Annotated in this window: 184 protein-coding genes, 3 tRNA genes and 6 pseudogenes (2 of these 193 only partly in view); 110 read left to right on the top strand and 83 right to left on the bottom strand. The window is 65.8% G+C overall.

Features of this window, described 5'->3' with window-relative positions:
* Nucleotides 1–23 carry the 3' end of an amidohydrolase family protein gene (locus tag IM543_21165; protein ID QOY93996.1) on the top strand. The gene continues 1,450 nt to the left of window position 1, outside the view, so 23 of the gene's 1,473 nt are visible here — the last part of the coding sequence; its start codon lies off the left edge, out of view; its stop codon occupies nucleotides 21–23.
* On the opposite strand, the gene IM543_21160 is transcribed toward IM543_21165, so the two are convergent.
* The 3 genes and pseudogenes from IM543_21160 to IM543_21150 form a co-directional block, all read right to left on the bottom strand.
* Nucleotides 24–1,562, bottom strand: coding sequence for an aspartyl protease family protein (locus IM543_21160; GenBank protein ID QOY93995.1), 1,539 nt, complete (start codon nucleotides 1,560–1,562; stop codon nucleotides 24–26).
* Between the two features lie 126 nt (nucleotides 1,563–1,688).
* Nucleotides 1,689–2,117 (bottom strand): DUF1841 family protein, encoded by a 429-nt coding sequence (locus tag IM543_21155; GenBank protein QOY93994.1) that lies wholly within the window; start codon nucleotides 2,115–2,117, stop codon nucleotides 1,689–1,691.
* Nucleotides 2,118–2,393: 276 nt separating this feature from the next.
* Nucleotides 2,394–2,921 (bottom strand): annotated as a pseudogene (locus tag IM543_21150) (RNA pyrophosphohydrolase).
* Between the two features lie 216 nt (nucleotides 2,922–3,137).
* On the opposite strand from IM543_21150, the gene IM543_21145 reads away from it, so the two are divergent.
* The 4 genes from IM543_21145 (at nucleotide 3,138) to IM543_21130 (ending at nucleotide 8,457) form a co-directional block, all read left to right on the top strand.
* Nucleotides 3,138–4,856: a proline--tRNA ligase gene (locus IM543_21145; protein QOY93993.1), complete on the top strand. Its 1,719-nt coding sequence runs from the start codon at nucleotides 3,138–3,140 to the stop codon at nucleotides 4,854–4,856.
* Nucleotides 4,857–4,864: 8 nt separating this feature from the next.
* Nucleotides 4,865–5,500: a lytic transglycosylase domain-containing protein gene (locus tag IM543_21140; GenBank protein QOY96795.1), complete on the top strand. Its 636-nt coding sequence runs from the start codon at nucleotides 4,865–4,867 to the stop codon at nucleotides 5,498–5,500.
* A gap of 85 nt (nucleotides 5,501–5,585) precedes the next feature.
* Nucleotides 5,586–7,076: an alkaline phosphatase gene (locus IM543_21135; protein QOY93992.1), complete on the top strand. Its 1,491-nt coding sequence runs from the start codon at nucleotides 5,586–5,588 to the stop codon at nucleotides 7,074–7,076.
* A gap of 10 nt (nucleotides 7,077–7,086) precedes the next feature.
* Nucleotides 7,087–8,457, top strand: coding sequence for an alkaline phosphatase (locus tag IM543_21130; GenBank protein ID QOY93991.1), 1,371 nt, complete (start codon nucleotides 7,087–7,089; stop codon nucleotides 8,455–8,457).
* Between the two features lie 189 nt (nucleotides 8,458–8,646).
* Here the strand turns inward: IM543_21130 and IM543_21125 are convergent, their stop codons facing one another.
* Together IM543_21125 and ffh are read right to left on the bottom strand one after the other, a co-directional pair.
* Nucleotides 8,647–9,006 (bottom strand): hypothetical protein, encoded by a 360-nt coding sequence (locus IM543_21125; GenBank protein ID QOY93990.1) that lies wholly within the window; start codon nucleotides 9,004–9,006, stop codon nucleotides 8,647–8,649.
* Between the two features lie 233 nt (nucleotides 9,007–9,239).
* Nucleotides 9,240–10,607: a signal recognition particle protein gene (ffh, locus tag IM543_21120; protein ID QOY93989.1), complete on the bottom strand. Its 1,368-nt coding sequence runs from the start codon at nucleotides 10,605–10,607 to the stop codon at nucleotides 9,240–9,242.
* A 277-nt stretch (nucleotides 10,608–10,884) separates the two neighbouring features.
* Here ffh and IM543_21115 point away from each other — a divergent pair, with 277 nt between their 5' ends.
* The 15 genes from IM543_21115 to IM543_21045 all read left to right on the top strand — a co-directional run bounded on the left by IM543_21115 (nucleotide 10,885) and on the right by IM543_21045 (nucleotide 30,004).
* Nucleotides 10,885–11,868, top strand: a complete 984-nt coding sequence (locus IM543_21115) for an ABC transporter substrate-binding protein (protein ID QOY93988.1) — start codon at nucleotides 10,885–10,887, stop codon at nucleotides 11,866–11,868.
* Entirely contained in the window at nucleotides 11,865–12,713 is an 849-nt protein-coding gene (locus tag IM543_21110; GenBank protein QOY93987.1) for an ABC transporter permease, read from the top strand. Before IM543_21115 ends, IM543_21110 begins: the two co-directional genes overlap by 4 nt.
* A gap of 1 nt (nucleotide 12,714) precedes the next feature.
* Nucleotides 12,715–13,542: an ABC transporter ATP-binding protein gene (locus IM543_21105; protein QOY93986.1), complete on the top strand. Its 828-nt coding sequence runs from the start codon at nucleotides 12,715–12,717 to the stop codon at nucleotides 13,540–13,542.
* Between the two features lie 80 nt (nucleotides 13,543–13,622).
* Nucleotides 13,623–14,426, top strand: coding sequence for a cytochrome c biogenesis protein CcsA (ccsA, locus tag IM543_21100; GenBank protein QOY93985.1), 804 nt, complete (start codon nucleotides 13,623–13,625; stop codon nucleotides 14,424–14,426).
* Nucleotides 14,423–14,686 carry a hypothetical protein gene (locus IM543_21095; protein ID QOY93984.1) on the top strand — a complete coding sequence of 88 codons (264 nt, stop codon included), beginning with the start codon at nucleotides 14,423–14,425 and terminating at the stop codon, nucleotides 14,684–14,686. The genes ccsA and IM543_21095 overlap by 4 nt, the downstream gene beginning before the upstream one ends.
* Before the next feature lie 8 nt (nucleotides 14,687–14,694).
* A complete protein-coding gene (locus tag IM543_21090) occupies nucleotides 14,695–16,359 on the top strand; it encodes a PAS domain-containing protein (GenBank protein QOY93983.1) in 1,665 nt (554 codons plus the stop codon).
* Between the two features lie 34 nt (nucleotides 16,360–16,393).
* The gene (locus IM543_21085) at nucleotides 16,394–17,857 is read left to right on the top strand and encodes a sigma-54-dependent Fis family transcriptional regulator (GenBank protein QOY93982.1); all 1,464 of its coding nucleotides are present in this window, start codon (nucleotides 16,394–16,396) and stop codon (nucleotides 17,855–17,857) included.
* Nucleotides 17,858–18,391: 534 nt separating this feature from the next.
* Nucleotides 18,392–21,313, top strand: a complete 2,922-nt coding sequence (locus IM543_21080; protein QOY93981.1) for a ribonucleoside-diphosphate reductase subunit alpha — start codon at nucleotides 18,392–18,394, stop codon at nucleotides 21,311–21,313.
* A 111-nt stretch (nucleotides 21,314–21,424) separates the two neighbouring features.
* Nucleotides 21,425–22,534, top strand: coding sequence for a ribonucleotide-diphosphate reductase subunit beta (locus tag IM543_21075; protein QOY93980.1), 1,110 nt, complete (start codon nucleotides 21,425–21,427; stop codon nucleotides 22,532–22,534).
* Between the two features lie 184 nt (nucleotides 22,535–22,718).
* Nucleotides 22,719–24,428, top strand: a complete 1,710-nt coding sequence (locus IM543_21070; GenBank protein QOY93979.1) for a PQQ-dependent sugar dehydrogenase — start codon at nucleotides 22,719–22,721, stop codon at nucleotides 24,426–24,428.
* 110 nt (nucleotides 24,429–24,538) lie between these two features.
* The gene (locus tag IM543_21065; protein QOY93978.1) at nucleotides 24,539–25,327 is read left to right on the top strand and encodes a hypothetical protein; all 789 of its coding nucleotides are present in this window, start codon (nucleotides 24,539–24,541) and stop codon (nucleotides 25,325–25,327) included.
* A 232-nt stretch (nucleotides 25,328–25,559) separates the two neighbouring features.
* The gene (locus IM543_21060; protein ID QOY93977.1) at nucleotides 25,560–27,206 is read left to right on the top strand and encodes a glycosyltransferase family 4 protein; all 1,647 of its coding nucleotides are present in this window, start codon (nucleotides 25,560–25,562) and stop codon (nucleotides 27,204–27,206) included.
* Nucleotides 27,203–27,442, top strand: coding sequence for a hypothetical protein (locus IM543_21055; GenBank protein ID QOY93976.1), 240 nt, complete (start codon nucleotides 27,203–27,205; stop codon nucleotides 27,440–27,442). The genes IM543_21060 and IM543_21055 overlap by 4 nt, the downstream gene beginning before the upstream one ends.
* 715 nt (nucleotides 27,443–28,157) lie before the next feature.
* Nucleotides 28,158–29,390, top strand: coding sequence for a hypothetical protein (locus IM543_21050; GenBank protein QOY96794.1), 1,233 nt, complete (start codon nucleotides 28,158–28,160; stop codon nucleotides 29,388–29,390).
* An 86-nt stretch (nucleotides 29,391–29,476) separates the two neighbouring features.
* Entirely contained in the window at nucleotides 29,477–30,004 is a 528-nt protein-coding gene (locus IM543_21045) for a YggT family protein (protein QOY93975.1), read from the top strand.
* Nucleotides 30,005–30,080: 76 nt separating this feature from the next.
* Here IM543_21045 and IM543_21040 read toward each other — a convergent pair whose 3' ends face one another.
* The 8 genes from IM543_21040 to IM543_21005 form a co-directional block, all read right to left on the bottom strand.
* Complete coding sequence (locus IM543_21040) at nucleotides 30,081–31,022, bottom strand: carbohydrate kinase family protein (protein ID QOY93974.1); 942 nt, start codon at nucleotides 31,020–31,022, stop codon at nucleotides 30,081–30,083.
* A 37-nt stretch (nucleotides 31,023–31,059) separates the two neighbouring features.
* Nucleotides 31,060–32,481, bottom strand: coding sequence for a zinc-ribbon domain-containing protein (locus IM543_21035; GenBank protein ID QOY93973.1), 1,422 nt, complete (start codon nucleotides 32,479–32,481; stop codon nucleotides 31,060–31,062).
* A 13-nt stretch (nucleotides 32,482–32,494) separates the two neighbouring features.
* Nucleotides 32,495–33,451, bottom strand: a complete 957-nt coding sequence (gene prmA / locus IM543_21030; protein QOY93972.1) for a 50S ribosomal protein L11 methyltransferase — start codon at nucleotides 33,449–33,451, stop codon at nucleotides 32,495–32,497.
* A complete protein-coding gene (accC, locus tag IM543_21025; GenBank protein QOY93971.1) occupies nucleotides 33,448–34,863 on the bottom strand; it encodes an acetyl-CoA carboxylase biotin carboxylase subunit in 1,416 nt (471 codons plus the stop codon). Before accC ends, prmA begins: the two co-directional genes overlap by 4 nt.
* Before the next feature lie 175 nt (nucleotides 34,864–35,038).
* Nucleotides 35,039–35,509, bottom strand: coding sequence for an acetyl-CoA carboxylase biotin carboxyl carrier protein (locus IM543_21020; GenBank protein ID QOY93970.1), 471 nt, complete (start codon nucleotides 35,507–35,509; stop codon nucleotides 35,039–35,041).
* Nucleotides 35,510–35,604: 95 nt separating this feature from the next.
* Nucleotides 35,605–36,042, bottom strand: a complete 438-nt coding sequence (gene aroQ, locus IM543_21015; protein ID QOY96793.1) for a type II 3-dehydroquinate dehydratase — start codon at nucleotides 36,040–36,042, stop codon at nucleotides 35,605–35,607.
* Nucleotides 36,043–36,287: 245 nt separating this feature from the next.
* A complete protein-coding gene (locus tag IM543_21010) occupies nucleotides 36,288–36,842 on the bottom strand; it encodes a TlpA family protein disulfide reductase (GenBank protein QOY93969.1) in 555 nt (184 codons plus the stop codon).
* The gene (locus IM543_21005; GenBank protein QOY93968.1) at nucleotides 36,839–37,468 is read right to left on the bottom strand and encodes a hypothetical protein; all 630 of its coding nucleotides are present in this window, start codon (nucleotides 37,466–37,468) and stop codon (nucleotides 36,839–36,841) included. Before IM543_21005 ends, IM543_21010 begins: the two co-directional genes overlap by 4 nt.
* Nucleotides 37,469–37,562: 94 nt before the next feature.
* Between IM543_21005 and mpl the strand changes: the two genes are divergently transcribed.
* From mpl to corA, 8 genes are all read left to right on the top strand, one after another.
* Nucleotides 37,563–38,945, top strand: coding sequence for a UDP-N-acetylmuramate:L-alanyl-gamma-D-glutamyl-meso-diaminopimelate ligase (gene mpl, locus IM543_21000; protein ID QOY93967.1), 1,383 nt, complete (start codon nucleotides 37,563–37,565; stop codon nucleotides 38,943–38,945).
* A complete protein-coding gene (locus IM543_20995) occupies nucleotides 38,942–39,541 on the top strand; it encodes an esterase (GenBank protein QOY93966.1) in 600 nt (199 codons plus the stop codon). Before mpl ends, IM543_20995 begins: the two co-directional genes overlap by 4 nt.
* Nucleotides 39,542–39,585: 44 nt before the next feature.
* On the top strand, nucleotides 39,586–40,167 hold the full coding sequence (locus IM543_20990) for a chorismate lyase (protein QOY93965.1): 582 nt from the start codon (nucleotides 39,586–39,588) through the stop codon (nucleotides 40,165–40,167).
* Between the two features lies 1 nt (nucleotide 40,168).
* Nucleotides 40,169–42,223, top strand: coding sequence for an RNB domain-containing ribonuclease (locus tag IM543_20985; protein ID QOY93964.1), 2,055 nt, complete (start codon nucleotides 40,169–40,171; stop codon nucleotides 42,221–42,223).
* Between the two features lie 237 nt (nucleotides 42,224–42,460).
* Nucleotides 42,461–43,315, top strand: coding sequence for a TonB family protein (locus tag IM543_20980; protein QOY96792.1), 855 nt, complete (start codon nucleotides 42,461–42,463; stop codon nucleotides 43,313–43,315).
* A gap of 6 nt (nucleotides 43,316–43,321) precedes the next feature.
* Nucleotides 43,322–44,131: a shikimate dehydrogenase gene (gene aroE, locus IM543_20975; protein ID QOY93963.1), complete on the top strand. Its 810-nt coding sequence runs from the start codon at nucleotides 43,322–43,324 to the stop codon at nucleotides 44,129–44,131.
* 23 nt (nucleotides 44,132–44,154) lie between these two features.
* A complete protein-coding gene (mtgA, locus tag IM543_20970) occupies nucleotides 44,155–44,880 on the top strand; it encodes a monofunctional biosynthetic peptidoglycan transglycosylase (GenBank protein ID QOY96791.1) in 726 nt (241 codons plus the stop codon).
* Between the two features lie 108 nt (nucleotides 44,881–44,988).
* On the top strand, nucleotides 44,989–45,954 hold the full coding sequence (gene corA, locus IM543_20965; protein QOY93962.1) for a magnesium/cobalt transporter CorA: 966 nt from the start codon (nucleotides 44,989–44,991) through the stop codon (nucleotides 45,952–45,954).
* Between the two features lie 63 nt (nucleotides 45,955–46,017).
* Here corA and hemL read toward each other — a convergent pair whose 3' ends face one another.
* Entirely contained in the window at nucleotides 46,018–47,313 is a 1,296-nt protein-coding gene (hemL, locus tag IM543_20960; GenBank protein ID QOY93961.1) for a glutamate-1-semialdehyde 2,1-aminomutase, read from the bottom strand.
* A gap of 17 nt (nucleotides 47,314–47,330) precedes the next feature.
* A complete protein-coding gene (locus tag IM543_20955) occupies nucleotides 47,331–48,152 on the bottom strand; it encodes a hydroxymethylpyrimidine/phosphomethylpyrimidine kinase (protein ID QOY93960.1) in 822 nt (273 codons plus the stop codon).
* Nucleotides 48,153–48,301: 149 nt separating this feature from the next.
* Between IM543_20955 and IM543_20950 the strand changes: the two genes are divergently transcribed.
* From IM543_20950 to IM543_20925, 6 genes are all read left to right on the top strand, one after another.
* Nucleotides 48,302–48,454 (top strand): rubredoxin, encoded by a 153-nt coding sequence (locus IM543_20950; GenBank protein ID QOY96790.1) that lies wholly within the window; start codon nucleotides 48,302–48,304, stop codon nucleotides 48,452–48,454.
* 134 nt (nucleotides 48,455–48,588) lie between these two features.
* The gene (locus IM543_20945; GenBank protein ID QOY93959.1) at nucleotides 48,589–48,984 is read left to right on the top strand and encodes a response regulator; all 396 of its coding nucleotides are present in this window, start codon (nucleotides 48,589–48,591) and stop codon (nucleotides 48,982–48,984) included.
* A 39-nt stretch (nucleotides 48,985–49,023) separates the two neighbouring features.
* Complete coding sequence (locus IM543_20940; GenBank protein ID QOY96789.1) at nucleotides 49,024–49,407, top strand: response regulator; 384 nt, start codon at nucleotides 49,024–49,026, stop codon at nucleotides 49,405–49,407.
* Nucleotides 49,404–49,952 carry a chemotaxis protein CheW gene (locus IM543_20935; protein ID QOY93958.1) on the top strand — a complete coding sequence of 183 codons (549 nt, stop codon included), beginning with the start codon at nucleotides 49,404–49,406 and terminating at the stop codon, nucleotides 49,950–49,952. Before IM543_20940 ends, IM543_20935 begins: the two co-directional genes overlap by 4 nt.
* Nucleotides 49,953–50,001: 49 nt before the next feature.
* Nucleotides 50,002–52,266: a methyl-accepting chemotaxis protein gene (locus IM543_20930; protein ID QOY93957.1), complete on the top strand. Its 2,265-nt coding sequence runs from the start codon at nucleotides 50,002–50,004 to the stop codon at nucleotides 52,264–52,266.
* Nucleotides 52,267–52,285: 19 nt separating this feature from the next.
* Nucleotides 52,286–57,604, top strand: coding sequence for an Hpt domain-containing protein (locus IM543_20925; protein QOY93956.1), 5,319 nt, complete (start codon nucleotides 52,286–52,288; stop codon nucleotides 57,602–57,604).
* A 16-nt stretch (nucleotides 57,605–57,620) separates the two neighbouring features.
* Here IM543_20925 and IM543_20920 read toward each other — a convergent pair whose 3' ends face one another.
* Nucleotides 57,621–59,072 (bottom strand): deoxyribodipyrimidine photo-lyase, encoded by a 1,452-nt coding sequence (locus IM543_20920; GenBank protein ID QOY96788.1) that lies wholly within the window; start codon nucleotides 59,070–59,072, stop codon nucleotides 57,621–57,623.
* Between the two features lie 245 nt (nucleotides 59,073–59,317).
* Between IM543_20920 and IM543_20915 the strand changes: the two genes are divergently transcribed.
* The 7 genes from IM543_20915 to ilvD all read left to right on the top strand — a co-directional run bounded on the left by IM543_20915 (nucleotide 59,318) and on the right by ilvD (nucleotide 66,026).
* Nucleotides 59,318–59,974: a YqgE/AlgH family protein gene (locus tag IM543_20915; protein QOY93955.1), complete on the top strand. Its 657-nt coding sequence runs from the start codon at nucleotides 59,318–59,320 to the stop codon at nucleotides 59,972–59,974.
* Between the two features lie 92 nt (nucleotides 59,975–60,066).
* A complete protein-coding gene (ruvX, locus tag IM543_20910; GenBank protein QOY93954.1) occupies nucleotides 60,067–60,450 on the top strand; it encodes a Holliday junction resolvase RuvX in 384 nt (127 codons plus the stop codon).
* A 5-nt stretch (nucleotides 60,451–60,455) separates the two neighbouring features.
* Nucleotides 60,456–60,992, top strand: coding sequence for a bifunctional pyr operon transcriptional regulator/uracil phosphoribosyltransferase PyrR (gene pyrR / locus IM543_20905; protein QOY93953.1), 537 nt, complete (start codon nucleotides 60,456–60,458; stop codon nucleotides 60,990–60,992).
* A 1-nt stretch (nucleotide 60,993) separates the two neighbouring features.
* Nucleotides 60,994–61,971: an aspartate carbamoyltransferase catalytic subunit gene (locus IM543_20900; GenBank protein ID QOY93952.1), complete on the top strand. Its 978-nt coding sequence runs from the start codon at nucleotides 60,994–60,996 to the stop codon at nucleotides 61,969–61,971.
* Between the two features lie 11 nt (nucleotides 61,972–61,982).
* Nucleotides 61,983–63,263: a dihydroorotase gene (locus IM543_20895; protein QOY96787.1), complete on the top strand. Its 1,281-nt coding sequence runs from the start codon at nucleotides 61,983–61,985 to the stop codon at nucleotides 63,261–63,263.
* Between the two features lie 57 nt (nucleotides 63,264–63,320).
* On the top strand, nucleotides 63,321–64,058 hold the full coding sequence (locus IM543_20890; GenBank protein ID QOY93951.1) for a 1-acyl-sn-glycerol-3-phosphate acyltransferase: 738 nt from the start codon (nucleotides 63,321–63,323) through the stop codon (nucleotides 64,056–64,058).
* A 93-nt stretch (nucleotides 64,059–64,151) separates the two neighbouring features.
* Nucleotides 64,152–66,026 (top strand): dihydroxy-acid dehydratase, encoded by a 1,875-nt coding sequence (gene ilvD / locus IM543_20885; GenBank protein QOY93950.1) that lies wholly within the window; start codon nucleotides 64,152–64,154, stop codon nucleotides 66,024–66,026.
* A 133-nt stretch (nucleotides 66,027–66,159) separates the two neighbouring features.
* Here ilvD and IM543_20880 read toward each other — a convergent pair whose 3' ends face one another.
* Nucleotides 66,160–67,017, bottom strand: a complete 858-nt coding sequence (locus tag IM543_20880) for a symmetrical bis(5'-nucleosyl)-tetraphosphatase (protein ID QOY93949.1) — start codon at nucleotides 67,015–67,017, stop codon at nucleotides 66,160–66,162.
* Nucleotides 67,018–67,328: 311 nt separating this feature from the next.
* Between IM543_20880 and IM543_20875 the strand changes: the two genes are divergently transcribed.
* From IM543_20875 to IM543_20845, 7 genes and pseudogenes are all read left to right on the top strand, one after another.
* On the top strand, nucleotides 67,329–68,429 hold the full coding sequence (locus IM543_20875; protein QOY93948.1) for a glycosyltransferase family 4 protein: 1,101 nt from the start codon (nucleotides 67,329–67,331) through the stop codon (nucleotides 68,427–68,429).
* 195 nt (nucleotides 68,430–68,624) lie between these two features.
* On the top strand, nucleotides 68,625–68,954 hold the full coding sequence (locus IM543_20870) for an H-NS histone family protein (GenBank protein QOY93947.1): 330 nt from the start codon (nucleotides 68,625–68,627) through the stop codon (nucleotides 68,952–68,954).
* Nucleotides 68,955–69,231: 277 nt separating this feature from the next.
* Nucleotides 69,232–70,626, top strand: a complete 1,395-nt coding sequence (locus IM543_20865; protein QOY93946.1) for a phosphomannomutase/phosphoglucomutase — start codon at nucleotides 69,232–69,234, stop codon at nucleotides 70,624–70,626.
* Between the two features lie 10 nt (nucleotides 70,627–70,636).
* Complete coding sequence (gene waaC / locus IM543_20860) at nucleotides 70,637–71,617, top strand: lipopolysaccharide heptosyltransferase I (GenBank protein ID QOY93945.1); 981 nt, start codon at nucleotides 70,637–70,639, stop codon at nucleotides 71,615–71,617.
* Nucleotides 71,618–71,627: 10 nt separating this feature from the next.
* On the top strand, nucleotides 71,628–72,908 hold the full coding sequence (gene waaA / locus IM543_20855) for a lipid IV(A) 3-deoxy-D-manno-octulosonic acid transferase (GenBank protein QOY93944.1): 1,281 nt from the start codon (nucleotides 71,628–71,630) through the stop codon (nucleotides 72,906–72,908).
* A 50-nt stretch (nucleotides 72,909–72,958) separates the two neighbouring features.
* Entirely contained in the window at nucleotides 72,959–73,537 is a 579-nt protein-coding gene (locus IM543_20850) for a YcxB family protein (protein ID QOY93943.1), read from the top strand.
* A 141-nt stretch (nucleotides 73,538–73,678) separates the two neighbouring features.
* A pseudogene (locus tag IM543_20845) lies at nucleotides 73,679–73,798 on the top strand (YcxB family protein).
* A gap of 133 nt (nucleotides 73,799–73,931) precedes the next feature.
* Here the strand turns inward: IM543_20845 and IM543_20840 are convergent.
* From IM543_20840 to miaB, 10 genes are all read right to left on the bottom strand, one after another.
* Nucleotides 73,932–74,834, bottom strand: a complete 903-nt coding sequence (locus IM543_20840; protein QOY93942.1) for a M48 family metallopeptidase — start codon at nucleotides 74,832–74,834, stop codon at nucleotides 73,932–73,934.
* Nucleotides 74,835–74,878: 44 nt separating this feature from the next.
* A complete protein-coding gene (locus IM543_20835) occupies nucleotides 74,879–75,619 on the bottom strand; it encodes a 1-acyl-sn-glycerol-3-phosphate acyltransferase (protein ID QOY93941.1) in 741 nt (246 codons plus the stop codon).
* A gap of 36 nt (nucleotides 75,620–75,655) precedes the next feature.
* Entirely contained in the window at nucleotides 75,656–76,210 is a 555-nt protein-coding gene (gene gmhB / locus IM543_20830) for a D-glycero-beta-D-manno-heptose 1,7-bisphosphate 7-phosphatase (GenBank protein QOY93940.1), read from the bottom strand.
* Nucleotides 76,211–76,228: 18 nt separating this feature from the next.
* Nucleotides 76,229–78,325, bottom strand: coding sequence for a glycine--tRNA ligase subunit beta (locus IM543_20825; protein ID QOY93939.1), 2,097 nt, complete (start codon nucleotides 78,323–78,325; stop codon nucleotides 76,229–76,231).
* Nucleotides 78,326–78,346: 21 nt separating this feature from the next.
* Nucleotides 78,347–79,261 (bottom strand): glycine--tRNA ligase subunit alpha, encoded by a 915-nt coding sequence (gene glyQ, locus IM543_20820; GenBank protein QOY93938.1) that lies wholly within the window; start codon nucleotides 79,259–79,261, stop codon nucleotides 78,347–78,349.
* A 215-nt stretch (nucleotides 79,262–79,476) separates the two neighbouring features.
* Nucleotides 79,477–81,045, bottom strand: coding sequence for an apolipoprotein N-acyltransferase (lnt, locus tag IM543_20815; protein QOY93937.1), 1,569 nt, complete (start codon nucleotides 81,043–81,045; stop codon nucleotides 79,477–79,479).
* Complete coding sequence (locus IM543_20810; protein QOY93936.1) at nucleotides 81,045–81,923, bottom strand: CBS domain-containing protein; 879 nt, start codon at nucleotides 81,921–81,923, stop codon at nucleotides 81,045–81,047. The genes lnt and IM543_20810 overlap by 1 nt, the downstream gene beginning before the upstream one ends.
* Before the next feature lie 225 nt (nucleotides 81,924–82,148).
* A complete protein-coding gene (gene ybeY / locus IM543_20805) occupies nucleotides 82,149–82,616 on the bottom strand; it encodes an rRNA maturation RNase YbeY (GenBank protein QOY93935.1) in 468 nt (155 codons plus the stop codon).
* On the bottom strand, nucleotides 82,597–83,697 hold the full coding sequence (locus IM543_20800) for a PhoH family protein (protein QOY93934.1): 1,101 nt from the start codon (nucleotides 83,695–83,697) through the stop codon (nucleotides 82,597–82,599). The genes ybeY and IM543_20800 overlap by 20 nt, the downstream gene beginning before the upstream one ends.
* Nucleotides 83,694–85,094: a tRNA (N6-isopentenyl adenosine(37)-C2)-methylthiotransferase MiaB gene (miaB, locus tag IM543_20795; GenBank protein QOY93933.1), complete on the bottom strand. Its 1,401-nt coding sequence runs from the start codon at nucleotides 85,092–85,094 to the stop codon at nucleotides 83,694–83,696. The genes IM543_20800 and miaB overlap by 4 nt, the downstream gene beginning before the upstream one ends.
* A 614-nt stretch (nucleotides 85,095–85,708) precedes the next feature.
* Here miaB and IM543_20790 point away from each other — a divergent pair.
* Nucleotides 85,709–86,113, top strand: coding sequence for a hypothetical protein (locus IM543_20790; protein QOY93932.1), 405 nt, complete (start codon nucleotides 85,709–85,711; stop codon nucleotides 86,111–86,113).
* 187 nt (nucleotides 86,114–86,300) lie between these two features.
* On the opposite strand, the gene IM543_20785 is transcribed toward IM543_20790, so the two are convergent.
* Together IM543_20785 and IM543_20780 are read right to left on the bottom strand one after the other, a co-directional pair.
* A complete protein-coding gene (locus IM543_20785; GenBank protein ID QOY93931.1) occupies nucleotides 86,301–87,149 on the bottom strand; it encodes an HDOD domain-containing protein in 849 nt (282 codons plus the stop codon).
* Nucleotides 87,146–87,475, bottom strand: a complete 330-nt coding sequence (locus tag IM543_20780; protein QOY93930.1) for a hypothetical protein — start codon at nucleotides 87,473–87,475, stop codon at nucleotides 87,146–87,148. Before IM543_20780 ends, IM543_20785 begins: the two co-directional genes overlap by 4 nt.
* Before the next feature lie 179 nt (nucleotides 87,476–87,654).
* On the opposite strand from IM543_20780, the gene gstA reads away from it, so the two are divergent.
* Complete coding sequence (gene gstA, locus IM543_20775; protein QOY93929.1) at nucleotides 87,655–88,257, top strand: glutathione transferase GstA; 603 nt, start codon at nucleotides 87,655–87,657, stop codon at nucleotides 88,255–88,257.
* A gap of 61 nt (nucleotides 88,258–88,318) precedes the next feature.
* The gene (locus tag IM543_20770) at nucleotides 88,319–88,864 is read left to right on the top strand and encodes a DUF1697 domain-containing protein (GenBank protein ID QOY93928.1); all 546 of its coding nucleotides are present in this window, start codon (nucleotides 88,319–88,321) and stop codon (nucleotides 88,862–88,864) included.
* 73 nt (nucleotides 88,865–88,937) lie between these two features.
* Here IM543_20770 and IM543_20765 read toward each other — a convergent pair whose 3' ends face one another.
* Entirely contained in the window at nucleotides 88,938–89,207 is a 270-nt protein-coding gene (locus IM543_20765; protein ID QOY93927.1) for a hypothetical protein, read from the bottom strand.
* Nucleotides 89,208–89,799: 592 nt separating this feature from the next.
* Here IM543_20765 and IM543_20760 point away from each other — a divergent pair.
* Nucleotides 89,800–91,770 (top strand): AAA family ATPase, encoded by a 1,971-nt coding sequence (locus tag IM543_20760; protein QOY93926.1) that lies wholly within the window; start codon nucleotides 89,800–89,802, stop codon nucleotides 91,768–91,770.
* A 73-nt stretch (nucleotides 91,771–91,843) separates the two neighbouring features.
* On the opposite strand, the gene IM543_20755 is transcribed toward IM543_20760, so the two are convergent.
* The 3 genes from IM543_20755 to IM543_20745 all read right to left on the bottom strand — a co-directional run bounded on the left by IM543_20755 (nucleotide 91,844) and on the right by IM543_20745 (nucleotide 95,361).
* On the bottom strand, nucleotides 91,844–92,812 hold the full coding sequence (locus IM543_20755) for an IS1595 family transposase (protein ID QOY93925.1): 969 nt from the start codon (nucleotides 92,810–92,812) through the stop codon (nucleotides 91,844–91,846).
* Between the two features lie 102 nt (nucleotides 92,813–92,914).
* Nucleotides 92,915–94,612, bottom strand: a complete 1,698-nt coding sequence (locus tag IM543_20750; protein ID QOY93924.1) for a Kef family K(+) transporter — start codon at nucleotides 94,610–94,612, stop codon at nucleotides 92,915–92,917.
* Nucleotides 94,613–94,713: 101 nt separating this feature from the next.
* Nucleotides 94,714–95,361 (bottom strand): TetR/AcrR family transcriptional regulator, encoded by a 648-nt coding sequence (locus IM543_20745; GenBank protein ID QOY93923.1) that lies wholly within the window; start codon nucleotides 95,359–95,361, stop codon nucleotides 94,714–94,716.
* 97 nt (nucleotides 95,362–95,458) lie between these two features.
* Between IM543_20745 and IM543_20740 the strand changes: the two genes are divergently transcribed.
* The 9 genes from IM543_20740 to IM543_20700 all read left to right on the top strand — a co-directional run bounded on the left by IM543_20740 (nucleotide 95,459) and on the right by IM543_20700 (nucleotide 105,244).
* Entirely contained in the window at nucleotides 95,459–96,655 is a 1,197-nt protein-coding gene (locus tag IM543_20740) for a lipid-transfer protein (GenBank protein QOY93922.1), read from the top strand.
* 31 nt (nucleotides 96,656–96,686) lie between these two features.
* Entirely contained in the window at nucleotides 96,687–97,808 is a 1,122-nt protein-coding gene (locus IM543_20735) for an acyl-CoA dehydrogenase family protein (GenBank protein QOY96786.1), read from the top strand.
* 22 nt (nucleotides 97,809–97,830) lie between these two features.
* Complete coding sequence (locus tag IM543_20730) at nucleotides 97,831–98,982, top strand: CoA transferase (protein QOY93921.1); 1,152 nt, start codon at nucleotides 97,831–97,833, stop codon at nucleotides 98,980–98,982.
* A gap of 45 nt (nucleotides 98,983–99,027) precedes the next feature.
* Nucleotides 99,028–100,296 (top strand): DUF445 family protein, encoded by a 1,269-nt coding sequence (locus IM543_20725; protein ID QOY93920.1) that lies wholly within the window; start codon nucleotides 99,028–99,030, stop codon nucleotides 100,294–100,296.
* Between the two features lie 33 nt (nucleotides 100,297–100,329).
* On the top strand, nucleotides 100,330–100,644 hold the full coding sequence (locus IM543_20720) for a DUF2007 domain-containing protein (protein ID QOY93919.1): 315 nt from the start codon (nucleotides 100,330–100,332) through the stop codon (nucleotides 100,642–100,644).
* 94 nt (nucleotides 100,645–100,738) lie between these two features.
* Entirely contained in the window at nucleotides 100,739–100,897 is a 159-nt protein-coding gene (locus IM543_20715) for a hypothetical protein (protein ID QOY93918.1), read from the top strand.
* Nucleotides 100,898–101,597: 700 nt separating this feature from the next.
* Nucleotides 101,598–103,223 carry a CHASE2 domain-containing protein gene (locus tag IM543_20710; GenBank protein QOY93917.1) on the top strand — a complete coding sequence of 542 codons (1,626 nt, stop codon included), beginning with the start codon at nucleotides 101,598–101,600 and terminating at the stop codon, nucleotides 103,221–103,223.
* Nucleotides 103,224–103,233: 10 nt separating this feature from the next.
* Nucleotides 103,234–103,605 carry a hypothetical protein gene (locus IM543_20705; protein ID QOY93916.1) on the top strand — a complete coding sequence of 124 codons (372 nt, stop codon included), beginning with the start codon at nucleotides 103,234–103,236 and terminating at the stop codon, nucleotides 103,603–103,605.
* Between the two features lie 16 nt (nucleotides 103,606–103,621).
* A complete protein-coding gene (locus IM543_20700; GenBank protein QOY93915.1) occupies nucleotides 103,622–105,244 on the top strand; it encodes a M48 family metalloprotease in 1,623 nt (540 codons plus the stop codon).
* A gap of 86 nt (nucleotides 105,245–105,330) precedes the next feature.
* Here IM543_20700 and IM543_20695 read toward each other — a convergent pair.
* The 5 genes from IM543_20695 to IM543_20675 all read right to left on the bottom strand — a co-directional run bounded on the left by IM543_20695 (nucleotide 105,331) and on the right by IM543_20675 (nucleotide 109,549).
* Nucleotides 105,331–105,407, bottom strand: a tRNA-Met gene (locus IM543_20695).
* A gap of 61 nt (nucleotides 105,408–105,468) precedes the next feature.
* Nucleotides 105,469–105,545 (bottom strand) — tRNA-Met (locus IM543_20690).
* Nucleotides 105,546–105,627: 82 nt separating this feature from the next.
* The gene (miaA, locus tag IM543_20685; protein QOY93914.1) at nucleotides 105,628–106,578 is read right to left on the bottom strand and encodes a tRNA (adenosine(37)-N6)-dimethylallyltransferase MiaA; all 951 of its coding nucleotides are present in this window, start codon (nucleotides 106,576–106,578) and stop codon (nucleotides 105,628–105,630) included.
* Nucleotides 106,579–106,583: 5 nt separating this feature from the next.
* The gene (gene mutL, locus IM543_20680) at nucleotides 106,584–108,488 is read right to left on the bottom strand and encodes a DNA mismatch repair endonuclease MutL (GenBank protein ID QOY93913.1); all 1,905 of its coding nucleotides are present in this window, start codon (nucleotides 108,486–108,488) and stop codon (nucleotides 106,584–106,586) included.
* A 131-nt stretch (nucleotides 108,489–108,619) separates the two neighbouring features.
* Entirely contained in the window at nucleotides 108,620–109,549 is a 930-nt protein-coding gene (locus IM543_20675) for a peptidylprolyl isomerase (protein ID QOY93912.1), read from the bottom strand.
* Nucleotides 109,550–109,706: 157 nt separating this feature from the next.
* Here IM543_20675 and IM543_20670 point away from each other — a divergent pair, with 157 nt between their 5' ends.
* Nucleotides 109,707–110,351 carry a VTT domain-containing protein gene (locus tag IM543_20670; GenBank protein ID QOY93911.1) on the top strand — a complete coding sequence of 215 codons (645 nt, stop codon included), beginning with the start codon at nucleotides 109,707–109,709 and terminating at the stop codon, nucleotides 110,349–110,351.
* Nucleotides 110,352–110,473: 122 nt separating this feature from the next.
* Nucleotides 110,474–111,553 carry a carbonic anhydrase family protein gene (locus IM543_20665; protein ID QOY93910.1) on the top strand — a complete coding sequence of 360 codons (1,080 nt, stop codon included), beginning with the start codon at nucleotides 110,474–110,476 and terminating at the stop codon, nucleotides 111,551–111,553.
* A gap of 126 nt (nucleotides 111,554–111,679) precedes the next feature.
* Here IM543_20665 and IM543_20660 read toward each other — a convergent pair whose 3' ends face one another.
* From IM543_20660 to tsaE, 3 genes are read right to left on the bottom strand one after another with little or no spacing between them, the layout of a single operon-like run.
* Complete coding sequence (locus tag IM543_20660) at nucleotides 111,680–112,480, bottom strand: D-hexose-6-phosphate mutarotase (GenBank protein QOY93909.1); 801 nt, start codon at nucleotides 112,478–112,480, stop codon at nucleotides 111,680–111,682.
* 13 nt (nucleotides 112,481–112,493) lie between these two features.
* Nucleotides 112,494–113,918 (bottom strand): N-acetylmuramoyl-L-alanine amidase, encoded by a 1,425-nt coding sequence (locus IM543_20655; GenBank protein ID QOY93908.1) that lies wholly within the window; start codon nucleotides 113,916–113,918, stop codon nucleotides 112,494–112,496.
* Nucleotides 113,879–114,367 carry a tRNA (adenosine(37)-N6)-threonylcarbamoyltransferase complex ATPase subunit type 1 TsaE gene (gene tsaE / locus IM543_20650; GenBank protein QOY93907.1) on the bottom strand — a complete coding sequence of 163 codons (489 nt, stop codon included), beginning with the start codon at nucleotides 114,365–114,367 and terminating at the stop codon, nucleotides 113,879–113,881. The genes IM543_20655 and tsaE overlap by 40 nt, the downstream gene beginning before the upstream one ends.
* Before the next feature lie 79 nt (nucleotides 114,368–114,446).
* On the opposite strand from tsaE, the gene queG reads away from it, so the two are divergent.
* The 3 genes from queG (at nucleotide 114,447) to IM543_20635 (ending at nucleotide 117,280) form a co-directional block, all read left to right on the top strand.
* Complete coding sequence (gene queG / locus IM543_20645) at nucleotides 114,447–115,562, top strand: tRNA epoxyqueuosine(34) reductase QueG (protein QOY93906.1); 1,116 nt, start codon at nucleotides 114,447–114,449, stop codon at nucleotides 115,560–115,562.
* A gap of 374 nt (nucleotides 115,563–115,936) precedes the next feature.
* Entirely contained in the window at nucleotides 115,937–116,707 is a 771-nt protein-coding gene (locus tag IM543_20640; GenBank protein ID QOY93905.1) for a hypothetical protein, read from the top strand.
* Between the two features lie 123 nt (nucleotides 116,708–116,830).
* Nucleotides 116,831–117,280 carry a hypothetical protein gene (locus IM543_20635; protein QOY93904.1) on the top strand — a complete coding sequence of 150 codons (450 nt, stop codon included), beginning with the start codon at nucleotides 116,831–116,833 and terminating at the stop codon, nucleotides 117,278–117,280.
* A 206-nt stretch (nucleotides 117,281–117,486) separates the two neighbouring features.
* Here IM543_20635 and IM543_20630 read toward each other — a convergent pair whose 3' ends face one another.
* The 3 genes from IM543_20630 to IM543_20620 form a co-directional block, all read right to left on the bottom strand.
* Nucleotides 117,487–117,864 (bottom strand): DUF3052 family protein, encoded by a 378-nt coding sequence (locus tag IM543_20630; GenBank protein ID QOY93903.1) that lies wholly within the window; start codon nucleotides 117,862–117,864, stop codon nucleotides 117,487–117,489.
* A 237-nt stretch (nucleotides 117,865–118,101) separates the two neighbouring features.
* Nucleotides 118,102–118,710, bottom strand: coding sequence for a response regulator transcription factor (locus IM543_20625; GenBank protein ID QOY93902.1), 609 nt, complete (start codon nucleotides 118,708–118,710; stop codon nucleotides 118,102–118,104).
* Nucleotides 118,711–118,768: 58 nt separating this feature from the next.
* Nucleotides 118,769–120,781, bottom strand: a complete 2,013-nt coding sequence (locus tag IM543_20620) for a PAS domain S-box protein (protein QOY93901.1) — start codon at nucleotides 120,779–120,781, stop codon at nucleotides 118,769–118,771.
* A 126-nt stretch (nucleotides 120,782–120,907) separates the two neighbouring features.
* Between IM543_20620 and IM543_20615 the strand changes: the two genes are divergently transcribed.
* The 5 genes from IM543_20615 (at nucleotide 120,908) to IM543_20595 (ending at nucleotide 126,455) form a co-directional block, all read left to right on the top strand.
* On the top strand, nucleotides 120,908–121,894 hold the full coding sequence (locus IM543_20615; protein QOY96785.1) for a TRAP transporter substrate-binding protein: 987 nt from the start codon (nucleotides 120,908–120,910) through the stop codon (nucleotides 121,892–121,894).
* Nucleotides 121,895–122,256: 362 nt separating this feature from the next.
* Complete coding sequence (locus IM543_20610) at nucleotides 122,257–122,781, top strand: methylated-DNA--[protein]-cysteine S-methyltransferase (protein ID QOY93900.1); 525 nt, start codon at nucleotides 122,257–122,259, stop codon at nucleotides 122,779–122,781.
* On the top strand, nucleotides 122,754–123,659 hold the full coding sequence (gene xerD, locus IM543_20605) for a site-specific tyrosine recombinase XerD (protein ID QOY93899.1): 906 nt from the start codon (nucleotides 122,754–122,756) through the stop codon (nucleotides 123,657–123,659). The genes IM543_20610 and xerD overlap by 28 nt, the downstream gene beginning before the upstream one ends.
* Before the next feature lie 117 nt (nucleotides 123,660–123,776).
* A complete protein-coding gene (locus IM543_20600) occupies nucleotides 123,777–123,956 on the top strand; it encodes a hypothetical protein (GenBank protein QOY93898.1) in 180 nt (59 codons plus the stop codon).
* Nucleotides 123,957–124,382: 426 nt separating this feature from the next.
* Nucleotides 124,383–126,455: an EAL domain-containing protein gene (locus tag IM543_20595; GenBank protein ID QOY96784.1), complete on the top strand. Its 2,073-nt coding sequence runs from the start codon at nucleotides 124,383–124,385 to the stop codon at nucleotides 126,453–126,455.
* Nucleotides 126,456–126,555: 100 nt separating this feature from the next.
* Here the strand turns inward: IM543_20595 and IM543_20590 are convergent, their stop codons facing one another.
* The gene (locus IM543_20590; protein QOY93897.1) at nucleotides 126,556–127,527 is read right to left on the bottom strand and encodes an endonuclease/exonuclease/phosphatase family protein; all 972 of its coding nucleotides are present in this window, start codon (nucleotides 127,525–127,527) and stop codon (nucleotides 126,556–126,558) included.
* Nucleotides 127,528–127,565: 38 nt separating this feature from the next.
* On the opposite strand from IM543_20590, the gene IM543_20585 reads away from it, so the two are divergent.
* The 3 genes from IM543_20585 (at nucleotide 127,566) to IM543_20575 (ending at nucleotide 129,542) form a co-directional block, all read left to right on the top strand.
* Nucleotides 127,566–128,057, top strand: a complete 492-nt coding sequence (locus tag IM543_20585) for an aminoacyl-tRNA deacylase (protein QOY96783.1) — start codon at nucleotides 127,566–127,568, stop codon at nucleotides 128,055–128,057.
* Between the two features lie 82 nt (nucleotides 128,058–128,139).
* Nucleotides 128,140–128,760, top strand: a complete 621-nt coding sequence (plsY, locus tag IM543_20580; GenBank protein ID QOY93896.1) for a glycerol-3-phosphate 1-O-acyltransferase PlsY — start codon at nucleotides 128,140–128,142, stop codon at nucleotides 128,758–128,760.
* 104 nt (nucleotides 128,761–128,864) lie between these two features.
* On the top strand, nucleotides 128,865–129,542 hold the full coding sequence (locus IM543_20575) for a DsbA family oxidoreductase (GenBank protein ID QOY93895.1): 678 nt from the start codon (nucleotides 128,865–128,867) through the stop codon (nucleotides 129,540–129,542).
* 13 nt (nucleotides 129,543–129,555) lie between these two features.
* Here IM543_20575 and IM543_20570 read toward each other — a convergent pair whose 3' ends face one another.
* The 3 genes from IM543_20570 to IM543_20560 form a co-directional block, all read right to left on the bottom strand.
* On the bottom strand, nucleotides 129,556–130,401 hold the full coding sequence (locus tag IM543_20570; protein QOY93894.1) for an endonuclease/exonuclease/phosphatase family protein: 846 nt from the start codon (nucleotides 130,399–130,401) through the stop codon (nucleotides 129,556–129,558).
* A 121-nt stretch (nucleotides 130,402–130,522) separates the two neighbouring features.
* On the bottom strand, nucleotides 130,523–131,563 hold the full coding sequence (tsaD, locus tag IM543_20565) for a tRNA (adenosine(37)-N6)-threonylcarbamoyltransferase complex transferase subunit TsaD (GenBank protein ID QOY93893.1): 1,041 nt from the start codon (nucleotides 131,561–131,563) through the stop codon (nucleotides 130,523–130,525).
* Nucleotides 131,564–131,709: 146 nt separating this feature from the next.
* Nucleotides 131,710–132,768 (bottom strand): 3-deoxy-7-phosphoheptulonate synthase, encoded by a 1,059-nt coding sequence (locus IM543_20560; protein QOY96782.1) that lies wholly within the window; start codon nucleotides 132,766–132,768, stop codon nucleotides 131,710–131,712.
* Nucleotides 132,769–132,889: 121 nt separating this feature from the next.
* Between IM543_20560 and ybiB the strand changes: the two genes are divergently transcribed.
* From ybiB to IM543_20505, 11 genes are all read left to right on the top strand, one after another.
* On the top strand, nucleotides 132,890–133,858 hold the full coding sequence (gene ybiB / locus IM543_20555; protein ID QOY93892.1) for a DNA-binding protein YbiB: 969 nt from the start codon (nucleotides 132,890–132,892) through the stop codon (nucleotides 133,856–133,858).
* A 481-nt stretch (nucleotides 133,859–134,339) separates the two neighbouring features.
* Nucleotides 134,340–134,873: a DUF4402 domain-containing protein gene (locus tag IM543_20550; GenBank protein ID QOY93891.1), complete on the top strand. Its 534-nt coding sequence runs from the start codon at nucleotides 134,340–134,342 to the stop codon at nucleotides 134,871–134,873.
* 31 nt (nucleotides 134,874–134,904) lie between these two features.
* The gene (locus IM543_20545) at nucleotides 134,905–135,399 is read left to right on the top strand and encodes a DUF4402 domain-containing protein (protein QOY93890.1); all 495 of its coding nucleotides are present in this window, start codon (nucleotides 134,905–134,907) and stop codon (nucleotides 135,397–135,399) included.
* A gap of 11 nt (nucleotides 135,400–135,410) precedes the next feature.
* Nucleotides 135,411–136,301, top strand: coding sequence for a molecular chaperone (locus tag IM543_20540; protein QOY93889.1), 891 nt, complete (start codon nucleotides 135,411–135,413; stop codon nucleotides 136,299–136,301).
* Between the two features lie 158 nt (nucleotides 136,302–136,459).
* Complete coding sequence (locus IM543_20535) at nucleotides 136,460–139,009, top strand: carboxypeptidase regulatory-like domain-containing protein (protein QOY93888.1); 2,550 nt, start codon at nucleotides 136,460–136,462, stop codon at nucleotides 139,007–139,009.
* 60 nt (nucleotides 139,010–139,069) lie between these two features.
* A complete protein-coding gene (locus tag IM543_20530; protein QOY93887.1) occupies nucleotides 139,070–140,284 on the top strand; it encodes an NAD(P)/FAD-dependent oxidoreductase in 1,215 nt (404 codons plus the stop codon).
* A 109-nt stretch (nucleotides 140,285–140,393) separates the two neighbouring features.
* Nucleotides 140,394–140,606, top strand: coding sequence for a 30S ribosomal protein S21 (locus IM543_20525; GenBank protein QOY93886.1), 213 nt, complete (start codon nucleotides 140,394–140,396; stop codon nucleotides 140,604–140,606).
* 127 nt (nucleotides 140,607–140,733) lie between these two features.
* Nucleotides 140,734–141,183 (top strand): GatB/YqeY domain-containing protein, encoded by a 450-nt coding sequence (locus tag IM543_20520; protein QOY93885.1) that lies wholly within the window; start codon nucleotides 140,734–140,736, stop codon nucleotides 141,181–141,183.
* A gap of 210 nt (nucleotides 141,184–141,393) precedes the next feature.
* Nucleotides 141,394–143,199, top strand: a complete 1,806-nt coding sequence (locus IM543_20515; protein QOY93884.1) for a DNA primase — start codon at nucleotides 141,394–141,396, stop codon at nucleotides 143,197–143,199.
* Nucleotides 143,200–143,427: 228 nt separating this feature from the next.
* A complete protein-coding gene (rpoD, locus tag IM543_20510) occupies nucleotides 143,428–145,683 on the top strand; it encodes an RNA polymerase sigma factor RpoD (GenBank protein QOY93883.1) in 2,256 nt (751 codons plus the stop codon).
* A gap of 122 nt (nucleotides 145,684–145,805) precedes the next feature.
* Nucleotides 145,806–145,884, top strand: a tRNA-Ile gene (locus tag IM543_20505).
* Nucleotides 145,885–146,046: 162 nt separating this feature from the next.
* Here the strand turns inward: IM543_20505 and IM543_20500 are convergent.
* The 9 genes and pseudogenes from IM543_20500 to IM543_20460 form a co-directional block, all read right to left on the bottom strand.
* Nucleotides 146,047–146,940, bottom strand: a complete 894-nt coding sequence (locus tag IM543_20500; protein QOY93882.1) for a DUF2971 domain-containing protein — start codon at nucleotides 146,938–146,940, stop codon at nucleotides 146,047–146,049.
* Nucleotides 146,941–147,199: 259 nt separating this feature from the next.
* Nucleotides 147,200–147,781: pseudogene (locus tag IM543_20495) on the bottom strand (IS256 family transposase).
* 51 nt (nucleotides 147,782–147,832) lie between these two features.
* Nucleotides 147,833–148,099, bottom strand: coding sequence for a PAAR domain-containing protein (locus tag IM543_20490; GenBank protein QOY93881.1), 267 nt, complete (start codon nucleotides 148,097–148,099; stop codon nucleotides 147,833–147,835).
* Between the two features lie 3 nt (nucleotides 148,100–148,102).
* A complete protein-coding gene (locus IM543_20485) occupies nucleotides 148,103–149,614 on the bottom strand; it encodes a hypothetical protein (GenBank protein QOY93880.1) in 1,512 nt (503 codons plus the stop codon).
* Complete coding sequence (locus tag IM543_20480; GenBank protein ID QOY93879.1) at nucleotides 149,602–151,347, bottom strand: hypothetical protein; 1,746 nt, start codon at nucleotides 151,345–151,347, stop codon at nucleotides 149,602–149,604. The genes IM543_20485 and IM543_20480 overlap by 13 nt, the downstream gene beginning before the upstream one ends.
* Before the next feature lie 44 nt (nucleotides 151,348–151,391).
* Entirely contained in the window at nucleotides 151,392–154,142 is a 2,751-nt protein-coding gene (locus tag IM543_20475) for a type VI secretion system tip protein VgrG (protein QOY93878.1), read from the bottom strand.
* A gap of 422 nt (nucleotides 154,143–154,564) precedes the next feature.
* A pseudogene (locus IM543_20470) lies at nucleotides 154,565–155,695 on the bottom strand (HAF repeat-containing protein).
* Nucleotides 155,696–156,067: 372 nt separating this feature from the next.
* Entirely contained in the window at nucleotides 156,068–156,970 is a 903-nt protein-coding gene (locus IM543_20465; protein QOY93877.1) for a pyridoxamine 5'-phosphate oxidase family protein, read from the bottom strand.
* A gap of 15 nt (nucleotides 156,971–156,985) precedes the next feature.
* Entirely contained in the window at nucleotides 156,986–157,591 is a 606-nt protein-coding gene (locus IM543_20460; GenBank protein QOY93876.1) for a glutathione S-transferase, read from the bottom strand.
* Between the two features lie 128 nt (nucleotides 157,592–157,719).
* On the opposite strand from IM543_20460, the gene IM543_20455 reads away from it, so the two are divergent.
* Nucleotides 157,720–158,613: a LysR family transcriptional regulator gene (locus IM543_20455; protein QOY93875.1), complete on the top strand. Its 894-nt coding sequence runs from the start codon at nucleotides 157,720–157,722 to the stop codon at nucleotides 158,611–158,613.
* On the opposite strand, the gene IM543_20450 is transcribed toward IM543_20455, so the two are convergent.
* On the bottom strand, nucleotides 158,610–158,918 hold the full coding sequence (locus IM543_20450) for a hypothetical protein (GenBank protein ID QOY93874.1): 309 nt from the start codon (nucleotides 158,916–158,918) through the stop codon (nucleotides 158,610–158,612). The genes IM543_20455 and IM543_20450 overlap by 4 nt on opposite strands.
* 32 nt (nucleotides 158,919–158,950) lie before the next feature.
* Entirely contained in the window at nucleotides 158,951–159,925 is a 975-nt protein-coding gene (locus IM543_20445; protein QOY93873.1) for a ribonuclease Z, read from the bottom strand.
* Between the two features lie 222 nt (nucleotides 159,926–160,147).
* On the opposite strand from IM543_20445, the gene IM543_20440 reads away from it, so the two are divergent.
* Nucleotides 160,148–160,570 carry a hypothetical protein gene (locus IM543_20440; protein ID QOY93872.1) on the top strand — a complete coding sequence of 141 codons (423 nt, stop codon included), beginning with the start codon at nucleotides 160,148–160,150 and terminating at the stop codon, nucleotides 160,568–160,570.
* A 202-nt stretch (nucleotides 160,571–160,772) separates the two neighbouring features.
* Here IM543_20440 and IM543_20435 read toward each other — a convergent pair whose 3' ends face one another.
* On the bottom strand, nucleotides 160,773–161,162 hold the full coding sequence (locus IM543_20435; GenBank protein ID QOY93871.1) for a YbaN family protein: 390 nt from the start codon (nucleotides 161,160–161,162) through the stop codon (nucleotides 160,773–160,775).
* Nucleotides 161,163–161,424: 262 nt separating this feature from the next.
* On the opposite strand from IM543_20435, the gene IM543_20430 reads away from it, so the two are divergent.
* Nucleotides 161,425–163,332: a diguanylate cyclase gene (locus IM543_20430; GenBank protein ID QOY93870.1), complete on the top strand. Its 1,908-nt coding sequence runs from the start codon at nucleotides 161,425–161,427 to the stop codon at nucleotides 163,330–163,332.
* Between the two features lie 133 nt (nucleotides 163,333–163,465).
* A complete protein-coding gene (locus tag IM543_20425) occupies nucleotides 163,466–163,954 on the top strand; it encodes a hypothetical protein (protein ID QOY93869.1) in 489 nt (162 codons plus the stop codon).
* Between the two features lie 27 nt (nucleotides 163,955–163,981).
* Here the strand turns inward: IM543_20425 and IM543_20420 are convergent, their stop codons facing one another.
* Complete coding sequence (locus tag IM543_20420; protein QOY93868.1) at nucleotides 163,982–165,271, bottom strand: cytochrome P450; 1,290 nt, start codon at nucleotides 165,269–165,271, stop codon at nucleotides 163,982–163,984.
* 71 nt (nucleotides 165,272–165,342) lie between these two features.
* The gene (locus IM543_20415; GenBank protein ID QOY93867.1) at nucleotides 165,343–167,622 is read right to left on the bottom strand and encodes a CHASE domain-containing protein; all 2,280 of its coding nucleotides are present in this window, start codon (nucleotides 167,620–167,622) and stop codon (nucleotides 165,343–165,345) included.
* A gap of 210 nt (nucleotides 167,623–167,832) precedes the next feature.
* On the opposite strand from IM543_20415, the gene IM543_20410 reads away from it, so the two are divergent.
* The 4 genes from IM543_20410 to IM543_20395 all read left to right on the top strand — a co-directional run bounded on the left by IM543_20410 (nucleotide 167,833) and on the right by IM543_20395 (nucleotide 171,649).
* Nucleotides 167,833–168,267, top strand: coding sequence for a hypothetical protein (locus IM543_20410; protein QOY93866.1), 435 nt, complete (start codon nucleotides 167,833–167,835; stop codon nucleotides 168,265–168,267).
* Nucleotides 168,268–168,364: 97 nt separating this feature from the next.
* Nucleotides 168,365–168,985: an LON peptidase substrate-binding domain-containing protein gene (locus IM543_20405; protein QOY93865.1), complete on the top strand. Its 621-nt coding sequence runs from the start codon at nucleotides 168,365–168,367 to the stop codon at nucleotides 168,983–168,985.
* Between the two features lie 18 nt (nucleotides 168,986–169,003).
* On the top strand, nucleotides 169,004–169,774 hold the full coding sequence (locus IM543_20400) for a hypothetical protein (GenBank protein ID QOY93864.1): 771 nt from the start codon (nucleotides 169,004–169,006) through the stop codon (nucleotides 169,772–169,774).
* 348 nt (nucleotides 169,775–170,122) lie between these two features.
* The gene (locus IM543_20395; protein ID QOY93863.1) at nucleotides 170,123–171,649 is read left to right on the top strand and encodes a DEAD/DEAH box helicase; all 1,527 of its coding nucleotides are present in this window, start codon (nucleotides 170,123–170,125) and stop codon (nucleotides 171,647–171,649) included.
* 30 nt (nucleotides 171,650–171,679) lie between these two features.
* Here the strand turns inward: IM543_20395 and IM543_20390 are convergent, their stop codons facing one another.
* The 18 genes from IM543_20390 to IM543_20305 form a co-directional block, all read right to left on the bottom strand.
* Complete coding sequence (locus IM543_20390; protein QOY93862.1) at nucleotides 171,680–173,371, bottom strand: response regulator; 1,692 nt, start codon at nucleotides 173,369–173,371, stop codon at nucleotides 171,680–171,682.
* A 125-nt stretch (nucleotides 173,372–173,496) separates the two neighbouring features.
* On the bottom strand, nucleotides 173,497–175,620 hold the full coding sequence (locus IM543_20385) for a hypothetical protein (GenBank protein ID QOY93861.1): 2,124 nt from the start codon (nucleotides 175,618–175,620) through the stop codon (nucleotides 173,497–173,499).
* 27 nt (nucleotides 175,621–175,647) lie between these two features.
* Nucleotides 175,648–177,780, bottom strand: a complete 2,133-nt coding sequence (locus IM543_20380) for a glycosyltransferase family 39 protein (GenBank protein QOY93860.1) — start codon at nucleotides 177,778–177,780, stop codon at nucleotides 175,648–175,650.
* Nucleotides 177,777–178,565: a PIG-L family deacetylase gene (locus tag IM543_20375; GenBank protein QOY96781.1), complete on the bottom strand. Its 789-nt coding sequence runs from the start codon at nucleotides 178,563–178,565 to the stop codon at nucleotides 177,777–177,779. The genes IM543_20380 and IM543_20375 overlap by 4 nt, the downstream gene beginning before the upstream one ends.
* 37 nt (nucleotides 178,566–178,602) lie before the next feature.
* Nucleotides 178,603–179,475 (bottom strand): GNAT family N-acetyltransferase, encoded by an 873-nt coding sequence (locus IM543_20370; GenBank protein ID QOY93859.1) that lies wholly within the window; start codon nucleotides 179,473–179,475, stop codon nucleotides 178,603–178,605.
* Nucleotides 179,475–179,870 carry a GtrA family protein gene (locus IM543_20365; protein ID QOY96780.1) on the bottom strand — a complete coding sequence of 132 codons (396 nt, stop codon included), beginning with the start codon at nucleotides 179,868–179,870 and terminating at the stop codon, nucleotides 179,475–179,477. Before IM543_20365 ends, IM543_20370 begins: the two co-directional genes overlap by 1 nt.
* Before the next feature lie 2 nt (nucleotides 179,871–179,872).
* Complete coding sequence (locus tag IM543_20360) at nucleotides 179,873–180,898, bottom strand: glycosyltransferase family 2 protein (protein ID QOY93858.1); 1,026 nt, start codon at nucleotides 180,896–180,898, stop codon at nucleotides 179,873–179,875.
* 20 nt (nucleotides 180,899–180,918) lie between these two features.
* Complete coding sequence (locus IM543_20355) at nucleotides 180,919–182,853, bottom strand: hypothetical protein (GenBank protein QOY93857.1); 1,935 nt, start codon at nucleotides 182,851–182,853, stop codon at nucleotides 180,919–180,921.
* Nucleotides 182,854–182,856: 3 nt separating this feature from the next.
* Nucleotides 182,857–184,290, bottom strand: coding sequence for a UbiA family prenyltransferase (locus IM543_20350; protein QOY93856.1), 1,434 nt, complete (start codon nucleotides 184,288–184,290; stop codon nucleotides 182,857–182,859).
* Complete coding sequence (locus IM543_20345; GenBank protein QOY93855.1) at nucleotides 184,283–187,210, bottom strand: glycosyltransferase; 2,928 nt, start codon at nucleotides 187,208–187,210, stop codon at nucleotides 184,283–184,285. Before IM543_20345 ends, IM543_20350 begins: the two co-directional genes overlap by 8 nt.
* A gap of 12 nt (nucleotides 187,211–187,222) precedes the next feature.
* A complete protein-coding gene (locus tag IM543_20340; protein QOY93854.1) occupies nucleotides 187,223–188,542 on the bottom strand; it encodes an FkbM family methyltransferase in 1,320 nt (439 codons plus the stop codon).
* Between the two features lie 8 nt (nucleotides 188,543–188,550).
* Nucleotides 188,551–189,774, bottom strand: coding sequence for an ABC transporter ATP-binding protein (locus tag IM543_20335; GenBank protein QOY93853.1), 1,224 nt, complete (start codon nucleotides 189,772–189,774; stop codon nucleotides 188,551–188,553).
* Nucleotides 189,774–190,559 carry an ABC transporter permease gene (locus IM543_20330; GenBank protein ID QOY96779.1) on the bottom strand — a complete coding sequence of 262 codons (786 nt, stop codon included), beginning with the start codon at nucleotides 190,557–190,559 and terminating at the stop codon, nucleotides 189,774–189,776. The genes IM543_20335 and IM543_20330 overlap by 1 nt, the downstream gene beginning before the upstream one ends.
* Before the next feature lie 252 nt (nucleotides 190,560–190,811).
* On the bottom strand, nucleotides 190,812–191,039 hold the full coding sequence (locus tag IM543_20325; GenBank protein QOY96778.1) for a hypothetical protein: 228 nt from the start codon (nucleotides 191,037–191,039) through the stop codon (nucleotides 190,812–190,814).
* A 175-nt stretch (nucleotides 191,040–191,214) separates the two neighbouring features.
* Entirely contained in the window at nucleotides 191,215–191,967 is a 753-nt protein-coding gene (locus IM543_20320; GenBank protein QOY93852.1) for a Crp/Fnr family transcriptional regulator, read from the bottom strand.
* Between the two features lie 15 nt (nucleotides 191,968–191,982).
* Nucleotides 191,983–192,309 carry a VanZ family protein gene (vanZ, locus tag IM543_20315; protein QOY93851.1) on the bottom strand — a complete coding sequence of 109 codons (327 nt, stop codon included), beginning with the start codon at nucleotides 192,307–192,309 and terminating at the stop codon, nucleotides 191,983–191,985.
* 45 nt (nucleotides 192,310–192,354) lie between these two features.
* Complete coding sequence (locus IM543_20310) at nucleotides 192,355–193,617, bottom strand: tetratricopeptide repeat protein (protein ID QOY93850.1); 1,263 nt, start codon at nucleotides 193,615–193,617, stop codon at nucleotides 192,355–192,357.
* Nucleotides 193,614–195,479, bottom strand: a complete 1,866-nt coding sequence (locus IM543_20305; GenBank protein ID QOY96777.1) for an adenylate/guanylate cyclase domain-containing protein — start codon at nucleotides 195,477–195,479, stop codon at nucleotides 193,614–193,616. Before IM543_20305 ends, IM543_20310 begins: the two co-directional genes overlap by 4 nt.
* A gap of 263 nt (nucleotides 195,480–195,742) precedes the next feature.
* Between IM543_20305 and IM543_20300 the strand changes: the two genes are divergently transcribed.
* The 9 genes and pseudogenes from IM543_20300 to IM543_20260 all read left to right on the top strand — a co-directional run bounded on the left by IM543_20300 (nucleotide 195,743) and on the right by IM543_20260 (nucleotide 210,147).
* Nucleotides 195,743–197,113 carry a FecR domain-containing protein gene (locus IM543_20300; protein QOY93849.1) on the top strand — a complete coding sequence of 457 codons (1,371 nt, stop codon included), beginning with the start codon at nucleotides 195,743–195,745 and terminating at the stop codon, nucleotides 197,111–197,113.
* 108 nt (nucleotides 197,114–197,221) lie between these two features.
* Nucleotides 197,222–198,486 (top strand): annotated as a pseudogene (locus IM543_20295) (IS3 family transposase).
* A 307-nt stretch (nucleotides 198,487–198,793) separates the two neighbouring features.
* Entirely contained in the window at nucleotides 198,794–200,746 is a 1,953-nt protein-coding gene (locus tag IM543_20290) for a DUF4214 domain-containing protein (protein QOY93848.1), read from the top strand.
* A gap of 150 nt (nucleotides 200,747–200,896) precedes the next feature.
* Nucleotides 200,897–201,922, top strand: a complete 1,026-nt coding sequence (locus IM543_20285) for an IS110 family transposase (protein ID QOY93847.1) — start codon at nucleotides 200,897–200,899, stop codon at nucleotides 201,920–201,922.
* A gap of 664 nt (nucleotides 201,923–202,586) precedes the next feature.
* Nucleotides 202,587–203,954 carry a group II intron reverse transcriptase/maturase gene (ltrA, locus tag IM543_20280; protein ID QOY93846.1) on the top strand — a complete coding sequence of 456 codons (1,368 nt, stop codon included), beginning with the start codon at nucleotides 202,587–202,589 and terminating at the stop codon, nucleotides 203,952–203,954.
* A gap of 923 nt (nucleotides 203,955–204,877) precedes the next feature.
* Complete coding sequence (locus IM543_20275; GenBank protein ID QOY93845.1) at nucleotides 204,878–206,677, top strand: type I secretion system permease/ATPase; 1,800 nt, start codon at nucleotides 204,878–204,880, stop codon at nucleotides 206,675–206,677.
* Nucleotides 206,677–208,038 carry an HlyD family type I secretion periplasmic adaptor subunit gene (locus tag IM543_20270; protein QOY93844.1) on the top strand — a complete coding sequence of 454 codons (1,362 nt, stop codon included), beginning with the start codon at nucleotides 206,677–206,679 and terminating at the stop codon, nucleotides 208,036–208,038. The genes IM543_20275 and IM543_20270 overlap by 1 nt, the downstream gene beginning before the upstream one ends.
* A 1-nt stretch (nucleotide 208,039) precedes the next feature.
* On the top strand, nucleotides 208,040–209,395 hold the full coding sequence (locus IM543_20265) for a TolC family outer membrane protein (protein ID QOY93843.1): 1,356 nt from the start codon (nucleotides 208,040–208,042) through the stop codon (nucleotides 209,393–209,395).
* A gap of 173 nt (nucleotides 209,396–209,568) precedes the next feature.
* The gene (locus IM543_20260) at nucleotides 209,569–210,147 is read left to right on the top strand and encodes a DUF4214 domain-containing protein (protein QOY93842.1); all 579 of its coding nucleotides are present in this window, start codon (nucleotides 209,569–209,571) and stop codon (nucleotides 210,145–210,147) included.
* A 139-nt stretch (nucleotides 210,148–210,286) separates the two neighbouring features.
* Here IM543_20260 and IM543_20255 read toward each other — a convergent pair.
* Nucleotides 210,287–211,105, bottom strand: a pseudogene (locus tag IM543_20255) (sulfurtransferase).
* A gap of 159 nt (nucleotides 211,106–211,264) precedes the next feature.
* Here IM543_20255 and IM543_20250 point away from each other — a divergent pair.
* The 4 genes from IM543_20250 (at nucleotide 211,265) to IM543_20235 (ending at nucleotide 222,533) form a co-directional block, all read left to right on the top strand.
* On the top strand, nucleotides 211,265–212,386 hold the full coding sequence (locus IM543_20250; GenBank protein QOY93841.1) for an acyltransferase: 1,122 nt from the start codon (nucleotides 211,265–211,267) through the stop codon (nucleotides 212,384–212,386).
* 237 nt (nucleotides 212,387–212,623) lie between these two features.
* Nucleotides 212,624–216,562: a DUF4214 domain-containing protein gene (locus IM543_20245; protein ID QOY93840.1), complete on the top strand. Its 3,939-nt coding sequence runs from the start codon at nucleotides 212,624–212,626 to the stop codon at nucleotides 216,560–216,562.
* A 107-nt stretch (nucleotides 216,563–216,669) separates the two neighbouring features.
* Nucleotides 216,670–220,167: a DNA polymerase III subunit alpha gene (gene dnaE / locus IM543_20240; GenBank protein ID QOY93839.1), complete on the top strand. Its 3,498-nt coding sequence runs from the start codon at nucleotides 216,670–216,672 to the stop codon at nucleotides 220,165–220,167.
* A 1,346-nt stretch (nucleotides 220,168–221,513) separates the two neighbouring features.
* Complete coding sequence (locus IM543_20235; protein QOY93838.1) at nucleotides 221,514–222,533, top strand: two pore domain potassium channel family protein; 1,020 nt, start codon at nucleotides 221,514–221,516, stop codon at nucleotides 222,531–222,533.
* Between the two features lie 27 nt (nucleotides 222,534–222,560).
* Here IM543_20235 and IM543_20230 read toward each other — a convergent pair whose 3' ends face one another.
* A complete protein-coding gene (locus IM543_20230) occupies nucleotides 222,561–223,418 on the bottom strand; it encodes a glycosyltransferase family 2 protein (protein QOY96776.1) in 858 nt (285 codons plus the stop codon).
* A 68-nt stretch (nucleotides 223,419–223,486) separates the two neighbouring features.
* On the opposite strand from IM543_20230, the gene IM543_20225 reads away from it, so the two are divergent.
* Nucleotides 223,487–224,776, top strand: coding sequence for an O-antigen ligase family protein (locus tag IM543_20225; GenBank protein ID QOY93837.1), 1,290 nt, complete (start codon nucleotides 223,487–223,489; stop codon nucleotides 224,774–224,776).
* Nucleotides 224,727–226,502, top strand: coding sequence for a lipid A export permease/ATP-binding protein MsbA (gene msbA, locus IM543_20220; GenBank protein ID QOY93836.1), 1,776 nt, complete (start codon nucleotides 224,727–224,729; stop codon nucleotides 226,500–226,502). The genes IM543_20225 and msbA overlap by 50 nt, the downstream gene beginning before the upstream one ends.
* A 111-nt stretch (nucleotides 226,503–226,613) precedes the next feature.
* Here the strand turns inward: msbA and IM543_20215 are convergent, their stop codons facing one another.
* Nucleotides 226,614–228,878 carry a sugar nucleotide-binding protein gene (locus IM543_20215; protein ID QOY93835.1) on the bottom strand — a complete coding sequence of 755 codons (2,265 nt, stop codon included), beginning with the start codon at nucleotides 228,876–228,878 and terminating at the stop codon, nucleotides 226,614–226,616.
* Nucleotides 228,879–229,112: 234 nt separating this feature from the next.
* On the opposite strand from IM543_20215, the gene IM543_20210 reads away from it, so the two are divergent.
* The gene (locus tag IM543_20210) at nucleotides 229,113–229,349 is read left to right on the top strand and encodes a hypothetical protein (protein ID QOY93834.1); all 237 of its coding nucleotides are present in this window, start codon (nucleotides 229,113–229,115) and stop codon (nucleotides 229,347–229,349) included.
* 126 nt (nucleotides 229,350–229,475) lie between these two features.
* A protein-coding gene (locus IM543_20205) for an NAD(P)H-dependent oxidoreductase subunit E (GenBank protein ID QOY93833.1) crosses the window boundary here: on the top strand, nucleotides 229,476–230,686 show its 5' portion. Its footprint extends 523 nt past the window's final position; only the first 1,211 of its 1,734 coding nucleotides appear in the window; the start codon lies at nucleotides 229,476–229,478; its stop codon lies off the right edge, out of view.

The raw sequence follows: 230,686 nt of genomic DNA, 5'->3' as shown, positions 1-230,686 counted from the left end.
GGCTGGCGGCCGGCGCGCGCTGATCAGTCGCCCAGCTTGACGAAGGACTGGCCGGTGTCGGCGCAGCCGTCCGCGACCTGCTTGTCGAGCGCCAGGGCCCGTTCCGCCTGTCCGTGCGCGCGGTGCCAGTCGCCCATCGCCGACAGCGCTTCGCAGCGGCGCAGCTTGCCTTCGCTGCGGGCGCCGCCCGCCTCGGCCAGCAGTTGGTCGGCCGAGAGCGTGCCGATATAGAACTCGCCGATCGGTTTCGGCCATTCGTCGCGCTCGGTGCGCCCGAAGGTGGCCGCCAGCTCCGACTTGGCCAGCTCGGCCTGGCCGGCGCGCACGCGGGCAAGATAGAGCCAGAGGGCGCCGTGGCGCTCGGCCGGCAGCTTGTCGAGCGCGCTGCGCAGGCGGCTGGCGGCGCCGGCGTAGTCGCGTTGCACCAGCAGCCGCTGTCCGCTGTACAGGTTGGCGTACGGGCTGCCGCCCCGGGCCGCCTTGTCGAGCCATTCGTCCGAGCGCGCCTTGTCTTGCGCCACGAGTGTCCCCTCGCGGTAGGCCTGCGCCATCGCGAACTGGGCATCGGCGTTGCCGCCTTCGGCCTCGGCCACCACCCACGGCTCGAGCTTGCGGCGCTGGCCGAAGGGTTCGCCGCCAACGTACGAGAAATACAGCTTGTTCTGGCTGAGGGCGAACAGCACCCGATGGGCGCGCAGGAAATCGGCGCCCAGTATCACGTCGGCCATGTTCATGCCGGAGTTTTCCACGCCCATGTCGGCATTCTTGACGGTTTCCTCGCCAATCTGGAAGGTGGTCGTCACGTGCCACAGCGAGGTCGTATGCTTGCCGACCCCGACCAGGTCTCCGCCGCGCTTGGCATTCGGCCCGTCGAGGGAGATACCGGCGCGCCCGGCGGCATCGGCGGTGATGACGCTGATGGCGGCGCCGGTGTCGATCATCGCCTCCAGTTCCTTGCCGTTGATGCGGACGAAAAACTTGGGGTTCTTGTGGTGCTCGTCATGGCGCCGCAGCGGAACCTCCTGCACGTCCTGGGCCCAATAGCCGAGCCAGGCGTCTCCACACTTCTCGGGGACGAAGAAGGTCAGCTGCTTGCCCGCCAGCGAGATCTCGACGTCGGTCTGGAACAGGAAGGGCGCCCCGAGGATGCCGTCATAGGAGGGGGTGTCGCCGAAACTGCCCACCACCGGCATGTTGCTACGGCCGGCGCGGACCGGGCCGACGATGAATTCGTTGACGATCGAGGCGTAGATCGGCGAGGTGCCGCCGAAGCCCGAGGCGTGCCGGCCGGTGGCGTAGAGCCGAATGCCGCGGCGCTCGGTGCCGGTACGGGTGAGGATCGTCGCGTAGGCGCCGGTATCGACCAGCAGCTCGGCCGGCGTGCCGTTGATGCTGCCTTCGGTGGTGATTTCCAGGCCCGGGCCGCTGTACCGAAGCGGCAGCTGGCCGATCGGGGTATAGGTGCACTTGGCGGCTTCGGCGCTGGCGTGGGCGACGGGGAGGAGGGCAAAGGCGGCGCCCAGGGACAGGCGCACTGCGGCGCGGCAGAGAAATTGGTTCATACGTCAATACTATGGGAAAATTTTCCCTAAATGCAATGACATATGCATAAAACGATAAGACTGTTGCAACGAGGAACATGATACAAAAAATGCGGCGCATGCCGCATTTTTGAATCATTTACCGCCTTAGCGGGTCGCGCGCCGGCGCACGCAATCGATATAGGCCTCGGTATCCGGCGGCAGGCCATTGCGCTGCGAGGTCCAGATCATTTCGCCCAGGCATTCCATGATCTCGTGGTGCGCCTCGTGTTCCCCGATGCGGCCGACCAGCAGGTCGTGCGCGGCCTTGATGCCGCGCGGCTGGTCGATCGATACCTGCTCGGCAATCGACAGGTGCATCGACAGGTGCAGGAAAGGGTTCGGCTTGCCGCCTTCGACCGCATAGTCGCGCGCGATCGCCGCTTCCACGTCCTCGAGTTCGGGGTGGTATTCGGGATGCTGGACGATCCAGTCGGCCGCGATGGCATCCATCGGGCTCAGGATCTCGCCATTGCGTTGCTTGCGCAGGGCTTCGCAGAAAAAGCGCCGCACGTCGTGCGAGGACGGAGTAAACATGGGAAGGGACGAGAAAAAAGAAGGGAGGCGGCATTGTAGCGCGATGCCGCCCGTCCTGCCCGCCGGCCCCGCCGCCGGGGCAGGACGGGCGCCTGCCTACTTCTCTCGCGTCAGGACCAGGGTGTCCGGCGCGGACGGGTCGGCCGATGCCGCGCTGGCCTGCTGCTTGGTGGCCGAGACCGTGGCCGAGACCGTGGCCGAGACCGTGACCGAGACCGACACCGGATTCGCCGGCTGCGGCGTTGCGCCCTTGCCCCCGCCCTGCGTGCGGCCATGGGGCTGGCGCAGGTAGCGCGCGCTGTGGCGGCGTTCGCCGTGCTGACCCCTTGCCGGCCAGCTGAGGAAGCGCGACAGTTCCTGCAGCGCGCGCTGGTAGACATCGCGCTTGAACTCGATGACCACGTCCAGCGGCACCCAGTAGTCGTGCCAGCGCCAGGCATCGAACTCGGGATGGTCGGTCAGGCGCAGGTTGACGTCGTTATCGCGCGCCATCATGCGTAGCAGGAACCAGATCTGCTTCTGGCCACGGTAGTGGCCGCGGATCTCGCGCTTGATGAAGTGGTCGGGCACCTCATAGCGCAGCCAGTCGCGGGTGCGGCCAACGATCTTGACGTGCTCCTGGCGCAAGCCGATTTCTTCCTCGAGCTCGCGGTACATCGCCTGTTCCGGCGTCTCGCCGTATTTGATACCCCCTTGCGGAAATTGCCACGAGTGCTCGCGCACCCGCTTGCCCCACCACACCTCATTGTTGGCGTTCAGCAGGATGATGCCGACGTTGGGGCGAAACCCTTCACGATCGAGCATAAGTGCACCTCGAAACTTTCTGCCGGCCGTACGATCCTTATATTTTTACCCACAAAGTGCCTTGCCCGCCTGGCTTGTACAACGCCGACGGGGCAGCGGTTGTCTGTTCCTCTGCTTGTTCCGGACCCATTTGTAGAAAGATTGGACGCATCAGCCAGCTAATCCTTTAAAATTAGGTCGATTATAACCCTCTCTTTTTAAAAAGAATTCACGGATATGCGTGCCTCACGATTTTTTATTTCAACTCTCAAAGAAGCGCCTTCCGATGCCGAAATCGTCAGCCACCAGTTGATGATGCGTGCCGGGATGATCAAGCGGCTCGGTTCCGGCATCTACACCTACATGCCGACCGGTCTGCGCATCATCCGCAAGGTCGAGAACATCATCCGCGAAGAAATGAACAAGGCAGGCGCGATCGAGCTCCTGATGCCGCTCGTGCAGCCGGCCGAACTGTGGCAGGAGACGGGCCGCTGGGACAAGATGGGCCCGGAACTGATGCGCGTGAAAGACCGCCACGGCCGCGAGTTCGCCATCCAGCCGACCTCCGAGGAAGTCGTGACCGACGTGGTGCGCAGTGAGCTGAAGTCCTACCGCCAGCTGCCGATCAACTTCTACCACATCCAGACCAAGTTCCGCGACGAGCGCCGTCCGCGCTTCGGCCTGATGCGCGGCCGCGAGTTCACGATGAAGGATGCCTACTCGTTCGACCGCGACGTCGAGGGCATGCAGAAGTCCTACGCGACCATGTTCGACGCCTACACCAGGATCTTCACCCGGTTTGGCCTGAAGTTCCGTGCGGTGGCGGCCGACAACGGCGCCATCGGCGGCAGCGGCTCGCATGAGTTCCACGTCATCGCCAGCACCGGCGAGGACGCGCTGGTGTACTGCCCCGATTCCGACTACGCCGCCAACATCGAAGCGGCCGAAGCGCTGGCCGGCGGCGAGCGTGCCGCAGGCACCCAGTCGCTCACCAAGACCTCGACCCCGGGCAAGACCAAGTGCGAAGCCGTGGCCGAACTGCTGGGCATTCCGCTGCAGCAGCACGTCAAGAGCATCGCCCTGACCGTCGAGAACGAAGGCAAGAAGAGCTACTTCCTGCTGCTGCTGCGCGCCGACCATGAACTCAACGAGATCAAGGTGAGCAAGGTCGCCGGCCTGAAAGACTTCCGCTTCTCGACCGAAGCCGAGATCGTGGAAGTCTACGGCACCGTGCCGGGCTACCTCGGCCCGATCAATACCAAGCTGCCGGTCACCGTGGTGGCCGACCGCAGCGTCGCCAACATGGCCGATTTCGTCTGCGGTGCGAACGAAGCGGATTACCACTACGTGGGCGCCAACTGGGGCCGCGATTGCGCCGAGCCCTTGGTTGCCGACCTGCGCAACGTGGTCGAAGGCGACGCTTCGCCGGACGGCAAGGGCGTGCTGGCGATCGAGCGCGGCATCGAAGTGGGCCACGTGTTCCAGCTCGGCACCGCCTATTCGGAAGCCATGGACGCGACGTTTCTTGACGAAGCCGGCAAGCCGGCGCCGCTGCAGATGGGCTGCTACGGCATCGGCGTGACCCGCATCCTGGGCGCGGCCATCGAGCAGAACTACGACGACAAGGGCATCATCTGGCCGGATGCGATCGCTCCGTTCGAGCTGGTGCTGTGCCCGATGGGCCTGGACCGCAGCGAGATGGTCAAGGAACAAACCGAGCAGCTGTACGCCGAGCTGATGGCGGCCGGCATCGACGTGATCGTCGACGACCGCGGCCTGCGTCCGGGCGCGATGTTCGCCGACTGGGAGCTGATCGGCGTCCCGCACCGCGTCGTGATCGGCGAGCGCGGCCTCAAGGAAGGCAAGCTCGAATACCAGGGCCGCCGCGACGAAGCCGCCACCGGCGTGCCGGTCGACGGCATGCTCGCCTTCATCAAGGGCAAGCTGGGCAAGTGAAGGCAGTGATGCTGTCGCAGTTGCTTCCCCTGGCGGCGAGCGCGCTGCTGTCCGGCGCGCTGCTGCTCGGCGCGCTGTTCAGCGGATCCGCGCACGCCGGCAACCAGAAAGAAGAGCGGCTGGCCGACGCGGTGCGGCTGGCGCTGGCCAGCGCCATCCACGACGGCCGGCCGCCCAGGCCGGTGCTGCGCAACGAGGCGGCGCGGGCGCGCTACCAGGCCTGGTTCGACGAGATGTCGCGCCGCCTGGCCAAGCGCATGCCCGATGCCTCCGCGCGCACCGAATTCCTGGAAACGGCCTGGTACGAATCGACCCGCGCCGGCCTCGATCCGGGCCTGGTGCTGGGCCTGATCCAGGTGGAATCGGCCTACCGCAAGTACGCGATCTCGATCGCCGGCGCGCGCGGCTACATGCAGGTGATGCCCTTCTGGACCAGGGTAATCGGCGACAGCGACCGGCGGGCATTGTTCAACATGCAGACCAACCTGCGCTACGGATGCTCGATCCTGCGCATGTACATCGACATGGAGAAGGGCAACCTCTACCTCGCCCTCGGCCGCTACAACGGTAGCCGCGGCAAGCCGAAGTACCCGAACGCGGTGCTGGCGGCCTGGAAGAAGTGGGAGTTCAAGCCCACGGCCTAATACGCCAACAATCCCGCAACAAATCCACCCGCCATATGCACATGGCAAGGTGTAAACTCTTCGCTTTCCCGACGTAGAGGTTTCCATGCGATTGTCCATTCTCGCCGGCGCCGCCCTGGCCGCCATGCTGGCCGGCTGCGCCGCCGTGCCGCCCGCTTCAACAGGTGCTTCACAGTCCGCCTCCCAGCCGCTTGCGCAGCAAGCCCAGGTCGAGCAGCGCGCCAGGAACGTGATCTTCTTCCTCGGCGACGGCATGGGCCTGAACACGCTCACCGCCGCGCGCATCTTCCACGCCGGCGAAGCGGGCGAGTTGACCATCGACCGCCTGCCCGAATCGGCGTTCGTGAAGACCTTCTCGAACAACGCGATGGTCACCGACAGCGCCGCCGGCATGGCCGCCTACATGACCGGCGTGAAGCAGAACAACGGCGTGATCTCGATGTCGGCCGGCACCCGCTCGATCGCGCCGGGCAAGGACGCCAACGGCAACGCCACGGTCGACAAATGCGAAGTCGGTCCCGACGGCGGATCGCCGGCCGCCACGCTGCTGGAACTGGCGCGCCGCCGCGGCATGGCGCTGGGCGTGGTCACCAACACCAGCGTCACCGACGCCACGCCGGCCTCGAGCTACGGCCACGCCTGCCACCGCAAGCTCGAAACCGAGCTCGCCGCGATGCTGGTGCCGGGCGGCGCCGGCTACAACGGCGCGCTCGGCGCGCGCGGACTGGACGTCCTGTTCGGCGGCGGCGCCCAGTTCTTCGCGCCTTTCGCGCGCGGCGGCAAGCGCGCCGACCAGCGCGACCTGCTGGCCGAGTTCAAGACCCAGGGCTTCCGCGTGGTGGCCGACAGCGCCGGCTTCAACGCGCTCACGCCTGCGCAACAGCCGGCCATCGGCCTGTTCGCCCAGAACCACATGGACTACGACGCCGTGCGCGATCCGGCCAAGCAGCCCAGCCTGAGCGAGATGACGCGCAAGGCCATCGACCTGCTGGCGCCGCACGCCGGCAAGGATGGCGCGGGCTTCTTCCTGGTGGTGGAGGGCGGCCTGATCGACCACGCGCTGCATGCCACCCTGGCCAAGCGCGCGTTGCAGGAAACCGTCTCCTACAACGCCGCCATGCAGGCCGCGCTGGACAAGATGGAAGCGCTCGATCCGGGCCTGAAGAACACCCTGATCGTGGCCACCGCCGACCATGACCACACGCTGCTCCTGAACGGCTACACGGTCCGCACCGGCAAGACCACGCCGACCAATCCGGGCGTGCTGGGCCTGGTGCGCAATCTCGACGGCAGCCCGAAACTGGACCGCGAAGGCCGCCCCTTCACCATCATCGGCTTCGGCACCGGCGAGCATCGCATCGATGGCCCGCGCGCCAGCCGGCCCGTGCTCACCGACGAGATCGTGACGCGCGACGACTACCACCAGGAAGCCGTGGTGCGCACCCGTCCCGGGGCCGAGACCCACGGCGGCGCCGACGTCTACCTGGGCGCCGCCGGCGCCGGCGCGGAGCTGTTCCGCGGCACCATCGACAATACCCGGGTCTTCAGCCTGATCAAGACTGCCGCCGGCCTGTAAGGAAACCACCATGCACAAACGACTTTCCCTCCTGCTGACCGCCAGCCTGTTCAGCGCCACCGCGATCGCCGCGCCCCAGGCCAGGAACATCATCTTCTTCCTCGGCGACGGCATGGGCCCGACCACGATTACCGCCGCGCGCATCTACAAGCACGGCGAGGCCGGCCTCCTGAACTTCGAACGGCTCGAGCGCACCGCGCGCATCAAGACCTATTCGAACGACTTCCAGACCACCGACAGCGCGCCCTCGATGGGCGCCTACATGACCGGCGTGAAGATCAACCAGGAGGGCATCTCGATCAAGGACGCGCGCGCCATCGACCCGGACAAGGACGCCAACGGCAACCGCACGGTCGACCAGTGCGGCGAGAACAACGGCCAGGTGGTCCCGACCATCCTCGAGCTGGCCAAGGCGCAGGGCAAGGCCGTCGGCGCGGTGACGACCACCGAACTGACCCATGCCACGCCGGCGTCGACCTTCTCGCACGTGTGCCACCGCAACGCCGGCTACACGATCGCGCGCCAGCTGGTGCCGGGCGGCGCCGGCTACAACAGCGCATTGAAGGATGGCGTGGATGTCCTGATGGGCGGCGGACGCCACCACTTCACGCCCTACGACAAGGCCAGCAACCCGAAGGGCCGCGCCGACGGACGCGACCTGGAAGCGGAATTCGCCGCCCAGGGCTACGCCGTCGGCCGCACCCGCGCCGACATGATGTCGGCGCGTCCGGGCCGCAAGTTCGTCGGCATCTACAGCGCCGACGACCACCTCGACTACGCGCTGGCGCGCCGTCCGGAGCAGCCCTCCTTGAGCGAGATGGCGCTCAAGGCGATCGAGCTGCTCTCGAAGGACCCGGACGGCTTCTTCCTGATGGTCGAGGGCGGCAAGATCGACCACGCCCTGCACAACACCAACGCCAAGAACGCCCTGGCCGACACGGTGGCCTTCGACGAGGCGATCCAGGCCGCGATCGAGCGCATGCGCCAGATCGATCCGGGGCTGGAAAACACCCTGATCGTGGTGACCGCCGACCATGACCACACGATGGTCCTGAACGGCTATCCGAAGCGCGGCAGCAAGGTGCTGGACATCGTGCACGACTACGCCAGCGGCGAGCCGAAAAAGGACGCCGACGGCAAGACCTTCACCGCGCTCGTCTTCGGCAACGGCGCGATGCGTCCGGATGCGCGCGCCGACGTGGACAGCGCGCAGGCGCAGGCCGACGACTACCAGCAGGAAGCGGGCGTGCGCACGCTGTACGAGTCGCACGGGGGCGGAGACGTGAAGCTGTATGCGACCGGGGCGGGCTCGGCGCCGTTCAAGGGGACGATGGAGAACACGCAGGTGTTCCACCTGATGAAGGCCGCGGCGGGATTGTAGGAGCGTAGGGTGGACGGCTTCGCCGTCCGCGCGTTCAACTTACCGGCGCTCAAACGCGCTGCATCCATTTACATACGGGTTGAACGCGCGGCCGGCATAGCCGGCCACCCTACAGACCGAATCAAAAACAAAAAGCCCCGGTCTCCCGGGGCTTTTCATTTGCAAGGCTACTGGACAGCCGGCCAGTGCTTACTTCAGGTGGTCCGAAATGAGCTTGGTCATTTCGAACATCGAGACCTGGGCCTTGCCGCCGAAGACAGCCTTGAGCTTGTCGTCGGCATTGATCATGCGGCGGTTCGATGCGTCTTGCAGGTTTTCTTTTTTGATGTAGTCCCAGACTTTCTTGGTGACTTCGGTGCGTGGCAGCGGCTTGTTGCCGACCACTGCTGCCAGTTCGCTCGACGGCGTCATCTCTTTCATGAAAGCGGCGTTCGGTTTACGGGCCGCTGCCGGCTTTGCTGCTGCTTTTGCTGCAGGCTTGGCCGCTGCGGCTGGCTTGGCAGCTGCTTTCTTGGCCGGCGCTGCGGTGGATTTTTTGGCTGTTGCCATCTTCTAGCCTCCTAAAACGATCACAGGGAAAGTTGCGTTATTGACGCACCGGCTTATATTGGTGGCCTTTTACTGTTCATGCAAGTCTTTTTCGAAATTTTTCACTCTTGTAAGCCCCGAAATGCGAGCTGGCGCACACTCGGAACGCATTCGACGAAAAAACCCGCCTCCAGAATGTCAAAAACCGCGCAAAGCCCGTGCCTGCGCGGTTTCCTCGATGCCGGCGTCGACGCCTAGCGCATCCCGGGCATCATGCCTTTCATCCCGCGCATCATCTTCATCAAGCCGCCGCCCTTGAGCTTCTTCATCATGGTCTGCATCTGCTCGTACTGGTTCAGCATGCGGTTTACTTCCTGCACCTGCACGCCGGCGCCGGCCGCGATGCGGCGCTTGCGGTTGGCCTTGATCAGCTCCGGCTTGGCGCGTTCGCCAGGCGTCATCGAGTCGATGATGCCGACCATGCGGCGCACCTGCTTCTCGGCCTGGTCCATGTTGGCGCCGCTGGCGGCCTGCTGGAACTGCGCCGGCAGCTTGTCGAGGAGGCCCGACATGCCGCCCATTTTCTTCATCTGGGTCAGCTGCGCCTTGAAGTCGTTCATGTCGAACTTGCCGCCGCCCTTGATCTTGTTGGCCAGCTCGGTCGCGGCCTCGGCATCGACGCCCTTGCGCGCTTCTTCCACCAGCGCCAGGATGTCGCCCATGCCCAGCACGCGGTTGGCCATGCGGCTCGGGTCGAAGGCTTCCAGGCCATCGAGCTTTTCGGAGACGCCGGCAAACTTGATCGGCTTGCCGGTCACGTGGCGCACCGACAGGGCCGCACCGCCGCGCGAATCGCCATCGAGCTTGGTCAGCACCACGCCGGTGAGCGGCAGCGCGTCGTTGAAGGCCTTGGCGGTGTTGATCGCATCCTGGCCCAGCATGGCGTCGACCACGAACAGGGTCTCCACCGGATTGACGGCGGCGTGCACCGCGGCGATCTCCTGCATCATCGCTTCGTCGATGCCGAGGCGGCCGGCGGTGTCGATGATCAGGACGTCGTGATAGTGCTTCCTGGCCCAGTCCAGCGCGTTGCGCGCGATGTCGACCGGCTTGTCGGAGGCGGTGCTCGGGAAGAAGTCGGCGCCGACCTGCTTGGTGACCGATTCCAGCTGCGCGATCGCGGCGGGGCGGTAGACGTCGGCCGAGACGGTCAGGACCTTCTTTTTCTTCTGTTCCTTGAGGTACTTGGCCAGCTTGCCGGTGGTGGTGGTTTTACCCACACCCTGCAGGCCGGCCATCAGGATGATCGCCGGCGGCTGCTGGGCGAAGGACAACTGGGTGGCGTCGGGGCCGAGGTCGGCGCCCATCAGGGCGGCCAGCTCGCGCTGCACCACGCCGACCAGGGCCTGGCCGGGGCTGAGCGAGCCGATGACTTCTTCGCCCAGCGCTTTTTCCTTCACTTTGGCGATGAATTCGCGCACCGCCGGCAGCGCCACGTCGGCCTCCAACAGGGCCATGCGCACTTCGCGCAGCATCTCCGCGGTGTTCGCCTCGGTGAGGCGCGCCTCGCCGCGCATCGTCTTGACGACCTTGGCTAGGCGTTGGGTAAGGTTATCTAGCATGTTCTACCTGACTATATATACGACGGCATTCGAATACGGGCGCATTCGATCAAGCGCCATTTTACCTTGCACAGGCCGCCGAGTTCGACCGCGGCAGCGATCTAGCGCAGTTTTTCCTCAAGAGTGATGTTTCCGATCACGTGGAAATCTTGCCGCTTCTGACACAGATCACATACCTCAAGGCCATTTCCCCTCAGCATCGACCACTGTGCCGCGCATGTTTCCTCATGCCGGACACGGATGACACCATTTGTCTTGCATAAGGGGGAACACAGGCATGATCAAGGTATTCGGCAGCATCCTCGCCGCGACCGCCCTGCTGGCAGCAGGCGGCGCCGGGGCCCAGGACGTGGTCCGGCTCGGGAATCTCAAGTTCGCGCATTTCGGCGCCGTGTCGTACATCAAGGAGATCGCCCCGCAATGCGGCATCCGGGTCGAGGAAAAGATTTTCGCCAAGGGGCTGGACGTGATGCAGGCAATCATCGCCGGCGAGCTGGACGTCGGCGCCACCGCGTCGGAAGCCGCCATCGCGGGCCGCGCCGGCGGCGCGCCGATCGTGGTGGTGGCCGGTTTCGCCAGGGGCGGCGCGCGGCTGGTGGCCCGGCCCGAGCTGCAGATCCGGACCGTTGGCCAGCTCAAGGGCCGGCGCGTGGGCGTCACCCGCGGCGCGATCCAGGAAGTGCTCCTGATGGCGCAGCTGGCCAAGCACGGCCTCAAGGCCGACGCCATGCCCGGCAAGGACGTGCAGCTGGTCTACCTGCCCTATGCCGACCTGAACGGAGCGCTGCTCGGCAGGCAGATCGACGCCATGATGCAGTCCGAACCGCAGTCCTCGCAGGCCATCAACAAGGGCTTCGGGGCCGAGGTCCTGAAACCCTACGACACCCCGATCGGCGAGCCGGTGCGCACCATGGTCATGACCGAGAAGTTCTATCGCGAGCAGCGGCCGGTAGCGGAAAAATTCATGCGCTGCTTCGTCGACGCCACCAGGACCTTCATCGACAAGCCGGCCGTGGCCGAGAAATACGTGCGCGAGGTGCTGTTCAAGAACCAGATCACGAGCGCCGACTTCCAGGACGCGATCCGCAATTCGCCGTATTCCTTCGACATCACGCCCGAGCATATCCAGGTCACCACCGACACCATGGCGAACACCGGGGTAGGGCGCATGGCCAGGCCGCCGCTGGCGCGCGACTGGGTGCGCACCGACCTGCTGGCGGCGGCCAAGAAAAGCCTGGGCGTGACCGAGGTGACGCGATGACGGCCAGGGACCGGCGCAGCCAATTCCGGGAACGCTGGCGCGAGATGGCGATCGGCGCGGTGGTGCCGGTGGCGGCCGTCCTGTTGTGGCAATGGGTGGCGATGAACGGCTGGGTCAATCCGCAGGTGCTGCCGGCGCCGCTCGACGTCTGGCACAAATGGGTGGCCTACCTGCTGCCGCTGGTGCCGTTCGAGGCGTACACCGAGGGCGGCTGGTGGAAGTGGGCGCTGTCGGGCGAGCTGCCGATCGACATCTACACCAGCATGCTGCGGGTGGTGGTGGGCTTCGCCATCGGCGCCGGGCTGGCGTTGCCGCTCGGGCTGGCGATGGGCGCGAGCCGCCTCGTGTATGCCTGGATGAATCCGCTGGTGCAGATCCTGCGCCCGATCCCGCCGATCGCCTACATCCCGCTGGCCATCCTGTGGTTCGGCCTCGGCAACCCGCCGGCGGTGTTCCTGATCGCGCTGGGGGCCTTCTTCCCGGTCCTGATGAACACCATCGCGGGCGTGCGCCACGTGGACGGCATCTACCTGCGGGCGGCGCGCAACCTGGGCGCCGGCGCCGTCACCATGTTCCTGCGCGTGATCCTGCCGGCGGCCGTGCCCTACATCCTGTCGGGCGTGCGGATCGGGATCGGCACCGCCTTCATCGTGGTGATCGTGTCCGAGATGATCGCCGTGAACAACGGACTGGGTTTCCGCATCCTGGAAGCGCGCGAGTACTTCTGGTCCGACAAGATCATCGCCGGGATGATCACCATCGGCATGCTCGGCCTGGCGATCGACGTCGCCATGAACCGCCTCAACAACCACCTGCTGCGCTGGCACCGCGGCCTGGAGCAATGACATGAACGCACCGCATGCAATTCCTCCGTCGGCCCTGGCGCCGCACATCCGGGTCGATGGCGTCGACAAGGTCTTCGCCACCGGCGGCAGGACGGTCACGGCCTTGCAGGACATCCACCTGGACATCCCGCACGGGCAGTTCACCTGCCTGCTCGGACCCTCGGGCTGCGGCAAGTCCACGCTGCTCAACGCGGTGGCCGGCTTCTCGCTGCCCAGCAGCGGCACGATCACGGTCGACGGCCAGCCGGTCACGGCGCCGGGGCCGGACCGCGGCATGGTGTTCCAGGAATACGCGCTGTTTCCCTGGATGACGGTGGAGGACAACATCGCCTTCGGCCTGCACGTCAAGGGCATGTCGAAAGCGGCGGTGCGCGACCGGGTGGGCGAGCTGCTGTCGATGCTGTCGCTGGGCGACTTCCGCCAGCGCTTCCCCAAGGACCTGTCGGGCGGCATGCGCCAGCGGGTGGCGATCGCCCGGGTGCTGGCGCTCGATTCGCCGATCATGCTGATGGACGAGCCCTTCGGCGCCCTGGACGCGCTCACCCGCCGCAACCTGCAGGAAGAGCTGCTGCGCATCTGGTCGTCGCTGAAGAAGACCATCATCTTCGTGACCCACAGCATCGAGGAAGCGATCTTCCTGGCCGACCGCATCGTCGTGATGACCTACCGCCCGGGGACGGTCAAGCGCGACCTGCTGGTCGAGATGGGGCGCCTGCGCGACCCGGCCGCGCCCGAGTTCAACGCGCTCAAGCGCGAGCTGGGGGTGCTGGTGATGGAAGAGCAGCGGCGCCATCATACCGATGAGATGCGGCTGGCGGCGGTGGACTGAGCCTGGCGCAGGCTTGCATCGGCCGGCGGGGCGGGGAAGGGGCCCGCCCCCGCCATTTCCCGATGGTGTAGACTCTTAGTATGCAGAATTCCCTTTTCCTCGCCGCGGCCCTGCTGTACGCGGTGTGCGCCCTGCTGCCGTTGCGCCGGGGTGCCCTTATCTCAGGCGTCACCGCCGCAGCCTGGGCGGCGCATGGCGTCGCGCTCGGACTCGACGTGCTCGCGCCCGGCCACCTGCGCGTCGGTTTCGCCCTCATGCTGTCCAGCGCCTTGTGGGTGTCGGTGGCCGCCTACTGGCTGGAGAACCGCAACTTCGCCCTGGACGGCATGCGCCGTCTGGTGATGCCCTTCGCCTTTGTCGCCGCGCTGCTGCCGGTGGCGTTCCCGGGCAGCCTGCTGGAGCTGGAGGGCCAGTCGCCGGCCTTCGGCTGGCACGTCGCGGTCGCCGTGCTGGCCTACAGCACGCTCACCATCGCGGCCTTCCATGCGGTCCTGATGGCGCTGCAGGAAGCACGCCTGCACACGCGCGGCGCCGCCGGGGGCTGGCTCGGCAGCACCCTCGACCAGTTGCCGGCCCTGCTGACCATGGAAAAACTGCTGTTCCGCGTGATCTGGATCGGTTTCATCCTGCTCAGCCTCACGGTGCTGTCGGGGGTGGTGTTCTCCGAGCAGCTGTTCGGGCGCGCGCTGCCGCTCGACCACAAGAGCGTGTTCGCGCTGTTGTCCTGGCTGCTGTTCGCCGCGCTGCTGGCGGGCCGCCGCTGGCAGGGCTGGCGCGGCAAGACCGCGTTGCGCTTCACGCTGGCGGGCTTCGCCACGCTGGCGCTGGCCTATGTCGGCAGCCGCTTCGTGCTCGAAGTCGTCCTGCACCGGGGGCTCGCATGAGCCGCATCCTGTTCTGGATCCTGCTGATCGGGCTGATCGTCATGGCCGTGCGCGCCAAGCTCAAGGGGCTGGCTAATCGGCAGCAGCCGCCCCTGGATCGGCAACAGGCGCGCGAGCCGCGGCCGCAGGCGCCGGTCGCCGAGATCGAAACCATGACCCAGTGCGCGCACTGCGGCATCTACTTCCCGGCCTCCGAAGCGGTCCACGCCGACGGCCACGACTACTGCTCGCCGGGCCACGTGCGCCTGCCGCCGCAGTAAGCCGGCCGATGCCCCTCTCGCTCGCCCCCAGGGCGGCTCTGTCCCGCGAAGCGCGCACGACCCTGTGGCGCTCGCTCCAGACCTTCACCGTCACCCGCATCGTCATCGCGCTGGTGCTGTTGCTCTACCTGGGCGTGAGCATCTCCGGCAGCGCACTGCGCCTGGATGGCGCCAATACCCGGACCTGCCTGTTCTACCTGGCGGCGGCGCTGGTGTTCGGCGCCCTCGGCACCTGGTGGCAGCGCCGCTTCGCGCTGCAGCTGGGCTGCCAGGTGGCGCTCGACCTGGCCGTGATCTCGCTGCTCTACCTGGAAGCCGGCGGCATGCGCAGCGGCCTGGCGATCCTGTACCTGTTTCCGCTGGCCGGCGCCGCCATCCTCGCGCCCCTGACGCTGGCGCTGTTCTCGAGCGCGGTCGCCACGATGTTCCTGCTGCTCGAGGCCACCTGGCAGGTGTTCATGCAGGCGCGCCAGCCGCCGCTGATGCAGGCCGGCCTGTATGGCGCCGCCTTCTTCGCCGCCACGCTGCTGGTGAACCGGCTGGCGGCGCGCCTGCTCAAGCAGGAAGAACTGGCGGCGCAACGCGGCGTCGACCTGCGCGTGCAGCAGGCGATCAACGGGATCGTGATCGCCGACGTCGGCGACGGCATCCTGGTGGTCGGCGACGACAGCACGGTCTTCACCGGCAACCCGGCGGCGCGCCGCATGCTCGGGATCGAGGGCGAAGTGGCGGCCTTCCGGCTCGGCGAGGCGCCGGGCCTGGAGCCGCTGGCCCAGGCCTTCGCCGCCTGGCTGGGCGCGCCGGGCGAGGGCGCAGCCTTCGTCACCGTCAAGCCCTACCAGGAAGAAGCAGGACCGCTGCGCGGTCGGCGCGACCAGCCGGTGCACCTGAAGCTGCGCTTCGCGCGGGTCGACACGCTCGACGAGGCGCTGGGGCGCAGCGTGGTGTTCATGCAGGACGTGAGCGCCATCGAAAACCAGGCGCAGCAGCTCAAGCTGGCCTCGATGGGGCGCCTCACCGCCAGCATCGCGCACGAGGTGCGCAACCCGCTGTCGGCGATCGGCCACGCCACCGCGCTGCTGGCCGAGGACCTGCACGGCCCGGCCGAGGTGCGCCTGCTGAAGATCGTGGGCGACAACGTGACCCGGGTGAACCGCATGGTCGAGGACATCCTGCAGCTGTCGCGCAAGGTGCAGCCGAACGGCGAGCCGCTGCAGTTGGCCGCTTTCCTGGCCGAGCTGAAAGCCGAATTCTGCGAAACCCACGGCCTGGCCGATGATATAGTCTACTTGGGCGACGCCGGGGCGAACACGGTGCGCTTCGACCCGCTGCACCTGCACGAAGTGCTGCTCAACCTGCTGGGCAATGCGATACGCTATGCCAGCCGCGCGCCCGCCAGCATCCGCATCTTCCCGGCGCGCGACGCCGCCGGCCGCATCGAGCTGCACGTGCAGGACGACGGGCCGGGCATCACGCCGGAAGTGCGCGCCCACCTGTTCGAGCCCTTCTACACCACCTCGAGCAAGGGCACCGGGCTGGGCCTGTACCTGGCGCGCGAGCTGTGCCTGAACAACGACGCCAAGCTCGACTACGAATACCGCTTCGACGCCGCGGCCATGGGGCCGCGCCGCGCCAGCGGGCGCTTCGTGATCAGCTTCTCGCAGCCGGCCTGAGGCCGGACTGCCTGTATATATAGTAGGGAGAACCATGACCGCACCCCGCATCCTGGTGGTCGACGACGAAGCCGACCTGCGCGAACTGCTCGAGATCACCCTGCTCAAGATGGGGCTGGACGTCGACAGCGCCGCCACGCTGCGCCAGGCGCGCGGGCTGCTCGCGGAGCACGACTACGCGCTGGTCCTGACCGACATGCGCCTGCCGGACGGCCTGGGGCTGGAGCTGGTGCGCGAGGTGAGCGCCTCGCACAAGGGCACCCCGATCGCCGTCATCACCGCCTACGGCAGCGCCGACAACGCGGTGGTGGCGCTCAAGGCGGGCGCCTTCGACTACATTTCCAAGCCGGTGGCGCTGGACGCGCTGCGCGTGATGGTGCGCTCGGCGCTGAAGTTGTCCGAGGCCCCGGCGGCGCAGCCGGACGGCGCCGTCCCCGGTTCGCGCATGATCGGCAGCTCGCCGGCGATGGCGGCGCTGCGCACCCAGATCGGCCGGCTGGCGCGCTCGAACGCGCCGATCTCGATCACCGGCGAATCGGGCAGCGGCAAGGAACTCGCCGCGCGCGAGATCCACGCCCAGAGTTCGCGCGCGAGCAAGCCCTTCGTGGCGGTGAACTGCGGGGCGATTCCAGAAACCCTGATGGAGGCCGAGTTCTTCGGCTACCGCAAGGGCGCCTTCACCGGCGCCGCCGAGGAGCGCGAAGGCTTCTTCCAGGCGGCCAACGGCGGCACCCTGATGCTCGACGAGGTGGCCGACCTGCCGCTGCCGATGCAGGTCAAGCTGCTGCGCGCGATCCAGGAGCGGCGCGTGCGCAAGATCGGCGCCACCAACGAAGAGCCGGTGGACGTGCGCATCGTCAGCGCCACCCACCAGGACCTGGCCCGCTGCGTGGAGCAGGGCCGGTTCCGGCAAGACCTGTTCTACCGCCTGAACGTGATCGAACTGTCGCTGCCGCCGCTGCGCGAGCGGATCGACGACCTGGCGCCGCTGGCGGACGCGATCCTGGCGCGCCTGGCCGGGCCGGGACAGGCCAGGCTGGGGGCGGGCGTGCTCGACGCGCTGCGGGCGTATTCCTTCCCGGGGAATATCCGCGAGCTGGAAAACGTGCTGGAGCGGGCGCTGGCCTTCGCCAACGACGGCGTGATCGAGGTGGGCGACCTGTCGCTGAAGGCGGCGCGGCCGGCCGACGGCCAGGCGCGCGAACCAGGGGCCGCGGCGCCGGCGCAGCTGCCGGAGCCCGTGGCTCCCGCTTCCGCACCGGAAGCGGCGCCGGCAACGGTCGACGCGTCGGCACGCGCCGCCATGCTCGGCCCGGACGAGCTGCCCAGCAACCTGCCGGAATACCTGATCCAGGTCGAGCGCGACATCATCGGGCGCGCGCTGCAGCAGACCCAGTTCAACCGCACCCAGGCGGCCAGCCTGCTCGGCATCAGCGTGCGCCAGCTGCGCTACCAGATGCAGAAGCTGGAGATCTGCGCGCCGGACGACAACGCCTGATCGATCGATGCTGGTGGCCGCCCACCCTGCCAAAGCAGGAGAGCGGCGCCGCATCCTGTTGTCTTTTCGCCAGTGCAAAATGCACAAGAACGATGCGCGGCGCATGGCGCTGATGAAGCATTGTGCAGTCTCGCCTGGCGAGGTTAGCGCCCACTCACCGCATACTGCCCGCCGTTGGGCTGAAGCTGGGTTGTCAAGCCCATGCACCAAAAAAAACCGAAAAAATTGGGAAGGTATTCACTTGCCCTGACCTGGGTCAGGTACTACAATTAGTCTCATCTCAAGATCAAACACTAGATGTAGTGGTACTGAACCGGAAGCAAAAGTCTTTGATTACCTTTCAGGTTCGACTTGAAGCTTGCTCTGCAAGCCACTGATTCAACAGCGATTTCTACCCTGCCGCATTGACTTCTTCCATGCTTGCCAGCGAGGAGTGCCAACTGGCGGGGCATCGCTTTGCTTAAATTTTTGTCGGGTTGACAAGTCCGGCTCAAGACAAACGACAGCAGGTACCCGCTGCTCACTGGAGGCCCAATGCAAACAGCACAAGACATTTCGATCAATCCGCACGTCGCACCGAGCGCGTCGGCCACTGCCACCCCGGCGGAGATCGCTGCGCGCGGTGACTACCGTGTCATTCGCCGCAACGGCGCCGTGGTCGCCTTCGAGCCGCACAAGATCTCGGTCGCGATGACCAAGGCCTTCCTCGCCGTCGCCGGCGGGCAGGGCGCGGCGTCGGCCCGCATCCGCGAGCTGGTGGAACAGCTGACCAACAACGTGGTGGCCGCGCTGGTGCGCCGCCAGCCGAACGGCGGTACCTTCCACATCGAAGACGTGCAGGACCAGGTCGAACTGTCGCTGATGCGCTCGGGCGAGCATGACGTCGCGCGCGAATACGTGCTGTACCGCGCCAAGCGCATGGAAGAACGCAAGGCCGCCAAGGCGGCGCTGGGCGGTGCCGCCGTGGACGCGCCGCAGATCCATGTGGTCGACGGCGGCCAGCGCCGCGCGCTGGACGTGAACGACGTCTACGCCCTGGTGAACGCCGCCTGCTCGGGCCTGGAAAAGCATGTCGACGCCGACGCGATCGTCGCCGAGACCCTGAAGAACCTGTACGACGGCGTGCCGGTCGAAGAACTGCACAAGTCGGCGATCCTGGCCGCCCGCGCGCTGATGGAAAAAGACCCGGCCTACAGCCAGGTTACCGCGCGCATCCTGCTGCACACGATCCGCAAGGAAGTCTTCGGCAAGGAAGTGCCGCAAGCCGGCGCCGCTGCTGAATACATCACCTACTTCCCGCAGTACATCGCCAAGGGCATCCAGAACGAACTGCTGGACGAAGCGCTGGGCACCTACGACCTCGAGCGCCTGGCCAAGGCCATCGTCGCCGACCGCGACCTGCAGTTCGGCTACATCGGCCTGCAGACCCTGTACGACCGCTACTTCCTGCACGTGCGCGAAACCCGCATCGAGATGCCGCAGGCCTTCTACATGCGCGTCGCGATGGGCCTGGCCCTGCGCGAAGCCGACCGCGAAGCGCGCGCCATCGAGTTCTACAACCTGCTGTCGTCGTTCGACTTCATGAGCTCGACCCCGACCCTGTTCAACTCGGGCACCCGCCGCTCGCAGCTGTCCTCGTGCTACCTGACCACCGTCGGCGACGACCTGGAAGGCATCTACGACGCCATTAAAGAAAACGCGCTGCTGTCGAAGTTCGCCGGCGGCCTGGGCAACGACTGGACCCCGGTTCGTGCACTGGGCTCGCGCATCAAGGGCACCAACGGCAAGTCGCAGGGCGTGGTGCCGTTCCTGAAAGTGGTCAACGACACCGCCGTGGCGGTGAACCAGGGCGGCAAGCGCAAGGGCGCGGTCTGCGCCTACCTGGAAACCTGGCACATGGACATCGAGGAATTCCTCGACCTGCGCAAGAACACCGGCGACGACCGCCGCCGCACCCACGACATGAACACCGCGAACTGGATTCCGGACCTGTTCATGAAGCGCGTGATGGAGAAGGGCCACTGGAGCCTGTTCTCGCCGAGCGAAACCCCGGACCTGCACGACAAGGTCGGCAAGGCCTTCGAAGAGGCGTATGTCGCCTACGAAGCCAAGGCCGCACGCGGCGAAATGACCGTGTACAAGAAGATCGAAGCGCTCGACCTGTGGCGCAAGATGCTGTCGATGCTGTTCGAGACCGGCCACCCGTGGATCACCTTCAAGGATCCGTGCAACATCCGTTCGCCGCAGCAGCACATCGGCGTGGTGCACTCGTCCAACCTGTGCACCGAGATCACCCTGAACACCAGCGCCGACGAGATCGCCGTCTGCAACCTGGGCTCGGTGAACCTGCCGCAGCACATGAAGGGCGAGGGCCTGGATCACGTCAAGCTGGCCAAGACCATCCGCACCGCGATGCGCATGCTGGACAACGTCATCGACATCAACTACTACGCCGTGGACAAGGCGCGCAATTCGAACATGCGCCACCGCCCGGTGGGCATGGGCATCATGGGTCACCAGGACTGCCTGCACATGATGCGCGTGCCGTTCGCTTCCGATAAGGCGGTGGAATTCGCCGATACCTCGATGGAAGCGGTCTGCTACTACGCCTACCTGGCCTCGACCGAGCTGGCCGAGGAGCGCGGCCGCTACGAGTCCTATACCGGCTCGCTGTGGGACCGCGGCATCCTGCCGCAGGACTCGATCAAGCTGCTGGCGGAAGAACGCGGCGGCTACCTGGAGCAGGACACCTCGTCGGCGATGGACTGGACCCTCGTGCGCGAGCGCATCAAGCAGTTCGGCATGCGCAACTCGAACTGCGTGGCGATCGCTCCGACCGCGACCATCTCGAACATTATCGGCGTGTCGGCCTGCATCGAGCCGACCTTCCAGAACCTGTACGTGAAGTCGAACCTGTCGGGCGAATTCACCGAGATCAACGCCTACCTGGTGCGCGACCTGAAGGCGCGCGACCTGTGGGACGAAGTCATGATCGCCGACCTGAAGTACTTCGACGGATCGCTCTCCAAGATCGACCGCGTGCCGCAAGACCTGCGCGACATCTACGCCACCGCCTTCGAAGTCGAACCGAAGTGGCTGGTGGAACAGGCTTCGCGCCGCCAGAAGTGGATCGACCAGGCCCAGTCGCTGAACATCTACATGGCCGGCGCCTCGGGCAAGAAGCTGGACGAAACCTACAAGCTGGCCTGGCTGCGCGGCCTGAAGACCACCTACTACCTGCGCACCATCGCCGCGACGCACATGGAGAAGTCGACCACCCGTACCGGCGCGCTGAACGCGGTGCCGGTCTCGGGCGGCCTGTCGGGCGGCCATGCGGCGCCGGCCGGCGCTCCGGCGGCGGCGGCACCTGCTGCAGCGCCGGAAGTGACGGAAGGCGCCGCCTGCTACCTGCGTCCGGGCGATGCCGGCTTCGACGAGTGCGAAGCTTGCCAATAAGGCACCATGCGGTGCAGCCAGCCACCGGCTGGCTGCACCGGTAACTCACCGAACAAACGAATTCGACCGTCCGCTCCGCGCGGACGCAGTCACGAAAGAAGGAATACCACCATGCTATCCTGGGACGACGAACAAACCACCGCACCAGCGCCCCGCGCACCGCAAGCCGCCGGCGAAGCCGCGCCGCCCGCCGCCGAAGTCGCCAAGCGCGTCAACGCCGACGACAAGCGCATCATCAACGGCCAGACCGACGTCAACCAGCTGGTGCCGTTCAAGTATAAGTGGGCCTGGGACAAATACCTGGCCGGCTGCGCGAATCACTGGATGCCGCAGGAAGTGAACATGCAGCGCGACATCGAGCTGTGGAAGAGCCCGAACGGCCTGTCGGAAGACGAGCGCCGCCTGGTCAAGCGCAACCTCGGCTTCTTCACCACCGCCGACTCGCTGGCCGCCAACAACATCGTGCTGGGCACCTACCGCCACATCACCGCGCCGGAATGCCGCCAGTACCTGCTGCGCCAGGCCTTCGAGGAAGCGATCCACACCCACGCCTACCAGTACATCGTCGAGTCGCTCGGCCTGGACGAGAAGGAAATCTTCAACGCCTACAACGAGATCGCGTCGATCCACGACAAGGACCAGTTCCTGATCCCGTTCATCAACGTGCTGACCGACCCGGAATTCAAGACCGGCACCATGGAAGCCGACCAGCAGCTGCTGAAGTCGATCATCGTGTTCGCCTGCCTGATGGAAGGCCTGTTCTTCTACGTCGGCTTCACCCAGATCCTAGCGCTGGGCCGCCAGAACAAGATGACCGGCGCCGCCGAGCAGTACCAGTACATCCTGCGCGACGAGTCGATGCACGTGAACTTCGGCATCGACCTGATCAACACGATCAAGATGGAAAACCCGCAGCTGTGGACCCCGGCCTTCCGCGAAGAGCTGAAGGTCCTGTTCCTGCAGGCGGTCGACCTGGAGTACCGCTACGCCGAAGACACCATGCCGCGCGGCGTGCTGGGCCTGAACGCCCCGATGTTCAAGGGCTACCTGCGCTTCATCGCCAACCGCCGCGCCGTGCAGATCGGCCTCGATCCGCTGTTCCCGAACGAAGAGAACCCGTTCCCGTGGATGAGCGAGATGATCGACCTCAAGAAAGAGCGTAACTTCTTCGAGACCCGCGTGACCGAGTACCAGACGGGTGGGGCGCTGAGCTGGGATTGATCCCGTCGCATTGACTGCTACATCGACCCGGCTGCCAGCAATGGCAGCCGGGTTTTTCTTTTCTCGCCCGCCAGCCATGTCGGCGGCCTTCCGTTCTCGCCGGCAACGTCATCAGAGACGCACACGTCCCTACGAGTTGTCCTATGATGGCGGATTGTCCAGTCCGAATAACAGGAGAACTCCCTTGCAAGCCAAGACCCTGACGCTGCAGGCCGCGCTGCTCGCCGGCCTCGCAGTGGCGTCCAGCACCCACGCCGCGCCCCAGGCCGCCGCCGGCCGGACCACCTTCCAGAACAACTGCGCCAGCTGCCACAGTGTCGATGCCAGCCTGTCCTCGCGCGCCGGCCCCGGCCTGTTCGGCGTCCTCGGCCGCAAGGCGGGGAGCGTTGCCGGCTACAACTACTCGCAAGCCTTGAACAAGGCCGGCGCCGCCGGCAAGACCTGGACCCGCGAACAGCTGGATGTGTTCCTGGCCGACCCGGCGAAAGACGTGCCCGGCACCACGATGCCGGTCGGCGTGCCGGACAAGGCGACCCGCGCCGCACTCATCGACTACCTCGCCAGCCTGCAAGGCCCGGTCAAAGTCGCCGCACAAACCGAGGCGCCTGCCAGGAGCGCCGCGTCGGCGGAGCGCAACGGCTCCTGGGACGACAGCCAGCCCGGCCGCATCCACCACATCAAGCTGAGCGACCTGCCGCCGCCGTTCGCCACCAGCAGCGCCGGCAACGGCCCGCGCGTGGAGGCCCGTCCGAACGGCAGCATGCCGAGCGTGCCGCCGGGCTTCGCGGTCAGCATCTATGCCGTTGACGCCGACAAGCCACGCCTGCCGCTGCGCGCGCCCAACGGCGACATCTTCCTGGCCGCCACCGCCAAGGGCGAGATCAAGGTCCTGCGTGCGAAGGAAGGGCAGCGATCGGCTACGCCCGAGGTATTCGCCAGCGGCTTGAGTCGCCCCTACGGCATGGCCTTCTGGCCGTCCGGCGCCAACCCGCAATACCTGTACGTCGCCAACGTCAATTCCATCGTCCGCATCCCCTACCGCAACGGCGACCTGAGCGCGCGCGCTGCGCCCGAGACCGTGGTGGCGCAGTTGTCCGACACCAGCGGCGGCCACACCACCCGCAGCCTGGCCTTCTTGAAGGACGACAAGACCATGCTGCTGTCGATCGGTTCGGCCACCAACGTCGCCACCGAGATCGGCGCCACGCCGCCGGAGCCGATCGCGCAATGGGAAGCCAAGCACGGCCTGGGCGCGGCCTGGGGCGTGGAGACCGACCGCGCCACCGTGATGGCCTTCGACCCCGACGGCAAGAACCGCCGCACCTGGGCCACCGGCCTGCGCAACTGCGTCGGCATGCTGGTCTACCCGAGCACGGGCGATGTGATGTGCACGGTGAACGAGCGCGACGCGCTGGGCGACAACCTGCCGCCGGACTACCTGACCCGCGTCAAGCAGGGCGGCTACTATGGCTGGCCGTGGTACTACATCGGCGAGCATGAAGATCCGCGCCTCAAGGGGCAGCGTCCTGACCTGAAGGGCAAGGCCATCGTGCCGGACGTGCTGATCCAGCCGCACTCGGCGCCGCTCGGCATGGCGGTCTACCAGGCGCCGAAGGGCGCGCGGAATGCTTTCCCGAAGGAGTACGAGGGCGACGTCTTCGTGGCCCTGCACGGCTCCTGGAACCGTGGCGTGCGCACCGGCTACAAGGTGGTACGCGTGTTCATGAAGAACGGCGTGCCGACCGGCCAGTACCAGGACTTCATGAGCGGCATGGTGCTGAGCGACCGCGAGGTCTGGGGCCGCCCGGCCGGCGTGGCGGTGGCGGCGGACGGCGCACTGCTGGTGGTGGACGATGCCGGCGGCACCGTGTGGCGGATCGCGCCGCAACGCTGAAGCATCCATCGAGACCCGCCACCCGGCGGGCTTTTTCATTGTTGAGCTCGGTCATCATCCGGCCGGCGTCCCTGCACTAAGGTGAGCGGATGCCCGTAACGGAGGATGCGATGAATGTCAGGGAAACCCCGCGTGCGCCGGCACGCACCGTGGCGTGGGAATTCGCCCAGTCGACCTATGCGTCGGTGCTGGCCGAGGTGCCGGCCGCGCTGTTTACCTGCTGGGCGCGCAGCGCGCACCAGGAATTTCCCGGCATTGCGCGCGACGCCGCTTTCTATGCCCAGGCGGCCGAAGGGCTGATGATGTTCTTCGATTGCGCGGCCGCCGCCGGCCGCCCTTGCGCCTTGCCTTCGCGCGCGGCGGACTCGGTCTGGCATGCGTGGACGCGCATGGACGCGGCGGGGCTCGAACGCTTCTGCATCCGCCATTTCGGCCGCAGCATTGCGCACCTCGAGCGGGCCCGCATGGGCGAGGGCGAGATGGGCCGCGCGCTCGCGGTGTGCCTGGTGCAGGCGCGCCGGCGCGCATCGAAGCCGGCGGCCGGACCGGACCTGCCAAGGCTGTTCACGCTGGATGCGCGGCTGGGCATGCCGCGCGGTTTCGGCTACGGGATCACTGGCGGCCTGGTCACCTGCTCGGCGTTGGACGAACTGGGGCATCCTGAAGGGCGGCCGAGCTTCCCGAACGCGCTGACGCCACATGGCCTTCTGCGGGCCGGATTGATCGGCGAAGACGACTATGCCAGGGTTCGCGGCCCGATCTGCTCACCCACGCAGGCGGAATGGATCGGTGTCGGGTGCGATGCGGCAGTGGACAGCGGCGACGGCGACAGCGACGGCGCCGTATCCTGTGGCAGTGCCTGCGGTGGTGGCGGCTGCGGCGCTGGCTGCGACAGCTAGATGAACGCTTCAGCGGCACCGGAAACCGGTCGAGGTTCAAGACCCTGCTGAGATACGCCGGCGCGCCCAGCGGCGCATGGAGGACAGCCAGCTCCTTGTTCAGCGGACGGTCTTCGATGAACGGGCTGTGTGCGTGCACGCTTGCGCCGTGTCATCGTTGCCATCGCTATGATGGTCCAGACCGGTCAGCAGCACCCGCACCGTCGCGGGTGGCTCGGCCGCAGGAGACCGCATGCCGGAAAGCTTTGCCCTGCATTACCTTCCCGAATCTTTTTCCGTCGCCGGCCACAAGCTGATGGGCCGGCAGTCGGCCGGTGTCGGCCTGCTGGGCGCGATCGCGCGCCACGCGGGCCTGTGCGAAGTCGGTTGCTTCGCGGCCGAGCGCAGCCATGCCGATGCATTCGAGGCCGCCCTGCGCGAAGAGGGGTTCGGGGGCGAGGTGGCCTGGGTGCCGCCGGCGGCGCCGCAGCGCCTCGAACGCTTCGGCTGCCTGTTCCATCCCGGCCCCGGCATCGAACGCCTGGCCTGGCGCAGGCTGGCGGCGGGGGAGCAGCGCTACAGCCTGTGCGGCATCACGCACGCCACCGCATCGCACGAGACGATGAGCATGGTGAGCGCCCTGCTGGTGGCGCCGGTGCGCAGCTGGGACGCCGTCATCTGCACCTCGCGCGTGGTGCGCGACAGCCTGCGGGTCCTGATCGAGGAGCAGGCCGACTACCTGCGCACACGGCTGGCGGCGCAGCGCTTCGAGCTGCCGCAGCTGCCCCTGATTCCGCTCGGCGTGCACTGCGCGGAGCTGGCGCCGGACGCGGCGCGGCGCCGGCAGGCGCGCGAACGGCTCGGCATCGGCGCCGACGATGTCGCCTTCCTGTATCTGGGGCGCTTGTCCCTGCATGCCAAGTCGCACCCGCAGCAGATGTTCAGCGCGCTGGAGCGCGCCGACAAGGCCGGGCGCCGCGTGCATCTGATCGTCGCGGGCTGGTATGCCGGCGAAGCCATCGGCGCCGCCTTCCGCGAGGCGGCCGCGCTGCTCTGTCCCTCGGTGCGCCTGGTGGAGCTCGACGGGCGCGCGGCGGGCAACGGGCGCGATGCCTGGGCCGCCGCGGACGTCTTCACCTCGCTGGCCGACAACGTCCAGGAGACCTTCGGCCTGACTCCGATCGAGGCGATGGCGGCCGGGCTGCCGTGCGTGGTATCGGACTGGAACGGCTACCGCGACACCGTGCGCGACGGCATCGACGGTTACCGCATCCCGACCGTAATGCCGGGCCCCGGGGCAGGGCTCGACCTGGCGCTGCGCTACGACGATGGCATCGACAGCTTCGACATGTATTGCGGCCACGCCAGCCAGGCGGTGGCCCTGGACGGCGCGCTGCTGGCGCAGGCTTACAGTCGGCTGGTGCGCGACGCCGATTTGCGGCGCAAGCTGGGCGCGCAGGCGCGCACGAGGGCGCAGACGGAATTCGACTGGGCCGTGATTCTCGGACGCTACCGCGCGCTGTGGGACGAACTGGCCGAGCGCCGCCGCGCCGATGCGCGACTGGCGCCGCCGCTGCCCGCGCGCGCGCCGGACCGCCCCGATCCATTCCGGCTGTTCGCGAGCTATGCGACGCGTCCGCTGACTGCGGCATCGTTGGTGGAGTTGACGCCGGATGCCTCGCTGGCGCTGGTCAACCAGTACCGGGAACTGGCGATCAACCGCTACGCCTCGGCGTCGCTGCCGACGCTCGAGGAGTTCGGCCGCCTGTTCGGGGCGATCGGGCCGCGGCCGGTGGAAGTGGAGGAACTGATCGACACGCTCGGTCCCTGCGACCGTCCCACGCTGCTGCGCGGACTGGCCTGGCTGTGCAAGATGGATCTGCTCAGGGTCCTCGAATGAGCAGCTGCGCCAGGCTGCCGGCGATCGCGAAAATAAAGGGCACCGTTTCGTATGCGGCGATGTCCAAGCAGGTGCAGTGGCGCGGTGCGATCCTTGGTTGCCGATGGATCGCCAATGGATCGCCGGCGAGGCTGCAGCCGAAAACCCATTCATTGCCGGGCCCGGCTTTTTCAATGCGCGCTGCGCTCGAAAGCGCAGCGGCCGGTACCGGCGCAGATGGTTTGCCGATCAGTTGAAATGGATTTCGGGTGATGAATAAAAAGCGATCATTGCGGGATCAAGACGAGACCAATGCGCAATCGCATGATTGGCGTGAAAAGACGATTTCTTTTGCGGTGTTCCGGTTGCGCGCTCACAAAGTTTTCGTGTACTTTACGTGTTTGAATTTGTCAAAACGTGAACATGTGATATTGTCGCGTCCATCCGGGGCAGTAATCGATCGAATAATAGGACACTGATTCAATCAGTATGCACGTAAGCGAAGCGAAAAGAACAAGCCGCACTGCCTGACCGTGTTCAGGCAAGGCGGCTTTTTCTTTTCGCGCCCGCAAGGGTAGCGATGTGAAAACGCATTGAATCGGTTGCCTGACGACGTTGGCTGAAGCGCTGCAATTGTGAGGAGTTGCAGCAGTTCAGCCGGTGCCGGATTCATTGGCCCAAATCGCCTGGCGGTTTGGTCCGATGAATAATTCGCCCGCCACGTTTGGGTGGGCGGGTTTTAACCTTGAGCGTATTTCTCATCGCAGATGAAGGAGAATCAAAATGGCAACCGCTAAGAAACCAGCAGCAAAGGCAGCAGCAAAAAGCGCGCCTTCGTCCGTGACGAAGGCCACCAAACCGGCAGCCAAGGCCGCAGCCGAGAAACCGGCAGCAAAGGCCGCAGCGAAGCCGGCAGCCAAGGCCAGCGCGACCAAGGCAGCCGCCAAGCCGGCAGCAAAGCGAGCTTCGACAGTGTCGAAGTCGAGCGCTGCAGCAAGCAAGACCGCTGCCACCAAGACCACCGCCACCAAGGCGGCAGCAAAACCTGCTGCAAAGAAAGCAGCTGCTAAACCGGCAGCAAAGCCTGCGGCAAAGAAAGCAGCTGCTAAACCGGCAGCAAAGCCTGCAGCAAAGAAAGCAGCTGCTAAACCGGCAGCAAAGCCTGCGGCAAAGAAAGCAGCCGCTAAACCGGCAGCCAAGCCTGCTGCAAAGAAAGCAGCTGCTAAACCGGCAGCCAAGCCAGCAGCAAAGAAAGCGGCTGCTAAACCGGCAGCCAAGGCCGCTACCAAGTCGGCAGCAAAGCCAGCTGCAAAGAAAGCAGTAGCCAAGCCGGCAGCGAAGCCAGCAGCAAAGAAAGCAGCAGCCAAGCCGGCAGCAAAGAAAGCAACTGCTAAACCGGCAGCCAAGGCCGCCACCAAGTCGGCAGCCAAGCCGGCAGCAAAAGCTGCGACCAAATCGGCAGCCAAGCCTGCAGCAAAGAAAGCTGCTGCTAAGCCGGCAGCCAAGGCCGCTGCGAGCAAATCGGCAGCCAAGCCGGCAGCAAAAAAAGTAGCCGCTAAACCTGCTGCAAAGAAGTCTGCTGCTCCGGCCAAAGCCGCTGCTAAACCGGCTGCCAAGAAAGCCGCTGCTCCAACCAAAGCCGCCGCTAAACCGGCTGCCAAAAAAGCTGCTGCTCCAGCCAAAGCCGCCGCTAAACCGGCTGCCAAGAAAGCTGCTGCTCCAGCCAAGGCTGCCGCTAAACCGGCTGCAAAGCGAGTTTCGACGGTGTCGAAACCGAGCGCTGCCGCCCCGGCTAAAGCTGCTGCTCCAGCTAAAGCCGCCGCTCCGGCTAAAGCCGCTGCAAAACCGGCCGAAAAAAAAGTCTCCGCTCCAGCTAAAGCTGCTGCACCGGCCAAAACCGCTGCCAAAGCCGCCGCTCCGGCCAAAACCGCTGCGACCAAATCGGCCGCAGCCAAGCCTGCTGCAAAGCCGGCCGTAAAAGCCGAAGCCAAGCCGGAAATGAAAGCGGAAGCGAAACCGGAAGCCAAAGCCGAAGCCAAACCGGAAGTGAAAGCCGAGTCCAAATCGGAATCGAAAGCCGAAGCCAAGCCGGAAGCCAAGGCCGATTCGAAATCGGACAGCAAGGCAGCAGCACCGGCCGCCGCAGCGAAAACCACGCTGTCGCCGGCAGCCGCCTGGCCGTTCCCGACCAGCAGCCGCCCATAATTCCGGCTCGGTAGCGAGTCTTGCCTGGATCAGGCAAAATACCGCTGTGTGATCGTTCACACAGCGGTTTTTTTTTAGGAGCCTACGTGCTGTCCATTCTCCAGTTTATTGTCGATACCGCTGCCAGCCTGCTGGGAGGATTGCTCCTGCTGCGCTTCTGGATGCAGGCGATCCGGGTGCGTCCGCCGCAGCAGATCGGCCAGTTCACCTTTACCCTGACCGACTGGCTGGTATTGCCGCTACGGCGCCTGGTGCCGGGCATGGGCGGCTATGACTGGGCAAGCCTGATCGGCGCCTTCCTGGTGGTGCTGCTGGCCAGCTCGCTGCTGCTGCTGGCCGGGGCGTCGGGCGAGATGGTGGTGCTGCATGCGCTGCACCGCTTCCTCAACTGGATCCTGTACGGCTTCATGGCGCTCCTGATCATCGAGGCGATCTTCAGCTGGGTGAATCCGCATGCGCCGCTGGCGCCGTTCGTGCACGCGCTGAATACCCCGATCCTGCGGCCGATCCGGCGCGTGGTGCCCCCCATCGGCGGGATCGATTTATCGGTACTGGTGGCCCTGGTGCTGATCCAGGTTATCCAGTTTGTATTGCGCCAGGTGTTTTACGGTTAATAGCGTCGCTACGAACAAGAATGGGTCCCCGCGGGGACCCATTTTTTTATTCACGGTATGAACCTGGTGGCGGTGCTCAGCGGAACTTGTATCCGAATGCCGCCTCAAACTTCTGCTCGACCTCTTGCGGCGTGAACGTATGGTTCTGGCCTCCGGTGCTGCCGATCTTGATCGCGCCCAGCAGGCTGGCGATGCGGCCGGTGGTCGGCCAGTCGAAGCCACTGGTAATCCCGTACAGCAAACCGGCGCGGTAGGCATCGCCGCAGCCGGTCGGGTCGACGATTTCATCCGCCTTCACCGCCGGGATGCGGTAGTGCTCCCCGCCCGCGTAGATGTCCGAGCCGTCGCCGCCGCGCGTGACGATCAGCGCGTCCAGGCGCGCGGCGATGTCCGCCAGGCTCAGGCCGGTGCGGTCCATCACGACTTCGAATTCATAGTCGTTGCAGGCCAGGTAGCTGGCCTGCTCGATAAAGCGGATCAGCTCTTCGCCCGAGAACATCGGCAGCTGCTGGCCCGGGTCGAACATGAAGGGAATGTCCTGCGCGGCGCAGTCGGCGGCGTGCTGGATCATGCCGTCGCGGCCGTCCGGCGAAATGATCGCCACGCGCAGTTCGCCCTGCTCAGCCACCTTGTTCTCGTGCGAGTACTGCATCGCGCCCGGGTGGAAGGCGTTGATCTGGTTGTTGTCCTGGTCCGCGGTGACGAAGCACTGTGCGGTGTAGGCATCGGGGATGCTGCGGATCGCGCGGGTCTCGATGCCCTGTTTCTTCATGCGCTCGAGGTAATCGCCGCCGTCCTGGCCGATGGTGCCCATCACCAGCGGCTCGCCGCCCAGCAGCTTGAGGTTGTAGGCGATGTTCACCGCGCAGCCGCCGTACTCCAGGCGCATGGTCGGCACCAGGAAAGACACGTTCACGCGATGCAGCTGGTCGGCCAGCAGGGTCTCGGCGAAGCGGCCGTGGTATTGCATGATCTTGTCGAAGGCGATCGATCCGCAGATCAGGGCGGTTTTGGTCATGGGGGGCTCTCGGGAATGGAAAGAATGGGGCGAGGCGTCACGGATAGAACACCGCGATATGGTAGCCGGACGGCGCCGGCTCCTCGACGCGGAAATGCAGCTTGACGGCTTGCTCGGTGCGCGCCGCGAAGCCGGCAGCCAGCTGCGGACCCGTGGGCAGGTAGTCGCGCGGGCCGAACACACGCCGCACCAGCGGCTTGTCGTCGGCATCGACCAGGGTCAGTTCGATGCTCGGCCAGGACTGGACGGCATTGCCCTGGTTGCGCAGCTGGGTGCTGAAGGTATAGGCGTTGCCGCCGAGCGTGGTCAGTTCGCCGGTGTCGATCACCAGTTCGTCGATCTGGGCCGGCAGCTCGATGCGGCAGCCCAGCGTCGCGCAGGCGCTGACCAGCGCGGGCCGCATGTCCGGGTGGCGCGCCGCCAGCGTGCTGCCGAAGCTGCGGACCAGCTGCGCCGCCAGCAACAGCAGCAGCACAAGGCTGCCGGCCGCCATCGCGATGCGCACCGCCTTGCCCGAGCGCTCGCGCTGGCGCCCGCGCCGCACGAATTCGGGCTCGTCCGGTTCCGGCACGCGCAGCTTGGGCGCTTCGATCCGGGTCGGCGTGAGCTTGGAGCGGCGCGCGGCGCGCGCTTCCGCGGCCTTGGCGCGCGGCGTCCTTGGCGCCACCGGCGGCGCGCTCGGCGGCAGCGGCATGGTGACCGTGGCCGGGCCGGATTCGCGCAGCAGCAGCGGCGGGGCGGATGACGTGGCCCTGGCCGGGGCGGAGTCGGCAACCGCTGTCGGTACCGCGGGCGCTTCGCCGGGCTCGTCTTCGTGGTCCGTCACCGGCGCGGCGACCAGCGCTTCGTCCACGCCTGGCTCGGCCGCCGGTTCCGTTTCGGGCGCGGATACGGCCTCCGGCGCCGGCGCCAGGGCCGGTTCAGGCTCGGGTTCAGGCTCAGGTTCAGGCCCGGGCTCGGCTTCAGGCTGTGCTTCGGCCTGCGGCGGTGCTGCCGTCACGGCCGGCTGCGGGCGGGCGTCGGCCACCAGGGCCCCGGTTTCTTCCGGCTCCTGTGGCGCAGCAAGGTCCTGGCCGTCCTCGCGGCTGACCTGCGGCAGGATGCCGAAGGGCGCGAAAGTACGGTCGAACGCGAGGGTGTAGATGGGATCGGCGGCGTTTTCTTCGGCGCCAGCGGCGACCGCGGGCGCTTCCTGCGGCGCAGGCGCAGGCGCAGGCGCCGTTGCGGGTGCGGGTTCAGGAACGGCAGCGGCGGCGGATGCGGGTTCCGCCGCAAGGCGGCGACGTGCGGACGGAAGGGCGGAGGAGGGCGCCGCGGCGGCCATGTCGACCAGCGCGGCGCTGCCGTCGAATACCTGGGTGCAGGCGCCGCAGCGAACAATGCCCCCACGCAGCTTCAGCTGGTCCGCGGCGACACGGAACATGGTGCCGCAGTGGGGACATTGGGTGGCGAGCGCCATGCCTGGGTTTCCCTTAAGCGGCGGTGGCGGAGCGCGGCGCGGGGGCGGTGTCCTGGCCGAGCGTCCCGTGAAGGGCGACCCAGCCGTCCTGCTCGGCCCAGACGCCCAGCTTGATGAAAGGTGCGTAGGCGGCGGCCACTTCCTCGGCCTGGCGTGCCAGCACGCCCGACAGGATCAGGCTGCCGCCCGGCGCCACGCGGCCGGACAGCATCGGCGCCATCAGCTTCAATGGGCTCGACAGGATGTTGGCCACCACGATGTCGAACTGGCCCTGCGCATGGCGCGTGTTCGGCGCGGCCGCGAAGTCGTCCGGCAGGTAGTAGTCGATGCTGACCTTGTTGCGTTCGGCGTTGCTGCGCGCCGATTCGATCGCCTGCGGGTCGATGTCGACCCCGGCGACGTCTTGCGCGCCGAGCTTCTTGGCGACCATCGCCAGGATGCCCGAACCGCAGCCGTAGTCCAGCACCGACTTGCCGGGCGCGGGGTGCGCTTCCAGCCATTCCATGCACAGGCGGGTGGTCGGGTGGCTGCCGGTGCCGAAGGCCAGGCCGGGATCGAGCTCGAGGATGAGCCCGTTCGGGTCCGGCGCTTCGTGCCAGCTCGGCACGACCCAGATGTTCTTGCCGATGTGGATCGGCTCGAACTGCGACTGGGTCAGGCGCACCCAGTCGGCGTCCGCCACCGCGCGGGTGGTGAACGAAGGCAGCACGGGCAGCTTGATGGCGTTGGCGGCTTCCTGCACGATCGCGAACTGGTCGGCGTCGGTATCGGTGAGCGCGACCACGCGCGAGTGGTCCCAGGCAGCCTCGGTGGGCTCCATGCCCGGCTCGCCGAACAGCGGTTTCTCGAGCTCCGTGCCTTCGTCCGCGTCTTCCACGGAAACCGACAGGGCGCCCGCTTCCATCAGGGCGTCCGACAGGGCTTCCGCGTGATCGCGGGCTACTTCGATGACGACTTCGGTCCAGCTCATAGATCAGCCTTCACGTCCGCTACCTTGGTTTCCGATTTGGCGCCGAGGCCACCTTCCTTCGGCAGGTCCGGCTTCGAGGCCAGCTTGTGCTCCAGGTAGTGGATGTTGGTGCCGCCCTCGATGAAGCGGGCGTCGACCATCAGCTCACGGTGCAGCGGGATATTGGTGAGAATACCTTCGACCACCATTTCCGAGAGCGCGATTTGCATGCGGCGAATTGCCTGCTCGCGCGTCGCACCGTAAGAAATTACCTTGCCGATCATCGAGTCGTAATGAGGTGGAACATAATATCCTGCATACGAGTGCGAATCGACACGGATGCCAGGACCGCCCGGCGGATGCCAGCCGGTGATGCGGCCCGGGGAAGGCGTGAACTTGAACGGGTCTTCGGCATTGATGCGGCACTCGATCGAATGGCCCGACAGCATGATGTCGCGCTGCTTGAAGCGCAGCTTCTCGCCGCAGGCGATGCGGATCTGTTCCTGCACGATGTCGATCCCGGTGATCATCTCGGTGACCGGGTGTTCCACCTGCACGCGGGTGTTCATCTCGATGAAGTAGAACTCGCCGTTCTCGTACAGGAATTCGAAGGTGCCGGCGCCGCGGTAGCCGATCTTGCGGCAGGCTTCGGCGCAGCGGTCGCCGATCTTCTCGATGAGTTTGCGCGGGATGCCCGGCGCCGGCGCTTCCTCGATCACTTTCTGGTGGCGGCGCTGCATCGAGCAGTCGCGCTCGCCCAGCCAGACGGCGTTCTTGTGTTCGTCGGCGAGGATCTGGATCTCCACGTGGCGCGGATTTTCCAGGAACTTCTCCATGTAGACTTCCGGATTGCCGAAGGCGGTGCCGGCTTCGGTTTTGGTCATCTGCACGGCGCCCAGCAGTGCGGCTTCGGTGTGCACCACGCGCATGCCGCGGCCGCCACCGCCGCCGGCGGCCTTGATGATGACCGGGTAGCCGATCTTGCGCGCGGTCGTGATGATCTCTTTCGGATCGTCCGGCAGGGCGCCGTCCGAACCCGGCACGCAAGGCACGCCGGCCTTGATCATCGCCTGCTTGGCCGAGACCTTGTCGCCCATCAGGCGGATCGAGTCCGAGCGCGGGCCGATGAAGACGAAGCCCGATTTCTCGACGCGTTCGGCGAAGTCGGCGTTCTCCGACAGGAAGCCGTAGCCCGGGTGGATCGCCTCGGCGTCCGTCACTTCGGCGGCGCTGATAATCGCCGGCATGTTCAGGTAGCTGAGCGCCGACTGGGCCGGGCCGATGCAGACGGATTCGTCCGCCAGTTTCACGTACTTCGCGTCCTTGTCGGCCTCGGAGTGAACGACGACCGTCTTGATGCCCAGTTCGCGGCAGGCGCGCTGGATACGCAGCGCGATTTCACCACGGTTGGCGATGAGGATTTTTTCAAACATGGTAGGTTCGGTGTTTCAGTGAAAACCGGCGCAACAGTCTGGATCAGAAAGCGCGCCGGACACGACATGGATGGGCTGGCGGCGGACGCCGCCCGGCCGGAGGGTTCGGATCGTCCAACAAGACACCATTACGGCGAGACGGTGCAACGCCGCCATGGGGGATTGTCAGGCGATCTTAGCCGATGACGAACAGCGGCTGGCCAAATTCGACCGGCTGGCCGTTTTCCACGAGAATCTTGGTGACCGTGCCGGCGACGTCGGCATCGATCTCGTTCAGGAGCTTCATCGCTTCGATGATGCACAGGGTATCGCCCTGCTTGATGTTGGCGCCGACTTCCACGAAGGCCGGGGCGCCCGGGGCCGAAGAGCGGTAGAAGGTGCCGACCATCGGCGACTTGACCACGTGGCCGGTCTGCTCGGCGACCGGCGCGGCGGCCGGGGCTGCCGCAGGGGCCGCGACCGCGCCCTGCTGGGCCGGGGCGGCGTAGTGCTGCACGGCCTGCTGCGGCAGCATCATCATCTGGTTTTGCGGGTTTGCGGACGACTTGACGATGCGGACCTTGCTTTCGCCTTCGGTCACTTCGAGTTCAGCGATGTCCGATTCGGCGACCAGGTCGATCAAAGTCTTGAGTTTTCTGAGATCCATGTGAAACCCCTTGGAATGTTTTATTCGTTTTTAAGAGAGCTGGCAACGCGATGCCGGGTAAGCCTGCGGCCGCTGATACATGAAGTTGACGTAGATTAACGCGATTTAAGCGCAAAGTCGATGGCAAACCGGTATCCGTCCGGCCCCAGTCCGCAGATCACGCCTTGCGCGACAGCCGACAGGTACGAGTGATGCCGGAAGGATTCGCGGGCATGGACATTCGAGATGTGTACCTCCACGAACGGGATTGCCACCGCAGCAAGCGCATCGCGCAGGGCCACGCTGGTATGGGTCAGGCCGCCCGGATTGATGACGATCGCGTCCACGCCTTCGCCGCGCGCGGCGTGGATGCGGTCGATCAGGGCTCCTTCATGGTTGCTCTGGAAGCAGTCGAGGCTTGCGCCTGCCGCCTGAGCCTGTGCCAGTGCCGCCTGTTCGATGTCGGCCAGCGTCGTCGCGCCGTACACCTCGGGCTCCCGGGTCCCCAGTAGATTGAGGTTGGGGCCGTTAAGCAGCAGTAGCTTTTTCGCCATGTTGAAGAGTCTGAAGCCCGAAAGGAAGGCATTGTGCCGCCAAGCTCGACTATTGGCAAGCGGTAAAATTACCGGGGGTTGAACGCATATTCGGCGCAGTTCGGAAAAGAACGATCGTTCGCTCGCCGGGTGGCCGGCGGTGCCGGCCACGCGTTCGAATCATGCCGATACTGCCTGCACGGCTGTTCTATCGGTGGCTGAACGCGCGCTCGGCGCAGCCGGCCACCCTGGGACTCTACGGCAACTCAAAGTTCGGCCAGGTCGGCCCGCAGTTCGTCGAACTTCAGCTTGCCCAGGTAGGTCTTGCGCACCTGGCCGTCCGCGCCGATCAATACCGTATACGGCAGCCCGCCGGCGCTGTTGCCGAAGGCGCGCGACAGCTCGGTGCCGCCCATGCCGGCCACGTAGAGCGGATAGGCGATCTTGAGCTTGGCGGCGAATTCGCGCATGTTCGAGGGTGAATCGATGCCGATGCCGATCACATTGAAGTGCTTGCCGGCATCAAGCGCGGCCAGTTCGGACAGCTCCGGCATCTCCTGCACGCAGGGCGCGCACCAGGTTGCCCAGAAATTCACCAGCAAGGGCTTGCCGCGCCACCTGGACAGCGGCTGCGGCATTCCCTGCAGGTCGTTGAGCGACTGCGCGAACAGGTTCTCGACGACGCTGTGCGGCTTGCCGCCGGTCGGCGCGATGGCCGTGGTGTAGGGAGGGACTTCTTTCTTGTTGATGGCAACCAGGGCCCCCATGATGCCGAACATGGCGGCAACGGCCGCATAGGCAGCCACGTGTTTCTTATTCATTCGTCCTGTTCCAAAGTCTCATCGTTTGCCATCAGCGCACGCAGCCCGGCTGCGTCGACCCGCTGCAGGCGGCCATCGGCGCGCGGTTTCAAGGCCCCGCGCACATCATGAAAATCGTATAACTCGGCATGAATAGTTTCCTTATGCCACAGGAAGCTGACCGTTTCAACCGGATCGTGCCGCCCGCCCTTGAAATGCGGCGTTTCGGAGATCTCGATATCGACGTTGCGGTTGAGCAGGAAGATCTCGACCTCCTTGGCGCTGTCGGCGAACAGCTGCAGGTGGATCTCGTCGTGCTCGCCCGCCGTACCGTTGAGCACGGCGCCGGTGAGGTAGGGGCGGAAGTCGGCCAGCTGGTCCATCACCTGCAGGGCGGTCTCGCGCAGGGCGCGCAAGCGCTCGGCCTGGCCGGGACCGCCGAACAGGGCCTGGTATTGACGGACCTGGTCCTCGATCTGCAGGTTGTCGGGCATCAGGTTGGGACTGGGGCGGTCCACCCCGAGCACCTGGCGCGCCGCCTTGCGGCGCGCGGTATCGTAATCGGCGCCATCCTGGGCGACCATGCGCGCAGCAAAGGCAGCGATTTCGGCGCGCAGCTGGAGTAGGTCATTGTTCTGAGTAGGCATGATGCCCGAATCATACTCTTAAGAGGAAAATGACAGCGGGTCGGGTAGAATCGCGCTTTCGAATTCATTTACTGCGGCTTTTTCTTCCACGACCATGCATATTCACATTCTCGGTATTTGCGGCACCTTCATGGGTGGCCTGGCGGTCCTGGCCAAGGAAGCCGGCCACCGCGTCACCGGTTGCGACGCCAACGTCTATCCCCCGATGAGCACCCAGCTGGAAGCCCAGGGCATCGAGCTGATCCAGGGCTTCGGTCCCGAGCAGGTGTCGCTGAATCCCGACCTGTATGTGATCGGTAACGTCATGACGCGCGGCAATCCGCTGATCGAAGAGATCCTGAACCGCGGGCTGCCCTATGTTTCCGGCCCGCAGTGGATCGGCGAGCACATCCTGCGCGATAAATGGGTGCTGGCCGTGGCCGGCACGCACGGCAAGACCACGACCACCTCGATGCTGGCCTGGATCCTGGAAGACGCGGGTTACGCGCCGGGCTTCCTGATCGGCGGCGTGCCGATGAACTTCGGCATCTCGGCGCGCCTGCATGGCGACAAGCCGAGCGATTTCTTCGTGATCGAGGCCGACGAATACGACACCGCCTTTTTCGACAAGCGCAGTAAATTCGTCCATTACCACGCCAAGACCGCGGTGCTGAACAACCTGGAATACGACCACGCCGACATCTTCCCGGACATCGGCGCCATCGAGACCCAGTTCCACCACCTGGTGCGCACCGTGCCGGGCGTGGGCCGCCTGGTCGTGAACGGCGACGAAGCCGCGCTCGCGCGCGTGCTCAAGCGCGGCTGCTGGAGCGAGAAGGAAGGCTTCGGTACGGCCGAGGGCGTCAACTGGAGCCTGGTCGAGCATCCCGGCGGCGGCAGCTTCGACGTCCTGTTCGACGGCGCTTCGCAGGGCACCGTCGAATGGGAGCTGACCGGCCACCACAACCGCCTGAACGCGCTGGCCGCGATCGCGGCCGCGCGCCACGTCGGCGTGCCGACCTCGCAGGCGATCGCTTCGCTGTCGCGCTTCCAGAGCGTCAAGCGCCGCATGGAAGTGCGCGGCACGGTCAACAACATCACCGTGTACGACGACTTCGCGCACCACCCGACCGCGATCGCCACCACCGTGGGCGGCCTGCGCCAGAAGATCGGCAATAATGGCGCAAGCTCGGGCCGCATCCTGGCCGTGCTCGAACCGCGCTCGAACACCATGAAGCTGGGCGCCATGAAGGACGCGCTGCCGGGCAGCCTGAAGGACGCCGACCTGGTGTTCGGCTTCGGCAGCCAGCAGGCGCTGGGCTGGTCGCTGGCCGACGCATTGCGGCCGCTGGGCGCCATCGCGCACAGCTTCGACCAGATCGACTACATGGTGCAGGCCATCGTGCAGGCGGCCCAGCCGGGCGACCATATCCTCGTGATGAGCAACGGCGGCTTCGGCGGCGTGCACCAGAAACTGCTGGACGCGCTGGCATCATGACCGCGAACGCCTACGTTCTGTACCTCCACGGATTCCGTTCGTCGCCCAGGTCGTTCAAGGCGCGGGTGGTGCAGAAGGCCTTGACCGACGCGGGCCGGGCGAACGAACTGATCTGCCCGCAGCTGCCGGCCTCGCCCAAAGAGGCGATCGCCCTGGCCCTGCTGCTGGCCGAACGGCATGCGCCGGACAAGCTGTCCATCATCGGTTCCTCGCTGGGCGGCTTCTACGCCACCTGGCTGGCCGAGCGCCTGGGCGTGCCGGCGGTGCTGCTCAACCCGTCCGTGAATCCCCTGAAGAACCTGGAACACCAGGTCGGCGTGACGACCAGCTGGCATTCGGACGAACCCTTCGAGTTCCGCCGCGAGTACATCGACGAACTGGCGGCGCTCAAGGTCGAGCGCATCACCAGGCCGGAACGCTATTTCCTGCTCGCGGCAACCGGCGACGAAGTGCTCGACTACCGCGACATGGTGGCGCACTACGCCGGGGCAAGACAGCACGTGATCGAGGGCAGCGACCATGCGATCTCGGAATTCCCGCAGTACGTAGACGAGGTGCTGGCCTTCTGCACGCGGACCGCAGGCATGGCTCAGTGAAGGCCGGTGTGAAGGCCGGCGTGAAGCTCGGCACGAAGCCTGGCATGAGAGGCGCCTCGCTGCGCCAGGCCGCCTGGCAGCCGCATGCCGGGGCGGTGCGCGCGCCGGACGCGATGCGCGACTGGCTCACCACCGAAGGCTCGCTGACGGCGCGCCTGATGGCGCACAGCGAATGCTTCAGGGTGCGCCGGCTGCACCAGGTCGGCGCCACCTGCCTGGCGGACGAGGCGCACGCGATCGGCCTGGCGCGCCCGGGGCGCGTGTGGGAGCGCGAAGTGCTGCTCGAATGCGACGGCATCCCGAGGGTGTTCGGCCACACGGTGGTGCCGGTCGGATGCACCGCCAGCGACTGGCCGCTGTTTTCGGCGCTGGGCGAACGCTCGCTCGGCACCACCTTGTTCTACGACCCGCTGGTGCGCCGGGGCCAGCTGGAATACGCGCGCATCCGCGCGGGCCATCCGCTGATGGGGCGCGTGCGCGCAGTCCTGGGCGGAAGCGACGACTCACTTTATTATGCGCGGCGCTGCGTCTACCGCCGCCGTCAAGGCCTGCTTCTGGTCACCGAGGTATTCTTGCCGGCGGTGCTGGACCTGAAGCCGGCCGGAACACAACAGAACACGAAATAACATGAATCTTTTTTTTGAAGAGTCGGGCGACTTCAAGGTCGGCACCGTATTGTCGCAAGCGGGCGAGGCCTACCAGGTGGAGCTGGCCAGCGGCAAGCGCACCAAGGTCAAGTCCAGGGACGTGCTGATCCAGTTCGAGCAGCCCGAGCCCGAAGTGCTGCTCGCCGCCGCCAAGGGCATCGCCGCCGAGGTGGACCTGGACTTCCTGTGGGAGGTCGCGGGCCAGGAAGAATTCGGCTTTGCGGAACTCGGCCTCGAGTACTTCGGTCATGCGCCGCTGCCGCTCGAGGCCGCCGGCCTGGTGCTGGCGCTGCACGCGGCGCCGATCTACTTCCACAAGAAAGGCCGCGGGCGCTACAAGGCCGCGCCCGAGCAGACCCTGAAGGCGGCGCTGGCCGGCATCGAAAAGAAGAAGCAGCAGGCCATCGTGCAGGCCGGCTACGTCGACGAGCTCAAGGCGGGCAAGCTGCCGCAGGCCATGCAGGCGCTCGTGCACCAGCTGCTGTTCAAGCCGGAAAAGAACACCATCGAGTACAAGGCGCTCGAGGCGGCCGCTTCCGAACTGCAGACCAGCGCGCCGCGCCTGATGCTGAGCACGGGCGGGCTGGCCTCGCCGAAGGAACTGCACATGGCGCGCTTCCTGTTCGAGCACTTCCCGCGCGGCGCCGGCTTTCCCCAGGTGGACCTGCCAACGGCGCCCGCCGACCTGCCGCTGGCCGACGTCGCCGCCTTCTCGATCGACGACGTGACCACCACCGAGATCGACGACGCCTTCTCGGTGGCCAGGCTCGACGATGGCACCGTGCGTGTGGGCATCCACATCGCGGCGCCGGGCCTGGGCATCCGTCCGGACGACGCGATCGACAAGATCGCGCGCGCGCGCATGTCGACCGTGTATATGCCGGGCGATAAGATCACCATGCTGCCGGACGAAGTCGTGGACGCCTTCACCCTGGCCGAAGGCAAGGACTGCCCGGCGCTGTCGCTGTACGCGGTGCTCGACCCGAAGGACTGGACCGTGGTCTCGACCACCACCCGCGCCGAGCGCGTGCCGATCAAAAGCAACCTGCGCCACAACGACCTCGACGACCTGGTCAACGAAGAGACGCTGGCCAGCGGCGCTGGCGAATATCCCCACAAGGATGAATTGGGCCTGCTGTGGCAGTGGGCGCTGCAGCTGGAAGCGGGCCGCATGAAAAAGCGCGAAGCCTTCGGCCTCAAGCCGGAACAGGCCAACCGCGTGGACTTCAACTTCTACGTCGAAGACGACGTGGTCAGCATCGTGCGCCGCAAGCGCGGCGCGCCGCTCGACAAGATCGTGGCCGAGCTGATGATCTTCGCCAACAGCACCTGGGGCAAGCTGCTGCACGACTCGGGCGTGCCGGGCATCTACCGCTCGCAGGGGCCGGGCGCGGGCGGCTGGAACGCCAAGATCCAGGTGCGCATGGTGACGCACGCCGCGCCGCACCAGGGCCTGGGCGTGGACCAGTACGCGTGGAGCACCTCGCCGCTGCGCCGCTATACCGACCTGGTGAACCAGTGGCAGATCCTGGCCTGCGCCTCGCACGGCGTGACCGCGCCGCTGGTGGCCCCGTTCAAGCACCGCGACGCGACCCTGTTCTCGATCGTCTCGGCTTTCGACGCGGCCTATGCGGCCTACAACGACTTCCAGCAGAACATGGAACGCTACTGGTGCCTGCGCTGGCTGGGCCAGGAGCAGGCCCGTCAGGTCGACGCCGTGGTGCTCAAGGACGAAGTGGTGCGCCTGGTCGAGATCCCGCTGGTGGCGCGCCTGGCCGGCATGCCGCAACTGGCGCGCGGCGCCCAGGTCAGGCTGGACATCGTGCGCTGGGACGAGGTCGACCTCTCGCTCGAAGCGCGCCTGCTCGAGGTGGCGGCGGCGGCGCCGGACGCCTCGATCGAGATCGAAGAAGAGGGCGAGGGCGGCGATAGCGGCGAAGCGGCGCTGGCCGAAGTCGTGGAAGCGGAGGGTGTCGTCGCTGCCGTCACGACCGAGGACGGTGTCGAGGTGCCCGCCAACGCCGGCACCGCTTGATATTGTAGGGTGGGCGGATTTTCCGCCCACGCGTCCAGACAGTGCATGATGAGCAAGGTGCGCATCTGTTCGGACGGGATGTGAACGCGTGGGCGGCATAGCCGCCCACGCTACGTGTCGCGACCAGGCCGCCACAATCTCCCCACGCCCGCAGTTGCAGGTTAGAATGCCCCATCCCTGATCCAACAGCCCGTCCGGGCACGCGCAGTGAAGTATTTGCAAAATAATCGTCCCCTGATGATCGCCCTCGGCGTCTCCGTGCTCGCGCACGCGGCGCTGCTGGCAGTGCGTTTCGCCGCGCCGGAGGCATTCCGTCACCGGCCGGCCGACCCGGGGCTGGAAGTCATCCTGGTCAACGCCAAGCATGCCAACGCGCCGGCCAAGGCCGACGCCCTGGCCCAGGCCAACCTGGAGGGCGGCGGCACCGCCGACGCGGGGCGCGCGCGTTCGCCGCTGCCCGACCTGCGCAAGGTGGAAAATGGCGAAAGCATCAAGGCCCTGCAGCGCCGCATCACCGAACTGGAGCAGCAACAGCAGAACGTCCTGACCCGCGTGCGCAGCGCAAACTTCGCGGCGCCCCCCAAGACCGAGCAGGACAAGCCCGATCCGGACCGCAGCGGCAACGACGCGTTCGAGACCAGCCGCGCCATCTCGCGCGCCGCGGCCGAAGTCATCGAGCGCATCGAAGACCAGAACAAGCGTCCCAAGCGCACCCAGATCACGCCCAGCACGCGCCAGGTCGGCTACGCCCTCTATTACAAGGAGATGCAAAAGCGGATCGAGGAAGTCGGTACCCTCAACTTCCCGCAGCAGAACGGCAAGAAGCTGTACGGCGAACTGGTGGTCTACATTCCGGTGTTCCAGGATGGCAGCCTGTACACGAAGGACGGCGGCCCGCGCGTCGAACGCAGTTCCGGCAACCGCGCGCTGGATGCGGCCGCCCTGCAGATCGTGCGCCGCGCGGCGCCGTTCGGTAACTTCCCGGCGAACATGCGCAGCCGCGGCAAGGACGACCTGTGGGAAGTGATCACGCGTTTCCGCTTCACCCGTGAAGAAAAGATGCAGACCGAATTGCGCGGCAACGAAGGATGACCGGGCATGACTGACAAATACTGCGTGATCGGCAATCCGATCGCCCACAGCAAATCGCCCGAGATCCACCCCGTGTTTGCGCGCCTGAGCGGCCAGGACCTGGTCTACGAACGCTGCCTCGCCCCGCTGGACGGCTTCGCGGACACCGTGCGGCGCCTGGTGAACGAAGGCTACCGCGGCGCCAACGTCACCTTGCCGTTCAAGATCGAGGCGGCGCAGGTCTGCACCCGGCTGGAACAGCGCGCCCGCGCGGCCGGCGCGGTCAACACCCTGAGCTTCGAACACGGCGAGATCGTCGGCGACAACACCGACGGCCCGGGCCTGGTGGCCGACATCACCCGCAATGCCGGCGTGGCCATTGCCGGCAAGCGCGTGCTGCTGCTGGGCGCCGGCGGCGCGGCGCGCGGCGCGCTGCTGCCGCTCATCGGGCAAGGGCCGCGCGAGATCGTCATCGCCAACCGCACCGTCGCCACCGCGCAAGGGCTGGCGCAGGACTTCATTCGCTACGGCGTGCCGATCGCCGCGAGCGGCTTCGCGGAGGTTCCCGGCAGCTTCGACATCGTGATCAACGCGACCTCCGGCAGCCTGGCCGGCGCGGTGCCGCCGGTACCGGCCGCCGTGTTCGGCCCGGGCTGCCTGGCGCTGGACATGATGTATGGCAGCGAACCGACGGTGTTCATGGATGTCGCGGCCGGCCATGGCGCCGTGGTGCGCGACGGCCTGGGCATGCTGGTGGAGCAGGCCGCCGAAGCCTTCGCCATCTGGCGCGGCGTGCGGCCCGATACAACCGAGGTATTCAAGAAGATGCGAGCATGAGCACACGTACCGGCAACAGCACCATGGCGAGGGGGAAAACGAGGAAAGCGGGGGCGAAGGGCGGGCGCCGCTGGCGTAAATGGCTGATCCTGGGCCCGATCCTGCTGGTGCTGCTGGTCCAGCTCTACTTCTTCGTCATGGTCTGCTGGTATGCGGTGTTCAATCCCGGCTCGACCAGCTTCATGCGCCAGCAACTGTCGGAGCTGCGCGAAAAGAACCCGGACGTGCAGCTCAAGCACGAATGGGTGCCTTACGAGCGCATTTCGGTGAACCTGAAGCGGGCCGTGGTGGCCTCGGAAGATTCGCGCTTCGCCGAGCACGGCGGGGTGGACTGGGAGGCCCTGGAAAAAGCGTACGAGCGCAACAACAAGCGCAGCAAGGTGGTCGGCGGCGGCTCGACCATCACCCAGCAGCTGGCCAAGAACCTGTTCCTGTCCGGCTCGCGCAGCTACCTGCGCAAGGGGCAGGAGATGATCATCGCCTTCATGCTGGAGACCGTGATGAGCAAGAAGCGCATCCTCGAAATCTACCTGAACGTGGTCGAATACGGCCGCGGCGTGTTCGGCGCCGAAGCCGCGGCGCGCCACTACTATCGCACCTCCGCGGCCAGGCTGAGCGCGCAGCAGGCCGCGCGCCTGGCGGTGATGCTGCCCAATCCGCGCTACTACGACAAGCACCGCTCCACCAGCTACCTGGTGCGCCGCACCGCCCTGATCCAGCGCCGCATGCGCTTCGCCGACCTGCCCTGACCGGCCGCGAGGCCCGAGGGCCACGAAATTGTCGTGACGGGGTGGCCGCGTTCGGGGGCTCTCGGTTACACTTGCGTCAAATTTCGAATCCCGGCCGAGAAAAAGCGCATGATCAACGTATTTGTCCTACAAAATGGCCGCCTGAACCAGGTCAGCGTCGACTCGCGCGAGGACCTGGAGAACGTGACGCCGGTCTGGGTCGACCTGAACGAACCTACCGACGAGGAGCGCACCCTGGTCAAGACGACCTATGGGGTGACGCTGCCGGGCGAGGACGAGGTGTCGGACATCGAGGCCTCGGCGCGCTACTACGAAGCCGAGAACGGCGACCTGCACCTGCGCACCGACTTCCTGCTCGAAGAAGAAGACGGGCCGTCGCGCGTGATCACCGTCGCGTTCATCCTGTCCGGGAAAATCCTGTTCTCGGTGCACAACGACGACCTGCCGGTGTTCCGCCTGGTGCGCCTGCGCGCGCGCTCGCGCCCCGGCTCGATCGAAGACTACATGGACGTGCTGCTCGACCTGTACGCGACCGACGCCGAGTATTCGGCGGACGCGCTGGAAGGCATCTACGAAGCGCTGGAAGAAGTCTCCACCCGCGTGCTGCAGAAGGAATTCACCGACCAGGACGCAGCCGCGGCGCTGAACGCGATCGCGCACGAGGAAGACTTGAACGGCCGCATCCGGCGCAACATGATGGATACCCGGCGCGCGGTCAGCTTCCTGATGCGCGGCCGCCTGCTGAACGCCGACCAGTTCGAGGAAGCGCGCCAGATCCTGCGCGACATCGAATCGCTGGACGGCCACACGTCCTTCCTGTTCGACAAGGTGAACTTCCTGATGGATGCCACCGTCGGTTTCATCAACATCAACCAGAACAAGATCATCAAGATCTTCTCGGTGGCCTCGGTGGCCTTCCTGCCGCCGACCCTGATCGCCAGTATCTACGGCATGAACTTCAAGGTGTTCCCGGAGCTGAACTGGAGTTTCGGCTATCCGCTGGCGATCGGGCTGATGGTCGCGGCCATGGCGGCGCCGCTGCTGTACTTCCAGCGCCGCGGCTGGCTGCGCTGAAATAAAATTTCAAAAAAGAGACGGCGGTGAAATGATATTTCACCGCCGTTTTTTTGGATCGATTTACCCGATTTTCTTGAACACGCGGCGCGCCGCCTCGACGGTCTCGTCGATCACCGCATCGGTGTGCTGGGCCGACACGAAACCCGCCTCGAACATGGCCGGCGCGAAGTACACGCCTTCGTCGAGCATGCCGTGGAAGAAGCGGTTGAAGCGCTCCTTGTCGCCCGCCATCATCTGGCCGTAGGTCGACGGGATGTTGTTCGAGAAATAAAAGCCGAACATGCCGCCCACCGCGTCGCCGCAGAAGGGGATGTCGTGTTCGTGCGCGGCGTCGGTCAAGCCCCGCACCAGGCGCGCGCTGGCAGCGCCCAGCTTCTCGTAGAAGCCCGGCTCCTGCACCAGTTTCAGGGTGGTCATGCCGGCCGCCACCGCCACCGGGTTGCCCGACAGGGTGCCGGCCTGGTACACCGGGCCGAGCGGAGCCATTTGCTGCATCAGCTCGGCGCGGCCGCCGAAGGCCGCCACCGGCAGGCCGCCGCCGATCACCTTGCCCAGCGCGGTCAGGTCCGGGCTGATGCCGTACATGCCCTGGGCGCCTTGCAGGCCGACCCGGAAGCCGCACATCACTTCGTCGAAGATCAGCACGGCGCCGTGCTCCGTGCACAGCTCGCGCATGCGGGTCAGGAATTCCGGCGTGGCGCGGATCAGGTTCATGTTGCCGGCTACCGGCTCCACGATCACGCAGGCGATGGTGTCGCCCATCGAAGCAAAGGCGTCTTCCAGCTGCGGGACGTTGTTGTAGTCGAGCACCAGGGTGTGCTTCACAAAATCTTCCGGCACCCCGGCGGACGTCGGGTTGCCGAAGGTGAGCAGGCCGGAGCCGGCCTTGACCAACAGCGAGTCGGCGTGGCCGTGGTAGCAGCCTTCGAACTTGACGATCTTGTCGCGCCCGGTGGCGCCGCGCGCCAGGCGCAGCGCGCTCATGGTCGCCTCGGTGCCCGAGGAGACCAGGCGCACCTGCTCGATCGAGGGCAGCAGGCGGCAGATCTCTTCGGCGATCTCGATCTCGCCTTCGGTGGGGGCGCCGAACGACAGGCCGTTCGCGGCGGCGGCCTGCACCGCCTGGATGACGTCAGGATGGGCGTGGCCGACGATGGCCGGGCCCCAGGAGCCGATGTAGTCGATGTAGCGCTTGCCGTCGGCGTCCCAGAAATACGGGCCTTCGGCGCGGGTGATGAAGCGCGGCGTGCCGCCCACCGAGCGGAAGGCGCGCACCGGCGAATTCACGCCGCCCGGCGTCGTTTGCTGGGCGCGGGCGAACAGTTGGTCGTTCTTCGAGGTGTTCTCAATGGTCATGGTGTGCTGTGGGCCTGTCAGCCCCGGTAGAATTTGTTGGGAATGAACTTGCCCATGCCGAAGCGCTGGGCGTGCTCGAGCGCGCCGGTGGTATATTCCTGGGCAGCGAACAGCGCCTGCGGCGCTTCCATGCCGCAGGCCATCAGGGCGGTGAAGGCGGCCGAATAGGTGTTCCCGGCGCCCACGAAAGGACCGGGCAGGTGCTGCCATTCGACCCGTGCCACCACGCCGTCGGCATCGAACAGGGTATTTGAACAGGTCCCTGCTTCGTCGCGGGTGCCGGTTACCAGCACGTACTGGCAGCCGGCATTGGTCAGTTCGGCCACGTCCGCCAGCAAGGCATCCTGGCCGTTCTCGGCACTGATCTCGCCCACTTCGCGCCAGGTCTCGGCCATGCGGCCCAGTTCCGATTGCGACAGCATCAGCACCGTGGTCTGCGGCGCCAGGATCGAGCGGATCGCCGACAGCATTTCTTCGTCGGCCAGGCCGGAATCGGGCAGGGCGGTAAGGAAAGGGTCGAGGACCAGCGGCGCTTCGGGATAGTCGGACACGATCTCGGCGATCGCCGCCAGTTGCAGCACGGTGGCCACGGCGCCCACCTTGAAGGCGGCCACCGGCATGTCTTCGAGCAGGACCCGGGCCTGGTCGGCCATCCAGTCGCTGTCGACTTCATGCAGGTTTTCGACCTTGGCGCTGTCAGCCACGAGGATGCCGGCCACCACCGACAGTCCGTGGCATCCGTGCGCGGCGAACGCGGCCAGGTCGGCCTGCACGCCAAGCGCACCGACCGGGTCGGACACGCCAAATGTCAGGATGAGGGGTAACGGTTGGTTTTGCACGACGCCTAGATTAAGATACCTGACTCTCCATTTTACTAGACGAACCTCGAACAACCTACTGCGCATTGATCGCCATGCCTGTTCGAGGCTCTTAACATACAAGGAAGCATATTGTGAGTAACGATTCGACGGCCCCTTTCCAGACCTGGATGTGCCTGATCTGCGGCTGGGTCTATGACGAGGCCGCCGGCGCGCCGGAAGACGGCATCGCGCCGGGCACCCGCTGGGCCGACGTGCCGATGAACTGGACGTGTCCGGAATGCGGTGCGCGCAAGGACGATTTCGAGATGACGACCATCTAAAAATTGTCTTCGTAGCACGTCTGTTTGCAAGACGTCATCGGAGTGTTGATGCAACAGTTGATCTGATGCAACACTTCACGCACAAGGGGAAAGCCCTGTGCTATCGTGGCGCTTCATGCTGAAGTGAAACGAAAATGACGACATCGCCGCAAGCAACCGGCCTGACCATCATGGTGATCGACGACAGCAGCACCATCCGCCGCTCCGCCGAAATCTTCCTGACCCAGGCCGGCTACGAGGTGGTGCTGGCCATTGATGGCTTCGATGCGCTGGCCAAGATCAACGACCACCATCCCGCGCTGGTGTTCTGCGACATCCTGATGCCGCGCCTCGATGGCTACCAGACCTGCGCCCTGATCAAGAAGAGCGCGCGCTTCCACGCGACCCCGGTGCTGATGCTGTCGTCCAAGGACGGCCTGTTCGACCGAGCGCGCGGCGCGATGGTCGGGGCCAGCGCCTATCTCACCAAACCCTTTTCCAAGGACAGCCTGCTGGCGGCGGTGCGCGAGCACACGGCCGGCAAGGCTTGACCTGAACCTGCTTAACCGATTCCGGAGCCCAAGGTGGCCATTCAACGCATCCTGATCGTCGACGATTCCCCGACCGAACGATTCTACCTGACCGATATCCTGGCGCGCGCCGGCTATGCCGTGAGCACCGCCGTCAATGGCGGGGAGGCGATCGACAAGATCCGCGCCGAGCGCCCGCAACTGATCCTGATGGACGTGGTCATGCCGGGAGCGAACGGCTTCCAGGTGACGCGCTCGATCGCGCGCGACCCGGAGCTGGCGTCGATTCCCGTCATCATCTGCAGCAGCAAGAACCAGGAGACCGACCGCATCTGGGGCATGCGCCAGGGCGCCAGGGATTACCTGATCAAGCCGGTCGATCCGGCGCTGCTGCTGGCCAGCATCGCTGCGCTCGACGCCACGCCGTCGGCCGTCGCGGCATGACGGGGGAGGAGGCGCGGCCGGACCCCGCCGCCCGCCGCACCCGCCTGCGCGCGTACCAGGAGCAGCTGCTCGAGCGCATGCAGGCGGCCAAGGGCGGCGGCGGCGCGCCGATCCAGCAGCTCGGCATGCAGGTGGGCGCCACCCGCTACCTGCTCGACCTGCTGGAAGCCGGCGAGATCGTGTCCGTGGTGGCGCCGGCGCGCGTGCCGCTGACCCAGCCCTGGTACCTGGGCCTGGCCAATGTGCGCGGCACCCTGGTCGGCGTGATCGACCTGGCGCGCTACCTCGGCGAGGACGGGCCCGTCCCGTCCGGCGGCCCCGCCGGGCCCTCCGCACGCCTGGTCACCTTCGCCCCCACGCTCGGCTTCAATTGCGCGCTGCTGGCCGACCGCGTGTACGGCCTGCGCCAGGCCGGCGCCATGCAGCGCGAGGGCGACATGCTGCGCGACGCCGACGGCGAGCTGTGGACGCCGCTCTCGCTCGCGGCCCTGGTGCGCGAAGAACGCTTCCTGCACGTCGCACAGGAAGCAGGCCAACGCAGCTAAGCGATAGCAGCTAACTTATCAATAACCGAATGCAGGACCAGGAGCCGGTATGGGATTCGCCTCGAAACTCAGCATGAACGTATTCTCCAAGGACAGCGTCGACGACGACACCGTCCTGGCCTCGCCCGATACCCAGTTCGGGGCCGGCCTGCTGCCGCAGCAGGCAGCCGAGGACGAGGCCCCGCGCGCGCACGGCTCGGCCGGCGCCGCCGCGCGCCGGCTCGGCAACACCCGGCCGAGAAAGCCGCTGAACGCGCCGGAAGAGGGCGAGGACCTGAGCCTGCCGCTGATCGGCCACCTGTCGCTGTCGCGCCAGTTGCGCCTGGTGATGGCCGCCTTCGTCGTCGGGATCCTGCTGACCGTGCTGTCGATGTGGCAGAACGCGGCGCGCACCGACGTGGTGTCGACCCGGGGCCAGATCGCGGCGGATGCCCTGATGCACTCCCAGCGGGTGGCCAAGGCGGCCCCGAACGCGCTGCGCGGGGACATGGGCGCCTTCAACGAACTCGACGAGAGCCGGGCCGAGGTCGGACGCCTGCTGAGCTTGCTGGCGCGCGGCGGCCAGGCCGGCGGCCATGCGCTGCCGCCGTCTTCCGGCGAACTGGCGGCGATGCTGGCGAAGGCACGCTCGGCCTGGTCGGCGTCGAACGCCGCCGCCGCCACCCTGGTCAACAACAAGCGTCACCTGGTCGGCTTCGGCGCCAGCGTGACCAGGCTCGAGCCGCTCGCCACCGAGCTGCAGTCGATCGCCGAGAAGCAGCCCGGCAACCCCGGCCTGGTCCGCCTGGCGGCGCTCACCGAACGCCTGTCGGTGTCGACCCATGCCTTCATGAGCCCGGGCGCGGCCTTCCAGGACGCCGCCAGTGCGATTGCCCGCGACAGCGCCGAGCTGGGTGCGGTGCTGGACAGCCTGCTCGACGGCGGCGCCCTGCTCGACGCCGGCCTGCGCGAGCGCGTGCTGGACGCCCGCACCGCCTTCAGGAAATGGCAGGAAGGCCTGGCGCCGCTGTCGACCAACCGGCACAACTTCAAGGCCGCGCGCGGCGCCGAGGAGGTGATCGCGCGCGACAACGAGGGCCTGCGCTCGACGCTGGCGCGGGTCCAGCTCGAGTACCGCGCCGAACTGGGCGACAAGGGCGGCTGGTTCTGGCTGCTGGTGGGCGCCTCGGTCTTCACGCTGGCGATGGGCGGCAGTATCAGCCGCGTGATGCTGCTCGACTCGCGCAACCGCACCCGCGGCGCCGATGCGCGCCGCCGCGAGGCCGAGGCGATGCGCCAGCTGGCACAGGCCAAGGAAGAAGAAGCCAAGGCCACCAACGACCAGAACCAGGCGGCGATCCTGCGCCTGATGAACGAACTGCAGGAAGTCGCCGACGGCGACCTGACCGTGCATGCCACGGTGTCGGAAGACATCACCGGCGCGATCGCCGACTCGGTCAACTACACCGTCGAGGAATTGCGCGGCCTGGTGCTGCGGGTCATCCGCACCACCGAGCAGGTGACGCGCGCCTCCGGCGGGGCACAGGCGGTGTCGACCGAGCTGCTGGGCGCGGCCGAAGCCCAGTCGCGCGAGATCCAGGAAGCATCGAGCACCGTCCTGCAGATGGCGGCCCAGATCGCCGACGTGTCGCGCTCGGCGACCGAATCGGCCGACGTGGCGCGCCAGTCGGTGGCGGCGGCCGAGCAGGGCGCGCTCGCGGTGCAGAACGCGATCCTGGGCATGAACGAGATCCGCGAGCAGATCCAGGAAACCTCGAAGCGCATCAAGCGCCTGGGCGAATCCTCGCAGGAGATCGGCGAGATCACCGATCTGATCTCGGACATCACCGAGCAGACCAACGTGCTGGCGCTGAACGCCGCGATCCAGGCCGCCTCGGCCGGCGAGGCGGGGCGCGGCTTCTCGGTGGTGGCCGAAGAAGTGCAGCGCCTGGCGGAACGCTCGGCCGAAGCGGCCAAGGGCATCGGCGCGCTGGTGCGCACCATCCAGGCCGACACCCACGATGCCGTCGCGGCGATGGAAAAGTCGACCCAGGGCGTGGTCGAGGGCGCGCGCCTGTCCGACGCGGCCGGCGCGGCCCTGCTCGATATCTCGCGCGTGTCGAACCGCCTGGCGGAACTGATCCAGGGGATTTCCGGCGCGGCCGAGCAGCAGGCGACGTCCGCCAACGGCGTGGCCCATAATATGCAGGACATCCTCTCGGTGACCGAGCATACCCAGGGCGGCACGCGCCAGACGGCGCAGTCGATCCGCGAACTGGCGCTGCTGGCGCAGGAACTGAAGGATTCCGTGTCGCGCTTCCGCGTGGCTGCCTGATTAACGTGATAAAGAGCCCATGACGAACCCGACTTCCCGACGCATGCCCGCATTCGATACCGGCCCCCTGTCCTGGGTGATCGGTGAAATACGCGACGCGCTGGGACGCTCGGGCGCCGCCTTGCGCGACGCGGCCGGGCGCAGTCTCGAGGCGCAGCCGACCCTGCTGCTGCACGCCAGGACCCACCTGCACCAGGCCGGCGGCGCCCTGCAGATGGTGGACGTGGACGGGGTCGCGGTGCTCGCGGGCGCGGCCGAACGCCTGATCGACCGCTTCAAGGACGGGCAGCTGGCCTGCACCCTCGACGCGGTCAAGCCGGTGCAGGACGCCTACCAGGCGCTGGTCGAATACCTCGACGAACTGCTCGGCGGCAGCCCGCAGCAGCCGGCCCGCCTGTTCCCCTACTACCGCGACCTGCAGGAACAGCTCGGCGTGGAACGCATCCATCCGTCCGACCTGCTGCCCCCCGACCTGGGCAAGGATGCGGTGCTGGATGCGCCGGCGGCGGCCGAGCCCCCGGACATCGCCGCCTGCCGCGCGCGCTTCGAGAAGGCGCTGCTGCCCTTCCTGAAGAGCGCTGACGGAGAGCAGGCGAACCAGCATGCGGCCGCCATGCGCGATGCGCTGGCGCCGATCGCGGCCAGCCGGCAGGAGCCGCGCGCGCGCCTGTTCTGGCAGGCGCTGCACGCCTTTGCCGGCGTGGTCGCCGCCGGCCAGGTGGCGACCGACCTGTATGTCAAGCAGCTGCTCGGCCAGGTCAACCTGCAGCTGCGCCGCCTGACGCAGGGGCAGGGCGGCACGCCGGACGCGATGCTGCGCGATGCGCTGTTCTTCGTCGCCGCCGCCGAAGGCGCCGCGACCGAGCCGGATGCCGAGGCCCGGCGCCTGCGCCAGGCCTGCGGCCTGGACGGACTGGTGCCGCACGACTACGCCGAGCGTCGCTACGGCCGCATCGACCAGGCCACGCTGCAGGAGGCACGCGAGGCGCTGGCCCGCACCAAGTCGGACTGGGACCGCATCGCCACCGAGGGCGATACCGAGGTCAAGGAAGACTTCAACCAGCAGTTGTCGCGCCTGGCGGGCGCCAGCGAGAAGCTGGGCGCCCCGGCCCTGGCCCAGCTGATGCGCGAGCTCGGGCGCGCCGCGCTTGATGCCGTGCAGGCCGGCCGCAGCGGGGACTTCGGGCTGGAGATGGCGACCGCCATGCTGTTCGTCGAGAACGGCCTGGACCAGCTGCGCCAGCTGCCGGACGACTTTGCCGAGAACGCCGAAGCGGTGGGCGCGCGTCTGCTGGCCCTGGCGGCGGGCGAAACCCCGCCGGACGCGCCGCAGTGGCAAGGCGAGCTGGCGCGCCAGATCCAGCAGGGCCAGACCGTGGCGGTGCTGGCCGGCGAGATCAAGGCCGGCCTGCGCCAGGTCGAGAAGCTGCTCGACGACTATTACGACAACCCGGCCAAACGCGAGGGGCTGGCACAGGCCGAGCCGGTGCTGCACCAGTTGCAGGGCGCCCTGGCCATCCTCGACCAGGACCAGGCCGTGCTGGCGGTGGAGCATGTGGCCGCCGAGGTGCGCGTGCTGCAGGCCGGCGACGGCGACCTGACGGCGCAGTCGGCCGTCCTGCATAACATCGCCCAGAACATCGGCGCGCTCGGCTTCTTCGCCGACCTGATGGCGCAGGACAGCGATGCGGCCAAGGGCCGCTTCAGCTTCGATCCGCACAAGCGCCTGCTGCTGGAACTGCCCTTCGAATTCGTCGAGTCGGCGCCGGAGCCGGCCGCGCCCCGGCAGGTATCCCGGCAGGCGCCCGAGCCGGCGCCCGAGTCCGCGGGCGCGACGATCGAATCCGAACTGCTCGAGATCTTCATCCTGGAAGCGCAGGAAGTGCTGGGCTTCGTGCTCGAGGCCATTCCGCTCGCCGAAAGCGCGCCGGACAGCCAGGAGACCCTCACCCTGCTGCGCCGCAGCTTCCACACGCTCAAGGGCAGCAGCCGCATGGTTAGCCTGGAACGCTTCGCCGAGGGCGCGGCCGCGGTGGAGCGCGTGATGAACCTGTGGCTGGGAGAGGCGCGCAGCGCCACCCCGGCCCTGCTGGCGCTGTTGCGCCAGGCGCATGCGGCGCTGTCCGCCTGGGTGGACGAGCTGGCCGCCGGCGGGACCTCGGACCGCGACAGCGCCGCCATCGTGGCGGCCGCGGCGCGCGTGCTGGAGGGCGAGGCGGGCGCGGCTGGGGAAGTCCCGGTGCCGACGCTCGAGGAAGTCATCGAGCCGGCGTTCGAGGAAGCCGCAGGCGAGGAAGCCGCGGCGGCCGAGCGGCCGGCCGCCGGCGAGGCGCCGGCGCCGCAGGCGGACACCCGGCGCATCGACGGCCTGGACATCCCGCTCGGCCTGTACACGATCTACCTCGACGAAACCGGGGCGCTGGTGCAGGCACTGGCCAGCGACTTCGAGGACTGGCGCGGCGAGCCGCAGCGCCGCGCGTCGCCCGAGGCGCTGAAGGCGGCGCATACGCTGGCCGGCACCTCGTCCACGGTCGGCTACGCCGCCTTGCGCGACGTCGCCCACGCGCTCGAACTGGTGCTGGAAAAGCTGGCGACGCCGGGCCCGACGCTCGACGACAAGGGCCGCGCCTTGCTGGACACGGCGCTGTCGCGCGTGCGCACGATGCTGCAGGTGTTCTCGCTCGGCGAGCTGGCCCCGGCGCAGCCGGACCTGGTCGGCCAGCTCGGCAGCCTGCTCGAACGCCTGGCCAGCCAGCAGGCGGCCGCCGTGTACGGCGAAGCCGACCCGGCCCTGGTCCAGCAGCTCGACGCCTTGTTCGCCGGCGCCTACCAGGCATTGCTGGCGTCGCCGCCGGCGGCGCCGGCCGTGGAGCAGGAGCAGGAGCAGGAGCAGGAGCAGGAGCAGGAGCGGCCGGGCCCGGTCAGCGAGATCGACGCCTTGTTCGACAGCTTCCTCGACGATCCTTTCGACGCTCCCGCGCTCGACCAGGCCGCGCCGGCCGCGCCGGCGCCGGCCTTCGTGCCGGTCACGCCGGATGAAGCGGGGCTGGAGGAAGCGCCGCAAGCCGCGCCGGAGCCGGAACCGCAGCCGGAACCGGAGCCCGCGCCGGCCCCGGCCCCGGCCCCGGCCGGCAGCGAGCTGGCCGCCGGCCCCGTCTTCAACGACGAGCTCGACCCCGACCTGCTGCCGGTGTTCCTCGAAGAAGGCGCCGACCTGTTCCCGCAGATCGGCGAGGGCCTGCGCCAGTGGCAGCAGAATCCGCAAGACCACGCGATCGCCCAGGGCCTGCAGCGCGCGCTGCATACCGTCAAGGGCAGCGCGCGCATGGCCGGCGCGATGCGCCTCGGCCAGCATACCCACGAGCTGGAAACCCAGGTCGAGAACATGGTCCATGCCGGTACGTCGACGGCTGCGGCGTTCGACGAACTGCTGGCCAACTACGACCAGGCCCTGCTGCTGTTCGAGCAGCTGCAGCAGCCGGCCGCGCCGGCCCAGGCGGCAACGCCTGCCGCTGCGCCGGCCCCGGCCGAGCAGCCCGGCCGCGCGCCGCTGGTGCGGGTGCGCGCCGACATCCTCGACCGCGTCGTCAACCAGGCCGGCGAAGTGTCGATCAGCCGCTCGCGCCTGGAAAACCAGGTGGGGGCGCTCAAGGGCGCGCTGTCGGACTTCTCGGAAAACCTCGACCGCCTGCGCCGCCAGATGCGCGAGATCGAGATGCAGGCCGAATCGCAGATCGCTTCCACCCTGTCGATCGCCGGCGAGCAGAAGTTCGATCCGCTCGAGTTCGACCGCTTCACCCGCCTGCAGGAACTGACCCGCATGATGGCCGAGAGCGTGAACGACGTCGAAGCCTTCCACGAAGGCCTGTCGCGCACGGTGGACAGCGCGCAGGAAGACCTGGCGGCGCAGGCGCGCATGACGCGCGACCTGCAGCGCGACCTGATGCGGGTGCGGATGGTGCCGTTCGCGAGCCTGTCCGAGCGCCTGTTCCGGGTGGCGCGCCAGACCGCGAAGGAGCTCGAGAAGCGCGTCAACCTCGACATCCGCGGCGGCGCGGTGGAAGTCGACCGCAGCGTGCTGGAACAGATGGCCGCGCCCTTCGAGCACCTGCTGCGCAATGCCATCGTGCACGGCATCGAGGCGCGCGCCGCGCGCGTCGAGGCCGGCAAGGCCGAGACCGGCGAAGTGCTGGTGCAGGTGAGCCAGCACGGCAACGAAGTGGCGATCGTGTTCGGCGACGACGGCGCCGGCCTCGACCTGGAACGGATCCGCGCCAAGGCGCGCGCCCTGGGTCTGGTCGGGGTGGACCAGGCGGTGCCGGACCAGGAGGCCGCCGAGCTGATTTTCGAGCCCGGCTTCTCGACCGCCGACTCCCTGACCGAACTGGCCGGCCGCGGGGTCGGCATGGATGTGGTGCGCTCCGAGGCCCAGGCGCTGGGCGGCCGCGTGCTGGTCTCGACCGAACCGGGCCAGGGTACGCGCTTCTCGATCCACCTGCCGCTGACCCTGGCGGTGGCGCAGGTGGTGCTGGTGACAAGCGCCGGCCGCACCTGTGCCTTGCCCTCCACCCTGGTCGAGCAGGTGCTGCAGGTGCGCGATGCCGAGCTGGCCGCGGCGCAGGCCGCCGGCGCCATCGCCGTCGGCGGGCAGCCGCATGCGCTGCATGCGCTCGATGTGCTGCTGGGCGAAGGGAAGGGCGCCGCGCCGCGGGGCGTCAACCCGGTGCTGCTCGTGCATGGCGCGAGCGGGCGCATCGCGCTGCGCGTGGACGAGGTGCTGGGCAACCGCGAAGTGGTGGTCAAGAACATCGGTCCGCAGCTGTCGCGGGTGCCGGGCATTGCCGGCGCCACCGTGCTGGGCACCGGCGAGATCGTGCTGATCCTCGATCCGGTGCTGCTGGCGCAGCGTCCCGGCGCGCCCGCCGCGGCCCCCGCCGAGGAGGCCCCGCGCGAGCAGGCGCCGCGCCCGACCGTCATGGTGGTGGACGATTCGATCACCGTGCGCCGCGTGACCCAGCGCCTGCTGGAGCGCGAAGGCTACCGGGTGCTGCTGGCCAAGGATGGGGTCGATGCGCTCGAGCAGATCGAGGCAAGCAGGCCGGACCTGATGCTGGTCGATATCGAGATGCCGCGCATGGACGGCTTCGACCTGACGCGCGAGCTGCGCAGCAAGGAGGCGACCAGGGCGATCCCGATCATCATGATCACCTCGCGCACGGCGGACAAGCACCGCAACGTGGCGCTGGAGCTGGGGGTGAACGCCTATTTCGGCAAGCCCTACCAGGAACCGGTGCTGCTGGCGGCGATCGAGAGCCTGCTGGAGAAGGCGAAGGGCTGAGGACTGCGGCGCACGCTCAGGCGCCGGCCTTCTTGACCACCGCGAAGCGCTCCAGCGTGCGCTTGCGCGCCGCATCGTGCTCGACCACCGGCTGCGGATAATCCCGGCCCAGCACCACGCCTTTCTCCGCCAGCGTCCCGGCATCGGCCAGCCACGGCGCATGGATTTCCTTCGCGCCGAGCCTTTCCAGGGCCGGCAGCCACTGCCGGATGAAGTCGCCGTGCGCATCGAAACGCTGCGACTGCGTGACTGGATTGAAGATCCTGAACCAGGGCTGCGCGTCGCAGCCGGTCGAGGCCGCCCACTGCCAGCCGCCGTTGTTCGCCGCCAGGTCGTAGTCGTTGAGCCTGAGCGCGAAATAGCGTTCGCCGCGGCGCCAGTCGATCCCCAGGTCCTTGGTGAGGAAGCTGGCCGTCACCATGCGCAGCCGGTTGTGCATGAAGCCGGTCTGGTTCAGCTGCGCCATCGCCGCGTCCACCAGCGGGTAGCCGGTGCGGCCCTCGCACCAGGCCGCGAACAGCGCGTCGGCTTGCTCCCCGGTCTCCCACGCCAGCGCGTCGAAGGCCGGCTTGAAGGACTGCGTCGCCACGTGCGGGTTACGCGCCAGGATCATCGAATAAAAATCGCGCCAGATGAGTTCCGACAGCCACACCGAGGCGCCGCTGCCGCCGGCGCCGTTCTCGATCATCTGGCGCGCGGTGCGCACCAGGTGGCGGATCGAGGTGGTGCCGAAGCGCAGGTGGGCCGACAGGCGCGAGGTGCTGTCCTGCGCCGGAAAATCGCGCGCCCGGCCGTAGTCCGGCATGCGCGCGATGAAGTCTTCGAACAGCGCGTGCGCGCCCTCCATTCCGGCCGGCAGCGGCGGCTCGCCCGGTGCGAAGCCGATGTCCTCGAGCGTGGGCAGGGCAGGCGGGGCCGGCGGCGGTGCGAAGGCATGCGCATACGGGTCGACCGGATAGCTCGCCAGCGTCTCCGGCATGCTTGCCAGGCGCTTGAGCCAGGCATTCTTGTAGGGCGTGAACACCGAGAACGGGCCCTTGGCCAGGGTCAGCACCTCGTCCTGCTCGAAGATCACCTGATCCTTGAAACTCAGAAATTTTCGACCGTCCGCGGCAAGCCGGGCTTTCATCCGTGCGTCGCGTTCCACCGCGTCGGGTTCATAATCGGTACCAACGAATACCGCGTCGACACCCAATTCGGTGGCGAGTGCCGGGATCACTTCAAGAGGGCGGCCCTGCCGCACGATCAGATACCCGCCGAGCCGGCGCAGCTCGGCATCGAGGCTGGCCAGGCTGGCATGGATGAAGCGCACACGGCGGTCATCGCGCGGCAGCGGGTCGAGAATGTCGCTGTCGTACACGAAAACGCAGGACACACAATGAGACGACGTCAATGCCCGGTGCAGGGCTGCATGGTCGAATGCCCGCAAGTCGCGTCGGAACCAAACCAAAGAATTGCTCATATTCATCATCGTGTGCGTGGTCAAGATGGCGGCCGATTTTACTGGGTAGGATTCTTCCTAACGGTTCCTGCCTGCAGTGGGGCGGGACAGAGCCGGGTCGGAATGGATGCTTCAAGGAGCGTGAACCGGGGGCGCTTTCGTGGTCCGACACCGATTCGGTGTAAACTATCGAAAAGCGTAATGTTGTTTTGTGGACACTTCGAGGCCGGCGGACGGTCATAACCAGAGTGGGCCCATGTGAGAGTAATCGTATGAAAAAAAGCAAAGTTGGCAGCACTCTACCGATGCCCGGCATGCCACCGGAACACGACGAAGCGCTCGGCAAGATCAGCCCTGCTTCTTCGGGCCTGAACCTTGCCAACCACTTCCTGATCGCGATGCCCTCGATCCAGGACCCGATCTTCGGCGGCACCGTCGTCTACGTCTGCGAGCACAACGAGAAAGGCGTGCTCGGCGTGGTCATCAACAAGCCGACCGACATGACCATGGACGTGCTGTTCGACCGCGTCGAGCTGAAACTGGCGTCGGGGCTGCGCTCCTCGGTGGTGGACCAGCCGATCATGTTCGGCGGCCCGGTACAGGACGACCGCGGCTTCGTACTGCACTCGCCCGGCGGACGTTACTCGTCCTCGCTCACCGTCACCGACGACGTCGCTTTCACCACCTCGATCGACGTGCTCGAAGCCGTCGCCGGCGGCGTCGGCCCGGCCCGCATGCTGGTGTCGATCGGTTACGCCGGCTGGAGCCCCGGACAGCTCGAAGAAGAACTCTCGCGCAACGGCTGGCTCACCGTCGCCGCCGACCCGCGCGTGCTGTTCGACCTGCCGATCGAAGAACGCTATACCGCCGCCATCAAGCTGCTGGGAATCGATCCGCTCATGCTGGCAACCGAAGCCGGGCATGCGTAGTATGGCGTGGCTCGAAGACCCGTCGCGAGCGGTTGTACGGCGAGCGTCGCAGGCCGCGACTGCCACGCGCAGTAGCTTATTCGAGCTGCGCTGTGGTTGATATCGTTCTTGGCTTTGACTTCGGGGTGAAGCGCATCGGCATTGCCATGGGCAACACCCTGACCGGGCAGGCGCAGCCCTTGACGGTCGTCAAGGCCGTCGACAACGCCACCCGTTTCCAGGTCATTGGCGACCTGATCGATGAATGGAAGCCGGCCCGCCTGGTGGTGGGCGAGCCGCGCCATCCCGACGGCGCCGAGCACGACATGACCCTGCGCTGCCGGCGCTTCGCCAACCAGCTCCACGGCCGCTTCAGCCTGCCCGTCGAACTCGTCGACGAGCGCTACTCTTCCGCCGTCATCCCGCAACGACGCGGCGAGATCATCGACGCCAAGGCGGCCGCCATCATTTTGCAACAATACTTTGACGCTCATTGACCCTCATGCCATCATCTAATTCTGCCTACGACGCGGAGGCGCTGTACCGCGAGCTGCTGGGCCAGGTCCGCGCCGGCCTGGACGGGGTGCGCGATGCCGCCATCGTCGGCATCCATTCGGGCGGCGCCTGGCTGGCCGAACGCCTCGCGCACGACCTCGACCTGCTGGAGCGCTTCGGCACCATCGACGTCTCGTTCTACCGCGACGACTATGCCAAGAAGGGCCTGCACCCGGACGTGAAGCCGACCCACATCCGCTTCCCGGTGGACGGCGCGACCGTCGTGCTGGTGGACGACGTGCTGCAGACCGGGCGCACCGTGCGCGCCGCGATCAACGTGCTGTTCGACTACGGCAGGCCAAGCTGCATCCGCCTGGCGGCCCTGGCCGACCGCGGCGGGCGCGAGCTGCCGGTGGCCCCCGACTACGTCGGCACCCGCGCCGAACTGGCGCCGCACCAGTCGCTGTGCCTGCAGCGCGGCGACGCCGGCCAGCTCTCGCTGACCATTGAAGAAGATTCGTCCGAACCTGCCGCTTCCCACTGACATGCCGAAACTGTTCACCAACCCGCAACTCAACAAGAACGGCGAGCTGCAGCACCTGCTCACCATCGAAGGACTGCCCAAGTCGGTCATCAACCACATCCTCGACACCGCGTCGAGCTTCGTGAGCATCTCCGACCGCGAGGTCAAGAAGGTGCCGCTGATGCGCGGCAAGAGCGTGTTCAACCTCTTCTTCGAAAACAGCACCCGCACCCGCACCACCTTCGAGATCGCGGCCAAGCGCCTGTCGGCCGACGTCATCAACCTGAACATCCAGGCCTCGTCGGCCAGCAAGGGCGAGTCGCTGCTGGACACCATCGACAACCTGTCGGCCATGCATGCCGACATGTTCGTGGTGCGCCATGCGCAGTCGGGCGCGCCCTACCTGATCGCCAAGCACCTGATCGAGACCCAGCAGTCGCACGTGCACGTCGTGAACGCCGGCGACGGCCGCCACGCGCACCCGACCCAGGGCCTGCTCGACATGTACACGATCCGCCACTACAAGCAGGATTTCACCAACCTGCGCGTGGCCATCGTCGGCGACATCCTGCACAGCCGCGTGGCGCGCTCGGACATCCATGCGCTGACCACGCTCGGCGTGCCGGAAGTGCGCGCCATCGGCCCGCACACGCTGCTGCCGGGCGGCCTGAACGAGATGGGCGTGCGCACCTTCACCAACATGGAAGAGGGCCTGAAGGACGTCGACGTCATCATCATGCTGCGCCTGCAGAACGAACGCATGAGCGGCGCGCTGCTGCCTTCGGCGCAGGAATACTTCAAGAGCTACGGCCTGACCCCGGAACGCCTGGCGCTGGCCAAGCCGGACGCGATCGTGATGCACCCGGGGCCGATGAACAGGGGCGTCGAGATCGATTCGGCGGTGGCCGACGGCAGCCAGGCGGTGATCCTGCCGCAGGTGACCTTCGGCATCGCGGTACGCATGGCAGTGATGAGCATTTTGGCGGGAGGCAGGGCGTGAACTTCGCACGGATGAAATACCAGATCAAGAACGGGCGAGTGATCGACCCGGCGAACGGCATCGACCAGGTAGCGGACCTCTTCATTGCCGACGGCCTGGTCGCCGCGCTCGGCACGGCTCCGGACGGTTTCGTGGCCGACAGTGTCATCGACGCGAGCGGCCTGGTGGTTGCCCCCGGCCTGGTCGACCTGTCGGCGCGCCTGCGCGAGCCAGGCTACGAATACAAGGCGACGCTGGAATCGGAAATGCAGGCGGCGATGCAGGGCGGCGTGACCACCCTGGTGTGCCCGCCGGACACCGACCCGGTGCTGGACGAACCTGGCCTGGTGGAGATGCTCAAGCACCGCGCGCGGATCCTGAACCAGGCCAACGTGCACCCGCTGGGCGCGCTGACCATGGGCCTGAAAGGCCAGTCGCTCACCGAGATGGCCGAGCTGACCGAAGCCGGCTGCATCGGCTTCTCGCAGGCCGAGGTGCCGGTGCTCGACACCACCGTGCTGCTGCGCGCCATGCAGTACGCCAAGACCTTCGGCTACACGGTCTGGCTGCGTCCGCAGGACGCCCACATCGGCCGCGGCGGCGTCGCCCACAGCGGGCCGCTGGCATCGCGCCTGGGCCTGTCCGGCATGCCGGTGATGTCCGAGACCATCGCCCTGCACACGATCTTCGAACTGGTGCGCGCCACCGGCGCCAGGGTGCACCTGTGCCGCATGTCCTCGAGCGCCGGCCTGGCGCTGGTCGCCGCCGCCAAGAAGGAAGGCTTGCCGGTCAGCTGCGACGTCGGCGTGCACCACCTGCACATGACCGATGCCGACATCGGCTTCTTCGACCCGAATGCGCGTTTCAACCCGCCGCTGCGCAGCCAGCGCGACCGCGACGCGATCCGCAACGCGCTGCTGGACGGCACCGTGGACGCGATCTGCTCGGACCACACCCCGGTTGACGACGACGAGAAGCTGCTGCCCTTCGCCGAAGCCACCCCGGGCTCGACCGGACTGGAACTGCTGCTGGCCCTGAGCCTGAAGTGGGCGCAGGAACAGCACAGCGACAAGGCCTTGTCGCAGGCGCTGGCCAAGGTGACGGCCGACCCGGCGCGCATCGCCGGGCTGCCGGCCGGCACACTGTCGGTGGGCGCGGCGGCCGATGTGGTGGTGTTCGACCCGGATGCGCGCTGGAAGGTGGAGCGCAAGGCCCTGGCCAGCCAGGGCAAGCACACGCCTTTCCTCGGCTACGAACTGGCCGGGCAGGTGCGCGCGACCTTCGTGCGCGGCCGCGTGGCTTTCCAGCGCTAGGCAATGCGGGCGGCCGATGCCGCCCGCATTGCCTGACTTCGCACTGAGCTGCCTGCCGTGAAGCTTCGACTTGCCCTGCGCCTGGCGCGCGTCGTGGTCCACCTGGCGGCGGGCCTGGCGACCTGCGCGCTGGTGTTTCCGCTGGTGTCGCCGCGCAGCCGCGAACGGCTGACCCGGCGCTGGTCGCGCAAGCTGCTCGGCCTGTGCCGCGTCAGCGTCGAGCAGGCGGCGGGTGCGCCGGTGCTCGCGCATGCGCTGATCGTGGCCAACCACGTCTCGTGGCTGGATATTTTCGTCATCAACGCGCTGCACCCCTGCCGCTTCGTGGCCAAGGCGGAGATCCGCGCGTGGCCGGTGCTGGGCTGGCTGGCCGCCGCCGCCGGCACGGTGTTCATCGCGCGCGGCAACCGGCGCGAACTGCGCCACATCTTCAAGGGCCTGGTCACGGTATTGCAACAGGGGCAGCGGGTCGCCTTCTTCCCCGAGGGGACCACCTCCATGCAGGGCCAGGTGCTGCCCTTCCATGCCAACCTGTTCGAAGCCGCGATCGACGCCGGGGTGGCGGTGCAGCCGTATGCGCTGTCGTATGTGGATGCGGCCGGCGCCTTTCACCATGGCGTCGACTACGTCGGCGACACCAGCTTCGTGGACAGCCTGTTCACGATCCTGGAGGGCGAACCGGTCATCGCCCGCCTGCAGGCCCTGGCGCCGATCGAGGCGCTGGGGGCGCACCGCCGCGAGCTGGCGCAGGCTGCGGAAGCGGCGGTGGCGTCCGCCCTCCGCCGTGATATGTAAAACATATCACAGAGCAATAAATCATATATTGGACAACTCACAGGCGAGGCGGCACGCTGGGGCTTTGCAGTAACGCATTCCGAGGAGACCAGCATGCCCACCTACCGTTCCCGCACCACCACCCAGGGCCGCAACATGGCCGGCGCGCGCGCCCTGTGGCGCGCCACCGGCATGAAGGACGGCGACTTCGAGAAGCCGATCATCGCGGTGGTCAACTCCTTCACCCAGTTCGTGCCCGGCCACGTGCACCTGAAGGACCTGGGCCAGCTGGTGGCGCGCGAGATCGAAGCGGCCGGCGGCGTGGCCAAGGAATTCAATACCATCGCGGTCGACGACGGCATCGCCATGGGCCACGGCGGCATGCTGTACTCGCTGCCCTCGCGCGACCTGATCGCCGATTCGGTCGAGTACATGGTCAACGCCCACTGCGCCGACGCGATGGTGTGCATCTCGAACTGCGACAAGATCACGCCCGGCATGCTGATGGCCGCGATGCGCCTGAACATTCCGGTGGTGTTCGTCTCCGGCGGGCCGATGGAGGCGGGCAAGGTGGTCAAGGTGGTCAACAACGACCGCAAGATCATCAAGCTGGACTTGGTGGACGCCATGATCCAGGCCGGCGACAGCAAGGTGTCGGATGCCGACGTGGCGGAAATCGAGCGCTCGGCCTGCCCGACTTGCGGCTCGTGCTCGGGCATGTTCACCGCCAACTCGATGAACTGCCTGACCGAGGCGCTTGGCCTGTCGCTGCCGGGGAACGGCACCGTCCTCGCCACCCATGCCGACCGCAAGGAACTGTTCCTGCGCGCCGGCCGCCTGATCGTCGAGCTGGCCAAGCGCCATTATGAAGCTGAGGACTACTCGGTGCTGCCGCGCTCGATCGCCACCAAGGCGGCGTTTGAAAACGCGATGGCGCTGGACGTCTCGATGGGCGGCTCGACCAATACCGTGCTGCACCTGCTGGCCGCGGCGCACGAGGCCGGCGTGGAATTCAGCATGGCCGACATCGACCGCATCTCGCGCAAGGTGCCCTGCCTGTGCAAGGTGGCGCCGATGACCGACAAGTACCACATCGAGGACGTGCATCGCGCCGGCGGCATCTTCGCGATCCTGGGCGAGCTGGCGCGCGCCGGCCTGCTCGACACTTCGCTCCCGACCGTGCACAGCGCGACCATGGGCGACGCGATCGAGAAGTACGACATCAAGCGCAGTGACGATCCTGGCGTGCACCAGCTGTACCGCGCCGCGCCGGGCGGCGTGCCGACCCAGGTCGCGTTCTCGCAGGCCGAGCGCTTCGAGGCGAATGACCTGGACAGGAGCGGCGGCTGCATCCGCGACCGCGAGCATGCCTACTCGCAGGATGGCGGCCTGGCGGTCCTGTACGGGAACATCGCCGAGAAGGGCTGCATCGTGAAGACGGCGGGGGTGGACGAGAGCATCCTGATTTTCTCGGGCAAGGCGCGCGTGTTCGAAAGCCAGGACGCGGCGGTGGAGGGCATCCTCGGTACGAATTCCGCAAACCCGGTGGCGGCCGGCGACGTGGTCATCATCCGCTACGAAGGGCCGAAGGGCGGGCCCGGCATGCAGGAGATGCTGTACCCGACCTCGTACATCAAGTCCCAGGGCCTGGGCAAGGCCTGCGCGCTGTTCACCGACGGACGTTTCTCGGGCGGCTCATCGGGCCTGGTGATCGGCCACGCGTCGCCGGAAGCGGCCGAGGGCGGGGCGATCGGGCTGGTGGAAGAGGGCGACATCATCGACATCGACATCCCGGCGCGCACCATCAACCTGCGCGTGAGTTTCGAGGAGCTGGCGCACCGCCGCGCCCGGATGGAAGAGCGCGGGCTCGAAGCCTGGAAGCCGGTGGCGCGCGAGCGCTATGTGTCGCAGGCGCTGCAGGCGTATGCGGCGCTGACCACCTCGGCCGATCGCGGCGCGGTGCGCGATCTCTCCCAGCTCAAGCGCTGACATTTGTATTGCCACAGACCCGTAGGGTGGGCCGGGCCACGAAAGGCGGGTCACCCGCCCACGCGCGCAGCCAGTGCAAACGGTGTGGTAACGCATCCGATAGTTGAACGCGCGGACGGCGAAGCCGTCCACCCTACTTTTTACCGCCGTGCTCCCGATACTCGGGGCAATCCACCTGCAGCAGCGAGCGGTCGTCCAGGCAGACGGCGGTCAGCTTCCCGCCCCACACGCAGCCGCTGTCGAGTCCCACCAGGTTCGGCCGCAGCACCAGCCCCAGCGCCGACCAGTGGCCGAACACCACGGTCACGTCCTGCGTCCTGCGCTGCGGCAGCTCGAACCAGGGCACCAGGCCGGAGCCTTCCGGTCCGCGCTCGCTTTCCTTGTGCAGGAAATCCATGCTGCCGTCGGGAGCGCACAGGCGCATGCGGGTCAGTGCGTTGACGATGCAGCGCAGCCGCGCGATGCCCGCCAGGCTGTCGTCCCATTGCTTCGGTTCGTTTCCGTACATCTGGCCGAGGAAGTCGATCCAGCCCTCGCCGCGCAGGGCGGTTTCGACCTCGTGCGCCAGTGCCATGGTCTGCGCCGCATCCCATTCGGGCGCGACGCCGGCATGCACCAGCAGGTGGGCGTCGACGAACATCGCCAACGGACGCTGGCGCAGCCATTGGATCAGCGCATCGCGGTCGGGGGCCGCCAGAATCTCGTCGAGTGTGTCGGAGCGCCCGGCGCGCTGCGCGCCGACCGCCACCGCGATCAGGTGCAGGTCGTGGTTGCCGAGCAGCGCTTCGACGCGGCCCGGGTTGGTCTCGGTCAGCGCCTTCATGCGGCGCAGCGCGGTCAGCGAATCCGGACCGCGATTGATCAGGTCACCGACGAACAGGATGCGCGGCTGCGCCGGCCCGTGGCGCTGTGCGTCGCCGAGGATGCGCTCGATGAGGAGTTGGGCTTCATGGGCGCAGCCCTGCAGGTCGCCGATGGCGTAGGTTCTCATGTTGTTCTTATCGAAGTGGTGCGTGGGAGGTGGCCTGAAGACCGAATGCATTTGCGGATACTAAATGATTTCGCGCAGGGGCGCAGCGCAGGGAATAAAGGAGCCGCGGCATGGCGCGTCAAGCCTGGTAACAAGCAATGGAACCTGCGCGCATTTGATGCAGTCGAACCACGCCGCGCAGAAGCGTATCTCGAGCCGGGACGGCTGATCTATTCCGGTACAATGGGCCACCATTCCAACGATAAGAGTGCCGTGGTTTTCCCGCGGAGTGCCTGCGGAAACGACTCGGGTGTGCAGCGAAAGAATAATAAATGTTCTCCTTTTTCGTCAGTTTCGTATCCTGCGCGCTGCTGACCCTGCTGGTAATTAAATATGCGAAGCGCAATGGTGCGGCACTCGACTCCGATTATGGCGGCGTGCAGAAGTTCCATGCACATCCGGTTGCGCGCATCGGCGGCGTGCCGATCTATCTGGCGATTCTTTTCACCGCGTCCATTTCGACAATGCGCGAACCGGCGCTCGGCCCGTGGTTCGCATCTTTGCTCGGATGCGCATGCATCGCCATGGCGGGCGGAATCGTCGAAGACTATACCGGCCGTGTTTCGCCGGCGCGCCGCTTGCTGCTCACGATGCTCGCCGCGCTGCTCGCGTATTACCTGCTCGGCGCAAAGCTGGTGCGCCTCGATATGCCGTGGGGCGTGCTGCCGCTGCAATTGAGCTGGGTCGTATTGCCGCTGACCGTGCTGGCCGTGGCGGGCATCGCCAATGCCGTGAACATCATCGACGGCTTCAACGGCCTGGCCAGCATGGTCAGCATTTGCATGCTGCTGTCGTTGGCCTACGTGGCATTGCAGGTGAACGATATGTTCGTACTGGTGACCGCGCTGGCGGTGGCCGGCGCGGCCGCCGGGTTCCTGATCTGGAATTATCCGGTGGGCCTGATCTTCCTCGGCGACGGCGGCGCCTACCTGATCGGCTTCATGCTGGGCGAACTCGCGCTGCTGCTGGTGATGCGCAATCCCGGCGTGTCCACCTGGTATGCCGCGCTGCTGCTGATTTATCCCGCATTCGAAACGATATTCTCCGCTTACCGGCGCATGTTCGTGCGCGGTAAATCACCTGCTCTACCCGACGGAATTCATCTGCATAGTTTGATATTCCGGCGTATCGTGCAATGGACGGTAGGGCCGCGCGAAGCGCGTGCACTGATGAAAAGGAACGCGCGCACCTCGCCATATTTATGGCTGTTTTCCCTGATGGCGGTCGTGCCGGCCACCGTGTTCTGGAAAAACACGAGTGTGCTGATCTTCTTCAGTTTGTTGTTTATAATCAGTTACCTCTGGTTATATGCGCGTATTGTTCGATTTAAGTCGCCGCGCTGGCTTTTTCTTCACAAGAAAAAGCGGAATTAAGATATTAATGTTAGTATATTGCGACATTTGGTGAGTATCTCGCCTTGCTGTTTCAAGCTTGGAGTGTCTGACAAAGCCCTCGGGGCAGGCAGTATCGTCGAAGGCAGTACACTGGTACCGCATCACGATACAACGCGGCAATGAAGGTTTTGTTGGGCGTTCCGGTTTCAACCTTTCACTCACGAGGGAATAAAGATGGATCTGTCTAATATGTCCGTAGGCGATTTGCGCAACCTGCAGGAACAAATCAAGCAGGAAATGAAGTCGCGCGAAGCACAGGAAGTGCAAAAGGCGCGCGAACAGATTCTGGCGATCGCGCAAAGCGTTGGCGTACCCCTCAAGGACCTGCTGGCGACCGGCGGTCGCGGTGGCGCCAAGGGCAACGCGGGCAAGGGCACGACCGTGGCCGTGCGCTATCGCCATCCAGACGATGCTTCGCAGCAATGGACCGGCCGTGGCCGCCAGCCGAAGTGGGTCAAGGAATGGGTCGAAGGCGGCAAGTCGCTCGACAAGCTGCGCGTCTGAGTCTGGCAGCGCCTGGCCGCGCCCGGTAAGTCGCCGGGCCTTGTCACGCGTGACCGGCTGTGCCGGTCCCGGCGCCATTCGCATCAGCTGCGCCACTTGCGCAAGCGGTCCGTCCGATTCCCACAGGACGCCGCTTGCCGCTACAATACTCGCATTTGTCATTCCTTCAAGGAAGCGCGTTTTGCTTTCTTGATTATCATCCCGATCATTCGGCGCCGGCGCTGCCGCGTCCCAGGCTGCCTTCGCATGCCCGCGCCCCCAGCTTTCCAAGGAAACCATGCTCGCTCTCTCGAAAACGATCTTCAAGGCTTATGACATTCGCGGCGTTATCGACAAGACGCTGGACGAGGGCATCGCTCGCCATATCGGCCGCGCATTCGGCGCCGCCGCGCTGGCGAAAGGGGAGCGCAAGGTCGTGATCGGCCGCGACGGCCGCCTGTCGGGCCCGGGCCTGGCCGCCGCACTGGGCGAAGGTCTGCGCGATGCCGGCGTGGACGTGATCGATCTCGGCATGGTCGCCACCCCGATGGTCTATTTCGCCACCAATGTGCTCGACACCCGCTCGGGCATCATGGTCACCGGCAGCCACAATCCGCCGGACTACAACGGCTTCAAGATGGTGATGGCCGGCGAAGCGATCTACGGCGACGCCATCCTTGGCCTGCACGACAGCATCGCGGCCCATATCGACAGCGGCGACGGCAAGGTGGCCGGGCAGCGCGGCGGCTACGGCACCCACGACATCCGCCAGGCCTACCTCGAGCGCATCATCGGCGACGTCAAGATCGCACGCCCGATCAAGATCGCGGTCGACTGCGGCAACGGCGTGGCCGGCGCCTTCGCCCCGGCTTTGTTCCGCGGCATGGGCTGCGAGGTGGTCGAACTGTTCTGCGAGGTGGACGGCCACTTCCCGAACCACCATCCGGACCCGGCGCATCCGGAAAACCTGCAGGACCTGATCAAGGCGCTGCAGGACACCGACGCCGAGATCGGCCTGGCCTTCGATGGCGACGGCGACCGCCTGGGCATCGTCACCAAGGATGGCCAGATCATCTTCCCGGATCGCCAGATGATGCTGTTCGCCAGCGATGTCCTGTCGCGCAACCCGGGCGCCGAGATCCTGTACGACGTCAAGTGCACCCGCCACCTCGCCCCGTGGATCGAACAAGCCGGCGGCCGCCCGCTGATGTGGAAGACCGGCCACTCGCTGGTCAAGGCCAAGCTGAAGGAAACCGGCGCCCCGCTGGGCGGCGAAATGAGCGGCCACATCTTCTTCAAGGACCGCTGGTACGGCTTCGACGACGGCCTGTACGCCGGCGCGCGCATGCTCGAGATCCTGACCAGGGAGCAGGACCCGTCGGCCCTGCTCAACAGCCTGCCGATCGCCAGCAGCACCCCGGAACTGCACCTGCACCTGAAGGAAGGCGAGAACTTCGCCCTGATCGACAGCCTGCGCGCCAACGCCAGCTTCCCGAGCTCCGAGAAAATCAACGGCATCGACGGCCTGCGCGTGGAATACCCGGACGGCTTCGGCCTGGCCCGTTCCTCGAACACGACCCCGGTGGTGGTGCTGCGGTTCGAGGGCGAGAACCCGGAGGCGCTGGCCCGCATCCAGGCCGAATTCAAAGAGGTGATCCTGGCCGCCAAGCCGGACGCCGAACTGCCTTTCTAAGCGAGTCCGCGTGAAGATTTTGCTGGTGCGCGTATCGTCGCTGGGCGACGTGCTGCACAACCTGCCGATGGTGGCCGACATCCTGCGCCACCACCCGGGCGCCACCATCGACTGGGTGGTGGAAGAAGGCTATACCAGCCTGGTGCGCCTGAACCCGCACGTCCGTAAAATCATTCCGTGGGCGCTGCGCCGCTGGCGCAAGAGCCTCGGCAAGGCGGAGACCCGGGCCGAGATCAAAGCCTTCTTCGCTACCCTGCGCGAAGAAGAATACGATGTCGTGTTCGATACCCAGGGCCTGCTCAAGACCGGCATCATCATGGGCGCGGCGCGCACCGTGCGGGGAGGGCGCAAGGTCGGCCTGGCCAACGGCAGCGAAGGCTCGGGCTACGAAGGCATCTCGCGCATCTTCCACACCCACAGCATCCCGCTGGACCCGCGCACCCACGCGGTGGCGCGCGGCCGCATGGTGGCCGGCGCGGCGCTCGGCTACGCGGTCGACTGTCCGCCCGACTTCGGGCTGCCTGCGCCGGAAGCGGGCTCGCGGCCGGGCTTCCTGCCGCCCGAGGACTACGCCGTGTTCTTCCACGGCACCGCGCGCGAGGCCAAGAAGTGGTCGCGCGAGAACTGGATCGCACTCGGCCGCGCGCTGGCGCCGATGCCGGTGCTGCTGCCCTGGGGCTCGCCCGGCGAATTGCAGGAAGCCGAGCTGCTTGCCGCCGGCCTGCCGAACGCGCGCGTGCTGCCGAAACTGTCGATGATGGACGCGGTGGCGCTGGCCCGGCACGCGCGGCTGGCGGTCGGCGTGGACACCGGCCTGACCCACATCGCGGCCGCCTTCGTGCGTCCCACGGTCGAGATCTACTGCGACTCCCCGAAGTGGAAGACCGAGGGCAACTGGTCGGACAAGATCGTCAACCTGGGCGACATCCAAGCGCCGCCGCCGGCGCCCGAGGTCATCGCCGCTGCGCGCCGCCTGCTGGACGCGCGGTGAAGGTGGCGCCATGAACCGTCTGCTGTACTCGCTGGCCTGGTGGCTGGCGCTGCCGCTGGTGCTGGGGCGCCTGTGGTGGCGCGGACGCAAGGAGCCCGGCTACCGCGCCCACTGGGCCGAGCGCCTGGGCTTTCCGGACGCGCCGGCCTCTGCGCGCCCGACGCTGTGGGTGCATGCCGTCTCGGTCGGCGAGACCCGCGCCGCCGAGCCCTTGGTCGAGGCGCTGCTGGAGGAATATCCGGATGCGCGCATCCTGCTCACCCACATGACGCCGACCGGGCGCGCCACCGGCAAGTCGCTGTTCGGCCACCACGGCGACCGCGTGCTGCAGTCCTACCTGCCTTACGACACCGGGTTCATGGTGGCGCGCTTCCTGGGCCGCTTCCAGCCGCGCGTGTGCATCCTGATGGAGACCGAGGTGTGGCCGAACCTGGTCGCCGGCTGCGCACGCCGCGCGGTGCCGGTGGCGCTGGTGAACGCGCGCCTGTCGGAGCGTTCGCTGCGGCGCGGGCGCAAGATGGGCGCCCTGATGCTGGACGCGGCCGGCGCGATCGCGCTGGTGGCGGCGCAGACCGAGGCCGATGCGGACCGCATCCGTTCGCTCGGCGCGCCCCAGGTGGCGGTCACCGGCAGCATCAAGTTCGACGTGGTGCCGCCGCAGTCCGCGCTGGAGAAGGGCGCCTGGCTGCGCGCGCAGTGCGGCGAGCGCCCGGTGTTCCTGTGCGCCAGCACGCGCGAGGGCGAGGAGACGCTGATCCTGGACGCCTGGCAGCGCGTGGCCGACAAGCCGGCGGGGGCGCTGCTGGCCATCGTGCCGCGCCATCCGCAGCGATTCGACGAGGTCGAGAAGCTGGCTGCGGCGCGCGGCCTGGCGGTGCAGCGCCGTTCGCGGCTCGACGCCGGTGCGGGTGACGGACTGGGCGGGGCCGAGGTCCTGCTGGGCGATTCGATGGGCGAGATGTTCGCCTACTACGCCGCCTGCGACTGCGCCTTCGTCGGCGGCAGCCTGATGCCGCTGGGCGGGCAGAACCTGATCGAGGCCTGCGCGCTCGGCAAGCCGGTGCTGGTGGGCCAGCACACCTTCAATTTCGCCCAGGCCACCGACGAAGCGGTGGCGGACGGCGCGGCCCTGCGCGTGGCGGACGCCGACGCCCTGGTCGCGGCGGCGCTGCGCCTGCTCGAGGACGATGGCGCGCGTGCCGGCATGGGCGCGCACGCGCTGGCCTTCGCAGGCCGCCACCGCGGCGCCACCCTGCGCACTGTTGAACTCCTGCGACGCCTGATCCGGTAGGTTTTGTTACCATTCCGTTTCGAGCTCGGATAATAACCAGGGGATGCGCAATGTTGTCGTTTAATCACCCGAGACCGTCTGGCAATGGAATGCGTAGCGGGAAACCTGTTGCATCGCTGCTCCAGCAGCAGGCCGACGACAATGTGCTGCACATGCATGCCAACGCCGGCACGGCAGACGGCCCGGGTCCCGTAGCGGCGGCCACCGTGTCCGCGGCCCCTCTCTTGCCCTTATCCGAATTGCATTTCTTCGTACGCTACACGCTGGGCGAATACACGAGCTTCATGTGGCAGCATGCCGGCTTCCTGATCCGCCGCCGCCGCATCCGCTGGCCTGCCAGCCTCTACCTGCGTTTGAAAAGCACGCTCGGCGCGGCCCTCCATTTCATCATGCTCGGGCGCGGACGGCGCACCTACGAATTCACCATCGACCAGCACGGCATCGTGCGTACCAGCGGCGGCGTGACCCTGATCGGATGGGAGGACGTGATCGGCGTGCGCACCTATCCGCGCGGCTTCATGATGGTGCTCAAGCGCGGCACCTTGCCGATTCCGTACCGGGCGCTGTCGGATGCGCAGACGGGCGCGATGAAAGAATTGGCGGCGGCGCGCCGCGATGCGCTGTTGTAGGGTGGGCGGGTCCTCCCGCCCACGCGGTGATCGTGAGCAGCTGACATGCCGCGCTCGACGATCCACCGTGATTTGGACGCGTGGGCAGGAAACCTGCCCACCCTACGGCTAGCAGCAAATCATCCGCCGCGGCTCAATCCGCGCGGCTTCATGATGGTACTCAAGCGCGGCACGCTGCCGATTCCGTACCGGGCGCTGTCGGATGCGCAGACGGGCGCGATGAAAGAATTGGCGGCGGCGCGCCGCGATGCGCTGTTGTAGGGTGGGCGGGTCCTCCCGCCCACGCGGTGATAGCGAGCAGCTGAAATGCCGCGCTCGACGATCCACCGTGATTTGGACGCGTGGGCAGGAAACCTGCCCACCCTACGGTTAGCAGCAAATCATCCGCCGCGGCTCAATCCGCAAACAGCACCGGCATCTCGTGCGAGCGCTTCTTGAGCGCCAACCGCGCCCCATCGTAATCCGGATACACCTCGCCCACCGCCGCCCAGAAGCGCGGGCTGTGGTTCATCTCGCGCAGGTGCGCCAGTTCGTGCACCACCACATAGTCCACCAGGGAGGCGGGATAGTGGATCAGGCGCCAGTTCAGCCGGATATTCCCTTCGATCGTGCACGAACCCCAGCGCGTGCCCGCCGAGGACAGCGCGAAGGCTTCGTAGCGCACGTTCAGCTGCGGCGCGAAGAACGCCAGGCGCTCCTGGAACAGCTTTCGTGCCTCGGACTGGAACCACAGCTTGACGCGCTCCTTCAGCTGCCATTCCGACAGGCCGGGTACGACACCGATCCAGAGCTCGCGGCCGGCAGCGTCGAACTGGCAGTGGCTGCGCGCGGCTTCCTCGAGCCGCAGCGTGATCTCGCCGCCCAGGTAGGGCAGGCGCGCGCCATCCTTCCACTCGACCGGCGGGCGCTCCTGCTGCTTGACGCGGCGTTCGCCGCGTTCGAGCAGCTTGGTCAGGATCCAGCGCTGCTTGGCGCGGATGGCGTTGTCGATATCGGCCTGGCTGCAGCGGCGCGGCGCCGTCACGCGCAGGCCGTCGTCGTCGATCATGAAGCCGATCGAACGGCGCGACGAGCGCCGCAGGGCGTAATCGACGGTATGGGACCCGAGGACGATGCGCTGGAGCGGCGGATCGCCCGCCGCGACCGGCGGGACGGGTATCAGGTGGCGCGGCGCCGGAGGCGGCGCCTTGAAGAGAGGCTGGGAGGGTGGCGCCGGTTTATCCGAGGGCCTGAGCGCCGCGAAAAAATCCTGTGCAAACAGTTCCAGCTGGTGCCCGTCGACCTTGGAGGAGCTCATGTCGTGCTGCGGTTTCGAATTCCTGATCTGGGCGCTGACGTCGCTCAGCCACCTTTGTAGACGTGGGGCGAGATAACGCGCATTTCGGATTCTATCCAATTTTCGACCTCTTGCATCATGCTGTCGGGGGTGTGGTTTTCTGGCGAAATCGGTTTGCCGATCGAGACCGTGATCAGGCCCGGGCGCTTGATGAACGAATTCTTCGGCCAGCACTCACCTGAATTATGCGCGATCGGCACGACCACCGTTTGGGTTTCGACAGCCAGGCGCGTACCGCCGCTCTTGTACTTGCCCTTCTGGCCCACCGGGATGCGGGTCCCCTCCGGGAACATGATGATCCACTGGCCGTCGGCGAGGCGGCGCTTGCCGTGTCGGACCACGTGGGCGAACGCATTCTTGCCTTGCTTGCGGTCGATCGGGATCATGCGCAGCAGCGCCATGCCCCAGCCGAAGAAGGGAATGTAGAGGATCTCTTTCTTGAAGACGTAGACCAGCGGCCGGGTGAGGTTCGGCAGCAGGAAGATAGTCTCCCAGGCCGACTGGTGCTTCGACAGCACGATGGCCGGCGCGTCCGGCAGGTTCTCGTAGCCCTTGAATTCGTAGCGGATCCCGCAGATCACCTTTGCGCACCAGATGATGAAGACGTTCCAGCGCGAGGTCACCCAGAAGCGTTTGTTGTAGGGCAGTGGCGCCGCCAGGAAGCATACGCAGGCCCACACCACGGTGGCCACGATCATCACGATCTTGAAGAGGAGGGAACGCAGGAACAGGCTGAAATTACGCAAAGGGGCTCCGGACAATAATCTAGTGTTGGTCTTTTATCAGTCAGGCCGCTGTGCCGCGGTCTTGAGGAAGGCGTTCACCATCGAGGCGAGGTCGGGGTACACCTGGGTGCCGGGCGGCAGGCCGCCGGTCTGCTGGGTCTTCTCGCCTTTCCCGGTCAGGACCAGGTAGGGCACGCAACCCATGATGAAGCCGGCCTGCAGGTCGCGCAGCGAGTCGCCCACGGTCGGCACGCCTTTCAGGCTCAGCTTGAAGCGCTTGCTGATCTCCTCGAACATGCCGGCCTTGGGCTTGCGGCAGTCGCAGTTGTCGGCCGCCGCATGCGGGCAGAAGAAGATGGCGTCGATGTCGGCGCCCACCAGCTGGGCGCTGGCATGCAGTTTCTGGTGGATCGCGTTCAGGGTCGTGATGTCGAACAGTTCGCGCGCGATGCCCGACTGGTTCGAGGCGATCACGACCCGGTAGCCCGCCTGGTTCAGGCGGGCGATCGCTTCCAGCGAACCGGGAATCGGGATCCATTCCGCCGGCGACTTGATGAAGTCCGGCGAATCCTGGTTGATGACCCCATCCCGGTCGAGGATGATGAGTTTCATAGCACTACTTTCAAGGCGTCAGGCGGCGAGTTTCGAGATGTCGGCCACGCGGTTCATCATGCCGTGCAGCTGCGACAGCAGCGCCAGGCGGTTGTTGCGCAGGGCGACATCCTCGGCCATCACCATCACGTCATTGAAGAAGGCGTCGACTTCTTCCTTCATCAGCGCCAGCGTCTTGAGCGCGCCGGTGAAGTCGCTGCGTTCGAAGGCGCTGGTGACCTCGCCCTCGAGCAGCTTCATCTTCGCGGCCAGCGCGCTTTCCGCCGGCTCGACCAGCAATTCCTGCTTGAGCGCGGCGTCCTGCGGCAGGGCGTCCTCGTTCTTCTTGAGGATGTTGGTGATGCGCTTGTTGGCGGCTGCCAGCGAGCTTGATTCCGGCAGGGCGGCGAAGGCCTGCACCGCTTCCAGGCGCTGGACGACGTCGTCGACGCGGTCCGGGTTCTGGGCCAGCACGGCCTCGACCTCGTTCGGCGAGAAACCGCGCTCGCGCAGCATGCCGCGCAGGCGGTCGAGCATGAAGGCGATGATGTCGCCGCGCGCCTCTTTGAAGGCAGCCTGGCCTTCGAACAGCGCGCAGGCGTCGTTGACCAGGTCCCGCAAGGACAGCGGCAGGCGCTTCTCGACCAGCATGCGCATCACGCCCAGGGCATGGCGGCGCAACGCGAACGGGTCCTTCTCGCCGGTCGGCTGCAGGCCGATGCCCCAGATCCCGACCAGGGTTTCCAGCTTGTCGGCCAGCGCCACCGCCAGGCCGGTATCGGTCGACGGCAGGGCGTCGCCGGCGAAGCGCGGCTGGTAGTGTTCGGAGGCGGCCAGGGCGATTTCCTCGTGCTCGCCGTCGTGGCGCGCGTAGTAGGTGCCCATGATGCCCTGCAGTTCCGGGAACTCGCCCACCATGTCGGTCAGCAGGTCGGCCTTGGCCAGGCGCGCGCCGCGCTCGGCCAGCGCCACGTCGAAGCCGAGGCGGCGCGCAATCGCCGCGGCCAGGCTCATGACGCGCTCGGTGCGCGCGAGCTGGGTGCCCAGCTTGTTGTGGTAGACCACGTTGGCCAGTTGCGGCAGGCGCGATTCGAGCGTCTTCTTCTTGTCCTGCTCGAAGAAGAACTTGGCGTCCGACAGGCGTGGGCGCACCACGCGCTCGTTGCCGCCGACGATCGCCGACGGGTCGTCGGTCTCCAGGTTCGACACGATCAGGAAGCGCGAGCGCAGCTTGCCGGTGCTGTCCGTCAGCGCGAAGTACTTCTGGTTGGTCTGCATCGTCAGGATCAGGCATTCCTGCGGCACCGCCAGGAATTCTTCCTCGAAGCGGCATTCGTACACCACCGGCCATTCGACCAGCGCGGCCACTTCGTCGAGCAGCGATTCCGGCATCAGCACCTGGTCGGCGCCGGCCTTGTCGAGCAGCTGCTTGCGAATGCTTTCCTTGCGCGCCTCTGCGCTCGACAGCACCTTGCCTTCGCTTTCGAGCACGGCGGCGTAGTTGTCCGCGTGCAGGATGGCGATCGGCTGGCCGTGCGACAGGAAGCGGTGGCCCATGGTCTGGCGGCCGGCCTCCAGGCCGAGCAGCGACAAGGGCAGCACCTGCTCGCCGTGCAGGGCCAGCAGCAGGTGTACCGGACGCACGAAGTGGACGGTCTCGCCGCCCGGCCGCTGGTAGCTCATGACTTTCGGGATCGGCAGCTTGGCGACGGTCTCCTGCAGGACGTCCTGCAGGGCGCCGGCCAGCTGGCTGCCGCTGGCGGTGTAGGTGTAGAAGAAGGATTCGGCCTTGCCGTCCTGGGCGCGTTCCAGGTCGCCGATCTGCAGGTCGGGGAAGCCCAGCGCGGCCAGCTTCTTGGCCAGCGGGGCGGACGGCTTGCCTTCCTTGTCCAGCGCGACCGAGACCGGCAGCACCTTTTCGCGAATGGACTTGTCGGGCGAGGTGGCGCGCACATTGGTGATCGTGACCGCCAGGCGGCGCGGCGTGGCGTGGGCGGTGGCGACGCTGTCGGCCTCAAGGAAGTCGCGCGCCTTCAGGCCATTGGCGATGCCGTTGGCAAAGGCGGCGCCGAGCTTGACGAGCGCTTTCGGCGGCAGTTCTTCGGTCTGGATTTCGACGAGGAGAGTCTGGTTCATCATCTGTTCTATTCTTTTCAATCAGGCTGCTGCCTTGTCGGCGCCAGGAAGCATCGGGAAGCCGAGCTTCTCGCGCGAATCGTAGTAGGCCTGGGCGACCAGGCGCGACAGGGTGCGCACGCGGCCGATGTAGGCGGCGCGTTCGGTCACCGAGATGGCGCCGCGCGCGTCCAGCATGTTGAAGCTGTGCGAAGCTTTCATGATCTGTTCGTAGGCCGGCAGCGTCAGCTGCAGTTCGACCAGGCGCTTGGCCTCGGCCTCGTGATTCGAGAAGGCCTGGAACAGCAGGTCGGTATTGGCGTGCTCGAAGTTGTAGGTCGACTGCTCGACTTCGTTCTGGTGGAAGACGTCGCCGTAGCTCAGCGTCTTCTTCTGTCCGTTTTCTTCCCACTCGGTCCAGACCAGATCGTAGACGTTCTCGACGCCCTGCAGGTACATCGCCAGGCGCTCGATGCCGTAGGTGATCTCGCCCAGCACCGGCTTGCAATCGAGGCCGCCGACTTGCTGGAAGTAGGTGAACTGGGTGACTTCCATGCCGTTCAGCCAGACTTCCCAGCCCAGGCCCCAGGCGCCCAGGGTCGGGCTTTCCCAGTCGTCTTCCACAAAACGCACGTCGTTCTTCTTCAGGTCCAGGCCCAGCGCCTCGAGCGAGCCGAGGTAGAGGTCGAGGATGTTTTCCGGCGCCGGCTTGAGCACCACCTGGTACTGGTAGTAGTGCTGCAGGCGGTTCGGGTTCTCGCCGTAGCGGCCATCCTTCGGGCGGCGCGAAGGCTGCACGTAGGCCGCGCGCCACGGCTCCGGGCCGATCGCGCGCAGGAAGGTGCCGGTGTGGAAGGTGCCTGCGCCGACTTCCATGTCGTACGGCTGCAGCAGTGCGCAACCCTGCTTGTCCCAGTAGGTCTGCAGGGTGAGGATGATTTGTTGGAATGTGAGCATGGGGTGGGTGCCGCGGCCTTCATGCCGCGGTCACGGTAATTTGCCAAATGACCAATTCTACTAAGTTTTACCGGTCCTCTGGGGAGCGATTCAACTCAGCATTAAGATTAGATCGGTTTTTCGTAGGGCGGGTGTCCCGCCCGCGCGTTCAACTCACGGTCGCGTTGTGACAGCGCATTCGATATTTGAACGCGCGGACGGCGAAGCCGTCCACCCTACGAACCCCGGTGGCGATAGCGGCGGCCGGCGAACCACGCGCCGAGCAGCATCAGGCCGCCGAGCGCCAGGAAAGCCAGGTTGCCGAAGCGGATATAGGGCGTGAACCCTTCGGTGCCGCGCACGGTGGCGGCCAGCACGCCGCGCTCGTAGAAGGGCAGGCGCTGCAGCACATTGCCGCGGCCGTCGATCACGGCGGTGGCGCCGTTGTTGGTCGAACGCAGCATCGGGCGGCCGGTCTCGATCGCGCGCATCTGCGAGATCTGCAGGTGCTGCGGGATCGCCACCGAATCGCCATACCAGGCCAGGTTCGACACGTTCAGCAACAAGGTGGCTGGACGCGGCGCATTGCGCAGCTGGGCTGCGATCTCTTCGCCGAAGGCGTCCTCGTAGCAGATATTCGGCAGCACCAGCTGGTCCTTCACCGGGAACGGCGCCTGCAGCGCCGGGCCGCGGGTCTGGTCGCCCAGCGGAATGTGCATCAGGTCGGTGAACCAGCGAAAGCCCGGTGGAATGAATTCGCCGAAGGGCACCAGGTGGTGCTTGTCGTAGCGGTAGGCAGGCGAGCCCGGGCCGAAGGCGATCACGCTGTTGCCGTACTGCGTCGGGCTGTCGATCATCGGGATGCCGATCATCAGGTGGCTGCGCGTCTGCGCCGCGAAGCCCTGCAGGGATGCGAGGTAGCCTTCGGGCAGCTGTTGCGGCGCGACCGGAATCGCGGTCTCGGGCGTGGCGATCAGGTCGGCCGGGGCCGCCGTGATCATCGCCTGGTAGCGCCCGATGATGTCGTACAAATAGGCGGCGTCGAACTTCTGGTCCTGCTTCACGTCGCCCTGCAGCAGGCGCACGCTCAAGGGCTGGCCTACCTCATGGGTCCATGCGACGAACTTGAGGGCGAAGCCGCCCATCATCACGGCCGCGAACAGGCTCAATGCCGGCCAGCGCCAGCGACCGCGCTGGGTCAGCATCACGATACAGCCGGCGCCCAGGGCGGCCAGCACCCCGACGCCGTAGACGCCGAGGATCGGCGCATAGCCGGCCAGTGGCGAGACGTTGTGCGCATAGCCCGACGCCGCCCACGGAAAGCCGGTGAAGACCCAGCCGCGCATCCATTCCGACACGCCCCATGTGGCGGGCAGCACCAGCAGCACGAAGGCGGCCACCGGCAGCGACCAGGTGCGGCGCAGCCAGCTGGCGGCGGCGCCGGCGAAGGCGCCGAACAGGCCCATGTACAGGCCGAGCAGGGCGATCGCGATCGCGCCGAGGATGGCGGGCAGGCCGCCGAAGCGGGTGATGGCGATGTACAGCCAGTGCATGCCCGCCACCGACCAGCCGAAGCCGAAGGCCCAGCCGAGCCAGGTGCCGCGGCGGACCGAGGTGCCCATGCCGACCTGGTAGAAAAAACAGGCGAGGGAGAGGAACTGCAGCGGCCACCAGCCGAAGGGCTGGAAGGACAGCAGGGAACTGGCGCCGGCCAGCGCCATCAGGACCAGGGCCTTCGGGGAAGGCCTGGCGCCGCGCAGGCTGGGATCAGGTGCGGTCGTGGACGTCGAACGGCGGCGCAGCATCAGTCGTGGTGGTCTTCGGCCAGCGGCAGCTTCTCGACCAGCAGCACGTGGATCTGGCGCGCGTCGGCGCGCAGCACTTCGAAGCGCAGGTTCTGGAGGTCGAACACCTCGCCCTTGTGCGGCATGCGCCCGAGGTGGCTGGCCACCAGGCCGCCGATGGTGTCGGCATCGATCTCGGGCAGGTCGGCGCCGACCTCTTCGTTGAACTGCTCGATCTCGGTCAGGGCCTTGACGCGCCAGCGCGGGCCGAGATGGCCCTCTTTGATCGACAGGACGTTGTCTTCGTCCTCGTCGACGTCGTACTCGTCGTCGATGTCGCCGACGATCTGCTCGAGCACGTCCTCGATGGTGATCAGGCCGGCCACGCCGCTGTATTCGTCGACGACGATGGCCATGTGGTTGTGGTTGGCGCGGAAGTCGCGCAGCAGCACGTTCAGGCGCTTCGATTCCGGGATGAAGATCGCCGGGCGCAGCATCTTGCGCACGTCGAAGGATTCCCCGGCGTAGTAACGCAGCAGGTCCTTGGCCAGCAGGATGCCGACCACCTTGTCGCGCTCGCCCTCGATGGCGGGGAAGCGCGAGTGCTGGGTCTCGAGCACGATCGGCAGCCACTCCTCGATCGGATCGGTGATGTCGATCACGTCCATTTGCGAACGCGGCACCATGATGTCGCGCACGGACAGGTCGGAGACCTGGAACACCCCCTCGATCATCGAGAGTGCGTCGGCGTCGATCAGGTTGCGCTCGTGGGCTTCGTGCAGGACTTCGAGCAGTTCTGCGCGGTTTTCAGGCTCGGGGGAAATCAGTGCGGTCAGCCGTTCGAACAGCGACCGGTGGGGTTTGGCGTCCGATCGGACGTCACTGGGATACTCGGGCATAGTTGGCGTGTAGCCGTTGTTGCGATGGGTATAGGATACACCAAAAGGGCGGATGGGCCACAATGCGCGCCGTTGGCGGCATGTTGATGTAGAGAACGACGTAGGGGGGGGCTGGTCCTGTGGGGCAGATCGCGCTCTGCCGACCGCGCGTCCAGGCCGCGCTTGCGTTTCGACAAAGCTTCCGTTAGTCGAACGCGCGGTCGGCAGAGCCGACCACCCTACCGTTTATTCCGAATACGGGTCCGGATAGCCGAGCACTTCCATGATGTCGCGCTCGAACTGTTCCATTTCCTCGGCCTCTTCGTCGTGCTCGTGGTCGTAGCCCTGGGCGTGCAGCACGCCGTGCACCACCAGGTGGGCCGCGTGTTCCTCGACCGTCTTGCCCTGTTCTTCGGCCTCGCGCTGCAGGATGTCGGTGCACAGGACGATGTCGGCCTGGGTCGGATCGTCCTCGCCCAGTTCCTCGCCTTCGTTGTAGGCGAAGGTGAGCACGTTGGTCGCGTAGTCCTTGCCGCGGTACTGGCGGTTCAAGGCCTGGCCTTCCTCGGCATCGACGAAGCGGATCGACAGTTCGGCCGGCCCGAGCAGGGCGGCTTCGACCCAGCGCTGCAGCATGGCTTGCGTCAGATCCTGTTCCAGGCGGGTATCGGCGTACTGGACCTCGAGGTCGAGCTTATGTTTTTTTTCTTGCATGTTTGGTCGGTAGCGGTTTGGGGAGGGAAGCCAGGTCCTCGATCGAGGAATTCTGCTCGTAGGCGTCGATGATGCGCGCCACCAGGGGGTGGCGCACCACGTCTTCGCTCGCGAAATGGGTAAAGGCGATGCCGCGCACGTTCTTCAGCACATGGATCGCGTCCACCAGCCCGGAGCGCTGGGTCTTGTGCAGGTCGACCTGGGTGACGTCGCCGGTGATCACGGCCTTGCTGCCGAAGCCGATGCGGGTCAGGAACATCTTCATCTGCTCGACGGTCGTGTTCTGGGCTTCGTCCAGGATCACGAAAGCGTGGTTCAGGGTGCGGCCGCGCATATAGGCCAGCGGGGCGATCTCGATCACCTGCTTCTCGAACAGTTTCTGGGTGCGGTCGAAGCCGAGCAGGTCGTACAGGGCGTCGTACAGCGGGCGCAGGTAAGGGTCGACCTTCTGGCTCAGGTCGCCCGGCAGGAAGCCGAGGCGCTCGCCCGCTTCCACCGCGGGGCGGGTCAGGATGATGCGCTTGACCGCGTCGCGTTCCAGCGCATCGACCGCGCAGGCCACGGCCAGGTAGGTCTTGCCGGTGCCGGCCGGACCGACGCCGAAGCTGATGTCGTGCTCGAGCACGGCATTCAGGTACTGGATCTGGTGCGGGGTGCGGCCGCGCAGGTCGCTGCGGCGGGTCTTCAGGGTGGGGCTGACCAGCTCGGACGGCGCGGCGCCGCTGTCGGCCGCCTCGTCCGCATCCTTGTCCTTCGCGGCGGCCGGCGCGGGCGCATCGGCTTCGCCCGGCGCGAACGACTTGGGTTTCAGGCCGGAGCGCTGCTCCACCAGGGCCAGTTGCACTTCCTCGATCGGCACCACCTTGTTGGCGACCGCGTAGAAGCGCTCCAGCAGTTCGACCGCACGCTCGGCATTGCTGCCGCTGACGATGAATTTCTCGCCGCGCCGGAAGATGGTGACGTCAAGCGCGGCCGAGATCTGGCGCAGGTTCTCGTCGAGCGGGCCGCACAGGTGTGCAAGCCGGGTGTTGTCGAGCGGCTCGGGAATGAAGTACGACGGCTGGGTAGGTGTGTTTTTCAACTGGCTTTGGCAATCGTATCTGAGTTGGCGACGAGTTCGCCGCGAAGGAAGTAGTCGTGGCTGGCAACGATGCGCACGTCGACCAGCTGGCCGACCAGGGCCAGCCCTGTCGCATCCGGCGTGAAGTTGACCACGCGGTTGTTTTCGCTACGGCCCTGCAATTGTTCCGGGTCTTTCCTGGACGGCCCCTCGACCAGCACGCGCTGCACGCTGCCGACCATGGCGGCGCTGTACTTGCGGGTATTGGCGTCGATCAGGGCCTGCAGGCGCTGCAGGCGCGCCAGCTTGACCTCGTGCGGCGTGTCGTCGTCGAGGTTGGCGGCCGGGGTGCCCGGGCGCTTGCTGAAGATGAAGCTGAAGCTGTTGTCGAAACCGACGTCCTCGACCAGTTTCATCATGGCGTCGAAGTCGGCATCGGTTTCGCCGGGGAAGCCGACGATGAAGTCGGACGAGAAGGCCATTTCCGGGCGCACCGCGCGGATACGGCGGATGATCGACTTGTATTCGAGCGCCGTGTAGCCGCGCTTCATGGCGCCCAGCACGCGGTCCGAGCCATGCTGCACCGGCAGATAAATGTGGTTCACCAGCTGCGGGATCTTCGCGTAGGCGTCGATCAGGCGCTGGGTGAATTCCTTCGGGTGGCTGGTGACGTAGCGCAGGCGCTCGATGCCGGGGATGTCGGCGATGTATTCCAGCAGCAGGGCAAAATCGGCCGAGCCCGCGGCTGCCTCGCCGCCGGGCATGTCAGCCGATACGCCGTCCAGCTTGATCAGGCCGCGGTAGGCATTCACGTTCTGGCCCAGCAGCATGATTTCCTTGACCCCCTGGGCGGCCAGGCCGGCGCACTCGGTCAGCACGTCCTCGAAGGGACGCGAGACTTCTTCGCCGCGGGTATAGGGCACCACGCAGTAGCTGCAATATTTGCTGCAGCCTTCCATGATCGAGACATAGGCCACCGGGCCTTCGACCTTGGCAGGCGGCAAGTGGTCGAATTTCTCGATTTCGGGAAAGCTGATGTCGACCTGGGCCGCGCCGCTGCTGCGCCGTTCGCGGATCAGTTGCGGCAGGCGGTGCAGGGTCTGCGGACCGAATACCACATCCACATGCGGGGCGCGCCTGACGATGGCTTCCCCTTCCTGCGAGGCCACGCAACCACCGACGCCGATCACCAGCTCCGGCTTGTCGCGCTTGAGCGCCTTGAAGCGGCCCAAGTCGGAGAACACTTTCTCTTGCGCTTTTTCGCGCACCGAGCAGGTGTTGAGCAGGATGACGTCGGCGTCTTCCGGCGAGTCGGTACGGACCAGTCCCTCGGAGGCGCCGAGGACGTCCGCCATCTTGTCCGAATCGTATTCGTTCATCTGGCAGCCGAAGGTCTTGATGAAAACTTTTTTCTGCATGGAGTGCTGTGGTGAGAAAGGAGCTGATGCTTTGGCAAAACAGGCATTCAGTTTAGCGTAAATCGGGGACCGGCCCGGAGACCGCGCTGTGCGCGCCCCATTTTGGTGCCATCCGGAACGATAAGTTTCTTAACCTAAAGTCGTTGCAAAGCTGCTCAGATTGTTAAATGTCGAGTTCGGTTAAAATGAAGCGGAAGCTTGAAATGAGTCATACAGGAATGCAGTATTTCTTCTTGTAAATCAACGGCTTCTGCGTAACTTCTAACTAGGAAAATTTATTGCGGAAATCTCTTGCGTGCGCCACAAATAATCCCCATGTGCTGAAATGCCTATGTGACAAGCTTTCCGCACGATAGCTTGATTTCCGACAATGAGTCACATGCGCCGCTCGGATGTACTGTGGACGTATGAGCCTGATAATTTGTTTGAAAGACAAGTCCGCATGCGGAGAGGGTACGCGGGGGCATGCAAGTCGGACCATGTCTTAAGGGGTTCTTCAGGCTTGACCTGTTTAATTTCCTCAGGGTAGTCCGGGAACTTATGTTGACGAAATGTAGTCTTTAACAAAAGTTCGTAAAAGGAACTATTTTAACCAAACTTACGAGGTAAACATCATGGCACAACAGCATCATGCTCTGTCTTCGCAGGAAAGCTACAACCCAAACCATCTGCTGGATATCCTGCTCGGTAAAATGCAGCTGAAGAACGACGCCGCGCTGTCGCGCATGCTCGAAGTTGCGCCGCCGGTCATCAGCAAGATCCGCCACCACCGCCTGCCGGTCGGCGCCTCGCTGCTGATCCGCATGCACGAGGTGACGGGGATGAGCATCCGCGACCTGCGCGACCTGATGGGCGACCGCCGCACCAAATATCGCCTGTCGGACGCACAAGGCCGCCCGAAGCCAGAAGAGAAGGCAGCACAGGCGGCGGCCGCAGCGGCAGCCCAGCAGCAGCAACAGCAGCAACCGCAACAGCAAGCTAACGAAGCCAATCCGTCGACCGGCAATTATGCCCACTGATGCCGTGGGCATGACAGCCGCGCCTGTCATGCCTTCGGTGCCAGCGGGCTGCGGCACCGCGCGCTAAGCGCAGTGCCGCGCCGGCCAGGACCTCCTCCTGCGCAGCGCCTCCCGGCCGAATCCTGCGCATTTTTCCCGTCGCGTCCACCTGCGCATCTCGCGGCGCAGCTTTTTTTCGCGCCTGCCGTCAGGCCATCAGGATGGCCGACATCTCCTCGTACTGCAGTTCGGTCTCGTGAAAGACCTGCAGCCACGCTTCTTCCGTCAACCCCAGTGCCGTCCAGGCCACCGCCGACACACGCGGCACCAGCTCGTCCGGATTGCCGGCCAGGTCCAGCGCGTGCACGACCGCGCTTGCCACATGCACGATCGTCGCGAGGAAACCCGCACCGGGCGCTTCCGGCGTGTGGTGGTAAGCGATCGCCTGGCGCATGGTGTCTGAAAATTGCCAGTGCGCGGCCAGGGCCACGCCGGCATCGACATGGTCGGCGCCCAGCAGGGCGCGCTCGGCATCGATCAGCTCGCTGTCGTTCTTGTCGCGCAGGGACAGCACCGCCTGGTAGCGTTCCGGAAAACGCGCCACCAGGACCAGGCGCCCGATGTCGTGCAGCAGGCCGGCCGTGAAGGCGTAGTCCGCATTGAACCGCACCCGGCGTGCCAGTGCGCGCGCGCAGGCGGCGGTCGCGATCGAGTGGCGCCAGAATGCCTTGTCGTTGAAGCCGGGGCAACGGCCAGTGGGGAAGCAACCGGTCAGGGCCGCAGCCGTGATCAAGTTACGGGTGGCCTGGAAGCCGAGGAAGGTCATGGCTTGCTGGATCGTGGTGGCCTTGACCTGCAGGCCAAAGGCCGAGGAGTTGGCCAGGCGCAGGGTCTTGGCCGTCAGCGCCGGGTCGTTCGCGACCTTTTTTGCCAGTACGCCGATATCGATGTCTTCCTCGTCGATACTGCCGAGCAGTTCCATGACCACGGCCGGCAGCGAAGGCAGGTCGTCCACGCCGCCCAGCATGTCAGCGCTGTCGAGCTTGGCGCCGTTCATGGCGTCACCTCGGGCCGCAGGCGGTAATCCTCGACGTAGCGGCGCAACAGCCCGGTCGCCCAGTCGGCATGGTCGTCGCGATCGTTGTGGCGGAACAGGTGATTCAGGCGGCTCCCGAGCGCTTCCGGGCTCGCCCGGTCCACGGGCGCCGAGCGGCGGATGGGCGCCGCGCCGATGCCGTGCCTGGCCAGCGACTCGATGGTCGACTCGCTCAGGGTGACGCCTTCCGCCAGCAGCACCTGCCCATGCGCATCGAGCAAGGCATCGGCCAGCACCATGCCTGGATACAGGTGCGCCAGCGGCAGCAATTCATAGCGATCGCTCATTTTTCCTCCACTCATTCTGTCAGTTGTTTCCGTCCACTAATATTACTTTGCGATCTTAACACCGGGGATGCGGCGCCGGATGGGCAGGCGCATAACTGTGGCATCCGCACAGCAGGGCAGGAGAAATGTTGTACGCTTGCAAATCGCGACACGCTCGCTCCCATTACGAAAGGATTCTCATGAAACTGTATGTCAGCCCGGGCGCCTGCTCCCTGGCCCCGCATATCGCCCTGATCGCCGCCGGCCTGCCGTTCACGGTCGAGCGCGTCAGCCTGAAGACCAAGGCCATCGCCGGCGGCGGCGACTTCCGCGACATCAATCCCAAGGGATCGGTGCCGGCACTGCAACTGGACGACGGCAAGGTGCTGACCGAAGCCGCGGTCTTGCTGCAGTACATCGCCGACCAGGCGCCGGACGCGAACCTGGCCCCGCCCTACGGAAGCTTCGAGCGCTACCAGGTCATGGAGTGGCTGAACTTTATCGCCACCGACCTGCACAAGCGCTTCACGCCGATCTTCACCCCGGGCTGCACCGAAGAGGGCCGCCTGGCGGCCTGGGCGGCGCTGGCGCGCCCGCTGGACTACCTGGCCGGCAAGCTCGACGCTGGCGAATTCCTGATGGGCAGCCAGTTCAGCATCGCCGACGCCTATCTGTTCACCGTGCTGAACTGGGCCGCGTTTGCCAAATTCAGCCTGAACGACTGGCCTGCGCTGCAGGCCTACCAGGCGCGTGTCGGCGCCATCCCGGCCGTGCAGCAGGCGATGCGCGACGAAGGTCTTTGAAAGCTCGCCCAGTGCGGTATCACTGCGCCACGCCGGACAAGCCTCGGGTAGGATCGCGCCCATGAACAGCCGGCGCTACGTCGCATTCTTGCGAGGGATTAATGTCGGGCGGGCCAAGCGGATCGCCATGGCCGACCTGCGCGTGCTGGTCGCGGGCCTGGGCTACACCGGTGTGCGCAGCGTGCTCAACAGCGGTAATGTCGTGTTCCACGCGACCGGCACGGGTGCGCGGGAGGCCGCCGCGGCGATCGAGGAAGCGCTCGTGCTCAAGCTGGGCGTGGCGGCCCGCGTCTTCGTGCTGGAGCAGGCGGCACTGGCCGCCATCGTCGACGGCAATCCCCTGCGCGAGGTGGCGACCGACCATGCGCGGCTGATCGTGTTCCTGCTGGGCGACCCCGCCCAGCGCGCCAAGCTGGCGGCGCTCGATGGTCGTGACTGGGACTGCGAACGCCTGGTGCTGGGCGAGCGCGCAGCCTATGTCTGGTGTCCGGCAGGGATATTGGATAGCACTGCGGCTACGTCCTTGGGCAAGCTCCTTGGGGACGGGACCACGTCCCGCAACTGGAGTACGCTGATGAAACTGCACGCCCTGTGCAACGAGGGCTGAGGCGACGCCCGTCGTGTGCTACAGCCCGGCGGACAGCCAGCCGGGCGCACGGCCCGGGCGAAGACCGGCAAGCTTACTTGAACTTCTCGCTGCTGTCGCGACCCGCCTTGTAGCCGATCAGGATCAGCCCCAGCAGCATCATCGCAAACACCTCCGGCTCGGGCAGTTCCGACATGTTCGCGGGCGGCAAGACGACGTCCTGGCGCTGCGTGGTCGACAGGTTGCGCACCGGTTGCTGCGTCCGTGCCGCGGCCTCGTTGGTGGTGGTGAGATCGATGACGGCGGCCTGCGCGGTACTGCCGAGGCAAATCGCCAGCGCTGCTGCCAATGCGTAAAGTTTCATAGCCGTTCCTCGTGTGGTGCTCCAGCCTTGACTTGCATCCGTCCCACGCGACCCCATCTATCGGGAATCGCAGGTAATGACATCAGCATAGCAAAACCGGATAACTAGCTGCGCTCAATTGAATTGCTGTTTATATAAAGAAGCCATCAGGATGCATACAGATGAGCACATGTTGCGCTCAATCAAAGAATCTTTTAGTGTCGCGGATTAACGTCGCGCTCCCTGCCATTATTGCAATCTCATGTCGGGTTTGTAATGCCGTTTTAGCAAAAGAAGGAAATAAATTTAAATGTTCGATAATATTTACTGATAATTTGCCAATTGAATCCATTATTCATTGATCTACTATCGTTGTGATCGTCATTTTTTTCGTCACACGGTATACACCTCGCTTTTCTTTGCGGGTATAGTCTTCTTATCCCATTGCCTTCGGGCATCAAAACAATACCAAACGAACACGTTTGGACAAGGCGTGTAACGCCATGAAGCGGCCGCCATGCGCCGCACGCCGATCCCGCGAGACCACGCCGGCACGGCACCCCCAGGCACTACCTGTACCGCTGTCGACCCAAACTTAGCAAGAGATCAAACGATGCCCAATTTCGCCCAGCTGCAAGTTGCTTTCAAGAACGCGTTTAAAAATGTCTATGTGCGCATCGCCCTGGCGGCGCTGCTCGGCGTGATCGCAGCAGTGGCAATCTGGAAATCGAATGTGCCGCAGGATACGAATCCGGTCGTGCATTCGCAGAATATTGCCGAGATCACCGAACTGGCCGCCAGCAAGGGCCGCCTGGAATACCTCCTGATCGCCAAGCCGCTGTCGGAGTCGCCGCGCTACGTCTACAAGTTCAAGGACGCGGCCGCGATCCACGTGGTGAAGGTCCCGAGCACCTCGCACCTGTCGCTCGAGCGCGAAGTGCTGCTGAAGAACGCGATCCCGTATTCGATCGCCAAGGACGACTACCTGAGCGGCCACAAGGCCGTGATGGACGAGGGCGAAAGCTTCCTCGAGAAGACCGGCACCTTCTTCAAGAACCATGGCCTGAACATCGCCGTGGTGCTGCTGGTGCTCTACCTGCTGAAGTTCGGCATCCCGGGCATGGGCGCCAGCGCCTCGGTCATCACCCCGGACAAGCTCAAGGGCAGCATGGACGACCTGATCGGCATGGACGACATCAAGCAGGAAGTCCTGCACCTGGAAGACATGATCCGCAACCGTGACGAATACCAGTCGCACAACATCGACAAGCCGTTCAACGTGATGCTGACCGGTCCGGCCGGTACCGGCAAGACCAAGCTGGTCGGCTACCTGGCCAAGCGCCTGGACATGCCGCTGATCTCGGCCTCGGGTTCGGCGCTGGAATCGGGCTACGTCGGCGGCGGCTCCAAGGCACTGAACGCGCTGTACAAGAAAGCTTGCGCCAAGGGCAAGTGCATTATCTTCCTGGATGAAGCGCAAAGCCTGTTCATGCCGCGCGGCCGCAGCGAAAAGAAGTGGGAAGACGACACCGCCAACACCCTGCTGGGCCTGCTGGACGGCGTGAAGAGCGACAAGGGCCAGGGCGTGATCTGGGTGGTCGCCTCCAACTTCGACGACTCGAACACCGAGATGGACGAAGCGATGCTGCGCCGCTTCTCGGTGAAGATCAACTTCCGCCTGCCGAACAAGGGCGAGCGCAAGGAATTGCTGCGCAGTTTCCTGGCGCGCAAGAAGGACGGCCTGGTCGACTGGACCGATACCAACCTGGACCAGGTCGCGGAAATCACCCAGAACCTGAGCCCCGCGCTGCTGGAAACCGTGGTCGAGCGCGCCAGCATGCTGTCGATCCAGGAAAAGACGATCATCAATACCAACCTGCTGTTCCGTGCCTACGAGCGCGCCACCATCGGCCTGACCGACCGCGCCACCACCGCCGAGAAGACCAGGCAGCGCGAGCGCATCGCCCTGCACGAACTGGGTCACTTCTTCATGCAGATCGACCCTTACCTGCGTGCCGGCATGACCCTGGCCGAAGTGAAGGAAAAGTCGCACCTGCTGAAGATCAGCACCGAAGCGGTGTCGAAGATCGGCGCGCTGGGCTATGTGCTGCAGTCGGGCGAGGACATGTCGCTGCGCACCCTGGAGGAGCTCGAGCGCGACGTGATCGGCCTGTACGGCGGCGTGGCGGCGGAAGAGCTGTTCTATGGTCCGCGCGGCATCTCGGTGGGCAGCCAGAACGACATCGAGAAGATCACCAAGATGCTCAACCTGATGGTCGGCCGCCTGTCGATGTACTCGCGCTCGAAGCTCGACTACAGCCAGCTGTCGAAAGAGCTGGGCGGCGAGCACACGCTGCGCCTGGTCGAGGAAAAGGCCGATGAGCTGTACAGCTACACCCTGAACGCGATCCGCGACTACAAGCTGGTGATCGAGTCGCTCAAGGACACCCTGATGGACGAATACGTGCTGTCGAAGGATGCGGTGTTCGACCTGCTCGAAGAGCGCAGCGAGCTGATCCATTCGCAGCTGCATGGGCGCCATGCCAACCTCAAGCTGTGCGTGGAAGAGGTGGTTGCCGCCTGAGTCTGACGGCTTTTCCTTGCTGTTCTTGAACCCGCCGCGCGCAAGCCGGCGGGTTTTTTTGGCGCTGTTACCTTTATCTATTGATGACCCCGATTGCGATGCGTAAGAACTGTTCCGCAGAAATTACCTGCGCGCGGTCGAGCACCCGGTGCCAGCCGAGGTAATTCGGCAGGTAGCGCGATGCCACGCCGCGGAAGCGGGCCAGCCAGTCGCGCAGACGCTGATGGAAGGCGTTGACATTCTGGACGTGGAGGGCGCCGCCAGCCTGGCGGCGCACCCGCACGCCCGCGCGCAGGTTGACCGCTTGGTGGGCGATCCCATGTTTGCGTGAAAACGCCCGGTAGGCAGCGTTGGCGTCGCTGACCAGGAGTGCTTGCCGGTCGAGCTTGGGCAGCAGGTGGCGTTCCAGGTGCACCGTCCTCAAGGCCCCGCGCCCGACCAGCGCGCCGATGGTCTGCCTGCCGCGGTCGCGTGCCACCAGGATGCAGTCGAGCTCGTTTGAGATGCCGCGTTTGCGCGCCGCGCCGCCACGCTTTCTCGGCGCCCGGTCCAGCTTGCGCGCGCCCTTTTGCGATTCCAGGATGAACATTTCATCGGCCTCGACGATGCCGCTCAATTGCTCTGGCTGGCTGTGCTTGACCCGGTCGACGAAGCGGTGGCGCCAGCGAAACGCGGTGTTGCGGTGCACGCCGACGTCAAGGGCGGCACGCCGCACCGATGTGGCCGCGATCAATGCGTCCAGGTAGTCGAGCCATTTTTCGCGCAGGCGCAGCCGCGCGAAAGGCGTGCCGCTCAGGTCGTTGAAGCTGCGGCCGCATTCCCGGCAGCGATAGCGCTGCAGGCCGTTGGCATGGCCGTGCCGGTGGCAGCGCTGGGAGGCGCAGCGCGGGCAGGCGCGTTGGGGTGCGCGGATCTGCTCGATGAGGGCGACGACCCGGTCCAGCCCTGCGGCCGGATGCAATGCCGCCAGTGTTTGTTGGCGCTGCGCCCCGTTCAGCGCGGGCAGCCGCGCGAACCATTTCTTGAAGCTGGGTGTTTTCACGGCCGCTTCCTGTCGATGGAGACAGGTGTTCGACCAGGGAGGTGCTCAGCAGTTCAGCCCTCATCCATAGTTAACGCTGACAGAGCCGTTTTTTTACGTGGTTCAATGCGCCGCGGACCGCTCCTTGAGCGTCTCCACCACCTGCCGCGTCATGCTTGCCGCCAGCTCCTGCTCGCCGACGAACACCTTGCCGCCGGTATCCTCGCGCAGCAGCGCCGCCTCGCTCTCGTTGTGCGAGCGCACCAGCACCTGGACTGTGGGGTTGAGCATGCGCGCGACCTCCACCATCCGGCGCACGTCGAAGGTATCCGGCGTGGCAATGACCAGCAGCGCCGCATGCGTGATGTGGGCCTGGATCAGCACCGCCGGCTCGGCCGCGTTGCCGGCCACCGCCGGGATGCCGCGCGCGCGCAGATGCTCGACGATCTCGCGGTTCTGTTCCGCCACCACGAAGTGCACGCCGCGCGCCAGCAATTGGTCGGCGATGCGGCGGCCGACCCGGCCGAATCCCACCAGCACCACCTGGCCGCTGAGCTTCTCGCGCGCCGTTTCCATCGGCAGCTCGGCCAGCGGGTCGGCCGGGCGCTCCAGCTTGCGCGCCAGCTCGGGCCTCGCGCGCAGCCACTTTTCCAGCGGCGCCGCCAGGCTGAACATCAGCGGATTGACCGCGATCGAGATGATGGCGCCGGCCAGGATCAGGTTCTGGCCCAGCACCGGCAACAGTTCCAGCTGCATGCCCAGCGCCGCCAGGATGAAGGAGAACTCGCCGATCTGCGCCAGGCTGGCGGACACGGTGACGGCTGTGTTGATCGGGTAGCGCAGCGCCAGCACCAGCACGAAGGCCGCCAGCGATTTGCCGAACAGGATGATCGCCACGGTCGCCAGCACCTGCAGCGGGTACTCGACCAGCACCATCGGGTCGAACAGCATGCCGACCGAGACGAAGAACAGCACCGAGAACGCGTCGCGCAGCGGCAGCGATTCCTCGGCCGCGCGGTGGCTCAGTTCGGACTCGCGCAGCACCATGCCGGCGAAGAAGGCGCCCAGCGCAAAGGACACGCCGAACAGCGCCGAGGAGGCAAAGGCGATGCCGACCGCCGCGGCGATGACGGCCAGCGTGAACAGCTCGCGCGAGTTTGTCTTGGCCACCCTCCAGAGGAACCACGGGAAGATCTTGCGGCCGACAATCAGCATGAAGGCCACGAAGGCGCCGACCTGCAGCAGGGTCTTGCCCAGCGCCGGCCACAGCTCGGCGCCGGCGTCGCCCTTGCCGCCGAGCGGACCGGCGAGCGCCGGCAGCATCACCAGCACCAGCACCATCACCAGGTCCTCGACCACCAGCCAGCCCACCGCGATGCGGCCGTTCATCGAATCGAGCGCGCCGCGCGCCTCCAGCGCCCGCAGCAGCACCACGGTGCTGGCCACCGACAGCGCCAGGCCGAACACCAGTCCCGCGCCCAGGCCCCAGCCCCACCAATGCGCCAGGCCGATGCCCATCGCGGTGGCCACGCCGATCTGCAGCAGCGCGCCGGGCAGGGCGATCTTCTTTACGTCGAGCAGGTCGCCCAGCGAGAAGTGCAGGCCGACGCCGAACATCAGCAGCATGACCCCGATCTCGGCCAGCTGCGACGCCAGCGCCATGTCGGCGACGAAGCCCGGCGTGGCAGGTCCGATCAGGACGCCGGCGGCGAGGTAGCCGACCAGCGCGGGCAGCTTCAGGCGGATGGCGAACATGCCGAACAGCAGGCCGAGGCCCAGCGCGGCGGCAATGGTGGTGATCAGGCTGAGGTCATGGTGCATCCGTACGGTTCCCGTGGCAGGTTGACAAGCCTACGAGTATAAGCGACGGATGCCGCACGTTCGGGGTCCTTGTCGCCGATTTATTGGGAATTGCCGGCAAATCACGGCACAGTCGCGAGCGCTACCAGTACCTTGCGCAGCGATGCGCGCACTTCCTCGAACTGCGCCGGGCGCGCATGACGGTCCAGGCGGAACAGCATCAGGCCCTGGATCTGCGCCACCACCAGCACCGCGCGCTCCATGGTCTTGTCCTCGTCGAAGTCCGGATTCAGGCCGCGGATCAGTCCATGGATGGCCTTGCGCTCGCGACCGATCATCCTGCCCATCAGATCCGAGGCGAAGGGGTGGCGCGAGGCCAGCGCCCAGATCTCGAAGAAGATCGCGTGCATGGTGGGCTCGGTGATCTCGTCGAGGAACATGTCGACGGTGGTGAGGAAGCGCTCCATCTGCGGACGGCCCGCCATCGCCACCGCGATGCGGTCCATCTTGGCCTGGAACGCTTCCATGGTGGTGAGCAGCAGCGCTTCGAGCAAGCGCTCCTTGCTGCCGTAGTAGTGTTGCAGGTTCGACAGGCTCATGCCGGCGCCTTGCGCCACCCGCCGCATCGACAGGCCGGCGTAGCCCTCGGCCGCCAGCAGGTGGCGCGCCACCTGCAGGATGTCGTGGGCGCGTCCGCGTCCCTTCTCGGTGGTCGTCGAGACCTTGTTGCGCAGGACGTTGTCGGCGGAATTGTCGGAAATGAGGGCCATGGGCCGATTATCGCAGAGGCATACAAAAAATAGTACGACTGACCTATAATCGACCAATAGTAGGTCGCACGACCTAATCGAGAATCCCGGAGGCGGAATGAAGAAGGTATATGTCAGCGGCGTCGGAATGATCCCCTTCGCCAAGCCGGGCGCGAGCAGCCCTTATCACGTCATGGGTGCCCAGGCGGCGCGCGCGGCGCTGCAGGATGCAGGCCGCGACGGCGCAGCGCTGGACTACGCGCTGGTGGAGCAGGCCTATGCCGGCTACGTCTATGGCGACTCTACCAGCGGCCAGAAAGCCCTGTACGCGGTCGGCATGAGCGGCATCCCGATCGTCAACGTCAACAACAACTGCTCGACCGGCTCGACCGCGCTGTTCCTGGGCCGCCAGGCGATCGCCAGCGGCGCCGCCGAGTGCGTGCTGGTGCTCGGCTTCGAGCAGATGAGTCCCGGCGCGCTCGGTTCGGTCTTCACCGACCGTCCGACCCCGTTCGACGCCTTCGACGAAGTCACCGACCGCCTGGTCGGCAAGCCCGAGATTCCGCTGGCGCTACGCTACTTCGGCGGCGCCGGCCTGGCGCACATGGACAAATACGGCACCCCGCTGGAGGCCTTTGCCCGCATCCGCGCCAAGGCCAGCCGCCACGCCGTGAACAATCCGCTGGCGCTGTTTCGCAAGGAAGTCAGCGCCCAGGACGTGCTCGATGCCCCGGCGATCTGGCCCGGCGTGATGACGCGCCTGATGGCCTGCCCGCCGACCTGCGGCGCGGCGGCAGCGCTGCTGGTGTCGGAAGACTTCGCCCGGCGCCACGGCCTGCGCCGCGACGTCCACATCGCCGCCCAGGCCATGACCACCGACCGTCCGAACACCTTCGACGCCGGCGACATGATGCGCCTGGTGGGCTACGACATGAGCCGCGCCGCCGCCCACAAGGTGTACGAGCAGTCCGGCCTGGGCCCGGAAGACCTCGACGTGGTCGAGCTGCACGACTGCTTCGCGCACAACGAACTGATCACCTACGAAGCCCTGGGCCTGTGCCCGGAGGGCGGCGCCGACAAGTTCATCCGCGAGGGCGACAATACCTATGGCGGGCGGGTGGTCACCAACCCGTCCGGCGGCCTGCTCTCGAAAGGCCACCCGCTGGGGGCGACCGGCCTGGCCCAGTGCTACGAACTGACCCACCAGCTGCGCGGCAGCGCAGAGGCGCGCCAGGTCGAGGGCGCGCGCGTGGCGCTGCAGCACAACCTGGGCCTGGGCGGCGCCTGCGTGGTCACCATGTACCGCAATGGCTGACGGGGCCGGCATGGACAACACCTCTCCATGGATGAACGAAGAGCTGCACGCTTTTCGCGACGCCGTGCGCCGCTTCGTGCAGGGGGAGATCACCCCGCACCAGGACCGGTGGCGCGCGCAGCAGCACGTCGACCGCGATCTGTGGCGCAAGGCCGGCGAGATGGGCCTGCTGCTGGCCGACGTCCCCGAGGAATACGGCGGCGCCGGCGGCAGCTTCGCCCACATGGCGGTGGTGTTCGAGGAGCTTTCCTATGGCGGCGACACGTCCTTCGGCATCCACGTCCACGCCATCGTCGCCCACTACCTGCTGAACCAGGGCACCGAGGAGCAGAAGCGCAGATACCTGCCGCGGCTGGCCAGCGGCGAGATGATCGCGGCGATCGCCATGAGCGAGCCGGGCGCCGGCTCGGACCTGAAAGGCATCCGGACCACGGCCGTGCGCGGCGCGGACGGCTACCGTGTCAACGGCTCCAAGACCTTTATCTCGAACGGCTACCTGGCCGACCTGGTCCTGGTGGTGGCCAAGACCGACCCGGGCGCCGGCGCGAAAGGCGTGTCCCTGCTGCTGCTCGAAACCCGGGACAATCCGGGCTTTCGCGTCGGCCGCATCCTGGACAAGGTCGGGCAGAAGGGCCAGGACACCTGCGAGCTGTTCTTCGACGAGGCCCACGTCCCGCTGCACAACGTGCTGGGCGGCGAGGAGGGCAGGGGCTTCGCCCAGCTCATGACCGAGCTGCCCTACGAGCGCACCATCCTGGGCGTGTGCGGCGTGGCCGCGATCGAACGCGCGCTTGCCCTTACGGTCGAGCACACGCGCGCGCGCAAGGCCTTCGGCCAGGCCCTCATCGAGATGCAGAACACCCGCTTCGTGCTGGCCGAGATCAAGACCGAGGCGACGGTGGCGCGCATCTTCATCGACCGCTGCATCGAGGACATGCTCGCCGGCCGCATGGACACCGTGCGCGCCTCGATGGCCAAGTACTGGATCTCGGACCTGCAGTGCAAGGTGGTGGACCAGTGCCTGCAGCTGTTCGGCGGCTACGGCTACATGCTGGAATACCCGATCGCCCAGATGTACGTCGACGCCCGGGTGCAGCGCATCTACGGCGGCGCCAACGAAATCATGAAAGAGATCATTGCCCGTTCGCTCTGAGCTTCGGAAAGGAGATTCTCGCATGGCAGGACCATTGGCAGGACTGCGGGTCATCGAAATGGTGGGCATCGGCCCGTGTCCGTTTGCCGCGATGATGCTGGCGGACATGGGGGCGGAGGTGATCCGCATCGAGCGCAAGCCGCAGCCCGGGGAAGACAATCCCTACCCGGTGCTCGGCACGCGCCACGACGTGATGGCGCGCGGGCGCCGCTCGCTGGCGCTCGACCTCAAGAAGCCGGCCGGACGCTCCGCCGCACTGCAGCTGATCGAAGGGGCCGACGTGCTGCTCGAAGGCTTCCGCCCGGGCGTGATGGAACGCCTCGGCCTGGGCCCGGATGCCTGCCTGGAGCGCAACCCCAGGCTGGTGTTCGGCCGCGTCACCGGCTGGGGCCAGACCGGACCGCTGGCGCAGGCGGCCGGCCACGACATCAATTATGTGGCGCTGTCGGGCATGCTGTACGCGATGGGGCGCAGCGACAGCCCGCCGCCGCCGCCGCTCAACCTGGTCGGCGACTTCGGCGGCGGCGGCATGATGCTGGCCTTCGGCGTGGTCTGCGCGGTGCTGGAAGCGCGCAAGTCGGGCCGGGGCCAGGTGGTCGATAGCGCCATGACCGACGGCGCCGCCCTGCTCGGCGCCATGATGTACGGCCTGCGCGGGACAGGCAGCTGGAGCGCCCAGCGCGAAGGCAACCTGCTCGACGGCGGCGCCCCGTTCTACGACACCTATGCCTGCCTGGACGGCAAATTCATTTCGATCGGCGCGATCGAGCCGCAGTTCTTCGCCACCCTGCTCACGCTCACCGGCCAGCACGATCCGGTGTTCACGAAACGCTGGAGCAAAGCGCATTGGCCCGAACTGAAGACACGCCTGGCGGCGCTGTTCGCCACCAGGACGCGCGATGCGTGGTGCCGCCTGCTCGAAGGCACCGAAGTGTGCTTCGCGCCGGTCCTCGACCTGGAAGAAGCGCCGCGCCACCCGCACAACGCGGCGCGCGGTACGTTTGTCGACATCGACGGCGTCACCCAGCCGGCGCCGGCGCCCCGTTTCAGCCGCACGGCCCCGCCCATGCCGCATGCCCCTTCCAGCCCCGGTGCCGACAACGACGCGATCCTGGCCGACTGGGGTTTTACCCGGCAGTCAATCGAAGCGCTGAGAAACGGCGAAGTCATTTAGCATGGTCGGGCGGGCGAACCGCCCGTCCCACCATGCCGGGAGCCTATGACCAAAGAAGCCGAACTGCGGCAATCGAAAATGCTCGCGCTCGCATTTTTCGCGGGCGCGGCCTCGCTGTTCGTGCTGACCCTGTTCCTGCCGCAGAACTGGTGGACCGGGCTGCTGCGCGCCTTCTCCGAAGCCGCCATGGTGGGCGCGCTGGCCGACTGGTTCGCGGTGGTGGCCCTGTTCAGGCGCGTGCCGATCCCGATCGTCTCGCGCCATACCGAGATCATCCCCAAGAACAAGGAGCGCATCGCCGACAACCTGGCGCGCTTCGTCCACGAGAAATTCCTCGACACCGACTCCATCGTCGGCCTGATCCAGCGCCACGACCCGGTGCAGAAGGTGGCCGAGTGGCTGGTCAAGCCGGCCAACACCGAGCTGCTGGGACAGCACCTGGTGCGGGTCGGCATCTGGATGCTCGACTTCATCGAGGACAGCGCGGTGCAGGGTTTCATCCGGCGCGCCGTGCACGCCATGGTGAACAGCGTCGACCTGTCGAAGTCGGCCGGCACCATCCTGGAAAGCCTGACCCGCGACGGGCGCCACCAGGAACTGCTCAACGAAGGCATCACCCAATTGGCCCACCTGCTCGACAACGCCGACACCCAGGCCACCATCGCCCAGGGCATCGTCGACTGGCTCAAGGAAGACTACGCCTTCATCGAAACCATGCTGCCGTCGGAACTCATCGGCCGCAAGGGCGCCGGCCTGGCGGTGCGGCTGGCTGCCGGCATCCTGAACAAGGTGGCGGCCGACCCTACGCACCCGCTGCGCGGGCGCTTCGACAGTTTTACCCAGGACTTCGTCGAGCGCCTCAAGCGCGACCCCGCGTTTGCCGCCCGTGCCGACGAAATCAAGGCCTACCTGCTGGGCGACGAGACCCTCAACGGCTACCTGGCCACCCTGTGGGGCGAACTGAAAACCTGGGTCAAGCAGGACCTGCACAGCGAGGACTCGGGCCTGCGCCGGCGCCTTGTGGCCACCGGCGCCTGGGTCGGCAAGGTGCTGGCCGACGACCCGCAGCTGCGCGCCTCGCTGGGCGAGAGCCTGGAATCGGCCGCGCGCGGCGTCGCGCCCGAGTTCGCGGGTTTCCTCACGCGCCACATCGCCGACACCGTCAAGCAGTGGGACGACCGCGAGATGTCGGAGCAGATCGAACTCAATATCGGCAAGGACCTGCAGTACATCCGCATCAACGGCACCATCGTCGGCGGCCTGATCGGCGTCACGCTGTACTTGCTGTCGCAAGTGCCGTATTTATTGCAGTGAGGGTAAGATAGCCTGATCAACGAGGAGAGGCACATGGAACAACTCGCACTGAATGCGTGGCTGGCGGCGAACCCGGACGTCGTGCAGATTCCGGGGCGGGACCTGTTCGTTGTCGCCAAGTACCTGATCCCGATGGAGGCGACGCTGGCCCAGGGCTGCCTGGTGGCGTCCGGCATCCCGGCGGTGCTGGCGGATGCCCACCTGATGCAGACCGACCTGCTGCTGGCGCCGGCGCTGGGCGGGGTGCGCATCCTGGTGCCTTCCGACTACCTGCAGCAGGCCGGCGCCGTGCTGGCGGGCCTGGCGCGTGGCGACTATGCGCTGGACGAGTCGTTTACGGATGAGTAGACCGCCCCCTTGCGTGAGATAGCGAACTTTTCAACGGCGAGTGCAAGCGTAGCCTGAGACCGTGGACCATCCCACCGTCGAAAGGAGCATCATCATGCCTCAAGGTGATAAATCGTCCTACACGGACAAGCAGAAACGCCAGGCCAAGCACATCGAGGAAGGCTACGAGAAGAAGGGCGTGCCGGAGAAGGAAGCCGAGCGGCGCGCCTGGGCCACCGAGAACAAGATCTCGGGTGGCGGCAAGAAGCACTGAGGTCGGGTTTGGATGAAAAGACGGCCCGGTTCGCGAGAACCGGGCCGTTTCGTATGGGGAGCGCTTATCCTACCCAAAGAAACTCGGTTTTATCGTTACAGCTACAAAGCGGAAAATCCATGACCCTGCGGTCCGACTCGATCATGGCGCGACGAGGCGCTATTATTAAAAGCTCGTGCTGGCTCTGCTATGCCTATTATTCACTCACTTAGTGCGTCCGCTCTTGGCCCGACAGCAGGCCTGGCTCAGTCGTCCGCGTTCCGGTCTTTCGTGACAATCTGCGATTTTTCGGCCATGGCGATCTGCTAAGCTGAGCCGAAGGCCGAGCTTGGCCGCGAGCAGACCCACGAACCACGAGGCAGAATTCGAGACGCTCCCTGCCGAGCCATCCTGGGCCGGCGTCTGCATGTATCCATGCCGGCAGCATAATCAAGCTCGATGGCCCCGGTACAGATGTGTTTATCCGTTTGCTTGATTACCAAATCGAGCTTTTGGCGCCAGTTAAATCGCCTGGTCCCAGCGTTTCTGTTCCTAAATCCTGTGGGTTCAGGGCCGGTCTCGTCGAATACAGTCCATGCCGTGCTCCGAGCCGCTAGCCGTGACAATGCCCGGATTTACTTGTCTATAAAAAGCTTCTTATTTTGCAATTGCAGATGTAAGCTTGTGGTTTATATAATATTTTTTGATAACATAACACCGCATGGCCGACCGACCCCGTTTTTCCGTCCTGCGGACCGCATTGGCCGACGCGCTCCGGCTTAGCGACGAGAGGCGGCAGCCCCTGTGCCACCCCTTGCTGACCTTTACATGGGCTTTCTGCATCCTGGTATTGATCTCATTCGGCATGCTGTACTTGGGCGATAAGCTGAACGCCAGCGGCATGGTACTGACGCGCTTCATGGGGGCCGGTCAAGCCGCAGTGACGGCGCAGATCGGCTATCCCGTCCGCGCGCGCGACCAGATCGCCGTCGTGCTCTACGACGAACAGTTCCTGCGCGCCTATGAAAGCGCCTGGCCGATCAGTTACCAGGATCATGCGGACTGGCTGATGCGCCTGGCAGGCCAGCCGAATGCACGCCCCAAGGCGATATTCCTCGACATTACCTTTAGCCAGAAGCGTGACGACGCGACGCTGCCGGCCCTGAAGGACACCTTGTGCACGCTGCGCGATACCTTGCACATCCCGGTGTTCCTGGCAGCGCTGCCGGATGCGGTCACCGGCAAACTGAGTACGCGCGAAGGCCTCGGTTCGTGCTTTACCTTGGTCGGGGTGGACTACACGCCCGACCCCCTCGACGGCTATGCCTGGACTTATCCGCTGACCACACACCTGGGAGCGGCGGGCTGGACGTCGGGTCCGCCCGCAGCGCCGGCGCAGCCGGCCTACCGCAGCGCGGCGATGGCGATGGCCCAGGATGTCGGAAGGATCGCGCTTGGCGAGGAGACGGTGCCCATGGCACTCGTTTGGGGCGCAACAGCGGCGCCCGGGGCAGCGCTGGCGGAGCGCGACCGGGGCTGCGTGCCAGCCCGCTCCGTGGCGCGCAACCTGACCCCGGGCCTGTTCCTGCAGTTCCAGGATCCGCCGCCGCTGTGCCCCTACCACCGCACCTTGTCGATGGAACAGGTCGGTGCCTTGCCCGAAGCCGGGCTTGCTGCCGCCTTGGCGGGGCGTTTTGTCATGGTAGGTGCAAATATCCCAGGCCACAACGATTTTGCCCGGTCGCCCGTGCAGGGGCTGGTGCCGGGCGTGCACTACCATGCGATGGCGCTCGATAATCTGCTGACCTATGGCGGGGGCTACAAGCTCAACCATGAATGGAATGCCGAAGGCTTCGCCACGCTGGTGCGGCCGGGCCTGTTGACGGTGCTGGTAGTACTAGTCGTACGCTGGCTGTTCTCGTGGGGGGGAGGAGGACTCAAGGCCTGGAGCGGCTGGGACAAGCCCGCGCCGCGCTGGCCGGGCTTGTCCCGGCTGCACACCTGGACCGATGAGACGACGCGACATGGGCGCACCGGCCTGGCGCTGCTGGGTGCGCTGGCCTGGGCATTGCGCCTGACCCTGCAGTTCGTCATCGCCGCGCTGCTGATCGCCCTCCTGCAAAAGATGTTTCGGGTCGGCATGCTCCCGGTCGTCGAGCTGATTGGCATGACCTTGTTTGCGGAAGCGATCGACTATCTTGCCCGGCTGCGCTGGTATTTCCTGGGCAAGGAGGAGCCTGCATCCGAAGCCGAAGCCGAAGCCGAAGCCGAAGCCGAAGCCGAAGCCGAAGCCGAAGCCGAAGCCGAAGCCGAAGCCGAACCTGCCCGACCACAACCCAATCTTTGAAAGGATGTGCATGAACGTCGTCAAGCTCACGCTGCTGGCCTGGATCACCCTGTCCGCCAGCCATGCCCTGGCACAGCAGGCAGTCGTCGCCCCCAGTCCGGAAAGCAGCACCACCCTCGATCTTTATCCGGCTCCCGATGCGTCCCAACAGCCGCGCCAGATCAAGGTCGCAGAGGCAGGCTTGCCGCTGTCGGTACAGGAACGGCAGGCTGGGTTCCTGAAGGTCGACATTGGCGGCCAGCCTTACTGGGTGCGCAGTGCCAAGGTGCGGGTTCGCCGTACCAGCACTGCCAATTGCGGCGCGCTGGCAGCGCTTGCGGCACGAGGTCAAACCGCATCGACACCGGGAGCGAGCGACAATGCCTGCGACAAACCTCGCTGATCGAACCAGGCAGTCCATGGGAATCGGTCGTCTTTGGCTGGCCGCGGCGCTGGGATCCGGCCTGCTGACAGGCTGCGCCACGGTACCGGGCAACATGCCGGCGCTGCCCTTCACCGGGGCGGCTGCAAGCACGGTGATGGATCCGCTCGCACCCCTGGCGCCGCCACAGCCGCGCACCTGGCCCGATCCGGCCCAAGACGTGCTGAACCAGCGTGCACGCGGGTTCGGCCTGGTCCATGCGCCCGAGTTGCAGCGCTACCTGAACGGCCTGTATTCACGGATTAAAACGCAGGCGGGCGTGCCGACATGGCCTGGCGGGGTACAAATCGTGGCGAACGAAGCAATGGAGGCGTATGCCACTGCTGCCGGCAACATCTACGTATCGCTTCCATGGCTGACTTCGGTCGAGAGCGAGGACGAGCTGGTGGCCTTGCTGAGCCATGAGTTCGGTCACATCTATCTGCACTACCACCAGCTCGAAGGCGCCATCGAGGGGGCGGACATGGCGGCTGGGGCCATCGGTCTCGGCGTCGCGCTGGCGAAGAAGACCAGCCAGATCGCCGGCTGGAACCAGCTCGACAGTCTGATGGCAGCCTATTCGCTCGGCAAGGGCCTGGCGACGACCGTCTATAGTCGCTCGCAGGAAAGCGCGGCCGACAGTTTCGGCCTGAATGTCTCCCTCAAGATGCGTTATTCCTACGAGCACGGCCTGAAAGCCTTCCTCGAGCGTATCGCTAGCTGGGAAGAAGGGAACCGCGAACGCGAGGTGAGCCGCCAGGAAAAACTGCTCGCAGCTATACGTGCTGATGCGATCGCCAAGGCCCGGAAGTCGGCCGCAGGCGACAAGGCGCCCTATGCCGCCCAACTGCGCGTGGCCCAGGCGACTGGCGAAATACAGGGCGCGATCGGCGCCACCTTGCAGGGGTGGGGCTTCCATCTCGAACAGGCAGTGGGAAAAATGCGCAGCGACCATCCTGACATCACGCAGCGAATCGATACGCTCGCGCGGGCCGTGGAAGCGACCCCGGCGGCGCAAGCCGATGCCGATCCGATCGTCGCGCCGCTGTCGGCTGCGCGCAAGGACAAGCGCACAGCCGCGATCCTGGCCAACTACGAGCTGGCCTTCCGCGCGCTGGGCGCACCCGGCGATCCGGCTTCGCTGGCTGCCGCCAAACGCGCAGCGAGCGAACCGACGGCGACGCACGCGGTGCCACTGTTCGCGCTGTATACCGTGCTCGGGCAGCAGCCTTGGGCGCAGCCCCGGCGGGCGGGCGATCCGGGCCAGATCCTGGAAGCGAATTTCCGCTCCGAGCATGATCGCGCCTGGAAGCTCTATACCGTGCGCGCAACAGGCATCAAGGCATCCTCGGGCGCGCCGGCGGCGCACAGAATCCTGGAATCGGGCCTAACGTATTTCGGCAAAGCCGAGGATGCCTGGCCGGATACGATCCGCTTCTACGGTGAAACGCAGGGCTGGGACGAGGCGAAGCGACGCGCAGCGGACTGTAGCAAGCAGTTCCGGCGCGCAGCGGCGCGCTGCGCCGCTGCGGCAGTCAGCCCGGCTGAGCAGGCTGAATCCGACCGCAAGGCCGAGGCCAAGGCGGAGAACCTTGTCGACAAGTGGTTGAAGAAGAAATAGCAGGAGTCGTCGGCAGCGCCGTAGCTGTGCGGCGCGCCAATGAAAAAGCCGTTGATCCTTGCGGAACCAACGGCTTTTCAGGAGCTTGGTGGTGATAGGTGGACTTGAACCACCGACCCCAGCATTATGAGTGCTGTGCTCTAACCAGCTGAGCTATATCACCGAAACTTTGTAAAGCAAAATGGCTTGACCCTTGGGAGTCAAGCCATCCGCTTGGAATTCTGTGGTGGTGATAGGTGGACTTGAACCACCGACCCCAGCATTATGAGTGCTGTGCTCTAACCAGCTGAGCTATATCACCGCAACGGCAGGCATTATCAAGGGCGGCGCGCCGCCTGTCAAGGCTGCACTGGCGCCCCTGGCACAAAAATCTCGCGCCAATGTCATTTTTCCAACTGGGACAGCTCGTGCATCAGCTCCCCGGTCGGGTCCGTACCAAGGCAGTCTATCACGATCCGCTCCGGCATCGCGCGCAGCCAGGTGATCTGGCGCTTGGCCAGCTGGCGGGTGGCGATGATGCCCAACTCGCGCAGCCCGGCGCGGTCGATCTTGCCGTCCAGGTAGTCCCAGGCCTGGCGGTAGCCGACGCAGCGCATCGAGGGTAAATGCGGGCTCAGGTCGCCGCGCGCGCGCAGGCGCGCCACTTCCGCCACCAGGCCCTCGTCGTCGCGTTCGCCCAGCATCGCGTCGAAACGCAGCGCGATCCGCCGGTGCAGCACGGCGCGGTCCGAGGGTTCCAGGCCGAACGAGACCAGCTCGAAGGGCAGCTCGGGCTTCGCGCGCTTGCCCAGCAGCTCGGACATCGGCTTGCCGGTGAGGGCGATGATCTCCAGTGCGCGGTTGATGCGCTGCGCGTCGTTGGGCTTGAGGCGCTCGGCGGTGACCGGGTCCAGCGCGCGCAGTTTTGCGTGCATCGCGGGCCAGCCGATCTGCGCGGCCTCGGTCTCGATGTCGGCGCGTACGGCCGCATCGGCAGTCGGCAGCTCGTCCAGGCTGTCGGTCAGGCCCTTGAAGTACATCATGGTGCCGCCCACCAGCAGCGGCAGCGCGCCGCGCGCGCTGATCTCGCCCACCAGGCGGATCGCATCCTCGCGGAACTGCATCACCGAATAGGCTTCCAACGGGTCGATGATGTCGATCAGGTGGTGCGGCGCGCTCGCCAGTTCCTCCGGCGTCGGCTTGGCGGTGCCGATGTCCATCTCACGGTAGACCAGGGCCGAATCGACCGAGATGATTTCGACCGGACGGGTCTTGGCGATCGCCAGCGCCGCGGCGGTCTTGCCGGACGCGGTCGGGCCCATGATGGCCACGGCCATCGGTTTTTTCTGGCTCATGGTATTTACTGGCCGCGCAGGAAGAGTTTGTCGAGTGCGGCGATCTCGAGCTGGACCCAGGTGGGGCGCCCGTGGTTGCACTGGTCGGAACGTTCGGTGATTTCCATCTGGCGTAGCAGCGCGTTCATCTCTTGCACCGAGAGGATGCGGTTGGCGCGCACCGCCGTGTGGCAGGCGAGGGTGCCGAGCAGTTCGTTGCGGCGCTCGATCAGCACGCGCGAGCCGCCGTATTCGCGCACGTCGCGCAGCACGTCGCGCGCCAGCGTCTGCGCGTCGGCGTTCTTGAGCAGGACCGGCACGGTGCGCACCGCCAGCGTGGTCGGCGACAGCGCGGCGATGTCGAAGCCGAGCGTCTTGAGGGTCTCTCCATGGTCCTGCGCGGTCGCCACCTCGATGGCGTCGGCATAGAAGGTCACCGGAATCAACAGCTGCTGCACCTGCAGTTCCTCGCCCTCGGCGCGGGCATCGAGCGCGTTCTTGATCTGCTCGTACAGGATGCGCTCGTGCGCCGCATGCATGTCGACCAGCACCAGGCCCTTGGTGTTCTGCGCCAGGATATAGATGCCGTGCAGCTGGGCCAGGGCGAAGCCGAGCGGGAAGTCCTCGTTCGACAGCGGGCGCTCGGCGCTCGAAGGCGGCACGCCGGCCGGGCTGGCCGCCCGGGCCGGCTCGCCGGCGGCGAACAGGGCGCCATAGGATTCGAGACGCTGGGCCACCCCGCCGCTGGATGGGGCAGGGCGCTGGTCGTCCCAGCGGCTGCCCGGCGCGAACGGCGACGGCGAAAAGCTCGGGGCCAGCTGCGCGCCGAACGAGGTCTGTTCATGCGGGCGCGGCGCCCACACCGGGGTGCCGGTCGGCTTCACTTCGGCGGCCGAGATCGGCGCCGGCGCGCTGCCGTGCGCGGTGGCCGAGGTCTGGGCCAGCGTGCGCTGCACCGCGTGGAACACGAACTGGTGCACCGCGCGGCTGTCGCGGAAGCGCACTTCGATCTTGGACGGATGCACGTTGACGTCGACCAGCGCCGGGTCGAGGTCGAGCGACAGCACGTAACTGGGGAAGCGGTCGCCGTGCAGCACGTCCTGGTAGGCCGCGCGCACCGCGTGCACCAGGAGCTTGTCGCGCACGAAGCGCCCGTTCACGTAGAAGAACTGACCGTCGGCGCGCGCCTTGGACGCCGTCGGCAGGCCGACGTAGCCGTGCAGGCGCAAGGGGCCTGCACCCTCGTCGAGCGCCAGGCGCGCTTCGGCGAAGTCGTTGCCGAGGATATGGGCGCTGCGCTTGGCCGCCTCGCTCACGTTCCAGTGGTCGATGGTGCGGCCGTTGTGCGTCAGGCTGAAGGACACGTCCGGGCGCGACAGGGCAATGCGGCGCACGACCTCGGCGCAGTGGCCGTATTCGGTCTGCTCGGATTTCAGGAACTTGCGGCGCGCCGGCGTGTTGAAGTACAGGTCCTGCACGTCGATGGTGGTGCCGAAGGCGCCCGACGACGGGGCGACCGTGCCCTCGTGCGAGCCGACGATTTCCCAGGCGTGGGCGGCGTCCGGCGTGCGCGAGGTGATGCGCACCGCCGCCACCGAGGCGATCGAGGCCAGGGCCTCGCCGCGAAAGCCCAGGGTGCCGACGTGCTCGAGGTCGTGCAACGAAGCGATCTTCGAGGTGGCGTGGCGCGCCATGGCCAGCGGCAGCTGCTCCGGCGCGATACCGCGGCCGTTGTCGGTGATGGCGATGCGCTTGACCCCGCCTTCTTCCAGGCGCACGGTGATCTGGGTCGCGCCCGCATCGAGTGCGTTTTCCAGCAGCTCCTTGACCACCGCGGAAGGCCGCTCGACCACTTCGCCGGCGGCGATCTGGGAGATGAGCTGGTCAGGCAGTTGCTGGATCGGGCGGTGGGTTGGGGCGGGCGCGTTCATGACCCGGATTATAGCCCGTAGGGTGGGCCGGGGCGCGTAGCCGGCTTCGCCGACCGCGCGTTCAACTCCTTGGTGCGTTGTGGCGATGCATACCATGTCTGAACGCGCGGTCGGCAGAGCCGACCACCCTACTATTTCTGCTCGCGCACCGGAATCGGCGCATTGCACAGGTCGATCTTGCCGGCCGCGAGCTTGGTCCAGGGGCCGCCGCGGTTGCGCTGCGCTTCAACCACGCGTTGGTAGATGGCGCTGTCGGTGCGCATCACCTCGAACCCGCTGCGCTCGGCTTCCGGCACGTCGGCCGCCATGCGCACCAGCTTGAGCGGCATGCGCTGTTCCGGCTTCTCGTAGAAGCCGGCGGCGCCGCTGCCGCGCGGCTGCACGGACAGCAGGGGCATACCCGCGATCACGCGGCCGACCACGGTGATGTTGCGGTCGAGGTGGCGCGGCGCGTGGCCGGTGACCACGTACAACTGCGAGCCGTTGCCGGTGTCGGCGCCGGTGTCGCGCGCCACGCCCACCATCGCCGGGCAGTGCACCAGCCAGGTTTTCCCCGTCGCCGGGTCGCGCGCGGCCGGGAAGCCGTTCACGTGGCCGACCTGGGGCGCGTACACGTCGCCGTCCTTCAGGCGGGTGAAGCTGCCCGCCGACGCCATCGGCGCGCTGAACTCGGCCCGGATGGTCCTGGCGGCCTTGAAGGGTTTCGGATTGTCTTCGTCCGGGTCGCCCCACTGCACCACGAAACCATCTTGCGAGCGGATGATGAACAGGTCGTCGAAATAGCGTTCGCGCACCAGCGCGCGGATGTTGGCGGCGGTGTGCGGCGCAAAGCCTGGCGCCAGTTCGATGACCACGCGCCCGGTCGGCAGGTCCATGTAGAGCGTGTTTTCCGGATCGAGCGCGCGCCAGTCCGCGGGCTTGGAGGTCTTGAGCACATCGGCCATCGAGGGCTTGGGCGGCAATTCTTTTTCGGCCTTGGCAGTTGCGGCGGACGCGGCGCCGGCGGCCAGCAGGGCCAGCGCGGCCACGGCAAGCCGGATGCGGGTGATGGGGGCGGTCATGCGGTCTCCTGGGGTGCTGGTTATCCCGTCGATTGTGGAGGAATGTGGCCAGAACGTAAAGTTATCGGACGTGAAAAAATCCTGACGAGGTCTGCGACTTCCGGTCGGTGGACGGGGCCGGAAATGGTATGATGCGCGGCTACCTTTTAGGAAAATTATGGATCTGATGGAATTATTCGCCATGCTCCTGCATGTCGATAAAACGCTGGGTACCCTGCTCGCCCAGTACGGAACCTATGTGTACATCGTGCTGTTCGCGATCGTATTCTGCGAAACCGGCCTGGTGCTCCTGTTTTTCTTCCCTGGCGATACCTTGTTGTTCATTGCCGGCGCGTTCTGCGCCACCGGCCAGATGAACTATCCGCTCCTGATGGCGCTGCTCGTCACGGCCGCGGTCACGGGTAATACCCTGAATTACTACATCGGGCAGGCCATCGGCCACCGGGTGTTTACCCACAACTACCGCTGGATCAACAAGGATGCCTTGCAGCGCACCCACGACTTCTTCGAGAAGCATGGCGGCAAGACCATCATCCTGGCGCGTTTCGTGCCGGTGGTGCGCACCTTCGCCCCCTTCGTGGCCGGCGTGTCGGAAATGACCCATACCCGCTTCCAGATGTACAACGTGACCGGCGCCGTGCTGTGGGTCGCCAGCCTGGTGACGGCGGGTTACTTCTTCGGTAACATCCCGATCATCCGCGACCACCTGACCGAGATCGTGCTGGTCGGCGTGTCGGCGGCGATCGTGCCGCTGGCGATCGGCGGCCTCTACAAGTTCGGCCGCCGCATGCTCAGCAGGTAAGCACGCGCCGCTTGTCATTCTCACAGCGCCCCGATATTTTCGGGGCGTTGTCGTTGTAGCGCACTCAAGTTTCGCCCGCCTGTTGCCGATAAGCATGAGGACAGCCTCATTCCTGGATTCTCATGCGCCACCTCATCGCCCTGTTCGCTTGCAGCCTTGCCATGGCAGGCGCAAGCGCGAGCGACTCCGCTCCCAAGCCCGCCGACGGCAAGACGGCCGACGTCAAGGCCATTCTCGAAGGCAAGGCCAGCGCCAGCGCCGCCAAGCCGGACATCAAGGCCCTGGCTGCCGCCGCCGACGCCCGCAGCGCCGCCGCTGCGCGCGCTGCGCCCGCGGCAGCCACGCCCGCCGCCGACGACGAACAATCGGAAGTCGACCTCTCGGTGCGTATCGCCGAGCGCCTGGCCCAGCTGCGCGAGCAGCAGGCCGCCCGCGCCGCCGCGGCCGCCAAGGCGAGGCGCATCGCCGACGCCAGGCGCCGCAAGGAAGCCGAAGCCGCGATCGCCGCCGCCAACAAGCCGAAGAACGGCACCCACTGGTCCTACGAGGGCGAGTACGGTCCGGCCAACTGGTCCAACATCAATTCGAACTGGGCCCGCTGCAGCACCGGCAACCGCCAGTCGCCGATCGACCTGCGCGACGGCATCAAGGTCGACCTCGAGCAGATCGTCTTCGATTACCACCCGAGTTCGTTCCGCGAGATCGACAACGGCCACACCATCCAGGTGACGGTCGGCGGCGGCAACTTCCTCACGGTCGGCAACATGAGCTACGAGCTGCAGCAGTTCCACTTCCACCGTCCGTCGGAAGAGCGCATCAACGGCAAGGGCACCGAGATGGTGATCCACCTGGTGCACCGCAGCTTCGAAGGCAAGCTGCTGGTGCTGGCCGTGCTGCTCGAGCGCGGGCGGGCCAATCCGCTGATCCAGACCGTGTGGAACCACCTGCCGCTGGAGAAGCAGCAGACCGTGTCGCCGTCGATCGTGATCGATCCCAACGAGGCCCTGCCGGAGCGGCGCGAATACTTCACCTACATGGGCTCGCTCACCGAACCGCCTTGCACCGAGGACGTGCTGTGGATCGTCATGAAGCAGCCGATGCAGGCCTCGCCGGCGCAGATGGCGCTGTTCTCGCGCTTGTATCCGCTGAACGCGCGGCCGATCCAGCCGAGTAATGGCAGGATGATCAAGGAGTCCAACTGAGTTGTAGGGTGGTCGGCTTTGCCGACCGCGCGGTGATCGTTAGACAAAAAATGGTCGCGCAGGCAGCATCACCGTGATCTGAACGCGCGGCCGGCCGAGCCGGCTACGCGCCCCGGACCACCCTGCTTATTGGCTGACCCGGTACGTCCCGGTCCAGCTTTGCCCCGCCTCCAGCGTCACCGGATCGAGCAGGGCCGGTTCGATGCACACGAAGCGCTTGTAGTCGTCGTTTTCCATGTCCGGCAGCGCCGCCGCGTCCACCGCGCCCGGGTTCCAGACCACCGCGTCGGTGAATCCGGACTGCTCCAGCACCAGGGCGCCCGCGCTGGTCGCCAGCTGGGCGCGCCCCGTCACGTGCGGATACACCTCGTCCAGCTTGTCGATGATCGAGATCTCGTCCGACGAGATGCCCTCGATGCGCACCTCGCACACGTCCGGCACCAGGTGGTAGGTGTGCAGCGCCGCCGAGAACGGGAAGGGCGCGGCGCCGAGGTTGCGCACCGCGAGCGTCATGTCCAGCCGGTTGGCGCGCACCGCCACGCGCAGCGACAGCGCGAAGGTATGCGGCCAGGCGTCGGCCACGCTGGTGGGCAGGTCGCCCGCGGCCAGGTCGAACATGGCCCAGGCCGTGCCGTCGTCTTCCAGTCCGCTGTCTTCCAGGCGCCAGTTGCTGACGCGCGCGAAGCCATGGCGCATGCCCTTGCCCTGCTGCGCGAACTGCGGAAAGATCACCGGCACGCCGCCACGGATGGCGCGGCTGCCGTCGAGCGCCGATTTCTCGCTCAGGAACATGCGCTCGCGGCCGTCGGCGCCCTTCCACGAGACCAGGTGGGCGCCGTACAGGGTAACGGTGGCCTCGGCCCCGTCCGGGGCCTGGACGCGGATCGCGGGCAGCTGCCCGAAGCTGGTATGGATCGCGAGGGTCATGGTGTGCTTGGGCTCAGGTCTGGCGGCTCTTGGCCATCGGCGGATTGTCGGCGAAGTAGCGCTTGATGCCCTTGGTGATGGCGTCGGCCAACTGGTTCTGGTAGCCGTCGTCGCGCAGCTTGGCTTCTTCGTGCGGGTTCGAGATGAATGCAGTTTCTACCAGAATCGACGGAATGTCAGGCGCTTTCAGCACTGCGAAGCCGGCCTGCTCGACCGCGGCCTTGTGCAGGCGATTGATGCCGCCGATTTCGCTCAGCACGGCCTTGCCGAGCTTGAGGCTGTCGTTGATCTGGGCCGTGGTGGACAGGTCGAACAGCACGCTGGCGATCTGCTTGTCCTGCACCGCGAAATTGGCGCCGCCGATCAGGTCGGCCTTGTTCTGGTCGTTCGCCAGCCAGCGCGCCGCGCTCGAGCTGGCGCCTTTTTCGGACAGCACGAACACCGAGGAGCCGCGCGCCGTGGGCGAGACCCAGGCATCGGCGTGGATCGACACGAACAGGTCGGCCTGCACCTTGCGCGCCTTCTGCACGCGCTGGCCCAGCGGCACGAAATAGTCGCCGTCGCGGGTGAGCATCACGCGCGTGTTCGGCATCTGTTCCAGCTTGGCCTTGAGCCGCTTGGCCACGGCCAGCACGATGTCCTTCTCGCGGCTGCCGCTGGCGCCGATCGCGCCGGGATCTTCGCCGCCGTGGCCGGGGTCGAGCGCAATGGTCACCATGCGCACCACCTTTTGCGGCGCCTTGGCGACGCCCTTCGACGGCGTCGGCTGCACCGCGTGCGGCGGCGGCGTGCCGTTCAGCGCCGACATCTCGGCTTCGAGCTTGGCGATGGCATCGGGCGCGGCCTGGGTCTGGGCCGGCGGCGGCGCCGGCAGCGGCGAGGCCGGGTTGGCGCTGTCCGCGGCCGCGGCGGGGTCGGTGCTCCACTCGCCCTTTTCGATCAGCGCGGCGATCGGGTCGACCGGCTGCATCGGATACAGGTCGAAGATCAGGCGGTGCTTGTAGCCGGCCACCGGGGCCAGCGTAAACACCTGCGGCTTGATTTCTTCCTTCAGGTCGAACACCAGGCGCACCACGTTCGGCCGGTTCTGGCCGACCCGCACCTGCTTGATATAAGGGTCGTTCGACTCGACCTTGGCGACCAGGCTCCTCAATGTTTCGTTCAGGCCCAGCCCATCGATGTCGACCACCAGCCGCGGCGGGTCGGTGATGAGGAAGTGTTCGGTCTTGAGCTCGCTGTCGTTTTCCAGCGTCACGCGGGTGTAGTCGGGCGCGGGCCAGACCCGCACGGCCAGGATCTGCGCGGCGCTGGCCGGCAGCGGCGCCATCACCGACAGCAGCAGCGTGCCGCCGGCCTTGAGCAGGGTGCGGCGGCGCGCGCAGCCTGGCGGCGCAGGAATCAGGGAGTCGGCGGAGGGTAGGCGAGACGGTCGAGGCATAGCAGGCCTGGTTGAGACAACGCCTGCAATTCTACCTCACGCCCGAGACCGCTGACGTTCAGCAACAAACGAACGTCGGGTGGGGGCAACACGGGCTCGCCTTTTTCGGGCCATTCGACGATGCAGACATTCTTGCCGTCGAAGTCTTCGCGAAAGCCCGCATCCAGGAATTCTTCCGGGCTGGACATCCGGTACAGGTCGTAGTGGATGATGTGTATGAGCTTGCCGTCCACCTCGACGCGGTAGGGTTCGGACAAGGTGTAGGTGGGGCTCTTGACCGTGCCCTTGTGCCCGGCCGCCTGGATCAGGGCGCGGGTGAGCGCCGTCTTCCCGGCCCCGAGCTCGCCGTGCAGGTAGATCACCAGGCCGGGCAGGAGGGCGCGCGACAGCGCCTGGCCCAATGCGGCGGTGGCGGATTCGTCGGGCAAATAGGCTTTGAAAGGCTGCATCGAATAAAATAGCGTACTTAGTGAATAGCGTACTTACTGATTCTGCGCGGCAGTTGCCGCCGCGTCGTTTCATCCTGCCATGGTGACATCTTCCCCCGACCTGCACGCGCTTGCCCGCACCATCAAGACATGGGGCGCGGAGCTCGGTTTCGCCGACGTGCGCATCGCGGACGTCGACCTGGCGCATGCGGAAGCCGGCCTGCAGGCCTGGCTGGATGCTGGTTGCCATGGCGAGATGGATTATATGGCAAGCCACGGCATGAAGCGTGCGCGGCCCGGCGAGCTGGTGCCGGGCACGGTGCGCGCCATCGTCGCACGCATGGATTACCTGCCCATGCGCCGTGGCGAGGACTGGCGCGCGATCGAGGCGCAGCGCCAGCTGGAGCCCGGCGCCGCCGTGGTCTCGGTGTATGCGCGCGGCCGCGACTACCACAAGGTGCTGCGCAACCGGCTGCAGGCCCTGGCCGAGCGGGTCAAGGCGGCGGTGGGCGAGCTGGGCTACCGGGTATTTACCGACTCGGCGCCGGTGATGGAATTGCCGCTGGCCGAAAAAGCCGGCCTGGGCTGGCGTGGCAAGCACACCCTGCTGCTGTCGCGCGCGGCCGGTTCGACCTTCTTCATCGGCGAGATCCTGGTCGACCTGCCCCTGCCCATCGACCCGCCCACGGGCGCCCACTGCGGGCAATGCCAGGCCTGCATCGAGGTCTGCCCGACCGCGGCCATCCTCGGCCCCGGCCGCCTGGATGCGCGGCGCTGCATTTCCTACCTGACCATTGAACTCAAGGGCAGCATTCCGGAGGAATTCCGCGCGCTGATCGGCAACCGCATCTACGGTTGCGACGACTGCCAGCTGGCCTGCCCCTGGAACAAGTTCGCGCAGCGCGCCATGCTGCCCGACTTCGACGAGCGCAACGGACTCGGCGAGGCCGGCATGGTCGAGCTGTTCGGGTGGGAAGAAGCGGAATTCAACCGCCGGATGGAAGGCAGTCCGATCCGGCGCATCGGCCATGAGCGCTGGCTGCGCAATCTGGCGGTAGGGCTGGGCAATGCCGCCGCCGGCGCAGGCTTCAAGGGCGATGCGGCGATCGTCGCCGCGCTGCGTGCGCGGGCGGGCCATCCATCGAGCCTGGTGCGCGAGCACGTGTGCTGGGCCTTGGACCAGCATGGCGTTGAGGGCGCCTGGCAAAACCCCTAAGGCAAGACGATGCAACGCAGCCAGAGGGGGAATTGGCAGGCGTACATGGACGCCGCCGGTTTACGAAACACGCAATGCGCGACAGCGTGAAGGTAAAGATTGCAACCGTACAAGCGGACTACGTGTGCGGCGCTTTACCGCGGCCGCTGAAGGGATCTGCTGGCCGGTGTCGCTATCGCCTTATTGCACTTCACGTGCCAGCGTGACAGCGGGCTTTACCAACCACGGTCTTACCCGGCTCAAGTGCTTGCTCGATACATTCACTTTGGCACATTGATGCCGTTACGTGAGGGGGCGTCCGTCCCATTGCTCCAAGCCGAGGATAGTGACATACAAGCCATCGAGCTCGCCTGCTGTGCGCTGCCGAAATTTTCGTGACAATTTTGTCCCGCCAGTATTTCGAATACAATCTCGCAATTCAAAAATCGGGCTATTCGACTATGTCAAAAGCGAAGGTACGCAGCTTCCACCTGGCAGTAGCTTGGCCAGCTATTGCTGGGCTTCTCGTCTACAGCCTGAAAGGCCCTCATCCCGTCTGGATCGCTGTTTTCTTCATGCTTTCGCTGTCGGTTTTCATTAATTCAGACGAGCGTGAGTCCGAGAAAAAATGGGTGTGCTGCGTAATGCTTGTCTACCAGATCATCGCAGGCGTGCACGTCTGGCGGGAGGCGCCGGAACTTTATCAATACCCGAATATCTGGATCGCATTTCGTCTGCTTAATGTCGCTGGTTTGGCAATATTTTTCCCGCCCCTCATCGAGAAGCCGTTAAAAATCGAGCGCTGGAAAACCTGGGCCGTGGTCGTTTCCATGAGTTTCATACTTGGAGCGTTTCTCTGGTACGCAGATGAACATGCGGTAAAGGAAGCGCCCAAGACCGTACATTGGGCCCAAGAGGAGCATGCAAGGAACGAGAACCTGGAAATCCTGCACTGTGTCAGGATCGAGGGAATATCGTGTACGGTGCAACCTCCGCTCGAACCGTGGTATGGAAAGAGTAGTCTGCTCGACGATGTGGCGTTCGGCATCGCGGTTGGTCTGTTGGCCAGCACGATGCACTTCCCCGCTAGGCGTCGCGAATTGAAACAACGTCCAGCAGCTCGCCGCCGACCGCTGTTCGACGCTTTTCCGCCGACCAAAAAATAGTGCACAGGTCGCCGGCTCAACATCGGGTGAAACAGATGAGCGAGCAGGCAAGCGAGAGAAACGCCTGATTTGAGGCCGCAGCGATCAAGACTCTTCCTGGAGCACATTGCAATCTCGGGGATCATGCGATGGTCACAGCTTAAAGAGCAGCTAACGGATCACTTCGCTACGAGCGTCGCGGCAGATATCGATCTTAAGCAGACACGATATCGCCATTCTCATGACCAAGAAGGAAAATTCTGGATCAGTTCGCGCGGTAACCGAATCTTCTGCGCCGGATCGCCGGATTATTTGTCTTCGCTTGCGGGTTTGAGAGCGAAGAATCGTGCCGATGGTTCTATCCCTGCACAGGCATACGAACCGGCGTGGCCCGTCATGGACGCCAGCGGTATGTTTCTACTTGAGCAGATGAACGAGGATCCATTCTGCGGTCTCAGCCTGACAGTCGAGCAAATATCAGAACACAACAATCAAGTTATTCGAGCATTAGCGATCATCGATGCGCGATACGTCAAGCGCCGGTTAGCCATCTTCGACCCAAGCACCGACCCCCCTCTTTATGGCGGCACGTAACTAATCGCTGAAGTCGGTGACACGGCAAAGACAGGGCAAACACACACAGGTCCGCTACCCCGTGGACCTGGAAAACATTCTTTGCCAGCTCAATGCGACTGTCGTCATCTTCATGAATGACGTCCCCCTCGGTTCAAGCGCTTGCTCGATACATCCAATTCGAGATATCGATGCCTTTACGGGAAGGGGCGTCCATCCCATTGCTCTTACTCGATGCGCTTGAGGCGTAGACCGGACCAATCGCCGTCGATCGAAATCATTGCCACCGCGGTGATGCCGTTTTCCTTGGCATAGGCATTGATCGAATCGCGGTGGATGTCGGTGGCCTTCGAGGCGGTCTGCTTCAGGTAGGCGATCCAGAGCGAGCCTTTTTCGCCCAGGCGTTCTTTGGCGATCGGCAAGTATTGCTCGAGCTCCTTGCGGTTGAGCGCGAACATCAGGATCACGTCGAAAGGGCCATCGCCTTCCTTGACGATCTGCGCGGGCATCTGCGCCGCGACGCCCGGATTGGCCTGGCCGTTGAGGATCAGCATCGACTTCGCCGTCCTCAGGAACATCTTGTCTGCAACTGTTTTTTCGCTCATGAGAATTCCTAAATGCAATAGCTCCGCAACCAACACAGAATGTATCGGCTGCAAGGCGTTCCGGTTCATTTTACAAGGCTTCCTTCAAACCGCAGGGACGCTTGCCGCGCGAAAAGAAGGCGTGCAGGGAGCAGTTGGGGGCGGTTCAGGAAGTTCCCAGGGTGGGCGAGTTCCTCGCCCACGCGGTGATCGGCAACGCTTGCGTCGCTGCGATCGTGCCGGCGAAGTTACTTTAAGTTACTTTAATAAACCGGCCAGTTCCACCGCCGTCTTGACGTGCATCTTGTCGAAGATATGCGCCCGGTGCACCTCGACCGTACGCATGCTGATGCCGAGCTTGTCGGCCACGACCTTGTTCATCATGCCGGCCAGGATCAGGTCGAGCACTTCGCGCTCGCGCGCCGACAGGGTCGCCAGGCGCGCCTGCACCACGGCCGCATCGAAAGCCTTGCGCGAGGCCGCCAGCGCTTCCTCGACGCGGTCCATCAGCACGTTGTCGTTGAAGGGTTTCTCGAAGAAGTCGAAGGCGCCGCGCTTGAGCGAATCCACCGCCATCGGCACCTCGCCGTGACCGGTCAGGAAGATCACCGGCAAGCGGCCGATCAGGCCATTTTTTACCAGTTGGTCAAAAACGGCGATACCGTTCATGCCGGGCATGCGCACGTCCAGCAGCACGCAATGGCCCTGGGCGCCCTGGGCCGCAGCGAGGGCGCCGGCGTTCGGCGCGCCGACCGCGTCGAGGAAGGCCTCGCCGCTCGCGTAGCCGCGCGCTTCCAGGCCGCGCGATTGCGCCAGCCAGCCGAGCGCGTCGCGAATGACGTCTTCGTCGTCGACGATGTGCAGCATGGGTGGTCTCCGTGGGTGTGGTTCTTGTTATTACAGCGGCAAGGGCCGCAACCGGATTTTAGCCCAGCGTTCCGTTCGCCGCTTGCGCCGGCAGGACGAAGCTGAAGACGGTGCCGCCGCCCGGGTTCGGCGCATGGGTCAGGGTGCCGCCGTGGAACTCGATCGCGGTGCGGCAGATCGACAGGCCCATGCCCATGCCGTCGAGCTTGGTCGAGTAGAAGGGCGAGAACAGGCCGGCCGCCACCTCGGGAGCGATGCCGTGGCCGCGGTCGATCACCGCGACCGAGACCATGCCGTCTTCATGGGCGGCAGCGATGCGCAGCACGCGCTCCTCGGGCGGCGTGTCGTGCATCGCCTCGATCGCATTGCGGGTCAGGTTGAGCAGCACCTGCTCGAGCATCACGCGGTCGGCCAGGACCGCAGGCAGCTGTGCCGGCAGCGCGACCCGCAGGGTGACCCCGGCCTGGCGCGCCTGCAGTTCGACCAGCGCGCGCACGCCCTCGACCACGCTGGCGATGGTGACCGGCTCGCGGCGCGGTTCGCGCTTTTTCACGAACTCGTGCACGCTGCGAATGATCTGGCCGGCGCGCTGCGCCTGCTGCCGCGCCTGTTCCAGCGCATGCCTGAGCATGCCGGCCATGTTCGCGCCATCGGCCGCACCGGACTGCCCGCTGCGCTCGAGCACGTTGAGCGCGCCGGCGGTGTAGCTCGAGATCGCCGCCAGCGGCTGGTTCAGTTCGTGCGCCAGCATCGAGGACATCTCGCCCATGGTGGCCAGGCGCGCGCTGGCCTCCAGCTTTTCCTGCTGCTGGCGGTTCAGTTCTTCGACACGCTTGCGCTCGGTGATGTCCTGTACCGAACTCATCCAGCCGGTCTGGCGTCCGTCGGCATCGACCAGCGGCGCCTCGTATACCAGCACCGGCACGCGCACGCCGTCGGGGCGCTGGAACACGGTTTCGAACTGGGGCGTGATGTTCCCGGACAGCACGCCGCGGAAGCGTTCCTCGTACTCGCGCATGACTTCCGGCGCCCAGTAGGGCATGGGCGGCTTCTTGCCCAGCACGTCTTCCGGCGGCAGCCCGACGATCTCGCAGAAGGCGCGGTTCACGTAGGTGACGCGCCCCTCCAGGTCGCGTGCCCGCAGGCCGGTGACCAGGGAATTTTCCATGGCGGTGCGGAAGGCCATCTGCTGGCGCAGCGCGCGTTCGGCCGCCAGGGTGCGCGAAATGTGGCGCCACAGCGAGCCCAGGCTCAGCACCAGGCCCAGGGCCAGCACGATGACCGAGCCCACCAGCAGGTTCGGCAGCAGCCTGGGCGCGCCTTTCACGCTGTCGGTGGACAGCACCACCAGGGCGCCCGGCAGGTCGAGCTCGCGCCGGTGGGTATACACCCCGCGCCCCGGGCCGCCGGCCGCGCGGCGGGCGACGGCGTGGTCGTCGCGGTCGAGCAGGGTGAGCGCATTGTCCTGCGCGAACCACCAGGGCACGGTCTCGTCGAGCAGCGCCTGCAGGCTGTAGGTGGCGACCAGGCTGCCCGCCGGCTTGCCGCCGCGGTACAGCGGCAGGTAGTAGTCGAGCAGGCCCGGCGTCGCTTCGCCGGCGCCGTAGGCCTCGCTGTAGCGGCCGCGCCGGGTGGCGCCGGCGACGTCGGCGGCCAGTTGCGTCGGGGCGGGCAGGGCGGCGGCCGGCTCCAGGCCGTGGCTGGCCAGCACCGCGCCGTCCGGCCCGTACCAGACGATGCGCACCAGTTCGTGGCCGTTGTTGAACATCTGCCGCATGCGGGCCTGCAAGGCGTCCGGCGCCGGCGGACGCGCCACCAGGTCGGCGCCCAGCGCGGCCAGCGCCTCTTCGCTGCGCGCCAGTTCGAACCGCAGGGTCTGCTCGACCCAGAGCGTATCGGCGATCAGTTGCTCCTGACGCTCGGTCGCTTCCATCTGGCGCGCCTGCCAGGGCAGCCAGATCAGCACGGCCAGGAACAGCAGCACCAGCAACACCGGCACCAGCCAGCGCCAGGAGCGGGCGCGCTCGTTGGGCGGCAGCGGGTCCGGCCGCCGGGCGAACGGGAATGTCATCGATGCTCCGTATTTCGTTACACTGTCGGACTATTGTGGAAGTCCACGATGGCGCGCCGGGCGCAAGCCTCGCAGACTGATCCCACCCATCCTATTTTCCCTGGTTTCAAGATGAACCGAATCGCCATGCAGATCAAGACGATCGCCGCGGTGCTCCTTGCCTGTGCCGCCACTGGCGCGTGGGCGCAGGCGCCGATCGTCATCAAGTTCAGCCACGTGGTCGCGCCGGACACGCCGAAAGGGCGTGCCGCCGAGCGCTTCAAGCTGCTTGCCGAGCAGATGACCGGCGGCCGGGTCAAGGTGGAAGTCTACCCGAACAGCCAGCTCTACAAGGACCGCGAGGAACTCGAAGCCCTGCAATTGGGCGCGGTGCAGATGCTGGCGCCGTCGCTGGCCAAGTTCTCGCCGCTGGGCGTGAAGGAATTCGAAGCGTTCGACCTGCCGTACATCTTTCCTTCCAAGCAGGCGCTGTATGCGGTCACCGAGGGGCGGATCGGGCGCGGCCTGCTGCGCAAGCTCGAGTCGAAGGGCATCACCGGCCTGGCTTACTGGGACAATGGCTTCAAGGTAATGTCGGCCAACAAGCCGCTGCTGGCGCCCGCGGACTTTCGCGGCCTGCGCATGCGCATACAGGCCTCGAAAGTGCTGGACGCGCAGATGCGTGCGCTCGGCGCCCAGCCGCTGGCGCTGGCCTTTTCGGAAACCACCCCGGCGCTGCGCGACGGCGTGGTGGAGGGCACCGAGAACACGCCCTCGAACATGTACACGCAGCGCATGCACGCGTGGCAGAAGCACCTGACCGTGTCGAACCACGGTTACCTGGGCTACGCCGTCATCGTCAACAAGAAGTTCTGGGACGGCCTGCCGGGCGGCATCCGCAAGCAGCTGGACCGGGCCATGCTCGAAGCGACCGCTTACGAGAAGACCATTGCCCAGCGCACCAACGAGGCGGCGCTGGCATCGATCCGCCGCGCCGGCACCACCACCATCCACACGCTCAGCCCGCAACAGCAGGCGCAGTGGCGCCGCGCACTGCAACCGGTGTATGCGCAGATGGAGGAGCGCATCGGAAAAGACATCGTGCAGGCGATCCGGCGCGAAGTGAAGCGCTGAGCCGCATGACAGCGCCGTGACACGCATGCGCACGGTCATTCGTTTTCTTTATAACTAAAATAATTCAGGTAATGTGGTCGAAAAGATACGCTTGCGTGGGGAGCTTGCGTTATGATGGGGCCTTCTCGCACCCACATGGTGCGTACGCGAACAGAACACACACGGTTTTGGGGAGCATAGATAACATCACGGTAATCCATACCGGAGACACATCGAGGAGACACACGTTTGACAGAAGCCGTTAGCACAGCTAAACGGCCGGAAACGTGACCCGCATTGGAGCGCACCGCAGGTGCGCTTTTTTTTCGTCCAGGGCCTGGCCGGGACTGGCCGGGCGCCATCCCAGCGGTTAAGATGCGGGAATGAAAACCGACCAGGCCAGCACCTTGTTCAACGCGATCGTCCCGGCGCCGTTCGGCGCCATCGGGATCCGCACCGCCGACGGGTGCGTGCGCGAACTGGTCTACCTGCCGCCCGCGTTCGACGAGAAAGCCGCCGATGGCGAGGTGGCCGGGCAGGCCGCGCGCCAGGTCGCGCACTACCTGCGGGATCCCGATTTCCGCTTCGACCTGCCGCTCGCCGAGGCCGGCACCGACTTCCAGCGCCGCGTCTGGGGCGAGATTTCCGCGATCCCGCGCGGCACCGTCAAGACCTACGGCCAGCTGGCCAGGCAGATTGCCTCGGCCCCGCGCGCGGTGGGGCAGGCCTGCGGGGCCAACTGGTTTCCGCTCATCATTCCCTGCCATCGCGTGACCGCGTCCGGCGGCCTGGGCGGTTTCTCGAACCAGGACGACGAAAACGGCTTCCACCTCTCGGTCAAGCGCTGGCTGCTGCGGCACGAAGGCGCCACCGCATCCCCATGGCAGCAGCAATCGATCTGGGACTGATCGACGAGTTCTGCGACACGCTCTGGCTGGAACAGGGGCTGGCCAAAAATTCGCTCGACGCCTACCGCCGCGACCTGAAGCTGTTCGCCGGCTGGCTTGCCGCCCGGCGCCCGCAGTGCGCCGGCCTGCTCGCGGTCCGGCCCGAGGACATCGCCGCCTACTTCGCCGAGCGCCACGCGGACACGCGCCCCAGCTCGGCCAACCGGCGCCTGTCGGTGCTCAAGCGCTTCTACGGGCTGGCGCTGCGCCGCAACCAGATCCCGCACGACCCCTGCCTGAAAATGGCCTCGGCCAAGCAACCGGTCCGCTTCGTCCATACCCTGAGCGAAAGCCAGGTCGAGGCGCTGCTGGCGGCGCCGGACGTGTCCACGCCGCTGGGGCTGCGCGAACGCACCATGCTGGAGCTGATGTATGCGAGCGGGCTGCGGGTGTCGGAACTGGTGGCCCTGAAGCTGGTCGAGGTCAGCCTGAACGACGGCGTGCTGCGCATTACCGGCAAGGGCAGCAAGACCCGCCTGGTGCCTTTTGGACAGGAAGCGCGGGCCTGGCTGGAGCGCTACCTGAAGGATGGACGCGGCATCATCCTCAACGGGCAGGTCGACGACGCGCTGTTCGTCACCGGCCGCGGCGCGGCGATGACGCGCCAGATGTTCTGGATATTGATCAAGAAGCATGCGCAGAAAGCCGGCATCCAGGGGCCGCTGTCGCCCCACACCCTGCGCCATGCCTTCGCCACCCATCTGCTGAACCACGGCGCCGACCTGCGCGTGGTACAACTGCTGCTGGGACACGCCGACATTTCGACCACACAGATCTATACCCATGTTGCGCGCGAACGCCTCAAGCGCCTGCATGCCCAGCACCATCCGCGTGGTTAATTCAAGCCATGCGGCCGCGAGTCGGCCATAATGGGCCAGCGGCACGCGGCGACAGCGTGGCAATCTTGCAGCATCGGCAACACAATCCCAATTCCATCCACTGGCAACGAGGTGAACATGGCACGGACGAACTTCCAGTACGAAAAGCGGCAACGGGAACTCGAAAAGAAGCGCAAGGCGGAAGAAAAGGCAAAGCGCAAGCAGGAAGCGAAGCGCGAGGAAACCGGCGCCGCCGACACCGGGCAGGATCCCGCGCAAGAGCGGCAAGAAGAACCGGTCCGGCAGGACGCCGCCTGACGGCGCGGCCCGCACGAACCGGCAGAAGTATTTTTCGCGCTCGGTCTCCGTCCTGGCGACAGGGTGGAGCTCCTTGCGCATGTTGTTACTATAGATACGGGCGCCGGCCACCTCCAGCCGGATGCGACAGGCGGCCGGGCGGCGGGTCTGGACGGCAGAAAAGCGCGACGAAATGCAGATTGCCCTTGTCTTTGCGTGCCCGCAAACAGTGCATCGAAAGAGCAGGGAAGAATGATGGGATTGTCATGGAATTCATGACTATTTCCGTCTGAAAAGGATTCTTCCGTGAGCGAACAAGCGCGAGACCCGACCGGCTGGCCCAGCGGGCCGCGCGGGCTGGACTTGCCTGACGATACGGGCCTGCACCCGCCGCCAGGTCTCCATGCGCATACCTGCCAGTCCCCTGCGCCCGCCGTCGCCGACGCCATGCCCGAGACGATTTCCCCCGACGGCCCGGGCCGCCAGGCACTCGACTGGCTGTACCGCTTCGTGGCCGCGATCGAGCTGGCGCCGGCGGTGGCGGTGCACTCGATCGATGCGGCCGGCCTCGTCCGCTTCTGGAACCACGCCTGCGCCCAGCTGTTCGGCATCCCGGCCAGCCACGCACTGGGCAAGCCTTTCCGCGACCTGGTGCACCACCTCGACCGCCAGGCCGAGTTCGACAGCACCATCGCCACCATCTGGCGCAACGGCGCGGCGCCGGCGCCGCGCGACTGGCAGGTCGAGACCGCGGCCGGCCGCCACCTGTGGCTGCATTCGAACCATTTTCCCGTCAAGCGCAACGGCACCACCCAGCAGGTGTTCTGCATGGAGGTCGACATCACCGCCCGCAAGCAGCTCGAGGAAAACCTGGCCCAGGCGGCACAGGTGTTCGAGAACGCCCACGAGGCCATCATCATGATGGATGCCGAATACCGGGCACAGGCGGTCAACCAGGCCTTCACCGACATTACCGGTTTCAGTGCCGCCGACATCATCGGCTCGACGCTGGCCAGCCTGCCCTGGGGAAACGACGAGACCGGTTTCTACGAAAGCATCTGGTCCCAGCTCGACGGCAACGACCGCTGGCAGGGCGAACTGCCCGCCATGCGCAAGAACGGCGCGCGCTATACCGCCTGGGTGGTGCTGACCACCATCCGCGACCCGCACGGCGAGGCCAGCGCCCACATGGCCATGCTGTCCGACATCAGCGAACGCAAGCGGGTGGAAGAGCAGGTGCGCCACCAGGCCGAGCACGACACGCTCACCGGCCTGCCGAACCGCGCCCTGTTCCTCGACCGCCTGCACCATGCGCTGGCCACCTGGCGCCGCCAGCGCGACAGTTTCGCGGTGCTGTTCCTCGACCTCGACCGCTTCAAGGCCATCAACGACAACCACGGCCACCAGACCGGCGACGCGGTGCTGCGCGAAGTCGCCGCGCGCCTGCGCGGCTGCGTGCGCCGTGTCGACACCATCAGCCGCCTCGGCGGCGACGAGTTCGTGGTGCTGCTGGCCGACATCGGCGGCGCCGACCGGGCCGCGCATGTCGTCAATGCCGTGATGCAGGGCGTGTCCCGCCCCATCGAGGTGGCCGGGCATGCGTTTACGCTCTCGGCCTCGATCGGGGTGGCGATCTGCCCCAGCGATGGGGCCGATGTCGACACCCTGATGCACCACGCCGACATCGCCATGTACCACGCCAAGCAGAACGGGCGCAGCAGTTTTCGCTTCTTCAGCCCCGAGATGAACGCACGCGTGGTCGAGCGCGGCGAGCTGGAAAAACGCCTGCGCCAGGCGCTCGAGCGCCGCGAGTTCGTGCTCGAATACCAGCCCGAGCTCGAGGTCGGTTCAGGCAAGGTGATCGGCATGGAAGCGCTGATCCGCTGGCGCCATCCCGAGCGCGGCCTGCTGCTGCCGCACGAATTCCTGCCGGTGGCCGAAGAATGCGGCCTGATCGTGCAGATCGGCGAATGGGTGCTGCGCGAGGCCTGCACCCAGGCGCGGGCCTGGTGCGATGCCGGCCACGTGGTGACGGTGGCGGTCAACCTGTCCGACATGCAGTTCCTGCACGGCCGCCTGCTCGAAACGGTCGACGAGGCGCTGGCGCAGTCCGGCCTGGCGCCGGCCTGCCTCGACCTCGAGATCACCGAAGGCGCGCTGATGCAGGGCGATGCCGGACTCGACGGCACCGTGGCGGCGCTGCGCGCGCGCGGCGTGCAGCTGACCATCGACCGCTTCGGCACCGGCCCGGCCAGCCTGTCCTCGCTGCGCCGCTTCCCGCTGTCGAAGCTGAAGATCGACCGCAGCTTCGTCGGCGACATCGAACACGACCCGGTCGATGCGGCCCTGATTCCGGCGATCATCGCGGTGGCGCGCAGCCTGCGCCTGCGCGTGGTGGCCGAAGGCGTGGAGACCGAGGAGCAGCTGCGCTTCCTGCGCCAGCACGGCTGCGACGAATACCAGGGCTTCTATGCCGCGCCGGCCAGCAGCCTGCCCGAATTCAATCCGCCGCCTCGCTGAACCGCGGTGCGCGAACGCGTGTTGAACGCGTGGGCGGCGGCGGCGTCGCCGCATTGCCCATGCATGTGGTGCAGCCGCCTACCCTACGACAACCGGCTTGCTACAGCTTGCCGCTGAACGGACCGGCCTGCGGATACAGGCGGACGCGCGCCAGTACCTGGCCGTGATCCGAGGCCGCCGGCAGCCCCAGGTGCAGGTGGTCGTTCAGGTAGACCACGTCGACCACTTCGCCGATCGCGTTCGGCAGCAGCGGATTGAATTCCTGCGACACCAGGATATGGTCGATGGTCGAGTGGCGGCTTTCGTGCACGATCGAAAACCCCACGTTGCGCTGGCTGTCCTGGTGCAGCCGCAGCCGGGCAGCGTCGAACATGCGTTCGCCCAGCGGGGCGCCCTCGCCGAGCACGATCTCGGTGGTCACCGAGTCGGCCACGTCGTTGAAGTCGCCCAGCACGATGCGCGGGCGCTGCTTCTCGCGCGCCATGTCGGTGAGCAGCACGCGCAGGGCGGTGGCCTCGGTGCCGCGCCGGATCAGCGAGCGCAGGCAGGCCAGGGCGTACAGGTTCGGGTCTTCGCCGGTGTCGCTGCTGCGGTAGTCGGGACGACGCGATTTCAGGTGCACGACCACGATGTCAATGACGATACCGGGCGCCAGTTCGATCTCGGCATGCAAGGGAGCGCGCGTGAAACGGTCGGGGTCGCGGCTGCCGGGCGGCATCGACACGCTGTCCGGGAACATCGTCATGGGGCGCGCATGGCTCAGCACCGGCAGGCGCGAGACCAGCGCCACGTTCGGCGTCAGGCGCGGCGCTTCCGGATCGGGGTCGAAACCCAGGTGGATCGCTTCGCGGTAGCGGCGGGTACGCGCCAGCACTTCCTTCAACGTGGCCTGCGAGAAGATTTCCTGGAAGCCGATGAGGTCGGCATCAAGCAGGTCGATCTGCTGCGCGGTCCAGTTCAGCTTGGCCTCGTATTCCTCGGGCGTGCAGGGGGCCAGGTTCTCGTAGCAGCGCACGCCCGGCGGGGCCAGGTTGAAGGTGTTAAAGGTGGCAAAGCGAATTTCTTGCTGCATAATAGAAACCCCTCATGTTCGTCTTTAGCGTACCACGCATGGCCAAGAAAGAGCACGTCTCTGAGACACCCGCGACCCAGTTCCTGCGCAAGCATGGCGTGGTCTTTAGCGAGCACCCCTACGACTACGAAGAACACGGCGGCACCGCCGTTTCTTCTCGCGCACTTGGCGTACCTGAGCACAATGTCGTCAAGACCCTGGTGATGCAGGACGAGTCGGCGCGTCCGCTGATCGTGCTGATGCACGGCGATTGCAAGGTCTCGACCAAGAACCTGGCGCGCGCGATTCCCTGCAAGTCGGTCGAACCCTGCAAGCCCGAGGTGGCGCAGCGCCATTCGGGCTACCTGGTGGGCGGCACCTCGCCTTTCGGCCTGCGCAAGGCGATGCCGGTCTACGTCGAGGAATCGGTCCTGGCGCTCGACAAGATCTATATCAATGGTGGCCGCCGCGGCTACCTGGTCGGCATCGCGCCGTCGGTCCTGAGCGGCGTACTGGGCGCGAAAGCGGTGCAGTGCGCGCTGCTCGAATGACTTGCCAAGAGGCATGGGCGATGGTGTATAGTCCCAGCGCCCCGCATCTGTGCCGACAAGAACGCAAAGATAAATAAAAGACATGAACACCCTGATCGCCACCATCGCCGCCTACCTGATCGGCTCGATTTCCTTCGCCGTCGTGATGAGCCGCGTCTTCGGCCTGTCCGACCCGCGCACCTACGGTTCCGGAAACCCGGGCGCCACCAATGTCCTGCGCAGCGGCAGCAAGAAGGCCGCGATCGCGACCCTGGTCGGCGATGCCGCCAAGGGCTGGCTGGCGGTGTGGCTGGCGGTCCACTACGGGCCGCAGCTCGGCCTGGAGGAGGGCGGCATCGCGCTGGTGGCCATCGCCGTGTTCCTGGGCCACCTGTGGCCGGTGTTCTTCAAGTTTGTGGGCGGCAAGGGCGTGGCGACCGCGCTCGGCGTGCTGCTCGGGATTAACGTCTGGCTGGGACTGGCAACGCTGGCGACCTGGCTGATCGTGGCGTACGCCTTCCGCTATTCCTCGCTGGCGGCGCTGATCGCCTCGGTTTTCGCGCCCTTCTATTACGGCCTGCTGTTCGGGGCCGACGAGATCCTGTTCGCGGTGGCGGCGATGAGCGCGCTGCTCCTGTGGCGGCACAGCAGCAATATTGCGAACCTGATCGCCGGGAAAGAATCGAAGATCGGCAGCAAGGCGGCCGGCGCCAAGAAAAAGTAAAAGGCGCTGGAAGATCCCTTCGTGCCACGTCCCGCGACGCATCGCGTTACCATGACGCCACCTGGCACCTTCGTGCCGCAACGAACTTGAAAGGTGGCACTTCCATGAGTACGCAAGCAAGCAAACAACTCCGTATCGATTTCGTCTCGGACGTCTCGTGCCCATGGTGCGCGATCGGCCTGAGCGCGCTGGAACTGGCGCTGGCCCGCGTCAAGGGACAGGTCGAGGCCGAGCTGCATTTCCAGCCCTTCGAACTGAATCCGAACATGGGCCCGGACGGCCAGGACATCGTCGAGCACATCACCGAGAAATACGGCGCCACCGCGGAGCAGCAGGCCAGCAGCCGCGAGATGATCCGCCAGCGCGGCGCGGACGTCGGCTTCAGCTTCGACATGGAGCGGCGCGGCCGCATCTACAACACTTTCGATGCCCACCGCCTGCTGTGCTGGGCCGAAGAGGAAGGCCGCCAGCGCGACCTCAAGATGGCCCTGTTCGAAGCCTATTTTTCCCACTGCGAAGACCCGAGCAACCACCAGGCGCTGCTGCGCGCGGTGGAGCGCGTCGGCCTGGACCGCGAGCGTGCCCAGCGCATCCTGGCGTCCGACGAGTACGCCGACGAGGTGCGCGAGCGCGAGCAGTTCTTCCAGCGCGCCGGCATTCATTCGGTGCCGGCCATCATCATCAACCAGCGCCACCTGATCTCGGGCGGCCAGCCGCCGGACGTGTTCGAACAGGCGCTGCGCGAGATCGCGGCGCGCGACGACGCCGCGCCCCGGCAGTAAAGCGCAGTCCGGTTCAGCGCAAGTCGAGCACGATCGGCTGGTGGTCCGAGGCGGCCGTCTCGGACTGCACCTCCACGTTCGCCACGCGCGGGGCCAGGTCGTCGGTCAGGAAGAAAAAGTCATAGCATTCCGGCTTGTCCGGCCACGGGTAGCCGTGCAGGCCGGTGGTCGGTGCGCGCGCCACACTGCCGTGCGCGACGCGCCAGGCGTCCAGGAAAGCGGGGGCGCCGTCGTCCATCGGGGCCAGCAGGGCCTGGTAGTCGGCCGCGTCCGGCGCAAAATTGAAATCGCCGCACAGGATGCTCGATGCCGGACGGAAGCCCAGCTGGTAGGGCGCGTCCAGGCTCGGGTCGGGCTGGAAGATGCGCGACCTGGCGCTCGCCTCCTGGTGCAGTTCGCGGATGCGCCGCACCTGCGCCATGCGCTGCAGCGGCGAATAGTATTCGAGGTGGGTGGTCATCAGGCGCAGCTTGCCGCTGGGCGCGTCGATCACGGTTTCCATCAGGCCACGCGGCATGCCGGGCGGATGCTCGGGGTCGGCCGGCCAGGGCAGCAGATGGCGGTGGACTTGCGAGATGCGGTACTTCGAGAGGATCAGGTTGCCGAACAGGCGGGGCGAGTTGTTCTTGTAGAGTTCACTCGGGGCATGCTCCATCATGTGGTAACCGCCGAAGGCGCCGCCCAGTTGCTTGAACTGGTTGGCGGTGGCGCCGCCGTCCAGTTCAGGGTGATTGGCCGCGACTTCCTGCAGGCACACGACATCCGGATTGAGGCGGCGCAGGACGTCGATGATCGCATGAATGCGGATCCTGCCGTCCTTGCCACAACCCCAACGAATGTTCCAACTTACAACGCGCATCGCATACCCTCCGTAAAACTTAACCGTCGGATATTGCCACCGTTTGGCAAGGGGCGGTCACACCGTAGGATCGATGTCAGCCTTGCAAGTTCAATGTCGAAACGAAGTGTAAAAAGCCTTGTCAGGCGGCTTCCAGTTCGTCCAGCGGCCAGCGCGGGCGCACATTGAAAGCATAGTCGCGCTGCGCCAGAGCCGGGTTGCGCTCGAGGCGCAGGGCGCCGGCGAAAGCGATCATGGCGCCGTTGTCGGTGCAGAACTCCAGCTCCGGATAATAGACCTTGAACCCGCGCCGGGCGGCGGCCGCGTCGAGCGACGCGCGTAGCTGGCGGTTGGCGCCGACCCCGCCGGCGATCACCAGGCGCTTGAGGCCGCTCTGGCGCAGGGCGTTCACGCATTTGGCAGTGAGGACATCGACGATCGCGTCGACGAAGCCGCGCGCGATGTTGGCCTTGTCCTGCTCGCAGATGTTGGCCACCACCTTCTGTTCATGGTTCTTGACCACCGTGAGCACCGCGGTCTTCAGGCCCGAGAAACTGAAGTTGAAATCCTTCGAGTGCAGCATCGGACGCGGCAGGGTGTAGGCGGCAGGGTCGCCGAACTCGGCCAGGCGCGAGATCGCCGGGCCGCCCGGATAGCCCAGGCCCAGCAGCTTGGCCGACTTGTCGAAGGCTTCGCCGGCGGCATCGTCGAGGGTCTCGCCCAGCAGGGTGTAGCGGCCGACCCCGTCCACCCGCATCAGCTGGGTGTGGCCGCCCGAGACCAGCAGGGCGATGAAGGGGAACTCGGGGCGCTCGCTGGCCAGCAGGGGCGAGAGCAGGTGGCCCTCCAGGTGGTGCACGCCCAGCACCGGCTTGTCCAGCGCCAGCGCCAGCGAGCAGGCCACCGAGGAGCCGACCAGCAGCGCCCCGGCCAGGCCCGGGCCCTGGGTGTAGGCGATGGCGTCGATGTCGGAGGCCGGGATGGCGGCGCGCCTGAGCACCTCTTCCAGCAGCGGCAGGGCGCGGCGGATGTGGTCGCGCGAAGCCAGTTCCGGCACCACGCCGCCGTACTCTTCGTGCATGGCCACCTGCGAATGCAGGGCATGGGACAGCAGGCCGCGCTCGGTATCGTACAGAGCCAGGCCGGTTTCATCGCAGGAGGATTCGACGCCGAGAACAATCATGGGGGAAACAGCAGGAGGGAAATGCAGGATTTTACCGTAGGGTGGACGGCTCCGCCGTCCGCGCGTTCAAATCACATATGAATTGACGCGCGGCGGTTCATGGGGCGGTTAAACGCGCGGTCGGCGAGCCGACCACCCTACAATCATTAGGGACGTTGCAGCAATTCCTGGTGCGCGCTGCGCAGCATCGCCTCGGTCTCTTCCCAGCCGATGCAGCCGTCGGTCACCGAACACCCATACTTCAGCTGCGACAAGTCTTCCGGAATCGCCTGGGCGCCGCTGACGATGTTCGATTCGATCATCACGCCCACCAGCGAGCGGTTGCCGTGCCGGATCTGCTGGATCACGTCCGACATCACCAGCGGCTGCAGGTCCGGCTTCTTGTAGCTGTTGGCATGCGAGCAATCGACCACCAGGTTGGCCGGCAGGCCGGCCTTCTTGAGCGCGCCTTCGGCGATCGCCACCGACACCGAGTCGTAGTTCGGACGGCCGCCGCCGCCGCGCAGCACCACGTGGCCGTAGGCGTTGCCGCTGGTGCGCACGATCGAGACCGTGCCCTGGCCGTTGATGCCGAGAAAAGCGTGCGGGTTGGCCGAGGACAGCACCGCATTGATGGCGATGGACACGTCGCCGTCGGTGCCGTTCTTGAAACCGACCGGGGTCGACAGGCCCGAGGACATCTCGCGGTGGGTCTGCGATTCGGTGGTGCGCGCGCCGATCGCGGTCCAGGCGATCAGGTCGCCCAAGTACTGGGGCGAGATCGGGTCCAGCGCCTCGGTGGCGGTGGGCAGGCCCAGTTCGCACACGTCGAGCAGGAAGCGGCGCGCGCGCTCCATGCCGACCTCGACGCGGAAGGAATCGTCCATGAACGGGTCGTTGATATAGCCCTTCCAGCCGGTGGTGGTGCGCGGCTTCTCGAAATACACGCGCATCACCAGCACCATGGTGTCGGCCACTTCGGCCTGCAGCGCCTTGAGGCGGCGCGCATAGTCCAGGCCGGCCTCCGGATCGTGGATCGAGCAGGGCCCGACGACCACGAACAGGCGCTTGTCCTTGCGGTCCAGGATGTTGCGCAGAGTCTCGCGGCCTTGCATCACGGTGGCGAAAGCGCGGTCGCTCAAGGGCAGCGAAGCGTGGAGTTCGTTCGGCGTCGGCATCTGCGCAAACGAACTGACGTTGGTATTTTCAATGGCAGGCGTGTTGATCATGGTGCTGTGGTGTCTGGAGGGAACAACCAGTGTAGACCGAAAATGCTGCACTTGCACACTGGTGCTGAAAAACGCGGCGCGCGCCACGGGACGCGTGCAGGCGTTGTATGCTTTCATCATGGACAAAACGGACAAGAACACAGAACGATTCGCCGCCGCCCCCTTCATCAAGGAAATCGGCCGCGGCGTGAAAGGCGCGCGCAGCATGTCGCGCCAGGATGCCCGGGCGCTGTATGCCGCCATGCTGGAGGGGCGCGTTTCCGACCTCGAGCTGGGTGCGATCTTGCTGGCGATGCGCATCAAGGGCGAATCCGTGGAAGAGCTGGCCGGCTTCATGGACGCGGCCGAGAGCGCGTTCGTGCCGCTGCCCGCGCCGCCGGGCGCGTATGCGCCGGTGCTGATCCCGAGCTACAACGGCGCGCGCAAGCTGGCCAACCTGACACCCCTGCTGGCGCTGCTGCTGGCGCGCGAAGGCGTCCCGACCCTGGTGCACGGCGTGCGCCACGACCCGGGCCGCATCACGACGGGCGAGATCCTGGCCGAACTCGGACTGGCCGAGGCCGGGTCGAGCGCCGACATCCAGGACGCGTTCGCACAGCGCCGTCCCGCCTTCATTCCCATCGAGGTGCTGGCCCCGAGCCTGGCCCACATGCTGTCGCTGCGCCGCATCCTCGGGGTGCGCAACTCCACCCATACCCTGGTGAAGATCCTGCAGCCCTTCGCGGGCCCGGCCCTGCGCCTGGTGTCCTATACCCACCCGGAATACCTGGAAACGCTGGGCGAGTACTTCACCACCGCCGCGCCGACCGAGCGCGGCGACGCCTTCCTGATGCGCGGCACCGAAGGCGAAACCGTCGCCAACCCGCACCGCGCTCCGCGCATCGACTGGTTCCACGGCGGCGAGCGCAGCGTGCTGATGGAGCGCGACGCGCCCGGCGACCTGCTGGCCGAGGTGCCGCCAGCGCGCGATGCCTCGAGTACGGCGGCCTGGATCGCAGCGGCCCTGCGCGGCGAAGTGCCGGTCCCGCCGCCGATTGCGGCGCAGGTCGCGCACTGCCTGCACGTGGCGCGCGCGCTGCGCGGCTAGCCGGTCTTCCGGCCCGCCCGGGCCTCGTTTTGTCGGAAAGCCACCCTGCGCGGTGGCTTTCGTGTTTTTTGAGACCCGTGTAAATGTTGGAAGGGCACAACGATTTGTTCCATGAACAAATATTTAATTGTGCTTCTCGTGTTTACGTAGGGCGACACATGACGGAAGCGATATGAACCCGATTTTCCATGAACGCCGGTTATGTGTACAGAATTATGGGTGATGAGGGCATGGGCCTCATGGTCGACAAGTAGTGATTTGACAATTATTGATGAAATTAACAGAGAAAAATTTACAGTTGTCTTGCAGAAACACTGATTTGACGCAAAAAGGCATTATTATTTTGTTGCAACATAGCAAAACGATACTGCACAACAGCGCAAAGTGTTTATAGCTTGATATTGCTGTGGTGGGTGTCGTGATAATGAATCATCCAATCTTGCAGGATGCCACTGTCGTCACACACTGAAGGAAGACCAGTATGACCAAGCACCGCTTTACTCCAGGCCAGCTGACCCTGGCCGCACTCGCCCTGGCAATGGGCACTGCCGCCGGCAGCGCGCTCGCCGCCAACGCCACCGCCACCTCGACCAGTACCGTGGTCACCCCGATCTCGATCACCAAGGGCGCCGACCTGTCGTTCGGCAGCTTCGCATCGAGCGCAGCGGGCGGCACCGTCACCGTCACCCCGGGCGGCACCCGTAGTGTCAGCGGTGGCGTGACCGCCGCGGGCGGTACCGCCAGCGCGGCCCGTTTCGACGTTTCCGGCTCGGGCAGCCTGACGTACTCGATCGTGCTCGGTGGCGACGCCAGCCTGAGCGACGGCTCCAACTCCATGGCCTTCACCAGCATCAGCGACCTGAGCGCCAGCGCGAGCACCAGCGGCAACGTGTCGTCCGGCACCCTGAGCGCCGGCGCCCAGTCGATCTTTGTCGGCGGCATCCTGACGGTCGGCGCCAGCCAGCCGGCCGGTACCTATACCGGCTCGGTCACCGCCACCGTCGAGTACAACTAAGCAGGGCCAGCGGCCCAGCCTGACCCCGATCATGTTGCGCCGCTACCGTTTCCTCCGGCCCGCCGGCACGACCGTGCTGGCGGCGCTGGCGGCGCTGTCCGCGATGACCGGGGTCCATGCCCAGCAGCTCGTGCTCAACAACACGCGCACGCTCGACTTCGGACGCTTCGTCGCCGGCACCGGCGGCACGATCACCGTGAGCCCGGCCGGCGTGCGTTCCCGCAGCGGCGGCGTCGTGCTGCTCAATTCCCCGGCGGCGGGGCAGGCCGCCTTCACCTTGGCACGCAGCAGCAATGGCGGCAGCAACAAGGCCGTCATCATCTCCCTGCCTCCGAACGGGAACATCCGGCTGAGCAGCGGCGCCAGCAGCATGGCCGTGAGCAGCTTCGTCAACAGCCCCACGAGCCTCCTGACGGTGCCGGCCGGCGGCACCACCCTGTCGATCGGCGCGACCCTGAGCGTGGCGCCGAACCAGCCTGCCGGGGTGTATTCCGGTTCGTTTCCCTTGACCGTCAATTTTCAGTAGGTTTCCTCACCATGTTTTCCCCGACCTTCGCCCCGCAGTTCGTACGCATCGGCTCGCGCCGCCTCCAGTTGGCGCTGGGCATCCTGCGGGCCGCGCCCTTGCTGGCACTATTGTTGGCCCTGTCCTGGCCCGCCCGGGCCGAATTGATGCTGCACCCGACCCGCATCGTGTTCGAGAAGAACCAGCGCGCCGCCCAGGTCGAACTGATCAACAACGGCACGAAACCGGCCAGCTACCGCATTTCGCTGGTCAACCGCCGCATGAACGATGCCGGCCAGTTCGAGCCGGCCGATACCCCGGGCGAAGGCGAGCGTTTCGCCGATGCCATGCTGCGCTATTCGCCGCGCCAGGTCACGCTGCAGCCGGGCACGGCGCAGACGGTGCGCATCATGTTGCGCAAGCCGGCCGACCTGGCGGACGGCGAATACCGCTCGCACCTGCTGTTCGACAAGCTGCCTGAGCTGGATGCCAGCACCAGCATCGAAAGCCGCGGCGCCCAGAACGGCCAGATCGGCGTCATGTTGAACGCGCTGGTCGGCGCCTCGATGCCGGTGATCGTGCGTCATGGAAACATCGGCGCGACGGTCAAGCTGGCCGGGCTCGCCCTGCAGAAGGATGCCGCCAAGAATCCGGTGCTGGCCCTGCGCTTCGAGCGCGAGGGCGCCAGTTCGGCGTACGGCGATGTCAGCGTCAGCTTCACCCCGCGCGGCGGCAAGCCCTCGGTGCTGGCGCAAGTGGGCGGCATCGCCGTCTATACCCCCAATCGCGTGCGCCAGGCGGCGCTGCCGCTGCAACTCCCCAAGGGCATGTCGCTGGTCGACGGCACGCTCGACGTGGTCTATCGCGACCGCCCGGAGGCGGGTGGCAGGCTGCTGGCCCAGGCAAGCCTGAATTTGCCCTAAGATATATTTCTAAGCAATAATAAGTTGCTATCGCTTACCGGCGTTTGCCGGCGGCACAGGCTTGACCGCACATGCAGGTATTTAAGTTTCGAACGGGCTTTTTCCTTGTTGGCTTGATGTTGCTGCCGGCCTTGGCGCCAGAGGCGGTGGCCGCGCCCATGCCGGTATCCGAAGACAACCTGGTCCTGCTCGAAGTCCGGCTCGGCAACCAGATCCTGAGCGAAGCCATCAACGGCTACGAAATCGGGCGCGACGTGTACCTGCCGCTCGGCGACATGGCGCGCCTGCTGACCCTGGCCATCCGCGTGACGCCGGGCGAGGGCAGGGCCAGCGGCTACATCCTGAGCGAAGACCGCGCCTTCAGCCTCGACGTGCCGGGGCGGCTGCTCGAGGTCGCGGGCAGGCAGCAGGAGCTCGACCGCTCGCAGTTCAAGCTGCATGCCGATGAAATCTATGTGGCGAGCAAGATGCTGGCCCGCCTGCTGCCGGTGGACTTCGAGCTCGACATGCCCAACCTGGTCCTCAAGGTCAAGCCGCGCGAGACCCTGCCGCTGCAGGCCAGGCTGGCCCGGCGCGAGCGCGGCAGCCTTCCGGGCATGCCGGGCGGTTACCAGGACCCCGGCTACCCGCGCCTGGCCACGCCCTACCGGCTGGCCGACGTCCCCTTCATCGACCAGACCCTCGGGCTGGCGACGAGCAAGCTCCACGGTCGCAGGCAGGCCGAAGCCAACTACGCCGGCTACCTGACGACCGACCTGCTCGGCATGGAAGCGGCCCTGTATGCCAGTTACGGCAGCGGGCACCGGCAGGACCCTGCGCGCGGCATGCGCCTGACGCTCGGGCGCAACGACCCGGACGCCGGCCTGCTGGGCCCCTTGCAGGCGCGTACCGCGCTGCTCGGCAGCGTGCCGCTGCCGGGTGTGCCCAATATTGCGTTCAGCAGCCCGACCGGCAATGGCGTGCTGGTCAGCAACCGTCCGCTCGACCAGCCGACCAGCTTCGACCGCCACACGCTGCAGGGTCCGCTGCCGCCGGGCTGGGACGTCGAACTGTTCTACAACGACGCGCTGGTCGGCTTCCAGCAGTCGCGCCCGGACGGCAAGTACAGCTTCGAGGACCAGCCGCTGGCCTACGGCCCCAACGAATTCCGGCTGGTGTTCCACGGGCCGCTGGGCCAGTTGCGGGTGGAGCGCCAGAGCTTCCTGCTGGAGGGGTCGGCGGTGCCGCCCGGAGCCTTGTACTACGACGTCGGCGCGCACCGCGACCTGCTCGGGCGGGAGCGGGCGCTGGCGCAGTTCGAATGGGGCATCAGCGAGCGCATCAATGCCACCGGCGGCTGGCAGCGCGTGCCGACCTTCGATGGGCGCGACCGCAGCTACGCCAGCCTCGGCCTGCGCGGCTACTGGAACGGCCTGATCGCCACGGCCGACGCCGTCAAGGCCCGGGACGGCGGCAGCCTGGCGCAACTGGGCCTGAAGACCCGGATCGGCAGCATGTCGCTGTCGGCCAGTCGCGCCCGGCTCGACAACTTCCAGAGCGAATTCTTCACCCAGGCCGCCGACCCGGTCCGGCTGCGCGACGAAGTGCGGGCCGAAGGCGTGCTGGCGCCGGGCGAGGCCGGCTTCTTCCCGGTGGCGCTGCAGGTGCGGCACGACCGCCTGGCCGCGGGTACGCACAACATCGACGTGCAGGGGCGCATCTCGGCCTACCGCAACGGCATCGCCCTGACCAAGGGTTTGCGCTGGGCTTCGTTTGGCGGCAACAAACTGGCCGACGGCCAGTTCCAGGTCAGCCGGCGGGTGGCCGGCGTCGGCCTGAGCGGGCAATTGCAGTACACGATCCTGCCCGAGGCGGCGCTGGGCAGCGCCGCCGTCTCGGCCGATTATGCGATCAGCAATGGCATCCTGATGAACCTCGGCCTGATGCGCAGCTTCCAGGACCGCGAGCTGCGCGCTTTTGGCGGGCTCAACAAAAGCCTGGGCAGCTACGGGCTGGGCATCAACGGTTTCTATACGAACCGGGGCGACTTCGGGCTGGGCCTGCAATTGTTCATGGCCATGGGCCTCGAGCCACGCGCCAGCCGCCTGATGACGGACGCCCAGCCGATGGCGGGGATGGGCGCGGCTTCCATTCGTGTGTTCCTCGACAAGGACCTGAACGGCATCATGGACGGCGCGGACGAAGCCATCCAGGGCGCCGGCTTCGTGGTGAACGGCGCCAACTATTCCCTGCGCACGGATGCCGGCGGCATCGCCTACCTGCCGCGCCTGCCGGCCCACCAGCACACCGACATCGGCCTGGACCCGAACACGCTGGACGACCCGCAATGGCAGCCGCGCGTGCCCGGGGTGCGCATCGTGCCGCGTCCCGGCAAGGTCAGCCAGGTGGAGTTCGCGGTGAGCCTGACCGGCGAGGTGGACGGGACCACCTACCTGTATGCCGACGGCAAGCGGCGCGCGATCGGCGACCTGCAACTGGAGCTGGTGGACGCCGCGCGCAAGGTGGTGGCGACCATGACCAGCGCGGCGGATGGGTATTTCGTCATCACCGGTATTTTCCCGGGCGAATACTTCCTGCGGGTCTCGCCCGAGCAGCTCAAGCGGCTGGGGCTGACCGATACCGGGATGCACATCATTTCGATTGCCCGCGACGGCACGGTGCTCAATGGGCGCGACCTGGACGTGCGGGCGGCGGACGAGGTCATCTGAACCGTATACAATGGCCGGTTTGGCGAATTCAACGCCACGGCAAGGATACGGTAGCAAGGCATGGCAAAACACTATGATGTAGCAGTCATCGGCGCAGGCGCCGCGGGCATGATGTGCGCGGCGGTCGCCGCCCAGCGCGGCAAGCGCGTGGTCCTGCTCGACCATGCGCAGCGCCTGGCGGAGAAGATCCGCATCTCCGGCGGCGGGCGCTGCAATTTCACGAACATCGGCGCCGGCCCGGCCAACTTCCTGTCGCAGAATCCGCATTTCTGCCGCAGCGCGCTGTCGCGCTACACGGCGCAGGATTTCCTCGCCCTGGTCAAGAAGCACCGCATCGCCTGGCACGAGAAGCACCGCGGCCAGCTGTTCTGCGATGACTCGTCCGAGCAGATCATCCGCATGCTGCGCGCCGAGTGCGACCTGGGCCAGGTCAGCTGGCGCATGCCGTGCAAGGTCGGCGGCATCGAAAAAACCGATGCCGGCTTCCTGGTGACGGCCGAAGGCGGCGACATCGCCTGCGACAGCCTGGTGATCGCCACCGGCGGCCTGTCGATCCCGAAGATCGGCGCCACCGACCTCGGCTACCGCATCGCGCAGCAGTTCGGGCTGCGGATCGTCGAGCCGCGTCCGGGCCTGGTGCCGCTGACCTTCGACGGCCCCAGCTGGGAGGCGTATGCCCCGCTGGCCGGCATCGCGCTGGAAGTCGAGGTGAGCACGGGCGGCCAGGGAAAAGGAAAAGGCAAGACCCAAGGCGGCCATTTCCGCGAAGACCTGCTGTTCACCCACCGCGGCCTGTCGGGCCCGGCGATCCTGCAGATCTCGAGCTACTGGCAGCCCGGCGCCCCGATCGTGCTGAACCTGCTGCCCGACATCGACGTGGCCGAGGAATTGATCGGCATGAAGACCACCGTCAAGAAGCAGTTGGGCAACGTGCTGGCCGGCTGGCTGCCGGCGCGCCTGGCCGATGGCTTGCTGGTGGCCAACGGCTTCGCGCCGGATGCGCGCCTGGCCGACATGGCCGACGCCAGGCTGCGCAAGCTGGGCGACGCCATCAACCGCTGGGCCGTCGTGCCGACCGGTTCGGAAGGCTACAAGAAGGCCGAGGTGACCCTGGGCGGGGTCGACACGCGCGAACTGTCGCAGCAAACCATGATGGCGAACACGGTGCCGGGCCTGTACTTCATTGGCGAGACCGTGGACGTGACCGGCTGGCTGGGTGGCTATAATTTCCAGTGGGCCTGGGCGTCGGCGTATGTGGCTGGCAACAGTGTCTGATGGGGTGCTGTCAGTGTGGCAATCGCGGAACAACTCCATAAAACCTTCCACTGAGCCGCAAATAGTGCTAAACTTTCGTTCTTCCTAAATCCAACGGTTTCATTTTTACATGACCACTATCCGCCTTAAAGAAAACGAGCCGTTCGAAGTCGCTATGCGTCGCTTCAAGCGCACTATCGAAAAAACCGGTCTGCTGACCGAACTGCGCGCTCGCGAGTTCTACGAAAAGCCAACTGCAGAGCGTAAGCGCAAGCTGGCCGCCGCAGTGAAGCGTCACTACAAGCGTATCCGCAGCCAGCAGCTGCCGAAGAAGCTGTACTAATCAGACTGCATTGACGGCTTGCCCCGGCGACTTTAGTCCCGGCGAGTCGCTGAGCGTCCGCAAGCCCGCTCCGGTTTTACCGCGGCGGGTTTTGTCGTTTATACCATTTCACCCGAGCAGAGAATCCATGAGCCTGAAAGCACAAATTACCGAGGACATGAAAGCCGCGATGCGCGCCAAGGAAAGCGTCCGCCTGGCCACCATCCGCCTGATCCTTGCCGAGATCAAGCGCAAGGAAGTCGACGAGCAGATCGAACTGAACGATGCCCAGACCCTGGCCATCGTCGAGAAGATGATCAAGCAGCGCAAGGATTCGATCACCCAGTTCGAAGCCGGCGGCCGCGCCGACCTGGCCGACATCGAAAAAGCCGAACTGGCGATCCTGTCGGCCTACATGCCGGCCGGCCTGTCGGACGAAGAAGTGGCCGCCGAAGTGGCCGCCGCCGTGGCCGCGACCGGCGCCGCCGGCCCGCAGGACATGGGCAAGGTGATGGGCGTGCTCAAGCCGAAGCTGGCTGGCCGCGCCGACATGACCGTGGTGTCGGGGCTGGTGAAGAAGGCGCTGAGCGGCGGCTGATCCTCGTGCGGTCGAACGCGCGGCCGGCATAGCCGACCACGCCACGTAGGGTGCACGGCGATGCCATGCGCGCGTTCGACCCGCCTGGGAATGGCCGCGATGCATGCTGTCCACAGCCGACCCCATCCAAACGGATGCCTTGTCCTAAATCAATTTTGCAGTCACCACTGCGGTATAGTCTGAGTTGAGACAAACCCTGAGTACCTCCTAGTGATTCCGCAATCCTTCATTACCGATTTGCTCAATCGTGTCGATATCGTCGACATCGTTGGCCGCTACGTCCAGCTGAAAAAGGGCGGGGCCAACTACATGGGCCTGTGCCCGTTCCATAACGAAAAGTCCCCCAGCTTCACCGTCAGCCCGACCAAGCAGTTCTATCACTGCTTCGGCTGCGGCGCCCATGGCACCTCGATCGGCTTCCTGATCGAATATTCCGGCATGGGCTTCGTCGATGCCGTCAAGGACCTGGCCCAGGGCGTGGGCATGGTGGTGCCGGACAACGACGACAAGATTCCGCCGCAGCAGCGCGCCGCCCAGCAGGCCCAGTCGCTGGCCATGACGGACGCCCTGAACCAGGCCTGTGCCTACTACCGCGCCCAGCTGCGCGAGGCGCCCAACGCCATCGCCTATCTGAAGAACCGCGGCCTGACCGGCGAAGTGGCGGCCCGCTTCGGCATGGGTTACGCGCCTGGCGGCTGGGACAACCTGCGCTCGGTCTTCCCCGACTACGAGGCCCTGGCCCTGGTCGAATCCGGCCTGGTGATCGACAAGGTCGACGAAGACGGCAACAACAAGAAACGCTACGACCGCTTCCGCGAACGGGTCATGTTCCCGATCCGCAATACCAAAGGGCAGGTGATCGGCTTCGGCGGCCGCGTCCTGGATGGCGGCGAGCCCAAGTACCTGAACTCGCCCGAAACGCCGCTGTTCCAGAAGGGCCTGGAACTGTACGGCCTGTTCGAGGCGCGGCAAAGCATCCGCGATGCCGGCTATGTGCTGGTGACCGAAGGCTACATGGACGTCGTTGCCCTGGCCCAGCTCGGCTTCCCGCAGGCCGTGGCCACGCTCGGCACCGCCTGCACCAGCACCCACGTGCAAAAGCTGCTGCGCCAGACCGACACCGTGATCTTCAGCTTCGACGGCGACAAGGCCGGCCGCCGCGCCGCCCGCCGCGCCCTGGAAGCCTGCCTGCCGCAAGTGACCGACGACAAGACCATCAAGTTCCTGTTCCTGCCGCAAGAGCACGACCCGGACAGCTTCGTGCGCGAGCGCGGTGCCGATGCCTTCGAGCAAGAGATTCACGAGGCGATGCCGCTGTCCCAGTTCCTGCTGCGCGAAGTGACGCTCGAGCACGACCTGGACACGCCCGAGGGCAGGGCGCACGCCCAGCACGAGGCCAAGCCGATGCTGCAGGCGATGGCGCCGACCGGCCTGCGCCTGCAGATCGTGCGCGGGCTGGCGAGCCTGACCGAATCGACGCCGGCCGAGATCGAATCGCTGTTTGAACTGTCTAAGCCGGTATCGGTGATGCGCCGCGCCCCGCCGCGCCAGGGCCGGCCGAAACCGGTGGGCCTGGAACTGCAGATGCTGCGCATCCTGGTGTCGCATCCGCAGCTGGCCCAACAGCTGGACGACCCGGCCCTGGTCTCGTTCGACTATTTCGGCCAGGAAGCCGCCGATGCCTTGCGCCACCTGGTGCAACTGGCGCAAAGCCTGGGCGAATACGGCACTTTCGCTGCCTTGTCACAACAGTTAAAGGAAGTGACGGGAGAATACGACAGTCTGATCTCGGAGATCGCCGCCGAACCGGAATCAGACGTTGATGCAGATCGTATCTGGCTGCTTAGCGCTGTGCGCCAGATCAAGAAGGAAGCTTTGAAGCTGGAGCAGAGCCAGTTGTTTTCTTCAAATTTGCCCCCAGATCAGGTCGAGCAGGTAAGTGCTCGCTATCGAGAAATTGCAGCTGAAATCGCAGCTCTGGAAAGTGAAGACGCTGCCGCAATGTCGCCCCGGTAATGCAGACCTGGCAACACGACTGTGGTCATTTGTGCAACTTGGAAAAACAGGGGTGCGTGCTATAATAAAACGCTAACTATTGCAACTGTTGAAACCATTTTTCGTTTCAATCGGGGCGTGGAGTTTCAGTTAGCGAGGCAACAGATTGTTGTCTGCAAGGTGATGTAAAGTAACAAAACTTTATCTTTAACCATCGTAAAGTTAGTCGTTTTGACTTCGAAAGCGCCTGTGCCAACCAAGAAACCCGAAACCAAAGTGGCTGCAAAAACCACGAGAGCGTCCGCCAAGGTGGACAAAGGTCAAGACACGGCCGAGGTTCGTACGGCGAGCCCGGCACCGGTCAACGCGACGACCGATGCGGCCGCCCTGGCCGCCATCGACACGTCCGGCTATGTCCTGCCGTCCGTCAAGGTTCCAGGACGCCGTGGTCGCAAGCCCAAGGAATTCACGCCCGAGAACGACGAGATCGCCGCCTTGAACGCGGTCGAGCGCGCCGAACTGAAAGCCGCGGACAAGGCCAAGGCCAAGGACCGCAAGGCCAAGGAAAAAGCGCTGCTCAAGGATGCGTTCTCGTCCGATACCGAGGCGAGCGAAGAAGAGCTCGAGATTCGCCGCAACAAGCTCAAGGCCCTGATCAAGTCGGGCAAGGAGCGCGGCTTCCTCACGTATTCCGAGATCAACGATCACCTGCCGGACAACATCGTTGATCCGGAAGCGATCGAGGGCATCATCGGCACCTTCAACGACATGGGCATTGCCGTCTACGAGCACGCCCCTGACGCCGAAACCCTGCTGCTGTCCGACGCCGTCCCCAACGTCACCAGCGACGACGAAGCCGAGGCCGCCGCCGAGGCGGCGCTGTCGACCGTCGATTCCGACTTTGGCCGCACCACCGACCCGGTCCGCATGTACATGCGCGAGATGGGCTCGGTCGAGCTGCTGACCCGCGAGGGCGAGATCGAGATCGCCAAGCGCATCGAAGACGGCCTGAAGGACATGATCCAGGCCATCTCGGCCTGCCCGGTGACGATCGCCGAGATCATCGACGCCGCCAGCAAGATCGAGCGCGACGAGATCAAGATCGACGAGATCGTCGACGGCATGGTCGACCCGGAAGAAGAAGAGCAGGCCTCCCAGAGCGCCGTCGCGCCGACCTCGACCGACGACGAGGACGAGGACAGCGACGAAGACAGTGACGGTGAGGAAGAGGAAGAAGAGACCAACAATGCTTCCGGCGCGGCCGGCTACTCGGCCGAGCAGCTCGAAGCACTGAAGCAGGCGGCGCTGGCCAGGTTCCACAATATTGCCGACCAGTTCGACAAGATGCGCAAGGCCTTCGAGAAGGACGGCTACAATTCCAAGGCCTACGTCAAGGCGCAGGATACGATCTCCGACGAGCTGCTGGGCATCCGCTTCACGGCCAAGGTGGTCGAGAAGCTGTGCGACACCCTGCGCGGCCAGGTCGACGAAGTGCGCCACATCGAGAAGCAGATCCTGGACGTGGCCGTGAACCGCTGCGGCATGCCGCGCGCCCACTTCATCAAGGTGTTCCCGGGCAACGAGACCAACCTGGACTGGGTGGACGGCGAAGTCAACGCCAACCACGCCTACAGCGCCATCCTGGGCCGGAACATCCCGACCATCAAGGAACTGCAGCAACGCCTGATCGACCTGCAAGCCCGTGTCGTGCTGCCGCTGCCGGACCTGCGCAACATCAACCGGCAAATGGCCGCCGGCGAAATGAAGGCGCGCAAGGCCAAGCGCGAGATGACCGAGGCCAACCTGCGCCTGGTGATCTCGATCGCCAAGAAATACACCAACCGCGGCCTGCAGTTCCTCGACCTGATCCAGGAAGGCAACATCGGCCTGATGAAGGCGGTGGACAAGTTCGAATACCGCCGCGGCTACAAGTTCTCGACCTATGCGACCTGGTGGATCCGCCAGGCCATCACCCGCTCGATCGCCGACCAGGCGCGCACCATCCGTATTCCGGTGCACATGATCGAGACCATCAACAAGATGAACCGGATCTCGCGCCAGATCCTGCAGGAGACCGGCGCCGAACCGGATCCGGCCACCCTCGCCATCAAGATGGAGATGCCGGAAGATAAGATTCGCAAGATCATGAAGATCGCGAAGGAGCCGATTTCGATGGAGACGCCAATCGGCGACGACGACGATTCGCACCTGGGCGACTTCATCGAGGACAACAACACGCTGGCGCCCTCGGACGCCGCGCTGCACGCCTCGATGCGCGGTGTGGTGAAGGACGTGCTCGATTCGCTGACCCCGCGCGAAGCCAAGGTACTGCGCATGCGCTTCGGCATCGAGATGTCCACCGACCACACGCTGGAAGAGGTCGGCAAGCAGTTCGACGTCACCCGCGAGCGCATCCGCCAGATCGAAGCGAAGGCCCTGCGCAAGCTGCGTCACCCATCGCGTTCGGACAAGCTGAAGAGCTTCCTCGAGGGCAGCAGCGGCTGATTGTTGTAATCGAGCCTTGACGTGCCTGTAGTAAAAGCAATATCCTCTCGCCATTCTGATTCACGGTTCCGCGCCGCTGAAGCAGGTGGCGAGATCACTTTCTTGTCACTGTCCCGATTTCTGGGCCTCTAGCTCATGCCTGGTTAGAGCAGCGGACTCATAATCCGTTGGTGCCCGGTTCGACTCCGGGGAGGCCTACCAAATTTTCAATTAAAAACAAGGGGTTGCGTGATTGCGCAACCCCTTGTTTGTTTTCTTCTCTCTCAAAGGTTCAACGGAAGGGCAACCGTGATTAGAACGCTGAACAACCGGCGACGGTTGGGCACGGATCTGATGACCTAAGACGACGAAGTTTAAAAGTTACTAGTTTCTACCTGAACGATAGGGAATTTCTGATACTCCAAAGGATGATCCTGGTAATAGCGTAGTACTGGCAAATTGTGTCGCAAGTGATGCTAGATCGCGGTCGCTTGTCGGTCCTGCCATTATTTGGAATTTCACGCCATCATGTTCAGCCAAAAAGGGGTTTTTGTCGCTCACAAGGTTGAATTTTAAATATGGAACTAGTCGCGATGCTGATGTTCGAAAATCAATTTGTGTTTTGGTCTCATCAATCACTCCCGAGATGAGACGCCATTCTTTTTCTTCCGAAAAAGAAGAATGTTTGAATACACATCCAGTTTGTGCTAAATCCTGTGCGAATTGCCAGCCGACGTCTGTCCACCAATTTGTGGGAGAGCTGAGTGAAGTTTGTCCACTGGTGAAATACTCTAAATGTCGCTCAATCAGAGCGCTGATTAACTTGTATTTTAATTTATGGTCATAGATGCAAGGGACTAACCAGAAATTCTGCTCACGGGCCATCGCAACCAGTTGTCCTGCTGGAACCCCTAGTGCATATCCACCGTTAGGTGGACAGTAAGCACGCCACTGAGAAAGCAAGTTTCCCTCTTCTGAAAACGAGGCGGTGTAGTGCCTTGCTGCAGCAGTACCGGCCGCTTTTTTCATTGCTTCTAGCGCAGCGATTTTTTCGGCAGTTAGGTTCCCTCGGTTTATCTTATTCTCGATCGCGTTCTGCGCATATTCGACAGCATGCCGCCCTTCGCTGGCATCATTTAAGAAACGTATATTAGTCGCCCACACCTGCTTATTACGCAATACTCCTAACAATCCGTCGTGCGACGTGTAGTGATAAATGAGCGGTGGAGGCGTAGCCACCACTAAGTCTGCAAGAGTAGATTTGAATATAGTGTTCATTCTTCAGGGAGAGAGTAGTGCGTTTAGAAGCTAGTGCTGACCTAATTTACTCATGTGTCAGCTCCACCTGTAACGTCGGCGCCTGGCGATTGGGTGCAATTGGCAACGATTCAGTCTATCGGGCTGCTGTCATCGGAGCAACTCCGCGTTTGCTTGAGCACTGTAAGGCGTGCTAGTGGATTTAGGTGACGGATTTCCTGCAAATGTTCGGGCGATAGGGACCTGTCAGAAATTCTGTGTGCGGGGTCAGAATTCGTAGTTAGGTAATGGCGTTTGTGAAGCGTTCGCCGAACATGATGGCGAACTGGTTGGCAGCCTGCTTCCAGGTACGCTGCGGCATCTTCCAGTCTTTCTCGATATTGCGCAAGGCCAGGAAGAGTAATTTGGTCGCCGCTTCGTCGCTGGGGAAGTGGCCACGGTTCTTGACGATCTTCCGAAGGCGCATATGCAAGCTCTCGATGGCGTTGGTCGTGTAGATAATTGTGCGCACTTCCGGCGGATAGGCGAAGAAAGGAATCACCTGCTGCCATTGGCGCCGCCACATCGCTGCCACAGTCGGGAATTTGGTGCCCCAGGGCCCGGCCGCAAACGCGTCCAGCGCCGCTTCGGCCAGGTCGGCGTTGGCGGCCTGGTAGACGGGTTTCAAGGCCGCTGCCAGCTCCTTGCGGTCCTTCCAAGCCGCCAGGGTTGTCGAATTACGGATCAGGTGCACGATGCAGGTCTGGATCTGCGCCTGGGGATACACCGCTTCGATGGCTTCGGGGAAGCCGCGCAGGCCGTCGACGACAGCGATCAGGACATCGTCCAGTCCGCGGTTCTTCAGTTCATTGAAGACCTTCAGCGGTAATCCCCCCATTTTTAGAGCACGCTAAAAGTAGAGGTTGTTCTTGAATTATTGCCCACCAAAGTTCCCTACGGTAGCGATCAAGGTGGCACCACAAGTGGTCTTATGCCCATCGTAGGCGACGGCAACGCCATCAATAACGTGATCTGATTCTCCTTCCGCAATGGTGCAGTTGTCATGTCCTTTGATGGGGCAACTGCATACATCGCCGACGCGAGCAACTGGAATGCCGTTAACCGTAAAATAATTCGCGCCGACGCTCTCGACCTTGCCGCCATGAGACGTGGGGTCGCCAAGACGAATCACGTTCCGCATCGCTTAACCCTTCTTCTGCTGTAAGGTTTCGTCGTTCCGACGGCATTCAGTTGTGCTGTCACCAGCGTCTTTGGCGGCGAAGTTGTCGGGAGAAACTTGTGCGATTGTTGGCGTCTCCGCGATCGTGTCGACATAAACTGGAGCGTCGTCATAGCTGACTAGTTTCCACACCGTCGCCGTACGGTAAGTGGGCTTTTCTCCCTTGAGCTTTTGCCATATGGACGGTTCGCCCAGCGATATCACATGCGGCATACGCTCGCCTGCCTTGATGTGCTGCCGCCGATCACCCTGCGTATCTTTCGGTTCATCCGGCACCCACCAGCCCGTTTGCGGGCACGCGCGGCCAGTTGCTGCAAGCTCGCCGAGTGGAAGCTGGGGGGCAGAGTCCGTTTCGGTCGTCTTGACTGCCGCGGCGCCGGTTGGGCGCACGCGGATAGTGCTGGTGATCTTATCCCAAACCGCGATGGCTTCTTCGTCAGTCAGGCTAGCTTTGGTTGCGCCGGCGACGTTGTCGGCAACGCCGGTCTGCATCTGTATTTCTACATAAGGTTTCAACGGGTCCGACGGCACACCTCTGAAATCCATGGCGAAATCATGGATCGAGCGTATTTCCGCCTGTTCCGGGGTACGTGACAGGGCTTCGAAGCCGTTCAGCCAGTCGTGGATCTGCCGCACTCCTCTGCGCAAGTCTTTAGTTTTTATCAGCGGATTGTCGGGATCCTGGGCTTTCTGGTTCTTCTCGAGCTGAGTGAGCCGCCACTCCAACGAGTGGCTCTCTTCGTAATGGGGATTTGACGGTCCAACAAAAATCGAGAGGTGCGTGTCAGGAAACTCCTTCAATCGAAAACCGATACGAATGAGTTCTACAGGCGGTTCCTCGCCTGGAGCCGGGTTGTCAGGGAGGAAGGCATGTTCGATACAGTTGCCGGGCTCAACCGGAATGTCGTTTTCAGAACGTTGCTTCAGGCGCCGGGCGATGCTCTTGATGAGTGATACAGTTCCATCTTTGTCGTTCCTTAGAGGACGTGCATTAATGACAATGCCGTCATTATTCAGCCTGAAGTACCCGTTGATCTTGAGCCCATTGATGGCCTGAAAATCTTCGTAACCGATAACGACTTTGCCTTCCGGTTGGGGTACGTGCTCTACCGACAGTAGCAAGGGGACGTCATCGTGGTTGATGGCCTTTTCGCTGGTGAGTTCATCGATAAATTTCTGCGCCAGGTTCTCAACTTCATCTACGCCATTAGGGAGTACGCTTATACCAAGTGACACATCAGTTTCCCCCCAGGCTACGGTTGCCGAGGACGGCAAATCGACCATGAATCTTCCAAAGCAGACGGTCTTGGTTTTCTGGAACACGGCCTGGAGGCGGGGCGTAAGTGTAGTCATATTAGGGGTCTTCCATTCTTTTGGAGTACGATCGCAGGCAGCAAGCATCAAGAGCACGGCGGCAAGAGGAACAATGTGAAGACGTGTTAATACGCGCATAAATGTCCTTTTCAGCATTTCCATGTAGCCGTCTGAGCGATGCGCATAATGCTGTACAACGTCGATGCAATTGCCCGAGGATTTTTGTAACTTGCTTGGTGTTCGTAACCGTTTTGGCGGAACACGCCCTTGAACGTTCCACTCTTCAGCTGATGGTCGGCAGATTTCGCTGGAACGGTTTGGTCGCCTGGCGCCGAAGGCGGAAGAATAGTTGCATATATCGGCTTGGGTACCTCAAAATCTACAATTTTGAAGGCTTTGCTGCTGAGAGGATCCCATCGAACGAGTTCCACTCGCCCTTGCTTCGTGTCACCAAGGATGGGCCAATCTTGCCAGCCCGTCGGATCAGCGCAGTTCTTGTCTATTTCCCATATGACTTCACCAAAGCTCCGCCGCGCTTGGTCAGCACCGTAATGTGCGTAACTGTTGGGATGAAACGTTTTATCGATATGTCGGTGGAAACCCTGGGCCTTATCGAGATAGTCGCACGTCCGCTCGAAAGTGCCACCGCCTAGTCTTGGAGGCAGTCCTGACGGGTTGATCCAGTTTTCCCGAAACAGTGAATACCACTTGCCTCGCACCTTATAGATCTCACTGTAGGGATCTCCTTGTTTCGGCCATGCATCCAGGTCGCGTCCATTGTGCGTCACGCGCAACCAGCGATTACTATAGGACGTGGTCGGTAATAATTCCAATCCCCCTGGTGCATTCGCCAGAACTGCTGTCACCTCGTCGCCATAATTGCCGGCCACCTTGGCGCCAAGACTGTTTTCTGGGCCAAACATCATGCCGGCATCCTCGAACCCGGCCCTCATGCGTCTGTAGGCGGCTGGGGCACCGATGGCGGGCATGACGCCATGGACAATGCCCAACACCTTGTCCTGCAGATTTCCATACTTCGGGTGGACCAGTGCTCGGCCGACCAACCCGCCCATGGAGTGAGTTACGACGATCACTTGCTTGCACTCGTAGCCTGACTGGTTGAGATCGTCCATCAGCTGGCTGACGCGCTTGGCGATGATTCTGGCGCTGTCCCCGTTGGATTGCAGCCAGTTGTATCCGAACGCGTACACAGCGAACCAGCAGCCAGTAGCGATTTTCTTGAGTTCGCCTTCCGTTAATGCCGACTGCGGCAAACTGGGATCGCTTTCCCAGACGCGAGGATCTACGCCCACGACGTCGCGCCATTCCTGTCGCAGCTTACCTTCGGAGAATGTATTATTGAGGCGCGACTCGAGATGTTGTAGCAGCTCCCCATAGCTTTTGAAAAAGACCTCGCCCCAGCCTCGCGCACGGGCCTTTTGTACCGCGCTACGCGGGTTTTTCGCGGTTGGTGGGTCATCCGTTAGCAATGGCGAGCGAAAGTTCTTTTCGAGTGTCACATTGCCATGCCGGCCATCTCCACTGATGTCCATCGGACCGGCGGGATCATAAATGTCCACCGTGGTCTGCATCGGATCGAGCCTCAGTTGTCGGCCTCTTGGACTATCATTGGAGGCACTGCTTATGTTCGTTGGCCCGAGAACATCTGGCCGCCATGCAATGTTGTCCTTTTTATCCAATTCCCTTTGCCGCTGTGTGCTCATTCGCAAGTTCGATCCCATGATCCCGGGCAGAAAAACGATCGGCAACACCCGCTTGGGGAGGAACCTGGCGCACTGCAGCTTCTTGTCTTGCTTCGGTGTCGCAAAGCCTTCAGCTTTCCGAGCGGCACCATCGTTTTGTTGCGCGGGTAACATGTATTCTGCGGTTGTCATTGTGCCTTCAGCCTCGTTTGTCGTCTTGTCTGGGATTACTGGTGTCAGTCGTCTAGCGCTTCGACCGTGTACTGTCCAAAAGGGATGGCACTCGTAAATCGCTCGGTCAACCCGGTCGAATCGGTGCGCCCCTCGAACGTGCGCCCATCCTCCGTCGTGATGCGATAGCGTTGATTCTTCATCGGCTCGTCTGTTCCAATCCAACGTAGAACGGTTTGCTGATCGTGCGCCAGCTCGCTCTTGGGCAAAGTCACGCCAGGTGGACTGCCGCCTCCCGGTTTGATATGAGCGAACTTCGACGATTTGATGGTGTGCTCGCCACTGCTTTGCTGCGTGATGGTGCCGCCACCAATATCCACTTGAGCACCTTGCGCGACGAAGCGCAGTTTGGGCGCCTGCAGCACGATTTCGTCGGCTGCAGTTAACACGATGCGTTTGGCGGATGTGACCTCGATGTCGTCACCGTGCGTCTGCATTTCCAGCTTGCCGCTGGCGGCGATGAGTTTTATGCCGAGGCGATGCGCGAACAGGCTGATACTCTCCGATACGCGTGCAAGCAATTTCTTGCCGACGGAAAGCTGGGTATTGCCGATACTCACCATGTCGATATGCGTTTGCGAGCCGATCGCAATGTTGTCCTGGCTCGTCACTGCCACGCCGGCAGGCGCGGACAGTGCCACGACGGGTTGACCCCCGGCGCCCATGCTGTCGACTTCGGTGTTGCTGCCGGCTTCCCATCGCTTCAGGTGAGCGATCAGTTGATTGAGCTCTTTATCGTCGGTGCCCTCCGCATGATGCGTCGTCGACAGTTCGGACAGGTGCTGCTGCACGCCTTGCAGCGCATCCACCAAGCCAATCAGTTCATTACGGTCGAGTTGCCCGCCGCTGGCTTTCTGGCGCGCAGCAGCCGTGATGAGTACGCCTCGTGCGCCGCGTACCGCAACGGCGCAATCGCTGCGCAACTCAGCCCCTTCGCCTCGCGCCTCGCCCTTGCCGTCATTACGGGGATGAGTGAGCCATCCCAGATTCAGCTCGCTATGCCCATGGTGGGAGGACAGCTGCGCATTGATCTGCCCTGGCGTGTCGTCTAGCCGCAGCTGGTTGTAGCGGGTACCTTGCACTTCCTTGCTCTTGATGCCAGCCAGGTACCTGTTTCCGGGTAGTTCCCCAGTATGGCTGAATGAAGGTGGTTTGGTTCTGCCGCCGTAGACCTGCGCCACGATAATGGGCTTGTCGGGGTCCCCGCCTAAAAAATCGACGATGACTTCATCGCCCACACGGGGAAGGGTAATTGTTCCCCAGTGATTGCTGGCCCAGGTGCTGGCGACACGTACCCAAGCGGAATCCCAGTCGCTGTCGCTGGTGCCGGCACCTTGCGCATGGCTGTGGTCTTCTGGTCTGGTACTGGGAAAACGTACCTTGACGCGACCATATTCGTCGCAATGCACTTCTTCGTTGGCCGGGCCGACCACAGTTGCGCTTTGCAGCTGTGGACGCGGCAAATCGGCTCGAGGGTCGAATGAAGGAACAATTGGAATGCCACGACGCACGCAAGAAAAGCGATTGGTGTAACGCATGCCGCGCTCTTCGCTGGCTTGCTGTAGAGCGTTGCTGTACGGTCTTTCGTCCCAGCGGTTGAGGGCAAACAGGCGCTTTACCTGCTCGTCGACGGTCTTGGGCAGGTTGTTTTCTGCATCAATGTCCAGGCGCGTGACGATGAACTCTCGCTCTTTCGACGGATGCGTGTCGATTTCTCGATGGCCGGTCAAGGCGATCCACTCCCCGACACATAAGGCGCGCACATTGCCTTCGCCATAAAAGCACTTGGATTCGTACTCATGGCGCCTCATGCGCATTTCGCCGAGTTGCCGGTAGTCGTTGTGATCCTTCCCGGCATGTGGCACATCGACCAAGTAATCATCAAGGGTGACCGCGAACTGGTTGCCCATCGTGCCCTGATTTATACGGGAGGGCGCGTTACTGGTCATGGAACGGCTTTGCTTGTAATCCCAGCTTTGGCGAGAAAGATTGCCCGGTTTTAGTGTGCGCACCGGACTCCATGCGGTAACGGTGTCCGCATCCTCCGTGCTGCCATCACGGTGATAGCGCACGGCGCCGGCGGCATTTTGCGGTAGGGTGTATGCATCGTCGAATAGCACCAGGGCGTGGGCGGGGATGTTCCGACTTTGCGACTGGCTAGCTTGACCGGGGCGCATGAACCATGCGATGCCACGTCGTTTCCATAACCGTCGCAGAAAGGCGGCGTCGGACTCGTTATGCTGCATCGTGAACTCTCGAGTGGGATAGCTACCCTTTACATGCGACCAGTCCACGTCAAAGGCTTTGGCCAGCACCGGATTGTTCTGGCGCCACTCACGCAGAATAACTTCGGTGATATCCAGCTCATTCTGATTGCGGAAGACACGGGTGTTGGTGCGATACTCCATCAGAGCTAACGCATCGCGCACGACCAACTCATAGGTCGCCAGACCGCCATCACTTTGGCCGGCAGCCGCTTGCGCGACTATTCCGCACACGGCGCGCACGTCCCCGCGGTCCGTCACGAACTGGAGCTCAATCGGCACTGCGATGAATTCCTTCAAAGGCAAATCAGAACGCGTCGATACGCATAGAAGCCGGTATTCCAGTCCGCCACATAGCGTTTCATTTCCCGCAACGCGTTTGACCAGCAAGACATCGTCTAGCACCTGCTTCTCTTGCGAGAGCCGCAAACGGATGGGGCGCTTCGCTTCAGACAAGCCGGCGAATGCCTGTATTAAATCCTTCAGGTCCATTAGAAGCTTCCTGTCTGGGTGTTGGGGCTATTCCGGTTGGCTGGGTAGTGAGCGGCAGTGCGGTGCGGACAATGATCGATGGTAAAACTCGGAGACAGCGTGACTTTGATACGCTTCAAATCTCTAGTTTTTGGATATGTGCTGCGGTTGTGATTCCGCGTAGCTTGGGTAGGCCATACGGCAGGAAGCGCTGAATGGCCTGAATCGCTACGAATTTTCTAGATACTCTGCAGCCGCAAGAAATGGCGCTTTTTTAAAATCGACTGGTGACCGCCGTTCGTTGAAGTCGTGGCGATTCATAGCTAGCTAAAAACTCTTTTTTCATGCCGATCGTCTCTTTAGATGGCGACTGGCAAGGCGATGGCCGGAAGGCCGGCATCAGGGCTTCTTCCCTCCACAGATGCAGCCAGCCTGGCAGCGCGTCATTCCTGCGATACTGGTTGCACCACATCACATGCCAGTGACCCGGCTCCAAGCGCCGCGGCCCCCGGCGCTGCCTGCCCAGTGAGCGCGGCCTAGTCCTCATCTGCCTCCAACTGCGGCGCCCCCAGCCCATGCGCCCGTATCAAATCCAGCCGCACCGCATACGGCACCCCCCTGCGGTAAGCCGTCGCCGCAATCTGCCCCGCATCATTGATGGCGCGCGGGGAGGCAATGTCCCAACCCAGCTTGGGATCGATCAGCGCATTCAGGCTCTCCATGCGCCTGCCGCGGTAGATGAAGCCCGACAGGTGGTCGCTGGCGCCTACGATGTGGCCATGGTTGTTGATGCCGGTTCCCGTGCTGTTCCTTTCCACGGTGGCGGGACGGCCGTCGATGTCGATGAGGCGGCCGTGCTGGTACAGGAAGGCGACGCGGTTGTGAATGCGGGTCGGCACCGACATATAACCGGTCACCTGGCCCCGGTCGTTGATGGCCATGCCGCCGTTGGGCGTCGAGCCGAAGTCGCCGAGGTCGCGCATCACGCCCTTGCTCCAGACGACGGCGCGTAGCGGCTGGTCCGGGAAGGTCAGCGGACCGGATTCGCCGGTCACCTGGTTGCGGTTGTTCAGCGCGTAGGCATAGTTCAGGGTCGGCCCATCGAAGCACAGCTCGCCGATGTCGGTGAACCTGCCTTGCGGGTCGCGCAGGAAGCTGCGCGATCCATCGATGCTCGCTTCGTCGTCGATCGCGGTGACGTAGCCGTGCCTGTTGATGTCGGTATAGCGGGTGCGCCTGCCGGGAACGACGCCGATGTCGCGCTGCCTGTCGGCGGAGTAGATGAAGCCCCGCCGCTGGCCGCCGGCGGTGGCCCAGTGGCCGAGCACTTCGCCCTTGTCGTTGATGGCCACGGCATCGCTGGACCTGCCCAGCGCGCCCAGGTCCACCACGCCCTGGCCCCGGTTCAGGAAGGCGCGGCCGGCGCTGCCCCTGGCCGGATAGCTGCCGACCACCACGCCGTCCTTGTTGATGTCGGCGGCGGTGCTGTGGGCAGGGCCGACCACCGTCACCCGGTACTCAATGTAGGGTGCGGCGGCCGCGCCTGCCGACACGGCGAGCGATAGCAGGAACAGGGAGACGCGCGATAGTTTTGAACCGCGATCAAGCGCTTGCATGAGAACCTCCAGTAAGGATGGCGGCCGGGCACGACGATGGCACCCCCGCCGCCGGCTCGGGCCGGCCATCACGGACTCTCCTCGGTACGGCACCACGCCCACACCCACGAACACGGCAAGGCTGGGCAAATCATCTGGACAAGGAGCAAGCTTTCTCTCACCCACGTGGCAATTTTCTTGACGAGAAGGCTTGCGCCGGCTGGGTGCATCGATGAAGGTACGCGCTCGACGCTCCGCCGCTTTGGCAGCGCGCAATGCACATTGGGGGAAGCCGGCCGCCCGTGCCGATTCGATCAGCACGGGAGCCGAATGTCGTGAAAGAAAGCGCCTTCAGGCGTGTAAAGCGGGGCGAAGCTCGCGCAAGGGAAAGGCCGCGCGCCGCAGCCAGCCGCGCTCGATGCGCAACAGCCAGGCGCGCTCGGCCCGCGCGTCCGCCAAGCCGGCCGGCTGCCACGCGATCTCGGCCATGCCTTGCAGCTGCAGCATGTCACCGCTGGCGAAATCCACCATTACCAGCGCCGCGCGCGGTTCCAGCAGCAGGTTGCCCAGGGTATTGAAATAACGGTTGCCGGCGTAGTCGGGCACCGTCAGCACATTGCCGTCCAGCCGCAGGAAGCCGGTCTCGCCGCCGCGGTGCGAGATGTCGAGACCGCGCGCCTGATCCTGCGCCGCGCCGCCGCTGGCGCTCGCCACGAACATGGTCTGGCAGGCGCCGATCAGGCGCACGGCATCCGCGGGCAGCTCGGCGCCGAAACGCTCCACGGCGCCGCGCCCGGCCGGCGTGCGGACGAGTTGGCGCACCTGGATGTACTTGGGACAGTTGCCGAAGGACTGGTGGACGTCGACCAGCAGCCCGTCATCGTTCGCTTCCGCAATCACGCCGTTCTCGCGGTTGCGCCGGCGCGTGCCCAGGTCGATGCCGAGGATGCCGATGTCGGCGCCGTGCGTCACATGCGCATGGGCCGGGTCGTCCGGGTCGGGCAGGGCGGCGATCCGGAGCTGATCGGGTGCCGGCGAGGAGGCGAAGCCGGGTTCGCCGTGCAGCAGGGTCGCCAGCGGCCATGCGTCCGCATCCGCCACGGCCACGCACACGAAGGGCAACAGGGGGAAGAACTGACGGTGCTGGTCCGGCATCTGGCTGCGGATCGGCGCGCCGGGCGGGCCGCCGCCGGCCAGTTGCTGGGCGCGCAACTCGCCAGGGTGGAAGGGCGCGGGGATGCGGTAATCGATCATGGCCTGGTATGCCTGTTATGACGGCATCGGCACGAAGTGCGGCAGGGCCTGGATGCGGGCGATCCAGCTGCGCACATGGGGATAGGGTTCCAGCGCGATGCCGCCTTCCGGCGCGTGCGCGATGTAGGCGTAGCAGGCCAGGTCCGCCAGTGTCGGCCTGGGCGCAGCCAGGAAGTCCTGCTGCGCCAGGCTGTCTTCCATGTAGCGCAGCACCTTGTCCGCCAGCTGCTGCATGAGCGCGGGCGGCATGCCGGTGTCGCCCCAGCGTGCGCCGATGCGCGCCCGCGCCGGGCCGTAGGCGATTTCTCCGGCCGCCAGCGACAGCCAGCGCTGCACCTGCGCCGCGCCCACGGCGTCGTCCGGCAGCCAGCCGCTGTCCGGGGCGTAGCGCCTGGCCAGGTAAACCAGGATGGCATTGCTGTCTGCCAGCACCAGCTCGCCGTCCTGCAGCACGGGAATCTGGCCGAGCGGGTTCATGCGCCGGAATTCGGCGCGCTCGCGCACCGCGGCCGGCGCGTCGACGAAGCGGTAGGGCAGCTCCAGCAGATGCAGGAACAATTGCACGCGGTGGCTGTGACCGGAAAGCGGGGTGCCGTACAGGGTGATGGAAGAAGAGGCCATGTTCGCACAGGAGGTGGTGGAAGGAGCCTTCATCCTAGGCGCGGAATCGGCATTGCGGAATGGGGCATAATCGCAATTCACTCTTTCAATCGGCGCAAGGAATCGGCGCAAGGAAACGACCCAACAGCATGGACCGACTGGACGAACTGCAGGTATTCCTGGCCATTCTCGAGGCAGGCAGCATGGCGGCGGCGGCGCACAAGCTGCGCCGCTCGCCCTCGGCCGTGACGCGCATGCTGGCGGCGCTCGAGGGGCGGGTCGGCGCGCGCCTGTTCGAGCGCAGCACGCGCCGCCTGACGGCCACCCGCGAAGGACTGCGCCTGGCCGATGGGGCGCGCCGCCTGCTGGCCGACTACGAGGCGGCGATCCGCGAGCAGCAGGAGGCCACGCCGCGCGGCCTGCTGCGGGTGACGGCGCCCACCGTGTTCGGGCGCCGCCATGTGTCGCCGGTGGTCACGCAGTTCCTGATGCGCTATCCGGAGATCCAGGTCGAGCTCATCCTCAACGACCGCAACATGGACCTGATCGACAACGCCATCGACGTGGCGCTGCGCATCGGCCCGCTCGACAGTTCCGGCCTGGTGGCGCGCCAGCTGGGCGCGGTGCGGCGCGTGACGCTGGCCAGCCCTGCTTATCTGCAGCGTCATGGCGCGCCCGCCACGCCCGAGGAGCTGGGCAGGCACCAGCTGATCCTGGGCACCGCGGTGCGCGGGTTGCCGGAATGGCGCTACGGGGCGGACGGGCGCGAACACATCGTCCGGTTCACGCCGCGCCTGCAGATGAACGATGTCGAAGGGGTGCTGCATGCGGCGCGCGCGGGCTTCGGTATCGCCCGCGCCTTGTCCTACCAGGCGGCGCCCGACCTGCAGGCCGGGACGCTGGTGCCGCTATTGCAGGGCTATGAGCCGGAGCCGCTGCCCGTGCACCTGGTGTTTCCGGGCGCGCGGCACCTGGCGCCGCGGGTGCGCGCCTTTGTCGATTTTGCGGTCGAAGAATTCGCGCAGCTCGCGCTAATCCATTAAGCCTGACCGGCCTTGCGGCTCCTGAGCCAGTCGCGGCCGCCGGCGGCCAGCGCCTTCGTGATTACGTCGGGCGGCAGGCTGTAGACCGTCGCCCAGGTCGCGCGGCCGTCCGCGCTGTTCGAGGGGAAGCTCTCGGTCTCGATCGGCCAGTGGTACTTGCGCTTCAGTGCGCGCACGATGGCGGCCAGGGTGATGCGGCCGCGCAGCGGTTCGGCGCCCAGCTGGTCTTCGTTGGAGAGCAGCACGGCCAACACGGCGCCGCGCGAGGTATTTGGTCCGGGGAAAATGGGTGTCTTCTTGGGCATGCCGGATTGTAGCCTGAGCGCAGGGCCGCAGTTCAGGGGAGCAGATGCAGGCTGCCGTCCGTCCTGAGCTCGTAGCTTGTCAGGTCGCGCGCCAGCGCCAGCTGGCCGCTGTAGTGTTCGCGCGCTTCGCGCTCGATGTCGTCCAGCGTGAGCGCGCCGGGGTGCCCAGAACCCTGGTCCTGGTAGCGCGGACTGAAATGGGTCAGGATCAGGTTCGGCAGCTTGATCCGCTGCGCAACCCGCGCCACCATCGCGGCCGAGCTGTGCTGCGGCCCCGGCCCCACCTTGTGCAGGATCGCCTCGGTGTAGGTGGCTTCGTGCACCAGCAGGTCGGCGCCGGCCGCTTCCTGCGCCAGCAGTTCCGGCGCGTCGTTGTCGCCGGCGATGATCACCTTGCGCGAGCGGCGCGGCGGCAGCAGGAAGCCTTCGGCCACCACGGCGCGGCCGTCGGGCAGCACGGGGTTGCGGCCCTGCTGGATCTCGCCCCAGGCCGGCCCGGACGGGATGTTCCCAAGCCGCAGCTTGCCGATGTCGAGTTTGCGCTCCACCGCCGCCTCGGTGAAGCTGTAGGCGTGCGAGGCGATCCGGTGCGACAGCCGGGTGGCATGCACCCGCAGGTCGGGCAGGACGTCGGTGTGCGCCAGGTCCTCGATCGCGATCCACTCGATCGGGTAGGGCAGGCTCAGCTCCGAGGCTGCCATGATGCATTCGATCATGCCGCGCAGCGGCGGCGGGCCGACGATGGTCATCGGTTCCGTCCGGTTGAGCATGCCGGCGCTGGCCAGCAGGCCGGGCAGGCCGTAGCAGTGGTCGCCGTGCAGGTGGGTGATGAAGATGGCGCGCAGGCTCATCGGCGACAGATTGGTGCGCAGCAGCCGGTGCTGCGTGCCTTCGGCGCAGTCGACCAGCGACCAGTGCTTGGCGCCGCGCGTGCGGATCGCGATCGCGGTCATGTTGCGCGCCCTGGTCGGGGTGCCGGAAGAGGTTCCCAGGAACTGGATTTCCATGTGCTGTGCCGCGGTGAGGTGATCTGATCGGTACGCCATTATCCGCGATCGCCGCGAATGTGGCGTCGGCTTGCACCTCGCCCCGCAAATGCGCGGCGTTTGATCGTGCACAATGTGTGCTGCGTAGAGCGAAGCATGCATGCACTCCCCGTGACTTCCGTGGTCTGACTCGCTACACGGCCGCCTTGGAGCGGCTGCCATCCGCGCATTCATGGGGGGAGCATGCGTCACTATTTCATGCGTCGTTACTATTCGCTTGTCGCGGCGGCCTGTTTGCTGGCCGCACCGCTCGCATCCGCTGCCGGGTGTGCCGGGCAAGACACGGTCACCGTCACCGCGCAGCGCAGCGCGGCGCCGGGCTTGTCCGGCGAGGTCATCTCCACCGGCACCCAGCTGGTCGACGAGGTCCAGGGCAGCTACCGGCTGTCCAATGGCCGCTGGATCGACCTGATCGACCTCGACCAGCAGCTCTATGCCGAGTTCGACCATTGGCGCCGGGTCCAGTTGCGCGAGGTCGGTCCCCACCTGTTCGCGTCGCGCGCAGGCGACGTGCAGATGAGCTGGATGCCCGACCAGCGCGCCGACACCATCCTGCTGAGCTATCCGGCCGACAGCAAGGGGCGCCTGCGGCGCAGCTGTTCCTGAGGTTCCGGCGAAGGTCGGCCGACGATCGGCCGAAGATCAGCCCAAGATCAGCCGAAGATCAGCGAGGCGTTGACTACCTGCTCGACCAGGCGGTCGGTCTGTTCGCTGCGCTTGCCCATGGCGAAGAAAGGCGGGGCGCCGACCGCATCGTCGATGCCGCGCAGCGTCACCTTGCCCAGCTCGCGACCGTCTGCCGGCAGGCTCAGTTTTTCGTCGGACGGTCGAGGCGCAGCGTCGGCAGGAAGCGCCACAGGTAGAGGCTGACGCCGGCCCCGACCAGCGCCAGCACGACGGGCAGGACCGGGCCGCGGGTCTCGACCAGGCGCGACATCGCCACCAGCAGCGAGGTCCACAACATCAGCGTGGCCACGATCTTGGCCTTCAGCGGGATGCCGCGGCCGGCTTCGAAATTGCGCAGGTACTCGCCGAACACGCGGTGCGACAGCAGCCAGCGGTGCAGGCGGTCCGAGCCGCGCGCGAAGCACCACGAGGCCAGCAGCAGGAAGGGCGTGGTCGGCAGCAAGGGCAGGAACAGGCCGAGGATGCCCAGCAAGACTGCCAGCGCGCCCGCCACGTTATAGAACAGTTTCATGATGTCACTCTAGCATGCGGAATGCGAGGCCATGCGTGGTCGACGGTGAAACAATATTTCAAAAATTGAAGAATACTGAAATTTCCTTTCACTGTTGCGGCATGGCATCAAATCCATCAAATTAATTGCAACGATAAGTTCCTGGTGGAAACGGTATGTATAATGCATGCGTTCACGAAGGGCGCGATCCATCATCCTGCGGGCGCAAGCATGACGCCCGGCTTCGCCTGCTTCGCATTTTCCGGATGCCGCGCGCCCGCCCATGTCTTCGTCTTCCTCTCCTTCCAAGCTTTCCTCGCGCGACCGCCTGCTCGGCTTCGTCCGCCCGCGGGTGCTGCGCGACCTGGCGCTCTACCTCGCCTTCATGCTGCCGATCGTCTGGGGCCTGGCCGCCGTCGAGCAGACCCGTTTCGCCACCCTCGCCAAGGCCGGCAGCAGCCGCGACCTGCACAACTACGCGCGCGTCTTCACCGAGGAGGTGCGCGCCACGGTCGGCATCGTCGACCTGTCGCTGGTCCAGCTGCGCGCCACCTGGCAGCGCGACCGCGCCGGCTTCACCGGGCTGGTTGCCGAACATGCGCGCCACCTGCGCTACCGGGTGCCGATCCAGGTCACGGTGCTCGACGCGCAGGGCAGGGTGGCCTACACCAATGCCGGGCCCGCGCACGAGGGGCTGGACCTGAGCGCGGCCGCCGGCTACCAGGCCCACCTCGGCATCAGCGACGACCGCATCTACGTCAGCCGCCCGGTGATCTGCCCGCTCACCGATGCCTGGACGGTGCAGTTCAGCCGCTCGATCCGCGATGCCGGCGGGCGCCTGGAAGGGGTGATCGTCGCCACCGTCTCGCCCGATTACTTCGTGCGCTTCTACGAGGACATCGACCTCGGTCCCCGGGCCGCGGTGTCGCTGGTGCGCCAGGACGGCGCCGTCATCGCCCGCAGCACGCGCGGCAGCAAGCACCATGGCATGGGCCTGGTCCTCAAGCATAATCCGTTCGCGGAGCACAGTCCGGTGACGGGGAATTTCCGCCGTGCCGGCCAGCTCGATGGCGTGGAGCGCTTCTATGCCTGGCACAAGATTCCCGAATACGGCATGGTGGTGACGGTCGGCGAAGCCGTGGCCGACGTCGAGGCGCGCTACGCCCGGCAGCGCGCGGTGCTCACCTGGGCCGCCGCCGCCGTGTCGGTCCTGCTGGCGCTGCTGGGCTGGGCCGCGCTGGGCGCCGCCGATCGCCGCCGGCGCGCCCTGAAAGCCCTGGCCGCCGCCGAGGCGCGCTGGAAGCTGGCGCTCACCGCCACCGGCGACGGCGTCTGGGACTGCGACGTCGTCACCGGCCTGGCCACGCTGTCGACGCGCGCCCAGATGATCCTCGATACCGAACGTTCCATGATCTCGTGGTACGGCAGCGCGCTCGACGCCATGGTCCATCCCGACGACCTGCCGCAGCTGCGCGCCGAGCTGCGCAGCCACCTGGCCGGACGCATCCCGGATTTCGCCGCCGAGTTCCGGGTGCGGCTGCGCAACGGCGACTGGAGCTGGATCGATGCGCGCGGCACCATCAGCGAGCGCGACGAGCTGGGCATGCCGATGCGCATGGTCGGCACCTTCTCCAACATCGACGCCCGCAAGCACGAGGAAGCGCGCATGCACCGCATGGCGCACGAGGACCCCCTGACGGGGCTGCCCAACCGCCTGCTGCTGGGCGACCGCCTGCGCCAGGCGATCCGCACGGCCAGCCGCGACGGCCACAAGGTGGCGGTGATCTATTTTGACCTCGACAAGTTCAAGCCGGTGAACGACACCTACGGCCATGCGGTGGGCGACCGCCTGCTGCAGATGGTGGCGCGGCGCCTGCGCGCGGGCCTGCGCGAAGCCGACACGCTGGCGCGCATCGGCGGCGACGAATTCGTGGTGGTGCTGCCGCGCTGCGACAGCCTGGAGGCGGCGGCCAAGGTGGCCGAGAACATCCTGGTCCAGCTGAACCAGCCCTTCGAGGACCAGCAGGACGGCCTGGTGCTGCACATCTCGGGCAGCCTGGGCGTCGCGCTGTTCCCGGACGACGGCATGGATGCCGACGCGCTGCTGCGCAGCGCCGACCTGGCGATGTACGACGCCAAGTCGCATGGCCGCAACCGGGTCGCGGGCAGCCACCGGACAATGGTCGACTAGGAGCGCCCCGCCCTCGGCCCGGCCCGGCGCCGGGCCGGATGCATGCTGCGTGCATGATCGGTGTCCACAACGTTCCATATCGAAACCAAGGCTGCTAGGATGGTATTCCCACCATTCTTGCGGACGACATCCCATGCGCTACGCCCTTGCCCTTGCCGCTGCCGCCCTGTGCGCCGGTAACGCCTTTGCCGATGAAGCCGCGGCCTGCTATGTGCAGAAGGATCCGACCGGGGATTTCGTGCCGGGTAAAGTGCAGGCATTCGATGCCGAGCCCGGCACAGCTGCGCAAGTGGTACGCCTGCTGAACAGGGACAATCGCGCAAACGGCAAGTGTTTCAAGAAATTCGTCGAACGGGAGGGCGGGCTGCCGCGTCCCGCCAGCATCCAGTTTGGCGCGCGGGTTTCTCCTGCAGGCAAGGTGACCCAGGTGTCGGTATTGGCAAGCAAGGAAATCAACGACGCGATGCTCATGGCCTGCCTTGCGCGCAGCATGTGCGACTGGAAGCTGGAACCCAGTGTGGACGGCAAGGAGCGTCTGCTGCGCCTGCCGCCACACCAGACGCTGGAACGTTCGGTGCGACCAGGCCTGCGCAAGGAGCCCCTCTCGACCATCGGCAGCTAGCGCGCGGCCATCGCGGCCGCCGTACGCTCAGCGCACCGGCGCCGCCACTTCGATCTGGAAGCCGCTGGCCGGCATGGCCGGCATGCGCGACAGGCTGACGGCCAGGTCCTGGCGCGGCACCGCGTACACGACTTCCGAGGCGAGCAGGTGCAGCGCCGACTTCACCAGGTCCACCGTCACCGCCTCGCCGGGGCAGCGATGCCCCGTGAGGTAGTCGCCGGCTCCTTGCGCCACCAGGTCGAAGCCGTCGCTCTGCCATCCGGTGAAGCGCTCGGGACGGAAGCGCTGCGGTTCCGGCCAGATGCGCGCGTCGTGGTTGGTGCCGTGCATGTCGAACAGCACCCAGGTGCCTTCGTCGAACTGCAGGCCGCGCCAGTCGAAGGCGGCCAGCACGCGCCCGCCCACCGAGGGAAAGAAGGGATAGAAACGCCGCACCTCTTGCGTGAAGCAGTTCAAGGCCGCATCGTCGCCGGTGGCCAGGCGCGGGCGCCATTCGGGAAACTCGTGCATCGCCTGGGCGCCGAACACGATGAAGCGCGCCACCGCCACCACCGGGCGCAGCACGTTGATCAATTCGTTGGCGGCGACGTCGACGGGCAGCGGCCGCTCGTCCCGGTCGCGGTGGCGCGCGATCACGGCCAGCGCGCTGCCCGGCGCCGGCGCCAGCCGGCCGGCGCGCACCGCCTCGACCAGTTCCCTGGCCCAGCGTTCGGTGCGGCGGCGCAGCAGCAGGCCTTGCAGGGTGCGCCGGAACACGGTGCCGGCGCCGTCGATCATGGCGGAGAACTCGGCGGTCAGGCGCGGGACGTCGACGCGCTCGAGCGGGATTCCGGCCCAGCGGCAGGCCGCCGCGCACAGCACGCTTTCCGCTTCATCGAACAGGCGCACCTGCCGCTGCCCGGGCCAGCGCGCGAAGCGGGCGCGCCATTCCTCGGCCGCGATCGCCACCATGCTGGCGCGGTCGTCCGGTGTCTGCAGCGACATCATCATGGCCTTGCGCTGGCGGTGGTCTTCGCCGTCCAGCGTCCGGGCGCTGCCGAAGTCCTGCAGCAGCATCAGGGTGGTCGGCGGGATGGCGCCGCGGCGCGTGAAGCGGCCCGGCTGCCAGAACATGCGCGCGGCCTCGGGGCCGCTCACGCATACCGCGCGCCGCCCCATCAGGCGGGTGGCGAAGATGTCGGTGTTCAGTTCGGCGCAGCGGCGCTGGATGAAGGGATAGCCTTCGCGCAGGAAGGCCAGCGTGCTGTCGAGGGCCTGGGTACGCGGCACGCCCTGGTCGACGGGAACGCGGAGGGACTGGTGATGGGAAACAGACACTCGGGGCTCCTGGAGAGGTTCAGGCAGCCCAATGTAGCATGCAGATCGCAGCGCACGATGTACGGCCCCCGCTACTGTGGCGTGATCGCCCCGTTGATGCTGGCCAGCTGCGCCGTTGCCATGTGCCGCGGCAAATAGATCGTCACCGTGGTCCCCTTGCCGGGTTCGCTCGCCAGGCGGATGTCGCCGCCGCTCTGGCGCGCGAAGCCGTGCGCCATCGACAGGCCCAGGCCGGTGCCCTTGCCCTCGGGCTTGGTGGTGAAGAAGGGCTCGAAGGCACGCTCCATCACGTCCGGCGGCATGCCGTGGCCGGTGTCGGTCACCGCCACCGTGACATAGTCGCCCGGCGCCAGCACCGCATCCTCGCCAACATGGACGTTGTCGAGGGCCAGCACGATGCGGCCGTTGCCGTCCATCGCGTCGCGCGCGTTGATCACCAGGTTGAGCAGCACGTTTTCGAGCTGGTTCGGGTCTGCCAGCGTGGGCCACAGGTCGGGCGGTATGCGCTTGTCCAGCGTCATTCCGTCGCCGGCGGCGCGCAGCACCAGGCTGTCCATGCGCTCGAGCAACTGGTCGACGCGGACCTCGAGCGGGTGCAGGGGCTGGCGCCGCGCGAAGGCCAGCAGCTGGCCGGCCAGCTTGGCCCCGCGATCGACCGCGTCGAGGATGCTGAGCAGGCGCTTGCGTTGGCCGGCGTCGGCGCGCAGCATCAGCTGCACGTTGGCGCTGATGATGTGCAGGATGTTGTTGAAGTCGTGCGCCACGCCGCCGGTGAGCTTGCCCACCGCCTCCAGTTTCTGGGCCCGCGCCAGCGCCTCGCGCGCCTGGTCCAGGCCCTGCTGGCGCTGCTGCTCGCGCGCTTCGGTTTCCTTGCGCTGCGAGATGTCGCGCACGAATGCCGTGGCGCCGAAGCCTTCGCCGATGCTCAGCGGCGCCACCGTCACCTCGGCCGGGATGCGGCGTCCGTGGTGGTCGAGCACCGTCAGTTCGGTCGGCGCGCCCAGCATCGGGCAGTTGCCGCCGTGGGCGAATGCGCCGAAACCGGCGCCGAAGGCGGCGCGCCGGTCTTCGGGCAGCAGCTCGCGCACGTCGCGGCCGATGGCCTGGGCGGTGCTCCAGCCGAACAGCCGGCAGGCCTGGGCATTCCAGTCGGTGATGCGGCCCTCGGCATCGACCGCGACGAAGGCGTCGGGGGCATTCTCGAGGATGACCTGGATGCGCTTTTGCTCGCTGGCGACCTGGTCGTGCGACTGGCGCAGTTCCAGCGTCATCCCATGCGCCAGCTGGAGCGCGCGGCGCCGTTCGCTGGCCAGCAGCCACACCACCAGGCTGATCAGGAAGCTCAGGCCGATGCCGGTGATCGCCACCAGGCGCGGGCGCGTGGCGTCCAGGCTGCGTTCGAGGGCGTCGCTGGAGCGCATGATGATGGTCCAGGTGCGCCCGCCGGGAACGATCTGGGCGCTGGCGCGCAGCCGCGGCGTGGAATTGGCGGTGTTTCGCGAGCGGTACAGCAGGCTGGCTTCGCCGGCCGGGTCGCCATCGTGGATCTCGATGTCGAGGTCGGTCGAGTGGGCGCCGCCCAGGCCCTGCATCAGGTCGTTCATGCGGAAGGGCGCGTACACCCAGCCGACGATGGCCTGGCGGCGCTGTTCGACGGTGCCGGTCAGCTGGCCGTCGCGGTAGACCGGCAGGTACATCAGGACGCCGGCCTGCTGGCTGGTCGGGCCCTCGTGCGCCGTGCCTTCCTGCACCAGCACCACCTTGCCGCTCAGGGCCGCCAGGCCGCTGTCGCGTGCGCGCTCCATCGCGGCGCGGCGCACCGGTTCGCTGAACATGTCGTAGCCGACGGCGCGCAGGTTGCGCCCGCCGAAGGGTTCGATGTGGGTGATCGAGGTATGGAGTTCGCGCGGTCCCGCCGGGTGGATCCGGTAGTCGGGATGCCCCTGGCGCCGCATGGCGGCTTCGTGCCCGGCGAGGCGCGCGGGCGTGACGATGGTGGCGATGCCGAGGGCCTGCATGCCCGGGAATGCCTGGTCCAGGCGCAGCAGGTGGTAATACTCCTTCCAGTCGTTCCGGCTGAGCTCGACCGAACCGCGCAGGTAGCCGCGTGCGCCGCGCAGCACCTGTTCGTACACCGCCATGCGGCGGCTGATGCCGTAGACCATGTCGCGGGTGCGGTAGTCGAAGGTCTCGAGCAACTGGGTCTCGGCGCTGCGCTTGGCGCTGCTCCAGGCACTGAAGGTGACCAGCGAGGTCACCAGGAACACCAGCATCGCCAACAGAAGCGGCATCTGTCCGGAACCGGGCAGGGGGATGCGGCTGGACGGGGCGGGTGCTTGGGACTGCGGCATGGTGTCGTACGCGCGGAGGGCGCCGTGGGGCAGGTTGATCGAAAACGCGCGGAAGACGGTAGGATACGCATCCTTGCTGTGCTGGGGCGCACGCCACCATGCGCGTGCGGCAACAGCATTATCGCTTAAAATTAACTCAATGCAACATTGTATCCTTCTTTTCGGCCCGACTTCATCCTTCCCGCATCGCCCTGGCGCGCCCTGTCCCGCATGAAGCCGCCACACTTGCCGCAGCTGCTGCGGGTGCACTGGCCGCTGGCGGTCCTGGCGGGCGCGCTGCTGCTCGCCCTGCTGTGGGGCATGCTGGCGCCGCTGCGTGGCGCCAGCCACGAACGCTTGCTGGAAGTGGGCGGCCCGCAATCGCCCGCGGCGGTGCGCCTGACCCTGGGTGTGCAGGACGTGCTGCTGCTGCGCAATGCCGGCGGCAAGCCGCTGGTCTTCGGCCCGGTGCAACTGGCGCCGGGCGGCGAATTCCGGCTGCCGGTGGAAGTGGCGGGCGAGCGCGAGATCCCGTGTCCGGCGCTGCCCGGCGGGGTGCTGCGGGTGCGGGTGGTGCCGATGCCCGACCCGGGCATCGAGCGGCTGCGCTGGCGCCTGGCCAACGTCGGGCATGCGCTGCGCACCATGCCGCTGCAGGGCCCGTAGGATGGTCCGGGGGGCCGTGCCGGCCACCCCGCGAATGGCGCCGGCCGGTCTCCCAATCGTGCTCCCGTTTCGGCGGCGATTCTGTCATGATGGGATCATGTCCACGATTTCGATGCCCTTGTTCCCGCTCAGTACGGTGCTGTTCCCGGACGGAGTGCTGCCGCTGCAGGTGTTCGAGGCCCGCTACCTCGACATGGTCAGCCGCTGCCTCACGGACGACGCGCCGTTCGGGGTGGTGCTGCTGACGCAGGGGCACGAAGTCCGGCAGGATGACGCCGAACCGGAGCGCTTCGCCGCCGCCGGCACCGTCGCCTCCGTAACCGAACTCACCACCACCTCGCCCGGCGTGCTGCAGGTGCTGTGCCGCGGCGGTTCGCGCTTCACGGTGCTCACCGCCGAGCAGCGCCTGAACGGGCTGTGGATGGCCGAGGCCGAACTGGTCGAGGACGACCACGACGTGCGCGTGCCGTCCGAACTGCAGGGCGCTTCCGATGCGCTCGACCGCGTGCTGTCCTCGCTGCACGACGTGCCGCGCCACCGCTGGCCGGTGCAGCCGCCGTTCCGCCTCGACGACTGCGGCTGGGTGGCGAACCGGTGGTGCGAACTGCTGCCGCTGCCCAACCAGCAGAAGCACCACATGCTCATGCTCGACAATCCCGTGATCCGGCTCGAACTGCTGCACGACGTCCTGGACGAACACGGCTTGATCACTTCCTAGTCCCACAGGCGTGCTGGCATGACATTCTCGGACGACCTCCTGATCGCGTACATCAAAGGTGAGCTGGCCGAGCCGGCGCGCGCGGCGGTCGAGCGCGCCATGCAGGCCGACCCGGTGCTGGCCGCGCGCATCGCCCAGCATCGTCGCGAGAGCAGCGGCTTCGGCCGCGGCGCCGGCCGCTCGCACATCTTCAGCGTGTCCAATGGCCATGATGGCGGTCACCAGCAACGTTCGGTGCCGTCGGGCGGCGCCAAGATCGTCCACCTCGACGCCGTCCGCCCGGGCCGCGGCGCTCCCTTGACGCCGCCGCCCCGGCCGGCCGGTGTCGCATGGACGCCGCGCCACTGGCTGGCGCTCGCCGCCGCGCTGGTGGTGGGGGCCGCCGCCGGCGTGCTCGGCTGGCAGCAGTTGCGGCCCGAGCAGGGCCTGGTGATGCTCGAAGCCAGCGACGGCGCCCTGGTGGCGCGCGGGCGCCTGGTCGAGGCCCTGGGCGGCCAGCTGGCCAGCCCCGGCCCCTCCGAGACCGGGGTGCGCATCGGCGTCACCTTCGTCTCGAAGGACGGCAGCTATTGCCGCAGCTTCGTGGTCGACACCACGGCCGGCCTGGCCTGCCGCGGCGGCGGACGCTGGACCGTTCCGGTGCTGGCCCAGCCGCCGGCGGGCATTGCCTGGGTCGACGGCACGACCCTGCCGCCGGCGGTGCAGGCCGCCATCGACGCCCGCATGGTCGGCACCGCCCTCGATCCGGCGGCCGAACGCGCGGCCCAGCAGCGCGGCTGGACGCCGTGAACACCCGTTGCCTGCTTACACGTAGGGTGGTCGGCTTGCCCAACCGCGCGTTCAGGTCACGTTTGCGTGGACGCGTCGTGGTTTGCCCATGTCCGTTGAACGCGCGGTCGGCGAAGCCGACCACCCTACAAAAACAAGACCTTATATACAGGGGGGTGGATTTGAGGTATCGTGTAGCCCGCTAAAGTGCCTCTACGTCCGCCCCGTCGCGCCCCTTTTTGGTGCGACGACTTCGCGACCACGCGGTCCGGTCTCCGGCCCGCCGTCCCATCTGGAAGCTACCCGCGCAGGCCGAGTCATGCCCGCAGGCGCAGCCGTAGAGCTAACGAAATACTGTCCAACAAGAATATGTCTGATATCCAGAATACTCCCGTGAGCGCCGATTCCGACGACATCACCCTGGCCGCACCGGTCGAGCAGGTCAAGGCGGACGAAGCGCCGACCGTGCGCTTCACCGACCTCGGCCTGGCGCCGGAAATCCTGCGCGCGCTGAACGACCAGGGCTACGAGCACCCGACCCCGATCCAGGCCAAGGCGATCCCGCTCGTGCTGCAGGGGCGCGACGTCATGGGCGCCGCCCAGACCGGTACCGGCAAGACCGCCGGTTTCTCGCTGCCGATCATCCAGCTCCTGATGGCGCATGCCAGCAGCAGCATGTCGCCGGCGCGCCACCCGGTACGCGCCCTGGTGCTGACCCCGACCCGCGAACTGGCGGTGCAGGTGGCCGACAACGTCAAGGCCTACGCCAAGCACACGCCGCTGCGCTCCACCGTCGTGTTCGGCGGCATGGACATGAAGGGCCAGACCACCATCCTGAAGGGCGGCGTCGAGATCGTCATCGCCACTCCGGGCCGCCTGCTCGACCACGTCGAGCAGAAGAACATCAGCCTGTCGCAGGTGCAGATGCTGGTCATGGACGAGGCCGACCGCATGCTCGACATGGGCTTCCTGCCCGACCTGCAGCGCATCATCAACCTGCTTCCCAAGAAGCGCCAGAACCTGATGTTCTCGGCCACCTTCTCGCCGGAGATCAAGAAGCTGGCGAACAGCTTCCTCGACAAGCCGGTGCTGATCGAAGTCGCGCGCAGCAATGCCACGGCCGAGCGGGTCACCCAGATCGTCTACAAGGTCGACGAGGAGCTCAAGCGCGACGTGGTCGAGCACATCATCCGCGAGCGCCAGCTGAAGCAGGTGATCGTGTTCTCGAACACCAAGATCGGCGCCTCGCGCCTGTCGACCCATCTCGAGAAGAAGGGCATCAAGGCCTCGGCGATCCACGGCGACAAGACCCAGCAGGAGCGCATGGCCGCCCTCGACGCCTTCAAGCAGGGATCGATCGAGGTGCTGGTGGCGACCGACGTGGCCGCGCGCGGCCTCGACATCTCGGACCTGCCCTGCGTGATCAACTACGACCTGCCGTACAACGCCGAAGACTACGTGCACCGCATCGGCCGCACCGGCCGCGCCGGCGCCTCGGGCGACGCGCTGTCGGTGTTCTCGGACAAGGACGAGCGCCTGCTGCTCGACATCGAAAAGCTGATCAAGCAGACCGTCCCGCGCGGCGAGCTGCCGGGCTTCGTGGCGCCGTCCATCCGTGCGCGCGAAGGCGGCGGCCGCAGCGAATTTTCCCGCGACAGCGAACGCCGCGGCCGCCGCGACGAAGGCGGTGCGCGCGGCGAGCGCGGCGAGCGTCCGCCGCGCAGCAGCGGCTACAGCCCGACGCCGCGCCGCGAGAAGGTCGATCCGTGGTTCCTCAAGCCCTACGAGCCGTCGAGCGCGGCCCGCAAGGAAGTCGTCACGCCGGCCCCGGCGCCGGCCAAGCCGGGCAAGCAGAAGCTGGCCTTCCTGCTGGGCGGCGGGCCGCGTTCCAACTAATTTGGCAGGGTAGGCCGGGGCGCGGTGCTTTCAGGCCGCCCGGCGCGCATGCAGCGCCGCATGCACCCGGTCCAGCAGATCCTGATGCTGGTAAGGCTTGGCCAGCACCTCCAGTGATTTGTCGCGCGCCCCGCGCGCCGGCAGTTCGTCCATGTAGCCGGTGGTCACCAGCACCGGCATGCCCGGCTTGCTGGCATGCACCTGCTCGACCAGCTGCAGTCCGTTCATTCCGCCCGGCATGATCACGTCGGTGAACAGCAGATCCACCTGTTCCCGTTCCAGCAGCTCGAGCGCGCGTTCGCCGCTCGGCGCCGACAGCACTTCGTAGTCGGCCGCCTCCAGCATGGCCTCGGCCAGTTCGCGTACGTCCTCGTTGTCTTCCACCACCAGGATGCGGCACTTGCGTCCGGCCGCGTGCGCCGCCGCGCCGGCGTCGACGCCGCCTTTCTCGTGGCGCGACTGCTGCGCCACCGGGAAGATCATGCGCACCTGCGTGCCACGCCCCGGCTCGCTGTCGATGTCGAGACGGCCGTGCGACTGCTGCACGAAACCGTGCACCATCGCCAGGCCCAGGCCGGTCCCCAGGCCCTTGGTGGTGAAGAAGGGCTCGGTGGCGCGCTTGAGCACGTCGGGCGGCATGCCTTCGCCTTGGTCATTGACGCAGATGGCCACGTACTCGCCCGGCGGCAAGCGGTTGGCCAGGCGCCGCTGCTCGTCGACCACCGCCGTGCCGACCGTCACCGTGCCGCCCTGGGGCAGGGCGTCGCGCGCATTGATGACGACATTGAGCAGCGCCATTTCGAGGTAGGTGGGATCGATCGAGCACGAGGGCAGGCCGGGCCGCAGGTCGAGGCGCAGTTCGACCCTGTCGCCGAGCGCGCGCACCAGCATGTCGGAAAACTCGACCACCAGGGTGTTCAGGCTGACCCGCTTGTGCTCGAGCCGCTGCTTGCGCGCAAAGCTCAGCAGCTGCTGGGTGAGCTTGCCGGCCTGCATGGTCGCACGCTGGGCGCGGCGGATCGGCTCGGCCGCCGCCGGGGTCTTGCCGGCCACCAGCAGGGCCAGCTCCAGGTTGCCATTGATCACCTGCAGCAGGTTGTTGAAATCGTGGGCCATGCCGGCCGACAGCTGGCCGATCGCTTCCATCTTCTGCGCCTGCAGGTTCGATTCGAGCATGCTGCGGCGCTCGGTGATGTCCATCTGCGAGGCGAAGTAGTACAGCAGCTTGCCTTCCTGGTCGAAGATCGGGCCGATGAACAGGGCGTTCCAGAACGGTTCGCCATCGGCCTTGTAGTTGAGGATGTCGACCGAGACCGCGCGCTGCTCGCGCAAGGCATGCCTTACCTCGGCGGCGGTGCTGCGGTCGGTATCCGGCCCTTGCAGGAAGCGGCAGTTGCGGCCGAGGACGTCCTTCTCGCGATAGCCGGTGAGGTCGTAGAAGGCGCCGTTGGCGAACACGATCGGATTGTCGTCCTGGTTGGGGTCGGTGACGACCATGGGCATGCGCGTCATCTCGACGGCGGCGAAGAAGATATTGCCGCGGTCGTCCAGGCCGCGCCGGCCGATGTAGCTGGCCTGCCAGTGGTTGACCCCCGGCGTGCCGGTGGGCGAGACGGCATTGCCTTCGACCTCGCCGCCGGCCTGCACGCCCACGCTCTGTCCGCCACCCTGGACGTCCAGTGCCTGGTTGAGGTGTTGTTCCTTGTCTGTTCCAGTTGCCATGTGTACCCCGAGCCCGACCGGCCGTCAGGGCGGCCGGTGTCGGATTCACTCTATCCGGGCAGGGGCCGCCAATCCGTACGTGAGTTCACACAGCGCCCCTTTGGGGGCGGCAGGTTTGCGCTCGATCAACGGGCGGCCTGGACCGGACGGGCGGCCTGGGCCGTGCCGGTGGCGTCGGTGATCGTGATCTCGCCGATGCCGATGCCGAGCTTGCGGGTGTCTTCCGGATGGCCGCGCTCGGCCGGCGACACCGGCTGCGGCACCTCGATCACCAGCGTACGCGCGTCGTCCTCGACGTCGAAATGCAGGCCGACCTCCTGCAGGTGCCAGCCGATCCGCAGTTCGCGGGTCTGGCCGCCGAGACGGATCTTGAACGGCAGCGTGGCGTTGACGTCGTAGGCGCGTGCGCTCAGCACCACACCGACGCGGCGCGGCAGCGGCTGTGCGAAGCGGATCACGACCTGCTTCGCGTCCGACCAGCGGCCCCAGGTTTCGATATGGGACAAGCCGTCGATGCCGGCGACGACCTGCGGGTCGGGCGGCGCCGACAGTGTCACGTGATACAGCTTCGGTTCCGGCTCCGGCAGGCGGATCACCGAATAGTAGGGGGTGCGGCGGACGGTAGCGATGTGGGCGGGGACCTGGTACTCGCCCAGCAGCAGCATCCACTTCTTATTCAGTGGCAACTGGTATTCGGCGACCGGGCCGAAGTCGAGCATCATCGTCGTCGTGTCGGGATGGTCGATATGGAACTGTGCGCGCATCATCAGGCTCAGGTCGACCCCCGCGACCACCACCTGGCTGCGTTCGGCCGGCGGCACGACGCCGTGGACGAAGCGGGCCGCCAGGTCGGTCTGGGACGGCGGACGGTGCGCCTCGAGGTAGCGGTGCACCCCCTGGTTGCTGGCCGCATGGGCCGCCGGCAGGGCGAGGCACACGAACAGCAGCGGCGCCGCGCGCAGGCGCGCCGCCCACGCCAGCAGCAGCAACAGCTGGAGCGCCACCAGGATCCGGAACGATTTGCCCTGGAGCGCGATGCCATGGATGTCGGGGCCGTCCACGATGTTCGTCGTGTAGCCCTGCAGGCGTGACATCGACACCAGCAGCACCGCGCCCAGCGACAGCGCCAGCACCCAGCGCAGCCATGGCCGCTCGGACGCCGCTGCATCGCGCTCCGGCCGTGCCTGCGGCCTGATCGCGGCCGCCGCCACCACGGCCAGCAGCGGGAACACGAAGCTGTAGTAGCGCAGGTGCAGGCGGAAGCCTTCGCGGCTGCCCGGCGCATGCAGGCCGGCGGTGTACAGGATCGTCATGCCGGCGGCCGCGCCCAGCATCAGGAGCACGTACAGGTGCAGCAGCTTGCGGCGCTCGACGGCCGGGTCGCGGCCCGGCCCGCGCAGCGCGCGCGTGCACAGTTCGTAGACCAGGATGGCCAGCGGCAGCCCGTACATCAGGGTCAGCGTCATCAGGTGGCCGCGCGCGCCGATCGAGGCCGCCACCAGCAGCGCCAGCCTGTCGCTGCCCATCCTGGTCGATTCGTAGAAGGGACCGAACAGGCTCAGGCCCGCCTGTCCGGCCAGTAACCAGCCGAGGCCGAACTTGAGCGCCAGGGCGGCGAGCAGCGCCAGGATCGCCATGCCGAGTCCTCTCGGGAGCCAGGCGCCGCCGCGCTGGCGGCTGGCCAGCACCAGGAACAGGACGAGCGAGGGCAGCAGGAACAGCGCATGCACCTTCACCAGGCTCATCAAGCCCAGGGTGGCGCCGCCGGCCAGGCCGTGCGCCGCCGGATGCCAGTCGCAGCCCTTCAGGGCCACGTAGCTCAGCACGCAGAAGCCGAAGTAATACATGGCCTCGGGCATGAAATAGGCGGTGAAGGAGCCCAGCGGCGCCAGCGTGCCCAGCACCGCCACCGCGCAGGCCACCGGCGCGCTGCTGAAGCGGCGCGCGATCAGGTAGACGAAGGGGGCGGCGCCGATGAAGAAGGCCAGGTTGCCGATCCGGACGCAGTCGAGGAAAGCGTCGCCGCAGGCGCTGCTCGCGCCAAACAGCCACAGGTAGAGGTAGGACGGTACGATGGCGTCCGCCAGCGGCTGCAGTCGGGCCATCTTGCTGTAGTACCACTCGTCGGCGAAGACGCTGGGCTGCAGGCCGGCATTGCGCTGGTACAGGAGCCAGGCGACGGCGGCCAGGGCGAGGGTCAGGAGCAGCGGCCAGGCCAGGCGCTGCGACTTGGAGGAGAGCGCGTTCATCGGTGTCGTCATCGGGGTAAACGGGATTCAGTCCGCGGGCTTGCGCGCCTCGATGCGCAGGCGCGTCAGCGAAATGCCGAGCAGGCGGGTGTCGGTAGAGTTGCCCAGCTCGCTAGGCCGCTGGGGCTGCGGGACCTCGATGACCAGGGTCTGCTGGCGGCCGTCGGTGTCCAGGTCGAGCACCACCTCGCGCGCTTCCCAGGCCAGGCGGAATGGCGTCTCGGCTTGCCCGGCGCGCAAGATGAAAGGCAGGCCGGTGTTGGGGCCGAAGGCGCCGGCGGTCAGCACCACGGTCAGGCGCGCCGGCAGCGGCCGCGCGAAGTGCAGCCTGACCAGCCGGCCCTCCGACCAGCGCCCCCAGCCCTCCACGTTCGACAGGCCGTCGGCCTGCTCCACCAGCCGCCCCGGGCCGGGCGCGACATTGAAGACGAATTCGCCGACCAGGCTGCGCGCGGGACGCGGCAGCTTCACGATCGTGAAGGCGTCGTCGGCCAGCGCCGGGACCATCCCCGTCGGCAGCGGATGACGGCCCACCGCCACCAGCCAGCGCGCCGCCGTGGGCAGGCGGTAGGCCTCGATCGGCGCGCCGTCGGGCAGGTCGAGCAGGATCATGTCCGCATGGTCCAGGTGGAACTGGGTGCGGAACAGGTCGGCGCCATTGGCGACGATCATCGTTGCGCTGCGCTCGGCAGGAGGAATGCGCGCGCGGGCGGCGATGCCGGCGCGGTCGGCCGGCGGCGCCGTCCTGAGGTGGCCGAGGTAGGTGCGCACCTCGACGTCGGTGACGTACAGCGCCAGCGGCAGGGCGAGCAGCAGGTAGCCCCAGGCCGCGGCGCGGCGGTAGCCGAGCCACAAGGCCAGCAGCAGCGCCTGGAGCGCGAACAGGGCGATCACCGGATGGTCACGCTTGACGAGCGCCGTGAATTCCGGCCCGTCGGTGATGCGCGGGTCGAAGCCCGGCAGGCGCGTCCACGCCAGCGCCAGCAGGCCGGCCAGCACGAGGGCGATCAGGGCTTGCGCCAGGAACGCGGGGCGCGTTGCCTGGTCCTGTGCCTCTCGCGCCTCTCGGCCGGCGGCGGCGGCGCCGACGATCAGCAGCAGGGGCAGGGCGAAGCTGTAGTAACGCGAGTGCAGGCGGAAGCCCTCGAGCGGCCCGTCGGAGGCGATCGAGGCCGTGTACATGACCGCCAGGCCGAGCGCCGAGCCGAGCATGAGCGCGGTGAACACGGCGAGCAGGCCGAGCGGATTGCCGGCGCGATGGGTGACCGGGCGGACCAGCGCGTGCAGCAGCGCCGCCAGCGGCAAGGCCAGCAGCACCGCCAGGCCCATCGCATGGCCGCGCGCGCTGACCGAGGCCGGCAGCAGGCGCGACAGGATTCCGTGCTGCGAGGCCGAGCTGGCGCCGGCCGAGTAGAAGGCGCCGAACAGGGTCAGGCCGGCCTCGCCCGCCAGCAGCCAGCCGAGCAGCAGCTTGACCGCGGCGGCCGCCAGGGCGGCCAACGCGGCCGCGCCCAGGCCGCGCCCGATCCAGGCGCCGGCCGCGGCCTGCGGATCGCGCGCGCGGCTGGCCAGCACGAGATACACGCACAGGGCCGGCAGCAGGAATACCGCATGCACCTTCACCAGGCTCATCAGGCCCAGCACGGCGCCGGCCAGCAGCGCATGCACCCAGGCGCGCCAGGCGACACCGGCCAGCGCAACCCAGGCCAGCAGCGCGAAGCCGAAGAAGTACATCGACTCCGGCATGAAGTAGCTGGTGTACAGGTTCAGCGGCAGCAGCAGGGCCAGCAGGGCCACGGTGCAGGCGAGCGGCGCCGGCAGCACGCGCCGCGCGACCAGGTATAGGAAGGGCGCGGCGCCGACGTGGAACAGGGCGTTGCCGATGCGGACGCAGTCGAGGAAACCCGGGCCGCAGCCGCTGCTGGCGCCGAACACCAGCAGGTAGAGGTAGGAGGGCACGGCGGCTTCGGACAGCGGCGTCAGGCGCGCCATCTTGCTGTAGTACCACTCGTCCATGAAGATGCCGGGATAGAGGCCGAGCGTGCGCTGGATCAGGTACCAGCCGATCAGGGCCATGCCGGCGCCGAGCAACAGCGCGGGCACGCGTGAACGCGCGCGGGGGCGCGCCAGGGCGTGTTCGGGAGGCGAGGAAGGCTTCATGTCGTCGAATGGCGGGAGGCCGCGCGCCAGCCGGCCAGCGCCGCCTGCATCTGCGGCCAGGTGAAGAACTGGCGCTTTTCGTAGTACAGGGCGCCCGCGTGCGGGCGTTCGTCCAGGCGCCTCAAGGCGACCGGCTGCAACTGCTCGACGCCGCGCAGCAGGTAGTGCAGCAGCACGAAGGGAAACAGGCCGATCCAGGTGATGCGCTGCGAGGGATAGGACAGGCAGGCGCGCAGGTGCCGCAGGCGCTCGCGCCAGGGAATGCGGTGCGCCACCGCGGGGCCGTTCTCGGCGAGCGGCGCCAGCACCCGGAACAGCGGACCGGGCAGGCCCCTGGCCTGGTACAGCGAGAACTGCCAGGTGCGGGCCAGCAGGCCGCGTTCGGCCGCCAGGCTCACGGCCAGCGCATGCAGGGCGTCGTGGTCGTGGTGGCCGCCTTCCCAGGCGGTCACGTGGACGGTGTCGATCAGCGGGTAGCGATCGAGCCAGCGCCCGATCCAGCCGGCGGCCGGCGCCAGGTGCTGGGGCAGGCGGGCGTCGCCGATGCCGAGCTCGGCGCCGGCGAAGAACACGTCTTCCGGCATCACTCCCAGTCGGGCCAGTACGGCGAGCGACTCTCGGTTGCGCTGCCCGGCCGACACGCGCGGGGTCTGGCCGTCGGTCAGGTAGGCGCAGGCCACGCGCAGCCCGCGCCGGCGGCATGCCAGGATGCGCTGGTAGACGCCGAACTCGTCGTCCTGGTGGGCGAACAGGAACAGGGCGGCGTGGCCCGTCTCCTGGCCCATCTGGTGGCCAGCGTCCCGGCCGGCGTGCGGCTGTGATTCAGTAGGCATCGAAGTCGAGGAAGGTGAACTGGATGCGGGACGCGTCGAGTTGCGGGACGCGCGGCGTGAAGGCGCGCCAGATCAGGTTCAGCGGCGACGGGCGCAGCCGCATCGGGATGCTGGCGTAGTTCCAGTAGCGGCTGCCGGCGTCGGGGGCCAGGCCGATGAACAGGCGCAGCGGCGATGGCCCGACCGGACGGCCCGCCGGCTGCGGGGCCGCGCCGGCGCCTTCCAGCTCGGCATAGGCCGGAATGTGCTTGAGCGCGGCAGCATGGAGTTGCAGGCCGCGGCCGCCATGGCGCACGTGGACCCGGTTGTGCGGATTGGCGCAGCGCCAGGCCAGCGCTTCCGGACTCCAGCTGCGCTCGAACGAGAGTGCGGCGGCGGCCGGCTTGGGCGCATGGCGCAGCAGCCCCAGTCCGACCCGCGCTTCCAGCGGGCGCACCAGCTGGAAGCCGAGCTTGCGCACGAAGCCCGGGGTGCTGTTGGCGTTGGCGACGCCGTAGCAGCCGTCGAAGCCGGCCTCGGCGCCGGCCGCGTAGGTCATCGCGGCCAGCCTGGTGAACAGGCCCTTGCCCTGGTAGTCCGGGTGGGTGGCGGTGTTCAGCGACAGCAGCACCCGCACCTCCTGCCCCTCGACCCAGGCGCGCGCCGGCACGCACACATAGTGCGCCGCCAGGCGCTCGCCGTCCCAGGCGTCGTAGCCGACCGCCGCGCCGTCCGGATTGGCCACGTACAGCCAGTCGAGGTAGGCGGGCGTGAACTTGTCGGTACCCGGAAAGCAGGCGGCAAACAGCGCGCCATAGGTGGCCAGGGTGGCGCGGTCGTTCCGGACCGGCGCAAAACGCAGCGTTGTCTGCAAATCGGGCATCACTTGAAGATCCAGTATTTACTGAGCAGGTAGCCATTCACCGCCACCAGCGGCAGCGACAGCAGCTTCCCGGCCAGGGGGTTGTCGAAGGCGGCGCTCGCGGCAGCTACGCAAGCAATGGTCAATAGGTAATTCACCCCAACCACGCACAGGTAACGCGCGAAGTTTGCGGGATTGGCCGCGGCGTTGAAGGTAACACGGCTGTGGAAGGCGTAATTGACCAGCAGCCCGGCCGCGAAGCCGGCGCTGGCGGCGGCGGTGGCGTGCATGCCGGCCTGCAGCAGCAGTTGCATCAGGCCGATGTCGGCCACCGCGCAGATCAGGCCGCCGGTGACGAAGACCGCGAACTGGCGCGTGATCAGCCTGGACGCCAGACGGGAAGCGCGGGCGGACATGCTCATGCGCCGGTGCCCGGCGTGGCCGCCGCGCGGCGGAACAGGGTTTTCTTGTGCAGCGGATTGCGCGGCACCGAGGCCACGTCGTGCGCCAGGAAGGCCAGGACCAGCTGCACGCCCATGATCACCGGCAGCGCCGCCAGCATCACCGTGCCGGCCGGCGTCTCGGTGCCCGAACGTGCCGAGGCGATCCAGTGCGACACGCCGTAGACGGCGCCGAAGATTGTCAACAGGATTCCCAGCGGCAGCTCGATCGAGGCCACCGACATGTTGCGCAGGTAGTAGTTGTAGAAGATGCGCTTGCCGAAATTGCGCACGTGCTTGCTCAGGAACTCGGTGACGATCTTCGAGATCTTGAGGTTGCTGACCTCGTCGCCGTAGACGGCGTCCATCGGCACGTCGGCCACCACCGCGCCCAGGATGTTCAGGCGGAACAGCATGTCCGACTCGAAGAAGTAGCGCTTGCTGATCTTGTCGAAGGGCAGGAAGCGCGCGCAGTCGGCGTGGATCGCGGTGTAGCCGTTGGTCGGGTCGAACAGGTCCCAGTAGCCCGAGGACAGCTTGGTCATCAGGGACAGGATCGCGTTGCCGAACAGGCGCAGCGGCGGCATCGCGCCCAGGCGCTCCAGGTTGAAGAAGCGGTTGCCCTTGGTGTAGTCGGCTTCGCCCGCCAGGATCGGCGCGATGAAGTTCGGGATCAGGCTGCCGTCCATCTGGCCGTCGCCATCGATCTTGACCATCACCTTGGCGCCGTCGGCGATGGCCGCGCGGTAGCCGGTCATCACGGCCCCGCCCACGCCCTGGTTCTCGGCATGCTCGAGCACCACCACGCGCGGGTCGCGGCAATGTTCGCGCACGAAGGCGCCGCTGGCGTCCGGACACTTGTCGTCGACCACGTAGATGCGCGCGACTTCGGGGCCGATGCCCGCGATCACGCTCAGGATGTGGCGGGTGACCTTGTAGCTGGGGATGACGACCGCGACTGCGTCGCGCGCCTCCGGCGTGACAGGGACGAGGGGAAGATTCATGGGGCTGGCGTCAGGGGCATTCATGGCGTGCCTGGAAGTTGTCGTACGCTGATCTCGCGCAGGAAGAAGGCGAGGGGACGCGGGTCGCCCGGACCGGGGGAGGTCGGCGACGCATGTTCGAATTCGATGTCGAGGGCGGCGGCGCGCGCCGCCGGCGGCAGTTCCAGCGGGCCGGCCTGGTCGAGCGCGTGCCAGCCGAGATCCTGCCCGTTCACGATGACCCGGGTGCTGCGGTTGGGCGCCAGGTAATAGCCGGCGATGAGCAGCGCATGCGCCGCGCCGCCGTCGAGGCGAATGCGCACGCGCGAGCGCGCGCCATGCGACCAGGCGCCGTCCCAGCCGGAACCGTTCGCTTCCGGCGGATACCAGCCCGAGACCAGGGCCACCGCCTCGCCCGCACGCAGCGCGTCGAACTGGAAGCTGCGCTGCAGGTAGCCGCCGGCGACGCAGCGCAGCGGACCGTCGAGATAGCGCCAGCCGCGCGCGCTTTCCACCTGCGGCTGGTCGGGCGCCAGGTGCGCGCCCTTGCCGCACAGCTGTTCGTCGGCGTGGGCGTTGGAGGCGTGCACCAGGGTTTTCACCACGGCGCCGCCGCGCTGCAGGGTATAGAGCTTGTCCGGCTGGATGTAGTTGTCGTGGTTGCCCGCGCGTTCGGCGAAGATTTCCGGCTCCGGATGGTAATACTGCGGCGCGTAGGTCAGCATCCGCACCGCGGCCGGGCTGAAATGCACGTAGTCGTAGCGTTGCGCATGCACCATGGCGACGGCCTGGATCGCGGCCAGGCCGGCCAGCAGGGACGACAGCCGCGCACCCGACCAGCGCGGCAGGCGGCGCAACAGCACCAGCAGCGCGAACACGATCGGCATCGCGGCCCAGAAGGCATAGCGCATGACGCCGGCCGCGCCCGAGTTCCAGTTCAGCACGGCCAGCGCGGGCAGCGCCAGCGCCAGCATCAACAGCGCGGCCAGCAGCACGACGCCGCGCGCGCGGCCGTCCGCGCGCGGCAGCAGCAGGAGCAAGGCCAGCAGCAGGCCCGGCACGCCGATGATCATGCCCTGGTTCAGGTCGAAGTAGAACGAGGCCAGGCGCGTCGTGCCGATCAGGCCGGGGTCGGAGAACAGCTTGGCGATGATGTTGGGGACGCCGAACTGCCACAGGTTGAACAGCGGCGGCAGCGCGAACACCGCCATGCCGGCCGCCAGGCCGACCAGCGTGCGGCGCGTGAGTTGCACGCGCAGGTTGGCGGCAAAGCCCAGCTGGCGCTCGTAGTCGAGCCACAGCTTGATCAGGGGCGCGAAAGCGAAGAAGAACACGATGGTCGGGTTCTGCTGTCCGGCCAGCCCGGCCAGTACGCCGCCGGCCAGCGGCGCGCCGGCGGTGTAGAACAGCAGGCCCGCCAGCAGGAAGGCGGCGCTGACGCACTCCGGGCTGGTCCAGTGCAGGTAGAGCGCGCCGCCGCACAGCATGAACAGTCCCAGGCCGAGCCAGGCCCGGGTCTCGGACTGGAAAAAGCGGCGCAGCGCCAGCGCCAGCGCGAACACCGCCATCAGGTTGACCGCCTGGAAGGCCTTGAAGGGCGGGATGCCGAGCGCTTCGAACAGCTTGAACGGGCCGGCGGCCAGCAGCGAATAGCCGAAGTAGTGGACCGGGAACACGTCGCCGTCGCGCCCGCGCACGAAGGCGGCGTACAACTGCCGGTCACCGGCGCGCATGCCGCGTTCGAGCTGGTCGAGGGGGGCGTCGAGCATGCCCGGCAGGAGACTGCGCACGCGGGCGATGTCGCCGGGGCGGATGTCGGGCGAGCCGTGGTCGGCGATGGCGACGGTGGCCAGGGTGTACTCGACCACGTCGCCGCCATAGTAAGGCTTGACCATGGCGAGCAGGGCGGCCAGCGCCAGCGCCACCAGGATCGGGAAGCGCCAGCGTGCGGCTGCGGCGGGAACGCTTGTCTGCATGGCTTAGAAGGAGGCCAGCGTGGCGAGGGCGAGGCAGCAGGCCAGCACCACCAGGCTGACCTTGTCCTTGCTGACGTACAGGACCGGGTCTTCGTTGACCTCGCCGCGGAAGGACAGCACCCACAGGCGGCCGAGCCAGAACACCAGCAGCGGCAGGATCCCGGCCAGCCAGGCCGGGGTGCGGTACAGGTCCAGCACATTGTTGGAATTGAAGTAGAGCATGAAGACCAGCACCGACACAAAGGCGCTGTTGACGCCCATGATGCCGACCGGGGTCCGGTCCTCGACCGTGTAGCCGCGTCCGCGGGTCTTGTCCTTGCCGCGCTTGTGCAGGTTGATCAGCTCGCTGTGGCGCTTGAGCAGGGCCAGGCTCAGGAAGATGAAGAAGGAAAAGCCCAGCAGCCAGAACGACGGCGGGATGCCGGTGGCCGCCGCGCCACCCACGACGCGCAGGCTGTACAGGACGGCGAGCGCGACGATGTCGACCATCAGCAGGCGCTTCAGCCAGACCGAATAGGCCACGGTGCTGGCGAAATACACCAGCACGGCCGCCAGCAGCAGCACGTTGAAGGCCGCGCACAGCGCGATCGCGGCGAGCGCCAGCAGCGGACTGGCGAACAGGGCCAGCGGCAGCGGCAGGGCGCCCGAGGCGATCGGGCGCGTGTGCTTGGTCGGGTGCACGCGGTCGTCCTGGGCGTCGAGCGCGTCGTTGAGCAGGTAGGCACTGGAGGCGCACAGCGAGAACGCGACGAAGGCCACCAGCGAGGCGCTGAAGGTGGGCAGGTCGAGCGCATGGCCGGCCAGCATCGGCACGAACACCAGCAGGTTCTTCAGCCACTGGCGCGGCCGCAGGGCCTTGAACAGCGCCCGCGCCGTATTGCCGCGCACGCTGCCGGAATGCACGGTCACGCGGCCGTCCGCCAGGCGGAAGGGCTTGCAGGTGACCGACCAGGGATGCGCGCAGCCCAGCCACACCGGCAGGTCGGCGCGCGAATTGCCGAGGTAGTCGTAGCCCTGCGCGCCATACAGTTCGGCGAGACGGCGCGCCTTGTTGTGCGAGGTCAGGTTGATGCCGTCGCCGGTGGCGAGCACCAGGTCGAACAGGCCGAGATGGCCCGCGATCTGTTCGGCGAAGCGGCGCTGCGAGCCGGTCGCCAGCACGATGCGGCGTCCGCGCTCGCGCTCGGCGCGCACCAGGGCCAGCACCACCGCGTCATAGGGCAGGGCCGCCGGATCGAGTTCGACTTCGCGCGCCAGTCTTTCCTTGAACGCCGCCTTGCCGGCCAGGAGCCAGAACGGCAGCAGCCAGGCGCGCAGGATGTTCTTCTTCAGGAACAGCACGATCGCTTCCCACAACAGGTCGGAATGGATCAGGCTGCCGTCCAGGTCGACGACCAGCGGACGTCCCAGGTCGGTGGTGATGGTCGGCTCAGCCATGGCGCGGCTCGGCAGGGGGCAGAACACGGTACCACTGCTGGCGCACCAGGCCGTCGAGCACTTGCTGCGCGCTCTGGTCCCAGGTCAGCCAGGGCATGCCGGTCGACTGCGGCGCCTTGCCTTCGCGCTGCAGCGCCAGCCAGGTCTTGATCGCGTCGGCCAGGTCTTGCGGCGCCAGGCCGTCGAAGTAATAAGCGTGTTCGCCGGCGACTTCGCGGAACACCGGCAGGCTGCGCGCGATGATCGGAATGCCTTTCTGGGCCGCTTCGATCAGCGGCAGGCCGAAGCCTTCGCCTTCGGAGGGCGAGAGCAGGGCCGAAGAAGCGCCGTACAGCTTGAGCAGCATCTCGTCCGAGATGCCGTTCATCCAGAACAGGCGCTTGGCATGTTCCGGGTGCGTGCTCATGCGCTCGCACAGCTTTTCCATCATCCAGCCCTGCTTGCCCACCACCACCAGGTTGACGTCCTCGCCGCGTTGCCACAGCAGCTCGAAGGCGTCCAGCGTCTGGGTGTGGCCCTTGCGCGGCTCGACGGTGCCGACCATGATGAAGCTCGGGCGCTGCCCCAGCGCCGCCAGCACCTGCTCGGCGTCCGGCGGCAGGCCGAAGCTCGGCGCGCTGGCGTCGATGTCGGCGCCCAGGTGGAAGTGGCCGAGGCTCAGGGGCGTGCGGCGCTGCAGGCCCTCGCGTTCGATCCAGCCCGCCAGCTCGTCGGCCACGGCGCGCGAGATGCACAGCACGCCGTCGGATACCTTGTGCACGGTGCGCAGGAAGTCGCCGAAGTACTGCTCGGTCCCGAACGGGAACACGTCCGGGCGCAGCATCGGCAAAATGTCGAACACCACGAAATAGATGCCGACGCCGCGGTCGCGCATCGACAGCAGCAGCTGTTCGTTCTGCGAGGTGCCGGTGGTAAACAGGTCGAGGCCGAAGAAGATGTCGCCCGGGCGCAGGTCGACCGGCGCGTCTTCCAGCGCCAGTTCTTCTTCCTGCACCAGGCCAAGGCCGAAGCGGCGCGCGTAATGGTAACTCCGGTTGCCGCCGGTGGAATACACCGGCTCGATGCGCCAGCCCGCGGGCGGATCCGCGATCATCGCCAACAGGATGCTGCGCACCACGCGCTGGATGCCGGTCTTGAGGTCGGACTGCACCACGGCCGAGATGTCCACCAGCAGCTGGCGCGGCGCATGCGGGGCGCGGTTGAAGGCGATCGCGGTGGCCAGCTCCCGCAGTTCCTGCGCCGGACACAGTGGCGCCGCCGCGCGCACCAGTGCGGCATAGGCGGCATGCTCGCCGCGCAGCGCGACATCCTCGATGGCGTCGTAGTAGAGCGCACCGACGTGGGCAGGGGCATGGTGCGCGTCCATGTGCGCCATGGCCAGTGCCGACAGTCGGGCGCGCTCGGCGGGGGCGCCGCGCAGGCGGGCCAGGGCTGCGCCCAGTTGTCCCACCGTGAATTGGTCGGGCAATTTCACCAGCAATTCGTCGGGTAGCGAAGCGGTCGAGCCGTGCGCATTGACGATGGTGGGCATTCCGTACAGCAGGCAATCGAGCACCGCCGCCGAGGTCTCGCCGCGCGTCGACGAACGCAGCTGCACCGCCACGTCGGCCGCTGCCAGGTACTGGGCGTAGATGGTGGCATCGACGAAGCCGGTGACGTGGATGCGGCCGGCCGCAGGGCTGGCCAGGATCTGTTCCTGCAACTGCTCGCCATACGGGCCGGGATCGTTGTCGCCCACGAAAACCAGGTGGCAGGCGGGGTCGCGCGCCAGCGGCGAGGCCAGGTACGCTTCCAGCAGCTCGGCATTGAGCTTGGTGCGTCCGAGCATGCCAAAGCTGGCGACCACGAAGGCGTCGGCGTCCAGCCCGAGCGCCGCGCGCGCCTTGCCGCGCGCACCCGGCCCGGCGCCGCCTTCAGGGCGGCCGCGCAGCAGGGGAATGGTGCGCCAGGTGTCGGCAGCGTCCGGTCCATACCACTGTTGCGCCAGCTCACGCGAGAAGTCCGAGTGGACGATGACGCCGGCAGCGTTGTCAAGCACCCCTTTGTTGAGCGGGTAGGTCCAGATAGCCGGGTTGCGCCCATGCTTGCGGTGTCCGAGCAGGCCGGTATAGCCATGCGACTCGTACAGCGCCTGCAGGAAGCCCTTGTCGAGGTATTCCTCGCGTTCGAGGTTGTCGAGCACGCCCGACAGATAGAAGTCATGCAGTACCACGACGCCGGGCACCTCGCGCACCAGTTCGAACATGTGCTTGTGGGCGTGGGAATTGCCGAAGTGGTAGACCACGCGGTCTACCGAATGCGCGTGTTCGCGCAGCCAGGCGGGGCTGCGCAAGGGGAACCCGGACAGGCGCGGATCGACGACAAGCGACGTGTCCTGCTCCACCACCAGCTCGATGTCATAGTAGCGCGCCAGTTCCGGCACCAGTTCGGCGCTGTAGTCGGCGATGCCGGATCGTTCCGGCGGCAGCGGCGAGACATACGCCAGCCGAGGCCGGGCCGCGGGTTCCCGCGCGGGTGGCGGCTTCCTGGCCGCGGCCGCATCGAGGGAACCGAGTAGCGCCGCGACGTTCACCCCGCGGCATTCGGTTTCCAGGATCGCGTAGGGGACCTCCAGCGGATCGAGGCCGCGCTTGCCTGCCACGCGCACCGGCAGCAGTACGACGTCGGGCCGCAATCCTGTCAGCGCATGTCTGCGCACCAGGGCGCGCACCCGTCCACCGGCTGGCAGGTCGAAGGCCCGTACCTGGGCGCGCGGCAGCAGGCCACCCGTACGGAGCGACTCCAGCGTCACCGGGTCGAGTAGCGGAACGGCGACATGCACTTCGCGCCCGCCGGCCTGGCGCAGCAGTTCCTGCGTCAGCGCGAGCGCGGCGCCGTCCACGCGGCCATGGTTCTCAAGTAGGTCGATTACGATACGCATAGTTCGGAAGTCTTAACTGCTGGTGTGGTGATGGCGCGCCCGCTCCAGGTCCGCCAGTACGCCGCGCACCGAGGCTGGCAGGCCGCGCAGCTCATCCGGGACTGGCTTCACGCCCTCCGGCAACGGCTCGGGCGGCAGCTGCTTGATGGCCGATAGCGAAGCCTGCACGCGGCGGCCCAGCGACGGGAAGCGCAGCAGTACCGGGATCAGGAGGCGGCGCAGTGTTTCGCTGCGGGTAAGGCGCGTGACGACGCGGCGTGCCCGGTCCGGCTGGCGCATCGCATACACGAGGTGGCCGGCCATGCGCAGCGGTCGTGTCACCTTCCACGAGGTGCTGTTGTGGGTGGCGATCACGCTGGCTTCCAGACTCTTGGCCCATGCCAGCAGTTTCTCGGCATTGGCCTGTTCGGCCGCGACGCTTTGGTGCAAGGACGCGATCCAGGCATCCGCGTGCATTTTTTCCTGGGCCAGGACTTCCGCCCGGGCCCAGGCTGCGTCGAGCTGGTCTTTCAGCTCGTCGGCGCGCTGCTGGGTGTGCTCCAGGTCTTCCTGCCGCGCCTGCGCCAGCAGCGCGACCTGCTCGGCATGCCGCTCGGACGCCCGCAGCGCATGGACCAGTTCCTGCGACGAGGCCCATGCCTTGTCGAGGTGGTGCGAAATATAGTCGTCGAAGACGTTCGGCTGGATCCCGAAGTGCGCCAGCAGTTCGCCGTGTTCTTCCGCCACGTAGTAGCGGTTCAGGCCGTCGAACCACGCGAAGCGGTAGCGCTGGCCGGTCACCAGGTGCTCCCAGGAGGCGTGATTGGTTTCGCGGCTGTTCGGCAGCGTGGCTTCGATCACCAGCACCCAGGGGCGCCAGCGCGCGAAGTCCATTCCGCGCAGCACTTCGCCTTCGAAGCCTTCGACGTCGATCTTCAGGAAGTGGATCTCGCCCTGCACATGCTCTTCGCACACCGAGGCCAGGGTGCGCACCGGCACGCGCAGTTCGACCACTTCATGGCCTTCCGCGCGGTGCAGCTCGGCCACGGACTGTTCCGGCGAGGCCCAGCCGCGCACCTGCGGGGTGTCGTACAGGGTCAGTTCGCCGTTCGCGGCTCCGGCGGCGATCGCCAGGTTGACGTCGCGCGGGCGCTGCTCGAGGAAAGTCTGGTGGAAGGAAGGCAGCGGCTCGATGCTGACGCCGCGCCAGCCAGCGTCGTAGAAGGCCTTGGTGACCGAATGCTCTTCGGGGTCGTTGGCGCCGACGTCGATGTAGAAGCCGTTCTGCACGTGGCCGAGCGCGCGCCACAGCAGCACGTCCTCGCCATTCTGAGAGTAGGAAATGAATCGCATCTTGTCGATCATGAGCGTTGGATATCGACGGCCGGGTCGAGCCAGGCCGAGCCCTCGAAGTGGGGGCGGCGCATGTTCATCACGGTGAACACCAGCGCCAGGTCGCGCCATTCGTAGTTGTTGACCAGGTGGGTCTCGGTACTGACGATCGCGGTCGCGACCGAATAGGTGCCGGGGCCCAGGTTCATCGGGAAGGCGAAGCGGTACACCACCTCTTCGCCGACGGCGACGTCCTCGAGCGGCAGTCCCTTGAGGTGGGTATTGGTGCCGTACATCGGCTGGCCGAGGCGGTCCTTGATCATGTAGCCGAGCACCATGCGCGGTATCAGGGCGTTGACCTTGACCTTCACTTCCAGCGTCACGGCCGCGCCCACGTCGACCACCTCGGCGCGCTGCCCGCTCTCGTCGATCAGGGCGATGTCGCTGACCGTGGCTTCGCCGGTGCCCGAGATGGTCTGGATCTTGCCGTCGCCGGTCTCGTTGAGACGTACGGTCGCGTTCTCGCGTTCGGCGATCATGGCATTGTAGTAGTCCATGATCTCTTCCGGCTTGCCTTCCTTGGCCAGGCGGCCGCCGTCGAGCAGCACGGCGCGGTCGCACACCGACTGGATCGCCTGCTTGTCGTGCGAGACCAGCAGCAGGGTGGTGCCCTCCTTGCGGAACTGGCGGATGCGATCGAAGGACTTGTGCTGGAAGTAGGCGTCGCCCACCGACAGGGCCTCGTCGACGATCAGGATGTCCGGCCGCCGCGCCGTGGCCACCGAGAAGGCCACGCGCATCTGCATGCCGCTCGAGTAGACCCGCACCGGCTGGTCCATGTACTCGCCGATGCCGGCGAAGTCCTCGATCTGCGGCATCAAGGCGCTGATCTCGTCCACCGTCATGCCCAGCAGCTGGCCGGCCATGTAGACGTTCTGGCGGCCGGTGAAATCCGGGTGGAAACCCATGCCCAGCTCCAGCAGGGCGGCCACGCGGCCTTCCATCCAGACGCTGCCGGTGGTCGGCTGGGTGGTGCCGGTGATGAGTTTCAGCAGGGTGCTCTTGCCGGCGCCGTTGATGCCGATCAGGCCCACGGCTTCGCCCGGCGACACCTGGAAGTTGATGTCGGTAAGCACCCACTTGAGCTTGTGGCGCGGCCCGCGCAGCGGCAGCAGCCATTCGCCCAGGCGCGACCAGCGCGTCGGGTACTGCTTATAGGCCTTGCCCAGGTTGGAAACGACGATGCTGCCCATCAGAGTTCATCCACCATTTCGCCGGAGCGCTTGCGGAACAGGCGCAGGCCCAGGATGCACAGCAGCAGGGCCAGCAGCGCCGCCGGAATCAGGCTGTTCCAGTCGGGCAGGCGGCCTTCGACCAGGATCGCCTGGTGCGCCCCCACCACGGCGGCCATCGGGTTGTAGACCAGGATCGGACGCACTGCTTCCGGCAGGATCGAGGCCGGGTAGACGATCGGGGTCAGCCAGAACCAGAACTGCATCGCGATGGTGACGAACTGGCCGACGTCGCGGAAGAACACGTTCAGGATGCCGCTCACCATGCCCAGGCCGATGGCCAGCAGGATCTGCAGCAGCAGGACCGGAACGATGGCGAAGAACACCATGCCCGGGAAATTGCCGGAAACGACGAGGTACACCAGGAACAAGCCAAAGATGATGCCGAAGTTCACCAGTCCATTGCAGACGACGATGATCGGCAGGCAGATCCGGGGGAAGCTGATCTTCTTGATCAGATTGGCCTGCTCGAGGAACATGTTCTGTCCGCGCGCGACGATCTCGGCGAACAGGCCCCAGGTAAGGATGCCGGCGCACAGGTAGATCGAATAGGCGGCGCCGGAATCGTTGCCCGGCAGCTTGGCACGCATGACCTCGGAAAAGATCACGGTGTACACCAGGATCATGGCGAGCGGACTGAGCACCGACCAGACGGCGCCCAGCATCGCATTCACGTACTTCGACTGGAATTCGCGCTTGACGCTACCCAGCACGAAACCGCGATAGGCCCACAGGCCGCGCAGCATCAGTGGCGACATCATGGGGCGGCCCGCGCTGGCAGCGCCCCGTTCGGGTACGTCAGGGAAAAATTCATGTCGATTGGCTTGGCCGGATGAGCCCAAAATTATACTTCATCCAACAGCCGCTCTATTATTGTAGATGTAACATCTTGTCAAAAGTCAATCGGGATTTGTATTCATGCCGAAAGGAAATCGGCAAGGCCGCGCCGGCCCGGCCGAGCCGGCCTCGGCCATGACAACTTCCGGATGACCAAGGGCTCAGCTGCCCAGATTGGTGAAGATGCCGACCGCCAGTTCAGCCCACACATACACGAAGGCCAGCGCGACCAGGCCGACCAGGGCCAGGCGCTGCAGCCTGCTGCGCGCCATGCGCGAGGCCACGACCACGGCCAGGCCGGCAGCGAACAGCAGGATGCCGGCGGCCACGAAATCGCCGCCGGTCCAGTTCACTTCGCTGGTGAACTGCATGGCAAGCAGCGGAATCATCAAGAGGGCAGCAGTGGCGGCCGCCACGCGTGCAAGGTTCTTGCCCAGGCTGGGCTTGGCGGAGTTGCTGGCGGTCAGGGTGCGCATGTCGTCTCCATGGGGCGGGATGCCAAAAATGTATCACGCCCTGGGCGGCGCCGCCATCGTCCTGTCGCAGCAGCGCACAGGTGGGCGCCTAGCTTCCCTGCGCCAGCCGCTGCAGCGCATCCGGATCGAGAATGATCAGCCGGTGCGCCTCTTTCTGCACCACCCCCTGCTGCACCAGGGTCAGCAGGGCCCGGGTCACGGTCTCGCGGCTGGTGTTGATCATGTTGGCGATGTCCTGGTGGGTCGGCAGGTTTTCCACCACGCTACTGCCATCCGGGCCCGGGGTTTGCTGCATCAGGGCGATATAGGTGTAGATGCGGCGCGTCGTGTTGTTAATGCTGAGCAAGGCACGGAACTCGGAATCGCGCTGGATCTTCTGGGCAAGGTGCCCCAGCATCTTGCGCGCCACCGAGGGCGAATGCGAGAACAGGTGCAGCGCGATCGCCGCCGGCAGGAAGGCGACCAGCACCTCGGTGGTGGACACCACGGATGCCGAGCGTGTCGAGTCGTTGATCAAGGCGATCTCGCCGAAGAAGTCGCCAGCCGACAGCATGCGCAGGCCGACCGAGCGGCCGTCCTCGGTCACGTCGACCACCTGCAGGTGGCCCGACAGCAGGAACAGCAGGCCGTCGCCGCTGCCGCCCTTGTGCAGCACCACCGAGCGCTTCGGGTAGTGGCGGAAGCGCAGTTCGCCCCTGACCTGGAGGATTTCCTCGTCGGTCAGGTCGGCCAGCAGCGGAATCTTGCGCAGGTGGACCTGGAGCTGGCGCTCCTGCGCCTCGGGAGCGGTAGCTTGCCCGGGCTGGTCGGAAAACTGGGAGAGCTTGGCGGAAGAACTCATCAATGGGTCAGTGCCTTAAAAGTGTCCGATGGCAAAGGCGGGGAGCGCCACGGTGGCGATTCCCGCGGCATTGGCCGCCAGGTCGCGCCAGCAAAACCGGCGGTCGGGTACCAGCGATTGCAGGCATTCGATCAGCCAGCCGCCGAGCAGCAGTCCGGCCAGCCACCAACCGGCTTCCCCCCTTCCCTGTGCCGCGCGCAAGGCCAGCACGGTCAACACGGCAAACGCGCCGAAATGCATGAGCTTGTCGTTGGGCAAGGGCGGCAGCCAGCGGTTGGGTACCAGGCACGCGACAAACAGCACGCTCGCTGCGCAAACGAACAACAGTACTTCGGACGGCATCGGCAATGCTTTTTTATATTGAACGTGGCGATTGTAATGCCAGACTCAAGGTAATTGCCATTGCCAGCTCAGCTGTAACTGCCGGTTATCGTACTGGAAGATACTGATGTTCTCGCGGTTCCGTACCATCCGTCCCTCGAGCGACAGCGTCTGGTTCCTTGCAAGCTGGTAGGTCAGGATGGCGCGCAGGACCTGGATGCGCTGGGCGCGTACCTGGTCGATCAGCAGTTCCGGCGAGTAGGGCGCGGCGCTGTTCCAGCGCTGGCGCGTCCAGGCGATTTCGCCATGGGTGTCCCAGCCGAGCGCCTTGCGCAGCGACAGCGTCAGGTAATTACCGTGGCGGTTGCCGCCCGGACGGTCGCTGCGCGCGCGGTCGCTCAAGAGGCCCAGCGTGGCCCTGGCGGCGAAGCTGCCGGCCTGTTGCGCCAGCAATGCGCGCGCCTCCAGCATGTCCGAATCGAAGCTGCCCAGGGTCGGGTACCTGGTGCGCGTGGCGCTGCCGGTCACGTAGAACTGGGTATGCGCCGGCAGCGGCAAGGGCACCGTTACTCGCAGCTGCGCCTGCGCCTGTTTCTGGTAGAGGCGGCCGGCCATCGTCGTCGCGCCCAGCGAGCCCGTGCTGCGCAGGGTCCAGGCGCCCAGGCGCCAGGGCGATTCGATGCCGCCATACAGCGCGCCGGTGTCATAGTCGCGCATGCGGTCGTAGCGGCGTGTCTGGAACTGCATGAAACCGAGGCTTCCGTTGCTGCCGATCCCGCGCACGTAGTCCGCGCCGAAGGTGGTGTAGCCGTCGCGCTTGGGCAGGAAGTCGTCCAGCAGAGGCAGTTCGACCTGGCCGTCCGGACCGCTGACGATGAAGGTCGAATTGCTGGCGCCCTGGTTCACGTTGTCGTCGATGCCGCGACCGATGTTCATCCTGGCGGAACTGGCCGGAGGCGCGCGCTTGCAGCCGCCGTCGCGCGCTTCGGCGATCAGTTCGAGGATCTCGCGTGAAGGCTCGAAGCGCGTCTCGACGATGGCGAACAGGCGCTCGGCTTCGTCGGCATTGCCGAGGCTGCACTGGATCAGGGCCAGGTCGATCACGGCGCCGGCATGCTGGGGCACCTGCGCGATCAGGCGCGCCAGCGCAGCGGAGGCATCGTTCTTGCGGCCCTCCGACAGCGATTGCAGCGCTTCCTGGTACAGCGCTTCCGGAGGTGGTGGGGTGGGCGTGCCGGCGGGAGCGGCGGCGCCGTCCTGGCCAGCCGCCCAGGCCGGCGCGCAGGCCAGCAGGAGGGCAAGCATGCCCGGCGAGATGCGCGCGCTCACGCGGACGGCCCCGTAAGGCTGGTAATGGATGAGGCCGCCTGTTGGGCGGATGCTGGCTGAGGGGCCGCCGTGTGGCCCGCGCTGGTGTCGAGAGTGTACAAGGAGGTGGCTTTTTCTTTACCGCGCAGCAGGCGTTCGCCCAGGGCGAGGAAGCGGTGGCGGCGCGCCCGTTCGACCGTGCCGGGACCGACGATGATGTTATGGGGAAAATCGCGTGCGACCTGCTCGAGGCGGGCCGCCGTGTTGACGCTGTCTCCGACCGCAGTATAAATGCTGCGGAACGAGGTGCCGAAATCGCCCGCCATGGCCGGGCCGCTTTCGACGCCGATCCGCACGCGCAGCGGCGGGAAACCCTTGCGTTCGCGCCTGGTGCTGAGCGCGGCGACGCGGCGCGTCATCTCGCGGGCGGCGTCGAGCGCCAGGTCGGCATGCTGTTCCAGCGGCAGCGGCGCGCCCCAGAAGGCCATCATGCCGTCGCCGGTGTACTTGTCGAGCGTGCCCTGGTGTTCGATGACCGGGCCGGTCAGGCAGTCGAGGAAGTCGCGCGTCAACTGCGCCGCTTCCGCCACCGGCAGTGTCTCGACCTGTCCGGTATAGCCTTCCATGTCGGCCACCAGGGTGGTCACGTCGCGCTGGCTCGGCTGCAGCGGGTCGTCGTCGTCGCTGCTCAGCAGCTCCTCGACCACGGCCGGCGCGACGTACTGGCGCAGCGTCTGCAGCAGGTGGCGCGAGCGGCGCTGGGCGGCCTGCCATTGGTAGGGTACGGCCACGGCCAGCATGAACAGGTTGCTTGCCAATGGGCCGGCAGGCGCGAAGTGCGGGTCGTGCGGGCTCGCCACATAGGCCAGCCCCAGCCACAGCGCCGAGCTGGCTGCCAGCACGGCGACGCCGGCAGCGGCCGACAGGCGCGGGAACAGCAGCATGCACGCGAGCGCCGAGAGCAGGGCATACAGGCAGGCGATGAGGCGGCCGGGCCAGGGAGCGGGTGTTGCGCCTGCCTGGCGGTCGAGCAGCGCCGACAGGATGCTGGCCTGCACGCCCAGGCCGGGACGGCTGGCGGCAAAAGGGGTTTCCACCCGGTCGCCCAAGCCGAGCGAGGACGAGCCGACCACGACCAGGCGCCCGGCTGCGCTCGCAGGCACGATCCGCTGGGCCAGGATGTCGGCGGCGCTGACCAGCGTGAAAGCCGACCAGTCGCGCCGGAACGGCACGCGCATCAGCCCGCTTTCCTCGAGGCGCAGCGGCCCCTTGCCGGCGCAGCAGTTCACCAGCGCAAGCGCGAGCGCCGGATAATGCCGTCCTTCGAACTCGGTCACCAGGGGCACGCGGCGCAAGGCGCCGTCGGGGTCGGGAATGAAACCGATCACGCCGATGTTCGGCGCCTCGGCCAGTGCCGGGTAGTTGCCGACATAACCGGTGGCAGGCACACCCTTCCGGTACAACGCGGTGGCGCCGCCGAGATGGCCGGTACGCAGCGGCTCCAGTCCGGGCGGGGCGAAATTGAAGGCCTGGGCCGGCACCACCGGGCCATGCCGGGCCAGCAGCGCCAGGCGGATGTCGTCCGGCGCGCCGCTGGCGGAAGGCAGCACGATGTCGAGGGCGACGCCGCGGGCGCCGTAGGTGCTCAACAGGATTTCGACGAGGTGCGCCAGGCGTTCGCGCGGCCAGGGCCAGGCGCCGAGTTCGCTCAGCGAGCTTTCGTCGATGTCGACCACGAGGATGCGCGGTTCGGGGGCGTCCGTGGCCTGCATGCGAATGAAGGTGTCGCGCAAGCGCTCGTTGGGTAAAAACAACAGCCCCTCGGGCTTGGCAGGCCCGAACAGGGGCGGAGCCAGGTGCCCGTACTGCGACCACAGGGTCACCAGGAAGGCCAGCGCAGCGATGACCCAGCGTCCACGGGGTCGGGCATGTCGTCTCGGTTCAGCCACGCACAGCAATGTACAGGTGTACTTTCAGTTAAGGAAGGGCGCAGTATAACGCGCACAGTTGCCTGTACACATTGTCTTTATTGAAATCCGACAAAATGTAATATCTAGAAGCGAGCCCATCCTTTTCGATAGAATGTGACGGCTGTCACGGAAGCGCCCGGCATCGGCGGGGTACATTGAAGGAAAAAGGACCTATCTTGCGAAAACTATTACTTACTGCACTGCTTGCATGCGCCGCGCACGCCGCCCATGCCGATGCAGGCAAGATCATCTTCGTTGCCGGTAGCGCCCAGGCTGGCGACCAGGCGGCCCGTGAAGGGTCGGCGGTCCAGGAAGGGCAGATGCTGCGCACCGGCAGCGACGGCTTCATCTACGTGAAAACCGTCGACAACGGCCTGTTCATCCTGCGCCCGAATACCAAGGCGCGGATCGTCACCTATCACATCGACCAGAAGAATCCCGCCAATACCCGCATCAAGCTCGAACTGCTCAGCGGCGTCGCACGCAGCAAATCGGGCGAGGCGGTCAAGCTGGCGCGGCAGAATTTCCGTTTCAATACCCCGGTCGCGGCAATCGGCGTGCGCGGCACCGACTTCACGGTGTTCACCGACGAGGAAACCTCGCGCGTGGCCGTGATTTCGGGCGGTGTGGTCGTCAGCAGCTTCACCGGGGCCTGCCGCCCCGACGGCGCCGGCCCCTGCGAAGGCGAAGCCAGCCGCGAACTGAGCGCGGCGCAACGTGGCCAGCTGGTGCAGGTGCGACGCGGCCAGACTGCCCAGGTATTGGACAGCAGCCCGCTATCGCCGGACCAGGTGTCGCCGCCGCGCAACGACGAACCGCTGGTCAAGAGCGGGGCCAACACGGCGCCGTCCCAGGCTGCCAGTGTCGAGGCAATGAAAAGCGCAGGTTTGAACTCGGTCATCGAGAAGCTGGTGACCGCCGCGCCAGGACCGAACGCCGGAACGCCGCCGCCGGCGCCGGACACGGGGACCAACCCACCGCCGCCGCCCGTGAGCATGCCGCCACCGGTGGTCGAGGTGCCGCCCAGTTTGCCGGAACGCACGGCGATCTGGGGGCGCTGGCAGCCGGTCATGGATCGCTATGCGGCCATCAACCTGACGGAAGAACGCGAGAAGAACGAGTTGCTCGGGCTTTCGGGATATTTCGCTTTGTTCCGGTCGGCGGGCAAGGAGTATGTCGCGCCGAATAACGGGACGATCGGCTTCTCGTTGCGCGGTAGCGAGGCTTATGTCACCACCGAGTATGGCTTTGGTAATACGGTCGTCGCGCCGGCGACATTATCAAATGGTTCCTTGAAGCTGGATTTCGGCGCGCGCACCTTTGACGCTGCGATGGATGTATCGACAACGACCGACGTCGTGCAGCTGACTGCCAGCGGCATGGTGACTGGGGACGGCCGCCTGTACGGCAACGATGCCCTGGGGCGTGCCGGGGTGCTCAATCTCCAGGGCGTGCTGAGCAACGATCGCGGCGGCAGCGCCGCCACCATTTTCGATGGCCGTCTGGATGAAAAGCGCACGGTGAACGGCGCGGCCACCTGGCGCTGACATATACATATATATCCCTGAAAAGCCCGGCTGGTCCGGGCTTTTGTTTTTTCATATGTCCCGTCCTGAAATCGGTTGTCTAAACTTGCCTTATTCAAGGAGAGCGAGATGGCGATTGAGGGAAAGCGTACCCAGGCTGACTACACCTTGGCTTTTAAAGAGGGGGTAGTTGCCGCGGTCGAAAAAGGCGAGATGACTTACAAAGAGGCGCAGAGGAAGTTCGGCATCCAGGGTCGAAGTACGGTGCTAGTATGGTTAAGACGATACGGGCAGCAGGACTGGAGTTCGCTAGCTTTGCAACTTGTACGAGCCCAACCGGATATGACGCGACCTCTCACCCCCGAGCAACGGATCAAGCAGCTGGAAGCCGAGCTGGAAACCTCCCGGCAGCAGTCGCTCGTCTATAAGACGATGCTCGACGTCCTGGCCAAGGAGCATGGAGTGGCTGTCGTAAAAAAGCCTTTGCCCGAACAACGCAAATCCTTACGGAAAAAGAAGACCTGAGCGTTAGCCGGGTCTGCCAGTTGTTCGGGATCAGCCGTCAAGCACACTACAAGCGATTGCATGCAGAAATTGGACGAACGGCACGCAACCGTGTGGCCGAGAAGTTAGTGCAGCAAGTACGGCTACGCCAACCCAGGATCGGCACGCGCAAGCTCTACTTTTTGCTCAAACGCCAATTTGTGCAGGCAGGATTAAAGCTGGGACGGGATGGACTGTTCGATGCACTGCGGCGCGCTAGGATGCTGGCGCATCCAAAACGCTGCTACCGCAAGACCACTAACTCCAAACACTGGATGCGCAAGCATCCAAATCTGGTGAAAGCGCAGGCTAAGCCAACGATGGCCGAGCAGCTGTGGGTGGCCGACATCACCTACATCGAAACGCGGGAAGCGACCGGCTACCTTAGCCTGGTGACCGACGCTTACTCGCGCAGGATCATGGGGCACCACTTGCACCATGACCTGCACACCGACGGAGTGCTGAAAGCATGGAGCATGGCACTACGCTGCCGGGGCACCGAACGCCAGCTGATCCATCACTCCGACCGCGGCCTGCAATACTGTGCAGAAGCCTATCAGCAGATTCATCGCCGGCACGGCGTTTTGTGCTCGATGACCGACGGCTACGACTGCTACCAGAACGCCTTGGCAGAACGAATTAACGGTATTTTGAAGGCCGAGCTCTTGACTGCAGTGCCTCAAAACTTGGAGCAAGCCGCTACCATGGTGCAGCAGGCGATCCACATCTATAACCATGAGCGCCCGCATACGGCGCTGCAATACAGAACGCCCGATGCGGTGCACTGGGCGTCAGTAACATCAGATCTACAGGGTAACGAAAAAGGCCGTGACCCTGTCAACCTATCTTAGGACGTGACAATATGTATCCGCGCCTGGAATTACTCGGCGATATTGTCGTGCTGGCGTCGGTTGATGAAAATGAAACGGCTGAGCGATCATGAAAATACAGGCCTGCTTACCCATCGCGCGTAATTGGAGGGTACGGAATGTATGAATGTGTCGAAATTTCGAAAAACTTTGTCCGGCTTGTGATGGCCATCACATAAGGACGGGCTCGCTTTCTGTCATCATCCGGTCCGTTGGCTTACAGGTGTGCAATGCCACCCTGTGCAACTTTGATTCATCACTCGATCGATCTATCTTTTTGGAGCAATACATGGCAATCGTCACCGCACACGTCAATGCAGTTCAGCAATTGTACGTCGCTTACTTCAACCGTCCTGCTGACACTGCTGGCCTGGACTACTGGACCAACGTTGTCGAAACCCAGAAGGGTTCGACCGCTGCTGTGTCGGCTGCTTTTGCTGCTGAAGCCGAATACAAGACCGCCTACGCCAACATGACCAACGCCCAGGTCGTCAACCAGGTGTACCAGAACCTGTTCGGCCGTCCTGCAGAAGCCGCTGGCCAAGCCTACTGGGCTGACCTGATGACCGCTGGCAAGATCACCATCGACAAAGTCGTTGCTGAAATCGCTAAAGGCGCACAGACCACCGACGCTGAAGCCTACGAAAACAAAGTCGCTGGCGCAACCGCCTTCTCCGCTGCCCTGGACACCAAGCCCGAGCAAGACGGCTACCGCGGTGCAGAAGCCAACAAAGTGGCCAAGGCCTTCATCAGCAGCATCACCACCGACGCTTCGCTGACCGCCGCGATCGCTCCGACCGCACTGTCGGCTACGGTTGTCAAGGTTGTCGCAGCCGGCACCCCGTTCACCTTGACCTCGGGTCTCGCCGCAGTGGACGCTGCCAAGGAAGCCAAGTTCGAATTCCTCGACAGCGCTGATGGCAAGGACGACGGTAAAGTCGCTGCCGGCACTGAAGCTGGCATCACCACCAAGCAGAACACCGCTTTCACTGAAGTCGAAACCAAAGGCGGCGTTGTTGGCTACGCTGCTGCTACCTCGCCAAACGTCCGTGCTGCTCTGGTGGCCGACAAGGTTGCTGCCAACGCGGCCCAGCTGAGCACCGCGAACACTGCAGTTGCAGACGCCACCGCCGAAATCGGCAAGGTTGCTGGCCTGTCCGCAGCTGTTGCTACCCAAGCTTCGGCTAAAGCTGCTGTTGATGCCGCTGGCAAGACCGTGACCGCAGCTGACGCTGATCTGCAGGCCAAGGAAGCTTCGTACAACGTGCTGAGCAAGGCCGCTGTTGACGTCGCTGGTGATGGCACCGTCGATGGCGTGATCGTGCTGAACGCCGACAAGAAGCTGGTTCTGGCGACCGGCGTCACCGAAACGACTAACCCAGGTGTAACCGCGCTGCTGAACGCGTCGATCGCCAAGGAAGCTGCAGACCTGGCCCTGAGCAACGCCAACAAGGTGAAGACCGCTGCTGACGCAAACGTCAACTACCTGGACATGACCGCGACCGAAGTGTCGAACCTGGAAACGATCAAAGGCCTGATGAAGGATGTCAAGGTTGCTGACGGCGCCCTGCCAACCATGGCCCAGATCGCTACCCAGAAAGCCATTCTGCAGGCAAATGCTGATCTGGAAGCCACCCCAGGTGCTGCAACTGCTGCGCTGAACGCATTCAACAGTGCTCTGACCACCTACGAAGGTAACGCTCCCGTCAACGCACGTGTCGCAGCCCTGGACACTGCAAATGCTCAGGTCAAGACCGCTAACGACGCGATCACTGCACTGACCAAGGCAACCGACGCCCTGACCAAAGCAACCGTTGCTGCTGATCAATTGAAAGCCCTGGACGCAACCATCAAGGCTGCTGAAGACGCATTCGAAACCAACGGCATGAGCAAGCCTGTGGATGCAGAAGGCTCGCTGCTGGCAACCGCTGCTTCGGACATCTATGTTGCTAGCGACGTCGATGCCTCGATCAACCTGTTCGGTCTGCTGGGCAAGGACTCGCTGTTCATCGGCACCGACTACACCCTGAACACCGGCAAGCTGACTGCTGGCAACGACAACGTGCTGGAAGCCTTCATCGTTGCTAACGCAACCGGTGGCACTGACATCGTTCTGGAAACCTCGAAGTTCGGTTCGAACGCTGCAACCCCGGAAGTCATTACCATCACCTTGACCGGTGTGGCATCGACCGATGTCGTCCTGAACAACGGCATCATCACCGTCAACACCCCGACTGTCTAAGTAGCAAGGTATCAAGGCCTGGGCAACCAGGCTGAGATTCAATGACCGAAACCCCGCTTTCGTTAGGAAGCGGGGTTTAATGAGATGGTCCCCCTCCACCCTGCAAGATACTAATCTTGTGGGGTGAGTTCTTTCTGAATGGAGGCCATCATGCAAGACGTTACGCTCATCGGCATCGATCTCGGTAAGCACGGTTTTCACCTGCACGGACAGGATCGACACGGTAAGGCGCTGCTGCGCAGGAAGTTCGACCGCAAGCACCTGATCACCTTTCTCGCCAACTTCCCACCCTGTACGATCGTGATGGAAGCCTGCGCCGGCGCGCACTGGATGGCGCGGCAGCTGTCCGCACTCGGCCACAAGGCCAAACTCATCTCTCCGCAGTTCGTCAGGCCTTTCGTCAAGGGCAACAAAAACGACTTCATCGATGCCGAGGCGATCTGCGAAGCAGCCAGCCGTCCATCGATGCGTTTCGTGACACCCAAGACCGAAGCCCAGCAATGCCTGTCGGCCCTGCATCGGACGCGCGAGTCGTTGGTGCGCGCTCGGGTCAAGGCAATCAATCAGATCCATGGATTCCTGCTCGAATTCGGTATCGGCCTGCCCAAGGGCGCGGGCATTATCAAGCGGCTGCCTTCCGTGCTGGCAGAGCGCGCTCTGCCAGCACGGCTGGTGAGCCTGATTGAAAGACTGCGTGCCCATATTCAGTATCTGGACGAGCAGATCGACGAGCTCGAGAAGGATCTGGGCAGGCAACTGCAGGAAGACGATCTTGGACAGCGCTTGATGGCGATTCCTGGCGTCGGACCGATTACGGCGAGTGCTTTGTCGGCCGAAATGGGCGACGGCAAGCAATACAGCTGTGGACGCGATTTCGCTGCATCGCTTGGTTTGGTGCCTCAGCAGCACAGTACCGGCGGGCGAGCGAATCTGCTGGGCATCAGCAAACGCGGCGACAAGAATATCCGGCGCCTGCTGGTACAGTGCGCGCGGTCTTACATGCGCGGCTTGGACCGGCACACCGACCGCCTGGCGCAGTGGGCGCGTTCCATGCTGGGGCGACGCCATTCCAATGTCGTAGCCTGCGCGCTGGCGAACAAGCTCGCCCGCACAGCATGGGCCATGGCGGCACACCATACCGAATACAAAATGCAAGAGGCCGTCACATCGCTGTGACGGCCTCCCGAGCTTGCTGTACCTAAGGACCTACCTGGTTTTGCGACGCTGATACTGGATGACGTGAACGGCACACCGGCCTGACGGATAACCTGGCATAAAAATCGGCTCCTGAAGCCGCGGGTTTTTTTAGGACCCATCAGGCGCGAACTCTCATCGTGGCGCGGAGCAAGTCTCCAACATGACGCCGGATAGATTTGAGCAAGCCAACTACATCATACAAAAATCAGCTTGCAAAAAGGAGGGGGACCATAGATTTTTTCGGTGCGCCCAGCATGGGCGCACTTCTGTGGGTGCAAGTCCCGCCGCGAGCTGACCACAGTGAGCGAAGTGAAACGCAACTGCATGAGGGTGACCGAGTGTGGAAAGGAAGCGTGGAGCGTAAATCATGAGCCGAGGAACACGAATCACATAGAAGGCGCTGCCGATCAGGGCGAGCGGGCCAGAAACCGCGAAACTCTTGTGGTCAAGGAGAGGTGGTGTAAATGTGGCGGTTGTGTGATGAAGGAGTGCGGCCCTTACCTGGGGACGCCCCGCCTTGTGCCTGAAAGGGCGACGACGAAGGTCGGAGCGGGGTCTCAGCAGAGGTCATAGTAGTCGGAGGTAGCGCCGGGAAGGCTCGACTCCGCCGACGAAGGACCGAACGAGTAGGAGTGAATCCGATATGTCGATGCAGAAGGCACAGCGTCAGATGCCTGCTAACGCGGGGCGGGAAGCCGTAGGGCAAGGTGAAGCCATGCTCGATGCTTTCAGCGACGAAGCGTTCTGCCCGCGGCATGCAACCGGAGGCACGGGGTCAGCGGTGCTGCAAGCGGCGCTGACGACAGAGAACCTGCGGCGGGCGTTCAAGCGTGTGCGTGCCAACAAGGGAGCGGCCGGTGTGGATGGAATGGATATTAACCAGACCTCACGTCTGCTGGCAACCGAGTGGCCGCACATACGAAAACAACTGCTGACAGGGACGTACCGGCCCAGCCCGGTACGTCGGGTGACGATTCCGAAGCCCGACGGTGGCGAGCGCGAGCTTGGCATCCCGACGGTGACGGATCGGCTGATCCAGCAAGCACTGTTACAGGTGCTGCAACCGATACTTGATCCCACCTTCAGCGAGCATAGTTACGGCTTTCGGCCCGGCAGGCGTGCGCAGGATGCGGTATTAGCCGCCCACTCGTACGTCCAGTCTGGTCTGAGAATCGTGGTTGACGTTGACCTGTCGAAATTCTTCGACCGGGTCAACCATGACATCCTGATTGATCGCCTGAGGAAACGCATCGACGATGCTGGAGTGATCCGGCTGGTACGTGCCTATCTGAGCAGCGGCATCATGGATCATGGCGTGGTGCAGGAACGAAGCGAAGGGACGCCGCAAGGCGGTCCCCTGAGCCCCTTGCTTGCCAACGTAATGCTCGATGAAGTGGACAAGGAACTGGAACGGCGCGGTCATCGCTTTGCGCGCTATGCCGACGATGCGAACGTGTATGTGCGGAGCAGGCGAGCGGGCCAACGGGTGATGACGCTGCTGCGGCGCTGCTATGCCAAGTTGCATCTCGTGGTCAACGAAAGCAAAAGCGCCGTGGCCAGCGTCTTCGGCCGCAAGTTTCTCGGTTACAGCCTGTGGGTGGGGCATGGGGGCGAGGTCAAACGCAAGGTGGCGGAAAAGCCGCTGCAGGCGTACAAGCAGCGCATCCGGGAGCTGACCTGCCGTTCCGGTGGGCGCGGCATGCCGGATGTGGTGCAAAGGCTTCGCTCTTACATGCTGGGATGGAAGGGGTATTTCCAATTAGCGCAGACGCCCGGTGTCTGGCAAAGACTCGATGAATGGCTGCGTCATAGGCTGCGGGCTATCCAGCTCAAGCACTGGAAGCGCGGAAGCACCATGTATCGGGAGCTCCTTAAACTTGGGGCTTGGCCGTCGGCAGCGAGGCACGTAGCGGCGAACAGCCGCCGCTGGTGGCACAACAGCGATAGGTTACTCAAAACAGTGATGACTATCGGCTATTTCGACCGACTCGGTGTACCTCGCCTGTCTTGACCTCAACTACTCGAACCGCCCGGTGCGGACCCGCATGCCGGGTGGTGTGGCAGGGGAGCGGCCCTCAGGGCCGTCCCCTATGCCGATTGCGCTCAGCGTGAGCGCACTCTTGCGGGTGGAAGTCCCGCCGCGAGCTGACTACAGTGAGCGAAGTGAAGCGCAACTGCGTGACGGTGATCGAGCGTGGAGAGGAAGCGTGGATCGAAATTGCGAGCCGATGGACAAGAGTCGGATAGAAGGCGGTGCCGAGCAGGGGGGGCACGGGCAACATTCCGCGAAGCTCTTGTGGTCAGTGCGAGGTGGCGTCAATCTGGCGGTTGTGCAGGGAAGGAGAGCGCTCTTGCTTGGGGAGATATTACTTTGTGGCTGAAAGGGCGACGGTGCAAACCGGAGCGAGAAGTCAGCAGAGGTCGTAGTTGGTGCCGGTTTGGCCGGTGAGGCTAAAGACTGGGCTGAAGGACCGAAGGAATGGGAGTTGGAATCTCCTCGACCATTCGGGAGGGAATGCTTCAGATGCCCGGAAACGGGGCTCGTCAAGCAAGGGCCAAGGTGAAGCTGACGGCCTGCATGACAGCGAAGAACTCGATCGACCGGGGTTGGAAACAGATGAAAACAGGCATGGTGCATAGGACTTGGCACGATGATCTCAACCGTTCCAACCGCCCCCCGGTGCGGAGCCGCATGCCGGGTGGTGTAACAGGGGAGCGGGCCTTCGGACCGCCCCCTATGCCGCTCTGGCCCCTGGCCTGCGTTGGCTTTACTGCTACTTTTTGTTGCAGCCACACAAGATTTTTGTGACGAGCATCACATTTTTTATACTTTTTGTCGGATAATGTGCGCGCTGATCAATTTCTTCTTTACACGCCGGGGTTGTGAGGCGATGCCGCGAATCCTCGCCGGTTTCTCAGTCAAGCAAAGCGCATATGAAAAAACTTTTGGATAAAAAGAACGAGATCCAACAGGCGTTGACCGCCTTCAAGAGCACTTTCTATACGGTGGGCGTGTTCAGCGCGATCATCAACCTCCTGATGCTGGTGCCTTCGCTGTACATGCTGCAGGTTTACGACCGCGTGCTGGCCAGCCGCAACGAAGTCACGCTGGCGATGCTCACCATCCTGATGCTCGGCGCCTACCTGTTCATGGGGGGGCTGGAGCTGATCCGTTCCTTCGTGCTGGTACGCGTCGGCGCGCGCTTCGACATGACCCTCAACAAGCGGATCTATACCGCGGCATTCGAGCAGAACCTGAAGCAGGCGGGCGGCAACGCCGGCCAGGCGCTGAACGACCTGACCACGCTGCGCCAGTTCCTGACCGGTAACGCACTGTTCGCCTTCTTCGACGCCCCCTGGTTCCCGGTCTACCTGATCGTCATCTTCTTCTTCCAACCCTCGCTGGGCTTGTTTGCGCTGTTCGGTACGGCGATCCTGGTGATCCTGGCCATCGTGAACGAGCGCGTCACCCGCGAACCGCTGGCCGAAGCCAACAGCATGGCGATCTCGGCCAGCACCCTGGCCACCAACAACCTGCGCAATGCCGAAGTCATCGAATCGATGGGCATGCTGCCGCACCTGCTGGGTCGCTGGTTCAAGCGCCACGGCCGGTTTCTGAGCCTGCAGGCGGACGCCAGCCAGAAGGCCGGCTCGATCGGCGCCGCGACCAAGTTCGTGCAAACCTCGCTGCAATCGCTGGTACTCGGTTTCGGCGCGCTGCTGGTGCTTGAAAACAAGATCACCCCTGGCATGATGATTGCCGCGTCGATCCTGGTCGGCCGCGCGCTGGCGCCGGTGCAGCAGGTGATCGGGGTCTGGAAAAGCTGGTCCAGCACCCGCAGCTCCTACGAACGCCTGGTGGCCCTGATGGAAGCCAATCCTGCACGGTCGGCCGGCATGGCCCTGCCTGCACCAAAAGGTGCGCTGGCCCTGGAAGGCGTGACCGCCGCGCCGCCGGGCGTCAAGACCCCGATCGTCAAGAACGTGTCGTTCGGGATCGCGCCGGGCGACGTGCTGGGCGTGCTTGGACCGAGCGGTTCGGGCAAGTCGACCCTGGCGCGCCTGCTGGTCGGAGTATGGCCCTCGATGATGGGCAACGTGCGCCTGGACGGCGCCGACATCTACCAGTGGAACAAGGCCGAACTCGGCCCGCACGTCGGCTACCTGCCGCAGGATATCGAGCTGTTCGGCGGCACCGTCAGCGAGAACATCGCCCGCTTCGGTGACATCGATGCCGACAAGGTGGTCCAGGCGGCCAAGCGCGCCGGCGTGCACGACATGATCCTGCACTTCCCCGAAGGCTATGACACCCAGCTGGGCGACGGCGGCGCCGGCCTGTCGGGCGGCCAGAAGCAGCGCATCGCGCTGGCCCGCGCCATGTACGGCGACCCGGCGCTGATCGTGCTGGACGAGCCGAATTCGAACCTGGACGATGCCGGCGAGGCGGCCCTGGTCAGCGCGGTGGCCGACCTGCGCCAGCGCGGCAAGACCATCATCCTGATCACCCACCGTCCGGCCGCGATCGGCATGACCACCAAGCTGCTCCTGATGCGCGAAGGCGCGGTGCACATGTTCGGCCCGACGCAGCAGGTGCTCGCTGCGTTGCAGGAGGCCAACAAGAAAGCGCTGGAGGCCGCACAGCAGCAGCAGGCTCGCGCCGCCCAGGCGGCCCAGGCGGCCCAGGCGGCCCAGGCGGCCCAGGCCGCGGCGACCACGAATGAAGAAGGAAAATAATGAAGCTGATCCAGAAACAATCGCAAGGCCCGGCCGACGTCGTCGCCCATGACGCGACGCCGCTCGAAGTCAACACCGATGCGCGTGCCTTCAGCCGCCTCGGCTGGCTGATCGTGCTCGTCGGCGTCGGCGGCTTCCTCCTGTGGGCCATGCTGGCCCCGCTGGACAAGGGCGTGCCGCTCAGCGGCACCGTGGCCAAGGAATCGAACCGCCAGGCGGTGCAGCACCAGAGCGGCGGCATCGTGCAGGAAATCCTGGTGCGCAACGGCGACGTGGTCAAGGAAGGGCAGGTGCTGGCGCGCATGAACGCCGTGATCGCCCAGGCGGGCGTCGAGGCGACCGAGAGCCAGTACCTGTCGGCGATCGCCACCGAGGCCCGCCTGTCCGCCGAGCGCGACGGCCTGAAGACGATCCGCTTCCCGGAACCGATCGCGCAGCGCCGTAACGAGCCGAAAGTGGCCGAGCTGATCGCCCTGCAGAACGCACTGTTGGCTTCGCGCCAGTCCTCGCTGCAGAGCGAGCTGGGCGCCATCGACGAAAACATTGCCGGCCTGAAGCTCCAGATCCGCGGTCTCGAAGAAACCCGCAACAGCAAGAAAGAGCAGATGGTGTTCCTGAAGGAGCAGCTGGGCGGCATGCGCGACCTGGCCAAGGAAGGCTATGTGGCGCGCAACCGCCTGCTCGACCTGGAGCGCACCTACGCCCAGCTGAGCGGCGCCCTGTCCGAAGACATCGGCAACATCGGCCGCGCGCAGCGCCAGGTGGTCGAACTGAGCCTGCGCAAGTCGCAGCGCATGCAGGAGTACCAGAAGGAAGTGCGTACCCAGCTGTCCGAGGTCCAGCGCGAAGCGCAGGGCCAGGGCGCCCGTCTTCAGGCACAGCGTTTCGAGCTCTCGAACGTCGAGGTCAAGGCCCCGGCCGGCGGCACCGTCATGAACCTGGCGGTGTTCACCAACGGCGGCGTGGTGCCGCCCGGCTTCAAGATGATGGACATCGTGCCGACCGACGATCCGCTGGTGGTCGAAGGCCAGCTGCCGACCAACCTGGTGGACAAGGTGCATCCGGGCCTGAAGGTCGAGCTGATGTTCTCGGCGTTCAACGCCAACAAGACGCCGCACATCGAAGGCGAAGTCGTCAACGTGGCGGCCGACCGCAGCGTCGAGGAGCGCACCGGCATGCCGTACTACGTGGTGCGCACGAAGGTGACCCCGGCCGGCGCCAGGATGATCGCCCAGCACAAGATGGATATTCGTCCAGGCATGCCGGTGGAGCTGTTCGTCAAGACCGGTGAGCGCACGATGATGAACTACCTGATCAAGCCGATCATCGATCGCGCCCAGACCTCGATGAGCGGAGACTGAGATGCGGACCTCACCGAATCGCAAGCGTGGCCTGGCGCTGCGCGCCGGCGTGCTCGGCGTGCTGCTGGCGGCGACTGCCGGCGGCGCCGGCGCCGTGTCGCTGACCCAGGCCTACGAGGCCGCCATCAAGAACGACCCGACCTTCCGTATGCGTTTCTACGAGAACGAGTCGGGCAAGGAAAATCGCATCATCGGACGTTCCTACCTGCTGCCGCAGGTCTCAGGCAGCTATTCTTATGGCAAGAACGTGGCGGACCAGGAGTACCTGCAGTTCGGTGTGCTGCCGACCACCGAGCATCCGCGCTATACCAGCCGTTCGGCCGTGGTCCAGCTGCGCCAGCCGCTGTTCAATATGGAAGCCATCGCGCGCTACCGCCAGGGCAAGGTGCAGTCGGCGCAAAGCGAAGAGGCCTACGAGGCCGGTATCGATGAGGTGTCGGTGCGCGTCGTCAGCGCCTACCTGGACGTGCTGTTCGCCCAGGACCAGCTGGCGCTGGCCCGCGTCCAGCGCGACGCCCACCTGGAAATGCAGAAGGTCAACCAGCGTTTGTTCGAAAAGGGCGAGGGCACCAAGACCGACATGCTGGAAACCCAGGCGCGGCTCGAGCTTGCCGAAGCGCAGCTCATCGAGTCGCAGGACAACGTCGTCGCGGCCCGCAACACGCTGGAAGGGGTGATCGGCATGGATCCGGGCGAGCTCGACCGCCTGGGCGACGGTTTCCGCCCTGTGCCGATCGATCCGGTGTCTTTCGAGGACTGGAGCAAGCTGGCGCTTGCCCACAACAATACGCTGGCGGCAAGCCGGCTGGCAGTGGAAAACGCGCGCCTGGACATCAGCCGTAACCGGGCCGGACATTATCCGCGCGTGGACTTCGTCGGCGTGTACAGCAAGAGCGACAACGAGACGCTGACCAACCGCGGCCAACAGCAAACCAACCGCCAGCTCGGCGTTCAGGTGAACATCCCGATCTACCAGGGCGGGGCAGTCAACGCCACCACGCGTCAGGCAGCGGCGCTGTATGGGCGCGCCCAGGCCGAACTCGATGCGCGCACCAACCAGATCCTGGTCGAGTTGCGAAAAGCCCACAGCCTGGTAATGAGCAGTTCAAGAAAAATCGACGCGCTGATCAAGGCGACCGAATCCGGGAAGCTCTTGATGACTGCCACAGAGCAATCCATCAAGGGCGGCGTGCGCATCAACCTCGACCTTCTCAACGCTCAGCAGCAACTGTTCACCAGCCAGCGCGATCTGGCCCAGGCGCGCTATTCCTACCTCGTGGGACTGATGCGCCTGCGCGCCGCGGCCGGCACCCTGCAATCCGATTCGGTGCGCGAGATCGCCGCATACTTCCGATGAGTCCAGGAAAGTTTCGTCTCGGCGAAACTTTCCTGCCTTCATCGTCTGTCAAGATATTCTATCTTTCAGGAAATTGATTCTAAATGTAATCAAATCGCACACTCTTCAGTATTTTGCGACCTGTTTTTTTCGATTGGGCTAATATCGATTTACCAATCTAAATGGAGGTCGACATGGCAGATGCAAACACCACCGCGGTGCAAAAACTGTATATTTCCTACTTCAGCCGCCCGGCTGACGCCGCAGGACTGACGTACTGGACCACCCAGCTGGCAAGCAATCCCAATGCCCTGCAAGAGCTGTCGCGCCAGTTTTCGGTCTCGCAGGAATACATCGATACCTATGCCGGCATGGACACCCGTGCCAAGGTCGCCGAAGTCTATGACAACCTGTTCGGTCGTCAGGCGGAGACGGCGGGTGTCGATTACTGGGCCAACCTGCTCAACAACAATCAGATCACCGTCGACAACATGGTGACCCAGATTGCCGCCGGCGCCCAGGGCTCCGACCTGTTTGCCTATAACGCGAAAGTGTCGGCAGCCACCGAGTTCACCGCCCACCTGGATCTGCCGACCGAACAGACGGCCTACTCGGGTATGGCAGCGAACAAGATTGCGGTGGACTGGATCGCCGGCATCAAGGACCTGCAGTCGGCCGCGATGGCCATGGACCCTGGCGTGATCGACAGCGTGATCGCGCGCATCGTCGGTGGCGGCACGACCGGCTTCGAGGATACCGGCTTCTTCATGTGAGAACACGCGTGGACCTGGCGTCCACGCACACTGAAATAGTATTTCAAACGCAGTGCCGCGTTGAAAGAAAATTTCAGATTGGGTCGGCCGCACCCTGTGCGGCGGCCGTCCCCGCTGCGCCTTGCGCGTGCAGCCCAGGAGCGCAGTGCGGGCAGGACACGCCCACCACGTAGTCGGGCGAGAGTTGCTGGCGCGGCGTCACCACCGCGCGGCAGGCGAAGCACTGCGCGGTTTCGGTCGGCTCGAGCTTCGGGTTGAGCGCGGTGCGGTAGTCGAACACGAAGCAGTCACCCTGGTAGTGCTCGCCGCCGACTTCCTCGAAATACTTCAGGATGCCGCCTTCGAGCTGGTAGACGCGGTCGTAGCCGATTTCCTTCATGTGGATCGCCGCTTTTTCGCAGCGGATGCCGCCGGTGCAGAAGGTCACCACGGTCTTGCCGGCCAGCTCATCCTTGTGCCGGGCGGCCACTTCGGGAAATTCGGTGAACTTGTCGATGCGGTAGTCGAGCGTGTTCTCGAAGGTGCCGACGTCCACTTCGAAGGCATTGCGGGTTTCCATCATCACCACCGGCACGCCATCGTCGTCGTGGCCCGCATCCAGCCAGCGCTTGAGCGTCTTCGGGTCCACCGACGGCGCGCGGCCGAGTTCCGGCTTGATGAGCGGCATGCGCATGGTGATGATTTCTTTCTTGATCTTCACCAGCATGCGCTTGTGCGACTGTTCGAGCGACAGGCTTTCTTTCCACTCCAGGTCCGCCAGGCGCGCGTCGCTGCGCACCCAGGCCAGGTACCGGTCGATCTGCTCGCGCGGGCCGGACACGAACATATTGATGCCTTCCGGCGTCAACAGGACGGTGCCTTTCAGGCCGAGTTCGTTGCACATGGCCTGGTAAGCGGGACGCAGGTCCTCCAGGTTGTCGAGGGTGACGAATTTGTAGGCGGCGATATTGACGTGCATGGCTGCGGGAACGTAGGGCGGTGAAGACAGCCGACTATTATAAGTCAGCTGGTGGCGGATGCGGCGGCCGGCCGGGGAAATCGGCCGCATTTTGCATGAACGGCATTAGAATAGCCGGACTCAACAACAGGCCGGCCGTCACGGCAGGCCGGACCCACCATGCACTCGCTGAACATCCAGTACAACCCCCGGCTCGACCAGCTGCGCTGGCTCGCCGCCACCCTGGTTTTCCTGTTCCATTTCTATCTCGAATACGCAGGCAACGGCGGCATGCGGCTCGACGGCCCGTGGACGGCCCTGATCACGGAAGGGCACACCGGGGTCGGCCTGTTCTTCACGCTGTCGGGCTTTCTGTTCATGCAGATTGCCCTGCACCAGCATGGTGCCGGGCGCGAGATCGTCTACCGCGACTTCCTGCGCAACCGCGTGCTGCGCATCGTGCCGCTCTACCTGGTCATCTTCCTGGTCGCGACCTCGATCGGCCGCGACAAGTTCGTGCCCCAGGACCTGCTCTACCTGTTCGCCTCGAACCTGGGCCTGGCGCCGACTTCCGGCACGGTGATCACCGGCGCCGCCTGGACCATCTCGCTGGAATTCCTGTTCTACCTGGTGTTCCCCTTCCTGGCGCGCTTCACGCTCGAGCGCGGCATCGCCTACCTGGGCGGCTGGCTGGTGCTGATGGCCTTCTTCAAGGTCGCGGCCTATACGGTCAACGACAACAGCACGCTGATGTACTTCAGCACCTGGGTCGGCCGCTTCGACCAGTTCCTGATCGGCATGGCGGCGGCCATGCTGCATGCCCGCTGGCGCGCCGGACTGGAGCGCTGGGCGCCCTTGCTGCTGGTGGCAAGCGTGGCGCTGGTAGCGTGGGATACCGCCCTGATGCACCGCGTCGCCCCGTTCGGCGCCACGCCGCGCACCACGTTCTGGATCTGGTGGTCGCTGCTGGAGAGCGCCGGCTGGGCCGCGTTGATCCTGGCCTGGGTCTCGTTCGGGCCGCGCCTGCCCGGCATGCTCGAGCGCGTGCTGGGGCAGGGCGGCAAGATCAGCTTCTCGTTCTACCTGCTGCACATGGGCCTGCTGCACGTCTTCGCGGCCGGCTTCAAGCTGGTCGCGCCGACCGGCACCCCGTGGCTGGACGGGCTCATCATGCTGGCGGTGGCCTATGGCGCCACCTGGGCGCTGGCGACGCTGAGCTACCACATCATCGAGGAACCGTTCCTGCGGATGCGGCGCAATTATGGCGCGGGCCGCACCACCCTCAGCGCGACACACTCGTAAGCCAGGGCAGTGTGGCCGGATTGCCATCATTTCAATATGAATAATATTCGGCCACCGTTCAAAAGAAGCCCATTTAACCTGGTGTAAATACCTTTCTATTGTATTTAATATACAAAATGTAGGAAAAAACCTACAAATTTTCAAAATTAATTTTAAGTTCTTGAGTTTGCTCGATCGGGGTTTCTATACTCGTGCCACACGGCAATATTCCGTGATCCCTTCCCCTTCGAGTAGACCATGAGCACCCCTAAAGAATACGTCTCCGTCGTTAATTCCCTTTATCTCGCGTTCTATGGCCGTCCGGCCGATCCGGCAGGCCTGGCATTCTGGACCGAGCAGACTGCTCGCTTCGAGGGTGACCTCGCCGGGATCACGGCGTCCTTCGCCACCTCGGAAGAAGCGCAGGTGCGCTTCAGCACCAACAGCGCGGTTTCCCGCATCACCCAGATCTATGAGCAGCTCTTCAACCGCGCACCCGACGCCGCGGGACTGGCGTTCTGGACGGAGGCGGTCGAAAGCGGGCGCGCGTCGCTGGCCGATGTCTCCCTGGAGATCCTGAAAGGCGCCCGGGGCAGCGATTACACGCTGTCCGACATGCGCCAGAAGGCAGCCGACCTCTTCACTGCCACAGTCGAAGCCGGCAGTACCCAGTACAGCGGTTATGCCTCGATCGAGGCGGCCCGGGTGCTGGTGCGCGCCGTGACGCCGGGCGCCACCCAGGACGACCTGGACGCGCTGGTCAAGGCCGCCGTCTCGTTTGCCGACACCGCCACCAGGAACCCGCAGGTGGTCGAGGCGATCGCCACCGGTTCCACCCTGCTCGGCCTGTTCGACACCGCGCGCGGCAAGGGCGATCCGGTCGCGCTGGCCCAGGCCCTGGCGGACACCGCCAAGGCGGCGGCGGGCGATCCGGTCACGCTGGAATCGCTGCTGCGCGGCGGCGGCATGGACAAGGTGCTGAAGGTGATGCCGGCGGAGGCGACGCTGAAGGACGTGGTGGCGGCGCTGGCCGAGGGCGGCCTGCCGGCCGCGGTCGACGTGGTCTACCCGCCCGAGCCCCCGGTCGCGGTCGTTCCGACGCCGACCTTGCCAGCCTTGTCGCTGTCCTTCGAGAGCGTCGCCCATGACATCGGCGACGCCAATCCGGCCGACCACGTCACCAACGTGCGCATCGCCGACGTCAGTTTCAGCTACTCGCGGGCGCTGGCGAGCGGCCAGCAGTTCGAATACAGTACCGATGGCCAGAACTGGCACAGGGATGGCCTGGAAATGTCGGCGAGCGGACGTTTCGTCACCATCAAGGGCCTGGACCTGGGCGCAGGCGCGCCGGTCGGCGGGACGATCCTGCCCAGGTCGGTGAGCTCGCCGGATGCGGGCTCGAGTGCGAGTGTCTCCAGCGTGAGCCACGACGACCTGCAGACCGTGGTTTCGCTGCGTGTCGTCGAGGCCGGCGGTGCGCCGGTCGCGACGACCAGCACCGCGATCGTGTACGACAGCCACGTCGCCACGCCCTACGTCATGTTCGACACCATGCAGGCCGATCCCCTGCTTGGCGCAGGCAACGACATCACCAATGTGCCGTCGTTTACGCTGGGCGGTATCGAGGCCGGCGCCAAGGTCGAGTACCTGGCCGATGCCGCACCGGCCATGCCGGGCTTCATCATGGTGCTCGATCCCGTTTCCGGCCTGCTGATACCGATGCCTGTGCCGACTTTCCCGCCTGCCACGCTGCCGGCCTGGACTGCCGAAAAGCCGGTCCTGCACGAAGGCGCCAACAGTTTCACGGTGCGCCAGACCGATGTGGCAGGCAATGTCAGCGAGACCCACCGCGTGCAGGTCGTGCTCGATACCCAGGCGCCGGCGGGAACGCCGCGCATCGCCCTTGTCGAGGACGACGGCGCCAGCCCGACCGACGGCATCACCAGCGTCGCCCGGCTTGCGATCACGGGCCTGGAACCTGCCGGCGGCATCGGTTGGGAATACAGTCTCGACGACGGCGCCACCTGGACCTTCGGCGCCGTGAACGATGGCAGCGGCCAGGCCGAGCTCGACCTGTCGGCCATGGGCCATGAGAATCGCACCGTGCTGGTGCGCCAGCGCGACGCTGCCGGCAATGTCGGCCAGGCCTCCGATGCGCTGAGCTTCACGATCAGCGCCGAAGCACCGAAGCCGGCGTTCGTGCTGGGCGGAAGCGGGTTCACCCTGAGCGTTGCCGGCACCGCCACCGACGCCGTCACCGTCGACCTGACCGCCGACACCATCGCGCGCGCCGGTTTCGACAGCGTGTCGCACCCGTCGGATATCCGCCTGGTCGACGCCAGCGACTACGCCGGCAGCGTGCGCCTGCTGGGCAGCGCCGCGGACATCGCCTTCGCGGCCCCGAGCTTTGGCGAGGGCAAGATCGCCGCCTATGGCATCGTCGACACCAAGGCCGGCATCTTCACCGGCGCGCCGGACCAGCGCGTGTTCGTGGACGGAATCGAGGCCCTGCTGGCGGGCGCGCAGTCGGTGGTGCTGGCCGATACGCTGTCCGCGCAGGAGTGGGCGCTGCTCGACGGCCTGCAAGGCTTCGACATGGGCGCGCTGGACGCGCTCGTGGATGACATGATTCCCACGGCACCGCTTGTCGTGCTCGATGTGGACAGCGGACGCCCGCCATTGGAGGACATGGATGGGGTGACCAATGTCGGGGCCTATACGGTCATCCCGGAAGAGGGCGCCACCGTCCAGTTCAGCGTGGACGGCCTGGGTGACTGGACTGGCGACAAGCCGGTCGCGCAGGAAGGCGCGAACGCGTTCTACGTGCGTCAGATCGACCATGCCGGCAACGTCAGCGACGCCATCCGCTTCAGCTTCACGCTGGACACCAAGGCGCCGGCCGCGCCGACGCTCGCACTGGTGAGCGATACCGGCATCCCCGACGACCTGATCACGGCGATCGGCGACGTCCAGGTCAGCGGCTTGACGTCGGGTTCCACGTTCGAATACCGCTTCGGCCCACAGGACGCGTGGCAAATGGGCACTACCGACCAGAACGGCCGCGCCGTTTTCACTGCTGCCGGTGACGGCGACAAGTCGGTCGAAGTGCGCGCGGTCGACCAGGCCGGCAACGAAAGCGCGGCTGCGACCCTGTCGTTCAAGGTGGATGCGAACGCCCCGCAGGCGTTGCAGCCGTCGAACCTGGCGTCCGTCGGTTATTCCCTTGCCGGCAATCCCGGCGCCTTGTTCCTGAATGCCCAGGACGGTTCGATCAAGCGTTCCACCATCGATCCGAGCGAAGCAGGCTTCCTCGACAAGAGCGGTCTCAGCCTGGTGAACCTGGTAACGGGGCTGGCCGACCCGGCGCATACCAGCGGGTTCGCGTTCGGCATTCCGACAGATGGAATGCTGCGTTTCGGCGCCGCCATCAAGGCCGGCATGTATGCGATGAGCTGGCAGGACCTGACGTTCGCGACCCGCGACGGTTACCTGAAAGCGGGACAGATGCTGTTCGCCGGCGGCGTCGACGGTGCGTTTTCCCAGGAAGGCTTCGCGTTGAGCTTCATCACGCCGGAAATGAACAGCGCGGACAACATGCAGTTCAGTGGCGCCTATTACGGCCCGCATCTGTCGTCCACGATTGCAACCGGCGGCGGGCAGGATGCCGTTTTCGCGGCGGGCGTCGACCTGGGCATCGAGTACCGGGTGCTGCAAAGCACCGCGCAGGATCTCATCCTGGGCTTCGGCGCCGGCGATACCATCCTGTTCTCCGGTGACGCGGCGGCGCGCATCGAGCGCGACGGATGGGACGGTATCCGCTGGGCCGACAACAGTGCCGCGCAGGCGAGCCCTCCAGGCAGCGCCTGGCCGAAGGTGGCGGTCGATGCCCATGACGAGGCGGTCGAGATCGTCGTGCAGGGCGCCATCACCAGCGCGCTGTACGGCTATGGCCTGACCCAGACGCTGGCGACACTCAACGGCGCGATCGAGCTGAGCAATGCGTCACCCGTCGAAAGCCTGCTCATCCTGGCGAAGAACGGGAGCGGCGGCGCAGCCCTGCTGTATGTCGACAACCTGAACATGAACACCAGCATCGATGCCGGTGAACTGACGCTGGTGGCGATGTTCAGCGGCGGCGCCCCGGACCCGGACCAGATCCAGCTGATCGGCTCGCAGGTGGGGATTCCGGGCGGTTGACGCCGCGGTTCCGGTGGCGGCCGCACCGATTGGCGCGGCCGCCACGTTTCAGTTCTGCATGGCAAATCCGGCATGCCGCGCCCGCCCGGGCGCGGTAAAATACCCGGATGACTTCCCCGATCTTCACCCACCTTCGCGTCCACTCCGAATACTCCATCGTCGACGGCCTCGTGCGCATCGACGACATCGTGGGCGCGGCCGCCAAGGACAAGCAGCCGGCGCTGGCCGTGACCGACCTGGCCAACATGTTCTGCCTGGTGCGCTTCTACAAGGCGGCGCGCGGCAAGGGGATCAAGCCGATCGTCGGGGTCGACGCCTGGATCACCAACGACGAGAACCGCGACAAGCCCTCGCGCCTGCTCATCCTGGCCAAGAACCGCACCGGCTACCTGCAACTGTGCGATTTGCTCTCGAAGGCCTGGCTCACCAACCAGTACAAGGGCCGCGCCGAGATCCGCGTCGAGTGGCTGGAGGCGCTCGCCACGTCGACCTCGACGCTGGAACCGGATGCCGACCAGGCCAACGCCCTGATCGTGCTGTCGGGCGCGGCTTTTGGGGACGTCGGCCAGGCCATCGACCAGGGCGACATCGAGCGCGCCGAGCGTGCCGCCCAGCGCTGGGCGCGCATCTTCCCGGGCCACTTCTACATCGAGATCCAGCGCGCCGGCCAGCCCAACCAGGAGCAGGGCGTGCGCCATTCGGTGGCGCTGGCCGGGCGCCTCGGCTTGCCGGTGGTGGCGACCCATCCGGTGCAGTTCCTGGACAAGGACGAGTTCATCGCCCACGAAGCGCGCGTCTGCATCGCAGAGGGCGAGATGCTGGCCAACGCCAAGCGCGTGCGCCGCTTCAACGAAAACATGTGCTTCAAGACCTCGGCCGAGATGGCGCAGCTGTTCGCCGACCTGCCCGGCGCGCTCGCCAACTCGGTGGAGATCGCCAAGCGCTGCAACGTCACCCTGACGCTGGGCAAGCCGCAATTGCCGGACTTCCCGACCCCGGACGGCATGAGCATCGACGACTTCCTGGTGCTCGAGACCAAGCGCGGCCTGGAAGAGCGCCTGGTGCAGCTGTATCCGAACGAAGAGCAACGCGAGAAGGAACGCCCGCGCTACGAGGCGCGCCTGGAGTTCGAGAACCAGACCATCATCAAGATGAAGTTCCCGGGCTACTTCCTGATCGTGGCCGAGTTCATCCAGTGGGGCAAGAACAACGGCGTGCCGATCGGCCCGGGCCGCGGCTCGGGCGCCGGCTCGCTGGTGGCCTACGCGCTGAAGATCACCGACCTCGATCCGCTCAAGTACAACCTGCTGTTCGAGCGTTTCCTGAACCCGGAACGGGTCTCGATGCCCGACTTCGACATCGACTTCTGCCAGGAAAAGCGCGAACTCGTCATCCAGCACGTCAAAGATCTGTATGGACGTGATGCAGTGTCGCAGATCGCCACCTTCGGCACCATGGCCGCAAAAGGCGCGATCCGCGACGTCGGCCGCGTGCTCGACTTCGGCTACAACTTCTGCGACGGCATCTCCAAGCTGATCCCGTTCAAGCCGGGTAAGCCGGTCTCGATCGCCGAGGCGATCGAAGAGGAACCGCTGCTCAAGGAACGCCAGGAGAACGAGGAAGAGGTCAAGCAGCTGCTCGAGCTCGCCCAGCAGGTCGAGGGCATCACGCGCGGCATCGGCATGCACGCCGGCGGCGTCCTGATCGCGCCGGGCAAGCTCACCGACTTCTGCCCGCTGTACACCCAGGGCGGCGACGCCGGCGTGGTTTCGCAGTACGACAAGGACGACGTCGAAGCCGTCGGCCTGGTGAAGTTCGACTTTTTGGGCCTGACCACGCTCACCATCCTCGACCGCGCGGTGAACTACATCCGCGCGCTCGACCCGCAGGACGCCGACTTCAACCTCGAGACGCTGCCGCTGAACGACCGGCCCTCGTACAAGCTGCTGTCCGACGCCAAGACGGTGGCGATCTTCCAGCTCGAGTCGCGCGGCATGCAGGGTATGCTGAAGGACGCGCGTCCCGACCGCTTCGAGGACATCATCGCGCTGGTCGCCTTGTACCGTCCGGGCCCGATGGACCTGATCCCCGACTTCTGCAAGCGCAAGCACGGCGAGAAGTTCGACTACCCCGATCCGCGCACCGAGTCGATCCTGTCCGAGACCTACGGCATCATGGTCTACCAGGAGCAGGTGATGCAGATGGCGCAGATCGTCGGCGGCTACTCGCTGGGCGGCGCCGACATGCTGCGCCGCGCGATGGGTAAGAAGAAGGCCGAAGAGATGGCCGAGCACCGCGAGATTTTCCGCGCCGGCGCCGCCAAGGACGGCCTCTCCACCGAAAAGGCCGACGAGATCTTCGACCTGATGGAGAAGTTCGCGGGCTACGGCTTCAACAAGTCGCACGCGGCCGCCTATGCGCTGCTGTCCTACCACACGGCCTACCTGAAGGTGCACCACACCGCCGCGTTCATGGCAGCCAACATGTCGCTGGCGATGGAAGACACCGAGAAGATCAAGATCCTGGTCGAGGATGCAAAAGAGGTCTGCAAGCTGACCATCCTGCCGCCGGATGTCAACGAGTCCCACTTCCGCTTCACGCCGGAGGGCCAGCCCCGTTCGGTGACCGGCAAGCAGGTCTCGAACATCCGCTACGGCCTGGGTGGCGTGAAGGGCGCGGGGCAGGGCGCGATCGAGGCGATCATCGCCGCGCGCGAAAGCGGCGGCAAGTTCAAGGACTTGTTCGACTTCTGCATGCGGGTGGACCGCAAGCAGATCAATCGCCGCACCATCGAGTCGCTGATCCGCGCCGGCGCGATGGATGCGTTCGGGGTCGATCGTGCCGTGTTGCTGGCATCGGTCGGTTTCGCGATGGAGGCGGCCGGCCAGGCCGCCGCCGCGGCCAACCAGGTCAGCCTGTTCGGCGGGATTGATTCCGACCTGGTGGCCCCGCCCGAGTACGTCAAGGCGACGCCCTTCACCGACCGCCAGAAGCTGGCCGAGGAAAAGATCGCGCTCGGCTACTACCTGTCGGGCCACATGTTCGACTCCTACGCGCAAGAGGTGCGGCGCTTCGCCAAGACCAAGCTGAAGGACCTGGAGCCGTCGCGCGACCCACGCATGCTGTGCGGCGTGATCACCGGCGTGCGCACGCAGATGACCCAGCGCGGCAAGATCCTGATCGTGGCGCTGGACGACAAGACCGGCGTGGTGGAAGTGACTGTCTACAGCGAGCTGCTGGAGCAGAACAAGAATATCTTCAAGGAAGACGAGTTCCTGCTGGTGGTCGGCAAGGTCTCGGAAGACCGCTTCAACGGCGGCCTGCGCATCACGGCCGAAAAGGCCTTCGACATCGCCGCGGCGCGCATCCAGTACGGCTTCAAGCTCGAGATGGACGTGGGCTGCGACATCAACCCGGCCAAGCTGGCCGAGGTCTTGCAGCCGCACCGCCTGCAGGACGGCATGCCGGTCAGCCTGCGCATCAAGCCGCAGGGCGTGGAAGCCATCCTGCAGCTGGGCGACGACTGGCGCGTGGCGCCCTCGGATACGCTCAAGCAGCAGCTGGAGCTGACGCTGGGGGCGAAGGATGTGGCGGTGGAGTACTGATTCTTGTGGGGTGGGCGCTAGGTAGGGTGGGCGGCTCCACCCGACCATGTGCTTCGCCAGCGCCCGGGCGCCGCCCGCGCGTTCAACCAGCAGTTGATTGGCCGTGACGTCTGCTCATCGGGGAGTTGAACGCGCGGGCGGCGTTTGCGCCGCGTCGTTGCCACGTTCCGGGTGGAGCCGCCCACCCTACCAGGGCACATTGCTTCCCGTAGGGTGGGCGGCTGCACCCGACAATGTGCTTCGCCAGCGCCCGGGCGCCGCCCGCGCGTTCAACCGGCAGTTGATTGGCCGTGACGTCTGCTCACTGGGGAGTTGAACGCGCGGGCGGCGTTTGCGCCGCGTCGTTGCCGCGTTCCGGGGGGAGCCGCCCACCCTACCAGGGCACACTGCTTCCCGTAGGTTGGGCGGCTCCACCCGACCATGTGCTTCGCCAGCGCCCGGGCGCCGCCCGCGCGTTCAACCGGCAGTTGATTGGCCGTGACGTCTGCTCATCGGGGAGTTGAACGCGCGGGCGGCGTTTGCGCCGCGTCGTTGCCACGTTCCGGGTGGAGCCGCCCACCCTACCAGGGCACATTGCTTCCCGTAGGGTGGGCGGCTGCACCCGACAATGTGCTTCGCCAGCGCCCGGGCGCCGCCCGCGCGTTCAACCAGCAGTTGATTGGCCGTGACGTCTGCTCACTGGGGAGTTGAACGCGCGGGCGGCGTTTGCGCCGCGTCGTTGCCGCGTTCCGGGGGGAGCCGCCCACCCTACGAGGGCACACTGCTTCCCGTAGGGTGGGCGGCTGCACCCGACCATGTGCTTCGCCAGCGCCCGGGCGCCGCCCGCGCGTTCAACCAGCAGTTGATTGGCCGTGACGTCTGCTCACTGGGGAGTTGAACGCGCGGGCGGCGTTTGCGCCGCGTCGTTGCCACGTTCCGGGTGGAGCCGCCCACCCTACGATGGCACACTGCTTCCCGTAGGGTGGGCGGCTCCACCCGACCATGTGCTTCGCCAGCGCCCGGGCGCCGCCCGCGCGTTCAACCAGCAGTTGATTGGCCGTGACGTCTGCTCATCGGGGAGTTGAACGCGCGGGCGGCGTTTGCGCCGCGTGGTTGCCACGTTTTGGGTGGAGCCGCCCACCCTACCAGGGCACACTGCTTCCCGTAGGGTGGGCGGCTGCACCCGACCATGTGCTTCGCCAGCGCCCGGGCGCCGCCCGCGCGTTCAACCGGCAGTTGATTGGCCGTGACGTCTGCTCATTCGGGCCCCTGGCCGGGCCCTTCACCTTGCTGGAATCAAGCGTGCAATCCCGACATCCATGGCGCGCTAGACTGTCCTTTTTGCAAGGAAAGACAGGGAATCCACCGTGGCCACCGATGCAATCCTCCTGATACTGGGCGTCTCCATCATCGCCCTCGTCCTGGCCGACATCGTGCGAACGACACTGTCGTCGAACGGCGGCGGCTTTCTCACCAATGCGGTCGCAGCCGGTGTCTGGAAGCTGTTCTTCCTGGCTTCCAGCAAGCGTGGGCGCGCCACACTGCTGACCCACGCCGGCATGATGATCCTGATCTCGATCATTCTTGCCTGGGTGCTGAGCCTGTGGCTGGGCGTATTCCTGGTGTTGCTATCGGACGCAGGCTCGATCGTGACCGACAAGGGCGCGGCCTCCAACGCCATGGAAAAGCTGTATTTCGCGGGCTTCAGCCTGTCCACCCTCGGTGTCGGCGACTACAAGGCCAATTCGGATGGGTGGCGTCTGGTGACCACCGCCGCTGCTTTCGCAGGCCTGATCTTCATGACCGTCTCGGTGACCTATTTCGTTCCCGTGCTCTCCGCCGTCACCGCGCAGCGTACGCTGGCGTTTCACATCCGCAGCCTGGGCCTCACCCCGGAAGACATCGTCAGGAACAGCTGGGACGGCAGCAGCTTCGGGGTCTTTGTCGACGCTTGCGACACGCTCGACAGCATGCTCATCGAGCACACCTTCAAGCACTACACCTATCCTGTCCTGCATTATTTTCACAGCGCCGACCCGGCCTTGGCATTTCCAAGAAACATAGTCGTCTTTGCGGAAGCCTTCTATCTCATCCGTTACGGCGCCCGGCTCGCGCCCAGCCAGGAACTCAAGCTGAAGAAGGCGGAGACCTTCCTCGACGCCTACCTGGAAGCCATGCGGCGCGATGTCGTGCATGGTGTCCGGGGCGGCGAGCCGCCGCCGCTGGACAGCGGGCGGCTGCGCAGCGCCGGACTGCCCCTCCGGACGACCGAAGAACTGGCGCAAGCGCTCAGCCGGCACGACATCGGTCCCAAGCGCGCGGTGCTGGGCGCGGTGCTGGTGTCGGACGGCTGGGACTGGAACGACGTGGCGTGCATCACGCGATGAGCCGGGCGGCTTGCGCGCCGGCCGAATTCAGCGGCGAAGGTCGTCCGGGCTGGCGGGCGCCTCGCCGGCATGTTCGCGCAGGCCACGGGTGGCCTGGGTGGTCTGGTCGGCCGCGCGCTGGAGCACCAGCTTGCGGTTGCTGGACTCTTCGTCGCGCTGGGCCTCGCGGTGCCACAGGTGCAGTACCTCGGTGGCCAGCGCCCCGTCCTTGCGCAGCACGCCGGCATGGAACAGGCGCACCACCAGGTCGGCATCCTCGTGCCCCCAGCCGACGAAGCTCTCGTCGAAGCCGTTCACCTTCTCCAGGTCGGCGCGCCACACCGCCAGGTTGCAGCTCTTGATGCGGCGCCAGCTGAACTTGCGTCGCACGCGGCCGACGTCGGGCCAGCGCAGCATCGTCTGCAGTACCTTGTTCATGTCGCCGCGCAGGCGGTAGCGCAGGCGATCGGCCAGGCTCAGGCCGGCGACGTCGATGTGCTCGCGCAGGACGCGTTCGGTCAGCGCCTGGCTCAGGAGGATGCGGCTGCCCGACACCAGGAAGCCCGGCCGTGCCAGGGCGCGGTGGCGCGCAATGAAGTCGCGCTGCGGCACGCAGTCGCCGTCCAGGAAGATGATATAGTCGCCGGTTGCCGCCTGGGTGCCGCGGTTGCGCGCCATCGCGGCGCGAAAGCCCTCGTCCGGCTGCCACACGTGCCTGAGCGGCATCGGCGCGCGCGCGCACAGGCGCTCGATGACGTCCCGCGTGTTGGCAGTCGAGCCGTCATCAGCGATAATGATTTCAAAATTCTTGTCATCTTGCATGAAACAGGCGTCCACGACCGCTTCCAGTGCATCGGGGCGGTTGTAGGTGGTGATCACGACAGAGATGGTCGGGCTCAGTTGCATGGGTTGCTGCATGGGACTCCGGAAAAACACGCGCTCAAGGTTGGCAAGAATATCCCACAAGAACATGAATGAACAATAATCAGACGAAAATCGGGGTGCCGATGCAGCGTGGAATCGGCTTCCTGGTTTTCCTGTTCCCTTTCCTCAGCCTCATCACCCCCTCCGGCATCGGCTTTTCCAGCCTGGTCTTCGTGCTCGCCCTGCTGTGCGTGCCGCGCAAGGCCTGGACCGCGCTGGCGCCGCACTGGCGCGACATCCGCTGGGTGGTGGCGGCCTTCGCCTATTACTTTGCGTTCGCGCTGCTGTGCGTGCTGGTGCGGCCGGAGGCGGGCCTGGACTACCTCGACACGCCGTCGCGCATGTTCTTCGGCCTGAGCGCCCTGATGCTGGTGGTGCTGGCGCGGCCACCGCGCGCCGTCCTGTGGTGGGGCGTGATCGCCGGGGCGCTGGGCGCACTGCCTTTCGTCGCTTACCAGCGCCTCGTGCAGGGCATCGAGCGTCCGGGCGGCTGGCTCAACGCGATCACCTTCGGCGACATCGCGCTGTGCCTGGCCCTGGTGGCGCTGGCGGCCGCCATCGACTACCGCCACAGTACCCGCAAAGCCATCTTTCCCGCGCTCGGGGCGCTGGCGGGCCTGGGCGCGACCGTCCTGAGCGGCACGCGCGGCGGCTGGATCGCGCTGGTGCTGGCCGCCATCCTGTTCCTCACCTATGCGCGCCTGCTGCAGAGCCGGCGCGTGCGCCTGCTCCTGGTCGGCAGCTTCGCGCTGTTCGCCTCGACCTTCTTCATCCCGGCCTTCGGGCTGCAGCAACGCGTCGGGCAGGGCGTGCACGACGTGCAGACCTGGCTGGACGGCGGCAGCGCGCTGTCGAACGTCGGCATCCGCCTCGAGCTGTGGACCGGCGCGCGCACCGTCATCGCCGAGCATCCCCTGTTCGGGCTCGACCCCACCAGCGTGCGCGCCGAACTGCGCAAGCTGGCCGAGCGCGGCGTCATCCAGGACGTGGTGCTGCCCTTCGAGCACCTGCACAACGACCTGCTGCAGGCGCTGGCCAGCGGCGGCGTGTTCGGCCTGCTGGCCTATGCCGGCATCCTGGCGGCGCCGTTCGCCTTCTTCGCGCGCGCGGTCGGGCAGGGCGCCGGCCCCGGCGGCAGGCGGGCTTCCCAGGGGTTCGCTCCGGCGCTGGCCGGCATGCTGGTGGTGCTCAGTTACTTCAGCTTCGGCCTGACCGAGGTCATCTTCTGGTCCCTGAAGGGCAGCATGTTCTACGTGCTCATGGTGGCCCTGCTGATGGGCTTCTGCCTGAATGCGAAAGCAGATATGGCAATCAACACGGATACACAACGTGGAAAATAAAGTCATCGTCAAACGCCTGCTCGCAGTCGTCAAACCCTACCAGACGCGCTCATGGCTGGCGCTGCTCTCGATGGCGCTCACCGCCGCCACCCAGCCGCTGATCGGCTGGGCACTGCAGCTCCTGCTCGATTACGGTTTCAAGGACAAGGTTCCGTTCAGCCTGTGGTGGATTCCCGGAGTGCTGGTCTCGATCTTCGTCCTGCGCGGCATCGGTACCTTCTCGACCGCCTACCTGAACAACTGGGTCACCAGCCGCGTGCTCAACGACCTGCGCGCGATGGTGTTCGGCCGCGTGCTGCAGCTGCCGGTGGCGCGCTTCCACGAAGAGTCGACCGGCAAGATCATCAACACCGTGGTGGCCGAGGTGCGCCAGGTGGTCGACATGCTGCAGTCGGTGTTCGTGGCCTGCGTGCGCGACACCCTGGTGGTGGTCGGCCTGCTCGGCGCGCTGCTCTACCTGAACTGGAAGCTGACCCTGGTGGCGATCGTCGTGATTCCACTCACCGCCGTGATCGTGCGCACCACCACCGGCCGCCTGCGCCGCCTGAACCGCGACAACTTGCGCGTGACGGCCGAGATGACCCAGGTGGTGGAGGAAGCCACGCGCGGCCACCAGGTGATCCGCGTGTTCTCCGGCGAACGCTACGAGCGCGCGCGCTTCCACGCCCGCAGCGAAGCGCTGCGCGGCTTCTCGCAGCGCATGACGGTGGCCTTCGCGGCCACCACCCCGGTGACCCAGATCGCCACCGCGATGGCGCTGTCGCTGGTGGTGGTGCTGGCGATCCAGGCCGACATGACGGTGGGCGAGTTCACCCAGTTCGTCACCTACATGCTGATGCTGCTCACGCCGCTCAAATCGCTGGCCGAGGTGAACGGCCCGATGCAGCGCGGGATCGCGTCGGCCGAAAACGTGTTCGGCCTGATCGACGCGCCGGCCGAAGCCGATACCGGCGCCCGCGAGCTGGGCCGCGCCAAGGGGCAGCTGCGCTTCGAGAACGTCACGTTCCGCTATCCGAATGCGGCCAACCCGGCCTTGCAGGACGTGAACCTGGACGTGCAGCCGGGCCAGACGGTGGCGCTGGTAGGCATCTCGGGCGGCGGCAAGTCGACCTTCGTGAACCTGGTGACGCGCTTCTACGATCCCGAAGGCGGCCGCCTGCTGCTCGACGGCGTGCCCTACCAGGACATCCGGCTGGCCAGCCTGCGCGCGCAGCTGGCGATGGTGAGCCAGAACGTGGTGCTGTTCGACGACACGCTGGCGGCCAACATCGCCTATGGCGCGGAACGCATCGACCCCGAGCGCCTGGCGGCGGCGGTGAAGGCGGCGCACTTGACGGATGTGGTAGCCAAGCTGGAACACGGCGTCGACACCCGCATCGGCGAGAACGGCATGCGCCTGTCGGGCGGCCAGCGCCAGCGCGTGGCGATCGCACGCGCGATCTACAAGGATGCGCCGATCCTGATCCTCGACGAAGCGACCTCGGCGCTCGACAACGAGTCCGAACGCGCGGTGCAGGCGGCGCTGGAGACCCTGATGGCGGGCCGCACCACCTTCGTGATCGCGCACCGCCTGTCGACCATCGAGCGGGCCGACCGCATCGTGGTGATGGAACACGGCCGCATCGTCGAGCAGGGCACGCACGCCGAGCTGCTCGATGCGAACGGGATGTATGCGAACCTGTACCGCCTGCAGTTCGTGGCGACGGAAGACCAAGCGTCAACTTAGGGTGGACGGCTGTGCCGTCCGCGCGTTCAACTCCACGGCGATCTGAAGCGCTACGGCCATTTGATGGCTGCTTGAACGCGCGGTCGGCAAGCCGACCACCCTACGAAAAACTCAGCTGGCGTAATGCGCCGCTTCCCCCGGCATTTCCGCATCGCGGCCATGCGCGCGGTCCTGCATCGCTTCCACATAACGCCGCAGCGCATCGTCCAGCGACGGCAGCATCAGCGCGCGCTCGCTCGACAGCGCGCTGAACTCCGGCCGCCGCGCCACATGGCCGCAGCTTTCGCTCGCCACCACTTCCAGGCCGCTGGAGTCGACCCCCGCGACATCGCAGGCGCGCCTGGCCAATTCGGCCCAGGTGAGCGCTTCGCCATTGGTCAGGTGCCACACGCCGCGTTCGCGGTCGATCAGCAGGTCGAGCGACACGTTGACCAGGTCCGGCACATAGGTGGGCGAGACCACGGTGTCGCCCGCTGCCTGGAAAGGCTGGCCGGCTTCCAGCGCATTGAGCGCCAGCGTGACGAAGTTGTGCCGGTCCCAGGGGCCGAAGAAGGCGCTGGTGCGGATCACCAGGGCCTGCGGGTCGGCGTCCAGCACGCGCTGTTCGGCTTGCGCCTTGCTGCGGCCGTACACGCCAAGCGGATTGACGCTGTCGGACTCGACGTAGGGCGCGGCCTTGGTGCCGTCGAACACGAGGTCGCTCGAGAAGCTCATGAAGCGCAGCTGGTGGCGGATGCAGGCCAGCGCCAGCACGGTCGGCCCCAGCGTGTTCTCGCGCATGCAGCGCTCGGCATCGGCCTCGGCATCGTCCACGCGCACGTAGCCGCCGGCATTGATGATCGCCCACGGCTTGTAGCGCACGATGGCCGCTTCCACCGACGCCGGGTCGGTGATGTCCATTTCCTGGCGGCTCAGGACCTGGAAGGCCAGGTTGCGCTGCTTGCAGATGCGGGCATAGGCCGAGCCGAGGGTGCCGGTCGCGCCGGCGATCAGGATCGGCTGCACCACGCCCGACTTGAACTGGCTGCGGATCGCGATGTCGGCCACCGCGGTGCGGGTCGCGACCGGCTTGCAGAAGAAGCGGCCAGGGCGGCGCCACCAGCCTTCGCCCTGCAGCACCGGATTGCTCAGCGGGCGTCCGGTGGACAGTTCGCGCATCAGGGCCGCCAGCGCGGTCGGGCGCGGTTCGCCGCCGCGCACGTCGAACGGCCCCGGCTCGTAATAGCCGCGGCATTCGGTGACCAGGCAGTTCCAGTCGTAGGAGCCGAGCAGGGCCCAGACCGTCACGGCGCGCACGTCGGCGCCCTGCTGGCGGGCGCTGCGCGCCGCGTTCCAGATCTCGAGCAGCCAGCGCATCTGGTCTTCGCGGTTGGCGTCGATGTGCGCCTCGGTGACGGCGATCGGCAGGCCATAGCGCTCCCAGGTTTCCATGAGCAGCGGGGCGATGCCCGGCGTCGGGGTGGCCAGCGCGCGTGGCGTCTCGATGTCGGCGTGCGCGATGCCGCGGAACACATGGCGGCGGTTTTCCGGATAGCGCTCCGGACGGTGGTCGAGCCAGCGTTCGCTGGTGGCGTAGTAGTTGACGCCGATGATGTCGGGCGGGCAGGGGTTGTCGCGGAACCAGAGCAGTTCTTCCTCGGTCGCGTTCGATTCGAGCAGGTAATGCCAGAGTGCGTGCTGGTGGTCCACCATACCGCACAGCAGGTCCCAGCCCAACCAGCGGCGCTCATTGAAGAAGGTGGTGATGTCCTCCATTTCGGGCGTACCGTAGGTCTTCGACAGGTCGTCGGTCGCCACCAGCCTGGCGTCAGGATTGACGGCGCGGATCGCCCGCATCGCCAGCACGGTAGCGCGGCATTCGTTGATCAGGGCGCGCACGAAGGTGGATTCGTCGCTGCCGTGCGGGTACCAGACGCCTGCCAGGCCGGAAAAACGCGCCGTGGTCAAAGGTTCGTTGACGGGGGTGTAGTATTCGACCCAGGGGTAGCGCCGGGCGACCGCGCCGGCGTACTCGGCAAGCTTCTCGGGGAAGGCGGGATCGACCAGGCTGGTGTCGCGTGGTCCGCTGCCATGGTGCAGCAGGCCGACGATGGGCGTGACGCCCAGCTCCTGCAGCGCCGGAAGGCGCTCGTCGGACCATGACCAGTCGGCGGACTCGATGCCATCGGGGGCGGTGCGCTCCCACAGCACCGGGTAGCGGACGGCCTTGATGCCCAGCGAGGCGAAACGATCGATGTCTTGCAGGCGTTCCGCATGGCCGTTGCGCTCCATCTGGCTGAAATAATTGTCGCGCACACGGTTGACCGTGCATTCGAGTCCTCCCCACAGTGCGAGCTCGGGGGCGTGGTCCGGCTGCTTTACCATCTCGGTGTTCATGTTCTGACCCGCTGTTTTATGAAGACAGGGTAGAGCCTAATTGGCGGGCGGGATGAGTTGTGTGAACTGGCCCACATAAAAAGGATATTTAGGACCAGTCCTACGTTTTCCGTGAAACTTCCGTGATTCAGGAGCTAACTTCTGCTAAACGGAATTTATTTCTGGCATTAGGCCGGGCGGCCGATGCGCCGCACGCTGCCCGCAGGACTGACAATTTGCCTACAGGAGGTGAGGATGTATATGGTGTACTGGACCATCGTCGAAGGCGACAAGTGCACGCCCCACGAGGCGCTGTTCGAGACCGCGCACATGCTGAAGGCGATGCAGCATATGGAAGCACTGCGCAAGCGCCAGCGCGAGGGAGAAGGCGTGCGCTTCATCACGATGGCGTCCGAGCATCCGGACCTGGTCGGGCATCCCGGTGTCGACGTCACCGGGCCCGAGTACGACTGGAAGAAGCGCCGGCGCTGAAGCGGCACGGGCCGGCGGTCGGCATGGCCGTTACGGAACGGCTAATTTGCAGGGGGAGCGGCTCCGCCGGCCGCGCGTTCGACTATCATCTGAAGAATCGCACAACGATGCAAACCGGGACTCATCATGAATCATCCCATCATCCCGATCATTCCCTCCGCGCGCCTCGACGACACGGGCGGCGCGAGCCGCCAGCGCAAGCGCGAAGCGCCCAGGGGCCGCCGCGTCGACCCGCAGGCGCTCGCCGACGTCCGGGCGCTGCTGGGCCAGGAATCGCGTCAGCGTGACTTGCTGATCGAGCACCTGCACAAGATCCAGGACCGCCACGGCTGTCTCGGCAGCCAGCACCTGGCCGCGCTGGCGCAGGAGATGCGCCTGGCCCAGGCCGAGGTCTACGAGGTCGCCAGCTTCTACCACCATTTCGACCTGGTGAAGGAGGGCGAGGCCGCGCCTGCCGCGCTCACCGTGCGCGTCTGCGCGGGCCTGTCCTGCGAGATGGCGGGCGCGCAAGACCTGCTGGCGAAGCTGCCGGCCCTGCTCGGCCGCGCGGTGCGGGTGCGCGCGGCACCCTGCGTCGGCCGCTGCGAGGGAGCGCCGGTGGCGGTGGTGGGGCAGCGCGCGCTGCCGCGCGCGCGCGCCGAGGAGGTGCTGGCCATGGCCAGCGCCGGCGCAACGCGCGAACCCGTCGGGGATTATCTGGATTACGCGGCCTACCGCGCATCGAACGGCTACGCCCTGCTGCAGGCCTGCGCCGCCGGGCAGCACGACGTGGAACGCGTGATCGGCACGCTGGAAGCCTCCGGCCTGCGCGGTTTGGGCGGCGCCGGTTTCCCGCTGGGCCGCAAATGGCGCATCGTGCGCGCCGAGCCCGGCCCGCGCCTGATGGCCATCAACATCGACGAAGGCGAGCCGGGCACCTTCAAGGACCGGGTCTACCTCGAACGCGACCCGCACCGCTTCCTGGAGGGCGCGCTGATCGCGGCCTGGGCGGTCGGCGTCGAGGCCATCTATATCTACCTGCGCGACGAATACCACGGCTGCCGCGCCATGCTCGAAGCGGAGCTGGACCAGCTGCGCCGCGATCCGCCGGTGCCGGGCATGCCGGCCATCCACCTGCGGCGCGGCGCCGGCGCCTATATCTGTGGCGAAGAATCGGCCATGATCGAATCGATCGAAGGCAAGCGCGGCATGCCGCGCCTGCGCCCGCCCTATGTGGCGCAAGTGGGCCTGTTCGGGCGCCCGACACTGCAACACAACTTCGAATCGCTGCACTGGGTGCGCGACATCCTCGAGCGTGGCGCCGACTGGTTCGCCGGCCATGGCCGCCGCGGCCGCCG

Origin of the sequence: Massilia sp. UMI-21, assembly GCA_015277795.1 — a bacterium.
In the GTDB taxonomy this organism is placed as follows: Bacteria; Pseudomonadota; Gammaproteobacteria; order Burkholderiales; family Burkholderiaceae_D; genus Telluria.
Note: the sequence above shows the minus strand (reverse complement) of the source record. Positions and strands in the feature narration are given on the sequence as shown.

Coding starts and splice junctions, on each gene's coding strand:
- IM543_20535 (QOY93888.1), top strand. CDS start 136,460: ATGCCGGTATCCGAAGACAACCTGGTCCTGCTCGAAGTCCGGCTCGGC.
- IM543_20245 (QOY93840.1), top strand. CDS start 212,624: ATGAGCACCCCTAAAGAATACGTCTCCGTCGTTAATTCCCTTTATCTC.
- IM543_20415 (QOY93867.1), bottom strand. CDS start 167,622: ATGCCGCAGTCCCAAGCACCCGCCCCGTCCAGCCGCATCCCCCTGCCC.
- IM543_20730 (QOY93921.1), top strand. CDS start 97,831: ATGGCAGGACCATTGGCAGGACTGCGGGTCATCGAAATGGTGGGCATC.
- IM543_20275 (QOY93845.1), top strand. CDS start 204,878: ATGAAAAAACTTTTGGATAAAAAGAACGAGATCCAACAGGCGTTGACC.
- ccsA (QOY93985.1), top strand. CDS start 13,623: ATGCAGAATTCCCTTTTCCTCGCCGCGGCCCTGCTGTACGCGGTGTGC.
- IM543_20720 (QOY93919.1), top strand. CDS start 100,330: ATGGAACAACTCGCACTGAATGCGTGGCTGGCGGCGAACCCGGACGTC.
- IM543_20475 (QOY93878.1), bottom strand. CDS start 154,142: ATGGACCTGAAGGATTTAATACAGGCATTCGCCGGCTTGTCTGAAGCG.
- IM543_20790 (QOY93932.1), top strand. CDS start 85,709: ATGGCACAACAGCATCATGCTCTGTCTTCGCAGGAAAGCTACAACCCA.
- IM543_20620 (QOY93901.1), bottom strand. CDS start 120,781: ATGACATTCCCGTTCGCCCGGCGGCCGGACCCGCTGCCGCCCAACGAG.
- IM543_20635 (QOY93904.1), top strand. CDS start 116,831: ATGCGATGGTCACAGCTTAAAGAGCAGCTAACGGATCACTTCGCTACG.
- IM543_21135 (QOY93992.1), top strand. CDS start 5,586: ATGCGATTGTCCATTCTCGCCGGCGCCGCCCTGGCCGCCATGCTGGCC.
- IM543_21155 (QOY93994.1), bottom strand. CDS start 2,117: ATGTTTACTCCGTCCTCGCACGACGTGCGGCGCTTTTTCTGCGAAGCC.
- IM543_20360 (QOY93858.1), bottom strand. CDS start 180,898: ATGAATCTTCCCCTCGTCCCTGTCACGCCGGAGGCGCGCGACGCAGTC.
- IM543_20460 (QOY93876.1), bottom strand. CDS start 157,591: ATGGCCTCTTCTTCCATCACCCTGTACGGCACCCCGCTTTCCGGTCAC.
- IM543_20435 (QOY93871.1), bottom strand. CDS start 161,162: ATGAAACTGTTCTATAACGTGGCGGGCGCGCTGGCAGTCTTGCTGGGC.
- IM543_20540 (QOY93889.1), top strand. CDS start 135,411: ATGTTTTCCCCGACCTTCGCCCCGCAGTTCGTACGCATCGGCTCGCGC.
- IM543_20545 (QOY93890.1), top strand. CDS start 134,905: ATGTTGCGCCGCTACCGTTTCCTCCGGCCCGCCGGCACGACCGTGCTG.
- IM543_21040 (QOY93974.1), bottom strand. CDS start 31,022: ATGACCAAAACCGCCCTGATCTGCGGATCGATCGCCTTCGACAAGATC.
- IM543_21095 (QOY93984.1), top strand. CDS start 14,423: ATGAGCCGCATCCTGTTCTGGATCCTGCTGATCGGGCTGATCGTCATG.
- IM543_21080 (QOY93981.1), top strand. CDS start 18,392: ATGCAAACAGCACAAGACATTTCGATCAATCCGCACGTCGCACCGAGC.
- IM543_20395 (QOY93863.1), top strand. CDS start 170,123: ATGTCTGATATCCAGAATACTCCCGTGAGCGCCGATTCCGACGACATC.
- vanZ (QOY93851.1), bottom strand. CDS start 192,309: ATGCCGTCCGAAGTACTGTTGTTCGTTTGCGCAGCGAGCGTGCTGTTT.
- IM543_20945 (QOY93959.1), top strand. CDS start 48,589: ATGACGACATCGCCGCAAGCAACCGGCCTGACCATCATGGTGATCGAC.
- IM543_20265 (QOY93843.1), top strand. CDS start 208,040: ATGCGGACCTCACCGAATCGCAAGCGTGGCCTGGCGCTGCGCGCCGGC.
- IM543_20780 (QOY93930.1), bottom strand. CDS start 87,475: ATGAGCGATCGCTATGAATTGCTGCCGCTGGCGCACCTGTATCCAGGC.
- IM543_20330 (QOY96779.1), bottom strand. CDS start 190,559: ATGCTGCGCGGCCTGTGGGCCTATCGCGGTTTCGTGCTGGGTAGCGTC.
- lnt (QOY93937.1), bottom strand. CDS start 81,045: ATGCTGCGCCGCCGTTCGACGTCCACGACCGCACCTGATCCCAGCCTG.
- IM543_20410 (QOY93866.1), top strand. CDS start 167,833: ATGAAGCCGCCACACTTGCCGCAGCTGCTGCGGGTGCACTGGCCGCTG.
- IM543_20935 (QOY93958.1), top strand. CDS start 49,404: ATGACGGGGGAGGAGGCGCGGCCGGACCCCGCCGCCCGCCGCACCCGC.
- IM543_20930 (QOY93957.1), top strand. CDS start 50,002: ATGGGATTCGCCTCGAAACTCAGCATGAACGTATTCTCCAAGGACAGC.
- IM543_20465 (QOY93877.1), bottom strand. CDS start 156,970: ATGATCGATTACCGCATCCCCGCGCCCTTCCACCCTGGCGAGTTGCGC.
- IM543_21020 (QOY93970.1), bottom strand. CDS start 35,509: ATGGATCTCAGAAAACTCAAGACTTTGATCGACCTGGTCGCCGAATCG.
- msbA (QOY93836.1), top strand. CDS start 224,727: ATGCGAAAGCAGATATGGCAATCAACACGGATACACAACGTGGAAAAT.
- IM543_20870 (QOY93947.1), top strand. CDS start 68,625: ATGGATCTGTCTAATATGTCCGTAGGCGATTTGCGCAACCTGCAGGAA.
- IM543_20675 (QOY93912.1), bottom strand. CDS start 109,549: ATGACCGCCCCCATCACCCGCATCCGGCTTGCCGTGGCCGCGCTGGCC.
- IM543_21035 (QOY93973.1), bottom strand. CDS start 32,481: ATGGCGCTCGCCACCCAATGTCCCCACTGCGGCACCATGTTCCGTGTC.
- IM543_20390 (QOY93862.1), bottom strand. CDS start 173,371: ATGGCAACTGGAACAGACAAGGAACAACACCTCAACCAGGCACTGGAC.
- IM543_20380 (QOY93860.1), bottom strand. CDS start 177,780: ATGAAGCCTTCCTCGCCTCCCGAACACGCCCTGGCGCGCCCCCGCGCG.
- IM543_20770 (QOY93928.1), top strand. CDS start 88,319: ATGAACAGCCGGCGCTACGTCGCATTCTTGCGAGGGATTAATGTCGGG.
- IM543_21140 (QOY96795.1), top strand. CDS start 4,865: ATGCTGTCGCAGTTGCTTCCCCTGGCGGCGAGCGCGCTGCTGTCCGGC.
- IM543_21005 (QOY93968.1), bottom strand. CDS start 37,468: ATGCCTACTCAGAACAATGACCTACTCCAGCTGCGCGCCGAAATCGCT.
- IM543_20735 (QOY96786.1), top strand. CDS start 96,687: ATGAACGAAGAGCTGCACGCTTTTCGCGACGCCGTGCGCCGCTTCGTG.
- IM543_21010 (QOY93969.1), bottom strand. CDS start 36,842: ATGAATAAGAAACACGTGGCTGCCTATGCGGCCGTTGCCGCCATGTTC.
- IM543_20810 (QOY93936.1), bottom strand. CDS start 81,923: ATGCCCGAGTATCCCAGTGACGTCCGATCGGACGCCAAACCCCACCGG.
- IM543_20610 (QOY93900.1), top strand. CDS start 122,257: ATGAAAACCGACCAGGCCAGCACCTTGTTCAACGCGATCGTCCCGGCG.
- mtgA (QOY96791.1), top strand. CDS start 44,155: ATGGCGAGGGGGAAAACGAGGAAAGCGGGGGCGAAGGGCGGGCGCCGC.
- IM543_20250 (QOY93841.1), top strand. CDS start 211,265: ATGCACTCGCTGAACATCCAGTACAACCCCCGGCTCGACCAGCTGCGC.
- ilvD (QOY93950.1), top strand. CDS start 64,152: ATGCCCACCTACCGTTCCCGCACCACCACCCAGGGCCGCAACATGGCC.
- accC (QOY93971.1), bottom strand. CDS start 34,863: ATGTTTGAAAAAATCCTCATCGCCAACCGTGGTGAAATCGCGCTGCGT.
- IM543_20660 (QOY93909.1), bottom strand. CDS start 112,480: ATGACCCTCGCGATCCATACCAGCTTCGGGCAGCTGCCCGCGATCCGC.
- IM543_20355 (QOY93857.1), bottom strand. CDS start 182,853: ATGCAGACAAGCGTTCCCGCCGCAGCCGCACGCTGGCGCTTCCCGATC.
- IM543_20585 (QOY96783.1), top strand. CDS start 127,566: ATGGCCAAGAAAGAGCACGTCTCTGAGACACCCGCGACCCAGTTCCTG.
- IM543_20440 (QOY93872.1), top strand. CDS start 160,148: ATGCGTCACTATTTCATGCGTCGTTACTATTCGCTTGTCGCGGCGGCC.
- IM543_20915 (QOY93955.1), top strand. CDS start 59,318: ATGAAAAAAAGCAAAGTTGGCAGCACTCTACCGATGCCCGGCATGCCA.
- IM543_21115 (QOY93988.1), top strand. CDS start 10,885: ATGATCAAGGTATTCGGCAGCATCCTCGCCGCGACCGCCCTGCTGGCA.
- IM543_21105 (QOY93986.1), top strand. CDS start 12,715: ATGAACGCACCGCATGCAATTCCTCCGTCGGCCCTGGCGCCGCACATC.
- IM543_20230 (QOY96776.1), bottom strand. CDS start 223,418: ATGCAACTGAGCCCGACCATCTCTGTCGTGATCACCACCTACAACCGC.
- IM543_20615 (QOY96785.1), top strand. CDS start 120,908: ATGCAGATCAAGACGATCGCCGCGGTGCTCCTTGCCTGTGCCGCCACT.
- pyrR (QOY93953.1), top strand. CDS start 60,456: ATGCCATCATCTAATTCTGCCTACGACGCGGAGGCGCTGTACCGCGAG.
- IM543_20700 (QOY93915.1), top strand. CDS start 103,622: ATGGGAATCGGTCGTCTTTGGCTGGCCGCGGCGCTGGGATCCGGCCTG.
- IM543_20705 (QOY93916.1), top strand. CDS start 103,234: ATGAACGTCGTCAAGCTCACGCTGCTGGCCTGGATCACCCTGTCCGCC.
- IM543_20785 (QOY93931.1), bottom strand. CDS start 87,149: ATGAACGGCGCCAAGCTCGACAGCGCTGACATGCTGGGCGGCGTGGAC.
- IM543_20325 (QOY96778.1), bottom strand. CDS start 191,039: ATGATTCCGCTGCTTGCCATGCAGTTCACCAGCGAAGTGAACTGGACC.
- gstA (QOY93929.1), top strand. CDS start 87,655: ATGAAACTGTATGTCAGCCCGGGCGCCTGCTCCCTGGCCCCGCATATC.
- IM543_20745 (QOY93923.1), bottom strand. CDS start 95,361: ATGGCCCTCATTTCCGACAATTCCGCCGACAACGTCCTGCGCAACAAG.
- IM543_20760 (QOY93926.1), top strand. CDS start 89,800: ATGCCCAATTTCGCCCAGCTGCAAGTTGCTTTCAAGAACGCGTTTAAA.
- prmA (QOY93972.1), bottom strand. CDS start 33,451: ATGAGCTGGACCGAAGTCGTCATCGAAGTAGCCCGCGATCACGCGGAA.
- IM543_20225 (QOY93837.1), top strand. CDS start 223,487: ATGAACAATAATCAGACGAAAATCGGGGTGCCGATGCAGCGTGGAATC.
- IM543_20210 (QOY93834.1), top strand. CDS start 229,113: ATGTATATGGTGTACTGGACCATCGTCGAAGGCGACAAGTGCACGCCC.
- IM543_20575 (QOY93895.1), top strand. CDS start 128,865: ATGAGTACGCAAGCAAGCAAACAACTCCGTATCGATTTCGTCTCGGAC.
- queG (QOY93906.1), top strand. CDS start 114,447: ATGGTGACATCTTCCCCCGACCTGCACGCGCTTGCCCGCACCATCAAG.
- IM543_21160 (QOY93995.1), bottom strand. CDS start 1,562: ATGAACCAATTTCTCTGCCGCGCCGCAGTGCGCCTGTCCCTGGGCGCC.
- IM543_20715 (QOY93918.1), top strand. CDS start 100,739: ATGCCTCAAGGTGATAAATCGTCCTACACGGACAAGCAGAAACGCCAG.
- IM543_20550 (QOY93891.1), top strand. CDS start 134,340: ATGACCAAGCACCGCTTTACTCCAGGCCAGCTGACCCTGGCCGCACTC.
- aroQ (QOY96793.1), bottom strand. CDS start 36,042: ATGGCGAAAAAGCTACTGCTGCTTAACGGCCCCAACCTCAATCTACTG.
- IM543_20320 (QOY93852.1), bottom strand. CDS start 191,967: ATGAGTTCTTCCGCCAAGCTCTCCCAGTTTTCCGACCAGCCCGGGCAA.
- IM543_20990 (QOY93965.1), top strand. CDS start 39,586: ATGAGAGGCGCCTCGCTGCGCCAGGCCGCCTGGCAGCCGCATGCCGGG.
- IM543_20865 (QOY93946.1), top strand. CDS start 69,232: ATGCTCGCTCTCTCGAAAACGATCTTCAAGGCTTATGACATTCGCGGC.
- IM543_20710 (QOY93917.1), top strand. CDS start 101,598: ATGGCCGACCGACCCCGTTTTTCCGTCCTGCGGACCGCATTGGCCGAC.
- miaA (QOY93914.1), bottom strand. CDS start 106,578: ATGAGCCAGAAAAAACCGATGGCCGTGGCCATCATGGGCCCGACCGCG.
- IM543_20655 (QOY93908.1), bottom strand. CDS start 113,918: ATGCCTCGACCGTCTCGCCTACCCTCCGCCGACTCCCTGATTCCTGCG.
- IM543_21055 (QOY93976.1), top strand. CDS start 27,203: ATGAGCAGCTGCGCCAGGCTGCCGGCGATCGCGAAAATAAAGGGCACC.
- IM543_20290 (QOY93848.1), top strand. CDS start 198,794: ATGGCAATCGTCACCGCACACGTCAATGCAGTTCAGCAATTGTACGTC.
- IM543_20340 (QOY93854.1), bottom strand. CDS start 188,542: ATGCGATTCATTTCCTACTCTCAGAATGGCGAGGACGTGCTGCTGTGG.
- IM543_20400 (QOY93864.1), top strand. CDS start 169,004: ATGACATTCTCGGACGACCTCCTGATCGCGTACATCAAAGGTGAGCTG.
- mpl (QOY93967.1), top strand. CDS start 37,563: ATGCATATTCACATTCTCGGTATTTGCGGCACCTTCATGGGTGGCCTG.
- ffh (QOY93989.1), bottom strand. CDS start 10,607: ATGCTAGATAACCTTACCCAACGCCTAGCCAAGGTCGTCAAGACGATG.
- IM543_20405 (QOY93865.1), top strand. CDS start 168,365: ATGTCCACGATTTCGATGCCCTTGTTCCCGCTCAGTACGGTGCTGTTC.
- IM543_20925 (QOY93956.1), top strand. CDS start 52,286: ATGACGAACCCGACTTCCCGACGCATGCCCGCATTCGATACCGGCCCC.
- dnaE (QOY93839.1), top strand. CDS start 216,670: ATGACTTCCCCGATCTTCACCCACCTTCGCGTCCACTCCGAATACTCC.
- IM543_20365 (QOY96780.1), bottom strand. CDS start 179,870: ATGTCCGCCCGCGCTTCCCGTCTGGCGTCCAGGCTGATCACGCGCCAG.
- IM543_21060 (QOY93977.1), top strand. CDS start 25,560: ATGCCGGAAAGCTTTGCCCTGCATTACCTTCCCGAATCTTTTTCCGTC.
- gmhB (QOY93940.1), bottom strand. CDS start 76,210: ATGAAACTCATCATCCTCGACCGGGATGGGGTCATCAACCAGGATTCG.
- IM543_20980 (QOY96792.1), top strand. CDS start 42,461: ATGATCGCCCTCGGCGTCTCCGTGCTCGCGCACGCGGCGCTGCTGGCA.
- IM543_20530 (QOY93887.1), top strand. CDS start 139,070: ATGGCAAAACACTATGATGTAGCAGTCATCGGCGCAGGCGCCGCGGGC.
- IM543_21145 (QOY93993.1), top strand. CDS start 3,138: ATGCGTGCCTCACGATTTTTTATTTCAACTCTCAAAGAAGCGCCTTCC.
- IM543_20525 (QOY93886.1), top strand. CDS start 140,394: ATGACCACTATCCGCCTTAAAGAAAACGAGCCGTTCGAAGTCGCTATG.
- IM543_20385 (QOY93861.1), bottom strand. CDS start 175,620: ATGAACGCGCTCTCCTCCAAGTCGCAGCGCCTGGCCTGGCCGCTGCTC.
- IM543_20630 (QOY93903.1), bottom strand. CDS start 117,864: ATGAGCGAAAAAACAGTTGCAGACAAGATGTTCCTGAGGACGGCGAAG.
- IM543_21065 (QOY93978.1), top strand. CDS start 24,539: ATGAATGTCAGGGAAACCCCGCGTGCGCCGGCACGCACCGTGGCGTGG.
- IM543_20480 (QOY93879.1), bottom strand. CDS start 151,347: ATGACAACCGCAGAATACATGTTACCCGCGCAACAAAACGATGGTGCC.
- IM543_20270 (QOY93844.1), top strand. CDS start 206,677: ATGAAGCTGATCCAGAAACAATCGCAAGGCCCGGCCGACGTCGTCGCC.
- IM543_20595 (QOY96784.1), top strand. CDS start 124,383: ATGCCCGAGACGATTTCCCCCGACGGCCCGGGCCGCCAGGCACTCGAC.
- IM543_20850 (QOY93943.1), top strand. CDS start 72,959: ATGTTGTCGTTTAATCACCCGAGACCGTCTGGCAATGGAATGCGTAGC.
- glyQ (QOY93938.1), bottom strand. CDS start 79,261: ATGCTCACATTCCAACAAATCATCCTCACCCTGCAGACCTACTGGGAC.
- IM543_20520 (QOY93885.1), top strand. CDS start 140,734: ATGAGCCTGAAAGCACAAATTACCGAGGACATGAAAGCCGCGATGCGC.
- IM543_21075 (QOY93980.1), top strand. CDS start 21,425: ATGCTATCCTGGGACGACGAACAAACCACCGCACCAGCGCCCCGCGCA.
- IM543_21110 (QOY93987.1), top strand. CDS start 11,865: ATGACGGCCAGGGACCGGCGCAGCCAATTCCGGGAACGCTGGCGCGAG.
- IM543_20485 (QOY93880.1), bottom strand. CDS start 149,614: ATGGAAATGCTGAAAAGGACATTTATGCGCGTATTAACACGTCTTCAC.
- IM543_21125 (QOY93990.1), bottom strand. CDS start 9,006: ATGGCAACAGCCAAAAAATCCACCGCAGCGCCGGCCAAGAAAGCAGCT.
- IM543_20725 (QOY93920.1), top strand. CDS start 99,028: ATGACCAAAGAAGCCGAACTGCGGCAATCGAAAATGCTCGCGCTCGCA.
- IM543_20370 (QOY93859.1), bottom strand. CDS start 179,475: ATGCCCGATTTGCAGACAACGCTGCGTTTTGCGCCGGTCCGGAACGAC.
- ybeY (QOY93935.1), bottom strand. CDS start 82,616: ATGCAAGAAAAAAAACATAAGCTCGACCTCGAGGTCCAGTACGCCGAT.
- IM543_20450 (QOY93874.1), bottom strand. CDS start 158,918: ATGCCCAAGAAGACACCCATTTTCCCCGGACCAAATACCTCGCGCGGC.
- ltrA (QOY93846.1), top strand. CDS start 202,587: ATGTCGATGCAGAAGGCACAGCGTCAGATGCCTGCTAACGCGGGGCGG.
- IM543_20840 (QOY93942.1), bottom strand. CDS start 74,834: ATGAGCTCCTCCAAGGTCGACGGGCACCAGCTGGAACTGTTTGCACAG.
- IM543_20375 (QOY96781.1), bottom strand. CDS start 178,565: ATGGGCCAGGAGACGGGCCACGCCGCCCTGTTCCTGTTCGCCCACCAG.
- IM543_20625 (QOY93902.1), bottom strand. CDS start 118,710: ATGCTGCACATCGTCGACGACGAAGACGTCATTCGCGACGCGCTCGGC.
- IM543_20455 (QOY93875.1), top strand. CDS start 157,720: ATGGACCGACTGGACGAACTGCAGGTATTCCTGGCCATTCTCGAGGCA.
- xerD (QOY93899.1), top strand. CDS start 122,754: ATGGCAGCAGCAATCGATCTGGGACTGATCGACGAGTTCTGCGACACG.
- IM543_20875 (QOY93948.1), top strand. CDS start 67,329: ATGTTCTCCTTTTTCGTCAGTTTCGTATCCTGCGCGCTGCTGACCCTG.
- IM543_20985 (QOY93964.1), top strand. CDS start 40,169: ATGAATCTTTTTTTTGAAGAGTCGGGCGACTTCAAGGTCGGCACCGTA.
- ybiB (QOY93892.1), top strand. CDS start 132,890: ATGGACAAAACGGACAAGAACACAGAACGATTCGCCGCCGCCCCCTTC.
- tsaE (QOY93907.1), bottom strand. CDS start 114,367: ATGCAGCCTTTCAAAGCCTATTTGCCCGACGAATCCGCCACCGCCGCA.
- IM543_20350 (QOY93856.1), bottom strand. CDS start 184,290: ATGGCTGAGCCGACCATCACCACCGACCTGGGACGTCCGCTGGTCGTC.
- IM543_20825 (QOY93939.1), bottom strand. CDS start 78,325: ATGAACCAGACTCTCCTCGTCGAAATCCAGACCGAAGAACTGCCGCCG.
- IM543_20600 (QOY93898.1), top strand. CDS start 123,777: ATGGCACGGACGAACTTCCAGTACGAAAAGCGGCAACGGGAACTCGAA.
- IM543_20490 (QOY93881.1), bottom strand. CDS start 148,099: ATGCGGAACGTGATTCGTCTTGGCGACCCCACGTCTCATGGCGGCAAG.
- IM543_20430 (QOY93870.1), top strand. CDS start 161,425: ATGTCTTCGTCTTCCTCTCCTTCCAAGCTTTCCTCGCGCGACCGCCTG.
- IM543_20900 (QOY93952.1), top strand. CDS start 60,994: ATGCCGAAACTGTTCACCAACCCGCAACTCAACAAGAACGGCGAGCTG.
- IM543_20920 (QOY96788.1), bottom strand. CDS start 59,072: ATGAATATGAGCAATTCTTTGGTTTGGTTCCGACGCGACTTGCGGGCA.
- mutL (QOY93913.1), bottom strand. CDS start 108,488: ATGAACGCGCCCGCCCCAACCCACCGCCCGATCCAGCAACTGCCTGAC.
- IM543_20445 (QOY93873.1), bottom strand. CDS start 159,925: ATGGAAATCCAGTTCCTGGGAACCTCTTCCGGCACCCCGACCAGGGCG.
- IM543_20335 (QOY93853.1), bottom strand. CDS start 189,774: ATGGGCAGCATCGTCGTTTCCAACCTGGGCAAGGCCTATAAGCAGTAC.
- IM543_20765 (QOY93927.1), bottom strand. CDS start 89,207: ATGAAACTTTACGCATTGGCAGCAGCGCTGGCGATTTGCCTCGGCAGT.
- IM543_20345 (QOY93855.1), bottom strand. CDS start 187,210: ATGCGTATCGTAATCGACCTACTTGAGAACCATGGCCGCGTGGACGGC.
- tsaD (QOY93893.1), bottom strand. CDS start 131,563: ATGATTGTTCTCGGCGTCGAATCCTCCTGCGATGAAACCGGCCTGGCT.
- aroE (QOY93963.1), top strand. CDS start 43,322: ATGACTGACAAATACTGCGTGATCGGCAATCCGATCGCCCACAGCAAA.
- IM543_21085 (QOY93982.1), top strand. CDS start 16,394: ATGACCGCACCCCGCATCCTGGTGGTCGACGACGAAGCCGACCTGCGC.
- IM543_20285 (QOY93847.1), top strand. CDS start 200,897: ATGCAAGACGTTACGCTCATCGGCATCGATCTCGGTAAGCACGGTTTT.
- IM543_20895 (QOY96787.1), top strand. CDS start 61,983: ATGAAATACCAGATCAAGAACGGGCGAGTGATCGACCCGGCGAACGGC.
- IM543_20995 (QOY93966.1), top strand. CDS start 38,942: ATGACCGCGAACGCCTACGTTCTGTACCTCCACGGATTCCGTTCGTCG.
- IM543_20425 (QOY93869.1), top strand. CDS start 163,466: ATGCGCTACGCCCTTGCCCTTGCCGCTGCCGCCCTGTGCGCCGGTAAC.
- IM543_21090 (QOY93983.1), top strand. CDS start 14,695: ATGCCCCTCTCGCTCGCCCCCAGGGCGGCTCTGTCCCGCGAAGCGCGC.
- IM543_20260 (QOY93842.1), top strand. CDS start 209,569: ATGGCAGATGCAAACACCACCGCGGTGCAAAAACTGTATATTTCCTAC.
- IM543_20590 (QOY93897.1), bottom strand. CDS start 127,527: ATGCAGCAAGAAATTCGCTTTGCCACCTTTAACACCTTCAACCTGGCC.
- IM543_20750 (QOY93924.1), bottom strand. CDS start 94,612: ATGCACCATGACCTCAGCCTGATCACCACCATTGCCGCCGCGCTGGGC.
- corA (QOY93962.1), top strand. CDS start 44,989: ATGATCAACGTATTTGTCCTACAAAATGGCCGCCTGAACCAGGTCAGC.
- IM543_20500 (QOY93882.1), bottom strand. CDS start 146,940: ATGAACACTATATTCAAATCTACTCTTGCAGACTTAGTGGTGGCTACG.
- hemL (QOY93961.1), bottom strand. CDS start 47,313: ATGACCATTGAGAACACCTCGAAGAACGACCAACTGTTCGCCCGCGCC.
- IM543_20665 (QOY93910.1), top strand. CDS start 110,474: ATGCGCCACCTCATCGCCCTGTTCGCTTGCAGCCTTGCCATGGCAGGC.
- IM543_20740 (QOY93922.1), top strand. CDS start 95,459: ATGAAGAAGGTATATGTCAGCGGCGTCGGAATGATCCCCTTCGCCAAG.
- waaA (QOY93944.1), top strand. CDS start 71,628: ATGAACCGTCTGCTGTACTCGCTGGCCTGGTGGCTGGCGCTGCCGCTG.
- IM543_20950 (QOY96790.1), top strand. CDS start 48,302: ATGTGCCTGATCTGCGGCTGGGTCTATGACGAGGCCGCCGGCGCGCCG.
- miaB (QOY93933.1), bottom strand. CDS start 85,094: ATGCAGAAAAAAGTTTTCATCAAGACCTTCGGCTGCCAGATGAACGAA.
- IM543_20880 (QOY93949.1), bottom strand. CDS start 67,017: ATGAGAACCTACGCCATCGGCGACCTGCAGGGCTGCGCCCATGAAGCC.
- plsY (QOY93896.1), top strand. CDS start 128,140: ATGAACACCCTGATCGCCACCATCGCCGCCTACCTGATCGGCTCGATT.
- IM543_21130 (QOY93991.1), top strand. CDS start 7,087: ATGCACAAACGACTTTCCCTCCTGCTGACCGCCAGCCTGTTCAGCGCC.
- IM543_20570 (QOY93894.1), bottom strand. CDS start 130,401: ATGCGCGTTGTAAGTTGGAACATTCGTTGGGGTTGTGGCAAGGACGGC.
- IM543_20670 (QOY93911.1), top strand. CDS start 109,707: ATGGATCTGATGGAATTATTCGCCATGCTCCTGCATGTCGATAAAACG.
- IM543_20215 (QOY93835.1), bottom strand. CDS start 228,878: ATGAACACCGAGATGGTAAAGCAGCCGGACCACGCCCCCGAGCTCGCA.